At 43.8% G+C, this 230,686-nt stretch carries 216 protein-coding genes, 1 tRNA gene, 4 pseudogenes and 1 riboswitch (2 of these 222 cut by a window edge); of the genes and pseudogenes, 90 read left to right on the top strand and 131 right to left on the bottom strand.

Features of this window, described 5'->3' with window-relative positions; translation table 11 throughout:
- Positions 1-72: the 3' end of a malto-oligosyltrehalose trehalohydrolase gene (gene treZ, locus RE469_10190; protein ID WMT44555.1), read on the top strand. It extends 1,707 nt beyond the left edge of the window; only the last 72 of its 1,779 coding nucleotides appear in the window; the start codon falls outside the window, past its left edge; the stop codon is at positions 70-72.
- 44 nt (positions 73-116) lie between these two features.
- Here the strand turns inward: treZ and RE469_10185 are convergent, their stop codons facing one another.
- From RE469_10185 to RE469_10145, 9 genes are all read right to left on the bottom strand, one after another.
- The gene (locus RE469_10185; GenBank protein WMT44554.1) at positions 117-1,424 is read right to left on the bottom strand and encodes an MFS transporter; all 1,308 of its coding nucleotides are present in this window, start codon (positions 1,422-1,424) and stop codon (positions 117-119) included.
- A 113-nt stretch (positions 1,425-1,537) separates the two neighbouring features.
- Positions 1,538-2,974: a mercury(II) reductase gene (gene merA / locus RE469_10180; protein ID WMT44553.1), complete on the bottom strand. Its 1,437-nt coding sequence runs from the start codon at positions 2,972-2,974 to the stop codon at positions 1,538-1,540.
- Complete coding sequence (locus RE469_10175) at positions 2,967-3,200, bottom strand: heavy-metal-associated domain-containing protein (protein WMT44552.1); 234 nt, start codon at positions 3,198-3,200, stop codon at positions 2,967-2,969. The genes merA and RE469_10175 overlap by 8 nt, the downstream gene beginning before the upstream one ends.
- A 203-nt stretch (positions 3,201-3,403) precedes the next feature.
- Positions 3,404-3,703: a helix-turn-helix domain-containing protein gene (locus RE469_10170; protein WMT44551.1), complete on the bottom strand. Its 300-nt coding sequence runs from the start codon at positions 3,701-3,703 to the stop codon at positions 3,404-3,406.
- An 86-nt stretch (positions 3,704-3,789) separates the two neighbouring features.
- Positions 3,790-4,425, bottom strand: coding sequence for a thiamine phosphate synthase (gene thiE, locus RE469_10165; GenBank protein WMT44550.1), 636 nt, complete (start codon positions 4,423-4,425; stop codon positions 3,790-3,792).
- Entirely contained in the window at positions 4,422-5,477 is a 1,056-nt protein-coding gene (locus tag RE469_10160; GenBank protein ID WMT44549.1) for an AIR synthase family protein, read from the bottom strand. Before RE469_10160 ends, thiE begins: the two co-directional genes overlap by 4 nt.
- Complete coding sequence (gene thiD / locus RE469_10155) at positions 5,467-6,273, bottom strand: bifunctional hydroxymethylpyrimidine kinase/phosphomethylpyrimidine kinase (protein ID WMT44548.1); 807 nt, start codon at positions 6,271-6,273, stop codon at positions 5,467-5,469. The genes RE469_10160 and thiD overlap by 11 nt, the downstream gene beginning before the upstream one ends.
- Positions 6,273-7,511 (bottom strand): MFS transporter, encoded by a 1,239-nt coding sequence (locus tag RE469_10150; GenBank protein WMT44547.1) that lies wholly within the window; start codon positions 7,509-7,511, stop codon positions 6,273-6,275. The genes thiD and RE469_10150 overlap by 1 nt, the downstream gene beginning before the upstream one ends.
- A gap of 89 nt (positions 7,512-7,600) precedes the next feature.
- Positions 7,601-7,704, bottom strand: a riboswitch (TPP riboswitch).
- A gap of 1,437 nt (positions 7,705-9,141) precedes the next feature.
- The gene (locus RE469_10145; GenBank protein ID WMT44546.1) at positions 9,142-10,131 is read right to left on the bottom strand and encodes a hypothetical protein; all 990 of its coding nucleotides are present in this window, start codon (positions 10,129-10,131) and stop codon (positions 9,142-9,144) included.
- Between the two features lie 178 nt (positions 10,132-10,309).
- On the opposite strand from RE469_10145, the gene RE469_10140 reads away from it, so the two are divergent.
- The 4 genes from RE469_10140 (at position 10,310) to RE469_10125 (ending at position 14,980) form a co-directional block, all read left to right on the top strand.
- Positions 10,310-11,782: an alkaline phosphatase family protein gene (locus RE469_10140; protein ID WMT44545.1), complete on the top strand. Its 1,473-nt coding sequence runs from the start codon at positions 10,310-10,312 to the stop codon at positions 11,780-11,782.
- Positions 11,772-12,383, top strand: coding sequence for a hypothetical protein (locus tag RE469_10135; GenBank protein ID WMT44544.1), 612 nt, complete (start codon positions 11,772-11,774; stop codon positions 12,381-12,383). The genes RE469_10140 and RE469_10135 overlap by 11 nt, the downstream gene beginning before the upstream one ends.
- 126 nt (positions 12,384-12,509) lie before the next feature.
- Positions 12,510-13,439 (top strand): 2-hydroxyacid dehydrogenase, encoded by a 930-nt coding sequence (locus tag RE469_10130; protein WMT44543.1) that lies wholly within the window; start codon positions 12,510-12,512, stop codon positions 13,437-13,439.
- Complete coding sequence (locus tag RE469_10125; protein ID WMT44542.1) at positions 13,439-14,980, top strand: thiamine pyrophosphate-binding protein; 1,542 nt, start codon at positions 13,439-13,441, stop codon at positions 14,978-14,980. Before RE469_10130 ends, RE469_10125 begins: the two co-directional genes overlap by 1 nt.
- A 58-nt stretch (positions 14,981-15,038) precedes the next feature.
- On the opposite strand, the gene RE469_10120 is transcribed toward RE469_10125, so the two are convergent.
- Positions 15,039-16,532: an aldehyde dehydrogenase family protein gene (locus RE469_10120; protein WMT44541.1), complete on the bottom strand. Its 1,494-nt coding sequence runs from the start codon at positions 16,530-16,532 to the stop codon at positions 15,039-15,041.
- A gap of 178 nt (positions 16,533-16,710) precedes the next feature.
- Here RE469_10120 and RE469_10115 point away from each other — a divergent pair, with 178 nt between their 5' ends.
- Positions 16,711-18,000, top strand: coding sequence for an MFS transporter (locus RE469_10115; GenBank protein WMT44540.1), 1,290 nt, complete (start codon positions 16,711-16,713; stop codon positions 17,998-18,000).
- Positions 17,969-18,499, top strand: a complete 531-nt coding sequence (locus RE469_10110; protein ID WMT44539.1) for a magnesium-dependent phosphatase-1 — start codon at positions 17,969-17,971, stop codon at positions 18,497-18,499. Before RE469_10115 ends, RE469_10110 begins: the two co-directional genes overlap by 32 nt.
- Here the strand turns inward: RE469_10110 and RE469_10105 are convergent.
- Complete coding sequence (locus tag RE469_10105) at positions 18,486-20,057, bottom strand: FGGY-family carbohydrate kinase (GenBank protein WMT44538.1); 1,572 nt, start codon at positions 20,055-20,057, stop codon at positions 18,486-18,488. The two genes, RE469_10110 and RE469_10105, sit on opposite strands and share 14 nt — an antisense overlap.
- Positions 20,058-20,065: 8 nt before the next feature.
- Complete coding sequence (locus RE469_10100) at positions 20,066-21,460, bottom strand: aspartate aminotransferase family protein (protein WMT44537.1); 1,395 nt, start codon at positions 21,458-21,460, stop codon at positions 20,066-20,068.
- A 113-nt stretch (positions 21,461-21,573) separates the two neighbouring features.
- Here RE469_10100 and RE469_10095 point away from each other — a divergent pair, with 113 nt between their 5' ends.
- The 7 genes from RE469_10095 to RE469_10065 all read left to right on the top strand — a co-directional run bounded on the left by RE469_10095 (position 21,574) and on the right by RE469_10065 (position 30,323).
- Complete coding sequence (locus RE469_10095; protein WMT44536.1) at positions 21,574-22,224, top strand: hypothetical protein; 651 nt, start codon at positions 21,574-21,576, stop codon at positions 22,222-22,224.
- Between the two features lie 151 nt (positions 22,225-22,375).
- On the top strand, positions 22,376-23,410 hold the full coding sequence (locus tag RE469_10090; protein WMT44535.1) for a glucose 1-dehydrogenase: 1,035 nt from the start codon (positions 22,376-22,378) through the stop codon (positions 23,408-23,410).
- 198 nt (positions 23,411-23,608) lie between these two features.
- On the top strand, positions 23,609-24,199 hold the full coding sequence (locus tag RE469_10085; GenBank protein ID WMT44534.1) for a helix-turn-helix domain-containing protein: 591 nt from the start codon (positions 23,609-23,611) through the stop codon (positions 24,197-24,199).
- 433 nt (positions 24,200-24,632) lie between these two features.
- Positions 24,633-26,240: an ABC transporter substrate-binding protein gene (locus tag RE469_10080; protein WMT44533.1), complete on the top strand. Its 1,608-nt coding sequence runs from the start codon at positions 24,633-24,635 to the stop codon at positions 26,238-26,240.
- A 4-nt stretch (positions 26,241-26,244) separates the two neighbouring features.
- Positions 26,245-27,264 (top strand): ABC transporter permease, encoded by a 1,020-nt coding sequence (locus tag RE469_10075; GenBank protein WMT44532.1) that lies wholly within the window; start codon positions 26,245-26,247, stop codon positions 27,262-27,264.
- Between the two features lies 1 nt (position 27,265).
- Positions 27,266-28,156, top strand: a complete 891-nt coding sequence (locus RE469_10070; GenBank protein WMT44531.1) for an ABC transporter permease — start codon at positions 27,266-27,268, stop codon at positions 28,154-28,156.
- 1 nt (position 28,157) lies between these two features.
- The gene (locus tag RE469_10065; GenBank protein ID WMT44530.1) at positions 28,158-30,323 is read left to right on the top strand and encodes an ABC transporter ATP-binding protein; all 2,166 of its coding nucleotides are present in this window, start codon (positions 28,158-28,160) and stop codon (positions 30,321-30,323) included.
- Between the two features lie 114 nt (positions 30,324-30,437).
- Here RE469_10065 and RE469_10060 read toward each other — a convergent pair whose 3' ends face one another.
- From RE469_10060 to RE469_10050, 3 genes are read right to left on the bottom strand one after another with little or no spacing between them, the layout of a single operon-like run.
- A complete protein-coding gene (locus RE469_10060; GenBank protein ID WMT44529.1) occupies positions 30,438-31,094 on the bottom strand; it encodes a cyclase family protein in 657 nt (218 codons plus the stop codon).
- Positions 31,091-32,179, bottom strand: coding sequence for an isocitrate/isopropylmalate dehydrogenase family protein (locus RE469_10055; protein ID WMT44528.1), 1,089 nt, complete (start codon positions 32,177-32,179; stop codon positions 31,091-31,093). The genes RE469_10060 and RE469_10055 overlap by 4 nt, the downstream gene beginning before the upstream one ends.
- Entirely contained in the window at positions 32,176-33,675 is a 1,500-nt protein-coding gene (locus tag RE469_10050) for an MFS transporter (GenBank protein ID WMT44527.1), read from the bottom strand. Before RE469_10050 ends, RE469_10055 begins: the two co-directional genes overlap by 4 nt.
- Positions 33,676-33,769: 94 nt before the next feature.
- Between RE469_10050 and RE469_10045 the strand changes: the two genes are divergently transcribed.
- Entirely contained in the window at positions 33,770-34,939 is a 1,170-nt protein-coding gene (locus tag RE469_10045; protein ID WMT44526.1) for a mandelate racemase/muconate lactonizing enzyme family protein, read from the top strand.
- 16 nt (positions 34,940-34,955) lie between these two features.
- On the opposite strand, the gene RE469_10040 is transcribed toward RE469_10045, so the two are convergent.
- The 3 genes from RE469_10040 to RE469_10030 form a co-directional block, all read right to left on the bottom strand.
- Positions 34,956-35,873, bottom strand: a complete 918-nt coding sequence (locus tag RE469_10040) for a LysR family transcriptional regulator (GenBank protein ID WMT44525.1) — start codon at positions 35,871-35,873, stop codon at positions 34,956-34,958.
- 691 nt (positions 35,874-36,564) lie between these two features.
- Positions 36,565-37,521: an LD-carboxypeptidase gene (locus RE469_10035; protein WMT44524.1), complete on the bottom strand. Its 957-nt coding sequence runs from the start codon at positions 37,519-37,521 to the stop codon at positions 36,565-36,567.
- Positions 37,518-38,690 (bottom strand): M20 family metallopeptidase, encoded by a 1,173-nt coding sequence (locus RE469_10030; protein WMT44523.1) that lies wholly within the window; start codon positions 38,688-38,690, stop codon positions 37,518-37,520. Before RE469_10030 ends, RE469_10035 begins: the two co-directional genes overlap by 4 nt.
- A 220-nt stretch (positions 38,691-38,910) precedes the next feature.
- Between RE469_10030 and RE469_10025 the strand changes: the two genes are divergently transcribed.
- The 6 genes from RE469_10025 (at position 38,911) to RE469_10000 (ending at position 41,708) form a co-directional block, all read left to right on the top strand.
- Positions 38,911-39,912 carry a hypothetical protein gene (locus RE469_10025; GenBank protein ID WMT44522.1) on the top strand — a complete coding sequence of 334 codons (1,002 nt, stop codon included), beginning with the start codon at positions 38,911-38,913 and terminating at the stop codon, positions 39,910-39,912.
- A gap of 49 nt (positions 39,913-39,961) precedes the next feature.
- The gene (locus tag RE469_10020; protein ID WMT44521.1) at positions 39,962-40,282 is read left to right on the top strand and encodes a winged helix-turn-helix domain-containing protein; all 321 of its coding nucleotides are present in this window, start codon (positions 39,962-39,964) and stop codon (positions 40,280-40,282) included.
- Between the two features lie 25 nt (positions 40,283-40,307).
- Entirely contained in the window at positions 40,308-40,568 is a 261-nt protein-coding gene (locus RE469_10015; protein WMT44520.1) for a hypothetical protein, read from the top strand.
- Between the two features lie 263 nt (positions 40,569-40,831).
- A complete protein-coding gene (locus RE469_10010) occupies positions 40,832-41,098 on the top strand; it encodes a hypothetical protein (protein ID WMT44519.1) in 267 nt (88 codons plus the stop codon).
- Between the two features lie 5 nt (positions 41,099-41,103).
- Entirely contained in the window at positions 41,104-41,370 is a 267-nt protein-coding gene (locus RE469_10005; GenBank protein WMT44518.1) for a hypothetical protein, read from the top strand.
- Positions 41,371-41,555: 185 nt separating this feature from the next.
- Entirely contained in the window at positions 41,556-41,708 is a 153-nt protein-coding gene (locus RE469_10000; GenBank protein ID WMT44517.1) for a hypothetical protein, read from the top strand.
- Between the two features lie 138 nt (positions 41,709-41,846).
- On the opposite strand, the pseudogene RE469_09995 reads toward RE469_10000, so the two are convergent.
- Positions 41,847-43,226 (bottom strand): annotated as a pseudogene (locus tag RE469_09995) (MFS transporter).
- A gap of 246 nt (positions 43,227-43,472) precedes the next feature.
- Here RE469_09995 and RE469_09990 point away from each other — a divergent pair.
- The 8 genes from RE469_09990 (at position 43,473) to RE469_09955 (ending at position 54,267) form a co-directional block, all read left to right on the top strand.
- The gene (locus tag RE469_09990) at positions 43,473-44,861 is read left to right on the top strand and encodes a hypothetical protein (GenBank protein WMT44516.1); all 1,389 of its coding nucleotides are present in this window, start codon (positions 43,473-43,475) and stop codon (positions 44,859-44,861) included.
- Positions 44,862-45,452: 591 nt separating this feature from the next.
- On the top strand, positions 45,453-46,127 hold the full coding sequence (locus RE469_09985) for a hypothetical protein (GenBank protein WMT44515.1): 675 nt from the start codon (positions 45,453-45,455) through the stop codon (positions 46,125-46,127).
- Positions 46,128-46,192: 65 nt separating this feature from the next.
- The gene (locus RE469_09980; protein WMT44514.1) at positions 46,193-46,972 is read left to right on the top strand and encodes a hypothetical protein; all 780 of its coding nucleotides are present in this window, start codon (positions 46,193-46,195) and stop codon (positions 46,970-46,972) included.
- A gap of 174 nt (positions 46,973-47,146) precedes the next feature.
- Positions 47,147-47,725 carry a hypothetical protein gene (locus tag RE469_09975; GenBank protein ID WMT44513.1) on the top strand — a complete coding sequence of 193 codons (579 nt, stop codon included), beginning with the start codon at positions 47,147-47,149 and terminating at the stop codon, positions 47,723-47,725.
- Between the two features lie 83 nt (positions 47,726-47,808).
- A complete protein-coding gene (locus tag RE469_09970) occupies positions 47,809-48,474 on the top strand; it encodes a nucleotidyl transferase AbiEii/AbiGii toxin family protein (GenBank protein WMT45661.1) in 666 nt (221 codons plus the stop codon).
- A gap of 86 nt (positions 48,475-48,560) precedes the next feature.
- Entirely contained in the window at positions 48,561-50,366 is a 1,806-nt protein-coding gene (locus RE469_09965) for a helicase-associated domain-containing protein (protein ID WMT44512.1), read from the top strand.
- Between the two features lie 114 nt (positions 50,367-50,480).
- The gene (locus RE469_09960) at positions 50,481-52,655 is read left to right on the top strand and encodes a hypothetical protein (GenBank protein ID WMT44511.1); all 2,175 of its coding nucleotides are present in this window, start codon (positions 50,481-50,483) and stop codon (positions 52,653-52,655) included.
- A 121-nt stretch (positions 52,656-52,776) separates the two neighbouring features.
- On the top strand, positions 52,777-54,267 hold the full coding sequence (locus tag RE469_09955) for an aldehyde dehydrogenase family protein (GenBank protein ID WMT44510.1): 1,491 nt from the start codon (positions 52,777-52,779) through the stop codon (positions 54,265-54,267).
- Positions 54,268-54,370: 103 nt separating this feature from the next.
- On the opposite strand, the gene RE469_09950 is transcribed toward RE469_09955, so the two are convergent.
- Positions 54,371-54,652, bottom strand: a complete 282-nt coding sequence (locus RE469_09950; GenBank protein WMT44509.1) for a hypothetical protein — start codon at positions 54,650-54,652, stop codon at positions 54,371-54,373.
- A gap of 147 nt (positions 54,653-54,799) precedes the next feature.
- Here RE469_09950 and RE469_09945 point away from each other — a divergent pair, with 147 nt between their 5' ends.
- Both RE469_09945 and RE469_09940 read left to right on the top strand, forming a co-directional pair.
- Positions 54,800-55,732 carry a hypothetical protein gene (locus RE469_09945; GenBank protein ID WMT44508.1) on the top strand — a complete coding sequence of 311 codons (933 nt, stop codon included), beginning with the start codon at positions 54,800-54,802 and terminating at the stop codon, positions 55,730-55,732.
- A gap of 77 nt (positions 55,733-55,809) precedes the next feature.
- On the top strand, positions 55,810-56,082 hold the full coding sequence (locus RE469_09940; GenBank protein WMT44507.1) for a hypothetical protein: 273 nt from the start codon (positions 55,810-55,812) through the stop codon (positions 56,080-56,082).
- A gap of 632 nt (positions 56,083-56,714) precedes the next feature.
- On the opposite strand, the gene RE469_09935 is transcribed toward RE469_09940, so the two are convergent.
- Positions 56,715-57,962, bottom strand: a complete 1,248-nt coding sequence (locus RE469_09935) for an aspartate aminotransferase family protein (GenBank protein ID WMT44506.1) — start codon at positions 57,960-57,962, stop codon at positions 56,715-56,717.
- A 309-nt stretch (positions 57,963-58,271) separates the two neighbouring features.
- Here RE469_09935 and RE469_09930 point away from each other — a divergent pair, with 309 nt between their 5' ends.
- The 9 genes from RE469_09930 to RE469_09890 all read left to right on the top strand — a co-directional run bounded on the left by RE469_09930 (position 58,272) and on the right by RE469_09890 (position 68,758).
- Entirely contained in the window at positions 58,272-59,423 is a 1,152-nt protein-coding gene (locus RE469_09930; protein WMT44505.1) for a saccharopine dehydrogenase C-terminal domain-containing protein, read from the top strand.
- Positions 59,424-59,449: 26 nt separating this feature from the next.
- Positions 59,450-60,466 carry an ABC transporter ATP-binding protein gene (locus RE469_09925; GenBank protein WMT44504.1) on the top strand — a complete coding sequence of 339 codons (1,017 nt, stop codon included), beginning with the start codon at positions 59,450-59,452 and terminating at the stop codon, positions 60,464-60,466.
- Entirely contained in the window at positions 60,459-61,436 is a 978-nt protein-coding gene (locus tag RE469_09920; GenBank protein ID WMT44503.1) for an ABC transporter ATP-binding protein, read from the top strand. The genes RE469_09925 and RE469_09920 overlap by 8 nt, the downstream gene beginning before the upstream one ends.
- Before the next feature lie 426 nt (positions 61,437-61,862).
- The gene (locus RE469_09915; GenBank protein ID WMT44502.1) at positions 61,863-63,689 is read left to right on the top strand and encodes an ABC transporter substrate-binding protein; all 1,827 of its coding nucleotides are present in this window, start codon (positions 61,863-61,865) and stop codon (positions 63,687-63,689) included.
- Between the two features lie 12 nt (positions 63,690-63,701).
- Positions 63,702-64,739, top strand: a complete 1,038-nt coding sequence (locus tag RE469_09910; GenBank protein ID WMT44501.1) for an ABC transporter permease — start codon at positions 63,702-63,704, stop codon at positions 64,737-64,739.
- Positions 64,736-65,683, top strand: coding sequence for an ABC transporter permease (locus RE469_09905; GenBank protein ID WMT44500.1), 948 nt, complete (start codon positions 64,736-64,738; stop codon positions 65,681-65,683). The genes RE469_09910 and RE469_09905 overlap by 4 nt, the downstream gene beginning before the upstream one ends.
- Positions 65,684-65,850: 167 nt before the next feature.
- On the top strand, positions 65,851-67,215 hold the full coding sequence (locus RE469_09900) for an aspartate aminotransferase family protein (GenBank protein WMT44499.1): 1,365 nt from the start codon (positions 65,851-65,853) through the stop codon (positions 67,213-67,215).
- Between the two features lie 520 nt (positions 67,216-67,735).
- Positions 67,736-68,266, top strand: a complete 531-nt coding sequence (locus RE469_09895; GenBank protein WMT44498.1) for a hypothetical protein — start codon at positions 67,736-67,738, stop codon at positions 68,264-68,266.
- A complete protein-coding gene (locus tag RE469_09890) occupies positions 68,267-68,758 on the top strand; it encodes a hypothetical protein (protein ID WMT44497.1) in 492 nt (163 codons plus the stop codon). It abuts the gene before it with no gap.
- A gap of 250 nt (positions 68,759-69,008) precedes the next feature.
- Here the strand turns inward: RE469_09890 and RE469_09885 are convergent, their stop codons facing one another.
- The 4 genes from RE469_09885 to RE469_09870 all read right to left on the bottom strand — a co-directional run bounded on the left by RE469_09885 (position 69,009) and on the right by RE469_09870 (position 74,285).
- Positions 69,009-70,487 carry a CoA-acylating methylmalonate-semialdehyde dehydrogenase gene (locus RE469_09885; protein WMT44496.1) on the bottom strand — a complete coding sequence of 493 codons (1,479 nt, stop codon included), beginning with the start codon at positions 70,485-70,487 and terminating at the stop codon, positions 69,009-69,011.
- Positions 70,487-71,845, bottom strand: coding sequence for an aspartate aminotransferase family protein (locus RE469_09880; protein WMT44495.1), 1,359 nt, complete (start codon positions 71,843-71,845; stop codon positions 70,487-70,489). The genes RE469_09885 and RE469_09880 overlap by 1 nt, the downstream gene beginning before the upstream one ends.
- A gap of 446 nt (positions 71,846-72,291) precedes the next feature.
- Complete coding sequence (locus RE469_09875; protein ID WMT45660.1) at positions 72,292-72,783, bottom strand: Lrp/AsnC family transcriptional regulator; 492 nt, start codon at positions 72,781-72,783, stop codon at positions 72,292-72,294.
- Between the two features lie 182 nt (positions 72,784-72,965).
- Positions 72,966-74,285 (bottom strand): aldehyde dehydrogenase family protein, encoded by a 1,320-nt coding sequence (locus tag RE469_09870; protein ID WMT44494.1) that lies wholly within the window; start codon positions 74,283-74,285, stop codon positions 72,966-72,968.
- Between the two features lie 165 nt (positions 74,286-74,450).
- Between RE469_09870 and RE469_09865 the strand changes: the two genes are divergently transcribed.
- Both RE469_09865 and RE469_09860 read left to right on the top strand, forming a co-directional pair.
- Entirely contained in the window at positions 74,451-75,074 is a 624-nt protein-coding gene (locus RE469_09865; GenBank protein ID WMT44493.1) for a pyridoxamine 5'-phosphate oxidase family protein, read from the top strand.
- Positions 75,075-75,661: 587 nt separating this feature from the next.
- Entirely contained in the window at positions 75,662-76,042 is a 381-nt protein-coding gene (locus RE469_09860) for a hypothetical protein (protein ID WMT44492.1), read from the top strand.
- Between the two features lie 59 nt (positions 76,043-76,101).
- On the opposite strand, the gene RE469_09855 is transcribed toward RE469_09860, so the two are convergent.
- Genes RE469_09855 through RE469_09845 form a run of 3 tightly spaced genes read right to left on the bottom strand, consistent with a single transcriptional unit; the run spans position 76,102 to position 77,159 of the window.
- The gene (locus RE469_09855; GenBank protein WMT44491.1) at positions 76,102-76,449 is read right to left on the bottom strand and encodes a hypothetical protein; all 348 of its coding nucleotides are present in this window, start codon (positions 76,447-76,449) and stop codon (positions 76,102-76,104) included.
- 16 nt (positions 76,450-76,465) lie between these two features.
- Complete coding sequence (locus RE469_09850) at positions 76,466-76,876, bottom strand: hypothetical protein (protein ID WMT44490.1); 411 nt, start codon at positions 76,874-76,876, stop codon at positions 76,466-76,468.
- Positions 76,863-77,159 (bottom strand): hypothetical protein, encoded by a 297-nt coding sequence (locus RE469_09845; protein ID WMT44489.1) that lies wholly within the window; start codon positions 77,157-77,159, stop codon positions 76,863-76,865. Before RE469_09845 ends, RE469_09850 begins: the two co-directional genes overlap by 14 nt.
- Positions 77,160-77,275: 116 nt before the next feature.
- Between RE469_09845 and RE469_09840 the strand changes: the two are divergent.
- From RE469_09840 to RE469_09825, 4 genes and pseudogenes are all read left to right on the top strand, one after another.
- Positions 77,276-77,668, top strand: a pseudogene (locus RE469_09840) (transposase).
- Between the two features lie 99 nt (positions 77,669-77,767).
- Positions 77,768-78,307 (top strand): hypothetical protein, encoded by a 540-nt coding sequence (locus RE469_09835; GenBank protein ID WMT44488.1) that lies wholly within the window; start codon positions 77,768-77,770, stop codon positions 78,305-78,307.
- A complete protein-coding gene (locus RE469_09830) occupies positions 78,300-78,740 on the top strand; it encodes a tetratricopeptide repeat protein (protein ID WMT44487.1) in 441 nt (146 codons plus the stop codon). The genes RE469_09835 and RE469_09830 overlap by 8 nt, the downstream gene beginning before the upstream one ends.
- Before the next feature lie 54 nt (positions 78,741-78,794).
- The gene (locus tag RE469_09825; protein WMT44486.1) at positions 78,795-79,763 is read left to right on the top strand and encodes a hypothetical protein; all 969 of its coding nucleotides are present in this window, start codon (positions 78,795-78,797) and stop codon (positions 79,761-79,763) included.
- Between the two features lie 201 nt (positions 79,764-79,964).
- On the opposite strand, the gene RE469_09820 is transcribed toward RE469_09825, so the two are convergent.
- A complete protein-coding gene (locus RE469_09820) occupies positions 79,965-81,146 on the bottom strand; it encodes an MFS transporter (GenBank protein ID WMT44485.1) in 1,182 nt (393 codons plus the stop codon).
- Positions 81,147-81,426: 280 nt separating this feature from the next.
- On the opposite strand from RE469_09820, the gene RE469_09815 reads away from it, so the two are divergent.
- From RE469_09815 to RE469_09805, 3 genes are all read left to right on the top strand, one after another.
- Positions 81,427-83,295, top strand: coding sequence for an ABC transporter substrate-binding protein (locus RE469_09815; protein ID WMT44484.1), 1,869 nt, complete (start codon positions 81,427-81,429; stop codon positions 83,293-83,295).
- Between the two features lie 122 nt (positions 83,296-83,417).
- A complete protein-coding gene (locus tag RE469_09810) occupies positions 83,418-84,500 on the top strand; it encodes an ABC transporter permease (GenBank protein WMT44483.1) in 1,083 nt (360 codons plus the stop codon).
- A gap of 1 nt (position 84,501) precedes the next feature.
- Positions 84,502-85,425, top strand: coding sequence for an ABC transporter permease (locus RE469_09805; GenBank protein WMT44482.1), 924 nt, complete (start codon positions 84,502-84,504; stop codon positions 85,423-85,425).
- 38 nt (positions 85,426-85,463) lie between these two features.
- Here RE469_09805 and RE469_09800 read toward each other — a convergent pair whose 3' ends face one another.
- From RE469_09800 to RE469_09790, 3 genes are all read right to left on the bottom strand, one after another.
- On the bottom strand, positions 85,464-87,284 hold the full coding sequence (locus tag RE469_09800) for an ABC transporter ATP-binding protein (protein WMT44481.1): 1,821 nt from the start codon (positions 87,282-87,284) through the stop codon (positions 85,464-85,466).
- 28 nt (positions 87,285-87,312) lie between these two features.
- Positions 87,313-88,758: a beta-galactosidase BgaS gene (bgaS, locus tag RE469_09795; GenBank protein WMT44480.1), complete on the bottom strand. Its 1,446-nt coding sequence runs from the start codon at positions 88,756-88,758 to the stop codon at positions 87,313-87,315.
- Positions 88,759-88,838: 80 nt separating this feature from the next.
- Positions 88,839-89,864, bottom strand: a complete 1,026-nt coding sequence (locus RE469_09790; GenBank protein WMT44479.1) for a TrmB family transcriptional regulator — start codon at positions 89,862-89,864, stop codon at positions 88,839-88,841.
- A 281-nt stretch (positions 89,865-90,145) separates the two neighbouring features.
- Between RE469_09790 and RE469_09785 the strand changes: the two genes are divergently transcribed.
- Positions 90,146-90,325 carry a hypothetical protein gene (locus RE469_09785; protein ID WMT45675.1) on the top strand — a complete coding sequence of 60 codons (180 nt, stop codon included), beginning with the start codon at positions 90,146-90,148 and terminating at the stop codon, positions 90,323-90,325.
- A gap of 219 nt (positions 90,326-90,544) precedes the next feature.
- On the opposite strand, the gene RE469_09780 is transcribed toward RE469_09785, so the two are convergent.
- Complete coding sequence (locus RE469_09780; protein ID WMT44478.1) at positions 90,545-91,492, bottom strand: hypothetical protein; 948 nt, start codon at positions 91,490-91,492, stop codon at positions 90,545-90,547.
- A 107-nt stretch (positions 91,493-91,599) separates the two neighbouring features.
- Between RE469_09780 and RE469_09775 the strand changes: the two genes are divergently transcribed.
- A complete protein-coding gene (locus RE469_09775; protein ID WMT44477.1) occupies positions 91,600-94,755 on the top strand; it encodes a YncE family protein in 3,156 nt (1,051 codons plus the stop codon).
- A gap of 149 nt (positions 94,756-94,904) precedes the next feature.
- On the opposite strand, the gene RE469_09770 is transcribed toward RE469_09775, so the two are convergent.
- From RE469_09770 to RE469_09745, 6 genes are all read right to left on the bottom strand, one after another.
- Positions 94,905-95,345 carry a putative toxin-antitoxin system toxin component, PIN family gene (locus RE469_09770; protein WMT44476.1) on the bottom strand — a complete coding sequence of 147 codons (441 nt, stop codon included), beginning with the start codon at positions 95,343-95,345 and terminating at the stop codon, positions 94,905-94,907.
- Positions 95,329-95,865 carry a hypothetical protein gene (locus RE469_09765; protein WMT44475.1) on the bottom strand — a complete coding sequence of 179 codons (537 nt, stop codon included), beginning with the start codon at positions 95,863-95,865 and terminating at the stop codon, positions 95,329-95,331. Before RE469_09765 ends, RE469_09770 begins: the two co-directional genes overlap by 17 nt.
- 184 nt (positions 95,866-96,049) lie before the next feature.
- Positions 96,050-96,337, bottom strand: a complete 288-nt coding sequence (locus RE469_09760) for a hypothetical protein (protein ID WMT44474.1) — start codon at positions 96,335-96,337, stop codon at positions 96,050-96,052.
- 12 nt (positions 96,338-96,349) lie between these two features.
- Positions 96,350-96,817, bottom strand: coding sequence for a hypothetical protein (locus tag RE469_09755; GenBank protein ID WMT44473.1), 468 nt, complete (start codon positions 96,815-96,817; stop codon positions 96,350-96,352).
- Complete coding sequence (locus RE469_09750; GenBank protein WMT44472.1) at positions 96,817-97,098, bottom strand: hypothetical protein; 282 nt, start codon at positions 97,096-97,098, stop codon at positions 96,817-96,819. Before RE469_09750 ends, RE469_09755 begins: the two co-directional genes overlap by 1 nt.
- A gap of 371 nt (positions 97,099-97,469) precedes the next feature.
- Positions 97,470-98,138: a metalloregulator ArsR/SmtB family transcription factor gene (locus RE469_09745; GenBank protein ID WMT44471.1), complete on the bottom strand. Its 669-nt coding sequence runs from the start codon at positions 98,136-98,138 to the stop codon at positions 97,470-97,472.
- Between the two features lie 99 nt (positions 98,139-98,237).
- Here RE469_09745 and RE469_09740 point away from each other — a divergent pair, with 99 nt between their 5' ends.
- Positions 98,238-98,927: a flavin reductase family protein gene (locus tag RE469_09740; protein WMT44470.1), complete on the top strand. Its 690-nt coding sequence runs from the start codon at positions 98,238-98,240 to the stop codon at positions 98,925-98,927.
- 238 nt (positions 98,928-99,165) lie between these two features.
- Here RE469_09740 and RE469_09735 read toward each other — a convergent pair whose 3' ends face one another.
- From RE469_09735 to RE469_09710, 6 genes are all read right to left on the bottom strand, one after another.
- On the bottom strand, positions 99,166-99,768 hold the full coding sequence (locus RE469_09735; GenBank protein ID WMT44469.1) for a hypothetical protein: 603 nt from the start codon (positions 99,766-99,768) through the stop codon (positions 99,166-99,168).
- Positions 99,769-99,773: 5 nt separating this feature from the next.
- Entirely contained in the window at positions 99,774-100,418 is a 645-nt protein-coding gene (locus tag RE469_09730) for a nucleotidyl transferase AbiEii/AbiGii toxin family protein (GenBank protein WMT44468.1), read from the bottom strand.
- 215 nt (positions 100,419-100,633) lie between these two features.
- Positions 100,634-101,776, bottom strand: a complete 1,143-nt coding sequence (locus RE469_09725; protein WMT44467.1) for a lactate utilization protein B — start codon at positions 101,774-101,776, stop codon at positions 100,634-100,636.
- Positions 101,773-102,702 (bottom strand): (Fe-S)-binding protein, encoded by a 930-nt coding sequence (locus RE469_09720; GenBank protein ID WMT44466.1) that lies wholly within the window; start codon positions 102,700-102,702, stop codon positions 101,773-101,775. The genes RE469_09725 and RE469_09720 overlap by 4 nt, the downstream gene beginning before the upstream one ends.
- A gap of 43 nt (positions 102,703-102,745) precedes the next feature.
- A complete protein-coding gene (locus RE469_09715; protein WMT44465.1) occupies positions 102,746-103,615 on the bottom strand; it encodes a fumarylacetoacetate hydrolase family protein in 870 nt (289 codons plus the stop codon).
- A gap of 4 nt (positions 103,616-103,619) precedes the next feature.
- Positions 103,620-104,624 carry a galactitol-1-phosphate 5-dehydrogenase gene (locus RE469_09710; GenBank protein WMT44464.1) on the bottom strand — a complete coding sequence of 335 codons (1,005 nt, stop codon included), beginning with the start codon at positions 104,622-104,624 and terminating at the stop codon, positions 103,620-103,622.
- Between the two features lie 112 nt (positions 104,625-104,736).
- Between RE469_09710 and RE469_09705 the strand changes: the two genes are divergently transcribed.
- Positions 104,737-105,447 (top strand): helix-turn-helix domain-containing protein, encoded by a 711-nt coding sequence (locus RE469_09705; protein WMT44463.1) that lies wholly within the window; start codon positions 104,737-104,739, stop codon positions 105,445-105,447.
- Between the two features lie 100 nt (positions 105,448-105,547).
- Positions 105,548-105,853: an L-rhamnose mutarotase gene (locus RE469_09700; GenBank protein WMT44462.1), complete on the top strand. Its 306-nt coding sequence runs from the start codon at positions 105,548-105,550 to the stop codon at positions 105,851-105,853.
- A gap of 132 nt (positions 105,854-105,985) precedes the next feature.
- Here the strand turns inward: RE469_09700 and RE469_09695 are convergent, their stop codons facing one another.
- Complete coding sequence (locus RE469_09695) at positions 105,986-106,753, bottom strand: SDR family oxidoreductase (GenBank protein ID WMT44461.1); 768 nt, start codon at positions 106,751-106,753, stop codon at positions 105,986-105,988.
- A 455-nt stretch (positions 106,754-107,208) separates the two neighbouring features.
- On the opposite strand from RE469_09695, the gene RE469_09690 reads away from it, so the two are divergent.
- Both RE469_09690 and RE469_09685 read left to right on the top strand, forming a co-directional pair.
- Positions 107,209-108,639: an APC family permease gene (locus tag RE469_09690; protein WMT44460.1), complete on the top strand. Its 1,431-nt coding sequence runs from the start codon at positions 107,209-107,211 to the stop codon at positions 108,637-108,639.
- Positions 108,636-109,583 carry a pyridoxal phosphate-dependent aminotransferase gene (locus RE469_09685; protein WMT44459.1) on the top strand — a complete coding sequence of 316 codons (948 nt, stop codon included), beginning with the start codon at positions 108,636-108,638 and terminating at the stop codon, positions 109,581-109,583. Before RE469_09690 ends, RE469_09685 begins: the two co-directional genes overlap by 4 nt.
- A 19-nt stretch (positions 109,584-109,602) precedes the next feature.
- Here RE469_09685 and RE469_09680 read toward each other — a convergent pair whose 3' ends face one another.
- From RE469_09680 to RE469_09620, 13 genes are all read right to left on the bottom strand, one after another.
- Complete coding sequence (locus tag RE469_09680) at positions 109,603-109,725, bottom strand: hypothetical protein (GenBank protein ID WMT44458.1); 123 nt, start codon at positions 109,723-109,725, stop codon at positions 109,603-109,605.
- Between the two features lie 476 nt (positions 109,726-110,201).
- The gene (locus RE469_09675) at positions 110,202-110,969 is read right to left on the bottom strand and encodes a hypothetical protein (GenBank protein WMT44457.1); all 768 of its coding nucleotides are present in this window, start codon (positions 110,967-110,969) and stop codon (positions 110,202-110,204) included.
- Entirely contained in the window at positions 110,953-112,068 is a 1,116-nt protein-coding gene (locus RE469_09670; protein ID WMT44456.1) for an enolase C-terminal domain-like protein, read from the bottom strand. Before RE469_09670 ends, RE469_09675 begins: the two co-directional genes overlap by 17 nt.
- A 278-nt stretch (positions 112,069-112,346) precedes the next feature.
- A complete protein-coding gene (locus tag RE469_09665; GenBank protein WMT44455.1) occupies positions 112,347-113,465 on the bottom strand; it encodes a glycosyltransferase in 1,119 nt (372 codons plus the stop codon).
- 21 nt (positions 113,466-113,486) lie between these two features.
- On the bottom strand, positions 113,487-114,506 hold the full coding sequence (locus RE469_09660; GenBank protein ID WMT44454.1) for a glycosyltransferase: 1,020 nt from the start codon (positions 114,504-114,506) through the stop codon (positions 113,487-113,489).
- 21 nt (positions 114,507-114,527) lie between these two features.
- Positions 114,528-115,544, bottom strand: a complete 1,017-nt coding sequence (locus tag RE469_09655) for a glycosyltransferase (protein WMT44453.1) — start codon at positions 115,542-115,544, stop codon at positions 114,528-114,530.
- A gap of 230 nt (positions 115,545-115,774) precedes the next feature.
- On the bottom strand, positions 115,775-116,821 hold the full coding sequence (locus RE469_09650; GenBank protein WMT44452.1) for a glycosyltransferase family 1 protein: 1,047 nt from the start codon (positions 116,819-116,821) through the stop codon (positions 115,775-115,777).
- A 323-nt stretch (positions 116,822-117,144) separates the two neighbouring features.
- Entirely contained in the window at positions 117,145-117,645 is a 501-nt protein-coding gene (locus RE469_09645; protein ID WMT44451.1) for an acyltransferase, read from the bottom strand.
- Entirely contained in the window at positions 117,623-118,570 is a 948-nt protein-coding gene (locus RE469_09640) for a Gfo/Idh/MocA family oxidoreductase (protein WMT44450.1), read from the bottom strand. The genes RE469_09645 and RE469_09640 overlap by 23 nt, the downstream gene beginning before the upstream one ends.
- On the bottom strand, positions 118,567-119,685 hold the full coding sequence (locus tag RE469_09635) for a DegT/DnrJ/EryC1/StrS aminotransferase family protein (protein WMT44449.1): 1,119 nt from the start codon (positions 119,683-119,685) through the stop codon (positions 118,567-118,569). The genes RE469_09640 and RE469_09635 overlap by 4 nt, the downstream gene beginning before the upstream one ends.
- Before the next feature lie 77 nt (positions 119,686-119,762).
- On the bottom strand, positions 119,763-120,425 hold the full coding sequence (locus RE469_09630) for an ISL3 family transposase (protein ID WMT44448.1): 663 nt from the start codon (positions 120,423-120,425) through the stop codon (positions 119,763-119,765).
- Between the two features lie 15 nt (positions 120,426-120,440).
- Positions 120,441-120,974 carry a transposase family protein gene (locus tag RE469_09625; protein ID WMT44447.1) on the bottom strand — a complete coding sequence of 178 codons (534 nt, stop codon included), beginning with the start codon at positions 120,972-120,974 and terminating at the stop codon, positions 120,441-120,443.
- Between the two features lie 564 nt (positions 120,975-121,538).
- Positions 121,539-122,426 (bottom strand): hypothetical protein, encoded by an 888-nt coding sequence (locus RE469_09620; GenBank protein ID WMT44446.1) that lies wholly within the window; start codon positions 122,424-122,426, stop codon positions 121,539-121,541.
- Between the two features lie 84 nt (positions 122,427-122,510).
- Between RE469_09620 and RE469_09615 the strand changes: the two genes are divergently transcribed.
- Positions 122,511-122,729 carry a hypothetical protein gene (locus RE469_09615; GenBank protein WMT44445.1) on the top strand — a complete coding sequence of 73 codons (219 nt, stop codon included), beginning with the start codon at positions 122,511-122,513 and terminating at the stop codon, positions 122,727-122,729.
- Positions 122,730-122,940: 211 nt separating this feature from the next.
- On the top strand, positions 122,941-123,768 hold the full coding sequence (locus RE469_09610) for a glycosyltransferase (GenBank protein WMT44444.1): 828 nt from the start codon (positions 122,941-122,943) through the stop codon (positions 123,766-123,768).
- Here the strand turns inward: RE469_09610 and RE469_09605 are convergent.
- Genes RE469_09605 through RE469_09590 form a run of 4 tightly spaced genes read right to left on the bottom strand, consistent with a single transcriptional unit; the run spans position 123,755 to position 126,042 of the window.
- Positions 123,755-124,654, bottom strand: coding sequence for an NAD-dependent epimerase/dehydratase family protein (locus RE469_09605; GenBank protein WMT44443.1), 900 nt, complete (start codon positions 124,652-124,654; stop codon positions 123,755-123,757). The two genes, RE469_09610 and RE469_09605, sit on opposite strands and share 14 nt — an antisense overlap.
- A gap of 27 nt (positions 124,655-124,681) precedes the next feature.
- The gene (locus tag RE469_09600) at positions 124,682-125,140 is read right to left on the bottom strand and encodes a hypothetical protein (protein ID WMT44442.1); all 459 of its coding nucleotides are present in this window, start codon (positions 125,138-125,140) and stop codon (positions 124,682-124,684) included.
- A gap of 34 nt (positions 125,141-125,174) precedes the next feature.
- Positions 125,175-125,399 carry a hypothetical protein gene (locus tag RE469_09595; protein ID WMT44441.1) on the bottom strand — a complete coding sequence of 75 codons (225 nt, stop codon included), beginning with the start codon at positions 125,397-125,399 and terminating at the stop codon, positions 125,175-125,177.
- Positions 125,400-125,430: 31 nt separating this feature from the next.
- Positions 125,431-126,042, bottom strand: coding sequence for a hypothetical protein (locus RE469_09590; protein WMT44440.1), 612 nt, complete (start codon positions 126,040-126,042; stop codon positions 125,431-125,433).
- A 92-nt stretch (positions 126,043-126,134) separates the two neighbouring features.
- Here RE469_09590 and RE469_09585 point away from each other — a divergent pair, with 92 nt between their 5' ends.
- Both RE469_09585 and RE469_09580 read left to right on the top strand, forming a co-directional pair.
- Positions 126,135-126,434: a hypothetical protein gene (locus RE469_09585; GenBank protein WMT44439.1), complete on the top strand. Its 300-nt coding sequence runs from the start codon at positions 126,135-126,137 to the stop codon at positions 126,432-126,434.
- A 16-nt stretch (positions 126,435-126,450) separates the two neighbouring features.
- Complete coding sequence (locus tag RE469_09580; protein WMT44438.1) at positions 126,451-126,717, top strand: hypothetical protein; 267 nt, start codon at positions 126,451-126,453, stop codon at positions 126,715-126,717.
- Here the strand turns inward: RE469_09580 and RE469_09575 are convergent.
- From RE469_09575 to RE469_09555, 5 genes are all read right to left on the bottom strand, one after another.
- Positions 126,709-127,131 carry a hypothetical protein gene (locus RE469_09575; protein ID WMT44437.1) on the bottom strand — a complete coding sequence of 141 codons (423 nt, stop codon included), beginning with the start codon at positions 127,129-127,131 and terminating at the stop codon, positions 126,709-126,711. The two genes, RE469_09580 and RE469_09575, sit on opposite strands and share 9 nt — an antisense overlap.
- Positions 127,124-127,309, bottom strand: a complete 186-nt coding sequence (locus tag RE469_09570) for a helix-turn-helix domain-containing protein (protein WMT44436.1) — start codon at positions 127,307-127,309, stop codon at positions 127,124-127,126. Before RE469_09570 ends, RE469_09575 begins: the two co-directional genes overlap by 8 nt.
- A 600-nt stretch (positions 127,310-127,909) precedes the next feature.
- Complete coding sequence (locus RE469_09565; protein WMT44435.1) at positions 127,910-128,920, bottom strand: GDP-mannose 4,6-dehydratase; 1,011 nt, start codon at positions 128,918-128,920, stop codon at positions 127,910-127,912.
- A gap of 43 nt (positions 128,921-128,963) precedes the next feature.
- The gene (locus RE469_09560; protein ID WMT44434.1) at positions 128,964-130,058 is read right to left on the bottom strand and encodes a glycosyltransferase family 4 protein; all 1,095 of its coding nucleotides are present in this window, start codon (positions 130,056-130,058) and stop codon (positions 128,964-128,966) included.
- Between the two features lie 100 nt (positions 130,059-130,158).
- Positions 130,159-130,899 (bottom strand): hypothetical protein, encoded by a 741-nt coding sequence (locus tag RE469_09555; GenBank protein ID WMT44433.1) that lies wholly within the window; start codon positions 130,897-130,899, stop codon positions 130,159-130,161.
- Between the two features lie 229 nt (positions 130,900-131,128).
- Between RE469_09555 and RE469_09550 the strand changes: the two genes are divergently transcribed.
- Together RE469_09550 and RE469_09545 are read left to right on the top strand one after the other, a co-directional pair.
- A complete protein-coding gene (locus RE469_09550) occupies positions 131,129-134,350 on the top strand; it encodes a hypothetical protein (protein WMT44432.1) in 3,222 nt (1,073 codons plus the stop codon).
- Positions 134,347-135,087, top strand: a complete 741-nt coding sequence (locus tag RE469_09545) for a class I SAM-dependent methyltransferase (GenBank protein WMT44431.1) — start codon at positions 134,347-134,349, stop codon at positions 135,085-135,087. Before RE469_09550 ends, RE469_09545 begins: the two co-directional genes overlap by 4 nt.
- A 36-nt stretch (positions 135,088-135,123) precedes the next feature.
- On the opposite strand, the gene RE469_09540 is transcribed toward RE469_09545, so the two are convergent.
- The 4 genes from RE469_09540 to RE469_09525 form a co-directional block, all read right to left on the bottom strand.
- A complete protein-coding gene (locus RE469_09540) occupies positions 135,124-136,014 on the bottom strand; it encodes a hypothetical protein (protein ID WMT44430.1) in 891 nt (296 codons plus the stop codon).
- A 22-nt stretch (positions 136,015-136,036) separates the two neighbouring features.
- Positions 136,037-137,164, bottom strand: a complete 1,128-nt coding sequence (locus tag RE469_09535; GenBank protein ID WMT44429.1) for a glycosyltransferase family 4 protein — start codon at positions 137,162-137,164, stop codon at positions 136,037-136,039.
- A 141-nt stretch (positions 137,165-137,305) separates the two neighbouring features.
- A complete protein-coding gene (locus RE469_09530) occupies positions 137,306-137,761 on the bottom strand; it encodes an IS630 family transposase (protein ID WMT45659.1) in 456 nt (151 codons plus the stop codon).
- 11 nt (positions 137,762-137,772) lie between these two features.
- The gene (locus RE469_09525; protein WMT44428.1) at positions 137,773-138,252 is read right to left on the bottom strand and encodes a transposase; all 480 of its coding nucleotides are present in this window, start codon (positions 138,250-138,252) and stop codon (positions 137,773-137,775) included.
- Positions 138,253-138,461: 209 nt separating this feature from the next.
- Here RE469_09525 and RE469_09520 point away from each other — a divergent pair, with 209 nt between their 5' ends.
- Entirely contained in the window at positions 138,462-139,565 is a 1,104-nt protein-coding gene (locus tag RE469_09520; protein WMT44427.1) for a glycosyltransferase, read from the top strand.
- Positions 139,566-139,738: 173 nt separating this feature from the next.
- On the opposite strand, the gene RE469_09515 is transcribed toward RE469_09520, so the two are convergent.
- From RE469_09515 to RE469_09440, 16 genes and pseudogenes are all read right to left on the bottom strand, one after another.
- Entirely contained in the window at positions 139,739-140,401 is a 663-nt protein-coding gene (locus RE469_09515; protein WMT44426.1) for a transposase, read from the bottom strand.
- On the bottom strand, positions 140,398-140,778 hold the full coding sequence (locus tag RE469_09510; GenBank protein WMT44425.1) for a transposase: 381 nt from the start codon (positions 140,776-140,778) through the stop codon (positions 140,398-140,400). The genes RE469_09515 and RE469_09510 overlap by 4 nt, the downstream gene beginning before the upstream one ends.
- 260 nt (positions 140,779-141,038) lie before the next feature.
- Complete coding sequence (locus RE469_09505) at positions 141,039-141,266, bottom strand: hypothetical protein (GenBank protein WMT44424.1); 228 nt, start codon at positions 141,264-141,266, stop codon at positions 141,039-141,041.
- Positions 141,263-141,565, bottom strand: coding sequence for a group II intron maturase-specific domain-containing protein (locus tag RE469_09500; protein ID WMT45658.1), 303 nt, complete (start codon positions 141,563-141,565; stop codon positions 141,263-141,265). The genes RE469_09505 and RE469_09500 overlap by 4 nt, the downstream gene beginning before the upstream one ends.
- An 84-nt stretch (positions 141,566-141,649) precedes the next feature.
- Positions 141,650-142,369 (bottom strand): annotated as a pseudogene (locus RE469_09495) (reverse transcriptase domain-containing protein).
- Between the two features lie 136 nt (positions 142,370-142,505).
- Positions 142,506-143,267, bottom strand: a complete 762-nt coding sequence (gene istB / locus RE469_09490) for an IS21-like element helper ATPase IstB (GenBank protein ID WMT44423.1) — start codon at positions 143,265-143,267, stop codon at positions 142,506-142,508.
- A complete protein-coding gene (istA, locus tag RE469_09485; protein ID WMT44422.1) occupies positions 143,264-144,433 on the bottom strand; it encodes an IS21 family transposase in 1,170 nt (389 codons plus the stop codon). The genes istB and istA overlap by 4 nt, the downstream gene beginning before the upstream one ends.
- A gap of 402 nt (positions 144,434-144,835) precedes the next feature.
- On the bottom strand, positions 144,836-148,855 hold the full coding sequence (locus RE469_09480) for a hypothetical protein (GenBank protein ID WMT44421.1): 4,020 nt from the start codon (positions 148,853-148,855) through the stop codon (positions 144,836-144,838).
- 20 nt (positions 148,856-148,875) lie between these two features.
- The gene (locus RE469_09475) at positions 148,876-150,993 is read right to left on the bottom strand and encodes a NosD domain-containing protein (GenBank protein WMT44420.1); all 2,118 of its coding nucleotides are present in this window, start codon (positions 150,991-150,993) and stop codon (positions 148,876-148,878) included.
- Between the two features lie 2,117 nt (positions 150,994-153,110).
- A complete protein-coding gene (locus RE469_09470; GenBank protein WMT44419.1) occupies positions 153,111-154,304 on the bottom strand; it encodes an ATP-binding protein in 1,194 nt (397 codons plus the stop codon).
- Between the two features lie 296 nt (positions 154,305-154,600).
- Entirely contained in the window at positions 154,601-154,954 is a 354-nt protein-coding gene (locus tag RE469_09465; GenBank protein WMT44418.1) for a transcriptional regulator, read from the bottom strand.
- Positions 154,951-155,574 (bottom strand): hypothetical protein, encoded by a 624-nt coding sequence (locus tag RE469_09460; protein ID WMT44417.1) that lies wholly within the window; start codon positions 155,572-155,574, stop codon positions 154,951-154,953. The genes RE469_09465 and RE469_09460 overlap by 4 nt, the downstream gene beginning before the upstream one ends.
- Positions 155,575-155,636: 62 nt before the next feature.
- Positions 155,637-156,440, bottom strand: a complete 804-nt coding sequence (locus RE469_09455; GenBank protein ID WMT44416.1) for a hypothetical protein — start codon at positions 156,438-156,440, stop codon at positions 155,637-155,639.
- Positions 156,437-157,225: an ATP-binding cassette domain-containing protein gene (locus RE469_09450; GenBank protein ID WMT44415.1), complete on the bottom strand. Its 789-nt coding sequence runs from the start codon at positions 157,223-157,225 to the stop codon at positions 156,437-156,439. Before RE469_09450 ends, RE469_09455 begins: the two co-directional genes overlap by 4 nt.
- A 135-nt stretch (positions 157,226-157,360) precedes the next feature.
- On the bottom strand, positions 157,361-158,662 hold the full coding sequence (locus RE469_09445) for an ATP-binding protein (protein ID WMT44414.1): 1,302 nt from the start codon (positions 158,660-158,662) through the stop codon (positions 157,361-157,363).
- Positions 158,663-158,759: 97 nt separating this feature from the next.
- Positions 158,760-158,950, bottom strand: a pseudogene (locus RE469_09440) (IS5/IS1182 family transposase).
- 237 nt (positions 158,951-159,187) lie between these two features.
- Between RE469_09440 and RE469_09435 the strand changes: the two are divergent.
- Complete coding sequence (locus RE469_09435; GenBank protein WMT45657.1) at positions 159,188-159,484, top strand: HEPN domain-containing protein; 297 nt, start codon at positions 159,188-159,190, stop codon at positions 159,482-159,484.
- 225 nt (positions 159,485-159,709) lie between these two features.
- Here the strand turns inward: RE469_09435 and RE469_09430 are convergent, their stop codons facing one another.
- The 3 genes from RE469_09430 to RE469_09420 form a co-directional block, all read right to left on the bottom strand.
- Complete coding sequence (locus RE469_09430; protein ID WMT44413.1) at positions 159,710-160,396, bottom strand: transposase; 687 nt, start codon at positions 160,394-160,396, stop codon at positions 159,710-159,712.
- Positions 160,397-160,517: 121 nt separating this feature from the next.
- Positions 160,518-161,861: an NAD(P)/FAD-dependent oxidoreductase gene (locus RE469_09425; protein ID WMT44412.1), complete on the bottom strand. Its 1,344-nt coding sequence runs from the start codon at positions 161,859-161,861 to the stop codon at positions 160,518-160,520.
- A gap of 54 nt (positions 161,862-161,915) precedes the next feature.
- Positions 161,916-162,440 (bottom strand): hypothetical protein, encoded by a 525-nt coding sequence (locus RE469_09420; GenBank protein ID WMT44411.1) that lies wholly within the window; start codon positions 162,438-162,440, stop codon positions 161,916-161,918.
- A gap of 397 nt (positions 162,441-162,837) precedes the next feature.
- Between RE469_09420 and RE469_09415 the strand changes: the two genes are divergently transcribed.
- The 3 genes from RE469_09415 (at position 162,838) to RE469_09405 (ending at position 165,041) form a co-directional block, all read left to right on the top strand.
- A complete protein-coding gene (locus tag RE469_09415) occupies positions 162,838-163,557 on the top strand; it encodes a hypothetical protein (GenBank protein WMT44410.1) in 720 nt (239 codons plus the stop codon).
- A 456-nt stretch (positions 163,558-164,013) separates the two neighbouring features.
- Positions 164,014-164,514 carry an OsmC family protein gene (locus tag RE469_09410; GenBank protein WMT44409.1) on the top strand — a complete coding sequence of 167 codons (501 nt, stop codon included), beginning with the start codon at positions 164,014-164,016 and terminating at the stop codon, positions 164,512-164,514.
- Between the two features lie 77 nt (positions 164,515-164,591).
- Positions 164,592-165,041 (top strand): hypothetical protein, encoded by a 450-nt coding sequence (locus RE469_09405; GenBank protein WMT44408.1) that lies wholly within the window; start codon positions 164,592-164,594, stop codon positions 165,039-165,041.
- Between the two features lie 109 nt (positions 165,042-165,150).
- On the opposite strand, the gene RE469_09400 is transcribed toward RE469_09405, so the two are convergent.
- From RE469_09400 to RE469_09375, 6 genes are all read right to left on the bottom strand, one after another.
- Complete coding sequence (locus tag RE469_09400) at positions 165,151-165,489, bottom strand: nucleotidyltransferase domain-containing protein (protein ID WMT44407.1); 339 nt, start codon at positions 165,487-165,489, stop codon at positions 165,151-165,153.
- On the bottom strand, positions 165,447-165,872 hold the full coding sequence (locus RE469_09395) for a HEPN domain-containing protein (protein ID WMT44406.1): 426 nt from the start codon (positions 165,870-165,872) through the stop codon (positions 165,447-165,449). Before RE469_09395 ends, RE469_09400 begins: the two co-directional genes overlap by 43 nt.
- Positions 165,873-166,382: 510 nt before the next feature.
- Positions 166,383-167,339, bottom strand: a complete 957-nt coding sequence (egtD, locus tag RE469_09390; protein ID WMT44405.1) for an L-histidine N(alpha)-methyltransferase — start codon at positions 167,337-167,339, stop codon at positions 166,383-166,385.
- A 6-nt stretch (positions 167,340-167,345) separates the two neighbouring features.
- Positions 167,346-168,623 (bottom strand): ergothioneine biosynthesis protein EgtB, encoded by a 1,278-nt coding sequence (gene egtB / locus RE469_09385; protein ID WMT44404.1) that lies wholly within the window; start codon positions 168,621-168,623, stop codon positions 167,346-167,348.
- Between the two features lie 99 nt (positions 168,624-168,722).
- Positions 168,723-169,112, bottom strand: a complete 390-nt coding sequence (locus RE469_09380) for a DUF427 domain-containing protein (GenBank protein WMT44403.1) — start codon at positions 169,110-169,112, stop codon at positions 168,723-168,725.
- 97 nt (positions 169,113-169,209) lie between these two features.
- Positions 169,210-169,635: a transposase gene (locus tag RE469_09375; GenBank protein ID WMT44402.1), complete on the bottom strand. Its 426-nt coding sequence runs from the start codon at positions 169,633-169,635 to the stop codon at positions 169,210-169,212.
- A gap of 237 nt (positions 169,636-169,872) precedes the next feature.
- Here RE469_09375 and RE469_09370 point away from each other — a divergent pair, with 237 nt between their 5' ends.
- The 3 genes from RE469_09370 (at position 169,873) to RE469_09360 (ending at position 173,248) form a co-directional block, all read left to right on the top strand.
- Positions 169,873-171,069, top strand: coding sequence for a hypothetical protein (locus RE469_09370; GenBank protein WMT44401.1), 1,197 nt, complete (start codon positions 169,873-169,875; stop codon positions 171,067-171,069).
- Between the two features lie 472 nt (positions 171,070-171,541).
- Positions 171,542-172,726: an AAA family ATPase gene (locus RE469_09365; protein ID WMT44400.1), complete on the top strand. Its 1,185-nt coding sequence runs from the start codon at positions 171,542-171,544 to the stop codon at positions 172,724-172,726.
- Positions 172,727-172,732: 6 nt separating this feature from the next.
- Positions 172,733-173,248 (top strand): hypothetical protein, encoded by a 516-nt coding sequence (locus tag RE469_09360; protein ID WMT44399.1) that lies wholly within the window; start codon positions 172,733-172,735, stop codon positions 173,246-173,248.
- A gap of 238 nt (positions 173,249-173,486) precedes the next feature.
- Here RE469_09360 and RE469_09355 read toward each other — a convergent pair whose 3' ends face one another.
- From RE469_09355 to RE469_09335, 5 genes are all read right to left on the bottom strand, one after another.
- A complete protein-coding gene (locus RE469_09355; protein WMT44398.1) occupies positions 173,487-174,017 on the bottom strand; it encodes a hypothetical protein in 531 nt (176 codons plus the stop codon).
- Between the two features lie 137 nt (positions 174,018-174,154).
- Complete coding sequence (locus RE469_09350) at positions 174,155-175,456, bottom strand: MFS transporter (GenBank protein WMT44397.1); 1,302 nt, start codon at positions 175,454-175,456, stop codon at positions 174,155-174,157.
- 167 nt (positions 175,457-175,623) lie between these two features.
- Complete coding sequence (locus RE469_09345) at positions 175,624-177,162, bottom strand: flippase (GenBank protein ID WMT44396.1); 1,539 nt, start codon at positions 177,160-177,162, stop codon at positions 175,624-175,626.
- Positions 177,163-177,258: 96 nt separating this feature from the next.
- Entirely contained in the window at positions 177,259-179,223 is a 1,965-nt protein-coding gene (locus tag RE469_09340) for a DUF2079 domain-containing protein (GenBank protein WMT44395.1), read from the bottom strand.
- A gap of 131 nt (positions 179,224-179,354) precedes the next feature.
- Positions 179,355-183,470, bottom strand: a complete 4,116-nt coding sequence (locus tag RE469_09335) for a thermopsin family protease (protein WMT44394.1) — start codon at positions 183,468-183,470, stop codon at positions 179,355-179,357.
- Between the two features lie 428 nt (positions 183,471-183,898).
- On the opposite strand from RE469_09335, the gene RE469_09330 reads away from it, so the two are divergent.
- The 3 genes from RE469_09330 to RE469_09320 all read left to right on the top strand — a co-directional run bounded on the left by RE469_09330 (position 183,899) and on the right by RE469_09320 (position 185,909).
- On the top strand, positions 183,899-184,423 hold the full coding sequence (locus RE469_09330; GenBank protein ID WMT44393.1) for a hypothetical protein: 525 nt from the start codon (positions 183,899-183,901) through the stop codon (positions 184,421-184,423).
- 10 nt (positions 184,424-184,433) lie between these two features.
- Positions 184,434-185,051, top strand: a complete 618-nt coding sequence (locus RE469_09325) for a hypothetical protein (protein WMT44392.1) — start codon at positions 184,434-184,436, stop codon at positions 185,049-185,051.
- Between the two features lie 138 nt (positions 185,052-185,189).
- Positions 185,190-185,909, top strand: coding sequence for a hypothetical protein (locus tag RE469_09320; GenBank protein WMT44391.1), 720 nt, complete (start codon positions 185,190-185,192; stop codon positions 185,907-185,909).
- Positions 185,910-185,912: 3 nt separating this feature from the next.
- On the opposite strand, the gene RE469_09315 is transcribed toward RE469_09320, so the two are convergent.
- The 5 genes from RE469_09315 to RE469_09295 all read right to left on the bottom strand — a co-directional run bounded on the left by RE469_09315 (position 185,913) and on the right by RE469_09295 (position 195,189).
- Positions 185,913-190,706, bottom strand: a complete 4,794-nt coding sequence (locus tag RE469_09315) for a hypothetical protein (protein WMT44390.1) — start codon at positions 190,704-190,706, stop codon at positions 185,913-185,915.
- 133 nt (positions 190,707-190,839) lie between these two features.
- Positions 190,840-191,310, bottom strand: coding sequence for a hypothetical protein (locus RE469_09310; protein WMT44389.1), 471 nt, complete (start codon positions 191,308-191,310; stop codon positions 190,840-190,842).
- Between the two features lie 553 nt (positions 191,311-191,863).
- Entirely contained in the window at positions 191,864-192,961 is a 1,098-nt protein-coding gene (locus RE469_09305; GenBank protein ID WMT44388.1) for a tetratricopeptide repeat protein, read from the bottom strand.
- A gap of 165 nt (positions 192,962-193,126) precedes the next feature.
- Positions 193,127-194,251 (bottom strand): aminotransferase class V-fold PLP-dependent enzyme, encoded by a 1,125-nt coding sequence (locus RE469_09300; protein ID WMT44387.1) that lies wholly within the window; start codon positions 194,249-194,251, stop codon positions 193,127-193,129.
- On the bottom strand, positions 194,248-195,189 hold the full coding sequence (locus RE469_09295; GenBank protein ID WMT44386.1) for an NAD(P)-dependent oxidoreductase: 942 nt from the start codon (positions 195,187-195,189) through the stop codon (positions 194,248-194,250). The genes RE469_09300 and RE469_09295 overlap by 4 nt, the downstream gene beginning before the upstream one ends.
- Before the next feature lie 296 nt (positions 195,190-195,485).
- Here RE469_09295 and RE469_09290 point away from each other — a divergent pair, with 296 nt between their 5' ends.
- On the top strand, positions 195,486-196,670 hold the full coding sequence (locus RE469_09290) for a DUF1015 family protein (GenBank protein WMT44385.1): 1,185 nt from the start codon (positions 195,486-195,488) through the stop codon (positions 196,668-196,670).
- Here RE469_09290 and RE469_09285 read toward each other — a convergent pair.
- Positions 196,661-199,162: a hypothetical protein gene (locus RE469_09285; GenBank protein ID WMT44384.1), complete on the bottom strand. Its 2,502-nt coding sequence runs from the start codon at positions 199,160-199,162 to the stop codon at positions 196,661-196,663. The two genes, RE469_09290 and RE469_09285, sit on opposite strands and share 10 nt — an antisense overlap.
- Before the next feature lie 205 nt (positions 199,163-199,367).
- Between RE469_09285 and RE469_09280 the strand changes: the two genes are divergently transcribed.
- Positions 199,368-199,685 (top strand): hypothetical protein, encoded by a 318-nt coding sequence (locus RE469_09280; GenBank protein ID WMT44383.1) that lies wholly within the window; start codon positions 199,368-199,370, stop codon positions 199,683-199,685.
- A gap of 40 nt (positions 199,686-199,725) precedes the next feature.
- A complete protein-coding gene (locus tag RE469_09275; protein WMT44382.1) occupies positions 199,726-200,100 on the top strand; it encodes a DUF2004 domain-containing protein in 375 nt (124 codons plus the stop codon).
- Here the strand turns inward: RE469_09275 and RE469_09270 are convergent, their stop codons facing one another.
- Complete coding sequence (locus tag RE469_09270) at positions 200,101-200,664, bottom strand: hypothetical protein (GenBank protein WMT44381.1); 564 nt, start codon at positions 200,662-200,664, stop codon at positions 200,101-200,103.
- A 213-nt stretch (positions 200,665-200,877) separates the two neighbouring features.
- Positions 200,878-202,551, bottom strand: a complete 1,674-nt coding sequence (locus RE469_09265; GenBank protein ID WMT44380.1) for an amino acid permease — start codon at positions 202,549-202,551, stop codon at positions 200,878-200,880.
- A gap of 352 nt (positions 202,552-202,903) precedes the next feature.
- On the opposite strand from RE469_09265, the gene RE469_09260 reads away from it, so the two are divergent.
- From RE469_09260 to RE469_09250, 3 genes are read left to right on the top strand one after another with little or no spacing between them, the layout of a single operon-like run.
- The gene (locus tag RE469_09260) at positions 202,904-203,242 is read left to right on the top strand and encodes a carboxymuconolactone decarboxylase family protein (protein WMT44379.1); all 339 of its coding nucleotides are present in this window, start codon (positions 202,904-202,906) and stop codon (positions 203,240-203,242) included.
- Between the two features lie 42 nt (positions 203,243-203,284).
- On the top strand, positions 203,285-203,668 hold the full coding sequence (locus RE469_09255; GenBank protein WMT44378.1) for a DUF302 domain-containing protein: 384 nt from the start codon (positions 203,285-203,287) through the stop codon (positions 203,666-203,668).
- 47 nt (positions 203,669-203,715) lie between these two features.
- On the top strand, positions 203,716-204,060 hold the full coding sequence (locus RE469_09250) for a hypothetical protein (GenBank protein ID WMT44377.1): 345 nt from the start codon (positions 203,716-203,718) through the stop codon (positions 204,058-204,060).
- Positions 204,061-204,079: 19 nt separating this feature from the next.
- On the opposite strand, the gene RE469_09245 is transcribed toward RE469_09250, so the two are convergent.
- From RE469_09245 to amrA, 4 genes are all read right to left on the bottom strand, one after another.
- Entirely contained in the window at positions 204,080-204,634 is a 555-nt protein-coding gene (locus tag RE469_09245; GenBank protein WMT44376.1) for a class I SAM-dependent methyltransferase, read from the bottom strand.
- Between the two features lie 137 nt (positions 204,635-204,771).
- A complete protein-coding gene (locus RE469_09240) occupies positions 204,772-205,791 on the bottom strand; it encodes a kinase (protein WMT44375.1) in 1,020 nt (339 codons plus the stop codon).
- A gap of 15 nt (positions 205,792-205,806) precedes the next feature.
- The gene (locus tag RE469_09235; protein ID WMT44374.1) at positions 205,807-206,718 is read right to left on the bottom strand and encodes an NAD-dependent epimerase/dehydratase family protein; all 912 of its coding nucleotides are present in this window, start codon (positions 206,716-206,718) and stop codon (positions 205,807-205,809) included.
- A gap of 106 nt (positions 206,719-206,824) precedes the next feature.
- Positions 206,825-207,400, bottom strand: coding sequence for an AmmeMemoRadiSam system protein A (amrA, locus tag RE469_09230; GenBank protein WMT44373.1), 576 nt, complete (start codon positions 207,398-207,400; stop codon positions 206,825-206,827).
- 145 nt (positions 207,401-207,545) lie between these two features.
- Here amrA and amrB point away from each other — a divergent pair, with 145 nt between their 5' ends.
- Together amrB and amrS are read left to right on the top strand one after the other, a co-directional pair.
- Positions 207,546-208,370, top strand: a complete 825-nt coding sequence (gene amrB / locus RE469_09225) for an AmmeMemoRadiSam system protein B (GenBank protein ID WMT44372.1) — start codon at positions 207,546-207,548, stop codon at positions 208,368-208,370.
- A 14-nt stretch (positions 208,371-208,384) separates the two neighbouring features.
- The gene (gene amrS / locus RE469_09220; GenBank protein WMT44371.1) at positions 208,385-209,440 is read left to right on the top strand and encodes an AmmeMemoRadiSam system radical SAM enzyme; all 1,056 of its coding nucleotides are present in this window, start codon (positions 208,385-208,387) and stop codon (positions 209,438-209,440) included.
- A gap of 53 nt (positions 209,441-209,493) precedes the next feature.
- Here the strand turns inward: amrS and RE469_09215 are convergent, their stop codons facing one another.
- The 4 genes from RE469_09215 to RE469_09200 all read right to left on the bottom strand — a co-directional run bounded on the left by RE469_09215 (position 209,494) and on the right by RE469_09200 (position 211,999).
- Complete coding sequence (locus RE469_09215) at positions 209,494-210,021, bottom strand: hypothetical protein (GenBank protein ID WMT44370.1); 528 nt, start codon at positions 210,019-210,021, stop codon at positions 209,494-209,496.
- The gene (locus RE469_09210) at positions 210,014-210,298 is read right to left on the bottom strand and encodes a DUF211 domain-containing protein (GenBank protein ID WMT44369.1); all 285 of its coding nucleotides are present in this window, start codon (positions 210,296-210,298) and stop codon (positions 210,014-210,016) included. Before RE469_09210 ends, RE469_09215 begins: the two co-directional genes overlap by 8 nt.
- Positions 210,299-210,554: 256 nt before the next feature.
- The gene (locus RE469_09205; protein ID WMT44368.1) at positions 210,555-211,160 is read right to left on the bottom strand and encodes a hypothetical protein; all 606 of its coding nucleotides are present in this window, start codon (positions 211,158-211,160) and stop codon (positions 210,555-210,557) included.
- Positions 211,161-211,240: 80 nt separating this feature from the next.
- A complete protein-coding gene (locus RE469_09200; GenBank protein WMT44367.1) occupies positions 211,241-211,999 on the bottom strand; it encodes a winged helix-turn-helix domain-containing protein in 759 nt (252 codons plus the stop codon).
- 716 nt (positions 212,000-212,715) lie between these two features.
- Between RE469_09200 and RE469_09195 the strand changes: the two genes are divergently transcribed.
- Positions 212,716-212,818, top strand: a tRNA-Tyr gene (locus RE469_09195).
- 116 nt (positions 212,819-212,934) lie between these two features.
- Here RE469_09195 and RE469_09190 read toward each other — a convergent pair.
- The 5 genes from RE469_09190 to RE469_09170 all read right to left on the bottom strand — a co-directional run bounded on the left by RE469_09190 (position 212,935) and on the right by RE469_09170 (position 216,674).
- The gene (locus RE469_09190; GenBank protein WMT44366.1) at positions 212,935-213,258 is read right to left on the bottom strand and encodes a hypothetical protein; all 324 of its coding nucleotides are present in this window, start codon (positions 213,256-213,258) and stop codon (positions 212,935-212,937) included.
- 342 nt (positions 213,259-213,600) lie between these two features.
- Entirely contained in the window at positions 213,601-213,948 is a 348-nt protein-coding gene (locus tag RE469_09185; GenBank protein ID WMT44365.1) for a hypothetical protein, read from the bottom strand.
- A gap of 83 nt (positions 213,949-214,031) precedes the next feature.
- A complete protein-coding gene (locus RE469_09180; protein WMT44364.1) occupies positions 214,032-214,796 on the bottom strand; it encodes a methyltransferase domain-containing protein in 765 nt (254 codons plus the stop codon).
- Positions 214,797-215,017: 221 nt separating this feature from the next.
- Complete coding sequence (locus tag RE469_09175) at positions 215,018-216,340, bottom strand: DUF4147 domain-containing protein (protein ID WMT44363.1); 1,323 nt, start codon at positions 216,338-216,340, stop codon at positions 215,018-215,020.
- Entirely contained in the window at positions 216,333-216,674 is a 342-nt protein-coding gene (locus RE469_09170) for a rhodanese-like domain-containing protein (GenBank protein ID WMT44362.1), read from the bottom strand. The genes RE469_09175 and RE469_09170 overlap by 8 nt, the downstream gene beginning before the upstream one ends.
- 158 nt (positions 216,675-216,832) lie before the next feature.
- Between RE469_09170 and RE469_09165 the strand changes: the two genes are divergently transcribed.
- The gene (locus tag RE469_09165) at positions 216,833-217,132 is read left to right on the top strand and encodes an MFS transporter (protein WMT44361.1); all 300 of its coding nucleotides are present in this window, start codon (positions 216,833-216,835) and stop codon (positions 217,130-217,132) included.
- On the opposite strand, the gene RE469_09160 is transcribed toward RE469_09165, so the two are convergent.
- Positions 217,118-218,623, bottom strand: coding sequence for an IS1634 family transposase (locus RE469_09160; protein ID WMT44360.1), 1,506 nt, complete (start codon positions 218,621-218,623; stop codon positions 217,118-217,120). The two genes, RE469_09165 and RE469_09160, sit on opposite strands and share 15 nt — an antisense overlap.
- A gap of 109 nt (positions 218,624-218,732) precedes the next feature.
- Between RE469_09160 and RE469_09155 the strand changes: the two genes are divergently transcribed.
- The 3 genes from RE469_09155 to RE469_09145 all read left to right on the top strand — a co-directional run bounded on the left by RE469_09155 (position 218,733) and on the right by RE469_09145 (position 222,493).
- Positions 218,733-219,920 (top strand): MFS transporter, encoded by a 1,188-nt coding sequence (locus RE469_09155; GenBank protein ID WMT45656.1) that lies wholly within the window; start codon positions 218,733-218,735, stop codon positions 219,918-219,920.
- 25 nt (positions 219,921-219,945) lie between these two features.
- Positions 219,946-221,268 carry a hypothetical protein gene (locus RE469_09150; protein ID WMT44359.1) on the top strand — a complete coding sequence of 441 codons (1,323 nt, stop codon included), beginning with the start codon at positions 219,946-219,948 and terminating at the stop codon, positions 221,266-221,268.
- 187 nt (positions 221,269-221,455) lie between these two features.
- Positions 221,456-222,493, top strand: coding sequence for an SIS domain-containing protein (locus RE469_09145; protein ID WMT44358.1), 1,038 nt, complete (start codon positions 221,456-221,458; stop codon positions 222,491-222,493).
- Positions 222,494-222,507: 14 nt separating this feature from the next.
- Here RE469_09145 and RE469_09140 read toward each other — a convergent pair whose 3' ends face one another.
- Entirely contained in the window at positions 222,508-223,278 is a 771-nt protein-coding gene (locus RE469_09140) for a nicotinamide mononucleotide deamidase-related protein (GenBank protein ID WMT44357.1), read from the bottom strand.
- Complete coding sequence (locus RE469_09135; protein WMT44356.1) at positions 223,275-223,478, bottom strand: hypothetical protein; 204 nt, start codon at positions 223,476-223,478, stop codon at positions 223,275-223,277. The genes RE469_09140 and RE469_09135 overlap by 4 nt, the downstream gene beginning before the upstream one ends.
- Before the next feature lie 221 nt (positions 223,479-223,699).
- On the opposite strand from RE469_09135, the gene RE469_09130 reads away from it, so the two are divergent.
- The 3 genes from RE469_09130 (at position 223,700) to RE469_09120 (ending at position 225,571) form a co-directional block, all read left to right on the top strand.
- On the top strand, positions 223,700-224,401 hold the full coding sequence (locus RE469_09130; GenBank protein ID WMT44355.1) for an iron-containing redox enzyme family protein: 702 nt from the start codon (positions 223,700-223,702) through the stop codon (positions 224,399-224,401).
- An 18-nt stretch (positions 224,402-224,419) separates the two neighbouring features.
- Positions 224,420-225,022 (top strand): histidine phosphatase family protein, encoded by a 603-nt coding sequence (locus RE469_09125; protein WMT44354.1) that lies wholly within the window; start codon positions 224,420-224,422, stop codon positions 225,020-225,022.
- Positions 225,023-225,154: 132 nt separating this feature from the next.
- Positions 225,155-225,571, top strand: coding sequence for a DUF296 domain-containing protein (locus tag RE469_09120; protein ID WMT44353.1), 417 nt, complete (start codon positions 225,155-225,157; stop codon positions 225,569-225,571).
- A gap of 14 nt (positions 225,572-225,585) precedes the next feature.
- Here RE469_09120 and RE469_09115 read toward each other — a convergent pair whose 3' ends face one another.
- From RE469_09115 to hppD, 4 genes are read right to left on the bottom strand one after another with little or no spacing between them, the layout of a single operon-like run.
- Positions 225,586-226,623 carry an iron-containing alcohol dehydrogenase gene (locus tag RE469_09115; protein WMT44352.1) on the bottom strand — a complete coding sequence of 346 codons (1,038 nt, stop codon included), beginning with the start codon at positions 226,621-226,623 and terminating at the stop codon, positions 225,586-225,588.
- On the bottom strand, positions 226,611-227,729 hold the full coding sequence (locus tag RE469_09110; protein ID WMT44351.1) for a homogentisate 1,2-dioxygenase: 1,119 nt from the start codon (positions 227,727-227,729) through the stop codon (positions 226,611-226,613). Before RE469_09110 ends, RE469_09115 begins: the two co-directional genes overlap by 13 nt.
- A 28-nt stretch (positions 227,730-227,757) precedes the next feature.
- A complete protein-coding gene (locus RE469_09105; protein ID WMT44350.1) occupies positions 227,758-228,678 on the bottom strand; it encodes a fumarylacetoacetate hydrolase family protein in 921 nt (306 codons plus the stop codon).
- 2 nt (positions 228,679-228,680) lie between these two features.
- A complete protein-coding gene (gene hppD / locus RE469_09100) occupies positions 228,681-229,766 on the bottom strand; it encodes a 4-hydroxyphenylpyruvate dioxygenase (protein ID WMT44349.1) in 1,086 nt (361 codons plus the stop codon).
- Positions 229,767-229,900: 134 nt separating this feature from the next.
- Between hppD and RE469_09095 the strand changes: the two genes are divergently transcribed.
- Positions 229,901-230,560 (top strand): chlorite dismutase family protein, encoded by a 660-nt coding sequence (locus tag RE469_09095; GenBank protein WMT44348.1) that lies wholly within the window; start codon positions 229,901-229,903, stop codon positions 230,558-230,560.
- 61 nt (positions 230,561-230,621) lie between these two features.
- Here the strand turns inward: RE469_09095 and RE469_09090 are convergent, their stop codons facing one another.
- Positions 230,622-230,686: the 3' end of a zinc ribbon domain-containing protein gene (locus RE469_09090; protein ID WMT44347.1), read on the bottom strand. 577 nt of this gene lie beyond the right edge of the window; 65 of the gene's 642 nt are visible here — the last part of the coding sequence; its start codon lies off the right edge, out of view; it ends in the stop codon at positions 230,622-230,624.

Genomic DNA, 230,686 nt, shown 5'->3' with positions numbered 1-230,686 from the left:
AGCAGAAACTGTGAAAACGAGGGCAATGGGATTATCATGGAATCCTACGGTGTGGCAGTCATTCAGAAATGACCCATGAACCGGACGCTGCGGGTGCATTTACTATCACACATATACTATGCATTTATCAGGTCAGGATTCCCATGCCTGTAGGTTTCCTTTGAAAGCAGTAACCCTGCAAGCATTATTGCCTCTGCAATGAAGAACCAGAGCGTCCATGAGGCGAAGAGGCTCCGGGTTATGGTAGCCGAATAGAGGACTATGCTTATGGCGAATCCGGAAAGTATTGCACCACCGTTATATGCAAACCCAACGCCAGTGGTTCGGAATTTCTTGCTGAATGTTTCCGAAAGGAATGCAGGAAGTGTTGAGAATATCATTGCTTCAAAGAAAGCCTGTATGCTGAATAGAACCAGATCCATAAATGCGCTTCCGTGGAATGCAAAGTATGATATGGGATAGGTTATGGCCACAAAAATCACAGTATATACGATCATGGATGTCTTCCTTCCAACTATTATCAATCCTATAATGCCCCCAACCCATACGCCAAACAGTGATACCAGGTTGATATAAGCATTGTAAACACCAACTGTGGTGCCGCTTATTGTTGAATGAAGAAGGATCAGGAGAGTGGGGTAGAATGAAAAAGTTATTGAATTTATGAAAAGGAGCCCTGTGGTCAGTATAAGTGCGAATATAAGAGGGGCACCGCCAACCTTAAAAAGGCTCACTGCCGGCTCCTTCTCCACTTCCTTCTTAGCCTGCATGTCCTGGAAAACAACAGTCTCCCTTGTAATTCTTCTGATAACCAGCGTCAGTAATCCGGGAATGATGGTGGTAAAGAAGAGCACTCTCCATCCAATTACATCAAATGATGACTTTCCATAAAAGGAAAAAAGTCCGGCAAAGACGAATGATACTATGAAGAAACCTGTGCCAAATCCGCTCTGCACAAATGCGCCAATGGGGGCTCTTTTCTTTGCCGGAACGCTCTCCATGGATAGCGCTGTACCACCTCCATACTCCGCTCCAGCGAACAGACCCTCTATGAAAAGTATGATGTAAAGCAGTATGGGAGCGAAAATCCCAACCTGTGTAAATGTTGGAAGAAGGCCCTTAGATGCAGCGAAAATGGAAAAACCCACAATTGTGATGGTTAGCATGTTCTTCCTTCCAAGCCTGTCTCCAAGAAAGTTTCCCAGAAGGACTGATCCAACCGGCCTTGCGAGCTCCTCAACAGCCAGGCCTCCGAATGTTGCAACAAGGCTGTATATGCCTATGACCTTCGAAGGGAAGAATACCGACGATATTGTTACTGCAACAAGTGCATATGCAATGGATGTATATCCATCCATGAGCCATCCTGCGTATGCAGAAATAACCTGTAGCCATGTCCTGCCCTTCAAGCCATAAACTTCCATCCAGAGGGGGACTCTGGGGACATTATTAAATTTTGCCGGAATTCGCCAGAAGGAATGCAATTCTGTTTATAATGTGCATAAATACTGTAAAAAAGTTGAAAATAGTGATAATATCATTCCATGCAGCAGCTCATCATGGAAAGGTCTCTGGTGAATGACTGTGCAGCCAGTTTTATGCCTTCGGACACAGTGGGAAATATGTGGCTGTTCTCTATTATGTCGTTGAAGGTCATTCCCTGCTTAACTGCAATAACTCCCTCCATTATGAACTCGGCGGCGTAAGGACTCACTGCATGGACACCAACTATCCTATTGCTGGCAGGGTCCACAACTATCTTTATGGTACCATGTTCCTGGCGTAATATTCTGGCCTTTGGAACTGCGCTCAGTGGTATTGTCCTGCTTGTGGCACTGCCATGTAACCTCCGGTATTCATCCTCCGTGAAGCCTACCGAAGCAAACTGTGGCTCAGTGAACACGGCCCATGGTATTTCCTGCAGGTTGACGGTTTTATCTGCATTATTGAAGATGTTGGAAGCCACAGTTGCGCCTTCTCTTGCAGCCAGTGTTTCGAGCCTGTATTTCTGGTCCACAACATCGCCTGCCGCATAGATCAGTGGATTGTCAGTGGAAAAATCCTTCCTGATGGATATGCCTCTTGGGGAATACTTCACACCCGCTTCCTCCAGGGAAAGGCCTTCCACATTTGGGATTCTGCCGGATGATATGAGTATCTCGTCTACCTTGATGGTATCAATCCCACCCTTGTGAGTAGCCTCTATGACCTTTTTATTCCCTTCTTTGTAGACCCTTGAAACAGATCTCCCTGTCAGGAATGATATTCCGTCATCCTTAAGGGCAGTTATAAGTTCATGTCCAAGCTCCTCTTCAATGCCAGGAACGATGGTGTCGTGCTGCTTGATTATGATGACGTCTGATCCAAGCCTGTGGAGTGCCTGTCCAATTTCAAGTCCCACAAATCCTCCACCTATGACGCCAAGGGAACCGGGCAGTGCATCCAAGTTCCATATGCTGTCACTTGTTAAATATCCTGTTTCCTCAAGCCCTTCAATTTCAGGAATCCTTGTTCTTGAACCTGTGGCTACGATAAAGTTATAGCCAGAGACATCAACACTTTCATCGGAGGATTCAACGCGCACAGTGTTTCTTGAAATGAAGTGCGCTTTGCCGTCGTACACGTCTATGTTGGGATACGATCTCACAACCCTGGCATATTTGCTCTCTCTTTCCTCATGCACAGCTTCCCTGAGAGAATCCATGACCACCTGAAAATTCACCGCTGGCTCATGTGATTCAATTCCGGGATACCTTGGAACTCTCTGAGTATTTGCTGCCTTTGCCGCTTCTATTAGATATTTGGATGGGACACACCCTACATTGACGCATGTGCCTCCCAACGGCCCGAAACCAATCATGGCAACCGAGACCTGATTCCTGGTTATCTCACTGGCCTTTATGGCTGCAGAGAATGCTGCTGCGCCTCTTCCTATGATTACAAGATCATATTCCTTGGGCAAGTCCTCACTCAACCTTCCTTATCTGTGCTTTGTAATGGGACTCTTCGCCAAATACAGGTATTTTGGCCAGACTTTCCGGAGATATCTTTGCATCATCGATTTTGAGCATTGCAATGCCGTCCTTCAGGGATATAGACACGTCAGTAGCTCCCGCATCATTAAGGCCATTGCTCACAGTTCTGACGCAGTCATCGCAGGTCATTCCATACACTCTCATGGTGACTTTCTTTTCTGCCATGCATACCTTATTTCAGGGTTGTTTATAACTGGAAAAGTAAGAAAAAGTTTACTTGAAAATCACTGCCTAAATCATATTTAAGAAATAATCTAATTCTAATTTTGAGTCGTTCATGACAGGAAGATTGACTTAAAGCAATTTATATAATTATGTGAATCTATAAAGTTACGTTGACATGGCTCTTTAAGGTCATTGGAACTTTACTACTTTCCCTGAATCTCATACAGATAATTAGCTATATGGCCCTCTGTGCCATTTATACTGTATTTGCTCTCTTCGCACAGTATACTAATAACAACTTCTTTTTCATGTATTGAAAACATGGCCGAATTGCTTGCGATCCTCTGTACCAGATTCAGTTGCAACAACTTCCTCAGTACCGTGTAAACTCTTGTGTAAGGAATTACAGTTTTAACGGAGAGTTCTTCTGCCGTCATCCTTCTGCCTGATAAAGCATGAAACACCTCAGCCTCACACCAAGTGAATTGAGGATATTCAAACACGTCCAATATGGTGTTTTATACTTGCATTATTTTCCTGCCTAACTCTTCAGTTTACTCCAGTGTTTATTACCCTTATCTTTTTCCCTTCAGCATTTGAATCCCGAAACGATGAATTTCTCTATCTCGCTTCGAAGTTTCCTGCACGCGCTGAAAGGATCAGCTGACGAGAAAATGCTTGAGATGACTGCAACGCCGCTGATGCCGTACTGCATAATCCGCCCGACGTTATGCTCATTTATGCCGCCAATGGCAAATATGGGGATATTCAGGATTTTCTTTGCCTCCTCAAGAACCCTAATATCACACAGCTCTGCCCCATCCTTTGACGTTGTCGGGAAGAATGAACCGAAAGCAACATATGAAGCGCCGTCTTTCTGACCCTGCAGGGCGCGATGCACATCGCCATAGGTGGAGTACCCTATTATAACGTCTCCCAGAATGTCCCTGACCTCGGCTATGGAAGGGTCATCCTTGCCGACATGGACACCATCTGCATAGCATTCGCCAGCCAGTATCGGATCATCGTCTACTATGAGGGGGACGTCATAATCAAGAGTGATGCGCCTGATTCTCCGGGAAACCTCAAGCTTCACGCTGTAGGGATTGTTCTTGTCTCTGTACTGTAGCAAGTCTATGCCGGCATCAAGCGCTAGCTGAAGTTTCTTGAAGAATCCCTCGCCGTAATAGTCCGGCGTAAGAAGGTAAAGTCCCTGAAGTTTCATTTAAGTCTCCTGGAAACTCCATAATTTATCGCTTTCCAGTAGTCATCATGCCCTGGTGGTTCAATATCTTTCAGCATACCGGAATCCTCAATTTTTTTTCCAAAATTCTCCTCTTTCATGTATCCTGCAATTACGCTTTCTGTACCCTTCGCCTTCAGCCTTTTTACGAAAGCATCCGCCTTATCGGGTACAACAGTCATCAGGAGAGTGCCTTCACTTATTGATCTGTATGGATTGATCCCGAACAGTTCTGATACCCTGGAGACCTCCGGCCACAGGGGCAGCTTCTCCTTCTCAATGAGAATCCCGTTTCCTGAGGCATCCGCTATCTCGTAGAGAGCACCAAGAACGCCCCCCTCCGTGGCATCATGCATGGATGTTATGCCTCTGCTTCTAAGCCCGAATTTCGCCGCCTCCATAGACTCATCTACTGTAGTCATACTGTAGAACATGGAATCCAGTTTCTTGAAATCGCCAGTACCGAGTTCTTTCTCAATGTACTGAGGGAAAATTGCAGTAAGCATGGCTGCTGCCTGTATTGCCACTGTTTTGGTTATTATGACGGCATCACCGGGTCTCGACATTGCAGAAGTTATGTATTCATCCTCATTCCCTGTTCCTATCATTGTGGCACCTCCAACCATAGGGTAGTTCGTTCCTTCATATCTGGCAGTATGTCCTGTGACGACAGCAACTCCGTATTTCCTGCATTCCTCATGCACTGTGTCCCACATTTTTTTTATTTCCATGTCCTTAATGGAAACAGGCAGGTTCAGGTCCACGCTCAGGTACTCCGGTGGAAGGCCGGATGTACACAGATCGGAAGCTATGATATGAAATGCAAACCAGGCGGCTTTATGCCATCCAAGAGACGGATGTATGGAGAATGGGTCCGTAGTCACGGCCATTACTCTTCCCGGAGCAATTCTTATCACTCCCGTGTCCACGCCGCTTTTTGGCGGCACTATGACCTCGTTTCTCTTTGCTCCGGTTTTCGGCAGTATGTATTTTTCGAAGTAAGCCTTGGTTATTTTTCCAGCTTCATTTGCCATTTTTATTCCTCCACCCATGATACAGGGAACCGAATCCCTTTCCCATGATCACTGAGTTAATGATAGCACCCTGGAGATATTCTCTCGCCATGGTAACGGAAGACGCGAGATCATTGCCCAGTGCAAGGAATGAGGCAATGGCGGAAGAGTAAGTGTCTCCGGTTCCGTGTGTGTTCTTTGTATTTATCCTCAGTTTCACGAATTCCATGAAACGTGAACCGTCGTAGAGGATATCTTTCACGTATCTCCCGGTGGAATGCCCTCCCTTGATCAGGACCCTGCAGCCCGTATCCGCAAATATTTTCTCAGCAGCCTTTTTTGCATGGTCTCCTCGTGATATGCTCAAACCGGAAAGCATCTCGGCTTCAGGTATGTTCGGTGTGACGAGATACGCAATTCCCAGAAGTTTCGATTTAAGAGACTCCACGGCGTTCTCATTCAGGAGTCTCGCACCTGTCTTTGACATCATAACGGGGTCTATTATCACGTTTTTTACTGAGTATTCGGTGAATTTTGAACATACGGCATCTATTATCTCACCGGAATAGAGCATGCCGGTCTTGGCAGCATCAGCCCCCATGTCGGAAAGGACAGCATCCATCTGCTTTTCCACGAAATCTGGATTCATTGGAAAAATTCCTGATACCTCAACAGAATTCTGAGCGGTAACTGCGGTGATAGCGGTTGTTCCAAATACTCCAAGTGCGGTCATGGTTTTCAGGTCAGCCTGTACTCCGGCACCTCCGCCGGAATCTGAGCCTGCTACCGTAAGTACTACCGGAAGTCCTCTTTTCATCACAGGCTTGCCCTCCCTGTTTCGTTTCCCTTGATGAACCATACAACGGAGCCGATAAACCCTATTGACCACATCATGGTTGCAAATATCATGTAATTCAAGGTTGAAAAGTTAACCAGCAGAAAGAGCGAGGCGATATACAGACCGTAAGCTATCCCGCGGACGGAAGCGATGCCTCTGCCGCGCCATCCGGTGTCGAAAAGTTCAGGCTGCAGGAGTTCCCGGGAAGCCCAGCCCAGTTCACTGAAGAACGAATTGATAAGTACCAGCACAACAAAAAGTATCAGGGAGGATGAGAAGAACAGGTAGGGTATGAAGAGCGTCATAGACAAGAATCCTCCTGTGTATGCAAAAAGTGCAAGAAGTTTCCTAGATACCATATCAATTAAGAAAATTGCGAGAATACCTGTTGCTGACGTCCCCAGGCCTGATGAAAATGCTATCAAGCTAACGTACATAGGGAATCTGTATGGTCCCATGACAAAAGTCACCAGCGCGAAAGTGAGAACGATTGTTATGGCGAACGAGAGCAGGACAAGGAATTTCAGTATCCCCCTTGAATCGATTTTTGGTATGGCTGCAACTGACCGGGAAACATACTTCCATCTGATGCTCTCCGGTATCCTCACTCTGGCGTAAATGGCTATGAGAAGCCCAGCAACCGCCATTATCCCGAAAAGAAGCTTCTGGAGGTAAATATTGGCAGGAGTCAAGAGAAATACCCCTGAAAGGACTGCCACACCGATGTTTGCAGAGTTTGACACAAGGATCAGTACCTTTCCGCGATACCTTGCAGGGAAGAGTTCTGCCATGAATACCAGTGACACGGTTTCTTCACCGCCGAATCCCATTTCGGCCAGAATAATTGATATGATGATCTGGACAGCGTTAGCGGAGAAGATGATCCCGGATATTCCAATAGCCCCAATCAGCATGGTTGCCATGAAGATATTCCTCCTGCCAAACCTATCTGCAAGGAATCCCATAAGTAAGTTCCCAATCAGGAGGCCAGCTGGAGATGCCAGAAGAATGTAACTTGTGTAATCCCGGGGAACTACTGGCCACTCAGTTATTAGTGGGGCAACTACAAGTAAAATACCCCAGACAAAGAAGCTCGTGACCATTGTAACAAGCATAAGTGAATGAGTTCTGGTCCAAGCCATCCCATCAAGGGCCTTCCTGAGATCGCCGTAATTATGGAACAGAGCTGGGTCGACGGAATTAAGATCGTTTATCACCGCAAAGTCCCCTCACAGAACATCCAAGAACAAAAAACATTTCCATAGCTTGCAAAGCTGCTATATAAAGCGATTTCAAGTCCCAAATATAAGATACACATCAACATCCCTCCGCCAGCATTACCTGGATCAGGTTCCAAGGGTCGACCGCAAGGTCCTCTCAGCTTCAGCAGAAGCTCCCCTAGTATCCTTTTATTTAAATTCAATATTTAAAGATTATTGAAAGGATGCCTTTTAAGTTCCACGAACTTTGATGGGCCTTGGAGCTTGAAAATGGCCTGACAAAAAAACAAAGATATTGTGTAATACCTCTGAACCGGTATTCGGGTCGACACTGGTTCATCCTTTCATAAAAGGACTGCAAGTGAGCCAATGGCAGAACATGTTTTGACAATTTGCGCCATTCAGGATTCAGTATAACTCAGGTATTTTGAAAGGATATTGCAAAAAATCTCGCTGGATTCAAGTGTTCCGGAACGTCGGTGGTCTTCAGGAAACCTTGTCATGTTCCATTTCTCGTGAGGAAAGGCCTGCATGAGAGTTACCTGAGATCGTGGAGCGTTCCATGGGACTTCGTGAAGCAGATCTGTAGCACTCTCTGTTAAATATCATTTCCGAAACACATTTCGAGACACAATAAGATGACGCAGGACATCATCTACGCTACCCTGTAACTTAATAAATCTCGATGTCGGAAAGCGTTTTGGTTCAACATTGAAACCGGGAAACAGGTTTCATTCAAGGTCAAAGAGACAGGGCCGATGATGACATCAGCACTATGATCTGGAAGCCTTCAGCATACTTGACACAATGAACATAGAGAGCGGAGTGGTAATAAAATGCTTAAATACCCTTCGAACAGCCGTATGAGCGAGATGGCGAATTGAACAGCGTTGTGAACCTTGTTCGTGAATTTCATTCCACCATCCCTTATGACGAACGTCCAATCATTTAATCAACGTGTCTTTGCCTGCATTCTTTCCACTCCTCCAGAGAAGTTTCTGTTCAGACTTTACGATCCTTACACATCATTTCCATTAACATGTCTCCTTTCTGTCCAGATTCCGGGTGTCTTCCAATTACGGGATTTACGCCAGCAAAACCCCATACACAGGAACAAGCGGTTTCTCTATCCCATAAACCCCGTAATCCGATCTGATGTATGGAGCTTCATGGTTAGAACCTTTTCTGATATTAGCCCTATTTTCATCAAGCTGTTTCCATATGAACGTTCCACAGTTTCATTTCCTTACATGATACTAATGGCCTTTCACGGAAAAGCTAGATGGTTCTCGCTTATCTTCCATATATCTGAGAAAGCGACTTAGGGATATGGGGGCGGAGAGTCCCCAAAACAGCGAATAATCATATATCACTACGGCTGCTCAATGAGGATGAGATAAAGCACATCCTGAAGGTTATTCCTCGTTCTGCGCGCCAACTTAAGTTTCTTCACAGGGCTTCTGTACTCACTGAAAAACTTGGCTTCTCCATGGACATAAATGACTCCAGTGTAAGCATACTTAAACTGGGAAAAGGTGCCCATTCAGTGCTTGAAAACATCAAGGTTAAGATGTCAAGGATCAGCAGGATTGTCTGATCCCGGCTAACCAACCTCTGGGATAATGGTTTATAGCTTTCTGTCCAGTACTTCCCTTAGTTCAGCTCCCTTCATGTCGATTATCTCCTGGAACCGATCCAGAAGCCTCAGTGAATATGGAAGATTTGTCTTGGTCAGCTGTTCTATGTTCACGCCGACTTGAACGGAATTATCCAGACCTTCAAGTGAATCTGCCACGTCAGAATAGATTGAAACTGCATTGAGGATAGACCTTTCCGGTGCTTCCGATGGAATACCCGAATCAAGGATATATTCCCTGGGTCCTGTGGGGAGATCAACTCCCAGGAAATCCAAAAAATTAAGATCTGATACGCTTCTCAATGGGGCGAAACTCAGTAGAACTGTTGCGGGTTCTACTCCAGCCTCACTGCAGAGCATAGTGTATTCCCGCAGAAGCTCAATTATTCTCTGGCTGTCAAAAAGCATCTGCGTGGTAAAGAACCTCGCACCAGTCATGGTCTTGTAGAGCATTGTTCTCGCCTCGTTTCTCCGTTCAGGAAGGCAGATATTTCCAATGGTAAGGTCATCCAGACCGCTGATTGTTGCAACGTGCTTCGCTGCAACATTGGCCTCCGACACAGCGGGACCAGGGTATCTGTGATGCCTTGTGTTCCCCCCAACCAGTACCATGTTCTTGATTCCAAGGGAATATGTCTCCTGGATCCACCCTGAGAGTTCGGAATAGCTTTCAAGATGCACAACAACCTTGTTGACAATTGCATCTATGTCTAGGCTACTGGCAATTCCACTGGAAAGTTTCCTTGTATAAACGCTGTTGTATCTGGGACGCCCTTCATGGTTTTCCTCAACAAGTTCTGGGACGCTCACAGCGTTCAGACGCTTCTTTCCTTTCAACGCATCAGAAAATTCCTTGATCCTTGCATCGAGATTTCTCAATATCCGCTCATCATGTGCCTTCTCTCCAGTCCTTGTATCCCTCAGTGGAACAACGGAAAAGATAAGAGGCTTCTTATTCAGTGCATTTACAAACGGGATCATTGCTTCGCTTCTTTCCTCGGATACTGCAGGGAATATAAACCCTTCTGGTAATTCTGGGTCAGGGCAATCTGGTGGATTTCTGTACGTCCGCACATTCCATTGGCAGAATATGTTTCCATCATAATACTCAACTCAATCCTGCAAAAATAAATAATCATCCTGGGATTTAACACTGACAGTGAAGAGATACATTGCGGTAATTGTCACCATTGCCATTGTTGTGGTGATGTTTATGCCTGTGGTTTCTGCTCAGGCCGGATCACAGCCATCTGGAACCATGACACCCATAAAGCATGTCATCAACATTTTCCTGGAAAATCACAGCTTCGACAACCTTTTCGGAATATACCCATATGACCGGTATTCCCGGAATTCCAGCCTTTCGGCAAACCTGAGTACTCCGTTGAATCTGCTGGGCAACAGGACTCTTCTCCATAAACTGAGTGAGATACCGGCAGGGGTATTCACAACGAAAGATCCAAATGAGGGCTATGTACAGTATCACATCGACTGGAATCATGGGAAAATGAATGGTTTCCTGAACGGGAGCGGTCCGCAGTCCCTTACCTATTACGGTGCGGCGCAGATGGCCCCAGAATGGGATTTTGCAGAACAGTACGGCGTTGCCGATAACTATTATGCACCGCAAATTTCGGAAAGCTCGCCAAATCACCTGTATTACCTTGCCGGATACTCGCCGGTTTTCAATGACTACGGTCCACCACCGTATGTGCCAATATCCCAGTCCATATTTGGAGAACTGTCTGCGTACAATGTATCATGGGGATTCTATATCAACAATACGCGTTCTGCTTTCCCAGATTGGGAATACCTCTACGGCCACGAAGCATACTCCAGTCACCTGAAGAGCTGGGATCAGTTTCTCAATGAATCTGCAAATGGCACACTGCCATCAGTGAGCTATCTCTTCTCGCAGGGCACAGGTGATAGCCAGGGTCCACCTGACAATATCCTGAATGGAGAGGAATGGCTTCTTTATGTTGTTGACAGCATCGAGAAAAGTCCTCTGTGGAATTCCACAGCCATTTTCATAACCTATGACGAGTTCGGCGGTTATTACGATCAGGTAGCGCCTCCTGTGCTGGATGGTGTGCAGCTTGGTTTCCGGATACCGCTCATTGTTATCTCTCCGTTTGCTAAGGAGGACTACATTTCCTCTACTGAAATGACACACACTTCATTGCTGGCATTCATAGACTACAACTGGAATCTTCCGGCACTGAACCAGCTGGTCTCTGTATCCAATATACCAATTGATTTCTTCTATTTCAGTAGGACAAACAGCGGAGAATATATCACAAGGAATCCAGTTCTGTTTAACGCATCATCAGGGTTCCCGGTGCCAGCTTCAATTCATTTCAGTCCCGTTACTGACACTTCTGGCTTCAACTTTTCCCGGATATTTCCAATGATTCCGCAGATTCCATTTGGTAATCTTCCATATTCCCGGAACGGATCGTCACACCTGAATCTCTCCTCCCTTGATTCAGGCATTTACAACAAGGTAAATTCTGGCTTCACTCCCTTTGACGAAAGTTCTCTCTATTACTCACTTCTGGCACTACTTGAGATTGCACTTGCAGGATTTTCCATGTATGTATACAGAAGGAGGCGTAAAAATGGCAGATAAAGCAGGAAGGAGCAGGATCTGGGGATGGCTGGCCATACCTGCAGTCATATGGATAACAACTACCTTCTCAGTTTCCGTAATATTTGTCATGGCCTATGGATCATCATTCATCTACCTCATCGGCTATACCAACCAACTACTTCCGTTGTTTGAGGGCATAATTGCCGGAGTGGTTGTCTTTTCCTTCGCAGGGTCTTTCATTGCCGGCCGTAATTTAAGGTTCCTGTATGGCAGTGTTGCTGCAAGTGTAATCCTTTTTGCAGTATTCCTGGCAATTCTTAGGCTCACGTTAATGGTGGTTCCAAATGATCTCCTGACTTTACTGGCATTCATGATCACATCGGTATATATGCCGGTAACTGGATTTGCAATGTCTTTCTTCCCAATATCTCGGGCGCGGAGAATCGTGGAACCTGCCATATCGGCAGTAGCAGGGATAGTTTCCATTGCATATATTGCAATCCTGTATGAAGCAAGCGGCCAGAACAATCTTGCCTTCATCACAGGGATCCTGTCCTATCTGTCCATAATAACACTGGTAGTACTCAGCATCGCGGTATTCCTGCACGCAGGAAAAACTGATGCGAGGTCATCATCATAAGATAGGGGCTGCACTTCGGTTGCGTGGCAGGAAACTCTCGGGAATAGCATCCTGCTGAATCTGTATCTCCTGGGGATCTTGACTGCCCAAGAACATGATTAAGTAGTTTCCACAGATCGTATATGCATGAAAGTGACAGCTATTCTGCCGCCATTCCTCCCCATAGAGGATATCAGGAAAACTGCATCAAGCATACTGCCAGGGATTGAGATCAGGACTGACCTCGATTTCGCTGGCGATAAGAGCGACGTGCTCATTGCAACAACATTCACCCACATTGGAAGGGAAGAACTGGATAAGTTTCCCTCACTGAAATTCCTGCAGATTGCAAGCACAGGATACGACAACGTTGATCTGGACGAGGTTAAGAAAAGGAACATTATGCTGTGCAATTCTCCCACATCCAACAAGGAAAGCGTGGCCGAGCATGTCATTGGAATGGCTCTCTATTTCCTGAAGGACTTCAAATTTCTTGATTCAGAGATAAGGAGCGGCAACTGGCCCCTGCTTACCGCTTCCCGTGACCTGAAGGGGAAGATATTCGGAATCATCGGAATGGGTGCAATTGGAAAGAGGCTTGCGGAGAGACTGGTGATCATGGGTGCCGGCGTCATATATTACGACGCAAGAAGGCTTCCGGAGAAATCAGAGGATGATCTTGGAGTTACATATGTTCCACTGGATGAACTCATTTCGTCGGCGGACATAATCTCGCTGCATGTGCCCCTGACCGATGATACAAGAAAGATGATCTCCAGGAAACAGTTTGAGGCCATGAAGCAGGGATGCATATTCATCAACACTTCACGTGCCGAGGTTGTGCACACCCCTGATCTCATCAGGGCACTTAAGGAGGGCCGGATAAAGGCAGGCATCGATGTCTATGATAAGGAACCGCCAGACTTCTCGTCCGATCTGTTCAAAATGGATAACGCCCTGTTCAGCCCGCACATAGCCGGGGTGACAATAGAAAGCCAGGGGCGATTCATAGAGGAGACCGTAGCCAATGTGATCAGGTTCCTGCAGGGTGTGGATCCAATAAACAGGGTGATCTGATGAAGGGATTCGAGATTTTTTCACAGAGCCTGGAAAAACTGGGGCTCAATGAAATCTTCGGCAATCCCGGGACAACCGAGTTGCCAATGCTCAGGGGCATCAAGAATTACTACCTGACAGTGCATGATTCAATTTCACTGGGCATGGCAGACGGTATGGCACAGATATCCGGATCACCGACCATATGCAATCTGCACACAATGCCTGGTCTCGGCAATTCAATGGCTTTCCTTCACACCGCATATCATAACCGCTCTCCGGTCATAGTGACAGCCGGGCAGCAGGATTACAGGCATATCTTCTATGAGCCCATACTTTCAGGCGACCTTCTGGGCACAGTATCCGGCCTTGTGAAATACAGATATGAGATCAAGGATCCAGCTGATATATACAGGTCCCTTAAGCGGGCATACCAGATTGCAATGACACCTCCAATGGGGCCGGTATTCCTGAGTTATCCAATGAACTTCATGGATCAGGATCATGATGAGGCATTCGATGATTTCAGCCCGGTCAGGCAGGAATATGTAAACAGTGATGCAGTGAAGGACATAGTTAATCAGATAAACGAATCTTCCAACCCGGCAATTGTATTCGGATATGAGATCGACCTCTACGGGGCTTTCAGGGAAGCGCAGGAGTTTGCCCACAGGATCGGGTGCCCGGTGTACGGGGAACCGCTTTCAAGCAGGGGCTGTTATCCATCGGATGATCCGCAATATGCTGGAGATCTTCCACCAGCAGCTGCTCTCATTGACATGAGGCTTGCAGCCAATGACCTCATCATTGTCATTGGCGGGGATATTACACTGTATCCATACACACCTTCTCCACTGCTTCAGGGGAAACACATAATATGCATAGGCACTGACATATCCGGGAAAATCGGGACAGGTTACGTCATGAATCCGAAACTTTTCCTGAAGGAGGCTACGAAATCTGTTAAGAAGAAGGGAAATTTTTCCAGGAGTCTGGACTATACCGCCAAAACTGCAGTGACACTTGCCAGAAGGAAAATGGAACCCCTGTATGTCATGTCCATGATAAAGCGCACATTCCAGGACCACGTCATAGTGGACGAATCCATTTCTGCATCCCAGATATTGAGGAATGTGGTGGGCTACAGGCCCCAATCATATTTCACCGCAAAAACTGGCCAGCTGGGCTGGGCACTTCCAGCTGCCTCAGGCATTTCAACATCAAGGGACAAGGTCCTTGCTGTTGTTGGCGACGGAGCATTCATGTACACGCTGCAGACACTGTGGACTATACGCAAATACGATCTCCCTGTGAAGATCATAATCCTGAACAATGGTGGGTATATGATACTGAGAAGCTTCGCTGAGAGCTATTATGCAGACATGAAGGACAGGGATTTCCTGCAACCCAGGATGGATATTCCCAGCATAGTTGAGGCATTCGGCATACCCGCCCGTGTGGCTGATTCCTCGCTGGAAAGCCTGCAGTGGCTCAGGGAAGGCATTGAACCAAAAGTCCTGATGATCAACACAAGTGAGGAAATACCGAAAATGTTCATCTGACGGGGTTCATTCCCGCCAGACAAATTCTTTTCATCGTTAATGACAGAGCATCATTGGATTATTCATCCGATATTATGAGCCCATATGCCACCCTGTCAAAGTCGCTCTCATGCTCATTGAGGAACAGGTGCCGGGTCTGTGTGTATTCAAGGATGCCTTCCAGACCCAGCTCGCGGCCTATTCCACTCTTCTTGAATCCTCCCCGTGGTGCAGCCGCGGAAAGCAGGTGGTAATCATTTATCCAGACTGTACCAGCCTCTATCTGCGATCCTATATTCGTTGCAGCCTTCATATCCCTGGTCCAGAGTCCTGATGCGAGGCCGTACTTGCTGGAGTTGGCTATCCTTATGGCTTCATCTGTGTGGCTGAATTCTGTTACAGTCAGTACTGGGCCGAAGATTTCCTCACGGGCCACAGTCATTGATTGCGTCACATTGTCAAGTATGGTTGGAGGAAAGAACAGCCCATTCCCTGGAACCTTGCCTGCAAGCTGCCTCTGGAATACCACTGTAGCTCCCTGTGACGTCCCCTCGTCCACTAGGTTCGTGATCTTCTTAAGCTGGTCCTGGGTGGTTATGGCACTGATCTCAGTTTCCATGTCAAGTGGATTTCCGGCCTTCATGCCCCGAAGATGCTTCTCCATAGTCTTAAGAAGCCTGTCCTTCACGCTGCGGTGTACAAGGAGCCTACTTCCGGATTCGCAGAGTTGCCCAGAGTTCAGGAATATTCCGAAGAGTATTCCCTTGGCCGCATGTTCCAGGTCCGCATCTGGTAACACTATGTTCGGGGATTTTCCCCCAAGTTCCAGTGTGACCTTCTTCAGGTTTTCCGCGGCCATGCCCATGATCTTTTTGCCTGTCTGAGTTGAACCTGTAAAACTTATCATGGACACACGGTCATCGGTGCACAGGGTGTTTCCAACCTCGGTTCCGGTACCCGCAACGATATTTATGACGCCGGGAGGAAAACCGGCCTCCTGTATGTCTCCGGCCAGCATCAGTGCAGTTACGGGAGTGTGGTGAGATGGCTTCAGAACGATTGTGTTTCCTGCAAGAATGGCAGGGGCAATCTTCCACACTGCCATGAGGAAGGGCACATTCCATGGGGCAATGGCTCCAATAACCCCCATGGGGGCATTCTGCACAATACCGGTTGTGTCAGGATACTCCGGATGGGTGATCTCCCTTGAAAACTTGAATTCCTGAGTGCTGGAGAAGTACTCAATATGCGATATGCCAAGCGGGATATCCATGAGGGTGCTCTGCCTCATTGTCTTGCCAGTGTTAGCTGATTCCATCCTGGCGTATTCGTAGCTTTTCTCCTGCACCAGGGTAGCGAGCTTCGCAAGCAGCTTCTGTCTCTCTCCTATGGATGTCTTCACCCAGGTATTATGGAATGCAAAATCAGCAGCATCTATGGCCTCAATGGCAGACTTCCTGCTCCCCAGTACAACAGTTGCCACTTCGGATCCGTCTGCAGGGCTCACAAGTTTTGTCTTCTTTCCATCCTCAACAAATTCGCCATTCAGGTAGTTTCCCATGATGTCAGTCAATTCACAACGACCCCTGTGTGATCAGCAATTTCAAGGTATTAATTTTTACTGGCCCAGTATACGGAATTTTATTGTGCACTTTTCCCGGGGCAGATATTGCTCTGTTCTATGGCACAATCAAAGCTATGGCATACTGATCTTCAAAAATTTAAAATATACGGAACAGCATAAGTTTAAGTTGGATAAAATCACATCGGATTATGCGGATCCCCGCAGGTGGGGCATGCTGATGGGGTTCACACTCATATCAATGTCATCTCAGATAGTCTGGCTCAATTTTGCTGGCATTGTGAGCCCACAGACTCAGGACATATTCCATGTGGGTCTCGGGCAGATTAGCCTCATATCTGCAGTGTGGCCCCTCGTTTTCATCCCTCTTTCGATGCCAGCTGGATTGCTGGTTGACAGGTGGGGTTTCCGGAAGACCGTCATTCTTGGCGGCGGCATAATCATGGTTTTTTCCTGGCTCAGGATCATTTCTGGTACGGATTTTACCTCTCTCTTCGTTTTTGAGAGTCTTGCAGCCATAGGTCAGCCATTCATATTCAACAGCATTTCCAAGCTTTCAGGAGACTGGTTCCCTCCTGGGGAGCAGACAGTTGCCAATGGAATCGGCACCATGGGACAGATCGTTGGAATGATGATCGCACTTGTTATAGTCCCCATAATGGTCCCCAATGCCATATACGAGGAACTGAGAAACAATTTTCTTTTTGTATCAGCTATTGCAACAGCATCCTTTGTGGTATTTCTGGCATTCGCCAGGGACAGACCTGCTGCATCGGTTGAAACGAGGACCCATGCCGAAGGAATTTTAAGCCAGATGAAGACCCTCATCAGCCTCAGGAACATCGTTATCCTGATGGTTCTGTTCTTCATTGGGGTTGGAATATTCAGCGGGTTTGTCCAGTGGATAGAAGCTATCCTGTTCAGCAGAGGGATCCCCTCACTTTACGGAGGACTGACTGGCGCTGCCATGCTCATAAGCGGCATAATTGGAATGGTGGTTGTTTCTGCGCTGGCAGACCGCTATAAGAGACTGAAATTGATACTCATACTCAACACCCTTGTTGCCGGAGTTTTTCTCCTGCTTTTCAGCTTTCGTGTTGACCTTATCTATTATATTGCCGTATCGGTTGTCATAGGATTCTTTCTTCTATCCCTTGCACCTGTTGGGCTTCAGCTATCGCTTGAAACTGCCGGCGAGGAACGTGCCGGCACCGCAGCGGGAATGGTCTGGCTGACTTCGCAGGTAGGTGCCCTATTCTTCATTCTCCTTCTCCCGGCCCTTGCGAATGCACAGGCAGCAAGTAATTTTATGCCCGAAAACCTATGGTTCCTTGCAGTCATATCCATGGCTGTGCTGGCGCTGGCAGGATTTGGCCTGACCTTTGCCATAGGAGAGAAGAAACATGCAGAATCATCTGGAGAAACGATTGAACCGGCATCAGAGGAAGGGGAAGAATGATCCGTGGCTGCTCATGATGGATCTTGACGGTACGGTCTGGGATCACCTTGACATATCAAGCGTGAGGCCTCCATACCGCGTCGCTGGACCGGGGAAGATTGAGAACCAGGACGGCATTGTTATTACGGTATTTCCGGAGGCTCTTGAATTCATCAGATGGTGCCGCTCCAATGGAGCCATAACATGCACCCTGAGCTGGAATCACCGGGAATACGTAATGGAGGCTCTTGAGAAACTTGGGATAATGGATCTATTCGACCATCACGAAACAGAATTCTCTCCCGCCAAGGACCAGAGAATTCTTCACCTGCTTGGTGTGCTTCGTAAGAAGGGGATAACAATAAGCCCGGACAGGATTGTGTACGTTGATGACAGGGACATTCACATGGATGACATACGGCGAAATGTTGGAGATATAGTCTTCCTGCACATATGGAAAGATGTCAGGAACTATGAGGAAGCCCGTGCAATTATCAGTAAAAATATCATTTTGGAGTGAACCTGACCTCCCGGCTGTTCATCTCACGCATTGACGATCTGTTGTTCTTATAATAGGAAATGAACTGCCTGAATAACCTGTCATATTTCACAGTATTACCGGGATCCGGGTCGAATGTCATTGTTTTCTCCCTGAGTACCCTGAGGTCTGTTATTTTCATGAAACCGGAACCCACAGCGGAAAGCAGGGCAGCACCCCTGACCGTGGAATATCTTGGATTGTCCATAACGAGGATTCGCCTGTCCAGAACATCTGAATAAATCTGCGACCATGTGGTGGAAATGACACCGCCTCCGGCCATAATGACATGATCGGCTTTCTTGTCCATGAATTTCTCCACTATGCCAAGGAGCCAGCGAGAATTCATGGCAACGCCCTCCATTACCGACCTTATGAGGTCAGATCTGGTGTTATTCAGCCCCATGTTGAAGAAGCCTCCCCTGAGAAATGGATTCTCAACTGGAGCCCGCTCTCCGAAAAGCCATGGAAGGAAAAGCAGACCGTTTGAACATGCCGGGGATGCCCTGCATTCAATGTCAATGAGGTCATACTTATCCCTGCCCTCAATGGATAATAATTTGGACACGTATTCAAGGCAGTTGCAGGCATTCTCCTGTTCGGCTGCTATGAAATATTTACCGGGGATTGCCGAAGGCAGAGAAGCAATATTGTGGAAGATGTCTGTCTTCTTGTAAGGTACGTGTGCAGTGACCCATGACGATGTACCAAGGTAAATGTGCACATCATTGTCTTCCACTGCTCCAACGCCTATTAGCGAACACTGTGTGTCACCACAGCCTGATATAACGCTGGCCTCTCTGGAAATGCCAGTGATGCTTGAAACGTCTTCTTTAACCTTGCCCACAACTGAAAGAGGAGATACCAGGTCAGGAAGCTTCGTCGCATCCAGGGAATTCATCCTGATAAGGCGCTGGTCATAGACTACATGGGAGGAATCCCTGTTATTGATGGACCAGAGGAGTGCAACATTATCCCATGACGCCAGAATCTTTCCTGTGAGTCTGGAAACTATGAAGTCCTTGGGCTCCAGGAATGTGTATGCTCTTTCATAGATTTCAGGCATGAACCGCTTCATATACAGTATATGCGCCAGTGAATCTTTTCCAGAGTGTGCCGGAGCGCCACCAGTGATGCGAAGCCACCTGACCAGTTTATCCACGCGGTATCCTGATATGGACGGGAAACCCCCTGATATTTCTCTTATTATCTCTTCACCCCTGGTATCCATCCAGACAATTGCGGGTGCTATGGGGTCTCCGTTCATGTCCACTGCAACTGTTCCTGACCACTGGCCTGTTACGCCGATAGATGATATCTTGCGTATTCCAGCGGATTTGACAACGTCCTTCATTCCAGTCACGACAGCATTCCACCAGTCCTCTGGATTCTGCTCAGCCATTCCGTCTCCAGATACGGAGAGCGGATAGGAGTTGACGCCCATGGCAAGGATGTTGCCTGAGGAATCCACAAGTGCAACCTTGCACGATGATGTTCCAAGGTCTATTCCAAGAAAAACATCTCCAGGCTCTGCGTTCATATTGTGAATCACTGGCTGTACAGCCACTCCACGATATTTTTCAGGAAGAATCTCACCTGTTCATCAGGAAGAGCCGATGCCATGCCATATACCGGTGCCATTCCTGCCTCTGATTTTCCTCCCTTAACGGCTTCTTCAACGGATGCCTTCAGATCTTCAATGAACTTCTCCTTCACTCCGGGATATGTCTGCCTCATGGTAAGGGCAATATGGAAAGCCGGAGGGTTTGCAAGGCCACTGAGCATCCAGCCTTTTCTGCCCATTATGTCCATTATCCTGTATGCACCAGCATTTTCAGAGGTCATGGCAATTACCCACAGGGGATCACCCAGTATCCTGATTCCGGGTATATTGTGGATCCCTTCCTTGATGTATCTGCCAGTTTCAAGAATTTTTCGGGATGATTCCTCATAGCCTTTGCGGCCCATAAGCATCATCACAGCCCATGCAGCCACAATGGGGTAACCCGGTCTGCTTCCGGCCATGGTGGGAGTGAAATATATTCCTCCCTGCCATGTTCCATTTGCATAGATCTGCTGCTGGAACAGATCGCTGTTTCTGTACAGAAGCACAGATGTCCCCTTTGGCCCGAAGCCATATTTGTGTGTGTCCATAGATATTGAAGTGACACCGGGCAGAGAGAAGTCGAACTTCCCGGTGTAATACCCCAGTTTCTCTGCCCACGGGATTATGAAGCCGCCAAGGCAGGCATCCACATGCATGCCAATATTGTGGTCAGCAGCAATTTCTGACAGCTTCTCAATGGGGTCCATGACGCCGTATGGAAAGGATGGTGCTGATCCAACTATTGCAACCGTATCTGGTGTTACTGCGTTCCTTACTTTCTCAACATCGACACGGAAGCTGTCATCAAGGTCCACAAGAACAGGTTTGATGCAGAAATAATCGCAGGCCTTCAGAAAGGCTGCGTGAGCTGAAGTTGGGAGAATTATCTCCGGATGAGAGATTCCTTTAGCAAAACGGTAGTAATCGCGATACGTCTTCATGGCTAGCAGTATGCTTTCAGTGCCTCCAGAAGTCACAGATCCACGCACTGCTTCATCTCCATTCATGATTCCTGAAGACATGGCCACTATTTCGTTCTCCATCTTCGTCAGGCTCGGCCATATGTCGGGATGGAGCGGATTCGACTGCGAATAGATGTGATAAACTTTCTCCAGAAAATCAAGAAGATCGTCGCCGCCATGATAAACTGCACCAGATACCCTGCCATCCTTCCAGGGCTGGTTTTCACGCTCTGCATATTTCCTCAACTGACCCAGGATGTCTTCCTTTCCCATGCCATTCTCAGGCATATTCGAAATTCGCATCTCAGGATCGTCGTAGGGCTTCAGTCTCTTCCTGAGATCTTCCATCATGCCTGTCACGTCCAGATCGTCCATGCAAAAAGTTACGCACTTATCCTCTAAAATTTTTGTGGAGTTATAAAGGAAAGTGCTGGGAAATAATATGGGCCAGCAATTATTATATATATCAACCTGCATTCACCAGCTGAATGACAGATTACGTGCTGTCAAATGGCTCCATCCTTAAGAATGGCGAGAAGGTTGGTGAAATCAGCCGCGAATCAACCGGAATGAGGACATCATCCATTGTTATAACCGGCACTCCATCCTTTCGCATTGACAGGGATGATCTGGGATCATTCAAAATATACAGAAACGGAGGAGAAGTCGGCAAGGAGTATCGCGGTCTGAAACTTGAATACGAGGGCCAGACATACGAGGTACCTCGAAGAGAATTATCGGGCTTCCCAACCGGTATATCAAACACCGTGCACATCATGTCAGGCGGCATGGTTATTGGAACAATCACGAGATCATCAACGGGGCTCGCTGCCTCTTCTGACTTCAATCCAGATGTGATGCTCATATACATGGCATTCCTGGCACCATATGCTTCCGGCAACAGTGCTCCAATGAGATATTATGGAAATTATCGTGGACCTATGCCAGCTTCCTACAGAATAATATCACTTGTTCTTGGTTTGGGAGCCCTTGCCTTTCTAGGAATCGGTGACGGGATTTCAAATGAATTCCTGAATTCGCTCGATTCGTTTACCATTTTTGTTGTTCTGGCCATCCTTTCATATGCGGTGAGAATAATTGGAAGAAGAAAAGCCAGAAGTGCTGAATCATTTCAGTAATCCTTGATGATTCTTCAAATGAGGCTCATCTTGGGATATTTCTGACTATCTATGATATGTGTTAGGAAAGCCTATTTTAAGAACACGGCATTATGTTACTGTCTCAGAAATGAAAGCAATAATTGTTAAACCACCTGCAGGAGGTTTTGAAGTGCAGGACGTGCAAATTCAGGAGAAGGGTGTAAAAATCAAGATCCTTGAACACGGCATATGCGGAACAGATCGTGAAATCGTCAATGGACAGCTTTCTGCAGCTGCTGCCCCCTCTGGTTATAATTTCATGGCACTTGGGCACGAGGCAATTGGGGAGGTAATGGAGGATGGCGGGAATTTCAGGAAAGGCGATATTGTCATGCCTGTTAACAGAAGAGGATGCGGGAAGTGCCTGAACTGCCTCCTGGGGAGACCTGATTTCTGCGAAACTGGCGAATTCATAGAGGCTGGCATAAAGGGCATGCACGGTTTCATGCGTGAATACATATATGATTCTCCTGAATTTCTTGTGCATGTTCCCCCTGATATAAGGGATATAGCCATCATGGCACAGCCTCTTTCTGACATTGAGAAGTCCCTGGAGGAGATTCTGACAGTACAGAACAGACTTTACTGGAAATGCAGTGATGGGACATATGGCTGCAGGCAAGCATTAGTTGTGGGAACAGGAGCTATTGGTATTCTATTTTCACTGCTGTTGAAAAGCCGTGGCTTTAACGTTACCATTGCAAACAGAAGAGATCCAACACAGGCTGAAACGAGAATTTTCCAGGAGGCGGAAATATCATTCTTCAATTCCTCCAACGGATATGGGTCTCTTGGAACTGAACATACGTTTGATCTGATAGTGGAAGCTTCAGGTTCCGATGCATCTATTCTGCCATCACTCCTGGCACTTCTTAAGAATAATGCTGTTCTGGGGTTATTCGGCTTCATGCGTTCTGGGACAGCAAATTTGAGTAATTTTGATATTCAGAGTATAGTTTATAAGTCAGTATCGGTGGTTGGTTTGATAAACGGCCAGAAGCCGCATTTTGAAGCTGCCATGAGAGACCTTGTTCAGTGGAAGCATATGTGGCCAGGGACTATTGAATCAATGATAACTAAGGTGACTATCAACGAAGTGAAACGAAATGAAAATCTTCTGTTGAATAAGCAGCCAGGTGAAATCAAAATGAAAATCATCTGGTAAAGATGTTTGCTCAGATAGAATCATTTCGTAACCATATTGGGCATTTTATCTGCATTATCTAGTCACGTACTCAGAAATATTTAAATATAAGAGAGAAGTGTAGCTGGGATGGTCAATATTTATTCTATCTCCATTAAGCAACATGATTGCCCTCACACCTTCGTGACATCCAGAATCCACGATTTGACCATTTTCATTATGAACACAATAGACTCCAGCAAGAAATACCAGAAAACACTCAGCATATTTTATTCAAAGACTGCTGAGGATCTTAAAGATACCATTAAAATTCTCAACGAATACGGAGACTTGAAGGATCTTGAAGTCCTGGGCATGGGGTCCACAACAATGTCTCTAATGTACAGTTTTCCTAAAACTTCCGCCTACAAATGGGTATCAAAGATCGGCTTCAGGATGCATCCAATCCTGGTCAAAAATGGAGAGGAGAGATGGTTTTTTGTTTCTAATGAATCCCAAAGCGTAAAGGGGATTGAGGAGGAACTGAACGACAGCAATACCAGTACGCTGAGAGTGAAAAAACTGTCCACAAATAACTTCATTTCCGAGTATTCTGAACTTTTTTCTGATGTCTGGAAAGTAAGGATAGATAGTGCGGTCGGCCCGGAGGTATTCAATATATTGACACAGGCCCTAGCTCAGGGATTTTATGACTGGCCTCGCAAATCCTCACTTTCAGAACTCAGCAGGAACATAAAGATGCCGAGATCGACACTTACGTACCGGTTAAGAAAACTGGAGAGGCTTGTTTTCAGAGATATTGGAAAATGAAGAGATAGCTGTCATCGCTCTTTTTTTCAGAAAGTCACCGGACCTGCATTCCAGGATACCCCGTTTAAAAGCCCCTGCATAATGATTTTTCCTGGATCTAATATGAAGGCTAATTATCTAACAACTCAGGTGGACATTTTTCTTAACCTGTAAAACTGAATCTCCGTTGCCAGCCTTGAGTCATCCTTACCAGCTGCATTCGCTGATATATAAGAGAATCCCATAAGATTCGACTGGATTTACATTTCAGATAAATCTGCTCTAATTGAAACGATCTTAAGAGTAAAAATTCGTCTTGCGAATACACGCCAGAGCGTTCAATTTTAATGCCGAGAACATGCTTGTGTGATACATATTGTCTATCAGAGATTATATCATACTTTAACACCTGTCAAAAAATATAGATGAACAGGTTCTTTCATGAGCATCTCCAATGGTAAGTAAACCAGTATACATAGTGGCAATCATAATTGTGATTGTGGTTATTGCTGCTGGTCTTGGTGTAGGTCTGCACATTTTGAAGCTGCCTAGTTCATCAGGGCTCAAAGGCAATACCTTGGTTATAGCTAGTTCCGATACCCCCTCGTCCATAGATCCGGCGGTGGCTTTTGATACATATTCAGTTCTCTTCGACGACCAGATCTATCAGACACTTGTGGGGTATGGCACCACAACAGTAGGCGGACAGACTGTTGGATCCCTGAACCCAGTTCCTGAGCTTGCCACAAGCTGGGTAATCAACAGCACCACAGGAGCAATAACATTCAACCTGCGGCAGAATGTCACTTTCTCCAATGGAGACCCCTTCAACGCTACAGCGGTTAAATTCACTCTTGACAGGGTCATACAGATGAAGCAGGGAGCCGACTTCCATGTTTTCTCGTTTCTTAACGAGAGTGGCATTCATGTCCTTGGTCCATACAAAATAGAAGTTGTTCCATCATCACCATATCCATGGTTCCTGAATCTCTTCCAGCTCTGGGTCACTGATATCGTTGATCCAACGTACGTTAATGATCACGGCGGAGTAGTCAATGGATCTGTCAACACGTATATGTCCGATCATGCTATGGGAACTGGTCCATATGAGCTTAACAGCTACTCGGCATCAAAGATTGTCCTCACTGCAAATCCCAATTACTGGGGGGCAAAACCGAACATAACAAACCTGGTCTTTGAAGTCGTCCCATCACCTGCAACCCAGCAGACCTTGCTTCAGAAAGGATCTGTGAACCTTGCATACAACATCCCCCTGTCAGAGATGTCAACGGTGCAGGGATACAGCAATGTTAAGGTGAAAGCTGGACCCACATCATCGGAATATTATGTCGGACTTGATGAGAACACGACGCCCTTCCAGAATCTGGACGTAAGGAAGGCCATAGAATACGCTGTGAATGTCACCGACGTCACCAACTACTCAACGTACGGATATGGAATCCCACTGAAGAGCGTCATGGCTCCGTCTATTGAATCCTATATCCCAGCATTCCAGAATTACACGTATAACCTCACAACGGCAAAACACTACATGTCGCTGGCAGGATACAGTAAAGGCTTTTCCGCAAACTTCTACTATACTTCTGGAGACCCCATCGGGACATCAGTTGCCACCATATTGCAGAGCGAGCTGGCTAAGATCAATATCACCCTTCACCTTCAGCCTCTGGAATCAGCTACATTTGACGATCAGGCAGGCTCTGGTACGTGGCAGATGTTCTATGAGGGCTGGGTAAACCTTCTGGCGACTCCTGATGATGGCATGAGGCCTCTGTTCAATGCGGCAAATATGGGTATCTACGGCAACTATAACTTCTTCAACAACACCACCGTCAGCAAGGATTTAGTAGAGGCTGGCAAACTCTACAATGAGACGCAGCGTGATGCACTGTACCATCAGGTGCAGAACATCCTGGCATCACAGGCAGTGGAGGTACCACTGTTCAACCTTGAGAACGTGCTACCAATGACTACAAATGTGCATAACCTCTATATCTATCCGACATTTGATATATATTTCGGACAGGCAAGCATGAGTTGATTCAATGGGCCCAACCTCGAAATTTATTGGAAAGAGGATTATTTCCCTCATTCCAACCATTTTTGGCGTAATACTTGTAACTTTCATTCTCTCCAGAATTGTTCCCGGAAATCCTGCGCTCATACTGATAGGTCCGGAAGTCAATGGAACCGAACTGAAGATAATAGAAGCCGAACTTGGCCTCAACAAACCTCTTTACATCCAATTTTTCCTCTACCTCTGGCAGTTGCTGCATTTCAATCTTGGGTACTCATATATTTTGGGTCAGCCTGTCAATTATGAGGTAGCTATACGATTCCCCGCCAGCCTGGAACTTGGTCTCGCATCAATGATTATTTCCGTACCCATAGCCGTGGTCACCGGTGTTTACGCTGCCCTCAGGGTCAACAAGGCAGGAGACCATACCAGCAGGATCCTTTCCCTTCTTGGCATTTCCATGCCTGTTTTCTGGATTGAAATTGTGATGATTCTCGTCTTTTACACGTATCTAGGAGTTGCGCCGGCACCTTACGGCCAATTGAGTCAGAGCCTTACCCCGCCAACCAGGATTACCGGCATGACCATACTGGACAGCTTGCTTGAGCTTAATTTTCCAGATTTCTTAAATGCCACATGGCACATAATCCTGCCTGCAGTCGGGCTCTCATTTGCCAGCATAGCCACACTGTCCAGGGTCATAAGATCAAGCATGCTGGATATACTCAACCGGGACTACATGAGGACATCCGTCGCCATAGGGCTTCCAAGGAAAATCATCGTGAATAAGTACGCCCTTCGGAATGCTCTTCTGCCTGGCATCACGGTTGCTGCTATACAGGCTGGTGCCATAATCAGCGGTGTGGTTTTGACCGAAACTGTATTTTCCTGGCAGGGGCTTGGTCTTTTTGCGGTGCAGGCCATAGATCAGCTTGACTATCCCAGCGTCATGGCTGTTGTTCTTATTTCGGGACTGCTATTCGCCTTTTTCAACTTTTTGGCGGATCTGATCTATGCTTATGTTGATCCCAGAGTGAGGGTTGGTTAGAATGATTGAGGATATTCAAACGATTAAGAGAAATGGCTTCTTCAGCGTTCATGGTAAACTATTCGAGACGGTTTCCATGTATTTCCGCAATCCCACTGGAGTTGCTGCAGCGGCCATACTCTCAGTTTACGTGTTTCTGGCAGCATTTGGGCCTCTGTTAGCCCCATATAACCCTCTTGCGTTGGATCTCACAAACAGGCTTGCCCCACCATCACTATCTCATCTGTTTGGAACGGACGGATACGGAAGGGACGTCTTTTCACGCGTGCTCTATGCCATAAGGCTGGACATGGCCATTGCCTTCCTTTCAATTTCGCTGGGTTACATACTTGGAGTGGCACTTGGCCTGCTGGCTGGATACATGGGCAAGATCACGGACAACGGCATAATGAGGGTCATGGACATTCTCCTATCATTTCCTTCAATCCTGTTTGCCATCGCCATTGCCATAGTCATAGGGCAGGGATTCTGGACCATAATAATAGCAGTTACTGTAATCTCAATACCTGGATTTGCAAGAGTGTCAAGAAGCGCTGTTCTTTCAACAAAGAGCGATCTGTATATTCAGGCAGCTATTTCACAGGGAGCATCCAGATGGCACATAATGTCAAAGCACATACTTCCTGTTGCCATTACACCAACAATCATCCTGTATGCTCTGGGACTTGGGAATGCAATAATAATAGCGGCAAGCCTGAGTTTCCTGGGGGTAGGAATACCTCCTCCCACACCGGAGCTTGGCTCCATGATTACTGACGGACTTCAATATGTCATCTCAGGCCAGTGGTGGATTTCCATATTTCCCGGGCTGTTCATTGTCTTCATAGTAATCGCATTCAACATGATGGGAGATACAATAAGGGAGGTTACTGACGTAACCTTGAGGAGATAATATGTTTAACGGAATAAATTATGAGGATTACATCCTGTATGTGGATGACCTTTCGCTCGAATATACCATCGGTAACAAAAGGGTTTACGCCTTATCTCACGTGACCTTTGGAATCAGGGAAAATGAAAGCATCGGCATAGTGGGGGAGAGTGGTTGTGGAAAGTCCACACTGGCAATGGCAATCTCGCATATTCTTCCCCAGAACACAGTGGTGACCTCAGGCCGGGTATACTTCAAGGGAGAGGTCATTGTCGATTCTGAAAGAGGAGCCTCATATACCCTGAGGACAACCAGAAAGTCAACAAAGATTGAGGAAAGTCTGAAGGTGGTCCGGTGGAAGGGAATATCAATAGTGTTCCAGGGAGCCCTGGATTCTCTGAACCCCCTGTTCACTGTGGGGGAGCAAATTTCTGATATCTATATCTACCGGGAGAATGTCCAGCGCGAGAAAGCCGTAGAAATGGTCAGGCAGCTCCTAGACACTGTGGGCCTTGACAAGTGGGTTTATGATGCATATCCGCACCAGCTGAGCGGAGGAATGAAGCAGCGGGTGGTCATAGCCATGGCGATCTCGCTGCATCCGGCCCTAATTATTGCTGACGAGCCAACAACATCACTTGACGTCATAACGCAATACAGGATAATAGAGGAACTGCGAAATCTACGGAAGAAATTCAATGTATCCATCCTTAGCATCTCCCATGATGTGTCAATGGTCTCCAACCTCTCCGATAGAATCATGGTAATGTATGCAGGACGTATCGTGGAAAAGCTTCCGGGAGTGAACTTCACCATTGCCCAGCACCCTTACACGGCTCTGCTAATAGATTCTATCCCGAAACTGACAGAGGACATAGAACAGGTTGAGCCCATTTCCGGCGCCCCTCCCGGGTTAACTGAGGTTATTCATGGCTGCCCCTTTGTTGAAAGATGCAATTATGTGCAAGATTCCTGCCGCAATGATGGTTCTGAGAATCTCAGGGCTGTCAGCAACTCGCATGAGGTTGCCTGTGTGGTTCTGCCTTTTAAAAATGGTCGCAAAGTACAGGGAAAAGGGGTCTCAGCCAAGATCAATTTAGTTAAGGCCGTAAAGCAGAATCCTGTAATAATAACACGCGATCTTACCAAGAGATTTGCAAAGAGAGCTGGTTTAAGAGCGGGTAGAGGTGGTAAGGGAGCTGAATTGACAGCAGTTTCAGGCGTAAATATTGTCGTTAATGAGGGAGAATCTGTTGCCCTTGTGGGTGAAACCGGATCGGGTAAAACCACCCTGAGCAGGATAATCGGCCTGCTGGAAGTTCCCAGTGATGGCACGCTGGAATTACTGGGGGGTAAAGTGAGTTTTGAAGACAGAAAACTTGTCAAGAATCTCAGGAAAGGGATACAGACAATATTCCAGGATCCGTTTCAAAGCCTCAATCCACGTTTCTCAATTTATCAGATAATCTCGGAGCCTGTGCGAATAAACAAGCTTGCCCAGACTGAGACCGAAATCCATGGGATTGTAAGGAAGGCAATGATGGAAGCAGAACTCACTCCCATTAGTGATTACATTGATAAATATCCTCATCAGCTCAGTGGAGGACAGCGGCAGCGTGTTTCAATAGCCAGGGCCCTGACCATGAGTCCACGGATTCTTGTTGCTGACGAACCCATATCAATGCTGGATGTCTCCCTGAGGGCGGGAATACTGAATCTGCTCAGGAAATTAAGAAATGAAGCCGGGGTGACACTGTTCTATATTACACATGATATCGCATCAGCGAGATACATCAGTGATAGAATTTATGTTATGTACCGTGGGGAAATCATTGAATCCGGCACCACAGAGCAGATAATCCGAGAAGCAACACATCCATACACAATTGCATTAATACTGTCCAGTATGGGTGTTCAGGGAAGCATCAGCGAAAGTCTTGGCGAGAATATTTTCACCCAAACTGTGGATGATGCACTTCCGGCCTGTAAATTCGCGCCGAGATGCCCTCTTGCAACAGAATTGTGTCGTGAGACCAAGCCTGTGCTTTCAGAGGTTTCAATCGGACACAAGGTACAGTGCCACTATGCTGTTTCGATTAACAGAAGCATGGCTTCTGGTTCAGCAGGCCATGCCGTCAATTTTGATGCAGTAAAATCCTTTATCAGGGATGAGATCACTCCTCCCTGATTTTGTTTTTTTTCAATTCAGGAAATATTTCAGGGAGATGTCTGAGACTCACAACTGGATCAAAATAGGAATGCTAGGTCAACGGGTGTCGGGCAATAAAAATTTGGAATGGACCTATCCCTGGAGCCTGCCAACTATCCTGGTAGGAGATCCGTCTCCTTTCGCAAATTTCAGTGGGAAACAGAAAACCTCAACAATTTTGCCTGCAACAGATTTCATTCCCGTAAGATTCTCAATAATCAGGATGTTTCTTGGCAGGAGTGCCATGTGCGCAGGAGAACCTTTCCTGAGTCCGCTCCTGAGAGATGGATCCGGGGACATGGTGTCTGTTCCAACCATCCTGATATTAAATTTTGTCAGGTATTCTGCAGCCTCTGCAGATATGTATGGATACTTCCATATGTATTCATCAAGGTTCCACTTTTCCTCCCACCCGGTCCTTATGAAAACGAAGTCTGCCCTCATAATGAGATCCCTGTTTGCGTGTATATCCTGGTAGGTTATTGCCTGAAATTCATCTCTGGCCAGGTCGAGGATGGCAGCCAGCCCATGGAAGGAATCAGGAGAGAACGTGTCAATGGTTCTCCCTCCGTCAACGTAGTGGTATGGAGCGTCTATGTGGGTGCCGCAATGCGAATTGAATGTGATGTTAGTTATCCTGGAGCCGGTATTCCTGTTATTCACCCTCTCAGCTTTCATTGGTGCATGGCCTGCAGCCTCAGGCATCCCCTCCTCGTATGTATGGCTGAAATCTATCCAGGTTTCCTTCATTTCTTCATCTCCTCCAATCTGCTGATAATTCCTCTGGTTATTGATTCCGTGGTTCCGTGACCTCCAAGGTCCGGAGTCAGGTTTTCTCTCTTAACGATCAGTTTCCTGACGGCTGATTCAATCAGGTATGACATTTTTGCCAGCCTGGGATCATTGTTACGGCTTCCAAGCCAGTCCAAGAGCATTCCACAGGATAGGACCTCAGCAATGGGATTAGCTATCCCTTTCCCTGCAATGTCCGGTGCTGACCCATGTACCGCCTGGGCCATAGCATAATTTTCGCCTGAATTCAGTGAGGGGGCAAGCCCGAGACTCCCGGCAATTCCTGCGGCCTCATCACTGAGTATATCACCAAACATGTTTGTGGTGACAATGACATCATATTTCTGTGGGTTGGTCAGAATGTCAAATGCCATTGCATCAACTATCTTGTCATCGGCCCGGATAGCGTGAAATTCCTCTGCGATCTCGCCAAATACCTGGAGGAAGAGACCATCTGAAACCTTTAGAACATTGCCTTTGTGTACGGCGGTCACGTGCTGCCTCCGGGCGGCGGCCAGCCTGAAAGCCTCCCTTATTATGCGCTGGGACCCTCTTCTTGTCACGACCCTTACTGCCATCGCGACGTCCTTCGTTGGCATAAATTCCCCATTTCCCATGTACATGTTCCTGTCAGCATAGAAACCCTCCGTGTTCTCCCTTACAATCACCAGGTTGACTTCACCATCGGGGTAATTCCTGTTGATGCCGTAGGAAACAGTTGGCCTGATGTTGGCAAAGAGATCAAAATGTTTCCTGATTTTTCCGGAGGGACTCGGTCCCCCAGGGTCCCCAACTGGATACCTGCCGACGTCCAGTGGGCCCAGTATGAGACCATCGCTTGCCTCCATCTTCTTCACCGATTCCTCGGGCAGGCTTGACCCCTGCGACTTCAGCCCTTTCCAACCAACCTCAACTTCTCTGTATTCAATTTTCACGTCGCTGAAAATGGAATCCTGAAGGAAGTTTAACACATCCATTGACGCGTGCACAACTTCAGGACCAATACTGTCGCCATCTGCCACTGCAATCCTGTAAATACTCATTGTCTCACTTCTGTTTCCCTGTTTATCTCATATTCTATTTTTTCAAGCTGCTTATTGGCGGTTTCCTTCAGGAAGTATACCGACATGGCTCCTATAATGCTGATTATTGCTATGAGCAGGTAGGAGAAATATATTGCATGTATTTTTGCAGATCCTTTCAGTGAGGCAGACACTATGTCATACCCTATTATCAGTGTGAAGATGACACCCGACCACAGCCGTGATACCATTTCATTGAAGTATACTCCCGTTTGCCTGGCGGTTGTGGGGTATGTTTCGCTGGCGAACATTCTCCACAGTGGGGAATTGGCGTTAACAGACCAGAACACCGCGAAAACCAGTACTACAACAAGGACAAGGCTGAAGTGAACTGTGTAGAGGAGCAGTGAAAATACGGCAGCAAGAGCCATCAGCATAATTCCCAGCCTCTTCCTTCCAACACGGTCTGCCGTGAACATGACCCCCATCTTTGGAAACAGCATTATGCCATTCATGATCAGGGTGAATAGCAGTGCGTAGAAAGCCGTGAAGCCGAAACTCTCAAAGATCGTCGGTGCATATATGCTCGAGATGTAGAAACCCGATAACATCGCCGATGTATATATCCACAACGGAATTGAGTAGCGCAGATACTTTCTCTGGAAGAGGTCCCTAACCCCTGGCCTGATGGCTTCAACCTCCTTGAGATCCTCTGTTATCACGGGTGCGGGAAGTTCTTTGCCGTATTGTTTCCTGATTCTATCTTCAATGCCAGTGACTATATTATCAGCCTCTTCATAGCGCCCGTTCCGCTCAAGCCATCTGGGTGATTCCGGGATATATCTGTAATAGAGGGGGTAGAGGACGATGGGAACGAATCCTATAGCAAACACAACCCTCCACGATATTGATGGGCTCAAGTATGGTATTGCAAAGAGGGAAATCAGTGGGGCCAGAAAATATCCGAAAACGAAGAACAGGTCTATGAAACCGATGAAGTAGCCTCTCCGGCTCTTTGGAATGAACTCCACCAGGTAGGAATATGGGAATGCGTATACGGCTCCAGCGGCAATTCCCTGTATGACACGCAGCACAATCAGTAGCGGAAAATTCGCAGGAATGACGGCAATAACCCCTGACATTCCAAGAAGAATGATCAGGCCAAACAGCACAATTCTCCTCTTTCCATACCTGTCAGCCAGTCTCCCGGAAAATGCCATTCCTATCACGATGCCCACTGTTACGGCGATTCCGAAAAATGCAATAAGAAAAGCTGTGTGGCCCGGAAAATGTCCTAGCACGGTACTCACAGTTCCTGTTATCCCCAGGTCTAGAGATTCATACATGTAAATGAACCCCACCAGTATCACGAGCGTCCAGTGATACCTGCTAACGGGCAATCTTTCAAGACGGGCCGGAATGCTTCCGGCTTTTCCAACACTTCTGTCAGATAAATCACTCATTATGATTTCCCTCATGAGGTATACATCAATTGAATGTATAAGGATTTCTATCAATATGTAGTTTGATAGAAAAGTTTAAACATTGCTTGAAGTTACCATTTCAGGGGCACTTTGTTGACATCATTGTACCCCAGGAAATGTGAAAGCTATGCAGGAGTTAAAAATTACAGGCGTGGAGGTTCTCAACCTTGTGGTGCCAATAACTGATCTTACCACACCGCCGGAGAGCCTGCCATATTACCAGGAACTCAAATCCATAGTGTTTGGGTCCTACAAAAGTGTGATTGTAAAGGTAACGGGAGATAACGGGCTTACGGGCATTGGAGAATGCATGACAAGACTTGCTCCGGAAGCACTTAAAAGCATCATAATGGACGTACTCACACCCATAATCGCGGGAAAAAACGCATTCGATTATGAGTTCCTGTGGGAAGAGATGTATGCCACAATGAAGCAACGCGGACACTACAAAGGCTACATGATAGAGGCCATCAGCGGTGTCGATATGGCCATCTGGGATCTCATGGGTAAAACGCTCAAACTCCCTATCTATAACCTGCTTGGAGGGAAGTTCCGCGATGACATACAGTGCTATGCTTCGTCCATTAGATTCAGGAAGCCCAAGGAGGTAGTGCAGGAGGTGAAGAACATCCTTAACGAGGGGTTCACTCAGGTGAAGCTGAAGATAGGCAGAGGCGTGGAAGAGGATGCGCTGGCTGTCAAGCTGCTTCGGCAAGAATATGGTGATGATCTTACAATCATGGTGGATGCCAATTCCGGATATACAGTCAATTCAGCACTGAAGCTAGGAAGAATATTTGAGAAATATGACGTGTTCTGGTTTGAAGAGCCAATACCGCCTGACAACATGCCAGGATATCATGAACTCACGCAGAAATTGGATATACCAATAGCTGCAGGAGAATCAGAATTCACGAAATATGGGTTCAGGGATCTTATAACATCCGGGAATATAGACATCATCCAGCCAAATGTTGGGCGTGCCGGGGGATTCACTGAAGTGAGGAACATATTGTCGATGGCCAGAGCCTACGGCATCCCATACGCACCTCACACGGGAAGCTCCTCGGGCGTAACAATGACGGCCGAGCTGCATCTGGCAGCCTATGCACAGAATTTCCTCACATATGAGTACATGAGAACTGCATGGTCCCACGAGCAATCCAATCCCCTGAAAAGTGATCTTCTGAAGGTTAACCTGGATGCGCAATCGGGGGGAAAGATCAGGGTGCCAAAAACTGAGGGACTCGGGATAGATCTCAATGAAGCAACAGTAAAAAAATATCTGGTGTCTTAGGAATCTGCACCATTTTCTATTTTTTATTAAGGTATTTGTCCATGTAGAACTTCACAAAGGAGACAAATCTGTTTACCGTTTCATTTGTTCCGTTCCATCTGTCTACCAGATAGAGGCTTGTTTTAACATCAGTATCAATTGGCAGCCACCCTATGGATCCATTTTTGATATGCTTCTCAGCCTGCACCATTGCCACTATTGATACGCCAAGTCCCTCAGAGACTGCATTTATTACTGATGATGAATTTTCCAGCCTGAATACAATGTTAAGATCGCTTTCGGACATTCCGGCATTCTGGAGTATCTTTTCAATTTGAGCCTGCACCCCGGAATTACCATACCTTGAAATATAAGGCATCACGACAAGATCCTTTGGTTTCAGGACTTTTCTTTCCAGGAACTTGCAGCCAGTAGGAGCAATGAAAATAAGCTCTATGTCAGTAAGTTGGGTTACCCCCATCCTGGAAAGAACGGAGTGAAACTCCGGAAAACTAAGGCTGACCGCGAAGCCAACATCGGTTTTGGCGTCAACAAGTTTCTGAATGATTTCATAGGAACTGCCGATCTCCATATCCACAGAGATATCCGTATTTTTATCCCTGAAGCTCTTTATGAGTCCCGGCAAAAGATGTATGGCGGCTATTTCTCCTGACGAAACCTTCATGGTCTTAAGGGTACTGCTCGTATCATGGTTGCGGGAATACCTATCGATTATGGAGACGATCTGTATGGCATCGGGGTAAAATTCCTTGCCAAACTGCGTGATCTCAAGCTTCTTAGAATCACGGGAGAAAAGTTCGTTACCCACCATGCCTTCAAGCTGCTTTAGCCTGTAGCTCACTGTGGCTTCAGTTATCCCAAGATTTCTGGCGGTCTTGCGCATGTTTCCAGAGTTTACCAGATCCACGAACACCTTCAGATAATCAAGGTTCACACAGGGCAATATTCCAATTAATTCATAAACATTGTTGATAGAATAATTCAGACTTACAATTTACATTTAATCGGGGGCATTTAAATTGCAAATACCTGATTTATGTTTCTTTGATGCACATGGGTATATTTGTCATCCTTCACCATACAGTGTACGGGATATAGGTGGACAACATTTGGAAGTCAAGAGATGAGTCATAGAATAGAGGAAGAACAATTGCAAGATTCGTTCCAACAATTCTAGGTTTTAGTAAATTAACATGCGCAGACCATGGTTGAGGCTTAGTTCTAATCACTAGGAAGTGGCAATATTTCAATGGAATTCTACAAATCCGTTGGATCATTATACCTTGCACATGGAAACATCGCCCCCGATATGCCGGTCAAAGGAACGATAGAAGTTGGTACATGCACTTCCCGACACAATCTCCCAGCAAAAGCTCGGAGTTTCTCGCTTCTGCTCCGCTTTCGCCTTCATCCCTCACGGTTCGGACGGTTTTGCAAGAACCCATTTACGAGTTCTAATATCTTTACGGTCCTGAAAATTACATTTCTGCTGGTATCAGCGTTCCATGTTCATACGTCCCTGTCTGCATGCAATGGAGATATGCCTTCAACACATTCCCCTGTTCAGACTGAGGAACAGAGACATTGCCTGTTCTCTGCCTTATTAAACTGCCATAGTGTAGCACTCATTCCACGATATTTTCCTTCAGCTCAACATAGGGATAGTCTGTGGATAGAGTCATCATAGCATTCATGGGTATCAGCATCTGGCTGTCTGCAACATGGCCGAAGGGAAGTCCGTAAATGGAAGGCTTCTGCAACTCTGTGAGATAAAGCTGCACTATATCCTCAATATATGGCATTGGTTCCTCAATGTCGACAATCTGCTTGAAATCGCCAAGTGCAAATGCAACAAATCTGTCAAGAATACCGGAAAGTTGCATGACGGAGAAATACCTGTCGAGGTCTCCCGATGTTATCCCAGTGTCTTCAGCAAACAGTATCCTTCCGTCAGATGAGGGCAGATATTTGGTGCCTATCAGTGAGGAATAAACAGATATGTTCGTGCCAACAGATCTTCCGTCGACCTTTCCTTTGTGAATATATTTCACAACGTTGTCTATGAACTGGGAGAGATCATCTGACTTTCCTGAGAGAACTTCAGTGTAGTTTTTGAATGTGGCCTTGCTGTACTCATCCGGATCCGATGCAGGCATTGGTCCATGGAATGTTATGAGGCCTGAAAGCTTGTTGAAGGCCATGTGCAGCGCTGTTATATCGCTGTATCCCACGAAGATCTTCGGGTGATCCCTGATAAGGTCGTAATCAAGGTATGGAAGAATGTGTATGGAGCCGTATCCACCCCGCGCACAGAGGATGGCTTTCACGGAATCGTCTGAGAATGCCGTCATGATCTCATCAGCCCTGTCCTGGCTCGGTGCTGCAAGCGAATTTCTCTGTACAAGTTTCCTGATGTTCTTGCCAAGCGATATCCTGTAGCCCATCTTTGTAAGCCTCGTAACACTCTTTGAAAGCGCCCTCATGTCTGGAACGCTTGCGGGAGCAATGATTCTTATCTCATCTCCTGGCTTAAGAGATGGAGGCCTGACTATTTCCTTAACCTCGCTATAATCTTCCCTCATTTCTTTTTCGCCTCCTGGAATTCCCCAAGTATCTGAGCTTTCATTTCATGGCTGGATGCCCTGATTGCAGCATTCACTGTTGCCTCAATTGCAAGAGACAGGTTTGTGGAGCACGCATACGGATTGGCTGCCTCCCTGAATTCATCTGAGTGGCCAGGAATGCCCGGATAACCGATCTGCATATCTATATGCCCTGTTGGAACTACCATACTCACGTTAGCCTCATCGGTACTTCCAGATGGTATCTGGGAATCATCATCAACATTGACTGGATTTATATTCAACTTTTTCAACTCGTTAACCAGTATGGAATCAAGAGATCTGGAGTGCAGGTAACTCTCATAGAGCGGTGTTATTTGCCGCACCTTGACTGTTGCCCCGTATCCACTGCCTATGGATATGGCCATGTTCTCAACCTTTCCAGAAAATTCCCTGACGAAATCTGATGAAGTTGACCGGATTTCCACATCCATTACGGCCTTATCGGGAATGACATTTGTTGCCTGCCCTCCTTCCCTGATGATCATTCCTATGACAAGGTGCCGGTCATTCTTTGCCCAACCTCTCAGGCTGTTGATGGCAGAATATGTGCTGACTGCCGCATCAAGGGCATTGATTCCCAGTTGAGGAGCGTCTGCACCGTGTGACGCCTTTCCCGAAAAGGTAAGCTGCAGTGTGATATCTGCCAGAGACGTGGAACCAACTCCCCATCTATCATCAGCATGGAAGCCGAATACCATGTCAATGTCGTCGAATACACCTTGAGCGGCCATGGTTACCTTGCTTCCGGCGTATTCTCCAATTCCTTCCTCTGAGGGTGTTCCGATCACGACGATTTTTATGTCTGTGGATACATCCTTAAGCACTGTTGCGCATCCGACCGCCCATGCAGAGATAAGGTTATGACCGCATGAATGGCCGTTGGGTAGTGCATCGTATTCTGCCAGGAAACCTATTGTGGTACCTCCCTTTCCGTATTCTGCCCTGAAGGCAGTTTTCATATTCAGCAGCGGTTTAGTGATCTTGAAGCCTTCTGATGAAAGGAAATCGCATAGAATCTGTGAGGACACTACCTCCTGGCTCCCCAATTCAGCTAACTGGTATATCCGGTTTGACAGATCAACGATTCTTTCCATTCGCCCGGAAATTGATCTCCTGATGTCCACCATATTAGATAACTTAGGCATTTTGAATATATATAACTGCATTCAGGAGCTTTTAACAGCATCTTTCATCCTTAAGCTTGATGGCAAAAATTCAGTATTGCTGAATAGGGTTCAGCAGCATTCAGTTACGCACCCTGAATAAAACAGTCATTTTGATAAGATTTGCACATGAATTGCATCCAATCTTGAAAAATATCCTTAAAATCCCCTGAAATAATGAGTTATGAACAGCAAAACAATAATGTATGTGGCGGCTGTATTCATTGCCCTGACCATAATAATGGCCGGACTATTTGTCTTTGAATATTCTGCTGCTTCAAGCCAGAAAGCCAGTTACAATTCTGTTAAGGCTGATTACCAGAATCAGCAGTCGTCAGTTGTACTGAACAACGCCTACGCACACTGGGATTATATCGCCATTGAAAACGCATCCCTTCTGAAACCTCAGTACCTTGGGAATGCCACTCTTCACTGGATTGGCGGGCCATTGACTGGGACATACACTGGTGTTCAAAATATAACTTCCGTATGGAACAGGTTCTTTGGACTTTGGTCAGCTGTATGGTATTATACAGAATCTCCTCCGGCAGTTATGGTATCGGGGTCCATGGCTACAGTGACTTCTCTGAACCAGTTTGTTCTCACCCCGTACACTGCCAGCATTCAGACACAGTATCTTAACATAAGTTATTCGCTTACGTACATGAAGGAGAACAATTCTTGGGCAATCCTCAGTGAAACATGGCATATTGTAGGATCTGGATTTATATCACCCACACAACAGTTTGTCCTTTCAAATTACGTTGGAAACCTGGCCTTCAGTCACTGGAACAACATTGCCATTGAGAACAACACCACTGTGATGCAGCAGTATGAATCAAATGCCACTCTTCACTGGATTGGCGGGCCACTAAACGGAACATATTCCGGCATATCACAGATCAACACCACCTGGAACAGATTCTTCGGTCTCTGGTCTGCAGTGTGGTTCTATGCTGAAGCACCTCCAACAGTAACACTGGCGGGGAACACTGCTAATGTAAGCGCTGACGTTCAGTTCGTAGTCCAGAATGCAGCCAACACCTCACAGTTCAAGTATATCAACGTGTCATACGACATAATGTATTACAACACAGGATATTCAACTGCGCATGGACTTCCGGAATACATGATCTATGACGAAACATTCCGCATTACTGGCAGCAACGTCCTGAGCAAAATCTGATTGAAATGGTGGAATACATTTATTTCCATTCATCCTTTTCTAATGAAAATTGACTTCCACTGATTTCGAAACTTCATTCAAGAGACTCATATGGTGGCTGTTCGTATCCACAAGAGGAGGATTCATGAGAACGAGAATAATGCTGTCTTTGATGGAAAGACCCAAAAATGCAAACCAGTTGTGCAGTGAACTGAATGTGAATTACCGGACAATTGATCATCACATTAAGGTGCTGCTGGAGAATGACCTGATCACAGTCATGGGCGACGGATATGGCAAAACGTACTTCCCTGGGCCAACGGTTGAAAAAAATATTGAGATATTCAGAGATATAATCAGGCAATCAGGCAGAATAGGAGGGGGAAACTGAATTGGGACCTTTATGGATCGCAAATATGGTGGTTCTAGTTGCTGCAATGGTAGTATTTGCATTTGTAATGATTTTGTATATAAGGAGCTACATAACCATGAAATCAAGAGCCCTCGGTAATATCATGACCCTCAGCGCCATATTGATGTCAGATTCCTTCATAGCAGTCATAATATATTATTTCCTTTCCTTGAGATACGGGGCATGGCTCGCTTCTGTGCTTCTTGTGATCAATTCGATTTCACTGATCGGCTATCTGCTTCTTTTTCGGGCACTTAATGTCTGATATCTCACTGGACCCAGTTAAATTCTATTTTTTATTTTATTAGTTAGAAAAGAATGAATTAAACTCAATTTACGTCGGGATAACTTTAACTGTTAGACATATTGATAATTATGTTACTTTGTCAATATCTGTTAATTATCCGGCTTTCAGACCAGAAATAGAACATTATTACTGCCGCGGTATTCATTGTTCAACTTAAAGTTAACGCACGTGCACTGTGCACGTATAATATCATTAAATATAGATTTCGAAAGTACGTCCACATGGAGAAGGAAATTGTGCTGCGAGTACGAAGAATACCCAAGGGTGCAAAAATTGCAGTATATCCTATGAGTACTACTTATGGAGATATTTTCACTGCATATGCAGTCTCGTGTTACGGAAGAGAAGGAATGCCAATAGAGCTTTCTGAACCGTTTCAGGGAGTTCTGGAAGATTTTGACGGAACTTATGTTTACATAAGAACCGACAAATACTACTGTTTGAAAGTAGACATAAATGAACTAAAAAATGTGGTACAGATGGGGTAGTTTCCATGAATGGAGATTTCTTCTTGTCACTGATGTCCAATGTCGGAAAGGGATCACGGCTTCGAATATTTCCTCTGGATCATGGACCTGAGAGGGCTTTTTCATTCCCATGTAGACGGGCTAATGGTGAGGTATTCGAAATAACCGAAGCCTTCGAGGGAACATTGGATTCATACAACGATGTTGCTATCCGAATCATTACAGATAATGAATTATGCCTGATTCTGCTGGTCAGCGATCTTGGCATTTCATTTGGCATTGAGAGAATCTGACGTTTAAAGAAATTTAACATCTGTGAGTGGGAATTCCCCTATCGCAAGATAGGGGATTAAAGCGAGCGAAAAGCTTATTATTTTCCCCCAGAATGTCGTGTTGTCCGCTGGCAGACAGAAGTGAAACAGGTCGGATAGCATATTGTTTCATGCGTGCCTGCATCCGTAAAGGCAGATGGCTTAGCGTGAGGGACAGAGTACCTTCGGACCGGGGGGATTTCAAGCCCATGGAGATTCCGCCAGCAACCTTTGAAGTGGGAAGCTCCCTGCGAAAGCTGGGAGAGGAGGTCACAGTTCCCACATATTTTTATTCGGATAGATTCGTTGGTTTAATTTGAACAGAGATACAATATCATCAGGATTAATCAAGATATTTCTCAATCTGAGCTGGAAATACTCTCCTAAAGAGAATTGTAACCATATGTTAAATAATATAGGTTAGAATGAAAAATGAATATCCGCGGCCTACATGGATGTCACGCAGAAACAGCCTCCAGGGTCTGCCCGGTTGTTTTTGTACCAGCAACCAGCACAAGAACCCCTGCAATAAGCCCAGTTACCGCTATGAAACTGAAGCCCACCGCAAAGGAGAATGCTGTTACAATTATAGGTAATATTATAGCTCCAAATGCTCCTCCCACGTGGCCTATTCCATCAGTAAGAGCGAAACCGGAACTCCTTGCCCTTGTTGGATAGTTTTCAGCCGTAAAGGTATATGCCACCTGAAGGTACATTCCAAGTGCCATGGAAGCCAGGAATGATCCGGCAAACAAAGCTATATGGTTCATTGTTGCAAACAATAGCAGCCCTATGAACCAGACAACTGTGTCAATGAATATGATGTACTTCCTCTCCATCTTATCAGCTGTATACAGCATTGCCAGAGCTCCAACAGGATATCCAATTGCACCTATGGCGATGTAGAGTATGGATTTAGCCACGGAGAAGCCTGCCGCAGAGAGGAGAGTTGCAGCATCCCCAAGGAACGCATAATTTCCAATATACCAGAAGAACCAGACAAAAATCAAAAGTGCGAGTCGAGATGAGTATGGTCTTTTGAACAGATACAGCGTCGGAAATTTCTGCTCTTCAACCACAACGGAAGAGATATCCGGTTCAGGGAGCTTTCCAACCTTCTTTATGGCATTTGCCTCCATCATTTCAAGAACTTTCTTTGCCTTTTCCAGGTTCTTTCCTCTGGTCGCAAGCCATCTGGGAGATTCTGGAAGCTCAAATCTCAATATCAGTGCGATCACGGCAATTATTGCTCCTATTCCAAATAACCAGCGCCAGCCGTTGTAAAAAACAGGAACAAGACTCAATCCAATGAAAGGCGTGACTGCCTGTCACAGAATTCCTACCAGAAAGGTGTAGACTGTTATCTTTCCCCTTACCGACGGAGGTGCGAATTCACTGATGTATGTTGATACAAGATTCAGGTCTGCGCCAAGACCAAGACCAGTGATAAACCTGAATATGGTCAGCTCAGGCACGTTAACGGAAATCGCATCTCCAAATGAGCCTAAGGCAGTGAGGGCCATTGTCAATATCATTGAACGATAACGGCCAAAGACATCTGCAGTGCTGCCAATAATGTAAGATCCTATCCCATAACCTATCAGTCCAACTGATAATGCAATGAAGAGGCTTGTGGAGGCCCCAATATGAAACTGCGAAGCAATGGCAGGCATCGCCAAACCGATATCCGAAATGTCGTAGAACGTGAAAAAATAACCAAGGCCAATAATTGCCAAAAAGGCTGTCGGTAAAGACCAGACAGGTATCCTATTGGCTCTGGCTATAATTTCATTTACCTCGTTTCTTTCATCGTTTGCCTTGAAAAGATTACAAATCATCAGTATAAAATACCCATTCCTTAAATGTTAAATACTATGATAAAACAACCAACACCTTCAGTTAATGTTCCTTTTTAAGGCACATACTAAGTAGACTTTATAAAAAGTCTATGGTCGAACGTGGCTTTGAATGTGAAAAACAAAGTTCTTAGCTTGCTTCCACAGCAGCGGTTGCTAAACTACTCCGGGTCTAATCAGTGAAATTAATATACCCGCAAACATCTGAGGACATTTGAGGTTATAGATATGGCGCATATCAGGGGCGTGGATTTTCAGATATTGATGCCTGATAAGGAGTATGATATTACTCACGATATAGAAGGAGCTATGAATGTGGCAGTGCGATACTTCAATTTTCTAGTTCCGGTCAACAAGGAAGGGCTGACACCTGCCGAGTTAAGCGGCTCACTGCCGGCGCCCATTGTTGAATTCATAAGAAATAACAAAGAAAAAAGATACAATAAAGTTGTTGAAGTGGATACAGACTTCTTCACTGCTACAACTCTACAGAGGATCATGAATGAGTATCTGCTTAACACCAACAAAACTCTTGAAAAGCGGATCGAATTCCTGCGCAACTTGAAAATTCCAGTTGAGAAAAATCCACTTCATGGCGGAAAACCCGTTGTGAATACACTTTCATCACGCCCGTTTTCCGTGAAGCTGAATGATTTCTTAGTTATCATGCGGCTCATGGCATTTCTGAAGCATCTTGAAGAAAGCGATTTCAGGCTCAGGTTCATGGGAATGGACATAACAGTAACACAATCAGTTGACGGCATGGACAGAAATCCCATCGAAATACAATTTTATGATAGCAGAATATATCAGCCTGTTAAAATAACAACAACACTTTGTACCCTGTCACTTGTTGGGGAGAAGATTTACGTTATGTTTTCAAACCAGTTTAGAAAGGACCTTTTTTATCACGTTCTTAAAAAAACAGATATCACAGAAATTCTGGAGGGAGATCTGATGAAATCCAAAGGGAAGCAGAGGGACGTGGAAAAGCCTGTTCCCAACAATGAGAGATCGAATGACAAAGGAAGTCGAATAACGCATTCAAGGGCAGAGATCAGTGATGTTTACCAGCTTCGTGTTGCAATCAAAGGCATTTCTCCTCCAATATGGAGGAAGCTGCTTGTAAGATCGTTAACAACACTTCACGACCTGCATCTAATCATTCAGGCTGCATTCGGGTGGTATAATTATCATCTTTACGAATTTAACATCGGAAGCGAGCGTTATGCAAATCCAGACCAGATGGATGATGAGTTTCCTGATGACATTGATTCCAGGGAAACAAAGCTGGCGCAACTGGCATTAAGAGAGGGCTCGAAATTTTCCTACACGTACGATTATGGCGATAACTGGGAGCACAGTATATTGGTCCAAAAAGTTTTTCCTTACGATCAGAGCATGAGTTTACCGGCATGCATTGGAGGAAAGAGAAACGGCCCGCCAGAAGATTGTGGCGGGGCATATGGATATCAGAATATGTTGAAAGTAGTTTCAGATCCTGCCGATCCAGAGCATGAATCCACAATGGAATGGCTTGGTGAATATGATCCGGAGGAATTTGATCTGCAATCTGCGGATGAAGCAGTTAGGAAGTATAAAAATATGGAAAGCTGACTCCCTTTACACGATAAAGTGTCAGATGTTCCTGCTTCATCAACGATGCACCCATCAAAGGATATCCAAACGTTTTATCTCATCTCCTTCCATCCTTTTCAAGTAATTTATCGGGCTTAAATTTACTATCACATATGGGTATGTTCTTTTCATTGTTCCCATCTTTATGATCCATTTGCAATTCGTCTCATCTCTGAATATTTGAGCTTTTTTTGCTCATTTTATGTAAGCCTATGGCAACCTGGTAAACAACATTGCGATTTTTCCTATGAGATGATCTTGAATACCGCTGATCCTTCCACGATAAGGGCCTGTAACCTATCAACCCAATGCAGAACTTTTCCGAATGATAACGTCATATGCGCTTAACGGCATTTCCATAATACGAATAAAGTAGTAATAATAGTAGCTCACTGCTGGCACCATAACCTCTTTTCAACAATCAGTTTATGACTGACGTCTGGTGCAATATAAGTTCGGTGTAAACTATTCTTAATTCCTTTCTGTATCTTTTGTACATATTTTCCCTACATAATTTTGTTTCACTTATCTCATATATGGCACAACTCATACAATTTTGGTGAAAACAAAATGAACAAGAAATTGTTAGTAATGGCGCTTGTGCCAGTATTAGTTGTGATGAGCGGGGCCCTCGCTTTCTCAGCCTTTACAGGCACAGTGACCACAGATGTAACAGCCTCGTCTGCAACCTTCAGCTTATCGGAAGCAGGAAATGTTGCCCTATACAATGCAACAAATACCGTAGTAACAATAACTGGTCCTAATGGCGTAGGGATGACTGCTGCTGGTGTTGCACCGCTTGAGCAACTAGGTACCATCTCAGCCGTGAGTGGATCTAGCGAAGCAACTTTCTCAGTCAGTGTCAATAATCTTGCCCCTGGTGCTTTCGTCTCACTGATCTTTGCCATTAACAACACAGGTTCATCTGCAGTGAATCTTGGTGCAATGTCTTTCTCTAGTGTAGGATCGCTTTGGGTACCAGCAACGTTCTCAAGCACCAATGGAGTTGTTGCAACAACATCGGGGGAAGCAGGCTTTGCCTATGGTGGACTGTCGGAATTTGCCATCTATCCTGGTAATGCGTATACAACGAGCTCAACCTATGAACCATCTGGCATTCTTGCACCTGGTGGAACTGCAGTCTTCTGGTTTTATGTGGGACTGACTAGCAATGCTCCCAGCAGTGATGCAGGGATGACTTCAGGAACTCTTACACTAACCGCAAGTGTGACATCTGCTGCATAAGTGGACTACAAAATATTTAATGCAATGAGGGTGGATCTTAAAAATCTGCCCTCAGGAGTATTTAAATGAATAGAAAGTTGTTTGCTCTAGTAATGGTGCCTGTACTGGTTGTCATGGGAGGTGCACTGGCATTCTCGACCTTCAGTGGAGACGTAACAACAAATGTAACAGCAACCGCTGGACATATCTCTGTAAATGAATATGCAACACTGTATTCCGGATATTCAAAGTACACCAGCGTAAAAGTCACAGGCGGATTTGGAAGCAACACGAATACAGCTTATTTGAATGACAGCAAGGTTTATCCCGTCAATAAAGAGACCAATCTGGCAACAGTTCCCAGTGAATCGTCTGGGGCACAGAACGTTGTTTATTGGGTGAATGTGAGCCAGCTTTCACCAGGCGACTGGGTACAGATCAATCTTGTGCTTGAGGACAAAGGCCCACTTGGAATTGAATTCGCAGATCCAGTGATCAGCACAACTGGACTGAATGCTTTGACATTGACCGGTGTAAACGTTAATCTCAGCAATGTAACAGGTTCCCTCAATTCAGATGATGTATTCACTGCTAATCCTCTGTCAGGGATCAGTGGACTTTCAGCTGCAGGCGACTATTTGGCCGCAACTACAGAAAGTGGCCTGTCCACTGGTATTTCTTCTCCAGCTGAGACGGGCTACGCATACGCACTTGGATCGTTGTTCTCGAATTTCAACATACCTCTTGGAAACGGTGGTTCTGCCACTTATTCATTCTACATAGGACTCTCAACTGATGCCGGCAATAACTATGCAGGTTCAAGCATCAGTATCCCGATTGTTGTTTCAGTCAGTTCAGTGTCATAAATATTTATCAGAATTCATTTTTTGATTTGTTTCATTTTTCTTTTATTCAGGTTACATCCTCTTACAATTACCAATTCGAAATCATGCACAGTAACCTCAGGAATTGAAAAACAACTGGAAATTTGCAAAGTTTATATTGTCATTCCGTATGAACAATATCGTTAAACCGGACTGATGATAACGAAGGAACTAACTCTGTATAAAATCAAAGAAATGGCCGTAAATTCTCACAGGGCTGTCTATAATACAGCACAGCTGTCCAGCCTCATTGGCAAGGATTTCAATACCGCTTCGGTGTACCTGACGAGGCTGTGGAAGAATGGAGTTGCAAAGCGTTTGCTTCGAGGGAAAATTTCTTTCATAGACAATGATTTTGTTATAGCATCGCAGCTTATAGAACCTTCATACATATCTCTGTCCTCTGCCTTACTTTTCCATAACGTTTCACAGCAGGTTCCACACAGAGTCCAGTCTGTGACTCCGGTAAATTCCATAACTTATGATAATCTTGGACTTGAATACCATAGGATTCCCCACGGGCTCATGTTTGGCTATGAACGCCACACCATTGGAGAAAGTTATTGCTTTATTGCTACAGTGGAAAAGGCATTGCTTGATGGATATTACCTTAATTATTTCTCATCGGAAGACCTGCAAACATATCTCCATAACAGGAAAATCCGTGAATTCAAATCATATCTGGAGAAATTTTCTGGAAAGGGAAAACTAAAGCTTCTAGAGGTTGCGGAATGATTGATTCGCAAAGGTTAAGAGAGATCTCCAAACTCTTCGGGATGAGGCCATAGCAACAGGAGAAACATTATCTCCAGAGCCTTATCCTCACCATCGTTTCCGACTATCCTCTTGTCTTCGAGGGTGGAACTTATCTTTGGTTATTTCATGGGCTGAGCAGGTTTTCAGAAGTTCTTGACTTCACTGCCAGAGGAACTATCAAGAAGGACTTCCCGGCATTTATCTCGAGTTCCCTGAGACTCTATGGATACGAAAATGAGATCAAGAGAATCAAAGACAATGAACATGGGATTTCAGTCAGATTCATGATAAATGGACCATTGCATACCAGTAATAAAGATAGATGTGCAATCTATGCGGAGGTCAGTGGTAGGGAGAAGGTCCTTCTTCCAGGCATGCCACTGAAGATAGACTTTCCCCAGTATGATATTCCGGTAAAAACTTTGTCCGGAATGAATCTTGATGAGGTTGGGAGCGAAAAAGTCAGGGCGATCCTTACACGTGAGAAAGGCAGAGACATATTTGATCTCTATTATTTGATTCATAATAAAGAAATTAAGTTTAATGCTGAATTGGTTAACAGAAAACTTGCTTTCTACGGCATAAGTTTCGATTCCGAACAGTTTCTTCAGGAATTGGGAACCAGAAGCAAACTTTTCTCAAGGGAGTTGAAGCCTTTGGTATTTGGTAAAATACCTGACTTTGATCGAGTAGAATCATACATCGGGAAGTGGTTGGCTTCATATTGAGAAATTGAAACCCATCAAACCGGACAAACAGCATGATCATATGATTTTTATACGGTCATGAATTCATTCGCAAAATAAGGTGAAAAATGAATCCAGATACATCTAAACCTCTTGTTGTCCAGGGTGATGGAACAATATTTCTTGAGGTTGAATCCGATCCTGACAGAACGTGCAGGGACAAGATCAGCAGGTTTGCGGAACTGATAAAGTCACCAGAGCACATTCACACTTACAGGATAACGCCTCTTGCGGTCTGGAACGCTGCTTCCACCGGCATATCTCTTGACGAAATGATTGACACCCTGTCAGCGAATTCCAAGTATGATGTCCCGGGGAATATACTGCACAATATCCAGGATTGGTACCGGCGATACGGAAGGGTTAAGCTTGTCAAGCTTCCTCCGAACAGAATTTCGAACTTTGATCCCGAATATATCTATCTCACTTCTGATGATAAAATAGTGTTACAGGAGATAGCCAACAGAAAAACTATCCAGAATTTCCTGGATGGATGGGAAGGATCAAATGCAATCCGGGTTAAATCAATTTTCCGGGGCCGCCTGAAACAGGCACTCATAAAAGTGTCATATCCTGTGGAGGATCTGGTGGGATTTCAGCCCGGAGATCCCCTGGACTTTTCGCTGGCAGATAAAACCAGCACTGGAGAACCGTTCAGTCTTCGCACTTATCAGAAAGAAGCCATCGAATCATTCCTGTCAGGAGGGGATGGTAGCAGGAGTGGTGTTATTGTGCTTCCCAGCGGAGCAGGCAAGACCGTTGTTGGAATGGGAGCAATGGAAAGGATACGGGAGAACACACTCATAATAACAACCGGTACAGTGGCTGTGAGACAGTGGATCAGAGAGATCACTGACAAATCAACAGCAGGTCCACTTATGATTGGCGAATACACCGGCGACAGCAAGGAGATACAGCCCATAACAGTGACAACATACCAGATACTGACTCATTCTACAATGAAATCCGCTGCAAAGTCAATGGACACTGAGGAACCTGGTGATTCCGATGATCTTGCTGAGGGTGATATCACCAGGATATACCCACATCTCAATGTGTTCATGGCCAGGAACTGGGGCCTGATCATATATGATGAGGTTCACCTGCTGCCGGCGCCTGTCTTCAGGATCACTTCAGAAATTCAGGCAAAGAAACGGCTGGGACTCACGGCAACCCTCATCAGGGAGGACGGCAAGGAGGACGATGTTTTCTCACTCATAGGGCCCAAGAAGTTCGATGCACCCTGGAAGGACCTTGAAAGGGATGGATGGATTGCCACTGCTGTGTGCAGTGAGGTCAGGGTGAAATTCCCAAATGAGCAGTACATGATGGAGTACGCGGTTGCACCACAGAGGCTTAAATACAGAATAGCTGCGGAAAATCCCATGAAGATAAATGCGTTGAAATCAATTCTTCAGAGGCTCTCTCCGGATGATTCCGTGCTGATCATCGGGGATTATATTGACCAGCTGCAAAAAATAGCTGATATGCTGAATGTTCCTGTGATCACTGGAAAGACCAAGAACAGTATGAGGGAAGAACTGTATTCACAGTTCCGGAGAGGTAACATAAATATGCTGGTGGTGTCCAAGGTTGCAAACTATGCCATTGATCTGCCCGACGCAAACGTTGCAATTCAGGTTTCAGGGACATTTGGCTCCAGGCAGGAGGAGGCACAGAGGCTTGGAAGAATACTGAGGCCAAAGTCAAGGGATACTCAGGCATACTTCTACACCATAGTCACCTCTGACACCCTTGATCAGGAATATTCCATGAGAAGGCAACTGTTTCTCACAGAACGTGGCTATGGGTACACCATAATAAATCAGGAGGACCTGATATCCAGCGTCAGGGTGAGTGAAGAGGATGCCTGAGAACGTTCTGTGGACGTCTGAGAAAAAATACCAATGGCAGGCATGCTGTGAACCCACTCAGTGGCGTATGAAGAACGGAATGATGCACAACCTCGAAAAATCTATGGTGGCAGAATGAACCATAAGACCCTCGGGGTAATGACTCTGTCACAGATACTTGAAAAGATTCACTCTGATGACATTGCCTACTACAGGAAAATCCTGAAACGCTTCAAGCAACAATCAGTCATCACTGACAGGGGACAGCGTGAAATGGATCCGCATTCTCTGGCAAGATACATAATCTCCAGCGGGGATCCAATGGGCAACATCCGTTATATGGAATATTCTGTAAGGTACATCTGCAATGTTGCTTCATCGTATATAAAACCAATGCCGCTTACCATTTTAAGGAATAAGTTCCAGGGATCATCTTATGCCAGGGCGCTGAATGATGCAATTGATTCATGCCTGCTATTCAAGGTTACAATGGATTTGGAGGAATATGTGGTTGTGCCGGCAGAATACAGATTTATCCCAAAGTCCCCAATGAAGCTTTCCTCACAGTTGACCCTGGATAATGCACTGATGGATACTGGTAAGGTCAGACTCAAAGAGTTCCTGGATTCGGTGAATATCAAATCCTTGCAATCCAACAGCGATGTTTTCCTGAAAGGAGCCGTGTATTCATATGTAATCAGTGAGTTTGATCATATTCTTTCCCAGATGCCACCTGAAGCCAGAGAGGTGTACAATCAGATTGCTGATATGTATGGTGTTGTATCCTCGGGTGAGATCCTGCAGCTTATGGCTGCCCATAAGGAAAGAGGTGATAGGATTGCCAGTGGCAGGAATGACAGGCATGTTAAGGGCGATTCTGCAAATGGAAATCTTCTGGGTCAATTCTTATTCAGTTTCTTTCTTTTATCTGCCAGGTCACATAATTATGGCACGGACATGGCATACATCATTCCCGATGAGCTGATGTCACTTTTGTCAATGGAAAAGCTTTCAGAAATCAAAGCTGTTACCAACCTGGATGTCCCTGAAACGAAGGATGAAGATTATTCTCTAGTAATAAGTGTCAGAAACTTCCTCATAGCATCTTACTATCTTGAACTGCAGGGAAAAAGGCGCACCGCAGACAAACTCACATCCATACTCTCTGTGAATGATGAAAGTTTGACGTTCCTGGACAGTTTCTGCAGGCATTCCAATTTCATCTATGGATCCAACTCAACATACCATATAACCCAGGCCGGCATCGACGCCATGTCCGATCTTTCGGTCATTGAAAGAATTAACCGCAGATATATTTCAAGTGCATTGAGCGGGGCAATGTACAGGTCTGAAGGCAGTGAAAGGAATCTTGCGAAAGTGGAAGATTTCCTGTACAATTTTCTTAAATCAATAGCTGCTGCATACAGCATCTCAGATCTGAGGACCCTTATTAAATGGAATCCTGAAAATATCAGTACATTCCGTCAGAAATACCTGGAGGATATATCGCAAAGTTACTACTGGAAAGGGCATGGAGACATAGGCGGCGACATAAGAAAAAGAGTACCCGACATGGCCGACGGCAAGATGCTGAACTCTGCTGTTAAACATCTGGCCGGACTGGGTGTCATCAGGATTGTCCATGAGGAAGGCAAAGATGGCGAAGATGTCGTCATGGCGACACTGGAGGATCATACCAGGCAATCAGCAGATGCTGATTCCAGAAAACTGAAGAATTACGTGGCCAAAAATCTTACAAAGCCGATTGTTCAGTCAAATTTTGAAGTCATTGTGTCTCCACTGGAGGATTTTCAATTGATCAAAAATTTGGTTTATGGTTGCGAGCTCATATCAGCTTCCACAGGAATGGTTTTCAGAATTACTGAGAAGAGCCTGAGATTCTACGCAAACAACCTTGGTGACCTGAATGAGTTCCTTGCAATTCTTGGCAAGAAGTCTGCTCATGCAATTCCGGAGAATGTTTCTCGGACAGTGAGGGATATAGGTTCACACTGGGGAGAAGTTACAGTCAGGAGATGTGCCGGCATTCTCGTCTTCAGGGATGATTTTCTCATGAAGAAGGCCATGTCCGGCAGGGCATTCTCAAAGATAAACACATTCGAAATATCCCACAACGTTATTGGCATAACCGATGCCAGTGATTTTGAGAAGATAGGGAAAACACTCGGTGATGCCGGTCTTCTTTACAGGATAGAAGAAAACGCCTCCACAGGAAGTGATGGGATGCCGACCGTAAGGCGCAGGAAAAGGCGCAGGTATCGTGAAGACTGGGAAGACTCACTGGACTGATCATTCTAACAATATATAATTATCAGTTTATACCATGTTACTCGCATGTATTCAAAATAGTAAATTATTTTTAAGCTGAGTTCATGTTGGTATTAGTTTGTACACAAATGGGTGAGATATTATGGAAAATGTGCAGAAGGAAAAAATGTATATCGATGGGCAATGGTTGAATGCTGCCAGTGGAAAAACCTATGAGGTCATCAATCCGGCAACAGAAGAAGTAATAGCCAGCGTCCCACTTGGTGGAGTTGAAGATGTGGAGAAGGCCATTGATGCTGCAAGAGCAGCTTTTGATAATGGCCCATGGCCCCGCATGTCGCCTGGTGAGCGTGCAGAAGTAATATTGAAGCTGGCAAGAATGGTTGAGGAAAACAAGTCTCAGTTCAGTACGCTTGAGACATTAAATACAGGGAAGCCGGCAAAGCAGGTTGCAGATTATGATATTGGGGCAACAATCGATAACCTGAAATTCTTTGCTGGAGCATCAAGAGTTGAAACGGGTATTTCGGCCAATGAATACATTGCCGACGGCACAAGCATACTCAGGCGCGAACCAGTGGGTGTTGTTGGTGTCATTGTTCCCTGGAATTATCCATTGATGATGGTGGGGTGGAGAGCAATACCTCCACTTCTCATGGGAAACACAGTTGTACTGAAGCCTGCATCCATTACTCCACTTACTGCCATAAAACTGACCCAGATGCTTGACAGCATAGGCATTCCAAAGGGTGCATTTAATCTTGTAACTGGCCCTGGTGGAACGGTGGGTGAGGCACTCGCAAAGAGTCAGAAAGTGGACATGATTGCCTTCACGGGTTCAACAGAGGTTGGAACAAGGATATCCAACCAGGCCTCTTCAACCGTGAAGAAACTTTCTCTTGAGCTGGGAGGAAAGGCACCCTTCATTGTATTTGACGATGCGGACATTGATGCCGCCACAGAGGGCGCAGTTGTTGGATCGCTTATGAACACAGGACAGGACTGCGGTGCAGCTACAAGATTCTATGTTCAGGAAAAGGTCTACGACAGATTCGTCAAGCTTCTCAAGGAAAAGCTTTCAAGGGTAAGGGTTGGTGATCCTGAAGACATGAAGACTGACATGGGCCCTCTTGTTTCCAGGGATCAGTTCAATAAGGTGAAATCATACATTGAAGTGGCTCAGAGGGAAGGGCAGGTTCTTCTTGCCGGCGAGAAAAAAGGAACCAGGGGATATTTCCTATCTCCTACCCTGGCAACCGTGGAGGATGATAACGCAAGAATTGTTCAGGAAGAAATTTTCGGGCCCGTACTCAGTGTTCTGAAATTCTCCACCTACGAAGAGGCAATCAGGCGTGCTAATAATGTCATATACGGTCTTGCCTCATCTGTGTGGACCAAGGATGTAAGAATTGCAATGATGGCATCGCGGGACCTGAGGTTTGGAACAGTGTGGGTCAATGACCATGCACCAATTCCATCTGAGATGCCCTGGTCACCAATAAAGAGATCAGGTTTTGGTGCATCCACATCTATTTTTTCACTGGAGGAGTTCACCAATCCAAAGCATGTCTATATTGACCTAACCGGGAAAGTGAGGAAGTCATGGTACTACCAGATTTATGGTGACCAGTGAGGTGTGGGATCTTCTCCACTAATTTTCTATTCACGTATAATAGGATAAACTAATTCCATATATTCCTGAAATTATTGATATGATTATCCAAATCCTTTCATTTCTAAATTCGCTGTTCATCAGCAGGCTCTACCTCCCTGATGAAATCAAAATCTATCAGGAGGCATGGATATCTTCTGGTTCTCACCATGATAACTGTTCCAGAATATGAAAGAAATTGAGCCTTAAAAGGTTCCCTGAATTCAATGGGCTGATCAGATCCACTTCCAGGACATGGAAAGCCAGAGGCATTGAATGAATTGCCAAAATCCACGCTACAGGGATATACTGTAATAGTCTGTCCTTCTCTGAGTTTTTTGATGTATGCTATTGCGGGTTTATCCACGGAAAGTGTTTACTCAGAATTATTAATCCTTTCCCATCGTGTAGTTTGCACGCAGGTTCCATTTAAGCCATGGACGCAATTCGCGGGATCTCATCTTCGCCGCGTACAGTGGAAAAATTTTTAAAACCATCGCCTTATTATTAAGGGATGCTGGTAAGGGACATAGACAGAAAGCTTGACATGAGGCTTGTCCTCAGGGTCAGGCAGAATACGGAGTTTTTCAGCGCAATTGCCGACATGCGCACGAAACTCCCTGTCTTCATTTACGGAAAGAACGGGGAATCATGGATGTCCACATATTTTCCAAGGGATTCCAGAAATTCCAAGATAGACATGCTGCTCAGCAGATTCCGTGCAATTGAGAAGGATGATTCCTTCGTTGTGGACACAAGGATCAACAACGTGAAGGATCTGGCTGTCATAAATAAGCTGATACATCTTCCATCATTCATTGTGAACAGATCAGACATGAGCGGAGGCTTCATCAACATATATGCAAGGTTTCACAGCAGCCAGGCCGATGCCGTTTCCTCCCTGCTTGCGGAATATACCGCGGACGGCATGAATTCAAGGGTGGACTGGCTTGGGCCAAGCCCGGGTATAACAAACATAATGAATTTGATCAACAGCGAGTATCCGATTTCACTGGTAACGTATGATCTACCTATGAACGGAGATGAGAAATCAATCAGGATTATACTCTCAGGTGAAGTTATGGCAGAAGCCTCAAATACGCTGGAAAACAACGGAGGCTTCTCCACAGTTCTCTATTCCCAGAATCCCATACATGGCGATGTGGACGGTCTTGCCCCAATTTCACCTGAAGATGGTATCTACAGTATGGAAATGAGGAACTCATTCCTTACCATGGTCAGGGACATAGCCAACCAACAGCACATAATGAGAACCAGATTCTTCATCAAGCCAACCGGTGAAAGGTTGCATATCACCGTGTTTCTTCCTACTGCCAGCATCTATGAATACTATTCGATCATATTTGATGTAGCAAGAAAGACTGAGAACAGGGTAGTTGTGAGACATCTTCTGCCGTACACGCAGGATGTGTGGAATTTTGTCTGAATTACATCGCGTGGATGACGTTATGAACTCACTGAGTTCAGTAAGCTTTTAATCTGTACATTCATGATTACGACAGAATGGACGACAGGCTGGAAAGTATTGCTAAAAATCTTTCTACTGGCCAGATGATAGCGATATATCCACTGAGCACACTTTATGGCGATATTCTTACCACCCTTGCAAAAAGATGTGAAAACTTTAAAGATTCTTCAGTGTCACTGGATGATCCATTCCAGGCTGAGTTCCTGAATTTTGACGGAACAACTTTAACTGTCAGGACAGATAAATACCCTTGCCTGAGAATAGACATAAGCGATCTGAAAAATATTGTTTCTTTCAGCACGGATTAACTAAGTCTAAGATTTTGTCACAAGTTTTTTTAGGCGTTTAATAAATGGAATCCGTTCAGTACATGGCCCTAAAAAATATGTATTTGACGCAAGTCTCTGTGCTATTTTGTGGGCAGTTCTTAATTGTCAATGACGAATCTACCGAGAACCATGACCATCAGAAATTTCAACAATTTACAAAAAGTCTCCGTGCTTTATGTTAGAAGAGTTTATCATAATGTCTTGAAAACATCCCAAAGGGAACTATCTTGCCCGGAAACTTGTTAAATTTATAAAATAGATATGACCATCAGTCCCTTGAATAATTCTCATGGTGTTAATTCTGGGTGACCTCCTCCCCTATCTTTCGAAAGAGGCTTCCCAATTCAAAGGTTGCTGGCAGAATCTCCACGGGCTTGAATCCCCCTCGGCCCAAGGGTACTCTGCCCTCCAAGCTGAGCCGCACGACTATACGGATTGCAGGTACGCATGGAGCAATATGCGATCCGACCACTTTCACTTCTGCCTGCCGGCGAACAGGAATATCATGTGTTTGTGATACAGGTAGGTTCAGTTTTATCCCCTCTCTTGCGAAGATGGAATTCCCACTGGCAAATGTTAAAAAAAGTTTGTGAAAAAAAAGAACGGTATGGTTACTCTTCTGCTTCCTTATATTCCTTGATGCTGTCCCTCAGAACATTTATGAATGCATCGATGTCCTCTTCGCTGTGGGCTGTTGACAAAGGTATTCTTTCAAATGCATCAGGATGCAGGTAAATTCCCTTCTTCAGCATGATCTTCTGGACAGCCTGGTATTTCTCCCAGTCGCTCTGAATGGATTCTCTGTAATTCTTCACCTTTCTCAGTTCACTGAATGCGAAGGAGAGAAGACCCGTTTCCCAGTTCACAAGCATGTCCTCGTTCAGTTCATCACCCACTTCCTCAATTCCCTTCGCTAGCTTTCTTGTTATCTTTTTTAGGTGCCTGTAGGCTTCGAAGTCATTGGTTGACAGGATCCTCAGATTCTCAAGAGCACCGGCAAGGGAAATAGGCGAAGCAAAGTATGTACCTCCGTAAGCAACACCATTGCCTATGAGATCCAGATACTCGGCTTTTCCAGAAATTGCCGAAATTGTAAGACCATTACCGAGAGCCTTTGCCCAGGTTGAAATATCAGGCTTGACGTTGTATAGCTTCTGAGCTCCACCCTCGCTTACCCTGAAACCTGTGATCACCTCATCCATGATGAACACTATGTTATATTCATCTGCAAGTTCCCGAACTGCCTTCAGATAGTCATCGTCGGGTAGAACTACACTGGAATTTGCCATGATAGGTTCCATTATGATTGCTGCTATTTCATTTCCCCTGATCTTGAGGATTCTCTCAAGGCTCTCTGGATCGTTCCAGTTGGCCACAACCACGGTGTCCATCACCTCAGCCGGAATTCCAGCCGTGTATGCCAGTGGTCTCGGGAATCTCTTGAGTCCACTAACTACTGGCGGTGATTCCACAGAAATTGCGGCGTAATCGTGAAGTCCGTGATAGTGCCCCTCGAACTTCAGGAGGACATCCTTCCCCGTGGCAGCCCTGGCAAGGCGGATCGCATTGAAGGTCGCGTCTGAGCCGCTCAGGGAAAATATCACCCTGTCCTGGTTCGGAACGAACTTCATGAACATCTTTGCCAGCTTGTATTCAAGCTCATTGGGTGCACCAAAGAGATAGCCATCCCTGATCTGCTTCTTCACTGCGTTGTTGATCTTTGGATGTGAATGGCCATTGATGAGCGGGCCAAACGCCATCAGAAAATCAATGTACTGATTTCCGTCTATGTCCCATATCCTGGATCCCTTTCCCCGGTTAATAAAAAGCGGGTACGGTTCCCACGAACTTGTTCTCATGAGAGAACTAGATCCACTTGGTATCAATTTCTTCTGTCTTTCAAACAGCCTCTCAGATTTATCGGAGTGCCACTCCTTTCGACTGTGACTCTCCGATTCGTTTAGATTGGTGGATTCCATATTAAAACACCATTGTATACCTTATGTCTTCCCCCGTATATGTACTTTTCCAGACAATAAACAGTAAGAATGTACATAATTTATTTCATGGCATAAAAAATTCCAACATTTTCACATACGATATGGAACATGTGAAAATGTTCCAAATACTGCAATAAGTTTTTATGTTACAAATAACTTTATGAAATTATGAAAGTGACAGTTGTAGGGGGGTCAGGCATCACAGGCACCGTTTCTGTTCTTGATCTCCTTGAAAACAAGAGTGTTGAACAGGTACAGGTGATTGATCTTGTGGAGCGGCAATTCCACGATCCAAGAGTTGTGTACAAGAAAATAGATGTACAGAAGCACGACGAACTGGCAAAGGCCATCAAGGGTCACGATGTTGTCATAAACGCATCCCAGTATTATTTCAATCTTGATGTCATGGAAGCTTGTCTCATTGCCAAAGTGCCTTACATTGATTTTGGCGGACTATACCATATGACGCGCCAGCAGGTTACTCTTAACGACAAATTTGCGAAGGATGGCCTTCTTGCGGTGATAGGCATGGGAGCTCAGCCCGGTATTTCATCTGTGGCAGCGTCCTATGCGGTAAACAAGATGGACAAGGCGGAGAGCGTCATAATAAGGGATGCATGGACGGATAAGACTGAGGGTGCCAAGTATTATTTCTCGTGGTCTCCTGCAACACTTATTGACGAACTCACGCTTCCTGCAGTGCACTACCAGGATTCTCAGTTCAAGGAAACACCACCCATGTCAAGATCTGAAGCGTTCAATTTTGGTCCTGAAATTGGAGACGTCACCGTTTACCGCACACTTCATTCTGAAATTGCCACGATGCCGGAGAGCTTCAAGGAAAAGGGAGTGAAGTATGTGGAATGGATGGAGGGAAGCAGGGATATTTTAAATATGAAGATGATTGTAGACATGGGATTCGGAATGAAGGAAAAATACAAGGTCGATGGCACTGAGATTGTGCCCAGGGACTTCTTCATAAGATTCCTCAAGAGCCAGGGGATCCTTACTCCTCCTGACAATCTTCAGGTAAAGGACTATGAGAGGACAGTTGTTGAGGTTAACGGCGAGGAAGGCGGAAAGTCAAGAAATGTTCAGGTCATAATCGATTTCAAGTACGACGAGAAGCGGAAACTTTCTGCATCCCAGAAAGAGGTTGGGGTTCCTGGATCAATTGTTGCCCAGATGATTGCTGGCGGCATCGTGAAGGGAAAGGGAGTCAAGCCTCCAGAACAGATCATACCTCCAAAGTTGTTCTTCCCGGAGCTTGCTAAACGTGATATCCGGGTAAGAAGCCGGGAAACATCCGACATCAGCTGAAGGTGGGAGAACAATAGATGTTGACAATGGATGGAAATCAGGAAGATTCCCTTCAAGCTTCGTCCACCATCCTCGAGGTTAAGAACCTTACCATAACATATAAATTTTCTAATTATTCTATAAAAGTAGTAAACAGAGCCAATATACACGTGATGAAGGGAGAGAAGGTAGGCATTGTTGGCGAAAGTGGATCCGGAAAGACTTCCCTTGCAACGGCCATATCAGGTCTTATGGATTCGCCTCCGGCAATTCACAATAGTGGAAGGATTTTTTTTGACGGAAGAGAAATAACCCCAATACTGTCACCTGAGAGGAACAAGAATGGTGTCCTGGGGCTGAATATGGTTTTTCAGGAGCCACTGACATCCTTGAATCCGGTTTACAAGGTCAGGGATCAACTCCTGGAGTCAATGATTGCCTGCGGCCTCGTGAAGAAGGATGACAAGAATTCTGTGTCCCAGGGAATCGACCGCATCAAGGAAATGTTAGGTGAACTGAGCATAGACAGCCCGGAAAAAGTCATAGAAAAATTCCCTCATGAGCTATCAGGGGGCATGAGGCAGAGGATTGCCATCGCCCTTGCACTGCTGCAGAAACCCAGGCTTGTAATCATGGATGAACCGACCACGGGCCTTGACACAATTGTTCAGGTCAAACTCCTCAAGCTGCTTTCCCGCATGCAGTCCGAGACTGGACTTTCCCTCATAATAATAACCCATGATCTTACTGTTGCTGCACAAATCTGTGACAGAATCTATGTTATGTATGCAGGAAAGATTGTAGAGTATGGGAGAACATCCACCATAATCAAGAGCCCAAAACACCCATACACTTCACTGCTGCTGTCATCAATTCCATCCGGTTTTTATGATTCTCCACCACTTCCCTCAATGCGCGGGGATCCTCCCGACATGAGAAATATACCCATGGGCTGTGCCTTCAGTCCAAGATGTCCGTTCGCATTTGACAGATGCCAGATGTCAGAGCCTGAAATAGCCGTTCTGGAGAATAATCAGGGGGTGGCGTGTTTTCTCTATGAATGAAGAAGCTGCTGTGATAGCTGTCAATGATCTTCACATTCGCTTCATGAACCGGTCGACTTTCTCCGGCAGAAAGGCAGCAGGCAGCAAATATAACGAAGCTCTGAAAGGAATAAGCCTTACGGTGAATAAGGGCGATACTTACGGAATCATTGGGGAAACAGGATCCGGAAAGTCAACTCTTGCAAAGATTCTACTGGGAATTTATAAACCAACGGACGGATCTGTTGAGGTAAACGGCAAGCGCATAAATTTCAGGCGTACACGTGACATAAGATTCATGAGAAACCAGATCGGGATTGTATTTCAGGACCCAGTTGGGTCTTTGAATCCCAGACTTCCCGTGTACAAGATAATCAGAGCAGGGCTTCTATATTCAGACATTCCTAAGGAGAGATACGATGACAGGATCAGGGAGGTATCACTTCTTACCGGGGTGCCCATAAGCAAACTCTGGAACTATCCTGGCGAGCTAAGTGGTGGCGAAAAGCAGCGTGTCAGTCTTGCCAGAGCTCTGGCAGCACCCAAGAAGGCGCTTATACTGGACGAACCCACAAGTTCCCTGGATGTTAGCATCCAGGCAGAGATCCTGAATCTTCTCAGGGACCTCAAAAAGAAGACCAACCTAACTTACCTTTTCATTTCCCATGATATCAGCGTCATAAAATACATGTGCAACAGGCTGTCCGTAATGTTTTATGGAAAGATTGTGGAGTCGGGCAGTACCAGAGAGGTCGCTTCCGCACCAAAGCATCCCTACAGTGAAATTCTCTTCAGGAGCACATTCAGCTTGGACAAGAAAGAAGACATGGACATCCCACTTGCGGAGACAGCGTCATCTTCTTCTGGCTGCATATTCCAGCGCCAGTGCGGAAGGCGCTTTGAACCGTGCACCCAGATACCGCCTTCGATTCAGTTGCCCTTCGATGAACATGTTGTTTCATGCTGGCTTTACCACAAAGATGGATTTTAGGCCGATGATTATTGATCACTGCTCCTGACTGGCATTTTCAGTAAAATCTTTTAATTCATATCCCTGTAACACGGCGGATTTAATCATATCCGGCAAAACAAACCTATGCATACAGGCATATGATGATGATCGGTAGAAAATGTCTTTACGGAGTTTATTTGCATATCCCCTGCTAGATCATGGAATCAGAACGGGCCAAAAAAGAATATAGAATGCAACAATACACCCCTGCACACGCCAGAGAGTGGTTATCATGCAAAGTCCAGAGATTTGCTCATACGATTATTTTTGTGAACTACGTTTTGCAGAAGTACTCACTAAATTCTAAATTTATTTCAATTTACCCGTCTATTAAATAAACAATATTCTATTTTGATATAGTCTGATAAACAATGTATATATACTACTTTTTGCATAAGGATTCCCATGAAAAAGTCATCGGCAATTATTGCTGTTGTGGTCGTAGTTATTCTGATTGCGGCAGGCTTTGCGATATACAAGCTGGAAACTGAAAAGAAAGCTCCAATAAATTATGTTATAGAGGGATCAGCAAAATCCCCGGGACATCTCGATCCGGCTGTAACATTCAGCACAGCCGGATGGGAGATCATGAATCAGATTTATCAGGGCATGGTAGCTCCAAACGGAACCAGTGAAACTTCATACATTGGAGTTCTTGCCACAAACTGGACTGTTTCAAACAGCAATATGTCCTATACTTTCACGCTGAGGCAGGGAGTCACGTTCAGCAATGGAAATCCGTATAATGCATATGTTCAGTGGTATTCTATGTACCGCACCCTCGTAATGAATCAAGCTCCGTCCTTCATTCTTGGACAGAATTTTAACTACTCGAATGGGGTCAATTTCACTGTTACTCCAACCGAACTGAACACCTTCAACTTTTCAAATCCCACCTCATCTCAGCTCAGCATCATGGAATATCCGTATCAGTCTTTCCAGGTTATAAACAACCATACAATCAGGTTGAATCTGGGTTATGGCTACAATGGTGATGTGCCTTTCAACGCACTTCTCGCCACACTATCCACACCACCTGCAGCAGCTGTTGATCCCATATTTGTCCATGCCCATGGCGGAGTAAGTGGAAACAACACCAATTCATATATGACAACCAATACTATGGGTACCGGACCGTTCTATCTTCAGAAATATGTACCAAGCTCAACTGCTGTGCTGGAGAGAAGCACAACCTACTGGGCAGATAACCTTAGCAACAGCAGCCTTAATTATGCAATACAGCCAGCTAAACTCAGCGAGGTTATCATTGATTACCAGCCAGTATCCACATCCATTTCCGCGGCAAAGGCCGGCAAATTGCAGGTCATAGATGCACCGGCATCTTCCTACTACAGCACCCTCAAGGGTATCAGTGGATTCAATACCAGTATCCTGCCTGTCAGGTTTGGCAGTTCTGAAGGAACTTATTATGTGTACATGGATCCTGGGTCATTCTCTGCATTTACCAATCTTGATGTGAGAATGGCCATAGCCTATGCTATAAACTACACTGGAATAATCAGTGCCGTATATCATGGGCTTGCATCCTCATGGATTGGCCCGGTTCCAGCGGGGTTCCCATACTATAATAGAACAACCACCGGTCTCTCGCCATATTCATACGATCCTGTAAAGGCAGCACATCTTCTTGCGGATGCCGGATACAAGGCAACACTCCCCAATGGAACTGTTTTAAATTCTGGAGGAAGCACTTTCCCCACCGCTACATTCACTTTCGATCGTGATTCTTCGTCTCAGACGAGTGAAGCTGAAATTATCATAGCTGACCTTGAGGCAATCGGAATACACATAACCTCCGACGGTGTTTCTCACAGCACCTGGGAATCCATAATATTCGGCACGAATGCCGGTTCAACATCCTACTATTTTGGCATCAGTTACTATACTGAAGACTATACTGCAACAGAGGACTATGTTGATGCCATACTTGATGAAGGCTATGTTGGTGCATCGGGATATGGAGGCAGTTACAACTATAACTCCACAATATTCAACATGACCGTAAACGCAACATCAACAAACAATCCGACATATATAGTGCAGAATTACACCAATATCGTTAAAGACATCTACAACAGCTACTGGTTTGCCTGGCTCAATGTGCCATACATGTTGGCATTCCACGTGGACAATCTGGCAGGAATTATTCCAAACCCAGCAGGATCTGCAGCAGGCTATTTCATGTTCTGGAACGACGTCTACTATACCTGAAGGTGAACGGTTATGGATTCAAGCCGTTCACTAATTTTTTATATAATCAAGAGAAGCATTGAGGGAGTCCTTCTCATTTTTGGCACCATAATTATTGTCTTCCTGATCTCGCATCTACTCAGCACAAATCCTGCAGTTCTCTGGGCAGGTCCCAAGGCCAGGCCTTCAACCATCGCTGCAGTGAAGTTAAGATACCACCTCGATGATCCAATATATGTACAGCTCTGGTATTTCCTCTCTTCATATGCTACAGGTAATCTGGGTATTGATCCCGTTACCGGTCAATCAATTCTGAGTGAGATCCTTTTCTACTTTCCCAACACGCTTGAACTTGTGCTCATGGCCTTCGTTATAATCATCATTGCAGGCATAGGGCTTGGTTACCTGTCCGCCATGAACTTCGGCAACAAGAAGGATAGCCTCATAAGAATCTTCTACCTCGGGGCATGGTCCACCCCAACATTTCTGGGTGCGGCTCTTGCCATAAGCGTTTTTGCCTCGTATATCCCCATATTTCCCGTGGGAGGTATGTATTCATCTTATCTGACAGCCCCACCTCGCATCACTGGTATCTTTGTTCTTGATTCCATAATCACGGGCCACATTGGTGATTTCGTGAACGGAATGTATCATCTCATTCTTCCGGCAGCAACACTGGCCTTCCTGAATTTTGGACTGGTGACAAGGATCAGCAGGTCAGGAGTACTGGGTGTGCGGTGGATGCCTTACGTTCGGACCGCTTATTCAAAGGGATTGCCAATGAAGGAGGTTCAGCGGCACCACATTCTCAGGACCGGATTAATAGAGGCAAATACCGTTGTGGCCGTAATGTTTGGGTGGCTGATTTCAGGTACAGTGGTGGTTGAGGAACTCTTCTCATGGCCTGGAATTGGGAGGTTTGCATACAACGCAGTTGTTTCTGATAATTATCCTGTGCTCATCGCTGTTGTCATTGTATTCACAATAGCTGTTGTTGTTGCAAACCTGGTCGCAGATATACTGTACGCAGTACTTGACCCAAGAATAACGCTTTCGGGTGAGAAATCATGAATAATGATAGAACTGCTGGACAGAGGCTTAAGGGTACGTTGTCAGATATATACGCCAACAAGCTTTCCTTCGCTGGACTTATCATAATTGGCTTCTTTGTGATTGTTGCAATCCTGTTTGAACTGCTGGGCACACACATGACGCCGTACAATCCATATAAGATCAACCTTTCCAGTGCGAATCTTCCTCCCTCACTAACACACATCTTTGGAACTGACGGACTTGGGCGTGACATATTCTCCCGTATTCTTGCAGCTATACCAGTGGATCTCGCCATCCCTTCTATGGTCGTTGGAATATCTGTCCTTGTAGGCCTTATATTGGGAAGCATTGCCGGATTTTACAGAGGACCGAGGGAAGAGGTTATAATGAGATTCACTGATCTCTTTCTGGCATTTCCTGGGCTCATAATGGCACTTGCAATAGCCGCAACGCTTGGTCCCAGCCTGATAAATGCAACCATTGCAATCACCATAGTCTGGTGGCCCCCATACGTCCGTATAGTCCGTGCAGGGGTACTGGAAGTATCGGCCAATGATTTTGTGACAGCATCCAGGGCAATGAACCTATCATTCTGGTACATATTCAAGAATGATCTAATACCAAACATAATCCCGACGGTAATTGTATATGCCACCATGGATATTGGGACCGCACTTCTGACGCTATCAACACTTGGATTTCTTGGAGTGGGCATACCTGCCGGTACTCCTGAACTGGGGCTCATGGCATCATCAATCACCACAACGCTCTATACATATCCGTGGGAAGGTCTCATACCTGCGGCATTCATACTGCTAATAGTCCTCGGACTAGGTTTGCTTGGCGAGGGTCTCAGGGATTCCATGGACGTGAACCTGAAATCACACATTGTCAGGAGAATTCCAAGGCCAAGAGAGCAGCCAACAGAAGAGGAATCTGGCAGTGGTGCAATATCTTCATAAATAATTTTCTTATTTCCACATTTAATCTTTATTTACTGAAAATAGTTAAGTTAATATCTATCCGTACTATATTTTGTATAATAAATCAGGTATGATCCTTTACAATACTCATTAGATCCAGATGAGGAATACTGGTATGGGATCATGCCGGAGCTGGATGTGGATATATGAAGTCGACAGAATGGGGTAGTTATGAAGATGCACCAAGACTTGTTACAGATATTCCAGGACCGGAGTCCCGGAAAATGCTTGCAGACCAGGACAGGTATGAAACTGCAAGCAGGACTTACACGTCAGTCTTCAGGATCGGGGTTTCCAGGGCAAGAGGTTCCACAATAGAAGATGTGGACGGCAACAGATTTATTGATTTTTTCTCCGGTGTCAGTGTCATCAACCTTGGACATGGATTTCCACCTGTCAGGAATGCTGTCCGGGATCAGCTGGACAAAGTTGTGCACATAAATGAAATGCCTACTGAGACGAGGATCAATTTCCTGAAGACTTTCAATTCCACACTCCCTGCAGGGCTCAAGGATCATTCTAAAACAATGTTCACAGTAACTGGCGCCGAAGCCTGCGAAACTGCCATAGAGCTTGCCAGGCACGTAACAGGAAGGAAAACTATTGTGGCTTTCAGTGGAAGCTACCATGGCGTTTCAGGAGAGATAATTTCTGCCACTTCGAATCCGCACTACCGCGGGTATGCCGGTATTGGCCTGAGGGATATTGCCTACATCCCATACCCATATTCATACAGGTTCCCCTTCAATGTGAAGATGGAAGATATGTCCGCATATGTTGGAGATATGCTGCGCCACATGATTTCTGATCCGTACGCTGGACCTGGGGAAATAGGTGGAGTCATTGTTGAACCTATACAGGGAGAGGGCGGCTATGTTGTACCTCCTGACGATTTTCTTCCCATAATAAGGGAAATCACGCAGGACAATGAGGTGCCGCTGATTCTGGATGAGGTCCAGTCTGGTGTGGGCAGATCTGGAAAGATATGGGCAAGCGAATATACCAAGGTGTCACCTGACATTATGTGCGTTTCAAAGAGCATTGGCGAAGGAATACCAATTTCCATGATTGCCTACCGGAATGATTATGATGAAAAACTGCCGCCAGGTTTCCACCTTGGAACTTACAGGGGGAATCCGCTTGGTATGGCAGCCGGCAATGCCACACTGAACTACCTTAAGGAGAGCAGCGTTCTGGACATGGTTCATTCAAATGGTTCTCATATTCTGAAAAGACTTGAGGAATTTGCCCAGAATAACAGATACATTGGAGAGGTGAGGGGAAGAGGGTACATGATTGCACTGGAGATGGTTGACGATCCAGTAACAAAGAAACCTGGAACCAAAAGAGCTGCACGAATAAAGGAATATATGTTCAAACACGGTGTTCTGATGCATACATGCGGACACTATGCCAATGTACTGAGATTCATGGCACCTCTGACGATTGAACCTGACCTGGCAGATAGAGGTATGAACATTCTTGGGGACGCATTGCGGGGAGTCTCCTGATCCCTCAAGAGCACTGCGAATACAATGATTCGTGTTTTCATTAACGAATCGGCTTGTATTGCTATAATTGCTTTGCACCGATGAATTATAGAGATGTATTTAGTTAAGAAATATCAAAGGGCATGATATAGTTGACAGATGTTTTCCTAAGGCTTCATTATTATTAGCACGCATATGGAATAAATCTTTATGCGGCATTGCAGCCTCCTGAGATCATAGTACCTGTTTAGTATATGGAATGCTTAACTGTTGATGCTCAATATAGAGGAATCTGGGGCACTATTGAGCACACTCCCGACGCAATGGAGAGAACCGTCTTTCCTACAAGTAGGTCCCAAAAAAGTAATGTTTTCTGTTTTGTGCATGAACCCCAATGTTATCAGATCATCCATGCACTTCCGTAACTGAAATTCTGTCCGGTCTATTATTTCATTTTGGCAATACAACCATAGTTTACTCTACATGTCAAACTTATTAGATTACATAAGGTATGTATACAACGACGAAATATTCTTTCTGTATGGTTTCTAGAAGTGATTTGTTGCTTTCTTTCATCTACGCGTGGGGGAAATCAAAAAAGAACAATGAACCAATTCCTTCAGTTACACATTTACAGAAAGAGATTTTCCTCCTTTGCAGAAGAACTCCATTTGCTGACATGAAAGATATCTATCACTTCGAACCCCTTTGGTATGGCCCATTTTCAAAGGAACTATCCGGAGACCTTATTGATTTCCAATCAAAAGGTATGATTTACTTTGATGAACTGAGGCTTACCAGCGAAGGTTTTAAAATTGCCATTTCGGTTTGGAATAATTTGAATGAACTTGAGAAAAAACAAATACTTGATGTCAAGACCACATTCAATTATATGAGTTTAACAGAATTGCTTGAAACAGTCTATTCAAGGTACCCAAAATTCACCAAGAGATCGGCCCTTAAGAAAGAGGTGGTGGATAAGTACTTCGCTGATTTTCTAAAGGAAAATGAAATAACTGAAGAGGATGTAGTTTCCGCTGTCAACTCAGCTAAGAAGGCATTGAGACAATAAATGCAACTCGTAATAGACACCAATGTTGTATTGGCCTATCTAATATCGGGATCTACTCGTTCCTCAAATGCTAAGGTGTGTAGAAGGGTCGTGAATGGCTTAGATAAGGCATTTACCTGTGATATACTCTACGGTGAGTTGAAAAGGCTTCTTGATTTAGACCCAGATCTGATCGAGAAAATTTCATTGAATGGAAAGAAGGAGGGAAATGTATTTCGCGCATTACATGATGTTAGAAATGAGTATCTGAACTCAAGACTCGACCCTTACGTTATGCAGCTAAATTTCGTAAAAACCGAGAATCTTACAATAGATCCTACAGCAATAAAAGATGTGGGAAACGATTGGTACATGATTTCTATAGCCAAATTTATCAGTATTGACTACATTGTCACATGGAATACACAGGACGTTCTCAAATATGCTGCCGGGAATGGCATAAACGTTAACAGAATTTTGGATCCTCCAACATACTTACAATCATTAAAATGAAAGGCAACGTTTTCACAATCTAATGCGAACTATAAGCTTTAATTAATCATTTAATCTCAATTTCTATGAGAATTTTGTATCCCCTTAAACTTTAACAAAATCCGGATTAATGCACTTCCTTTTAGCATTCCTCCATTCAGTTATGACTGCCCGAGCACTTGATTAAAACAAAGGGAGTTACTTTGTTTTCCTACTTTTAACATTTCTGCCCATCAAGGAGAGTTTGACCATGTATTTATTTTGCAAACTCTCACCATCTGGAAACAACAACCTTCCTTTCCGTGAAGAACATGACGTGGTCGTCCCCGCCCTGTGCATGCAGGTCCCCGAAGAAGGAATCCTTGTAACCGCCGAAAGGGTAAAACGAGATGGGTGCTGCAACACCAACATTCACACCGAAATTACCGGCTTCAACGCCATGAACAAATTCTCTTGCGTTTCGACCGCTTGAGGTGAAGATGGTTGCTGAATTTCCATACCTGCTCCTGTTGATGGTTTCTATGGCGTTCCCCAGGTTACTTACCTCCATTACTGATGCCACCGGTCCGAATATCTCGTCAGTGACTATCTTCATGTCACTGGCGGCATTGTCAAATATGGTTGGGCCGAGGAAGTAACCTTCGGGATGCTTCTGAGATCTCTTCTTCCTGCCGTCCAGTAGGAGATGTGCCCCCTCTTCTTCTCCCTTGACAATATATGATTCCACGCGCTTCAGGTGATCTTCTCTGATGAGCGGTCCCATATCTGTATCAGCATCAAGTCCAAAGCCAAGCCTTAGCTTTGAAGCTGCGTCAACGAAAGAATTCACAACCTTCCGGTGATTCTCAGGCAACGTCACCAGCACTGAGCCTGCAAGACAGCGTTCACCCGCATTGCCAAAGAATGAGCTTATGAGGGAAGGAATTACCGTTCCCAGATCAGCGTCAGGCATGACAAGTTCATAGTTCTTTGCAGAAGCACCAGCCTGAACACGCCTGTGTGTTTCAGTACCGCGCCTGTGAATTATCTCGGCTGTTCTTGTGGAACCAACAAAACTGTATCCAGATATATGCCGGTTTGAAAGAAGCGCTTCAACTGTTTCTTGCCCCCCGTTCACCACGGATACAACACCCGGAGGGATACCTGCTTTCTGGAACATGGAGGAAACATACTGCATGGTGAGAGGGACTTTTTCTGATGGCTTCACCACAACGGTATTGCCCAGCCCTATGGCATACGGTATGAACCAGAATGGCACCATCACGGGAAAATTGAAAGGTGCAATTACCGCAAACACTCCAATGGGTTCGCGGATCAGTTCCTCGTCAATGCCTCTGGCAATATCTGAATTGTTCCTGCCCATTATGTGGTATGTTGCTGCTGTTGCGGACTCGACATTCTCAATGGCTCTCATCACCTCTCCATAGCTCTCATCAAAGGTCTTCCCATGCTCAGTGGTCACTATTCGTGCTATTTCGTCTGCATTCTCCCTCAAAAGGTTTTCAAGCCTGAAGAGAATTTTTACCCTGTCGGTGATGGGGACTTTAGACCAGCTTCTGAAGGCCGTCATGGCTGCATCCACTGCAGCATCAACCACTCTCTGCCCCGAACCTGCAGTCCTGGCTATAATTTTACCGAATGCCGGATTATAGACATCATAAACCGGCTCCCCCTCTATATCCTGATATTTTCCCTCCAGATAGTTCCTTATTGTTTCCACTTTCTCGCTTTCATTTACACTGCTTTTCATCACATCACCTCCCTGTCGGCAATGGACAGGGCAGCATCCAGTGCCTCGAATCCCCTGTCCAGATCATCACCTGAAATAATGAGTGGCGGAGCTATCATGAGATTCGTCACCCATGTGCTTATGTAAACGCCATCCTGCATTGCTTTCTTTGCAACCAGATCGGTCATCAGGGGTTTTCCAGCCACCTTCTCCTCGTAGCTGTTGAATGGCGTTTTCTTCTCCTGATCCTTCACAAGTTCCACTGCCCCGAATAATCCTATGTGCCTGACATCCCCAACCGATCTGTGCCTTTCCCTGATCTCCTCAAGCCTGCTGGCAAAATGCGGAGCCATGCCCCTGACCTTTTTCATTATGTCCAGTCTCTTGTATTCCTCAATGGCTGCAACTCCAGCAGCAAGAGTCATGGGATGTGCCTCGTATGTGTGGCCATGGGCAAAGTAGTTCTGGTCAAAGTACTCGGAAATCCTTTTGTCTGTCGCAGTCAGGGACAGGGGCATGTAAGCTCCACTGATGCCTTTTGCCGTTGTAATGATATCCGGCTTCACGTTCCAGTGGTTCACTGCAAACCAGTCACCCGTTCTTCCAAAGCCGGTCATGACCTCGTCTGCAACAAACACCACATCATTGTCTCTGGCAATCTCACTTACCCTTGGCAGGTATTCCTTGGGTGGGACAATGACGCCATTTGTTCCTGTCACGGGTTCAAGGATAATCCCACCAACATGTCCTTCGCTCTTGATTACATACTCAACATAATCTGCACAGGCAACGTTGCATGAAGGGTATTTCAACCCAAATGGGCATCTGTAACAGTAAGGCTGCGGGATATGCAGGAATCCAGGGGAATGCTGCACATCATCTATCTCTATGCGCCTGAAGTCACCGGTGACCTGTATGCTTGAACCTGTGGAACCATGGTAGGAATTGTATGCCGATATTATCTTGGTATTCCCTTCCTTTCTTTTGTACATCCTTATGATCTTCACTGCTGCTTCGTTGGCTTCAGTGCCTGACGTTGCGAAGAAGTATTTGTTGAGGTTTGGAGGAAGAATGGTCTTGAGGCTTGAAGAAAGCTCCTCCCTGACTTCAGTATTGAAGCCTGGTGCAATATAGGCAATCTTCTCGGCCTGGTTCTTAATAGCCCGGATAATGTTCATGTTCTTGTGGCCGAGATTTGAACACATGAGCTGAGATGAGAGGTCCAGGTATTTCCTACCGCTTGAATCTATGAAATTCACGCCTTCGGCGTCAACAATTTTCAGGGGTTTCCACCCTTCCTGCTTCCGCCAGGTAGCGTATGTCAGTGAAGTGGATACCGATTCTTCTCCATGGTTTGCTATTGGTTCAACCTTTTCCAATTTTCCACCATGTATTAATTGCACAAGCGTATTAAAATCTTCTGTAAAATAGGAAAATTTTCACTATTGTGTATTATGTTCTAAACTTCGGTACCATTAGACATGAGATGTTAAATTTTTTTCATCTTCTATTTTCGACATTTGAACATCCTATCAATATTTACACTCGTTTGTATAAATTCACACATATAATACAAAATTGCTCTCTTTATCCATTTAACTGCATATTCCTGGATGTTCTACAGTAAAATCATAATAATTAGAAGAAAATTCTGATGCTGTGCAGTTATGATAGTTCTATTTTCGAGAAAATAAGTGTATTTTCTGGCAGATTACTGATGGCTTTTCAGATAATCCAGTAAAGAGTTAAGACAAAGGGAGCCAGGAAAAGCTTCATTTCACTGAACGATTTCATAGAAATAATGATTCCCTGAGTTTCACATAAATCAGAAGATGATGGAATCCCTGGGATCTTCCTTGACCACGCTCAGTGCCATAATGGTGTTTGTTCTTTCCACGCCTTCAGTGTTTGAGAATTCAGTCACTATCCTTTCAAGATCATCCCGCGATTTTGCCCTGATCAGTGCCACGAAATCATTTTCACCTATTACATAGTACACTGCCCATACTCCTTTTATTCTGGCGATCCTTTCCCCAACCTCTATTGAATAATTAGGGCTGTAATTTGCTTCTATGAGAGTTATGGCAGAAATCTGATCGCCAATCTTGTTGGTGTCCAGATTCGGGTAGAGTCCATTGAGAAACTTTTCATCGCGCATCCGTTTTATCCTGTTGTGGACTGTGGACTTTGATACCTTGAGCTTATCGGCAATGGTCTTAAGATTTGCCTCGTCTGAATAGAGAAGGAGCTTCAGTATGTCCTTATCTATTTCGTCCAGTTTAATTGGCGTGGTTTCTGCTTTCTTTGTCTCTTCCATCAACAGCAGTATTATGAAATTATTAAAAAACTTTCAGTCGTATTCTTATATCTAATGAATTAAGTTTCGTTTGTAAGCTTATTGATGTCCAAAAATCAATGCATCTCGAAAAAACATATGACTGTACTGAAAATATACAGATGCCAGTTGTTTCTGAAATAAATATGAATGGCGAATTACACTTAATGATCAATCCATACGGTCTTTATGTTGGTGAATTCCCTTGTACCGAATTTTGACAGTTCCCTGCCTATACCACTCTGTTTCACTCCTCCAAATGGGACTCTGGGATCTGATGCAACAATCTTGTTCACGAATACCATTCCGGCCTCTATTTCAGGAACAATACGTTCAGCTTCATCACTATTACCCCATATGGATGCACCCAGCCCGAATGGAGTGTCATTTGCCAGAGCAATTGCTTCCTGATCTGTCCTGAATTTCGTTAGGATTGCCACGGGACCGAAGACCTCCTCGTCATACTTTCCAGATATCTGCGCGATTGTGGGCGGAACTATTCCGCCGCTGTATTCGCCAAATGATGATACTTTGCCAATGCCTGACAGATTCTCGATTTGAGACCTGACGGTCTTTGTTTGCTCCATTGATGACAGCGGGCCCAGAAATGTTGATTTGTCAAGAGGATCGCCGATCCTGACGCTGGCAAATTTCCCGGCAATTTCATCAGCAAACTCCTGGAAGATATCCTCATGAACAATGAATCTCTTTGAAGCAATGCAGCTCTGCCCGTTGTTCTGCATCCTCGCGAATACGGCATTTTCAGACGCCTGATGTACATCTGCGCTTTTCATTACAATAAATGGATCTGAACCGCCAAGCTCAAGAACAACTTTCTTAAGATTCTTTCCCGCCTCCTGTGCCACTGATTTCCCAGCTCCGCTTGATCCCGTAAGTGATACACCTTCCACTTTCTGTATGATCTTTCCGGCACGGGAGCCTGAAACTATCAGTGACCTGAATTGTTCAGAAGAGAATATATCTTCAATCATGAGGCTGGTGCCTGTGACAATGGATGCATGCTTCAGAACGACTGCGTTACCTGCCAGCATTGCCGGAACTGCACCCCGCATCACCTGCCACAATGGGAAATTCCATGGCATTATAAGTAGTACTGTTCCCAGCGGATCGAAGCGCACGTACGTTTTCTTCCCTTCAGTCCTTATGGTTTCTGGCTCAAGGAAATTTGGATAATCTTCAATTGCATAATCCACAAGCTTGATGCATTTGTCTATCTCGCTCAGACTCTGACTTATGGGCTTCCCCATCTCCTCGGTCATCAGTCTTGCCAGTTCTTCCTTTCTCTTTATGAGATTAGGCTTCAGGACAGTCCGGAGGTAATCGATCCTTACGTCAAGATCTTTTTTCCAGGTCTTCTGAGCTTCCTTAAGTCCAGAAAGTATTCTGTCCACGCGGCCATCATCATATTCTTCATATTCTCCAAGCTTTTCCTGACTGTAGGGATTCACAGTGGTAATCTTCATGGTTGAACATGCACTATCTGTTAATTAATATGTCCATTTTCCGGTGAGTTTATTCAGGATAGAATTATATCCACCAGTTGTATGAAATCTATGGAAAAAATGCATTACTGTCATCGGTAGAGTGAATATCATATATTTAATATAAGATCTCAATGTTCCACTCTCATGAGTTCAGTCAGCAATGTGCACAGGCATCCCGAAAGGGCGGTAAGAGACAGGGATGTAGCATATTCAATATTGGATCAGGCAATGATGGCCTATGTTGCATTCGCCGATAATGGTGTAATATTCAACATTCCAATGACTTTCGCAAGAATAGGCAATTCTGTATTCTTCCATTCTTCAAAGCAGGGCAGGTTCTACAATGTGCTTATATCTGGAAACAGCGTTTGTGCTGGTATTACAATATTAGATGGGATAGTCCTGGCCAAGAGTGCCTTTAACACATCCATGAATTACAGATCTGTTATGATATTTGGAAGCATGGTGGATGTGGAAGATTATGATAGAAAGTATGCCATTTCAGAAGCTCTCGCTGAGAAGATGGTTCCAGGGCGATGGAATGACTGCAGACATCCGTCAAGGGCCGAAATCAGCGCGACTGGATTTCTTGAACTTCCACTTGAGCAGATGTCAGTGAAAGTCAATATCAGCGGTCCCTCGGAGAAAAAAGTGGACGTCACACTACCACACTGGTCAGGAGTTATAGCAATGAAGACTGCTAGGTCAGCCATGCCGCTTGATGCATCAGTTGAGCTTCCTGAATATCTTGCAAAATACTTTTCCTAGATTTTTTGCACAGTGACCTTAGCAATTTTGGATACTGTTAATATTACATGCCATAGGGCGTCCGAAAATCTATGGAATGTTTGTCAATAGTTAGACTTTATCTGTCTGATTATATTTACGGGATATGGAAACGAACCATATCCCGCTGATCATGGAAAGGCTGGATAAGATTGTTTCTAAAGATCATTGTAATCCTGCAGATCTATGGCATTTCATACAAATCCTCAGCCACTTCGTAAGCAACCGTCCGGAACTCATGAATCTCGTTGGGATAAGGAAGATTCCAGACTTACGCACTCTGTCATACAGGGCTCTGAGAATGGACTAGCATGAGATCAATGCCGGTGTACCTAATCCAATCAGATTCAGACGGCATAATTGATCTCACTGTATCTAATGTGGAGAATGCTGTAATTGACAGCTTCATTGTGAAGGCATGCAAGCATACAACTGCGCAGAGACGATGAAAATCAGGAAAATATAAAGATCCCGAGAGTTCATGGGGTTATGGAACAAGAGGCTTTGAATATGGCAGGAAAACACATGTTGCACAGGATGTTGATTCCCCTGCATTAGGGGAATTGAAGGTGACCACAGCATCTATTCATGACAGTATAATGGCCTTTTCAATGATGGATGGCGCCTATGATTCAGGCGGAATTTGTGATTACTTCATGGACAAAACAGATGCAATCTACATCATAGATACCAACAGAGGGATAGGAATCGTTCCTGATAAGTTAACATTCAAAATGAATCCGGGCATAATCATCAGTGAGAGGGAGAAGACCAGATACCGGCTGAGATGGGAAATAGAGCGGACCTTTTCAATACTTGAGGAAATAATACACCGTGAGCATATCTGGTATGTCCACAGCAGGAACTATGATGTTGCTGTTGGTGAGAGGATAGTAGCGTACAACTGCATTTTCCTGGTCAATCAGATAGGGCAGAGATCAAAGAGGTAAATAATGGACTTCGTTGTTTGGACACTTTACTTACTAAGAAAGAAGGCTCAAATATATGATTAGCAGAAAACAGGTTGGTAGAAGAAGCTGTCCTTCTTTCTCCTGTTAGGATATGCCGTAACAATTTTCAGGCAGTCAGGTGTTTTTGAAAAAACAAATTCAAAATAAAGTTTCTGCTCTTTTATTGTTATTTGTAGATTAGCCTTTTTTCGCCAATTTTCGTTATAGTATTCGCTAGGAGGAATATCAGTGCAAGAGTCTAGAAACTTCTTTTCATTCAGAAGGGATTCCAACATTCTAAGATCACCATTCTTCAGATTTTCAACAATATTTGATGCAAGTGACTGATCACCGATCACAGTGAAAATATACTTGAAAATATCGTCAAAATGACCCCTCTCTGTCATATGATTATCAATGAACTTAATCTTTTGACACAAAAATAGCACCAGACATTGTGGTTATGTTGTAATGGGGAATTCCTAAAGCACTAATATAAATTTCAGAGTATCTAACTATTAGAGGTTCTGCGTATACATCTATTATGTCACCGGTTTCAGCCTTGAACCGGCTTCTAGCCGGCGTGTCGAACTTGAACTTTGATACCTTGTCCAACTTGTCCTCAGAAATTTGATTCATGGGCACACCATTGTACACCTTAGAAGGATCAGGAATCTGGTGAACAACCTTTAAAGTGGTATTGAGGACGTTCAAGCCCTTTCCTATTTCTACTATCTGTGCGTCTATAACTTCAATAACAATTTTCAGTTTTAATTCTGGAATCTCCACAGTACACGGTTCATGTTCCTGCAATTTAACACTAAATTCTTTCATTATCAACAGCTTCTTTGAGGTATTCCTGTTCTTCTTGACTAAGTTTCTTCTTGAATTCTATGGCAATATATGAAATTCTAAAGCCATCAGACAGGCCTACTTCCACATCGGAATCAGCGTATATCCAGTTATTCGCAATACCTCCAAAGTCAATATATATTCTGTTGCCAGTCTCATTCATTGAAACTTTTGGTTTGACCTTATTCATTGAAACGATGTTTGAATTTGATATGCTAGCAGAGGTGCTGCCCAAGGAACTAAAGGGACTATAAACAGGGATCATAAAAAGCTAAGCATATACAATGATAAAAATATTTCATATTTGTCGTGCTTTTACTTCCAAAAAGTTTGTTGCATAATTCCCCTGTATAATGAAATACAGGGGGGTGATTGGTTTGTATGACACCAAAGCCAATCACTGCTACAGGCAATAGAAGCAAAAGAAGATATTGGATCGGTTCGGACAGAAGGTATGACAGGTACAACAGGTCCCTGGTGGACAGGATTGAGGATCTCCTTGATACTTCATTCCTCATGGACTGGAAGCTGCTCCTTGCAGATAACAACAGTGGAAAGAGAGGCCATCCCTACAGGACGCCAAATGCATTCATAACATTCCTAGCAAAACTCAGGGCAATGTACAGCATTCCCTTCAGATCACTGGAGGGAATTGCCAGGATATTTGCAAGGATCACCGGAATAACAGCTGTCTCCTACACAAGCATATTCCGAAGAATTAGAAAGATTGTGCCAGCTATTCCCGATTCTCATGGAAAGCCTGTGGGCTGCGCCGCTGTCATGCTGTAAGAAAGATGTGCATGAAATATATTTTAAGCACTGTCAGTTTTGTAGTGAAATGTTCAGCACTCAGATTATCAGGGGGGATTGAAAATGGGATCCGCCAAGAGAAAGAGAATGGCACGGAAGAAGATGGGGGGCTCACACGCAAGCAAAAATGTACCCATGGAAAATATTGATAGAAGGGTAATGGAAAAGAGCACATGGATTATGCACAAGTTTATGGACAGGGAAAAATTCGAAACAGCTGGGGATGCCAATGAATTCATTGAAAAAATATACAACTCTGAGAAGCTTAACAGTTACGTGCCTGAAAGTCCGGAGGACAGGGCACAGATGATGGCATATGATGCATGCCAGAAAACTGGGAATGCCAGGAAGGAAATGGCCCTGAAGGATATTGACATCTCTGAGAATTGCGCCGATGCTTACGTGATCTTAGCGGAACTGGAGAAGAATCCACAAACTAAGATAGATCTTTACCGCAAAGCCTCTACTGCGGCAAGAAAAACCCTTGGCGAGAAAGCCTTCACCGAATATAGAGGAGATTTTTGGAAGATCCTAGGGACAAGGCCATATATGCGTGCTCAGGAAGGCCTTGCTCTCTCTATGGAATTCTGGCAGAATGGATGAGGCGAAGAACATCTATGAAGAACTGCTGGAACTGAATCCAGATGACAACCAGGGCGTGAGATATTCGTTACTGCTCATATATATGATTGAGGGCAGTGCGAATAAGGCTGAGGAATTGCTGAACACCTATGATGAGGATGGTGCGGACTGGGACTATAATCGATCACTGCTGTTATTCAGGAAATCAGGTGTCACAATTGAATCAAAGACCGCCTTGAGGAAGGCGTTTTCTTCAAATATATATGTTCCCGCCATGCCGGCTGGAGCCGTTGACATTCCCGGCACGTCTAACTACATAACGCCAGGGCAGCCTGATGAAGCAGGTTCCTATGCGAGGTCATGCGGGGCACTGTGGCTGGACAATGAGGAAGCTATTAAATGGATGATTGAGGAATTTGAACAGTATTTAACTCATAGGGGAAAGGTCGGCTGATGTTGATTCTATCGGTGTACAATGTGATGGGTAGCTGGTGCTGAGGTGGGTAGATTGAAGAATGGGAAAGGAAGCAAAAAGTCCGGATCAATCACGAAGAATAAGGAAAGTTATGAGGAGAAGGAAGATCCTGAAACGCTGTTCAGCAGAATGCTGAAACTTGCTGAAGAAAACACTGAAAAGAGCAGAATGGACGCGGAGGAACTGGCGGCACGCATCATAGAGTTTCGGGAGGCCACAGCCGCCCTCGCCCTGGATCTGGTCAGCAATGAGGACAATCCTGCTTACATCCTGGGCTGCTTCATTCTATCTGGTGTCGGGGGCGATGAACCAGCAAGGAAGCTTGTTGAACTGCTTGATAACGAGAAATACAACAGCGAAATATCGCAGCTCATCTCACCCAACATTGGGAAGGATGCTGTTCCATATCTCCTTACCAGGATTGACCAGATAACCCAGATGTCCTTTGAACAGAGGAAGCCACTGGAGCATACCATAGACTCCATCCTTCTTTGCATAGGCAGCATCAGGAGCGGTGCCTCTGTTTCATACCTGACCGGCTTGCTTGATGATTATATTTCAAATATGCCTGACGGACCATTTGATCCCTCCGTCTACGGATGGAAATACAGCTTTTTCGATCTACTTCACATTCTTGAAGCGCTTGTTAGGCAGCAGAACATGAAAGCAATCAAATCCATAGAGAAAGCAAGAGATAGCTTTCCAATTGAATATGTGGACCACAAGATGTGCCAGATAGCTCTGGGACGCATAAAGCTGAAGAAACCTGAAGGCTTTATTCCACTTGAGGCCATTGAAATGGCTGTTCCAATGAACCGGCTTTTTCAAACCCTGGAAGGGAGAAAATCAAGCAAGAAGGATGGATTCATGGAGGCCTATGGTGAGTTTTTCAATCCAGAACTTTATCCCTATCACTCGCAACTGGAAAACATGTATTCTGAGCAAGAGGAAGACGATGAATATATGGATAACGATGATGATATGGAAGATGATGAATTTTGATTTGTCAGAATACGGCATATTTTTCATGACCTCATTTCAAATGAGAATGATCTGTTAAGCAATTGTTTGCGGAAACGTCATAAGTAGTATATTGGGTTTTCAATCAGCTCATGTAATACTTAACAACATTGAGATCAAGAATGCCACTGAGCTCGCGATATGAATGAATTGCGTTTCAGAAATCAGGGGAACTATTTCCTGTCAAAGCTGCGAAGTGGCATTGATAGCTGGAATCGTTGGCAGAACTGTCAGAGACATTATGGTCAATACGTAGAGGGAATGGGTGAAACCTGATATAACAAAGACCATAAGTAGAGTTATCAATACAGTGTATCTCCCGGCCAGCAGGTAATATTCACGGTTTATCCAGTATGGAAATGATGTAGTTAACAGATCAACCGAATTCATGAAATTGGACATTGATCTGTTGTTCATAGGCGCAGTTAAGAGGAGTGCCACATCTCCTGCCAAAAATAATACAGCAATGGGCATATTGAGATTGCCAATAAAGACTGTGGATACGAGTATAATGAATATGGAATACAAGTATGGGAGCAGACTGTTTGAATTGCGGTTCAGCATACGCGGCGTAAAGATGTTTCCCAGGGCACTTGATGCCGCCATCGATGCCACCAATATCCCCACCATGGTATAGCTACCAGTTATCTTAAAAATGTATACTGGGAGTATTATGGAAAGGGCAAGCCCGTAGAAGGATGAAAAGTAAAAATAGCTTTTGTATTGCCATTTTATCAGTTTATTCGCTCTGATGGAATCCAGGAATTTTATTTTTGGATGTTCCCTTTCGGTTACATTGAGCAAAAGTCCACTGGCTCCGGAATATACCAGTAACGCGGCAGTTGCGGCGAACACAGCAACATACCGCATTGTACCCGTGAATGGGGTAATTTCCAGCGCAACGCCTCCAATTATTGGCGATACCAGTGAAGAGATATATGCCACAGTCGAATTGAAGGATAGAAAAGCCAGTCTATCCTTACCTCTGCTTACTTCCATGGATATGATGGCATTTCCGGCCCAGAACAGTCCACTTGAAATCCCATAGATCAGTCCAAAGAAGAACTGATTCATGAAGATACCCCCAATAAGAACCGAGCCTATGAGTGAAACAGCCCTTAATGGTGAACTTAGCGAATATATGAATTTAGTCTGTATGTAGTTGGCCATAATACCTGACAGGATGAAGGAAAGGAGTTGTGAAATCTGATAGGCTAGCTGGTATTCAATGACAGTAGCTAAATTTCCGGCACTGAAAAAGAGAATGTTGAGGAAGCTCCCTGCAAGACCGTTGGCAAAATTGAATGAATTGTAGGATACGATGTATTTGGTTATGTCTCTATCTTGAATTATTTCCTTGTACATAGCAGAATCATTCTTGCGCTGTGTTTTGTAACTAAAAACCTCACTTCCAGATCCACTGGGCTGATAGCCTTTTTCTTCATTGCATACATATGAATTATCCTAATGATGATTTAAAGGGATATTCATGCTTGACTCTCCCCTAATCACTCATCCAATAGAATTTTCTATCATAGTGCACTAAAATCGGAATATTTATTTTATTATTTACTACTGTACAGGGTATAAGGTTATTTTTATAAACGAGACTTAGGATACACTCTCAGACCCGGAGGAACAAAAAATGAAGAATGTTCATAAGGCATTAATTGCCGTCGTGATTACAGCCATTATGGTTATGTTGAGTGTTTCTGTTGTTACCACTGCTGCTGGATCGAATGCATCGTTATTGAATGCTCGATCTTCTGTTCTCACTTCCGCTACAAATACAACTATTCAGACGAGCAGTGATACTTTGTACATATCGCCAGGTCCTTCTCCTGCCTATGTCGATGATTTTAATCCATTCAGTCCATATAATCCACCATCTGGTATAGATTCTCTGTTCTACGAGCCCTTGTACCAAATTAACGCCTATAATGGAACCGCAATACCATGGCTTGCGACAAATTATAGTTGGAGTGCCAATGATACCGTTCTCACATTCCACCTCAGGCAGAATGTCACATTTTCAAATGGAGATCCTTTTAACGCTACCGATGTTGTTTTCACATTCAATATGGAAATGCAAGATATCAACGAATATTCCTATCTTTCCAGTGTAAAGGCAATGGGGAATTACACTGTCATTTTTAACTTCAAGACCGCTGATGTTCCTGACTTTTTCTATATTGCCTCGAACTGGATCCTTCCTGAGAGTCAGTGGCAGGGAGTAACCAGTCCTCTGAAGCAGGTCATAACGAACCCTATCGGAACCGGTCCATATGTATTGAGCAGCTTCAGTCCACAGGAAATTATACTTGTGAAGAACACCCATTACTGGCAGCCAAATGAACCACATATACCAAAAATTGAATACATTGATTACACAAGTAACAATGCTCTCGTTCTTGCTCTTGCTGATGGTCAGGTTGACTGGGCACCTGTTTTCTCCCCAAACATAACATCTCTGTTTGTGAACAAGGATCCGACATACAACCACTACTTCTTCCCACAGGGTCAGACAGTTAACCTGCTTACAAATGATCTTGAATGGCCATTCAACCAGTCATTTTTTAGGGTTGCTTTAAGCCTGTCAATAAACAGGACCCAGATTTCCAGCATTGGAGAATACGGATATGAGCAGCCTGCAAATGCTGCAAATATAATGCAGCAGCAGGAATTCTGGCTTAACAGCACAAATCAGAATCTTTCAAAAAGTTTGGCTCAGTACAACACAAGCGAGGCGCTTTCAATACTGGAAAGCCACGGGTATTATATGAGTGGTGGTCGACTCTACGCCCAGAATGGCACGGAGATTCCCACCATTACGCTCATGACTGTTGCCGGTTATACAGATTGGGATTCCGACGTGTCCATAATATCACAAAACCTCAAGAGCATAGGTCTGAATGTTAATATAGTTACGCCTACCAGTACTGAGGTTACTCAGGATATCGCCACTGGGAATTTCCAGATGGCACAGGAAGTCGTGACCAGCGCAGGCCCCAACCCCTGGTATGACTATACTGGAATTGGTGGTCCTGTTCCAGCGCTTGGAACAGCGGCGCTAACCAACGAGATGAGATGGAACAGTTCTGGCACAGGTTTCTATAGAGCATACGAGTCGTTCAGGAGTACAAGTAACCCGGCAACTCAGAAACAGCTGATAAACGACATGGCAGGAGTGATGCTGAAAGATATGCCAGTCATATCGCTGGTCTATTCTGCCGACTGGTATGAATATGTCAACAAAACCATAGGTGGTTTTGTTACCCCAAGCAATAATTACTGGATACCTCTTTCGTGGGACCCTGGGATAATGGAAGTTGTTGCACTGCATCTCTATGTAAAATCGTCGCCGTCAAAATCCACATTTGCATTGTCTGCCGATGACTACTATATAATCGGTGGCGTAGTGGCTGCTGTGGTTATAATAGGCGGGGTCTACGGAACAATGGTATCAAGGTCAAGAAAGAAGAACGGAGGGAAAGGCAAAGAAAAAGAGGAATAGATACATTGACACTTATTTACCAAGAACATAATCTTTTATTCACTTTAAAGTTCTTTACTTCATGTGGCATGAGAACTTTCATGGCCTATGAATTATCAATAATACAGGGCGGATAGAGAAATATGGCAGATTATCCACAAAATATTGAAAGTAAAATAACTGGCGGGAACAACGAAATGAGTTCAAACGTGAGGCGTAAGCCAGGTATTCCCTATGTATACATAATAAAGAAGACTATCACATTTATCGTAGTCTTATTTTCTGCCCTGACAGTTAATTTTATACTTCCAAGATTGCTTCCCGGAAATCCTGCAGAAGTTGTGTACTCAACGCTCGTAAGGGAGGGTGCAACATCCATAAGTCCCGCTTATCTGCACCAGCTTGAGGTCGAGTACGGAATATCCAATGCTCCCATACTGGTTCAGTACTTCCATTATCTCGTGGCTCTCTTCCACGGAAATCTTGGCGTGTCCCTCTCATATTTCCCTGAACCGGTTTCATCAATTTTGCTAACTGCACTTCCGTGGACTCTCTATCTTGTTGTTACTGCAACGGTTATATCGTTCTTTATGGGGAACAGACTTGGAAGATATGCGGGACTCAACAGGAACGCAAGGAAGGATGTGATAATAGATATAACAACACTATTCTTTCAGTCATTCCCTGCATTTGTTCTCGGTTTCATACTTCTCTTGATATTCTCTGTTGAGCTGCCCCTCTTCCCAATTGGAGAAGCCTACGGGAGATCTGTTACCCCGGGTCTAAACTTTCCATTCATTGTGAGTGTGATATATCATTCAATACTTCCGTTGCTTACCATCATTCTTACATCACTGGGAGGTTGGGTGATTGGATTGAGGAATAATATCATCCCATCACTGAACAGCGATTTCATCAAGTTTTCCAGATCACTGGGATTCAGGAAGAGCCAGATCAACAGGATCGCTTATAGAAATGCTCTTCTGCCAAACCTTACAGGATTTGCAATGTCTCTTGGATTTTCTGTCACCGGTGTCCTTTTGGAGGAGGAGATATTCTCATACCCCGGTATAGGATTATACATGATCACAGCAATAGATTCACTGGATTACCCTTTGATACAAGGCATATTCCTTCTTGTAATTATAGCTGTTCTTGTTGCTAATTTCATTGTTGATATCCTCTACGGCATCCTAGACCCGAGGATAAGGCAGGAGGTTGGATGATATGAGTATGGAAGCCACAGTAGGTTCCAAAATTAAAAAACAGTCCCTCTTTGATGCCATAAGTGCATTCACTCACAGTACAACCATAAGACTGTTGTTGGGTAACAGGAAATCTAAAATTGGCCTGATAATACTCATCGCATACATATTCATAGGCATTTTCGGTGGACTCTTAAGTCCATACAGTCCTACTGCATATGAATTTGCGGCAAATCTCCCCCCTTCACTTGCACATCCTTTGGGTACCACAGCATACGGTCAGGACGTTTTCTCGCAGATCCTCACCGGAATTGGACCAACACTTGCCGTGGGCTTTCTTACCGGTATAATTGCAACCGGGATATCCGTACTTGCAGGACTGTCTGCGGGTTTTTCATCCGAGGGAGTGAGTTCCGCCATAAATGCTGTTACCAATGTATTCCTTGTCATACCTGGAATCGTAATCATAATGCTTTTCGGAGCCTTCTTCCTTGGAGATCACACGTCTCTTGGATATATTGCCATGATTGTGATCCTATCCCTCACAGGATGGGCTTGGGGGGCACGTACCCTGAGATCTCAAGCACTCTCCACGGCAAAGAATGATTTCATAACTTCATCTCTTCTAATAGGAGAAAAAAGATTGAGCATAATTTTCAGGCAGATAATAAGGGCCATGTTACCTATAATCGTTTCAAACTTCTTTTTCACTGCAATTTATGGCGTCATGGGCCTGACCTTTGTGGAGTATCTTGGTGTGGGTAATCTTCTTGAAGTAAACCTCGGAACGACACTATACTGGGCAATAAATAATCAGGCATACATTACCGGAGAATGGTGGTGGATAATGCCTCCCAGTATACTCATTTCTCTCCTGATGTTTACTTTTGTACTGATAAATTTTGGAGTTGACGAGGTCTCGAATCCATCGCTGAGGAAATATTGATTCTAAAATCCCAAAATTTTACGAATTCTCAAAAATTTTTAACTTTTTATTGGCATGGGAGCAGCCTTTTTCCATTCTGGATACCTGATACACCGGTAATAATGCACTGGATTATCTTTAGCTTGCACAAAATCAGGATGCGTAACCTTACACTCCGGGGCAGCAAATGGGCACCTGTCAGAAAAGAGGCAACCTGTTCTAGGAGACCTGAAGTCAAGTGATGTTCCTGGTATCCTCATCACTTTATCCTTCGGTATGCCGATCCTGGGAATACTACCTATGAGCAAATAGGTATATGGATGGTGTGGGCTAGCTAGCAGCTCTTTTACATTCCCCATCTCGACAAATTCTCCACCATACATTACGCCAATCCTGTCAGCAATCTCAAAAAGGATGGATAGATCGTGTGTTATGAAAACAATGGTAAGGTTAAGCTTCCGCTGAATGCTTTTGATGTCCCTGAGAATCTCGTATTCCACAAGTACATCAAGACCTGTAGTTGGCTCATCGAAAATTATCAGGGTGGGATCAAGAAGCAGCGCCATAGCGATAACGACCCTCTGCCTCATCCCACCACTCAGTTCATAGGGAAAAAGCCTGAGGACAGATTCATTGAGGCGGACAAGAGAAAGTTTGTCCACAAACTTCCTGTGATAATCTTCCATATCTATATTGTGGGCCATGAAAAGATCAATGAACTGATCTTCAATTCTCCTCACCGGATTAAGGGAGTTCATTGCGGCTTGAGGTACATATGACATTCTTTTTCCCCTTGACGATCTTAACTTGTTTTCCGAATAATTGTAAATGTTCTCGCCGTTGACCTCAACCGTACCATGGGTAATCTCGCCTGGATAGTCAAGCATTGAGAAAACAGCCTGTGCAACGGTGCTCTTGCCAGAACCAGACTCTCCAGCAATGCCAAAGATTTCTCCACGGGAAACATTGAAATTCAGATCACTGAGTATGTCCACAAATCCATCGCTTGTGTGGTATCCCGCCGAAAGTTCCTTTACCTTCAGGACCTGTTCACCATACACAACTGATCCAGTGTCTGTTCCACCGTATGGCTCAATTCTCTTATACGGATCCGGGGCTGCCTGGATGAGGCTCTTAGTATAATCTGTTCTGGGATTTGCCAGAATCTGGGAAGTGGGGCCCTGTTCAACAACGGAACCATTTTCTATTACATAGATTCTATCCGTCAGGTAGCTTACTGTATTCAGATCATGTGTTATGTAAAAGAAGGAAAGGCCCAGTGTATCCCGAAGCTTTGTTATGAGAGAAAGGATATCTATCCTCACCGACATGTCAAGCATGGACACAGGTTCATCTGCTATGACGACCTCCGGTTCCAGGGCAAGGACTCTTGCAAGGTAGACTCTCTGCCTCTGTCCACCGGACAGTTGATATGGAAATTTCTTCCTGTAGTAATGTGCCGGATGAAGAGTAACCATCTCAAGAAGTTCATCAACTCTATTGTCCATGTTGCCCGAGTATCTGTGAAGAAGAAGAGGCCTCTTTATATGCCATTCCACGTCGTGGTTTGGATCCAGGGATGCATAGGGATCCTGAAAAACCATTTGCACCTTCTTTCTGTATGCACTGATTTCCCGACTCTTCTTGAAATCTATGGGCTTTCCATTGTAAAGGACTTTTCCTGAATCTGGTTTGTGCATTAATACGAGAGTTTTTGCAAGTGTGCTTTTACCACTTCCACTGGCACCAACTATTCCCACAATCTCCTTGCTATTAAGCTCTACGGTGACCCTATCAAGAGCAACGACATTTTCCCTGCTCAGGTAACCCGTCCTCTTCACGAATACTTTTGTTATTTTTTCAGTGGAAATTATAGACATACATTTTCACCCATTGGTTATCCCGCTACTATATCTTCTCTTCAGTCATCCAGCGAAGATTATCAGGAACCCCATTGTTTTCTGACAATCTTGAGAATATAAGTGCGCTTGGCCTGAGCTGTCTCTGTTTTGTCCTCAGATCAACGCCGAAAAGGCCAAATTTCTTCGAGAAACCACTGGCCCATTCAAAATTATCCGTCAGTGCCCAGTGAAAATATCCCTTAAGGTTCGCCCCGTCCTCAATGGCTCTTTCTAGCTGGCTGATGTGTGAAACCAGGTATCTCGGGCGGAATTTGTCCGTAGCATCAGCCATGCCATTCTCAGTCACCATCATTTGAACTGAATATCTTTTCTGATATTCCATAACAACATTGTAAATTCCTTCAGGATATATTTCCCAACCGGTCTCACTTACGGATCTACCGTCAAGGGAAAGAGGCTGCTGACCTGTAGCGTGGCCGTATCCGGGAACTATCTCCCATCCGGCGCCATTACTCCTGACCATATCTCTACTGTAGTAATTTACACCTATCCAGTCCGTCTTTCCAACCATGTCGTCCATGATATCAGGAACACCGGATTCACCACCATCCTTGGTAGAGAGCCACTGACCATCTCCCCTGATGATGTAATCAAAAAATGAGAAGCGTATATTGTATCTTGCCAGCTTAACTGCCTCCTCATCCGACGGAGAGAGAGGCTGAAGGTCCCCATTGGCGTAAATAACTCCAACAGGTTTCTTTGATATTCTCTTTATAAGGTCATATGCCCTAGCGTGTGCCTCTGCAAAGTCTCTCTTTCGCTGATCGGTTGCTTTCCTACTTCGGTCCGTGGAACAGTATTGGAATACCATGTTTGGTTCATTCATTGTTGACCACATATCGGCCAGATCATCGAACTTCCATGCTATATACGCTGCATACTTCAGATATTCCAGTGTTACTTCTCTGTCAAATGATCCCCCAAGTGCCCTCTCTTTCTGATCATATGGTATGCGAGAAGGATCGTTCAACCAAATGGGGATCGACCAGTGATACAGGTTTATGACGAGAAATTTATTACGGTTCTTCCAGTCCTCAAATATCCTCCTGTAATGGTTTAAAGCGGCTGAATTCGCTATTTTGTCAAGTTTTTCCAGCTCATTATCTTCTATTTCAGCAGATATCATCCTTCCCTTGCTGAATTCTGCATTCAGCTTCACATCATAGGTTGGCTTTGGAAAAATTCTTGACCACTCGATGCCCAGCCTGGCCGCATTCATCCCAATGGATGAAGCCAAGTCATGATCTTCTTGAAACTTGTCCCAGTATGCAACCCCATTTTCCGGTAAATCTCGGGATACATAGCCAAGATCCATATTCCTCCTATCATGACACCACGCATACCAGTCTGAATTTGTATCCGGATCTGATAAGCCCATTTCAAATTGAAAACCGCTTTCAGAAAAACCTAATTTAAAACCATTGGGTAACATTCCTATCGATTATTCCGTATATTATTAAAACATTATCTTAAACACTATTTAGTAGTATTCCTACTGTTAACTGAAACAGATCATTTTCCATACTGCATTTTCAGCGTGATCTTAGACATTCTGACATCCTCTATTACCGCTGTTTTGCCACCTACAGAGTATGTGCGATCAGCGCATTCGAGGAAAAAAGTCTGTTGGACTCCTGGTAGAACCTTAGTTCCAGTCACTTTCCCAATCAGATGAATTGCTGTTCCGTTCATAATTCCATCTACTTCGCCTGACAAAGATATATTGTCCTTGATGAAAGAATCTATGATCTCGCAGGTAAGCCAGATATTGTTCAGGGTGTAATGACTTAACTTTGGAATTCTAAGTGTGTCCCGGTTGTTCTGCCATACCATCAAATAAAAATAATAACTGAGAAGATGAAGCATCTTATTATCATCAAAATATATGGCATAATCTTCCGGGTCGTCAGCAATGCCCAGATCAACAAGGCCAAGGGCCCGATCCACCATTACTATTTCTGCAGCACGTCCTGCTCTCCGGTTAACAATCACGTCACTCGGAATCAGGTTGATCGTTTCCTGATCAACATCATCAAACACAACGAGTGCCACCGTAATCCCATGATCAGATGCATTTCGGATGGCCTGGAGGTTATTTCTAAGTTTTCGTCGATCTACCGATAGTATTATTTCGCTTCTGGCCTGATGAACCATCGATTCTATTCTAGCGTCTATATTTTGTGGACCCTCAATTGTCCATATATAATACGCCTTAACTGGTTTGATGCTTTTAATACTCTCTATTTCTACATCAAGTCTCTTCACAAATTTATCCATGTCATTTACATATTTCCCAAGGGAAGACTGTACGGGAATAGCCCTGTACAGCTTTTTCCTGCCTGATGTTGATTCTACAAATCCTTTTCTTGAAAGCGACGAAAAAACGTCATAAATCCTGGGCTGAGGAATTCCAGACAATTTAACAACCCCTGACGCCGTCTGAGGACCGTGGACTAGCAAAGCAATAAGGACCTTGCTTTCATATTTGCTTAGTCCAAACCTCATAAGGTCCTGTTCAAACTGCTCTGCATTATCCATTGTCCACATAATTCCCGTCTGGCTTAAAAATTTGGTTCTTCCCATTTCAGTGTTAGTGATTTTATCAAATATTTGGATATATTATTTCCTGGGTGAATGCCAGGTATATTCAACATTGATCGAACTTAAAATGAAAAAAATGCCATAAGATTTAAACTGTGTCCGCTAAATCTGGTTATGCCGGATTCAGGTGTAGGAATGGGGAGTTGCGTGAAACTGCCCTTGAGGCTTTGAAATGAATCTCCCCCTGATTCATATGGCCCATTGGCACTTTCTTCTCTGTGGGAGAAGTAATAGGTGTATGCCATGGAATCTTCTCTCCCCGCACAGGAATGAGGGCAGGAAGTGGTATAATTCTATGGTTGAGAGTGGACACACACAGGGAGATGCATTATGCAGAGGTACAGGATGAGAAGAGGAATGTCCTGTGGCATGGCAGAATATATACAGGCACGGATTAATCTCGTGAATCCTGCTCAATACAGTTACGCAATCTTCATAATATGTGGTATTATTCCAGGAACAACCGGTCAGTCTCCACGCGCCTTTACGCTTGGCTGGGACTTAGCTAATATATTGCAGCAAATATTGCAGCGGAAGTAAAACTATGAATACAGCAATTTGTGAAGACGTTCCACACGATTAAAATAGTGCATCAAAACATAGTGCAAAAGCGAAAGTCAGATTGCATTGCCGTTCAGCTTAGCCTTGACAATTCTTGGAAGACTGTACCTGCTTTCAAACGGATGTATAAGTGTTACCTGGTATCCTAGCAGGCTTTCTTTCAATTCACTGAAAATATTTAACATTTCCTGAAAATTCTCCACAGCTACCAGAATAAGGATAGTCCCATCAAAATTTTCCTTGAAGGAAACATAGCTGGATTTAAGAAGATCAAGAACTTTTTCTTTTATCTCATTGCTCCTCATATCTCCGTGATTTATGGAAACTATATAGAAAAGAGGATTTACACCGTTGTATCCGTTGAAGATAGGTTCACATGAAATAGCATTGCTGAAAGCCATTTCATGTATCCTACTGTTTATGGTTCTGACTCCGATTCCGGTCATGGAGGATATCTTGCTTAGCCTTGCCATGGGTTCTGTGACAAGCACCCTGAGTATGGCAAGGTCCTTAGCATCGAACTTGTAATGATTTTCGGTTATATGCTTTTGCCTTCCCAATACATTAATCTGGCCGAATGCGCTGGAGAACAGCTTCAGCTGACTGTCCAGGTGCTCCTCATCGTAATGAATGACCTCCATTACGAGGCTATCACTGGAAAGACCATACCTGTGAAGATACATAATGGTATCAAGGGTTGAGAAATTATTCCAGATCCTGTCCAGAACACCTCTGTCCGCGGAAATGTAAATGGCGGTCCTGAAAAGACCGAACGACGTCACGTCAGGAACTATATTTATTCCGCCAAGCACACCGATCTCAGAAAGCCTGTCAAATTTAGTTCTTACAGCCTTCGGGGAAATGTCCAGATATCTTGCGATCTGCCAGTACGTTGGTCTGTTATTCAAAGCGTAATTTGGCCACTGGATAAGTCGAAGTGCAGAAAGCAGTTCTCTGTCCATCTTTGGGAAGTAATCGTACCTGAGATATATAAAACGTGCCATTTAATGCTTGGTGGCGTCCAGTGCTGTATTAATAAAACCTGAATATTAAAATATTGGAGTATATGAAAAACAAAGGAAAAAGATACATCGGTGGATTGGCAGTATTAATGGCTTTAGCCATGGTTCTGTCTGTTTTTGGTGCAGTACACGTTGAGACGCAAAATCCCCCTCATCCCGGAACATCACCAGAAATTGCCAGTGACATTTCTGTTGATTCATCTGCCGGGGCAAAAGAAATTGTAACATTCACTGAAAATGGCCTTCCATCAGGCACTCACTGGTCTGTGCAATTTGGAAATCTCTTTGCAAGTTCCAATAGTTCAAGTATAACTTTCAAGGTTATCGATGGTAGTTATAGCTATTTCGCCTATTACAGTGGATATTCAGGATATGTATTTCATGGAAACACCATTGTTTCTGGTTCATCCGTATCAGTATCCCTGGCATTTCATGCCCTAACATTCAGCAATACAGGTGCAACATCTGGATTTGCATGGGAAATAAGTTTGAAGAATGAGACAGGGTATTCAGACTCATATTGTGGAAATAATGACAGCGTTACTTTCTACGTTGCAAACGGTAACTACAGTTATTCTGTAATGTCCGGGAACAGCACAATGTACAACATGTATGAAGTCGCATCAGGTTACAGAGTGGTGTCTGGTAGCAGCATGACTGTTTATTTGAAGTTTTACAGGCTCAGTGTATCAGAAACTGGATTGCCTGTTTCACAGACAGGGTATTCATGGTCTGCCAGAATTTCAAACAAAACAGGCTTTAATGTTGAGATTGGAATACCCGGCAGTTCGCTGAGTCTCTTTGTGCTTGGCGGGAATTACACATATTCTGTTCAGTATATCAACGCTCAGATACAGGAACTTGGGGCCACTTCCTTCCCGGTAAAAACAGGTTACATCAACACATCAATATCCACTGGAGTTTCTCTCGCTTTTGAAAAGATTACCTTTAGTGAGAAGGGCATGCCTGCAGGTGCCAGGTGGGCAGTTGCTGCATTCAACGAATCCACTTCAGCTTCAGACGCGTTCGTAACAGGACAGTCTGCTGGCAGCCTTTACCTCTTATCAGGAAACTATGAGTACGTATCGTATATTGTCTCGGGGCATCAGCCAACATACTCCAATGACACACCACTCCCAATTAATGTGAATCATTCTCCAGTGAGTGCCCCCACTGTGGTTTTCAAGGGTGTGTACAACGTTACTTTTACGGAAACTGGACTTCCTGCAGGGACAGACTGGTCAATCCAGAACATATATCTTCCAACAACAGGTTATACAAGTTTTTCAACATCCGGAAGCACGTTGTCTCTTTACATCGCGAATGGGTCTTACAGCTATCAGTTATCGAACCCAACATTATCCGTTTATAAATCGTTAACCGTATCGGGCAGATCCCAATCTGTCGCTGCAACATTTTATAAACTTGCATTCCAAGAAATCGGTCTTCCGTATCAGTCGACCTGGTCGGTTAACATATTCAACAGCAGTATACAAAGCTATAACATGCAGCAGACTGCTCCTGATGATATTGTATACTATGTGCCGAACTTAACATACACATATTCATTTACAGCATACCCTTTCAACTCGCCATACAGTTCCAATGCTTTCCAGAATGGAACAACGCCAGGAAGAATATCCATAACTACTTCAGGAGCAACAGTGAATGTTCCTTTCAAGACCGCCCGCAATTTTTACACACTAACATTCATTGAAAATGGGCTCATCTCAGGCACACAGTGGTACACTACGCTCGATTATCCAAATTACAGAGGATATTACTATTCTTCCAGCAACGGGAACAATGTTACATATGTGGCAGAAAATGGCACCTACAGCTATACCATTAACGGTGTCATCAGTGGCACAGCATTTGTGAATGGACATAATGTTGTTATCCATATCAATCTGGACTGGACAAAGTATGCCACAATTGATTTCAGCGAGCGTGGGCTTCCTGCTAATACTCTTTGGGGTGTGACAGTTGGCAATATCTCTCATTCGTCTAACACATCTGAAGTATACTTTACTGAACCTCATGGAGAATACCTGTTCTCCATCTCAGCGCCGTCAGGTTACATCGCCTACCCATCGTCAGGAGAGATTCCCCTTTTTGGAAACACAGTATTCTCAGTTCAGTTTCAGCCGAGAACCAATGAAAGTGTCGGCTACGTCAGCAAAACCATCAGTCTTATAAGTGGACGTGTGTCATCAGGTGACTACTATGTGAATCAGCAGTATGGTTCAAGTCCAGCAATGATGGCTTACGATTCAGCAAACGGAATGATCTATATGGCAAATTCATACAGTGTTCTTGTAATAAACTCCAGCAGTTCTGTAATTCCCCTTTACATGCAGACAGGCTTCAATGGGCCATATGGCATAGCATATGATAGCAGCAACGGACATGTCTACGTGGCAAATTCTGGCAGCAATACCATAGCAGTAGTCAACACTTCGATCAACAGGGTTACTCAGCAGATACCCATGGGACAAAATTCACAGCCACTTTTGCTGCTTTACAACGCATATAACAAATATCTATACGCCTATGACCGCGGCACTGGAAACGTTTCAGTGGTTAATACAACCTCCAATGAGTTAATCAGAAATATAACAGTGGGGAATATCATAGGCGATTCCATTCATGCTGATTCATCCCTAATAACATTCAGCACGGAAGACGGCAATGTTTTCATTCTGAACCAGAACTCAGGAAATATAACGGAAATAAATGGAAGCGACAACAGGGTCATCATGAATGTTACATTGCAATATGCACAGCTTCCAACGTCAATTGCATTTATTCCTTCCACAGATTCACTGTATGTAGCAGGATTCCAGAATCATAATGTCACAGTTATGAATGCTTCCAACCTATCTTTCGAAAGAAACATAACACTTCCTGGAGTCTATGTTACAACCATGCTTTATGACTCTTCAAATGGATACGTGTATATTGGTGACCAGAATTCTGAGATATTCATTATCAATGCTAAAAACAACAGTTATGTTACATCAATCCCAGTGGATTACGGGCCTTTCTCAATGATTCTGGTGACTGGGGGCAACACTGTCTTCGATTACAATGATCTTTCTGAAACCATATCCGAGATATCTCAGTTTGAACCGGCAACACCGGTGACTAATATTCCAACTTTGGCGATTTACGCAACAGCAGCGATCGCTGTTGTGATAGCTGCCGGAGCCGGGAGCTATGTGTATCTGAGAAAGAAACACTAATTACCAATCTTTTTTACATTTATTCCATTGAACGAATTATGCTTATTTACCCGCATTATAGAACTTCAATACTTCCATATTTTCCTAAGGAACTCAACTTCAAATCCAAGATGTTCTTACTCATTACGTGTCGATTAGATGCTGAGGTTTTAACTTTTATAATTTTCAATGAACTCTTCTGAAGCCAAAACCTCAATATCGTCTTGATTTTTCAATTCGCTCTTCATGGAAATCAGATCCTTATCATACGTAATAATGAAGTCAGAGCCGATGCTTCTAGCAATTGCAATAAGATACCAATCGTTTCCGATCCTGTTAAGAATTTTCTGATTGTGCTCTAAATCTTTCATGGGGATGTAACTAAGCCAGGTGTCAATATCATCCATAAATTGCCTGAAATATACAGGATCAATTTTACTTAGTTTCGGGTCGCTCTTAATTATTCTTCCAATTTCTCCCATCAGGGCGTCGCAGGTGTAAGATGTGACTCTACCATCTCTGATCAATTGTATCACCAATTTACTTGCAGTTCCGGCTTTTCTGCCAAGAATTGCTCGAAAAAATACGTTAGAATCAGTTACAATTTTCATTTATGGGATGCCTGATTCTGTTAAATGCAGTGTCTAAATCATCAATAGTAAGATCATTTTCCAGTGCAAACGAATCAAAGTAGCTGTACAGATTATCGGGTATTATGGCAGATTTAACAGTATATTTTTTATATTTTTCATACACATAAGCTAAGAGTTTCTCCGAAGCTAATCTATTGTATCTTTCTTTGATTCTTGAAAGTGCTGCCCTGTGAGGTTGATCAAGACGGTTCCACAGTGCATGTGCATCTTTGAAGCCTTCTGGAGTGAGGATGAAACCGTCTGAATCATTTACAAGACCCGATGCCACCAGTTCATTGAGATCGCTGTCCAACTCACGGGAAAATGGTCCATAATAATGAGGGATGAATTTATATCCTTCCACCTTTTGGAAAACTGTCTCCTTTAAGAGGAGAAACATTTCCTTCTGTAGATGAGTTTTGGACGTTATGCCCTCATTATCCCGCATTGTGGATCCCCTAGCATAAATAAGCAATTTAAGAAGATCCAATTTCTGCATACCTATGCATATAATCAACCTTTATAAGAACTTCTTCACAATCCCTGCTCCGGAAGAGACGGTTAAACAAGTTCCAGATAACGCTGAATCTAAATATTCGCATTATTAAAATGAATATATATACCTAAAAATTTAACTTAATAAATTGACTGATCGGAATTCGATTAGTGTTTTAAGGTGACTACTATGGATAAACCACTATCCTTTTTTCAATTAGAAGTTCTTTATATTTTTCTCCGCTCAAGCTACATTCAACAAACTCCTCTAGTTCTCTTTTATCAAGATGCAACTGATCTTTCATAAGACCCAATAGATGATCACTGTACTCATCTGTCCCATGACTTATCTTTGTCCTTACTGATGTTTTTTTTCCATTAATGTAGAAAAAATAATACTTGTGGTTTGAATCAACGCGCTGAAATCCCTTAGAAAGTAAAGCTCTTTCTATATCTCTGGTCTTGATTACAGTCAATTAGGCCACAGTTTACTTTGTAATCGAAAGAAGATATCGTTTAATTTTAAGCGCGTCTGATGTAAGCTCAGAATCTTCAGCCATAACTATTTCCTTCCACAATACGGATATCTCCTCTAAAACATCATTTAGACACGTTTCATAGTTAGAATTTGAATAACTGATATTAAGGTCGGAATTCTGAAAAAAATGAAGCTTTGTGTCAGGCTCATAACTGTAGGCAAGCTTTAGAGGTAACGCAAAATCAATTTGTAAATCTTTAAGACCATACAATTCTATAAAATGAACCGGGAACTTCTTGACGGTCACATTTTCAGCGTTTCCCTGAAAGACGCTTGGTTCATCCAATACAGGAATAGAATAAACTTGGTCTGAAATCGACATTGGCGGGCGCGGATTAAATAAGTACATGCTAGGACTCGTAGTGATCTGGCCATCATAGGTTGAATAATACGAGTAATAGATTTCACCTTCACTCATTAGTCCACCTTCTTCTTAACCTGTACCTCTCCCTCGTCAGAAACAGTAATGGTGCAATTTTCCCACATTGTGAACTGAGATAGCCAGTTTTGCTTTGGTATGAAAAGATGCATCGCATGTTTATACAGTACCGGAGCTCCGATTTGAATTTGACCTGGTTGCTGTGGAGGCATTGGAACTGGTAGCCTGTATCCAAAAGAGACCTGCACAAACTCGGCACTAGTTGGAGGAGCAAAGTCTGCTTTTATCTCGGTAACAACGACATCAACTGTATATGACATTCAAGAACAACAAAATTAGGATAAAATAATCCTATTAAAAGGTTCACATAATAAAACCGCCCAATGAATAGTTGGGAAGTAACACGGATCGAGAAACCCTCGTGTTGCTATAAGTCTGCACTAAGCGTAGCGACATCGATCTGTCAAGCGCTCCTTAAGCCCCTCATCTGAATAACTCTCTGCAGAAGAAAATTACGTGCCAACAGATCCGAGGTTTATTCAGTATTACCTGAACTCAGATTTATTAGCAAATAAGAACAGCTCTCGAATCCGTGGACTGAGGGTAAGATGCATCAAGGTGAATTTTCAACATTAATATTAAATTCACAGGAAAGCTTGAGAGACTCTGAAAAATATCCAATAAGCTGGTATCACACAAAGAACTCTTCCAGGTCTTTCAGCATTCTCACTTTCCTTGTTTCTGGAATTTTTTCAACATAGCCGGATTTCACCAGTGTTCTGAAGACGGAAGCGCCGAGGGCTCCCCCAAGGTGATAACTTCTTACTGTCCAGTCCATGCAGCCATATGCAAATTTCCTCCTGCTGTTTTTCCTGATGGGAATCTCAACGTTTCTGGATAGTAGTTCCACACGCCCTTTTTCCGTCAATGATATTCCCTTATCGCCTGTGTCTTGGATCAGCCATCCTTCCGCGATACATCTTTGCAGGAAGTCCACTCCCTTTATGCCAGCCAGATGGTCGTAGCATGTTCGTGCATAATGTACCTCCACCATGGCCCTTGAAAGAACACGTGTTGTTTTGGGTCCTGCAGTTTCCTTTGAATTGAGTATGGAATCAAGCCACCCCACAATATCCTCGAGATATTCAGGGGAAAGTCTGTAGAACTTTTCTCTTCCTATCTTTATGGAATCCACTAGCCCTGATGCCTGGAGAACTGACAGACCATTGGAAACTCTAGGTTGAGCATAATTCAGGCCTGCCACAATCTGGTTAACTGAAGCGGGTCCTCGGGAAAGAAATTCAACAATGCTGATTCTCAGGGTACTGGAAAGCGCCAGGAAAATTTCTTCTTTTTTCAATTATGATAGGATGATCGCCTTCCAGTATAAAAATACATCAACGTATTTCAATCTGCAGATATATGACAACAAACCTATAGGAATCAATTATCTGCTAGTATGGCAACAGATAAGGAATCTGGGACAGCATGGAATCAGAAAAGTGCAGATAGTAGCGATGACAATACTTATGAGACCAGTTACGAACATGACATAGAAAAAATCAAGCCAAAAATACTGTATTTTGGCACCCCAGTGGTACTGGTCTCAACAGTTGACAGTGAAGGAAATGTCAATCTCTCTCCGATGTCATCGGCATGGGCGCTTGGAAACTCCATTGTACTTGGGCTCTCGACACTTGGGAAAACCTTCGAGAATCTCCGGAACACCAGAGAATGCACACTGAACTTCCCAGATGGCACAATGTGGAAGAATGTAGAGAAATTGGCACCCCTCACGGGAAAGAATCCCGTGCCTGAACAGAAATCAAGTGTTTTCAGGTATGAACCCCATAAATTCTCTGCCTCCGGCCTTACACCTGTAATGTCTGAAAATGTAACGCCGCCAAGGGTGCTTGAATGCCAGCTGCAGATGGAGTGCTCGGTGAGCAACATTTATGATCTGAGGGAGGGCAATTCCGCCTTTGCCGCAATCGTGGAGGTCAAAGCAATAGCGGTGTATGCGCACAGGGACATAATTCTGGACAGAAGCCATGTTAATCCGCCCTTGTGGAAACCCCTCATCTATTCTTTCCGCCACTACTTCACGCTTGGAATGGAGCTTGGCAAGAGCTTCAGGTCGGAAACATAGGCACCAGGATGAATAAATGTGGCCTGGATAGTGCTTCTGGGATTATTCCCTCTCATTAGCTTTATCCTGGACCACTTTATGTAAGAATAAATACACAATATGAATAACGTTGTGAATTCGGATTTTGTGGCTACTAACCAACAAATGAGGGTTCCGGGAAAACCCATAATGGTTTATTTGTAGAACCTAATCAAACGTTTATTCATTTGTTTACCATGGGCCTGTTTCTGCTGCGCATTTATTCAGGTGCTGTTTCTTTTTCATATTCGCCAATACCAATAAATGCAATGACCCGTTTCTTCATGTACTCAGGAAGCATGAGAATATACTCCTGAAGTTTTTTCTTGTTAACAGCCCTCAAAATCTCGTTTTTGACTTCCTCAAGCAAAAACTCATGGTAATACACCATATCGATTAGGATCTTTTCTGTGTCAGCGACTGGAATGAAGAAATCGCCATATTCCACAAGAGAGTAACCGAAAAACATGCTTCTCTCGATCCACCGTATGACATAATTCCTTCCCCGAAAAGTCCGAACGCCACTTCTGACCCGTCTTGGCGTAATTATGACTGGATTCGTCTCCTGCTCCCATAGATTCCGGATAGACAACGCATCCTGCAATCCGTAATAAAATGGCTTGAAAGCAAATCCCACGTACTGGATATCATCATAGAAGGAATATTTCCCCCTGGTGATCCTGTATATTCTTCCGGATTTAACAAGATTATTCAGCACAAGCTTATAGTAACCTTCTGGACCGTGTCTGAGCGTGAAGAAATTTCTGGCTTCGTATGATGTGAAGACCGGTTTGGAGGAAAACTGTGCAATGAATTCCTTCATGAATTTCATCTAATATGCCTCTTTATGTCTCTTACCATGTTCTCAAAGGTTGGAGTCAGCCCAGTGTAAACAAGTGTCCGCAGTACGGGTTCATCAACAGTTGGTGGTAAGTCGGATAGGAATTCCATAAGATTTATCCGGGTGGAAGCCAGCAATTGATAATTGGTTGAAATGTGGTAAATATCATAAATGTCTCTGATGTAACGGCGATCAGTATAAGCCAGCATTTTCTCGTTGATAAACTGGTCAGCTGTCAGACTTAAGACCTCAACATGAGTCACATCACTGAGCTCGTAAGCCATCTGATTGCCTGTCACACTGGATACGTGGTTGACTTCTACCCTTACCATTGCGTTATTGTTCTTTATGGTTAAGGATATTGCATCTCCGGTATCTTTAATCCTTGGAACTGACAGACCATGTGACATGACTGATTCCTGAAATTCCGTCAAGATTTCTGGAAAAGAGTGGGAATAAAAATCAAGATCCTCGCAGAATCTCTTACCTTCATAGCATCGCCAGATGGCTGTTCCTCCATGGAAAACCAAATCATCTGTCAGCGAATAGAGAACATCTATGATTTCATCCTGAAGAAAGGCAATCTGAACTTGAGATTGTTTTTTCAGTTGCTTTGCTATGGGTAATTTCATTATATGCAATTAACGCAAGATATACAAATTTATATCTTCGGTTAATTCATACCCACTGCCAATACATTTCATAAGATTACTAACGTTATGCCTAATTGCTCCGGCATAAGGGATGGGATAGCAAATTTATGCCACTTGATTTCGAGAACCATGCAGCAAAACTATGTATGTCAAAGGGTGAGCATGCCACCAGTAGACAGCAATTTGATTCGTAATTATTGACTGGGGCGCATGTTTTCCCATTTTATATATTCCAGCACCCTTGGAATGTTGATTTTCATTGGGCAAACTTCCCTACATCCTCCAGAGTGTGTGCAGTACTCTGCCGTTGCATAGTCCCCGTTGACAATGGCAGTCCACATAGCCCCGGTAGGTCCACCATAGGGCTGCCGTCCCCATTCCTTGCCCAGTACTCTGTATACAGGGCAGGCGAAATAACACCGTCCACACTTTATGCATAGAAGTGCTTCTTTCATGGATTCGTCCCTGCTCGCTTCCATTCTCCCGTTGTCAAGAAGGATGACATGAACCTCTTTCGGCCCAGTTGCCGGGCTCACTCTCCTCAGCTCTATATCTGCAGTTGAGCTTGGGCCAGATGTTATGTTAACATATGTTGGGGGATAGAGACCTGCATATGCCGACTGGACCATGGCCTCCTTCATGGCATCATTCAGGGTCGGCACAATCTTGTCTATTCCAGTTATTATGATATGAACCGGGGGCAGCACCGTATCTATGCGTATGTTCCCCTCGTTTTCTACAAGTACCACAGATCCTGTGTCAGCTGAGATTGCATTGGCACCGGATATGCCAATGTCGGCTTCCATGTATTTCCTTCGCAAAAGCTGCCTCACTGCAGTAACAATCTCCTCCGTGGTTGATCTGTCTGATAGCTGCAGCCCAAGCTCTTTATGAAGCATCCTGCCTATATCCTCCCTTGTCATGTGCAGTGACGGGAAGACGATGTGTGATGATTCATCTCCAGAAAGCTGAATCAGATATGCCCCCAGGTCCGTCTCTGATACTGAATTACCGGCTTTCTCAAGAGTGTTGATAATGTCTATCTCATGTGCCACGTTTGACTTTGCCATGACTATTTTTCGGCCCGTACCCACAATCTTCTTCAGGATGTCCCGGGCTTCGTCAGTTGTTCTTGCAAGGTATGCCCTGCCTCCGGTTGCCTCTACAGATTCCATGGTCTGCTTCACATATGAATCAAGATCGGCAATGACCCTCAGCTTTGCGTCCCTTATTTCATCCGCCATCATGTGAAGGTATGGATATTTCTCAAGGATGGAATCAACCTTAGGCACGTTGTTTTCCAGGGCACGTTCAATTGCAATGCTCCAGTTGCTCATTCAATCACCTCCGCCAGATCCTTCATGCCGCTCACGTATGGCTTAAGGTTCTGGTAGCAGAGCGGGCATGCCACCATGACGTTCTGTGATACGGTTAGCAGTTTCTCGGCCCTGTATTTTGCTATGCTGTCGCTGAGGTCCATATTGACAGGCCCCAGGGGTCCTCCGCAGCACGTGCCAAGGTCCCGGCTAGTGACCATCCTGTCCTCAATGAGCTCAACTCCTGCGGTGCCGGCGATTTCCCTTATCTTGCCCCCAATGGTGTCATATCTGGTATACAGGCATGGATCATGGAAGACAAATTTCCCCCTGCCGGAATATTTCTGGATCAGGGTGAGGTAATTATGGACCTCGATGTCTGCTCCGAAATGCTCCTTAAGCCTGTTCATTGCATTTGTTGTGTGTGGATCCACAGTAATTACCCGCTTTACCCCATGATCTTTCATCAGTTTCAGCACCCTGGATCCGTATTCCCAGAACTGATCAAGCATGCCAAGTTCCAGCAGTAATCCTCCGCTGTATGGCTCATCATCGTACAGGTAACCATGATCTATGCCGTTCTTCAGGAGCAGGTTTGATATGTTTGAAAGAATCCTGTAGCCTCTCCTGAGATCATCCCTGTCAGGCTTTATGAAGAACTTCCCGAGTGATGCAAGCCTTGCCGATCCTCCCATCCTTGCAAAGGTTGAAAGGTGCTTTTCGTATGCCCTGAAGAGGCTGGAAAGCTGGTACATGAATGATGTGTATATGATTGTCTCCCCGCCCTTTTTAAGTGAGTCGGTCCAGGCACTGCAGACTGACCTGTCGATGGGAAAAGGGACATAGTTCTTCATGAGGGAATCCATCATCACATCCCGTATGCTTTCAAGCTGCTGGAACATCATTCTTCCCTGCCGATCCTGCACTTCTCTGCCTTCAACGCTCATGCTGCCCCACTATCCCATATTCTGGAAACACTGGCCTTTGCATTCAGGAGAATGTGTTCTCAAGCCTGCCAAGGCCCTCTATCTCTACTGATACTCTGTCACCGCTCCTGATCCATACCCTCCTGTCCTCAGGCATCCCGAGTATCACGCCCTCAGGTGTTCCTGTGGAGATTATGTCGCCGGGATAGAGTGTCATGAATCTTGAAATGTAGCTGATGAGGTAAGAGCAGGAGAATATCATGTATGAAGTGTCAGAATCCTGCCTGATTTCCCCATTGAGCCTGGTTCTTATGGACAGCTTCTGGGGATCCCTGATCTCATCTGCAGTTGTTATGAACGGCCCGCATGGATAGAAACCATCACCCGATTTCCCAAGTAGCCACTGCGAGGTCCTGAACTGCAGATCCCTTGCGGAGACATCGTTGCCTATGAAGTAGCCGAAAACATGATCAAGGGCATCGGATTCCCTTATGTTGCTACCCTTCTTCCCAATGACTATGCCAAGTTCACCTTCGTAATCCAGCTGCCTGGTTTCCTGCGGTATTGCTATGGCATCCCCGGATCCTGCCAGGGAATTTGCATACTTGCTGAACAGCACGGGACTTTCGGGAATCCTGTCTCTGGTCTCCTCTACATGGCTCCTGTAATTAAGCCCCACGCAGATTATTTTCTGTGGCTGCATTACAACGGGCGCAAATGACATCTTTCCATCATCGATCTGGACGGATGTGGGCACATGATCTGCCAGTGCAGCGGCAGCCTGATACATTTCCGGATTCCGGATGATGTCATCTGTAACTGCACTCCCGTACTTTTCCTGAAACCCTTTAACAGAAGACATGGGAATGATTCTGTTTTCAATCTGCACAGCAGCTTCAACCTTACCGCCAATCCTGACGTTTCCTATCTTCATTGTATCAGGCCTCTGATGAGAGAATAATCTTCGAGAATGGCGCATCCGGCTTCAGCTGTTCCATGAAGGATTCGTTGCCCCTTTCCAGATCCCTCATGTCATACCAGTTGCTGTGGCTGCTGAGAAACCCTGAATTTATGAGGCCGGCTGACCTCCTGTAATCATCATCGGTGTAGCAGAATGATCCGGAAATGCTGATCTCGTTCCTGATAACCATATTTCCAGGAACATCGGCATCCGGCTCATGAAGACCCACAAACATGACCCTGCCTCCTGATTCAGCAGAATTTATGGCAAACTTCCTTGTTGCCTTCAGGCCTACAGCATCTATTACGACATCGTACTTTTCAGCAGCTGTGTTGCTGCCAACCTTTGTGGCGGAAGGATCAATGAGCATGTCTGCTCCCCAGTCCCTGCTCCATTCGCGCCTGTGCTGGTTCGTCTCTGAAACTGCTATGAATGACGCGCCAAAAAGTTTCAGGACTGCTGTTGCCATGAGCCCTATGGTTCCCGCACCAATGACCAGAGCCCGGTCGCCGGGTTCAACAAGTGATTTTCTGACCGCATGAAATGCCGTGGCAAGTGGTTCGGTCAGTGAACCGAGAAGCAGATCATCAGTCAGGTAGCATGATGATGCCGGCACAGCCACAAATTCAGCGAAGGAACCGGGAAAGTTCACGCCAATTATCTTTCTCTCAGGGCACAGCTGGCGGTCGCCCCTGCGGCAGAATCTGCACTTGCCGCATGTCACCAGCGGGTTCACTGTTACTTTTTTTCCCACCAGATACTCGTCCTCAGGCGAGTCTGCCTTAATTACTGTACCGGAAAACTCATGCCCCATGACGCTGGGTGGTTTCCTGAGTTCATTCTGGCCCACGTATGCGGACAGCTCGGAACCGCAGATGCCGGTGAATGCAACCCTCAGAAGCACCCATCCCGGCTTAAGCTCGGGCTCCGGCATTTCCCTGACCTTCATTTCCTTTATGTTTGACCATTCCAGGGCTTTCATGTAATCATTATGAGAGTTTAAAATTGCTAGATAAACGTGATCCTGAACCTGTGCGACATGTGAAAATATTTTTTCTTAGAAACATTTTAATTGCAGTGCACATTGCTAATGCATGAAGATTTCCGCCGGAAACGACAGCCGGTACATCCTGGTGCAGTTCAAGATCAGGCATGAAGGGTGCTGGTCCAACTCACTGGCTGAAACGGGAAGCATTGCACACACAATAATCATAAAGCCGTTCAAGGACAGGAATTATGTCTTCGGAGGAATAGAGGTCCAGTCTGAGTTCCTCAAGGGATTCAGGCTCTTCTACAACGGTTTCAGGCATTCCGGTTCCATAAGGGAGGTAATGCAGCTGGACGCTGTTGACAGCAGGAGAAAACTTTACAGGATCATATTCAGGGAGAAGTATGAGGACATGGTGTCCACAGTTATGTATGAGCATTCATCACTGTTCCAGAGCGATTTCATTGACGGAACAGGTGAGGAGATTGTTGCCATCCTCCCGCAGGACGATGTTCATGATGCCAGAAGGGAGCTTGAAAATCTGGGAGAGCTGTCCTATTTCAAGGTAAGGGATGTCAATATAGATGATTTCGTAGGCACGAACCTTGACCTGACCCCGCAGGAAAGGCATGCACTCCACTGGGCCCATTCTTCAGGGTACTATGAAGTGCCAAGGCAGGTGCATCTTGAGGATGTTGCTGCAAAGGTGGGGCTTTCAAAATCTGCGCTTGCTGAGGCACTGAGAAAGGCAGAGAGCAAGGTCATAACAAAGTGGGAGTCCGAACATATGTTTCTTCATGGTCTCTTCTCAAAATAACAATCAGTTTCTCTTTTTTAGCTGTATCAGAGTTCTGGCACTGATTAATGCCGTAACTGTACTGGGCAACTGTTATATGGGTGTGGCACAATTCTTCAGCATGAGGTACGCTTTTCATCTCACAATACGGCATGGCATGGAGGATGAATACGACAGGAGGCACGCAGATGTATGGGGCGACATGAAAAAAATGCTCAAGGAAGCGGGCATATCAAATTATTCAATCTTCAGGGACGGCACACATGTGTTCGGCTACTGGGAATGCGAGGACCTGGGCAGGACACTTGCAACAGTGAACAGCAGCGATGTCAATGCAAGGTGGCAGGAATACATGAATGATGTTATCATAACATCACCCTCAGAGAGAACTTCGGATGGCATGAGGGAAGTATTCCGGCTGGACTGAACCGGACTTATTCAGGGGAGAACATGTCAAAGCAATACACGTGTACTGTTTCATGTTATTACTGAAAACCTGGAAACAGAACTGGGATGGGTTATACAGTACCCATCTCCTGAAAATTATGCCGAACGCAAATCACTGGAGATTAACCAGCATTCCTCCGTCTGCAAGTAACTCAGTACCAGTGACGTAGGTATTCTGATCCGACAGCAGGAAAAGGGCAGGCTCCACCATATCCTCGGGAAGGCCAAGGCGCTTCACCGCAGTCCTGGTTTCCATGTACTTTCTCTTCTCCATGTTGGAAAGATCCTCTGCATTGATGTCAGTCAGTATGGTTCCGGGCTCAAGGCTGTTCACAAGTATTCCATGCTTTCCAAAAACTATTGCCAGTGAATGGACAAGCCCGTTCAGTCCTGACTTTGTTATGGTGTAATGCGTCTGGAATTCCCCTCCAACAATTGCGCTTATGGAACTGATGAAAAGAATACGCCCCCTGATGCCTGATGCAATCATGTTCCTGGCAGCGGCCTGGGTGATGAAATAATGGCTTTCGACGTTCACCTTCATCACCGTTTCGAAGAGCCCCATGTCGATATCGAAAAAATCCCTGAATGGGCAGATGCCGGCATTGTTGACCAGAACATCCACGTGCCCCATCTGCTTTTCAACATAATTCATCAGTGATGGAACATTCTCAACCCTGCTCTGATCAATTTTGAATTTGTAGGCCTTTCTTCCAAGTTTTTCAGCTTCCTTTACGAATGTGTCAGCTTCGCTGTCATGGGATGAGTAGGTAATGCATACATCTGCACCCTCACGTGCCAGGCCAAGAGCTATTGCCCTTCCTATTCCCCTTGATCCTCCTGTGACAAGTGCTTTTTTTCCACTGAATCGATCTGCCATGATAAACAATCTCCTGGTAAAATAAAAATTGGTGATGGTTACCCGCTCACCACTTCGATGCTCCGGAGAAATGTCTTCGTGCCAGAATTACACTTTCTAAAGTATAAACATCCATTGTGTAAGTTATCAACATATTAACAAATTTATGACCTATTAATATATCAAAATGCTTCCGAACAGGTGCGCTAATGTACCCCATCTATGTTCTAATATCCTTGAATTATAAATGCAGATACGGTCCTCCAATCAGACGGTACTATGTTGGCAATTTCTAAGAGGCTTAATAATATTATCGACCGCAAAATGCTCGGAAAAGTATATTATTGCTCAAAATTTTCTCATTGAGGTATTTTCCGGTATAATCAAACAAATAATTATAATTTTAGTGATTAAATAACGTACAGGTCTGGAATTAGATTTATATTTTTTCAATTAGTAATTCATTGAGGTGACTTATGGAGCATTATGTCAACAAAAGTAAGTTGGAGCCTAACCAGGTTTCTGTGCTTAGAGCTTCATTTTATTCATTGGCAACAATTTTGCCATTCGGAGTATTTGGATTTGCAGCAATAGGTGTAATTTCATTCACGCCCTTTGCTGTGGAAGCTTTTTTAGTTGGATTCTTAGTTACACTAGTATCTATAGGAATAGCTATACCATTTAGTAAGCGAATCTCAAATGCAGGTGGGTGGGCTGCATATGCGGCTGCTGGAGCAGGAAAGCAGATAGGGTATCTTACAGGATGGGCTTATGCAGGTGGATATACTGTTAGTACGGGCGCACTGGCCGCGACAACAGGTTATTTGACTTCTGTTTTTGTATCATATTTTTATAACGTCACATTGCCACTATATCTTATCTATATCATAGATATTTCAGTAATTTTAGTTGCCTATTTCATAGTTCGGCTGAAGGTAAAGCTGATGACTTACGTTGGTGCTATCATTGGAGCCATAGAGGTGGGTTCAGCTATTATTATTGCTATTTCCATAATCGTTCTAATGGGCGGGCATAATTCCTTTCAACCTTTATCGTTCCCCAAAATAAGCGCACTACCTGCTTTCTTTGTAGGATTTATCGTCGGTGCATTGGGAAGTTATTCAGGGTACGGTGTGATTCTAACCTTATCAGAGGAGTCTAGAATACCTAAAAGAAATGTTGCAAAGGCTTTGCTGCTTACTGTGATAACTGCCGCTGTTGTCTTCATTCTTGGAACATATGCAATAGTTGCGGGTTGGGGTTTCTCAAATTTATCATCATTAGTTTCACTTACTGCACCAGGCTACACGGTTATAGGAAAATATTTAGGAAAAACTATGGCAATATATGCTTTAGTCTTGCTTTTAATTGCAGATTATGGCACTGCCATCGGCCTAATGGGTGCGGCCTCAAGGGTATATTATTCCCTCGGGAGAGATCGTATAATTCCTCAATGGTTTTCCAAACTAAATAAGGGAGATGTCCCAGGTAATAGCTCTTTACTGATTGCACTAGTGGGGCTAGTTCTTTCACTTGGACTAACGCAGATGTTCGTATTTTTATATGGTGCGGTGGAAGGTGTATTTTATGGCGTAGCTGTGCTTGGTCTCTTTGGGACTTTCGTCTTCATATTCTATCACATCACGACATCAATTTCTATGCCCATTTATTTCAAGAAGATTGACCAGTTCAAATATTATTATATAATTCTACCTGTTATAGCAATTGTTGTGTTTTTGATTATTCTTTATTATTCGCTTTTAGGTATTGCAATGCCCCTCTTGATCATGCCTATAGCGGTAGTAGTCTGGCTAGTACTTGGCTACATTTTGATCAGAAGAAATGTGAAACTTTACAACATAAAAGAATTTAAGCTGGACCAACTAGAAGAAGGTAACGTAAAATGATAGGGTTTGAAACTGGTTCGTGGATTCACTCCCATACTGGAAAATACGATCTCTCTCAGAGTGGAATGTATGGAAGGATATCTCTTGAAAAATACTTCGATGTTAAATCATTAGTTTCAGAAGGAGATCTGAAGGAATCTATAGCAAGTATAAACAATTGTGACAAATCTCAGGTGGTAATAACCCACGGGGCTACTGAAGCATTTTTTACTTCTATCTATCACATATATGAGACTGGAATCAGAAGCAGCCTGACAAATCTTCCTGATTACGAACCACTTTATAAATTGCCTCCTCATCTAGGTTATACCTCCAAAGACTCTGGCTTATTCATTACTAGTAACCCCAATAATCCTACTGGTGACCTATTACAGATACCTGAGGGTTATTCAGCTTATTTGATCGACGAAACTTTTCTTATGTTTTCCTCCAATTTAGATGCTTTACATTACCCTGCCAACACTTATCGTATTAACACATTTACTAAATTTTTTGGTGGGGATGACTTGCGAGTTGGATACATTATCGCACCAAGTAGAGAGGATGCTGAGGCTATAGAGAACCTAAGAGGAATATTTACAGAGTATGTATCCAGGTATAATATTTCTGTTGCATACCAAATAATGAGCGATTTGGATTCAATTGTTCAAGAAGTTAGAGAGATTCAGGCTCAAAATTATAGCTTTCTTATTAATAACAAAAGTGATTTGAGGTTCTATTTAGATAGAAAACCTAGATTAGGAACGGTCTCGTTCATAGACTACTCAAAATATTCTGAAATTGATTCTTTTACTCTTTCCGAGCTTCTTTTTAAAAAGTCAATATCTGTCGTTCCTGCCAAATTTTTTGGGATTTCTGGCCCTTACATCCGCGTTTGCTATTCCCGCAGCGATTTTTCCGTTTCTTTTAATAAACTAATTGATTTCTTAAACGGCATTTTATAGCGTCCCGAAAGTTGTGTATTTATAAAGGATACCTCTTCTGGAACCTTTTCCTGATCTCATCCTGGCATTTATAGAATCCCCCCAGAGATCTGAGAGAGCATTTCTCATTTATCTCAGCCACCCTGAGATAGATCATCTTCACGGCGCTCTCCTCCGATGAGAAAGAACGAAGAAATATTACGGCCGTTCATGAAATGCATATTATTGGTATTATAGAAACATCAAATGAACGCCATTATAGTCGGTGTAACACTATCAGATGACCTTTTATTTGGGTTTTCTATGGTTTATCGACCCTTGGGTGGTTCCTGGAGGCATCCTTTCATTTTTCATGAAACTTCTCTCATGATCCTAGTAATAGGTCTAGGAATTACACAAAATTCGGTACACTATCCTTAAACCCTTCATAACAGCTAGAATCCTTTATGGATTAAGATTAGGAATGAAACCGATCCTATTTGCCTAGAGGATCCACTGGCGTAATTATATAATCATTCGTGGACGACGCTTCATATAGAGTAAAACTCCAGAAAATTAAAAATCTTAAACCAATTATAGGCACATTATCTAAAACTTAGAATCAAAAAAGTTTGAAAAAATATTTCTCACTGCACTCGACTAAAACTCCAGCCCGTCAATCTCCGGATCGTATGCAGAGAGGAATGTGCCTTTTCCACTGAATCTTGAATATGCATCCAGGCATTCCAGGGTATTTTCAGCTATGCCTATGGGTATGTTCTCCTCCAGGTTCCTCCTCTTGAATGAGCAGTCCGAGAAAATGACGTTACCTGACCTGGTTGAAATCTGGAAAGCAAGTGATGAACGGTGGTGGCATCCCACCCACATGACTGCAAGACCAGGGGCTATGCTGTAAGGGTACACGCTGTCAAACAATATAACGCGGTTCCACGCGTCAAACATCAGATGGCGCAGATTCTGTTCGGGGATGAAAAGGTTTCTTGACTGATGTTTCCTGACACGCGGTGCCACAATATCCTCCGTCCATCCTCTCCTGTCCAGGTAGATTTTCGCATTCTGGAAAAGAGGAATCCCTCCTGTTGTGTAATCCTGCAGGGGCGTGAAGGAAATGCCATTAACATCAGAAGGTTCCACGCCAAGGCGTTTCAGTTCCCTGGTGATGTCAATGGACCTGAAAATGCAGCGTTCTCCTCCAAAATCCACCATGGCCCTGTTTCTCTCGCTGAGATCGGATGGTAGCCCTGTGTTGATGAGAAAATTCATGTTTTTGTTCCGCAGCAGGAGTGCGTGAAATGAAAGCTTCTCCCACTGATTCCAGCCCTCCATCCAGAATACCTCAGGAGCAGGCACTTCGGATTCGCCGGTCTTGATTACATTGATGCTGAATGTATTATTTTCCACCGTCATATTCAACTCCAAAGCCGGGCCTTTCAGGCAGTGTGATGTAACCGTTCTTCGGGTGCGGAATTCCGGTCATGTGCTGTTCCATCCATTCCCTGTACCTGGTGAGGTACTCTGCCAGAGGGGTAATGGCCTGCGGTTCGGATATGATGAAATGCAGGTTATATACATTTCCTGCATGGGGAATGACCTGGGCACCATAGGATTCTGCAAGCCCCGCTATCTTCTTCATGCTGGTGAGCCCGCCTGTCCACATGGTGTCAGGCTGGAGTATCCGTATGCCCGCATCAAGAAGCTTCTTCATGTCATGAACATGGTAATGGTGTTCCCCCGCAGATATGGGCGTTTCCACATTCCTGACCAGTGTTTTGAACCCTTCGAAATCATCAGGATGGAGCGGCTCCTCAACCCATGCAAGATCATACTTTTCCAGCTTCTTGAGCATTCTCACCGCGAAGTTATAGGTCCACGACATCCAGGCATCCGCAGCAAGTTCAATATTGTAGCCAACCTGATCCCTTACGGCTTTGACCAGTTCCTCGTTCTTCTCCATTGCGTTTGGATCTGCCGGCCCTGAGCTGAAACGCATCTTCATAACCCTGTATCCCTCTTCGACATACTCCTGGGCTTCCTTCTGCAGTTCTTTCAGGGGGAGAGGGTGAAGGTGGCTGGCGTATGCTTTGATCTTACCCCTTGTCTTTCCTCCGAGGAGATCATATACCGGGACTTTCAGGTGCCTTGCGTAGAGGTCATACATCATGAGGTTGATCACGCTGATTGCATGCATGGAGACTCCGGCCCTCCCCAGGGGAAGCGAATAACGGTAGAGAAAGTCCCATGCCATGCCGATCTCTGAGGCATCCCAGTTTTCGATCTTCCTGAATAATGTAAGGGCGTAATCCGCCACAAGGGAAGAGGTGTTGAAATAGGAACTGGAACCGTCATCTGCAGTCATTTTCAGGATTGCTACATTGTCAATCATCGCAGCTTCTGTCGGGGATTTCTCTCCGAGGATGTCAAGGTAGTAGTCTGTTGGCTTTACATAGGGGTAGAGAGGCTGATTCACCTTGTCTCGTGCTATAATCTCAAATTTTGAAATCTTCATAACAATCAGATAAAAAGATATGAATTAATTTATAACAATATTTCCGGAATGGTTCGGATTATACCGCTTTGTTTTCATCAGCCGCTACTTTTTTAATTTTCTGCATTTTTATTATGTCTATGCCTAATTTATGATCCCACTATTTCTACACAAGTAACTTTATGATGAATTCTTGATTGATTCTTGAAGAGAGCACTTATAGATGTTGATTGCTATATGTCACTCTCTATGATAATGAACCTAGGATGGCAAACATTGGGCGGCACATCAATATGTCATTACCTCTTTACCTCATATTTCTTCAATATTATCTCTTCCGGATCAATGCTTCCCTCGGCTTTTAAGATATTTTCATACAGTTCTCTGGCGTTAGTTGACATCTTCTTGAGACCTTCGCGATCAGCAGCTAATTTGTCAATGTTCTCACCGAACTTGTCAGGATGACTCACTACAACAGAGCTAGAAATATCGAATCCTTCTAGTCCTCTTATGCCCACGGGGGTGCTCAGTATCGGCAGGCCATGGGCAAGATAGTCGATCATCTTCACATTCCTGCCACTTCCTTCTGTGACCGGATTTAACGCAAGAAAACACCTGCTCATGATCTCGTCCTTAGTTGGCCCATCTACGGTACCATGATATATCAGATTTTTTGGCTTATGTCTCCTTGTGCTGCGAACGCTACCTATGATCTCGAATTTGTACTTCGGATATTTCTGTGCCAGATCATATATTCTATCCAGTGCAGAATTATTTGGGGAGTAAACGGAACCAATGAAAACTATGCAGTTTGAATCTGAGCCTTTCCACCCTGCTGAGGCAATGTCTATCAAATGAGGTGTGAAATATAATTTTTTTTCTTCAACATGGTAAATGTCAATAAAACTCTTCATATCTTTCTTGGTGACAGAAAAAACAATATCCGCCCTTTGCAGCAGGTCTCCTTCCACTTTCTTGCATTCATCCTGGTATACGTTTCCATCCCTCAGATTATATTCAACATTGTGGGCATCGTAGACAACAAGTTTGTCCTTAATCTTGTCTCTCACCAGCGGATACTGCCACGGCCCCTCAAAAATAATCACTTCAGAGCTGCGAACCAGTTCATATAATCTTCGAAGATACTTCCTTCTCACGTATTTGCCTCTGGAAATGTAAATTTCGAGAGACCGGTTTCCCAGAAACAATGATAATCCGGTCAGAATTAGCGATCTGTATTGTTCTGAATTTCCAGACTTTGCATCCCTGAAAATAGCCCCACCGCATGAGATTAACGTACGTTTCAAATTCCTGATAACTGAGTGACATCTGAGAGAATATGCACTTGAATATTCCGGAATCAAAGGACCATGACATATTTGGACCACTGAGAAATCATTCTTTTTATGCTCCTGCATATATATTACTCCAATAATAGGCTACTCCATTATTCTTTTGTACACTTTCAGGGAATTAAGAGCAAGATTATCTATTGAATATTTCATTGAATACGATACTAATTCCTCCTTTTTTTTCTTGCGATTTAGCAGTTTTTTAACAAAGTCTGAACTAAAATCTTCGTTCCTGACATAAAAGGCAAAATCACCCATAGTTTCATGAAAAATCTCCAGATCGCTCACTATTACGTTTGTCCCGCATGCAAGCGCTTCGAGAGGAGGCAATCCAAAACCTTCATTATCCGTAAGAAACAGAAAAAAATCAGCAGAACTGATATTAGACCTTATGGATTCAATATTCATTTCACCCATAAAATGAATGTTTTTGGCTCCAGCGCTCAGTTTTTGTATTCTGTTACGGACACCGCTCCAGGCATTATCAGGACCAATGTGATAGAACTCAATATCTGGATCATTTGAAAGAGCTTTCACAGCGATGTCAACTCTCTTTCGCGGATTGAAGTCGCTGACCATAACAATGCTTATTTTATTGTCCGGAAATTTCTTCGCTTCCTTGGTGGGATAAAAAATATCATGGTCAATCGCATGTGGCACAACAAATAACCTGCCTTCATCCATATCCACGCACGAGAGAAACTGTTTCATGCTGGTGTTGGAAGACAGTAATAGATACTGGGTGTGGAGAACTCTTCGCATTGTCAAGGCAAACGAGGTCTTCTGAAGGTAACTTTTCAGGTAAATATCACGGTTGAGAAATGGGATGACATCATGTACAGTAACCAGATTGGTACCTCTCACAATTGCACTGGGGGAAAGGGAATGAGATACTGCTGTGTTGGACCTCTTGAAATTTGAAGTGAGATACTGGGAGAGGAAACCGAGCATTGGTTTTCCCGCGAAAGAAATTTCACTCTTCTTGATGGGTATTTTTCTGTATGGCAGTCCAGTCCTGTCCATGCCTTTAAGGAAATTGGTTACATAAGTTTTGGTGCCGCTTGGCGTCGATATCTCCGGATAAATTATTGTTATCCTATCCGACATCTCGCCTAACATCTTTTACTCTTATAAAACGGATAACTTAAGCCTTTCCAAGGAAATCAGGAAAATCATTGACAAGCGTCCGGATATTATTCTAATAAGATACGCAAAGACAAGAAGCATTGTTGAGGAAATGGAGTTAAAATTGTTGAGAGGCATATTCCTAATTAATTCTGATATAATGCTTTTATTTTCCACATCATAGTCAGTGGTACTGTATATTGTCAGAATTATTTTTATCTTGGCAATAATCCAATCAAAGTAAGTGCTGATCTCCAGACCATTGCCCATAGCTTTGTAAATTTCATGCGATGAAAGGTATCTTCTATAGATTTCGATCTTTTGATCCTTTCCGTTTTCTATATTGTTGAGTCTTTCCCCGATTATATCTGGCCGTCTGCGGTATAAAGTCAGGGGAGTGTCTTCTATAAGTATTCTTGTTAAACTAACAGCAAACGCGTAAAACCAGAAATAATCCACCATCCACTTCCCCCTGCTCAAGTAATCAAGGTATGGCACAACTAAGCTCTTTCTGATGGATATGCAGCTGCTGTTGAATGGGGCTCCCAGCGAAGCCAGATGCTGAAAGTTAACAGACCCTCTTTTGGCAGGTAATTCAGAATATTCCTTTATCTTTTGAACGGCATAGTAGTGTCTCAGCTCCTTATAGCCGTGAATTATGTTCCCTGAGAAATCAACACTTTTGTGGCCGTTGTGAAAATATCCCAATAAATCATCATGGTCGAACTTCTCCTTTACGTAACTGAGCTTGTTGCTGACCCACATGTCATCATCGTCGAGGAAACAGAGCACATCTCCCTTGGATGCTTCAATAGCCTCAGCCCATTTCCCGCCCGGATCATCCCTGTCCGAATAAATTATTTTAACTCTGGGATTATTTTCAAATTCTCGTAACTCTTTCAGTTTTGTGTCCGCTACAACCAGAATCTCATATTTATCTCTGTCAAGATCCTGATTTAATACGCTTCTTATGGCTTCTACAACAACTGGTCTATGATGGGAAGCAATCAGTGCAGACAAGAAGCAGTCACTCAACTCTTTATCTTTCAGCTAATGAACTGGTCCTGATAAATTTTGCCGACCGTAAAGAAAAATAGTGTATAACTACTGAATGTTTTCTATTGAAGGTGTACATTCACAATGAGTTGATCCATTTTTAGAGCAAGTCCGTTCCTTTCCCGCTTACAAAAAAATGGAAGTATACTAACAGTTCAGATATTACCCTCTGAGATAGAATTTGCCCGTTGAAATCAAAACCCGTCTAGCTCCAATTCACTATATAAGGCGCAGACATCAGATTTGAAGCGTTCCAAAGAATAACGCTCAGATTTCTTAATCCCTTTTTTAGCAAGGTGTTCACTATTAGCTATGGCTTCTTGTATAGCTTTGGCCAGTTTTACAGGAGAAGGATCAACCAGCACTGCTGCATCACCTGCTGTTTCACGGAATATTTCTATATCCGAAGCAACAGAAGGCAGGCCAACAGTCATTGCTTCTGCCAGAGGGTAGCCAAAACCCTCGTCCAGGGATGGGAACAGCAATGCGTCGCATGCATTAAATATCATATTCAACTTCTCATCATCTACGTTAGTAAAAGAATAACATCTATCAACTGGCTTACCAACCCTTACCAAGGCAAAATCATTTCCCAGCACATTCATAGTCTCAACAACGGCCTTAAGATTCTTCCTTGGGTCCTGCGAGGAAACACTTAAAACAAGAATCTTGTTATCTGGCAATCCCAGGTAATTCCGGGTACTGGATTTATTCTCCAATTTTTTGAAAGAGCTTGAAACCGGAGGATATATTGTTGTTGTTTTCCCTGAGGCTCCCAGTGCATCTAATTGCTTTTGCACATGATTTGAATCCGTAACTATTCTATCTGCTGAAATAATATCTTTTAAGTTTTGTTTAAGGATCTTTTCAATTTTATTATTGCCAAATTCTCTGTTCAGCCCGAAAAGATCGTGAACTGTGAAAATATATCTGTTTTCAAGGTTAATCCATGGAATTAACTGTGATGAGTAGTGCAATACAGTTTCTTTAGATATTTTATCCTTCACCCACTTTTTAGGCATCCTTAACGAAATAGCAGGAAACCTGTGGTTAAAATACCATCCATTCCCTACCTTCACAATTGGAGTGAACACCATTACATTGCCTGGGTAGTTAGAAGGATTAATCGAATAATCCAATCTTAAGGAGAATAATTCAGAGTTTGTAGCCTTTGCAAGGTACTGTGCGTATCTGCCCAGACCTGAAAATTTTGTAGACTCATTAATTATCGCTGTTTTCATCTCGTTCGAACACGCCATACCGATTTTCCCCTTAAAAATTTGAAATCATTTTTTTCAATTCTCATATTTTATCACTTCGATGCTTTCCAATTGAATCTTTCCCTTACAACTGGATAATCAACTGGGGAATTCCCTGATAAATTTTCCTGAAAGAAGATAACCATTGAATGAATGCGAGATGCGTTCAATGTATCTCGTAAATGCATTCTCAATACCTTTGGATGCTTCATGATGATGCCTGAACTCATAGTGTCATATATTGCCTATATTAATTAAGTTGCGAAAAGATTCAAATCTTATGTCTGTAGTCTTGCGCATGTTTTTCAACGTGTTAATTTGGATTTGGATTTCTCTGCACTTATTGTATTTCGCTTGCCCTGCAGCCGGGGTCTGGCTGGATTTCCTGTCACAACTGTTCCTGGCTGCACATCTTTGGTAACAATGGTGCCGGCGCCAATCATGCTGTGCTTTCCAATATTTATTCCCGGTAGGATAACGGAACCCGCTCCAATTGAAACATGATCCTCTACATTCGTACGAAGAAGTTGCCATTCCTCTCCTATCTTGGGATATTTATCATTAGTAAATGTTACATTTGGACCTATGAAAACATAATCGCCTATTGTCACACCGGTTGGAATGAATGTAAAGGGGCGAATCTTAACGAAATTACCTATAACAACATCTTCTTCAATGTAAACGAAAGAATCAATCTTACTGTTGGACCCTATTTTACATTTATAAAGGTCAACAAAATCATGTATTACGGTACTTTCGCCGATGTCACACTCGAATATTGATCTAAACCTTCTTTGATCGTTCAATTTCCTCAACTCGCTTAATTGCCTCGATTTCTTTGATTATTAAAGCACCAAGATGTGCCGAATTTATTTTTATTTTCTTCTCAGCAATACACTCAACGAAGTTCTTTATTTCTGCAAGAATTGTATTATTTGGTTCCATAACTATTTCCTGTTGCTTTCCAGATCTGTAGAGCCAGCCATTTTGAGCTACAGGATTAAACACAATTGTACCAGTTTTGCCTTGAATTTCAATCTGCCTAGTTGTTTTATGGCTTGATAGACTGATTCTTACATTAATGTAAACATTGTTTCCGTAGTACAGTAAGACATCAGAACTCTTGTTGACAGTTTCCCCGATACCATCTCTTTTAGTTGAAACACTAACAATTTCTCTTGGCCAGCTTCCAAGAATAAAGTTAATCATATCAAGGATATGTGGCATCAGGTCCCAAATGACATCTTCATTGGATGAACTGGGACTCGGTGAGATATGATCCCAAATGAATGATAGATGGACTACATTTCCGATCGTATCGTCATCTAACAATTTCTTGATCTCCACCATTGCATTAGAGAACCTGAAAATATTCCCGACCTGAAAGACTAGACCCTTTGCTAGTGCGATTTCTAGAAGTCTGAAGGCATCATCCGAATTTGTTGTTATCGGCTTTTCAACAAGGACGTTCACATTTTTTTCCATTGCTTTCATAATTATTTCGAAATGTGTGGCATTTGGAGAGCAAATATGTACCCCATCAACTCTGTCCAGGAGATCATCAATACTGCTCGCTATTTCCAGGTTGCTAATGCCTTTGAATTTATCCGTCATGCTGTTTTCATTATCGTAAAGGACCAAACCATCAATTAGGTTGTCAGATAACAGTGAGATATATTCCGAGACGACTTTTTTTCCCCAGTAACCAATTCCAATAATTCCTATTTTCAATAATTTTCACCGAGAAAATCTCTTGTGACTTCAATCACATATTCCAGTTCTTCATCAGTAATGTCATTATATATCGGCAGGCTAACATTTTCACTGGCCCATTTTTCGGTGTTTTCTAATGAAAAATGATATTGCCCCATATTCTCGACATATGGCACCTGAAGATGGACGGGAATCGGGTAATGAATTCCAGTTTCGATATTTTTAGACTTCAGGTAATTAATCAATTTTTCTCTCTGTTTTATCCTGACCGAATATATATGCCAAGACGACTTGATATCATCACTGTCGGCGGGGGGTAGACCTATTTTCTCAAAAGTCTCAAAACGCTTATGATAGATTGTTGCTACTTGCTTTCTCCTCTTATTCCATGAATCTAGAAGATGTAGCTGAACATTTCCTATTGATGCGTTAACTGAGTTTAGCCTAAAATTGTAACCCATCACGTCATTTTTATATCTATTCTCCTTGGAACTCCCTTGATTCCTCAAAATTCGAATACTTTCGGCTAACTCTTCATTATTTGTGGTTACCATGCCGCCATCACCACCAACAGTCATATTCTTGGAACTATAGAAAGAAAATGCACCAAGTTCTCCAAAACTTCCTGCTTTCTTGTTCTTGAATGTAGCTCCATGTGCCTGACAGGCATCCTCAACTACTGGAATTCCAAAGTCAGACGCGACTTCTAAAATGGGACCTAATTCTCCAGTCCTTCCATATAAATGCACAGGGAGAATTGCCTTAATCTTTTGCCCATATTTCTTGATTGCAGTTATAAGCTGCTGTAATGAAATGGTGGTATCATGGTTATTTATATCAAGAAAAATTGGTTTAGCTCCAGTTTGACTTATTGCATTAGCAGTTGCTATAAATGTTGCAGATTGTGTCAAAACTAGGTCATTTTCGCCAATGCCTAGAGACTTTAATGACAAGAACAGTGCAGCTGTTCCGCTATTCACGGCAACTGCATGCTTTGTTCCTACATATTCAGCAAAATTGTTCTCAAACTCAGTTACTGATTTTCCCCCAACAAGCCTATCATTGCGGAGACATTCAATTGCTGCATTAATCATCGTTTCATTAATGACGGGTCTAGAAAACGGCACTTTCACGGCATGTCAACATTCTGCCGCTTATTAATTTTATGGTTCTTCCCACTTTTTTGGGGACGTATATTTCTTCATAGAAATTAGAACCCCATGTCCAGATTGCCACAGTGGAAGTATATTGCAGTTTTCAGATTTTCTTTATTCCGGTAACCATAGGCCATCTTCTGGACTGTTGCAATCTTTGAGTTGATGCCTTCTGCTATTGCGTTGGTTATATGATGTTTGAAAAACGAAAGTATTCCGTAAAGGTAGTGCTTCATCATCTTTGCAACTCTGGCCACAGGTGCCAGTCTGGAATGCAGTGCCCACATGTACCAGTCATTCCAGAATGATCTGGCCTCCTCCTCTGTGGACGACTGCCAGAGATTCCTGAGATTCTCCTTTATGGCATAGGCCCTTGCAGTTTTCAGATCGGATTTCTTCAGCAGTTCAAATCTTTCCCTGTATCTTTCAGGCAGATTCTCCTGAGAATATGTCCAAATGTACCTTGATCTTTTAAGCAGATCCTTTGCCTCTGCAGTTCTTGACTCGGATCTCCGAACATCGTCCACAGCTGAATTCATGTGCTTCATTATGTGGAATCGATCGAATATGATCTTTGATTCTGCATCATTCACATGTGATTTGGTGGATGCTATGTACGGGTCCCACATGTCCATGGATACTGCCTTGATACAGGATGCCTTATCTCCAATGCTCCTGTAATACTGATCAAGGGATGATTCTTTACGATCGAATTCCACATGATCCACCCCGGATCAATCCCGATCGTATATTATGGTCATGTAGTGGTGGTTCTTTCCATACGATTTTTCATCTATGCCCATGCGTTCCGGCACGGATGATTTTCTTGCAAGGCCTCTTTCCACTGCTCTCCCCATGATGCCATGTGCCATATTCCACGTTATTCCCAGAATCATGGATGAATTCATGATATCCATGTTCCTAATGATTCCCAGTGCCAGGGATTCGAAACGCATTGAGAACCTGGAATGTTTCGCTGACCATGGAACTGTGACCTGCAGTTTTTCATGTTCAATACAGTTCACCCTGGGTATTCTGGCATGAATATAGACCTGGTATATACCACTGTCAAGATCCCGCCATATCCTCTCTTTCACATGGTCAGAGATACAGTATTCCTTACTGCAGACAGGACACTGCCATCTGCAGTTCTCCTCATGATCAAGATAGGCGTCAAGCCTGAGGCTGTCTGGAGAGAGTGTGATCCTTGAAACAAACCATGGTTTGGTGATTGAGTACAGATCTTCAACAAGTTTCCTGTCATCCATGGCAATGAAATGGAACACCCATTATTATTCTATCCCCAATATTGTAGGATGAACCAATTTTATTTCATATGCCCGTATATCCTAAGATAAGTGTATTAATAATGTGATAATGTATATTTGACTTTTCTCTAAATTAGCGAAATTTTTATTCATATCACGTAGGTATCCGTTTCATACCAAATAAAAAAATCCTAATAATTGTGACAAACTGCCGAAGAAATAAGGCGCAGAAGCATTCTTCGTGAAGGCCGTGAGAATATTTGGAACAAGGGCAAAGGTGGATTTCCCCTAGGGATTCTCAAGAAGGACCGTGTATTTACTAGTTTATGAATGAACCTATCAGACGCCTGACCTCACTAACCACTTTAGAGTGGCTCACAGACGATACCCTGGAACTCATTCATGATATGGGTCATTTGAACGGTTTCACTTCTATCATAATCATCTTAATGTGGCACTGGCCAGTACGTATTTGGAAACAGTGGTGCCAGGGCAGATTCAATAATCAAAGAGATTCCAAAGTTCTAAATTTGGATAGGGTAAGTATTGCATTGGCTGTTTTCATTAAGAATAACTGATGAATGGACTTGAGATCTGTTCCAGAATATCCAACGTAACCGAATCCATGTCTTGTAGAGGAAAGGATTTATCTTCATCAAAGTATTGTTTCATAACGGAACTGATATAATTTTTTTCATCTTGGGAAATTTCAGACGCGGATAGGCGGGACTTTATATCTTGTGGATTTAACGTTATATATCCTTTCCGCCCGTAAATTAAAGTCATAGCTATGTATTGCAGACTTCTTATTGTCCATTTAACTCCTAATAGGCCGTCTCTCCAGCCTTGATGTTTGAAAAAGACATACAGTGAATATGTTGCCCTCGTTATCAAGTCCCACCTAATTGATTCTTGGGCAGTATATCTCTTGGCTTTTCGGTGCCATTCCTGCCAATCTTCCTGACTAAAGTTACTTATATCTCCATTTATTTTAACACAATCTTTAACAGAACCAAAGAGGCCTTCGTGAACCCGCCCAATATAGAAAAAATATCTTTTATCATATAATTTTTGCCCATATTTAGTGGTCATCATCATTTTATATGAACCAATGTACATGTTCACCCTAACGCAATAAAGCCTGAATCTGAAGTCCAAATTTTCGAGCGTATTTATCAGGGTGTCGTCCACCAGTTCGTCTGAATCTATCACGAAAATATGTGTGGTATTTGCATAATATGCGCCTAGATTACGTAGATAAGCATAGTTTTGTGATTTTGAATAAATTATTTTCAGGTTTTCATTAGGCGCCAAATCCTCTTTACTGTTAGTAACTATAACGATATGTTCAGTAACTTCCAAAAGTCTGTTTAGCGATTTAATTGCACTGATTTTCGAATTAGTTATTATTACCGCAGATAGTCCTGTCTTTAACCCCTGTGCTATAGCCAACCTTAAGATAATTATGTTATGTTTAAAAATTTATGCCGCACTGCATTTGTGCACTCTTTCTTACTTACGGAAATGAGACATAGAGTGTCCAAGGATCTATGGAATGTTCCACATAACCTGGCATTCAACAGGAAGCAGGGAATAATCATTAGGGAAAGGGAGAAATCCAGATACAGGTTAAGGTTGGAAATAGAGCGGACATTTTCCATTCTGGAGGAGATAATCCATTGTGAGCATATCCGGTATGTCAGCAACAGGAACTATGAGGTTGCTGTTGACGAAAGGAAAGTGGTATACAACTGAATTGTCCCGATCAATCATATAAGACAAAGATCAAATAGGGAAATACTGGGCCTCGTTGTTTGACGCAAGTTTGGACACCCCAAGGATATCCAGGTAATGGCATAGGATTCTGTAAAGGTAACATCATTCCTGAATTTTATCATACGAAAATATTCATTGATTGAAATAAGACAGGGAAAATTATTAAATAATGCCAATATGTCACTTAATATTGGAAACATACCAGATAGTTCACCAGCCAGACTTCACACATTCGGAGAAGAAAAAAGAGATTCCTGATATATATCTGAAGAGATTTACCGTCATTATACCGGCATACAATGAGGAAAAACGGATTTCTCCAGTTCTGAATGACATATGCCGCTTCATCTCTGAAAACAAGCTTCCCTGGGATGTTATTGTTGCAATTGACGGTAACGATTCCACATACGATATTGCAGTAAATTTTGCTGAAACCTATGATTTTATTAGTATTGATCGGAGCCATGAAAGAAGTGGGAAAGGCGGTGCAATCAAAAGGGTGCTACCAAAAATTGACGGCGAATTCACCATAATTATGGATGCAGACAACAGCATTGGTTTCATCGATATCGTCGAGGCGATACAGCGGCTGGAGAAGAGTGATGCCGTAATTCTGTCCCGTTATACCGGAAAAAACAAGATACCACTGCTGAGGCGTTTCCTGAGCCGGGGCTTCAACATAATTGTCCGATCTATTACCGGCTTAAGTGTCTCAGACACACAGAGCGGCTATAAACTGTTCCGGAGCGATTTCTTTGTTGGTGCAATGCGCAGAGTAACAGTAACAAACGCATCGTATGATGTTGCACTTCTGTATCATATAAAAAAGATGGGCGGGCGCATTACGGAGACGCCGGCCGAATACACTCATGCCGACGACGGAAAACTCAATCCCTTATCCATGGCAATGAGCTTCGGCATTTCGCTGGTTGCATTCAGAATCCGGAATTCACCGCTCTATGCGCATATTCCACAATTCCTCGTTAAGCTTTACCACAGGAAGTTCAGATGGATTTAATATCATTCTGCAACATCTTCCTTATTCCAGATCTCAGATCAAATTCCGGCTTGAATCCAATGTCCCTTGCGGTCTTTGTCATATCCGCCTGTGTGAAATACTGATAGTTCTTCAGCGGATTTGGCACATGATCCGCCTGCGCCTGAGAATGCATCTCCTCCCTGACAGTGTTGAAAATTTCATTGAATGTTGTGCTAACGCCGGTTCCTACGTTGTATGATTCACCAGGTGATCCATGCAGCATTGCCAGAACTGATGCCCTTGCAGTATCTTCAACATATATGAAGTCCCGCCTCTGTTTGCCGTCACCGTAGATCACGGGCCTATCCCCGCTGTGTATTGCCTTGATGAAGCGCCATATGACGCTGGCATACTGCGACTTGGTGTTCTCCCCTGGACCATAGGTGTTGAAATATCTCAGGGAGATGCATTCCACCTCATTTCTGACCGAATAGTACCTTGCCAGGTGCTCGTCCACTATCTTAGTCACCGGATAAAGGTTGGAATATGCCTGAGGCAGGTTATCCTCCACAGAAACTTTTCCAGTGTCGCCGTACGTTGCCGAGGATGATGCAAGCACCACTCTCCCGATTCCCCTCCGCTTGGCAAGCTCCAGAATATTCAGGGTGCCGTTTGCGTTCACCTGAAATCCATATAGCGGATCGTCCTCAAACTGCGGAGGTGATGTTACCGCTGCCATGTGGAATATGCCGTCGAAGCGATTTTCAATCTTCATGAGGGAAGTGAAATCTGTGACAGATATCATGTAATCGGGATTTCCCGAAATATCCAGCGTTGACGCATCCATGCCGTGATCAGCAATATACTTCCGGATGTTCCTTCCAATGAATCCCTCTCCGCCCGTGATGAGAAATCTTTTGCCCATGCCAATGGAAATATTGCGGTTGTATTATTATTTTCCCGGATCCCTGCCAAAGATCCTCCTACCGTTCGCCTTCTCGCGTAGGCTTTCATTCTCCTCCCTGAGCTCCTCAATGGTGCTCTGGAGCACCCTGTTGATGCTTGCAATGTTGTTGCGGTCGTCACGCATCTCCCTGAAATCATTATCCTTCTGCTTTACCTCATCCAGAGCCATGCCCAGTTCATGCGACACGGACCTGATCTTCTCCGTCAGCCCGCTCACCGTGGCATTCATATCGTCAATGCTTCTGCTCAGATCCTGAATGACATTGTCCTTCTTTCCAATGATCTCGATGTGCTCGTCTTTCGTCAGTATATTCCCGTGGTTGTCCGCATAAAAATGCAGGATATCCGATATCAGCCCGGACATGGGCTGCCTCTTCTCCCTTATGTCCTCCAGCCTGTCGTATAAATCAGCAGGTATTGACAGCGATATGCGCTTCTTCTCCATTGTGCATCATGACCAGCACTGATAAAAATTTCACTCACCTGAGCATCTGGTTTATGATGCCCTTCATGTATGACATAAGTTCATCCATGTCTGCATTCCTGATGCGAGATATGCGCTTCAGCGCCTTCCGTGTCCTGCCGGATGCCATGAGCTTCATGGCCTTCCCTGCATCCCTCCTGACAGTTTTGCTCTCCCTGATGATCTGCGCCATGACGAGATCAAGATCGTCAAGAAGCTTCAGGCTGCGGTCTTTCTGCACACATGTATATGCGAAGGAGAATATATAAAATTCACCTGTTTCCGCCATGGTTCCCGCTGTGGATGTACTTCAGCATGGAATCAATGAGCCTTGATGCCTGCTGCTTTGACATCTCCTGAATTTTTTCGGAGCCGCATGCATGCATCATGGCGTCCATGACATCATCGGGGATCTGGCTGCCCCTGGCGAGGCTGGAGATGTATGAGAGCTGGTTCCTTGTTATGGGATCGCCGGATTCGCCATAATCCTGAGTGAATATTGAAGAAGCGCCCGTGACGCTCAGGACAGCATCGATGTATGACCTCTTCTTTGCCATCTTCAGTGCCACATTCCCATCATTGCCGTGATCCGATACAACCGCATAGCCCAGGCCGTTGCCCAGTTCAGTGCCATCACGATATATCACGGTTTCGGCAATGAACTCTCCTGTGCTGTGCCCGTGGGATAGAACGCGAGAGCGGAATATCAGCCCCATCTGCATCATGATGAGCTCGGCTCCTGCCTTGAGCAGCGTGGGCTTCTCACCCCCGATTATGAAGTGCGTGTTCTCAGCCATTCCCGCAAATATCTCACGAAGCCTTGCATTCATGGCCTCTGCCATATAGCTGGGCATGAATGTCCAGCCCTCCAGTTTGATATCCATGATCCATGCATGCATTACATGTATATAAGGTATCCGCCATCAAGCTTGATTGTGCATCATAACCATTAAGAATGCATATTCAATCATGAATTATGATAGTGAAGACGCTGTCCGAGAAGCATGCAGTTTCGGTTATCCTGGGCATATACGACAGGGGAGAGGTGAAAAAGATGCAGATCATGGATTTCGGCCCCTCCATAAACACCATTGACGCGCTGCTGAAAACACTGACGGATGAGGGCATCACAGCCATGAGGGAGGAAATGCAGGGCAGGAGGGTGTTTTTCATATCCCTTACGGAGAAGGGGAAGAGGATTGCATCCATTCTTGACACAATCAGGAAGGAATTTCCAGACGTGCAGCAGCTGCGTGGGTATAGTTTATATAAATGAATGTATTGATTTCGCAATGGCGGAACGGAATGCGGATTGCCATCTCGATGCTGTTGATGAAGATTTCAGGAATACGGTTGAATTCCTCATTGATCTTCTATCCCATGATGCCATGATGAATGGCATTCTGCATGAATTCCAGGACAGCATTCCTGACCTTGCGGCTGAGACCATGGAGAGGCTTCTGAGTATTGGATTATCAGACCCTAGAGACTATGCGTGTGTCATGGCAGCTTCAATCCTCGCATCCCATGCTGAGGAAATGCAGATGAAATCATCCTGACCCCTTCCTTCCCCCCATCTGATCCCTATTGACCAGCCCTCCGTACCTTGTCATACCGGCCTTTTCATGTTTATCAGTCTTATTGATAACGGACTCCCTCCAGGCCTTCCTGAGCATTTCCAGCGTGGCCGGATCCAGATACATTTCCAGTAACTCCATGACTGCAGTGCATGTGTCAAGCGATACCTTTCCGTTACCGGTCTGCATTTCCACGGACCCGGAACCTGATCTTATCCGTGCCACCAGGTCCTGTATGCTGATTGATCCCACCTCAACCCTGCCCGATGATCCGCTGGGTGCAGCGAGAAATATCAACGGGTTCCCGGCAAGCTTCCGGTTCAGTACGTCTATCGAAGTCTCCAGATCCTTTTTCATTTCATTCTGCCTGCTGATGACATCCTGGAGATCATTCATACTCACAACAGAGCCTGTGTACTGCCTCAATTTTTCCACAGCCTGTCTGGCCCTCCCTCCATCTGTTCACTGTGTCCTGGACAGTGGATCTGGCAATGCAAGTGCGCTTTGATATCTCCTGATAGCCAAATCCCCTGAGGTAGAGTTCTATTACTTTCCGCAGCGTTTGAATGTCCATGTGAAAAATAACAGTTTATTGTATTTATATTTACATTGAAATTCCGAACCAAATTTTCAGGGTCTGCATTACAATTAAAGAAAGGAAAGCTTGTAATTTTCATAATCGCACAGTGCAATTCCGGAGCATAATTGAATCTGTTATTGTATGCTTTACAGATCAAACTTCCATTTTCGGTTCTAATCCGTTCAGTTTTTATTGATGTCCAATCATTACCGGAACCCCATGAAACAACATGCGAGATGCCATGTCAGAAGCCTGTACGGAAATTTTGCCAGCCAGCCCGAAATCCGATCCGAATTCCCGTTGGCGAGTCGGCGTGAATTTGCAGTTTCTGGAAATTCTCAGCCGCTGATGTGGCAGGGAATACCTCCCCTATAATAGGTTCACCGTCATGTGTCCTTTTCCGTACGCTGACTGGTACCGCCGCCGGTATGTCCGTACACCGCTCCGTATATCTGCCCATACGGTGTCCCGTATACCGGCCGTACGGGGCAATAAAACAATCGTGTGAAATGAAAGCACTGAAGTTGTGCATTCCAGAAGGATGCCGGCATAGTGAATGATAGTCTCAGTTTATATGCTTAAAAGGTCCCGATGTCATCCCGTGAGGTCTATATCGTTCTTCACCATTATTTTTACCAGATCCCTGAAGTTGGTTTTTGGCTTCCACCCAAGGGTTTGTTTAGCCTTTGAATAGTCTGCGCGATAGTTATCAGATTCCAAAGGCCTATAAAATTCCCTGCTGACCTTAACTCTTGTCATACCTTCTGATAACCCGACCTCATTCATCCCGCTGCCAATCCATTCAATATCCATGTCAATCTCCTTGAATGCAGCCTCGGCAAATTCCCTGACTGTATGCGATTCTCCAGTACCCAGAACGAAATCATCTGGGTAGTCCTGCTGGAGCATCATCCACATGCCTTCCACATAATCCCTGGCATATCCCCAGTCCTTCACCGCGGAGAGATTTCCTAGTACGACCGGTTCCTTTGAGCCGTTATATATCTTGGCAACTGATTTTGATATCTTCCTGGTCACAAACTCGGGTCCGCGAACTTCTGATTCATGGTTGAATAGTATGCCGTTCGACATGAACAATTTGTATGCCTCCCTGTATGTTCTCACTGTCCAGATGCCTGCAAGTTTCGATACTGCATACGGACTCCTAGGAAAGAATGGCGTCATTTCGTTCTGTGGAGCCTCCTTTGGCTGCCCGAACAGTTCTGATGTGGCAGCAAAATACATCCTTGTATCGGGAGATGAATCCTTCACAGCATTGCAGACATTAAGGGTGCCTCCGATATTGGCATCGTATGTGGAAAGAGCGTTCTGAAAGCTGTATCCAACAAAACTCTGTGCAGCCAGATGATACAGTTCTTCAGGTTTCTCCTTCAAAAGAAGATTTGAGAGAAAATTTCCATCCGTTATATCACCGTAGTGAATGATGATCTGTTTTCTGAAACTCTCAGGCAGAAGATCTACAGTCCCCTGTGTCATTGAGCTATTCCGGCGCAAAATGCCGTGCACCTCGTATCCCTTCGACAGGAGTAACTGCGAAAGAAAATACCCGTCCTGACCTGATATGCCAGTGATTACCGCTTTCATCTAAGGGGATTGAAAATATTATATATTATGATTTCCCGGGAACTTATTTGTTGCTGCGATCATCAGTTATTTCTTTGATCAGCTTTTCCCACAATTCCGCGGTTTTGTCCCATGAATACTTCTTTGCGACTTCAACAGAGGAAGACCACCATTTTTCGGGATTTCTCAGGATCTCCAGTGCAGCTTCAGTCAGTGATTGCCTGTTGCCATTCTCAACGGTTATGCCATTTAAACCGTTTTCCACGCTATCAGAAACCCCTGGTACTTTAAACGCAACGGTAGGTGTGCCGGCCGATGCGGCTTCAATTATGGAGATGCCCCAGCCCTCTGTAATCGATGAGTGGATATTTAACCAAGAGGAGGCGACAATCTCCGCTACTTCACTATCGGAGATTTTACCTGTAAATGTTACATTTTCTTTTAAGTTCAGTTTCTCGCACAACATTTCAAGGCCTCGCCTGGAAAATCCGTCGCCTATCATTGTGAGCTTAAGATCAGTAATTTGACTTCTAAGTTCTCTCAGTAGATACAGTGACTCTTCGGGTCTTTTATACGGACGCATACCGCCAAAATAAACAACTGAAGGATATCCGGTTTTTATTGCAGGGTGGAACAGTTCACTATTCACACCCGGGCGTATTATGGAGATATTTTTTGATTTTATCCCCAGAATTTCTAGATCAGCAAATGATGTATTTGAAATGGTTACAAAATGTGAATTATGGTAAATTATGAAGTACAATTTCTCCAAAGCAGTTATAAAATACGCAAGTAACCTTCCAACCTGTCCTGGAAGTGACCTCGCGTGTAGATGCAAAAATGAAACTATGGTCTTGTTCCTCAACAGGACTGGGGATATCCAAGGCACAGCATGACCCAAATCAGCAATAATGACATCATATCTGTGCTTCAAAAGGTGCACGAGCAGGGCTATATGGGGCCCAACGCGGTAGCCATATCTCATTACGTGGATTCCATTCAGAATTTCAGCTCTTTTACAGTTTTTCCAGCCGCCTGCCAGAACTGAGACCTGATGACCACTTTTTATAAGGCGCATCCCAACCTCATAGATTATTCGTTCGGCACCACCAGCCCTTGGGTTCAGTGGATCACGGTGTGCAAGCCAAAGGATCTTCATGTAACCTTCCTTTGGTAGTGTTAAAGGTAAATAACTTTTGGTGTGATACTTTAGGCTGAACAATTGTTTTGTAAGAACTGAATAATGATGTTTACCAATTTCATTTCTTAACCGTGTCTTTTGTAACCGTGTTACTTCCTGAAATATAGCCCAAAATGAATGGAAAACCTCTTATCGCTTGTAGAGGAATACTTAGAATTCTATCGCCAATAGCGTATCCATATCTTGTTCGACCAGAAATATTTGCTAATTGGGAATAAACAGTTTTTCTCAGCATTTTTTGCGTGTATCCATATCTGTAGTATTTGCGAAAGACTGATTTCACAGTTTCATCTCCATAATGTAAGATTTCCGGGGATGAGATATATCCGATGCTCTGTGAAATTCTGAATGCCTCGAAATAAATAATTTCAAGATCAAGTCCAACTATATTGTTAAGGATTTCTGGATTCAGACTTGCCTTTATTCTATTGAGAGACTCGACAATAATATCTCTTTTGTAAAGCCTGGGTATTACACTTTTGTTTTTAACCGGATTCAGCTTATTTTTATTCACTACAATTGCCTTTTTATCAAGGTTTGAAAGCCTTATCAGAAGACCACTTCCAATATCTTTCTCCCCAATGGCTATTATATCTTCGGACATAGTATCTAGTCTCTCGAAAAGAGTATCAGAGACAAGCCTGGTATCATCAAGTATCAAGATCCTGTTACCAGACGAAGCCAAAACCGAAATCATCCTGCTCTCGAAACTTTTGGTGTGTTTTTTAATTATTCTAATATCATACTCAGATATAATATCACTAACATAATAATCTTTAGATGAATCATTTACTATCACCTCAAAGTCCTGAAAATTACTCCTAAAAATATAACTTAAACATTCCTCGATATATTTATTACTGATCACAGGTATACAAATTGAAAACTTCGGGCCCATGTTGACCATAACCTTATACGGTACAAGTATATGAATTGCCAAGTATTCAAAATAATTACGAGTAATTCGTTCCAGTTCTGTTATGGTGCAGATCAGTAACATTTATTAATATTTAATCAATGAGAATTAGGTGATTAAAAGAGACCTTAGTATCTGGAATGTCAGCAAAAGAATACTAAAGGAGTATTTCCCGTCTCCACTTGATTTAGTGATACTTTTTTTAATGGTTGTTCTGGCTTTAAGAGTTACACTCTTTACTCCGGGTTATTTGGGTTATGCGGATGTTGGCTGGCCCCTCTCTCCTAATTTATATGGTAACATTGTTTATGTCCCTTCTTTGTCTGTAGAGGGTACTGCTGTTTCCTTATTCAGCTTGACTCGAGACTTTATTTCGTGGCCATATTTAATTATTATAGCGTTTACAAAAAATATGCAGACCATCGAGCGTATCTATCTTTTTTATGGTTTATATTTGTTCGGTATTGGATGTTATATTTTTGCAAAGTTCTTTTTAAAGACAATCACTAATAATACAGGAAGAAAATTAAATAGATTGAATTCTGAGATTATAAAGCATTCTGCTGCAATTTTTGCATTTTCAAATCTTGTTGCCATTAATTACCTCGTCGATGGTGGTTTTTTCTCTGATGATCTTATCATGCTTTTTATCTCAATTGAGATTCTTGCTGTATGGACATTCAAAAGCGACATAAAATATTCCTTGCTGACTGGTGTTTTATTGTCTCTCACAATATTTCTTGACCCGGATTATTATATTATGTCAATAATTTCAATCGTAATCGTTTTGTTCATTTCAATGGGTCGTAAATCAATACTTCAAACTATGAAACGCTTAATGATTGCAGTTGTTATTTCATTACCTGCCCTCATATTGGTGCAATATTCATTGTCGGATTTGGCATTGCCAGGATCGTCAATAGTGTTTTACAGAAGCTTAGGCTCGGTTTATTTCAATGGAGGTAACCACATATGGTGGCTCTCATTGGCTCTCCTTGGGCATGCCTGGTCAATAATGACGTTCGGCCCCCCCTCCATAATGCTACTAGGGAATCTTATATCCAGAAGTCCTGGGGTTTTATTCCCGACACAAATACTTTTGCCAAGTGGTTTTATTACAGCATTGTGGCTGTTTGCAGTATTTTTCATTCCGTTAGTCGCCATTGCGTCTTTAATCTTTAGACGCACCATCAGATTTTCAATACCGCTATTTGTGTTGATCATAGTTGGTATAATTTTATCAGTTTATGGAACAATTCCTATTCTTTTCAACGTTGTATCCGATCTTACCTTATTACCATATGTAGGTGAAAGTATTGCCACATCTTTTTCACTTCCAGGTCACTTTCTTATGATAATCGCATCCGGATACCTCATCCTTTTTCCATTGACACTATATAATGTGCTGCTAGTGCAAGAGGAAAAGGATAAGAGCACCTCAACTCGGATTAAATATGGAGGTGATATCTTACATGGGATAATACTTAAGAGTGTTCGAGCAAAAAAGATCACTTTCAGAATCAGGAACAGGTCTAGTAAGCATCAATTCCTAGCTATTATTGTAGTTATTATTATAGTTCTAATGATATTTGCGGACTGGCAGGCTTTTAACGGTTCGTTCTATCCCGCTAGAGCAGACAATTCGTACCGGATATATAATGGAGTGCCAAACGCTGGATCATTTTCACCATACATGGTGCCCAATTCATATATGAGAGGATACGATTATATTATGAGTCAGAACGGCTCTTTTAACGTATATTGGCCAATAGGTTTAAGCAATCCACCGACAATGCACCCCATTTCTCTTCCCGGTTTTTCCTACCTAGGTAGCCATTTCCTGACTTCGGATTTGTCTCCATATCTCATTTCTCATAGCGTTAAGTTTGTTGTAGTATACCACATAACAAATTTTACCCAGCCACTTTTCTACCCTGCAAACAATGTACCCGAACTCTACTACATGTATTTTGGACAATATACCTTCAATAGTACACTTAACTTTCTTAACAAATCTTCGGGCCTAAGTATTGCATTTCATGATTCAAGCGTATACATTTACGAGGTTAACGAAGTCGATGGCCTATTTTACAAATCGTCACTACTGTTGAGGAATTCAAGTCTACAGGACTTCCCATACATATATAATTTATTTAGGAATGTGGGAATCAACGTTTCGACCACTAACCAACCTGGATATGGGGTTGGATTTGGTGTCAATTCAGTGAACAATGCAATAAACGTTATTTCTCCTTCTTATCTTATACGAAATGTTAAATTCATGGGAACACCACAAAACGTAAGCAATCTGAAATTAAATGGCATAGGAAAATATTATTCCAACAGTTTCATTGATACCCATAGTGCAATATTCAATGAGACTCCTGGCAATAATGAAAACGACGGAGGATATGTGACCACTGACTGGTTTGGTAATTTTACTACCAATATTTCCGGAGGTAGTTTTGGTCTCTCATCAAAAAACGTTTCAGAGGCCTCAGTCGAATATGGCGGTCCACCAGCAGAAGGATTGACAAATGGAGTATTCACTGGAAATCTACCTTTTTTGTCAAGTATCTCATTTAATATATTAAATAGCACTGATAAAGGGTCTGTATTGTATGTAGCTGCCATTGGATTAAATGCTACACAGAAGGCTGTCATGGATCAGCTATTCCCAATCGTTGCACCGAACAACCTAACGCATGAAAATTTCACTGTGAGCCCTCCCCCAGGAACAAAGTATTTTACTTTCATGATAGAAGGCGTTTTTTCTGGTGAATTTACTATTTCTAATATAAATATGACATTTAGTGTTTATCCATCTATTTCGCCTTTCTTTCCCAACCTTCCGTTAGGTAATTTTCTAAATGTAACTAATTCAACTGGCACATTCTTCGGTTTTCAAAAAATCAACGGGACTGCTTATGCTTCCGTCTCTGGCATCGGTTCACTGAACGGTATAAATATTTCAGGTGCTACAGGAGAGTTTAGAACAGTGGCTCTTAATATAAACCACTCACTCATAGTTACGGGAAATATATCCATTGCTTACTTGATTGTAGTGAAGAACTCAACAATTAAATCATTAGAAGGAAATTATGTCGTTTATAACGTGGGTGCAGTTAAATCATTTATTCTAACAACCTCCAATGGGTCCTATCAAGCTATCGTTACTACTGATGGCCTTGCTCTTTTTTCAAATGTAACTGGATCCAATTATTCTATCTCCGCACCATCTCTAGTGTACATACAATATGCATATTATGTAATAATTCTTTATCTATTTATAATTATGATATTTGTTGTATTGCTTCGGAGGGAAAGGATATGAAACAGGAAGAACAGAAATTTTACGAGAACATTCATGAAAAATTTTGGGGAAACTATGGTAATTCTGATGAGATAGCATTGGTTTCTCTACCTAGACTTTTGAAATGTAAGACCTTAATTGAGAAAGTCAAGCCAAGAAAGATGTTAAACTTAGGATTTGAATCAGTGGAAGTGGCGCGTTTTTTGACCTCGGAAATTGAGTTACATCCTGAGAATTATATTCTTGTTGACATCGACAGAATGTCGGTTACAAAGGCAAAGGATGCTGGGTTCAAGTCCATTTCCCTAGACCTATCCCATGAAATTTTGCCTTTTTCTGACAATCACTTTGACCTTGTATACATGGGTGAGCTGATCGAACATCTACTAAACCCTGACTTTTCAATACGCGAGATATACCGTGTTACCAAGAGTGGCGGAAAGATTATAATAACTACACCCAACCTCGCCTCTTGGTACAACCGAATTTTATTACTTGCTGGTATGGCTCCCATCAACATTGAGGTAAGTACAGAAGAGGTTGTTGGTAGAAAATTTAAATTTCTTGGGAACGGCTCTCCACCGGTCGGGCATATCCGGTTATTCACTGAAAGAGCAATGGTGGAATTTCTTCAAAAGAAGGGAATTTACCATTTCCATATAATTGGATATGAACGGGGAGATGTCAAATTTGACAGATTATTCTCTAAATTCCCATCCATCGCAAGCGGTATTATTGTTGAAATTACAAAGGTTTAACCTGAGTCTGCTTAAAACACCAGTGAAATTCTCACCTCAATAATATCTAACAAACGGACTGGAAATCTGTTCAAGCATATCTAAGGATATTATATCCTTCTCTGAGCTATGTTGTTCCCCTGGGCTACGGAAGTATTTAGATAGAACCGCAGAAATATACTCTCTTTCTTCTTTTGATACCGTCTCCGTAAGAATAAGCTGCTTAACCTCCTCTGGTTTCAACGTGACGTGTCCTCTCTTTCCATATAGAAAAACCATAGCCATGTACTGGAATGCTTTCAAGGTCCATTTCATTCCCGTAAGGCCATCCCTCCATCCCTCCATCTTGAAAAAATTGAAGAAAGGATAGATAGACCTCAATATCAGTCTGCCCTCAATACGTTCCTGTGAAGTATATCTTTTGGCTTTCTCGTACCAGCCCTTCCAATTCTCTTGGCTGAAATTGAAGATACTGCCTTTGAGTTTTATGCAATCATTTCTATTTCCGGTAAGAGCTTCGTGTACGCGGCCAATATAAACAAATTCTCTATTGTCATATATTCGTGGATTGTATCTTTGAGCCATTGAGACCTCCTTGACTCCCACAAATGTTTTGATATTGACACAGTACATTTTCGCTTCATAACTGATCTGTTTGACCTCTTTTAAAAAAGTATCATCCAATATTTCATCCGAGTCGATTACAAGTATGTGCGTTGTTTCCGCACAATATGCCCCTAAATTACGTAGATAGGCATAATTTTGTGATGATGAGTAAATAATCCGAATACTGTTTGAAGTTGATGGATTTTCTCGGCGATTTGTGACTATAATTACCTTGTCTGTGATTTCAAGTATGGTCTTGAGCGACTTTATTTCAGAAATCTGGTGATTTGTGATTATAACACAAGTAATTCCATTATTTATCTTGCCAGAATCGGACTGCATAAAAATACCCTTTATAGTAATATCAAAACATCCCCAAAAAGCTATTTACCATGAAATCTAAATTATGACGCGCCCCGGTCTTAATTCCTTCCTTTACTAATTTATAACGATATTGCTTATTACTTATAAGTTCCTCTACCAGACCTGCAATTTCAATGGGATCAAATTGTTTCGAAACGATGCCATTTATGCCATTTTTCACAAATTCCCTGATGCCCTCATTGTCTGTTGTTACAAGCGCTGCGCCGCATGCCATGGCCTCAAGCGCAGTTAGACCGTATCCCTCAACAAGAGATGGAAGAATAAATATTGCGGCTTGATTATATAATTCCGATAAATGTTCATTGTTCACAATCCCATGATGGTGAACATAATCTGGCACAGTGGATTGAGGAAGGTCTCCAAAAGAGTGAATGGTGATTGTTGGGTCTTCCTTATGTATACTACTTATTATTTCTAGACCCAAACGTGCTCCCTTGTACGCCTGTCGTCTCAAAGGTAGTAGTATGTTTTTATCATCTCTTTTTTCTGGGGATATATAGCACTTAAAAAAGTTATTGTCTATCGACAAAGGTATCTGACCTACAACATAGTTCCTATATGTGTTCGTGACAGAGTTATTGGTAGATATAATAGGGATGCCGAAAGTGAGTGCTGTATGTGCGATACTGGACAAAGACGGGTTCCACCGTTCGTCTGAATCATCCTGTTGCAAAAAAATGTATTTCTTCCCATTTGTTTTCCATTCACTCATAACTAGAGAAGTATGCCAGCCATTAGCAATTAAATAGTGTGCGTGTATAGGTTTCTCCCCGTTGGAAAAGAATAATTTAATTCCATTAAATTCCTCATTGTAATTTATTTTCAGAAATTTTCTCATTAAGATCAGTGGAATTATACCGGCCCTGTGATTTACAATATTACTGAAGACAGAATAAGCCAAATTCTTCCTCACGTAGTTTTTTAAACTCTCATCTGGATAAATGCGACTTAAATTCCTGAAAATGTCCCTTATGAACAGTATTCCGACACTGTAGCCTTTGTCCCTCAGTGCAGAAGCTAGCTTATATGTAATTTCAAAACCGCCGCTGGGCCTTAGAGTAATACCCGCATTTATAAAAAGAAAATCTAGTTCACCACTGTCTTTCATCGCTTTTCTCAATCATTTTCTAGATTTAAAAACTATTTTTAGTTTTTTCCTTTGAATTTATAGCCAATTACCTATATAATTATACTTTTGTTGAGGAATTTCTCTACCCAGCTTTTTGCAAATGTTAGACTTTCTAAAAAATTAAATGAAGCTTTTCTTTATGGCATCTTTGAGATCGCCTTCTGAATCTATTGGCGCTATGGATACGGTTCTCTTGATGCTTTTCCATATGAATTCTATTGGATTCAGATCGGGAGAATACGGTGGAAGGGATATCAGCTTGATATTCAGCAGCTCAGCAGCCTCTGGGACGATCTTTGAATGATGTGATCTGAAATTGTCCAGTATTATGGCTACAGGTTTTTCAGGATTCCTTTCCCTTATCCCCCTTATGAAAGAAGTTACGTTTACCTTCCGGGAGCGATCCTGAAAATCAATGGCGCTTTTACCGTTCATTGCGTAGAAACCCAATGTGTAAGCCTTATATTTTGAAGTATCCCTGATGATCTCAGGTTTACTGAAAGACCATAATCTAACCGTGTTCGCCGTAGTCTGTGGTGCAGATTCCTCCAGGAATCCGATTACATATTCCTTCAGGGATATTTTGCCTAAGTTTTTTTTAGAACGTTTTCCGCATCTCTTGGCCTGCGTTTGTCATGAGGGTATGGCTTTGCATACCTCACGCCCATCTTCTTCAATATGACCCATATCTGCTTCATTGTATATTCTATCCCGAATTCATCCCTTATCATATCCCTAACCTGAGAGGTTGTGTACTCCCAGTTTTTAAGCTTCTCCTTCAGCATTTCTTTCTGTTCATCAGACATCTTTGATGGCCCCTTCCTTGCGTATCTCGGCATAAGGCCTCTGTATCCATCCTGATTCCATCTCCTCTGCCATGCGTATCCCATCATCTTCGTTATTCCGATTCTCTTTGCAGCTTCCCGGACAGAATCACCATTGTATCTGTACTTAACAAAAAGGAGTCTTTTCAGAACCTTTGTGCTTCTTTTAAGGCTTTTTATCAACCGATTCAGATTATCTTCATCCATCTTCCTCTCGATGTGATACATCTCCGTTTTGACCATGAAAATCTAATGTTAATAAGTATAATAATATTAGTAATTAACTATAATTTCGTATATTGTCCAGAGATGCGTGAACCAATTCGAGATGGTCTCTCGGATCACTAAGGGGATTCTATAAATGCATTGACGAGATCAGGGAAATGTTCCAGAAGAGGTATCCTTCATGATAACACAACTTTTGGGACGCTATGCGAAAGGAGGATCAAATCGTGAATAACTTCAGGCTAACAAATATAGCAATATTAAACAACAAGGAATATGAAACTGGTATAGGAAGATATTCTCTCAACATGCACAAAACCCTCCTGAAGCATGGTATTAATTCAACTCTATATCAGCTATTCACACACAATCACTACAGGGTAACTAAACAAGAAGATATATATGGAATTAACCTGGGCAAATATTCCAATTTTTTAAATACAGCATTTTTGAGTTTATATCAGCGAAAGATAAAACATGTAGTTAAAGGAAACATAATCCATATTTCAGATCCATCTATATCGAATCTAGTAAAAATATTCCCCAGTGCAGTATTAACAGTACATGATTTATATTATGTAAATAATAAATGTAATTCGAGAATAACATCGCTTATGATGAAGGAGTCATATCGACAAATTAATTCCTTTGAGTACATACTTGTTGATTCGGATTTCACTAAAAAATCGTTGATAAAAGAGCTAAAGACCAGCTATGACAAGATATTCTTAGTTTATCCTGGAATTGATATCAACGCATTTAAAAATAAAAATATAAAAAATAAGAAGCTTATAGGGTTTACTGACAGTGACATAGTGCTGCTTAATGTTGCATACGATAATCCAAATAAAAATTTAAAGTTCTTATACAAAATCTTATCATCTCTTCCTGCAAATTACAAACTTGTTAGAATAGGTAAGAATACTAAGGAAAATGTAGAATATACTAAAAAGATCGATGTTTATAGTAGGATCAAATTTATCGAAAATTTGAATGATTGCGAACTAATAAAATACTACCAGAACTCAGACATTTTTGTTTATCCTTCCTTTTTTGATGGATTCGGTTATGGCAATGTGGAAGCTATGGCATCTGGATTACCTGTAATTACATCTGATATACCTCTAATGAAGGAAATTGTGGGAAATTGCGGAATACTCTTAGACATTGAAAAATTTGATCAGTGGATAGACGCCATTTTAAGCCTTTCTGATTTGGAGAAATACAATTATTTTTCCTTATTAGGTGTTGAGAGAGCTAATAATTTTTCTCTTGAGAATGAATTCAATCAGTTAAAGAATTTTTATGAATTAGAAAATTTAGTCAAATAAGATATTTTCCTAAAACCTTTACTTTAGACGTTTTCTTTTAACTGTTAGTTTTCCAAGGTTCCATTGATGTTGTGGAGAATTCCTGCAAATTCAGTCAGTTTTCGACAAAAAACTCTCCGCTATTCCCTCTTTCTGCATCTCTTTTCCTGGTTTTTTCTCCCATCCGCCAACGCTTACGCTATCATCCCCCTTCTCTTCAGGTGAACCACCGTGGATAGATTGTATGCCATATTGACAAATGTCATCTTCACCCTCACCCTTCTCACCATGGTGACAAGGGTGTGACCACCATTCTGCACTCTCTTGATCACTGAATATGGCCGCTCTCCCGGTGTCCGCTTCCTTGAGATCCTGAGATTCCTGCGGACCTGTTTCATGGTCAGGGGAGTGTTTCTGGATGCACGATCCATTGTGGCGTTGAAACCCCTGCATGGTTCTCCCTGATATCCCCTGTCACGATAGCACGGCATCCCAGAAACGGAGAGATCGACCCGGGAATCATGCACTGAGGCAGTGGTGATGACAAATTCACGGATCAGGGGGATGTCCGCACCATGGGATGAGTGCTGCTTGTATCCGAAGAAGTTCTTTCCATCCTTCTTTGTGAATGTGCCATCCCTGGATCTTCTCGTCGTTGATTCCCTGCGCATATCCTTCCTGAGGCGTTTCTTCTCTTCCATGGCTGTCATGGCCTGTCCTTCAGCCTCCTTCATGTCCACCGGCGATTGTGTCTCAGAGGGTTCAGGCATATCCGGTGCTGGAGGCTTCTTTCTCCCATGCTTTCCATGATTAGATGTGATGAAGGAGGCATCCTGGATCACTCCTTTCCTGATCACAATCCCCTTCGACTCAAGCTGCCTCCATAATTCCGACCAGATATGTTTGTCCATTCCCGGAATGCCCACAGCGTACGTGCATCCGGCACCTTATCCGGATAGTGGAGAAAGTTGTGAAATGATATGCGGTCATACAGTTCCTTTTCGAGTTTCTCATCCACTATGCTGGATAAGTCCTGGAGGAAGAGTGCCTTGATCATGACTATTTCATCGAAGTTGGGCCTTCCACCCTTTTCGGTGTTATTGTGGAACAGGCTCCTGATCATGGGCCTCATGTATTCCCAATCAATTGAACAGTCTATCTCAGGGAGAATATCTTTGCTTCTGATAGCTTCATACATTTCCGAAAGGCTGAAATCCTTGAATGTGGACATCATTATATGCATGAAAAGGGCATGAATAAAGGTTTGTACAGAGACCTACAGACAGCAAAGTGGAGGGGTTAATAGAAAACGCCTAACGTGAATTATTTTTACCTCTTATTCATGCCTACAACCAACAATGAAAAATACAAAAAGTGAAGGCCGACAAGAGAGCAGGTTTGCAAATTTAATCTCTAACTCCCGCTAATTTACATAATAGGTATGTCCAGCCCGTCAATTATGATCCTTGACTTCTTTGGTATCTCCGATGTTTTCTATTCGTCGCCTATCTTGAGCCTGTTCACCCTCTCAAGGTGGACAAGCACATCGCCAGGGGAATATTTCCTCTGCATGCCCTTTGACTTCAGCATGGCATATATGCGGTAATGCATCATGAGTGCAATGAAGTTGATGTGGTAGAGTAGACTTCTGGCGTTACCCAGAAGCCCCTCGTCGAACCGGGCTGGCGGTTTTCCCGCATCCGGCTCACCGACTGCTTTCATGACATGGTATTATGGCGTTTTGCCCATAGCATTGTTGGAAGATAATTCGTAAGTGAGAAACCGTTCTTTTCTATGTCTTCATATCTCCATCTGCGCGGTATGTTATGCTGTCTGCAATACATATACATGAGCCTGTTTTGTGCATAGTTCCATACATTGTGTATTTCCTGTGAGACTGTGCTGTGTGCGAAGTAGTTTTCCCATCCGGTAAGAATGGGAATGAGGACTTCCCGGATCTCTTCAGGTGTGGCAATAGATAAATTTCTTCTGTTTGTGAGGTCCCTGATTCTTTCTCTTATTCTCCACTTCGATCTCTCCGACGGGAACCATCTTGTTGTTAATTTCCCTCTTCGTCTGGCGTAGTGCCTGACGAAGTGAAAGCCAAGGAAGTCGAATCCATCTTCTGCCTTCACAATCCGTGTCTTTTCAGTATTCATTGTGAGGTCCATGCTGTCCATGATCTCGTCAAGTTTCTTCTTTGCCATTGCAGGATTACCGCTCATTATGATGAGATAGTCGTCCGCGTACCTTATGAGATGGGCATTCTCTCCGTATCGATTCTGCAATCCCGATGCCTTCCACTGCTTGTCCAGCTGATCGAGGTATATGTTTACCAATAGTGGCGAGAGAGGAGAACCCTGCGGTATACCACGATCCTGCGAATGTATCTAGCTGTCCTCCATGATGCCTGTGTCGATGAATTGCCGTATAAGGTGCAGAAGTGTTCCGTCTGATATTCTTTTTGCAACCTGTCCCATTAGCCTGTGCTTGTCAATGTTGTCGAAGCATTGCGATATGTCTGCATCTATTACGTGTTCACAGCCGTAATTCAGGTATTTCACGATTTCGTCAACAGCATCATGAGCAGACTTATTCGGCCTGAAAGCGAATGAGTTCGGCTCGAACTGTGTTTCGAAGATCGGTTCTATCATGATCTTGATGGCTGTCTGTGTTATTCTGTCCTTGACTGTTGGGATGCTCAATGGACGTTTCTTTCCATTCGCTTTGGGTATGTATACCCTCTTCAGTGGTGATGGTGTGTATGTCTTTGATCTCAGTTCGGACTGTATCTCTTTCAAGAGTGTTTCCGATCCTCCGTTCATGATCTCCCTTATGGTTATTCCATCGATACCCGGGGAACCACCATTCTTCCTGACGGATTCTGTAAACGCCGGTCAAGATTTGTGCAAAATCGCCGGTTTGAAATTGACCCCCTTATATATAGCTTTCATTGCTTTTTCACTCCTTCCTCATTGTTGGCAGTGAGTTCTTCTTCCTGTCCTTCAGCCTGTATGACTCGCCCTTTATGTTTATGACAGTGCAGTGATGGAGTATCCTGTCAAGGACAGCTGAAGCCCTCACTGAATCGCCAAGTATCTCACACCATTCGCTGAATGACTTGTTTGATGTGTAGATCGTTGATCTTTTCTCATACCTCGAAGAGACGAACTGGAAGAACAGGTTGGATTCCTCCCTTGTCAATGGCAGGTAACCGATCTCGTCCACTATCATGAGCCTGAACCTGGAATATGTCTTTATCCTGTATTCAAGCCTCTTGAGATCATAGTCACGCTTCAGAGTCTGCACAAGCTTCATGGCTGATGTGTAATATACCGGAATATCGGACATGATTGCACGCATTCCCAATGCCACCGATAGGTGAGTCTTCCCCACACCTGGTGGACCAAGGAATACAACATTCTCAGTGTTGTGCATGAACCTCAGTGTCATGAGATCGTCCATCACCGATCTGTCAATGGAGGGCTGGAATGAGAAATCGAAATCATCCACTGTCTTCCGGAATGGAAAACCGGACCAGTTCAGCATGTTCTCCGTCTTCCTTGAAAGCTTGTGCTTCAGCTCTTCGGAGAGGAGATGATCCAGTATGTCCATGACCGGCCTGTCATGGGATGTTTCAAGGTATGAATCAATGATGCTTTCCATTGTTGACATGCCCAGCCTGCTGAGGTATTCATGTACCCTCTCGTATGAATCCATCATGACACCTCCTCGTATCTCTTCAGGTCACGTGTTTCCACTGCCTGGGAATACACATTGGAATTCTCATCGCGTATTGCCTTGAGAAGGCCCTCGAAATGTTCCTTCTTCCTTGATATCCTTCCTGTTCCGGGTATCGGGGAATGTTCAGCAACAATGCTGGAATCGATCTCTATTTTCACCAGTGCTGGTTCCTCAATGATACTGCATTCCCTGCCTGCATATTTCCAGGGAACGGAATACCTGTTCCCCTTATACGAAACATAGCAGTCCCTTGATATCTTTCTGGATTCCTCCTTCCTTGTCATGTATGCCGGTACTGATGAAAGTGGGCTGAGTGATTCCTTTTTCCATCTTTCCACAGGTACCTCATGTGTTGTTCCATGTATCTGTGAATTGACCTTTCTGAGCCATTCCCGGCACTGCACATTGATGTCTGATAGCGACTCAAATGTCCTGCCTGCCCAGAAGTTGTTTCTCACATACTTTATTGTGTTCTCGATCTTCCCCTTCGTTTCAGGCCTGTATGGGTAACATAACCTTATCACAATACCATAGTACTCTGCGAAGTCCAGGAACTTCTGGTTGAACCTGGATTCTGAGGCTTTCAGTTTTCTGTCGATAACAACCTGCTTCATGTTGTCGTATAGGATTGTATCGGTGAATCCTCCATAGAATGAGAATGCATTGATATGCATCCTTATGACGTTCTCGGTGGATATGTCTGTGGTGAATTCCACATAACGCATACGGGAATATCCAAGTATCGTGGAAAAGGCGTAGAGTTTTCTGTGCTTTCCATCAATATCAATGTGGCCGAACTCGCCGAAGTCCACCTGTGACTGTTTTCCCGGATCTGTTTCGTAGCGGTACACTGCCTGTATCCTCCGATCCTTTCGCAGTTCATGGCAGTATTCCTTCAGTATTGTGTATCCGCCATTGTATCCAATCTTTCTGATCTCCTCAAGTATCCTGACAGCCGAAAGGTTGTGTTCATCTATGAGTGCCCTGATCTTCTCCCTGTAGGGATCAAGCTTTGAACCCCTCTTCCTGTTCTGCTTGTTCTTCGGTTCTGATTTTAGATACTTTCTCACGCTGTTCCTTGATATGCTGAGTTCCCTGGCTATGGACTTTATGCTCATTCCCCTATCCTTCATGTCCCTGATCATTCTCCACACCTCCAGCCGGTACTATTCAGACCCTCTTCCACATAAGGAAATGGATCAGAATTAAACCGGCGATTACAATCTGCAAGGACGGAATGAAAACATACCAAGCAAAATAATACAAAGGGCTGCACTCGGCCTACCCTTATGCTTACAATAGGTTGTATAAATCTGTGGAAACGACAAATAAGCAAGGTACGGTTAATCAGGAAATATCATATACTGGGCGGTATTAGAGTCCTACTTACCAGGTGAGGGCAATATTCGCCGTATAACAGTAGTTTTAAAATCGCTAGTTGATTTCACAGTCTCTCTATTCTGCATTAAAAATCAGACAAAATTAATCAAAGAAAAAAGGAACAGCTTCAATGTACGATAACATGTTGCCTTGACCCATAAAAGAGGTTACTTTTTCTTATCCCTCCCTTTTATAAATACGGCGGCCGCACCTATTATGATGATTGCGGCCACAGCAGCTATAACGTAATAATACAGGGTCATATTATTACTGCCTGGTGCCTTTGGAGGAACAGCTTCAGGACCGTATAGCCATAGCATTGTGGGATCCTTGCTTAAACCTGAAACCTTGAGGATTACGGTATAGTTTGAACTCAGGCTCACAGAGAAATTACTGTATTCCACATTATTGATGTAAACCCTGCTGTTGAGTATATTGCTCAGATTCACATTATTCAGGTCGGAATACGGAACCTCCACCAGCAGAGTGCCATTCGCTGAAGAGCTGAACTGCACCTCAAATGTAGAATTAGGGGTACTGGCCACTGATGAGATTGTAACGTTGAAGCCCATGACGCTGAAGTTATCCCTGCTCATTGCAGACTCAGGTGAAGGTTCTTTTGAAAGTGTAAGGTTGATGCTCCTGTTTCCGCCAATGCTCACTCTTTCAGATAGCGGAAAATACCCATCAAGATAAGCGGAGACTGTATACGTGCCTGGCATTACATAAATCTGGTAGTTTCCAGATGCATCCACTGAAGCAGATATGCCGTTAAAGAGAACCGAAGCTCCCGACGGCGAAACTTTACCCGTAATATTGTATGTGGTGGCAGTTTGATTCAGATTCAGGGCAACGCTGGAAGTGGAAAGACTCGTTACCCTGACATTCTGTTCCAGAGGGTTGAAGCCCTTTGCGAAGGCACTGACGTAATAGGTCCCGGGGTGAACAGAAGCAGCAAACTGTCCATCAATCACCGGCACGGAAACCCCATCTACTGTAACTGATGATGAAGGGCTGTTGACTGTACCCTGAATATATCCATATGAAACTGCGCCTATTATGGTAACAGACCCCATGTAGCTGTTGCCCACAAGAATATTATTATTTGCAGGATCAACTGAAATCCAATCGGGATTTTGCCCCAGTTCGGTGTAATTTACCATGAGGCCATTTGAAGGCTCGTATATGTTGAGCTGCCCAAGTTCCAGTGGGTAGAGGATACTGGAAGCGTCATACTGATTCTGTATGGGTATGTAGACATAACCGTTGTTGGGATCGTAGGCAATGCTGACTGCAAATCCCTGCCCTATTGATGGTCCCATAAGGAACACATGGGATGTAATGTTGAAAGAGACGAGATTTGTTGGAGAGGTTCCTGTGATATCATTGTATTGCAGCAGGATGAAATAGATCAGGCCGTCTTTCTGATCCAGGGAAGAACCACCAATATATGCATTCTCCCAGTTCACATTAATGTTGAATGTATAATTTCCCAGTATTTTGTTGTCTGAAGGATTGATAGCAACGACGCCATTTGCCAAGTAGCCGGTGGCGTATATGAGACCGGTCACAGTGGAATACATTAGGTTCAGCCCTTCTCCACCCTGGTATGAGGCGTATGTGCCGTTCACCAGGATGGTGGAGATGATATTCAGCGTTTCCGGATTAAGTTCATAAACTGCGTTGTATCCTGCGGCGTAGATCATGTTGGTCTGCGTGTCAACTACCAGTGACGTGAGTCCCGGAATTGCTACTGGTGTGATCAGCATCTTACTGTCGGCAGTGTTGAGAGAAACAATATAATAGTCACCAGAATTATAATTCAGCTTCATAACAATGTAAAGGATGCCACTGGCCTGATCAAGCATGGAGTATGTCGGAACGGCACCGGAACCGAGAATTAATGTGGCCATCGGGCGATAATCTGAGGAATTCAACACTGCAACGTACGACTGGAACTGATCAAAGAAATCTGGCGCGTACGTTATGTATGTAAGTCCATTGGAAGGGTCAGATGTGATAGTATCGATGCTGTCCGTGCCTGAGAAATTTAGCTGGGAACCCGAACTTGCCAAAAAACTGGAGATATTCAGTGTGGATACTGGAATTCCGGATTCACCCGAGAGAGTTTCAGGATTGAATTTTACAGGCACCTGGAAATTGACGGTGCCGTTGTTGTCGTAGAAGTTCTGATTTGCTGCTACAATGCTTCCCGATGACGGATCAGGAAGGTAATTGCCTGCCCTGCCAATGTTAAACTGAATGTTCTGGCTTGCATTTCCGCTGGCCACTATGGCACTGCCTGTTGATTTGTATGATATGCCGCCATAGGTGAGACCCCAGGCCATACCGGCAGGCAGGCCCTGTTCCCTGAACATGGTATATGCATCTGTGGAGAGCCTGAACTGCTCACTTCCGGTGTTGGTGATATTGAAATGTGTATTATTTGAATAATAACTGATCCCGTTAATGTATGATGTGATGTAGTTTGCAAAATACATTCCCTTGGGGAGCCAGACATAACCGGTGCTTCCGGATGTTAACTCAAGATTCGCGCTTCCGGTTACATTTCCTGAAAATAAGGAAAGTGACAGAGAATACGAGTTGCCTGGCGGGAGGCCTGTTGTGGATATGGTAGTATTGTAATAAGCGGTTGGAATTTCTCCAGTGACTGATTCTGACCGACCGGAAACGGCAAACTCTCCGGATACATACAGAGCTAGCGAATTTAAAGTGTAATTGTTACTTGAAAATTCGTAGGAATAGGATCCATTGAGAAGATACACATAGATGGACTGACCAGGGGAAGCAGAACCAATAAAGTAATGAGATGAGGTTAAAGGACTTTCAAGAGACAGTTCAAAGCCGTTTGTCCTGTAATCACTGGAAAATGTCACGTTATAAATTTCAAAGTTAGATATTCCCCCTGATCCTGAAACACTGAATGAGAAGGGAACAGACATGGAGGATGCAGTTTGAGGTGAGCTACCCACACCGTAATAGAAGCCATATGTTCCATTTGGAGCTAGAATGCTCAGGTAATCTAAGGTCTGTGATGAACTGAAGGATGTGATGTTACCGGAAACTGACCGCAGATTGAGGTAGCCTGAAGCGGGCATACCTGCAAATCTTATTGTAACATTGTACAGTGTACCAAGATGAACTGACTGCGACTGATTGTTCTGGTTTATCTGGAAGCGATCCTGCGGCTGCTGTATGAAGTATGATGAGGAACCTGCTGAACTGCTGTTCATTTCCATGAATGGATCCTCAATAAGATTAACCGCCGGCACCAGGACGGAAAATGTTTGCGAACCGGAAACAGTCTCATGGAAGCTATCTGAGAATGATCCATAGTAAAAGCTTGCGTTAATTCCCCAGGCTTTGAAAGCAGCGGAACTGGGGAAATTTGTCGCAGAAATACTGGCAGAATAAAGCGGCGGGAAATTTATGCTGACTTCCGATTCAGATCCAAAATCTACAGAGATGTAAGTCAGATTGATGCTTGATCCATCCATCAGATATCCGGCAACAAATGTGTTGATGCTATTCATTGCCTCTGCCACAATGGTTCTGCCTGAGCTCTGGTTATATAAACCACCTGCATCAGGACCCGATACCTGCCTGATAAACCATGTAGTCCCTGCGGGCAGGTTTGTCTCACTGAAGGTTACGTTGCTGAAGGATGATATTGGTAATGAAAAAGTGAGATTGGACTGGTCAAGGAAGAAATTTGAACTGCCAATGGTGACGTTTCTTCCTCCCTGGTTCTCCAACCAGCTGTAGGAATACTGGCCACCGACTGCATAATATATTACGGATGACCCTCCCAAAATCATGTCTGAGGGCGTATATACCGGATGGCTTCCACTCAGGTTAACTCCCCAGTGATATGTGGAGCTCAGACCTGTCTCATTGAAAACTATGGTCAGAGGCCGAGTGAAGTTCAGATAGACTGTGGTGTTGGAATCAACAGTGACAGATGGCGAATACCCGTCACCATAAAGGTCCTGGAAATAATCATTAGCCTGATACTGGTAAGTCCCGCCTGGAACCATCTTTGAAACCGTATTTGAGGTTGGATACAGGGGGAAAGCACCAGTACTGTTGAACACAAATATGTACCAGCTGTTTGAGCCGTTGAAAATGTCTGTGAGCCCCTGGGCCACGAATGTTAGATTGTACATGGCGGCTGGATCAGCTGAAGCTACAGCATCTCCGTTGACATTAGCGACTGCAGCGTTTTCCCATTAAATGTGACAGACCAGAGTGTCCCATTAATCTCTGATGGCGCCATAAATACTACCACCGGGCGAGTCCATGGCTTCATCAGCGGATAGTGATCGGTGAATGTGCCGTTCACTGTGAAGGGGGAATCACCTATGCCATCCCTGTTGGCATCAGACCCTGCGTAAGTGCTCCAGTAATTGCCTCCAACCGGAAGCGGGAGGTCAAATGCATCATTTGAAGACGATACAGTCCGGAAACTGTGGTTGTTCTTTGCAATGAAGTCATTGTGATAGAAGACGCTGTTATTGGTAGATGTAAGGTTAAGAAACACTGAGGCGTTGCTTAAATAATTGCCATAAAAACTGAGGTTGCCTGATCTGTCTGAATAAATGGTTGTATTATAACCGGATACCGTGCTGTTTGCAACGGTGCTGTTTGTTTCGTCCTTCAGAAACATCCCGTAACTGTGTTCAGGTAAGTTTTTTGGCACAGTGAATGAGTCACCGGATAAGGCAGCATTGTATAACGTATCTGTCTTCAGGCCGTAATAATAGGACAAGTTGCTGCCGGACTGGTATAACGTATTATCCTGAAATGTTAAATTCCTGAAGTTGGAAACGTGGAAACCAACTGCAGAAGAGGATGCGCCTGTTTCATACATGGAGTTGCCGGATATATTGTTATTTGCAGCCGCCTCAATTGAATTTACAGATATGGCTTCCAGCAGTGGCGAATTTGAAAGGTTAAATGCATTCCCCGTAATTGAGAGCTTTGAGTTTCCGGTTGCAGAGATACCTGTAATTGATGCTCCCGAGGAGACCATACGATTATGATGTGCAATTAGAAGGCCGCCGCTGCTGTCAATACCATATCCAGTGATAGAGGAAGAAACACTCTGGTAGAAGATGGTATTACTGGCAGCGGTAATATTTGTGTTACTGCCCTCTACTGCATAACTGTTGTCATTTTCCGTGTTGATCATGGAAATATTATTTCCCATCAGAGTCAGGTTACCGCCGCTAGCATACAGGCCATTGGCAATGTTGTATCCAGTATTGTTCAGCTCGATGTGGTTGTTGATCAGTTTCAGGTTTGATCTGAATGAAACTATGCCGTAGTAGACATTACTGTTGGCTCCTGGAGACGCGTTTCCAATATTCATTAAGTTGCCATTCATCGTGAGGTTGGTATATTCAGTATTAACAGCTTCAATGGGATATCCGGAATTGAAATTTTTCGTTGAAAGATTGAAAGTACTGTCCATGAGATCAATGTTGGAAACCATTCCAGCATACTGAGGGGATACAGAAATCCCGGACTGGGCATACCCGTTGAAATGACTGTTCATTATTGCTGTGTTGCTTTTATCAGTTACAATTCCATAAGATGCAAATAAGTTAAATGTAACGTTATCAAAAACTGTTTCTGCCGAATTAACAAACGCCCCTGTCCCGTAGTAGTTGAGTGCCAGATTACTGATTGTGTCATTGACAAACTGGATATTGCTTGATGAATTAACAGATGCAGCAAAGTCTGCTGATGGGAGAGAACCTGTTACTATGGTGTCTTCTTCAAAATTCTGGGCGATCTCCGACGTATTCAGCGAAAATTTGCTGTGCAGGAATGCGAGATGATCCGTATGCGCACCAACTAAAAGAGATACCAGTGCAGACGAAACATTCAGGTATGAGAAAGTGTCATTGGAAGACAGATTCACAAATATACCAGGCTGGTAAGCTGTGTTTATCTTCAGGAACTCTACGGAAACATGGCTTGAGCCTGCAATGTTCAAAGAAAAATAATGGTTACTGCTACTATTCGAGATGGAAAAATTCTGGCCGTTCAACACTGTGTAGTTGCGCATGATATTGATTGTTCCATATACGTTTCCCTCAAGAGTGTAATTGTTGCCACTGCCAACGACTATATCTGTATTCCCTGTCCCATTATAGTAAACAGCGCCACCTGGAGTGATATTTATTATTCCATTGAAGGAAGCAGCAGATGGCCCAAAGGCTGGTGAATAAGCCGAAGATACCAAGAGTGAATCAGCTGCAACAAACATAGCAATTACAAGAAAGAGTACAATAAACAAAGTTGAGACTCCTCTCAATTTCATCAGCACTGATACTTCATCTTACATAATAATTTATGCTATTTAGTAAAAATAGTTGTCAGCCACCTGAAGAATACCTTTTGTGCGTCATCGAGTTACAAATGCTGTGCCTGAATTCCGTTCCTGTGCTGAGCATAAAGGACTTATAAAAAGGTCGAGCGATCTTAATGGAGAACGTTGATGTTGTTATTAATAGGAATTCAATACCTCCATTTTCGTTTCTATAGCTATCAAGACACTAATAACACATTACTTATAATTTGCAGGACAGAGGAGCTATGGGTGATTCAAATACAAACCTGCTTTCGTAAAAAAAGCAAAACAAGCTCAGGAGCATTCTTACATAACTGTGCAAGGCAGAATCTCCCAAAACTCTAAACTGGCTTTAAGCTAAGCAGCAATGGTGTTATGCACAAGAACGAAAATAATTAACTTTGAAACGGGTTGACTCACCCCAATACATCAACGAAAAATCCCAAAGATCTGCAAAGATGGAATGAAAAAATACCAGGCAAGATAATACAAAGGGTCGCACTCATGCTACCCTTATGCTTGCAACAGGTTGTATAAATCTGTGGAAACGGCACATAAGCAAGGTACGATCAATCAGGAAATATCATATACTGGCCGGGATTAGGCTCCTATTTACCAGGTGAGGGTAACATTTGCCGTATAACTATTGTTATACAGCATTGCGTGCCCATACCAATAGACAGATTACCCGATATCTGGAAGATTGTATATCCTAATTGGTAGGTGGTAAGTAAATAGAAATGCGCTATAGTATATATTTACATCCTAATAATGCGTTTTGAGCTTTGTCATTCCATTATCATGTTTCGTCCGAACAACCGTATTGAAATTTATTCAGCGTCAATTTAGAAACCATTTAAGCAAGGTTAAAACAACTGTAGGGGAAATACGTCGTACCAGAACATCCTTCCACCCTTTCTCTATGTCCTTATAATGAAATTATTGAAACGCGTATCTAACCAGGTCATGTAATGGTAATCTTTGCCTGCGAGCAGTGGCAGATCTAAAGTATCAATATCTTATTTTATTGCAGGTGGCCCTTTTACTGAATTCGCATAAAATCTGCTGCTCGCACTGGCAGCAGCAAAAGTATATAAAATGCGCACGGATCTGTTCCTGGGTTAAAATGGAAGTTACAAAGAAAGAACTTAGAGAGAACATAAAATTCTTTACAGAAACCGACCCCATAGGCAGAATTGTTTACGAGAGATTGGGGAAAGTCTAATCTTTTCTTGCCCTTCGTCTTCACTCCCATAATAGAAATACTCTGACGGAATGCTTCATCGTCTGACCATTAGGACTTTCCCCAACGACAGTAAGTGCTCCATCATGTGATCTGAATGATACATATACCACCTTGTGACATTTCCCGGTATGAGCTATTCCAGACTGTTGTCATGCACAGGCTGGTTCGCGTTAAGACCTCGATGATCAAAGTTCCAATCCTTCACACCTCCTATTATTTACAATCGTTATGATATAATTCCTTCTTAATTCACACTTTTCCAAAAATGGCCTTTTTAACTGTGTACCTGCTGGGTGAATTATTATTCTCATAGATTTAATGTATCCTTATTAGCAGTAATATAATATGTACAATACAGTTAATCTATAGATAACATATGGTAATTATCTTTAAATATTATTCATGGACACACTGATGGCCCGGCAGATGTTTTTAAATGATAACCTGATATAGAAATGAAGTAGTGTATATAGTAATATCACAACAATCATATACCTATTAATTACATACTCATCTGGATATCTTCGCTTAATTATTTTTCAGACGACAATTCGTGTCGATTAATGGAAGTAATGTGATATCGGTCAAGCATAATACAATATCGTAAATAGCGGTTTATTAGTTATAGAATCAATATCAATCAAAAAATGGCACGTCAAAAAGCCGTTCGCATTCGATGCAGATCTTTATGTTATTCTGGCCATCCTATTTTTCCAGAAGCCACTTCCATAGAGGGATGTAACGAATGTTTCCATTTTCTCCATAATCCCAGGTTATTATGGTCTTATGATTGCACTTTAGCTCTTTGAAAGCCATTTCAAGCCCTACTGTTTCCCTCGCCATCACATCCTCCCTGGACCTGATATATGAAACGTTGATCAATTCCAACACTCTCCCCACCCTTGACAGTTACAAAGTCAACTTCTCTCCCCTCAGATTTGCCATATTCTCTCCAGTAGAAAACGTTGAATTTGGTGAACAGTTCGGATCTCCTGCACAGCTCTATGAAAACAAGATTTTCCATCCCTCTTCCGAAGTCAACATCTCCGTTCATACTGGCAATCAGGCCATTATCTGCAAGATATATCTTTCTTGGGTACTGTTTTCCTGTTCTGGATCCTCTGGAAAATATCTCAACCGGAAAGACTGACCGTGCCTCATTGAAGTAACCAAGGACCTGGAGAGGACGATCCTTAGCAACAGGGTATTTTATTGTCCGTAAGAATTGATAGGCCCTGGCACCGGAGAAATATTTTGAGTATCTGGAAGAGAGATATTCAAACATATAGGACAGAAGCAGTGGCTCCACATTGAATCGTTCTCCCACGTCCCTCAGAACAATCGCATCAATGTAAGACTGAAGCAGCTTCTCTCTTATTGCAGGATTGTCCAGGGTTTCCGGATAACCACCATGTTGGAGATATTCTTCGAGAACTGCTATGATCTCTCCCCTCTTCTCTGATCTTGCAAGAATTTCTGTATCCGGAATATCTATGTCTCTAAGCTTCAGTATCTCCCTGTATGAGTATGGAAAAACAGTGTAACTCACGCTGCGTCCCCTCATCTCTGTTGCTATTTCCCGGGACAGCAGTTGGGAAGTGGAACCGGTAAGATATATATGATAATTTTTCGATTCGTATATTCTGTTGATCCATCGACTCCATCCATCCACCACCTGGATCTCATCCAGGAAAAGATAGATGGGTTTCATATGGTCTGGTTTTCCTATCTCATAATACGCTGTGATCAGATCCCCAAGATCTTCAGCCGAAAGATGCCTCAGCCTTTCGTGTTCCATGTTGATGTACAGTACATTGCTTGTGGGGACGAATCTTCTAAGTTTGGAAATAAGGCTGTACACCATGAATGTTTTCCCGGATCTTCTTGGGCCAACAATGGATACAACCACGTCCACGTCAAGAGGGATGTCAATGTCCCGCTCATGGATTCCAGGCAACGTTCTGGTAAACCATTCAGCTATGACCTTCCGGAAATCCTCTACACGTGACATAAAATGTCATTTTATCATCATATATAAATCGTACTTCTGCAGGGTAATATCAATAACAAATCACCCGTAACCAGGGTAACATTGATATCGGTTCACGGAAAGTCTTAACTTTAGCGCATGTACAAATTTCTCGATAATTAAAATATTGTACCTACAGCTCCAAGCTTCCTTATGTGCTTCTATGGCAAGATTCAGCATAATAGAGTCTCTTCTCAGTGACATGAATTATTTCGGCCAGTCTCCATCTATTTTAGATCATTGCAGGGACTGCTGAAAGAGGATTCTTCCAGGAACATCTATATGAGGTATCTGAGAATTTCTGAGTACTTTCTGTATGCTGCCATCCCCTTCTCAGTGATTTCTACAATTACCCGTGGACCTGAGCTTCTGAGAACGGTTCTCACGTTAACAAGGCCGTTTGATTCAAGCTTTTCAATGTGATTGCTAAGGCTTCCTTTCCCGATGGAAGTTATTGTCAGCAGCTCGGTAAATGTCAGTTTGGTGTTCAGTGCGAGCGTTATGAGTATGGACAGCCTTGCTGTTGCCTTCAAGGCAGGTTCATTTAAAATAGTATTAAGCTCTTCCAGCTTATTGTTGCGCTCACTTTGAGAATTATCCCTGGAGGCATCCATTGAGGAATACAATCTCAATTGCACTCCTCTTGACTTGTGTTATGAAGCAGTTCCTCACCGGAGTTTGCGAATGAGAAAATTGATGCAAGAAACCAGGCAATTACAGTGGGAACCCAGAATTCAGGGTAATAATATGCACCTTTTGTCAGTATAATTGTAACGGCACTTCCTATATCACTGAACAGAAATATGCCCATGGCGAGTATTGCCTCAAAAGGAACTTTTCCAAGTGACTGGGACACTCCGCGGTAAATATAAATGGGAATTGTAGCAAGTATGGCGGCCTCAAGGAATAGACCATAAAGCGATCTGAAGAATGCAGTGGCAAGGAGAACCACAAGAAGAAACAGGACAATGAGCACAGAATATTTCAGCATGCGATCTTTCAAGCTTATTTCAGGCGGATTTAACAGAGCTCTTTGCAACTTTGCGGTTCTTGCGATCTTTCTGAAAGTCAATCCTGAGAAGTATGAAGCCACTGCTATGATAACTCCATATGATAGAATGAAGGCAGAATCCTGCAGAACTACAGATTTTATTGGGTTAAGGAACTCAGGGATGTAGATGAAAAGAAGTATTGAGAGAGCCCAGATGGCATAATATATTCCCCAGGCCCGCCTCAAAAGGTACCGTTCCATCACCACTGCCCGATTCCCTATGCAAAGGAGCTGCTGAGCAACGTTTTCTGTTTGCTGATCACTCATACCTGCCTTCCTTCCTCAATGGATGCTGGCCTGATCCTGGATACCAATATAATAGATACTGCAAAAAGTAATGCGATCCAGAAAAGCAGTGAAACAATGAACACATTGGTGTTGAGCAGAGGTCCGATTCCTCCATTGAGGTTGAGTGGTGTCCTGTGGCCGTAGTAGGTTGTCATGAGGAGTCTCTGTATGTCAGAGAAGGGGCTCGCATATACAAGGTCAACTGGAAGAGGCTGACCAAGGGCCGAAAATGCGAAAATGTATGAAAGGATCTGCGGTATAAATGCCACAAAGGATATGCTTTTCAGACCTGTGTAGTTATTAACTGACACAACAAGAATTACTGCAAGCAGAAACATGAAGATTCCCGAAAGGAAGAAGACCCCAAGTGACTGCAGCGGCATTACAGGAATAAGCGAGTAATGTGATTTATAACTGTACATCAGGGCGGAAACTGCCATCAGTATGGCGCCTATGATTGTGGCTACAACTGCGGTTCCTGCCATGAGGCTGAAAACATAAGTTGATGGCCGGAGTTTTGTGAAACGGAAGGAATAGGCAAGTGAGGCATTTGCATAGTACACAGAATACGATATGGTTGTAGCTATTACTCCTGAAGCGATCAGGCCTATTATTGAATACCATACTGAGGTGTATCCGAGAGATTCCTGCTTAGTGGTCATGTTGAAGCCGAAAACAAATGCACCCATGAAAAGCCAGAACACTGTGAAGCCAGTTCCCCAGGCCCACAGGGGCCTGTTTGATAGCAGAGATTTCAGGTAATATTTAAAAAGCATCATGCCACCTCATCAAAAATGGAGTTCAGGTTCCGTATGCTGAATATCTTCACGCTTCCTTCTCCCAGAGTTATTGAAAAAGTGCCAAAATCTGTCCTCCATACCGATATATTTCCTGCAACCTCCCCTCTGTTAAGGTATAGGTCATCAATCTGGGAACCCTTGAATTTTCCATACAGTTTACCCTGAACCATGAAATACAGATACCAGTCTGCGAGCCTCTTCACGATTTCAAGCTCGTGCGTATTGAGCAACACCGCAGCATCAAGGGTGTTCAGGAGATTGAAATACCTGGACCTCCTGTTCTGATCGAGATTTTCGAATGGCTCATCCAAAAGAACAAGATCTGGATGAAAACTGACTGCAAGCAGATTGCATAACATCTTCTGCTGTCCCGTGCTGAGGTTGAATATCCTCTTTTTCAGTATGTCACTGAGCCCATAATCCTTAAGGAGCTGGTACACATCATCTGACTTGGAATCCTTCAGTTCAGAATATACCTCAATAATATCGCGCACAGACCCGCTGATTAACCTGTACACTTCTGGAAGGTTTGTGGAAACCTTCAATTTGCCCCTTATATTATCTGGGTCCGTTCCAAGGACCTTGGCAGTCCCAACACTCTGCCGCACCATTCCCAGGATAGATCTGAACAGTGTCGTTTTTCCTGATCCGTTGGGTCCCACTATGATGGACTTTTCCCGACCCATGACAAAATCGATGTCACTTACTGCCTGATTTCCATGGTCTCTACCGTATCCAGCGGTGTAGTTTTTGAGTTCAATCATTAAAATTGGATTGTTTCAGTCAACATATAACCATACGGGAGTTCAAATATTGAACCACTAAAGTAGGAGAAAAATGACAAAGTCAAATTAATCCATCTGTTCGTCACTATGAATCATCTGTGAAGTATTCCACCTTCATTCTAAGAGAAACTGATTCAAAAGCTCATCTGGATACATTGCAAAGAACTCAATAGGACAGAGAAATATCTTAGCATTGCCGGTTTGTACCATATCGTAAGAATCCTGGGTGATCAGAATTCCAGAGTTCCGCCCAATCCTGTTGAATGCCTTTACCACTTCCTTAATATCATATTGGCCGCTTTTCACCTCTATCGGCACGGTCCGTCCGTTAATCTTGAGAACAAAATCTATCTCAGTTGGCCCGCTTCTGTAATAATATTCAAGTTGGACAGAATTCAGAACAATATTTTCAAAGACCTTATCCATATCCTGTCTTTCTGTTAGGGATAAAAGTGACGTATAGAATGCAGGCAGGTACGGATAAACCTTCTTTAGCTTTCTTGAAGCCGATGAAGTTCCAGGCCTGTAATTGCCAACTGACTTTATCAGGAATGCATATTCCATATAGGATATGAAATTAGAGATCGTGATACGATTTCTTCCCAGAGAAGATGCGAGTTTATCAACATTCACTATCACCCCGGGCGACTGCAAGAGTATTTCCATGAGGCGCTTGAGCAGGTCCATGTCCCTGATTCCAAATTCCTGCGGAATATCTCCTGTTATAATTCGATCTATAACTATGCTCCGGATATATGTTCTTATCTTCCATGAATCGGTTTCGTCAACCAGTTCAGGAAACCCACCCATTTCAATGTATTCAGTGAATAGTGGACGCAATATGTCGCTGGCGAATTGCAGCTTCTCAAACGTTACGGTTCTCCCCTTGAGCACAACAAATTCATGAAAGGATAGTGGATCGATTTTTATGCGAAATATTCTTCCGGCAAGGGTTTCTGTCGATCCTTTTACGATGTTCAATGAGGCCGAACCGGATAGAACAAACTTCAGATTGGGATACAGATCATAAAATATCTTTATCCCATTTTCCCACTGTTTCGCTTTCTGAATTTCATCCAGAAATATATACACAGGCCCGGCTTCTGAGATGGGCATTCTGAGGATGTTCCCAAGATAGAGGCTGAGTACCTCTTCAATGTCCCATGAAACTTCATCGAAAGAAAAGTAGAATATATTCGTGGGTTTAATTCCGGCTTTCATAAGATCCGAGATGAGCCTGTACATTGTTGTGGTCTTTCCAACTCTTCTTAGACCATACAACAATAAAATTTGCCGATCCTCGATCCTTTCCTTTATTTTCTTGTAATTCTCTCTTTCGAACTTCCCGGTAAGTTCTGGCCTTATTATTCCGTTGAGCCACCATTCATTGAATCTGTATAGGATTTGCTTTTCCATACAACTAACATAATATACGAATACTTTAACTATTCGTATATTACACTATACGAATAGTAATGAGATCAGTATTGCGCCAAGAGAATCATCCTAGAATAATCCGAGAGAACGTCCTAGCAATCCCCTCGGGTGACCTGAAGAGATGGAGTACACTGCTTTTAGTTTTGCCAAGAATATTATGAATGAATGGCTCCTCTTCCCATGATTGTTCTCATCAATGGGTATCGTCCAGTCCATGAGGAATGATGGATCAAGGAGTTTCTCAATAATGTTCACCAGGGACCTGTTGCAAATTTCAATCATGCTGAAAATCTGCTCCTGGAATGAAATGATGAACCTATTGATTTTAAAGTCTATTTTTGGGTTCGATGCTATATTCTAAAATATGGCTCATAGAGTAGATTAATAAAGTGATTTACATTATTACAGCTTATAGATGCCTGCTTCTGACGTTGAAATATTGAAAGAGAGAAGTTTAGATTATCTTGCTGAATCAAAGCGTTTGGTTGATGGGGGGAATGGGACCTGGCAATGGTTGCGATTCATCAGCACCGCGAATTGTTGTTGAAATATTATGCTTTAAAACTGAACAGCTCTTATCCAAGAACTCACTCGCTTAGAGAGCTAATAAGACTGCTAGTTAAGCACAAGAAAGAACTGAACGACCTGATAAATAATGAGTATAACATTCTTAAATTAGCCAGGCTAGAGGATGTATATATAAGTTCGAGATATTTCCCAGTAAGGGCATCAGAACAGGATGTTGTACCACTTGTTAGGTTCGTGGAGGATGTTTTTGATGAATGTCTCTCAGGATTATGAGTTAACAAGGCTGGATAAACTTAGAAATTATCAAGCAGTCCTCAAAGAAGTTAAGTCACTGGTTAAAAGTATAGATCCAGAGGCCAGGATCATTTTTTTGGGTCAGTCTTACGGGGAGATTTTACCGCGAGCAGTGATATCGACATCATAGTGATACCGAGCGATATGACGTTCAAAGATAGAATAACATTGGCAGTCTGGAAATCCGTTGACGCTCCAATAGAATTACATATAATCACTCTGGAATAGTTTGAGGAATGGTATCTTCGTTTCATTGATACGTATAGGGAGATTTAGTTCATACCATGCTTTTGCACTTCTATGAAAAAGTTCTTTAGGCGTACTTTTGATCCTTTTCTCCCTTATGTATGTGATGGTCCCCTCAACATCCTTTACTATTGGAGGATTCTTTGCCCTTCCCTTCATGGATTTCATCTCCCTCTCTGTCAATGTATCTATCTGGTCAACGAAATGCTCTCCCGTCTTCAGCATTGTGTAAATGGTCTCAAGCAGTATCCTTGCAATTGCAACAATTGCACGGTTCTTCCCCAATCTCCGTACAAGGCTGAGATACTTCTTCCTCATCCGTTCGCTGTACTTGATGACAATATGTGCTGCATTCACCATTATGAATCGGAGCATGGAGGGTCCATGCTTTGATATGTGACCCTTTATGTCACGAGTCCCGGACTGGTCCTGTCTTGGAACAAGGCCTGCGTATGAAGCAAGCTTCTCCTTTGTTGCAAACCGGGATATGTTATCGATTTCTGCCATTATTGTCGAGGTGGAATAGACATTCGGGCCGGAGACTGTCATGACTCTGGTAACGCTGCCGTTGTTCACCACCATTTTAGACATCTGATCCTCAACAGCCATGGCCTGATCCCTGAGTTGCCATATCCTTTCAATCAACCACCAAATGACGAACCTGTCGGCCTGAATATAGGGAAAAAATTAGAATTAAGGGGCTTACACGATGATCCTGTGACGATGAATTTCGCTTCACACTTTTCAAATATTCTGAATTGCTAGATTATCCTATCATGTATTTGATATCATATGTGTCTGATGGGTAGGTGAATGGTGTTGACATCAGAGTTTTCACATCAATGTTGAGCCTAATGGCCAGCGAAAAGATATTTATGACCTCCTCGGAGTTTTCACCAAGAATATGGGCCCCCAAAATCCTTTTTGATTCACTGTCCAGTATAACCTTATAGAAAGATTTTGGTATCATTCTTCTTGCCGAGTTGTACCATGAAGTCATCTCTCCCTTTTTCACTGTGATGTTTATATTCTTCCTTGCAGCCTCATCTTCAGTCATTCCCACCATTGCCATTGGCGGCGATGAGAATACGGTGGTTGGAATCCCGATATATTCGGCCTTGACAGAATTTCCGTGCAGCAGGTTTTCGGCTGCTATGCTACCCTCCATGACTGCAATTGGCGTTAATTTTGGTCCCGCAGTGTCAGCAGAATCGCCTGCAGCATAGACTCTTGGATTTGATACACTCTGTAGAAAGTCATTTACAGCAACACCCTTTTTAGACCATTTCACCTGGCCGGCCTCCAGGCCCATATCCGAATCGAACTCCCTCCCTGCACCGTGAACGACCAGGTCAGTGAGGATTGAATCTTCCTTACCGTTTCTCGTAAGATATATTTGATATCCGCCGCCGGACTTCTTGACTTCCTTTACAGATGTACCTGTAATTATTTTTATGCCGGATTCCCTGAGGAGATCCGTGAGTATTCCTGCGACCTCACGATCAAAATTAACAAGCAGTCTCTCGGGATGCTGTATTATGGTAACCTGAGACCCTGCTTTTCTAGCGATGCTGGCAAATTCCACAGATATGTACCCTCCACCAATAAATACAATATTTTTAGGAAGGTTTGCAAGGCTGAGAAACCCCTCATTGTCTATGAGATACTCTGAACCTGGGAAATTCAGAGCTGCTGCCTTCACACCCGATGCAATGAGAAGTTTTTCTGACTCAAGTGTTTCTCCCTGAACATCGAGCAGGTTTGGTCCTAGGAATCTGGCCTTTCCGTGCAGTACTTGAATGCCGCCATTGATAATGCTATCCTCTATTCGTTTGGACATTGGTTCGGTAAAGGAGCGCTTGAACTCCATGAGTTCACCCCAGTCTAATGCTCCACTTAGATTTGATATGCCATGTCCCTGAAGCCTCCTGGCAGATTCCAGTGATTCAGTGACTCCAACCAGGATCTTCTTCGGATCGCATCCTCGCAGTGCACAGGTTCCTCCAATGGGTTTCTGGTCGATTACGGCCACCTTCTTTCCCTCCTTCAAGGCACGGAATGCCACAGTAGTTGCAGCCGAACCAGAACCGATGATAACTAAATCAAACATTGATTTCATTTTTTCCTCCATTTCACAGTTGGTCAAATTATTTAAGTTGTGGGGTTATAATATTTTCCCCACATAGAATGTTATGGCCCCGAGAGTAAGCCCATAGACAATATGTCCTATGAGACCTACTACAAGAACGTCAGGGAGAATCATTGCCGCTTTGGCGCCCATCAGGGCCATCATCACTGAAGAAAAAACTATCATGGCCATGGGCAGGAAAAATACAAGATATACCACTATACCGAAGATCAGGCCAAGAGCCAGTGATCTGTGCCCTTTTCCAAGCTTAAGTGGTTTCACGTACGATACCAGTGCCCCAAATATGGCACCGGCAACTATGCTTACGGTGAAATGCCCTAGAACACCCACCATCACAGCCGACCCCATTGATACGCCCAGACCCATTCCCATTATGAGTGCGAATGTATCTGAAGGCAGTCCCATCCCGGCTGCGCCGGCCATGAGCACTATCAGCATCAGAACACCCCCAACTATCCCGCCAATTACGGAGGAAATCACAACTCTACTGCTCTTTACATCCATTTTTGCATTGCCATTATGCACCTTAGCATGTTCCATCAGGTGAACCTTTGAATCGAATACCTGACCACATGCATCACACTTGTCTTCTTCCATGTTTATCGAATGTCTCTATTTAGCTGTGGTATAAAAGCGAGTTCTGTCAACGGTTGCATGAATGCCACCCCTGAAAAAATTGGATGTGCCTCTTGAAGTAACCCCAAGCATATTTTGCAGATATTATTGATCTGGAGCCATTGATCAACTACTTCTTGATCCTGGAGCAATATTATTTTCCTTTAGTTTGCCCTCTTCCTCTAGCACCTTTATAGCTTGATGATGAGAATGATTTATCTGTTCCACCAAACGGTAAGTTGTCAGGTGTTGTGATTGTATTCGCTTCGGCAGTCAACCCTTGACAGGAAACATTTGTAGATGGGCAATGAATTCATCCAGTATGTCTAATAACACGGAATGTATCATAAGAACAATGGGTGAGAAACAACCTGAACCGAAAAAGACACTGCAGATTGCCATCTTCACTGATGGTCAGTCGTATAAAGGCATTAGGGATGGAATAAGACTTTTACCTATGGATAAGATTGTAATAATCCATGAGGAGGTCCATGACAGAATTGCAAGACAGTCTGAAATGCCATTCAATGATTTTGTGAAACAGATAGCGAATGCACTGATGACGCAGGTGGAAGAAGTAAAGGTAAAATCCGGTGATCTGAATGAGGTACTTGAAGCTGTAAAATCAGTATATAGAGATCACTGCAAAGACTACGACGAATTTCTAATGAATGTGACAGAGGGCGGAAAACTCATGTCCTGCACAGCCATATCATCAGCTTTCATTTTCGGCATAAGGGCTTTCTGGATAGACGCCAAGGGTATTCACATGTTACCTATTCTAAAACTAGGATACCAGAGGATTTTATCAGAAACTAAACTTTCCATCCTTGGTGCCCTGGTAAGGAAAAAGGGAAAGGTTGAAAGTCTGGAGCAACTTTCAGAAATTACTGGCCTTGAGAAATCCCTGATCAGCAGGCACATGAACGGTACTGAAGATTCAGAGGGGCTTGTTGACCTTGGTCTTGTTACTGTTAACAAAGGGACGAGAGGAAGAACTGAAGTGGAAATCACGGCTCTAGGGAAGATTGTTACAATTTGATCTTTCCTGTAGCCGGAATGTTCCACGGTACGTATCTGTCTCCGTATCTGTACCGGAAATCATCGCTTGGGATGAATTTTGGTGCATATAGTATCAACATTTCTACTACCGATCCGTGACCTCCTCCCATATCTTTCGAAAGGGGATTTCCCGCTCAATTTTGGTTAAAATCTGTGGCAGAATTTCTTTAAGTACAATATCAATTTTTCTGTTCTTCCCGATGCCCATTTTGCAAAAAACATAGCGAGAGCGGGTGTTGTCTGTACAAATTTAGCTCACCGGCCGTGTTACATCTGAATCATTTTCATGTGATTGATCGGTTAACTGCCGGGTTCTTCACAGACTTTCCTCTTGATCTCATTGTATCGGTTGCTGACTAATGAACTGCAAAATACCCCGAATTTACCTACAACGGTTGACGGAAAGACCTTAAGAAAGCAACAGGTATTTGGCGATATGGTTAATTTCGACAATGATTTCAGAGCCAGAATGCAGGAGAGGATGGCAAGATTCTCAAAATTCGATGAGAGAGGTAACGTGTCATCCAAAATCAGCGTCACAGTAAGAAAGGGAGACAATCTATCTTCAAAAGCAGGTCAGGATGGACTGGATCTTTCTTGGGTTTCCGATGAATCTGGCCCCAGCCCACTGGCATACTTTGTTTCAAGCCTGGGAATGTGCCAGATGATACATTATGCTGAACATGCTGCTTCACAGGGGATCGAAATAGATGATCTCAGCATAACAGTTGAGGGCAAATTTAGTGTAAGCAGACCAAGGTACTTCTCCGAGATCATATACCATGTCGACTTAAGGTCTCCTGAAAATACCGAAAAACTGATTAGACTGGCTTCTTCAGCTGCCTCAGACTGCTATGTCACAAACACTTTGTCAAAAGCCTGTGTCGTCAAGGGAATGCTTACAATAAACGGCATGGGCTCCGGAACGATTGAGTAAATCTTGCATGTCATGCTAAAAGAAAGCCAATCATCCATATGGATAACTGAGTAATGAAATTCTATCAATATTCCTCCTTGCGAACGAAGATCAGAGACTATTTTCTGTTCCTGTCTATTCTTGCTGCCATTTTCTCTCTTGTGGAGTTAAGGGGTGACTATATTCTAGCTCCACCGTATGCAGTATCTGCATACATCATTGTTTTTCAGAGAAACACAAAGTATTCCAGCAGGAAATCCTTGGCCATAACATATATCCTAGTTATAATTTCATCAGATGTTTTACATGTTATTTTCAGTGATAGCCTCCCTGGAATGATACTTGATGTTCTGGTTGTCTCTGGCTTTATAACGTTTACCAACTATTCACACCCGCCCGCCATCGCCTTGACAATTTTCTCTTATTTGGTTGCAAGTCCTCTGGACTTCACTTTTTCATCCGTGTTATCGCTTTTGTCATTGCTCATCTCGTCAATTCTCATGGAAAATGGCTTTTTCAAGACCCATGACAAGATCGATGCCAATTAACGGCCGATTTTCATATCATCGGCTGTATCCAGCGATGAAATTTCGGAATTCAGTCACTGAATCGAAAAATGAGGTTCGGAAATTGATCATTGGGCATGCATCAGAAGATTCAGGACATTAAATGTAGATCGTCCCTTAGAATAACACCGTTTTCAAATGATTCACTAATAAACCGATCATTCATTTTCCTCTTTTTAGCCACTTCATCAGGGGTCAACAGAATAGCCTCGTACCCTGGCGGAAGATTAAGATTCTTCAATCTTTCCAGAGGAGATCCACTGAATTCACCGATAATCAAGATGTCCACATCGCTCCACAGATTAAAGTCTCCCCTTGCATAGGAACCTATTAACAGGGCAGTACATTTGAAATTCAATCCCTTGATGAATTCTGAAACCTGGCCAATCAACTGTTCCCGTTGTCTTTTGCGTTTTTCAATGATCTCCACTTCTCATCCACCTCAGAAATAACTTTTTCAGAAGATCCCAGGGCATCTTCAGCCTCTTCAGCTGTGTAGTAGTCCTCTGGAAGACCTTCTGACCAGGCATCTGTGTATCTTGTAGGTATATAGTATTTGTCAATTTTCTTGGCCAGATTTATTATGTTTTCTCCAAACCCAGCCTTTTTGAGCAGCATTGAAACAGAGTGACCAAAGGAATCAGAACCTACTCCCCTGAGAAAAGCCTTAACTGAATATTCTGCAGATTGCTGTGCCTTAAAGCAAGCCCAATTATAAAAGCCCGATGACTTGTCAATATAGGCTGACCTCAGTGTTGATCTGGCATGGGCCTGCCAGCGATTGAATTCTTCTTCATCAAGATAATTTGGCATTATGGCTGATTAAGCCACACTTTATATATAACATTTAGTACAACTTATGGATTCGGTTGATCCTATCCTGGATTTTCTTCAAAGGATTCATTATCCTCACATGGTCATGAAAGGAATTTCGTCAAAAATAAAACGCTGCGGTCTCAGACCACACTGCTAGCAATAAACGGGAGAAGAAATTGATAGTAAAAATATTGAGAATTACATAATCATATGTACAATAATTCATAGTGGATCTGCTTTAAAATTTTCACCAGCGTACGTTATTCTCCTTTCAGTCAGGAAGCACACCCGATCATAATTGATTTCTAAATCAGTACATATGCCATATAAACACATAATCCATTACCTGATCGCTCCGAAAAATTAAGAATGCAACTAATGGAGCTTCAAGAGCGACCTGCAATATAGCAACAGTCATGGCATTTCCGATTTCGTCGAGAATAGATTGCAGTATTGATTCAATCCTAAATTTCTATGACATAAACGTGAAATTTGAGGTGGTTGTCCTCAGACTGTTGCGGTGAAGAGAGCATACCTTTGCTCTGAATCCTGCCAGAATTCTATCTGATTAAATCCGCTGTCCCTGAGCATTCCTGAGAACTCGTCAATTGAGTATTTGTAAGAGTTTTCTGTGTGTATTGTTTCACCCTTCTCAAAGTTGATTTTATTGCCTGCAATGTAAAATGTCTGCTTTTTTGTGCTCTGAAGATGCATCTCAATTCTTCCCCTGCTCTCATTGTAAAAGGCCCTGTGAACGAATGTGTCTCTGGGAATTCCAGCATCCAGCTCCCGGTTGATTCGTGAAATTAAATTGAGATTGAACCTTGCAGTCACCCCCTTACTGTCGTTATATGCCCTTTCCAGGGTCTCCTTATCCTTCTTAAGGTCCACTCCTATGGTGAGAGTTTCCCCTGCCAATAGAAGCTTCCTGCATCCTGAAATGAAGCGTTCTGCTTCCTCAGGTTCCATGTTGCCTATTGTGGATCCAAGAAATACTATGCCCTTTCTCCCCGGGATATTCATCTGCCCCATGACGTCTGTGCTAGTGTAGTCTGCGCATATTCCCTTCACGGCGATATGTGGAAAATAAGTGTGAACCAGCTTGACAGCATTCCTGAGCGCCTCGATGGATATGTCGACAAAAACCAGTTCCCTGGGCCTGATAAGCCCCTTCAGGAGCATGAGTCCTTTGTTACCGTTGCCGCTTCCAAGTTCAACAACAGTGGCGTCCTCCCCTATGGCCCTACCAATATCATTGCGCCGGGTCTCAAGTATCTCCAGTTCTGCCCTGGTTAGGTAGTATTCAGGCAACTGCGTGATTTCATCGAATATCCGGGACCCTTCATCATCGTAAAAGAACTTCGGACTGATATTCTTGGGTACGGAAAGGAGACCCAGTACAACCTCCTCCCTGAAGTCAGAAAGTTTTGGCTTCATATCCACTATTTCATTGGTTCCATGCAACTTACATCAGTCCCTGCATAACCTGAAACCTGCGAACTGCCAGCGATCCTCCGGATGGTAGAAATTGCGGTAAGAAAGCCTGGAATGCCCATCTGGAGTAACGCAGCTTGTTCCGCGAAGAACCATCTGGTTCGACATGAATTTTCCATTATATTCTCCCATTGACCCTGGAAGCGGCCTGAATCCTGGATATGGAGAATATGCACTTGAAGTCCACTCCCACACGCCACCTGGCCCTGCCATCTCCGTTTTCCCAACCGACTGAACATCAGGGTGGTAAATCCCGCTATCAAGAGTGTTTCCCTGATGGTTCAGATCCGCAGCCCTCATGGCGTATTCCCATTGGGATTCTGTTGGCAGTCTGAAACCTGCCCATCTGGCATATGCATCTGCTTCATAATATGACACATGCACCACAGGTTCATCCGGATCCACCTTTTTCCTTCCTGAGAGAGTGAAGTAATAAAATTCACCGTCATGGTTGTCCCAGTAAAGCGGGGCAGTCCAGTTATTTCTGCGCTTCGCAACCCAGCCATCAGAAAGCCACAGTTCAGGCCGTGTGTATCCTCTGTCCTGTATAAATTCCATATATTCTGCATTGGTGACAAGCCTGTTGCTCATACTGAATTTTGGAATCAGTTCTCGGTGCCTGGGTAATTCGTTGTCAAAGCAGAATCCATGCCCTTCATAGCCTACCGTTGCAATTGCTTCGTCGTATGATAGCCAACCGGAAGCCCGCATCTCATCCTTCCTTTTTTTAGCTGGCTTAGTATATGCAGGCAGGTACGGCGACACATAATAGTTCATCTTTATATCCATCATGAGCAGTTCCTGATGCTGCTGTTCGTGGTTTATTCCAAGAGCCATTCGTGCTTTTACCTCCTGGAGGTCATCGCCCTTTACATTCCCCATCAGGTCTGATATGGCCTCGTTAACATGGGCCCTGTAGTTCAGTACATCATCGAGATCCGGCCGGGAAATTGTGGATCTCATGGGTTTCGGCAGAAACTCGCCCACGGTCTCATAATACGAGTTGAACAGGTACATATACTTCTCGTCAAATGGCCTGTAATCCCCATGGAAAGGTTTCAGTATAAAATTCTCAAAGAACCATGTTGTGTGACCGAGGTGCCATTTTGGAGGACTCGTTTCCGGGGTGGCCTGCACCATGTAATCATCCCTGTTCAGTGGCCTGCAGAGTTCCAGCGTCTTTGATCTGGTATCATGAAATGCTAACAGAAGCTTCTTTTCCTCTCTATTATCAATGAATTGATTCGACTTCATTCTTCACCCCCACGTGTAAAACATACTGTCCATATTTACCCCTGCTGGGACATTTTGCCAAATCTTCCGATGCAAAACCACGTATGTGTCTTGATTGAATCATGATTCCTCTATGCTATCAATGGAATTGTCATAGAATGCTACATAATCCATGATGGCTGTGAAGTCTTTGGATGGCTCTGAATAGCGCCAGACCGAATCCTTCAGTTCTACACCGCCAACCACAAGTGAATAATAATGGGCCCTGCCTTTGTATGGACATACGGACTCTGTGGAAGTTTCCCTAAGAAATTCCCGGTTAATATCAGTGATTGGGAAGTAATACACAGGCTTATGGCCCTGTTCATCAAGAAGATATGCATTTCTTGTTTTGAGGATATCATGGCCATTTGCTTTAACAGTTAATGTTTTGCCGACCTTTACTACCTTTATGGGATGATTGTGCTGCCTGTAATCTATAACAACTTCATTCCCGTCTGTTGATTCCATCAGTCAATTAGCAAGTTATGTGATAAATAGTTTATGGATTCATGGCGTTTGAAAATAGCCCTAAAGCAATAATTTTTGCTGAATTGCATGTTATAATTCAACAGAAATCATAGTGTCCCGAAAGTTGTGTATTTATAAAGGATACCTCTTCTGGAACTGTTATTTCCGTGATCCTTGATATGGTGGATTTGCTGTATTTATTGTGGAACAGTTCCTCCAGTATTTCAGCCATCTTCCTTGTTGATATTCCCTTTGAATACATGGAGACAACAAGATCGTCTATTCCAATGTTGCGCTGATATGGTTCGAATAAGGCTGTCTGGAATTCATTGCTGCGGTCCCTTGGAACCCTGAGATCATCTATCTTCCCATATCTTGTACCCATGTCACTCTCGTAGTATCCATTCCTCTGGCCTTCTCTTTCCTCAAGGAAGGCCTGAATCTCTCCCTTCATGAGGGATTCCATGAAGCCCTTCACTGTGGTTCTGACTATTTCAGATATCTTTTTATCCAGTTCTTCCATTGTTTATTGCCTCCTGGTTGGTTCCTGGAGGCATCCTTTTCTTTTTCATGAAATTTCTCTCATGATTATGATCCTGATCTTTTATTTACACAAGATTCGGGATACTATCCGCCTTTCAATTTAAATTAGAAATAATGACGATTCTTTTTCATCTGAATATTTAACTTTGATTTATTCACATGATTGCAAAAATGCAACAGCAATAATATCTATATATAACTGAATATAATCCACTATGTGAAATCGACATTAGTAGCTTTAGTTGTAGTAATCGTAGTAGTAATTGGCGCGGTTGGATTTATTGCAGTGAAAGACCCTAAGTTACTGTCAATTAAAACTTCTTCTCCTTTGCCTGATACTTCGCCAGGCATGCGCGTTCTTGCAACTTCAGAAGTGAATACTTCAATGACCGGTGGCTGGTATGAGGTTATGAACCTAACTGCGGGAGTCACAAATCTCTCTGCCCTTGGAAATGCGGTAAATGGTCTTTCCGGATCCTCATCATCGTCATCTGGATTTCCAGTGAATGCCCCTTACGTTCATGTAAGCTATGCACAAGCTGCCCTTTTTGCAACCGCAAATGACAGTGATCTTGTTTTCGGTTATGCAGCTTTTTCGTCCGTAAATTATGCAAATTTGACCAATTCAACAATCTTTAGCAACATAACCAAGGATCACCTGAAAAATGTTACATATGGTGAAGTTTCTGGTGCATTCTTCGTATACGGATTTAACAAGACCAATGGCAATTATTCAGCGGCCATTTATGCAGTCTATTCCAATTACCTTATACTGGGATTCTACCACGGACTTAGAAACAGAACTATGGATGCATTCACAGGAATGGTCTCAACTGAAATCTCAATTCTCAATGCATACAAGATAAACTTCGTTCAGGCGGAAAAACTGGTAGGCACATCCAACATAACATCTGTCCTTGGATCTTCATTCAGTTCAGATTTCAACATGAGTGTATACATTATAAATCCTGACCTTGCACTGAATAATGCCAGGAACACCAGCACATTCAATTCAGAGAGAAATACATACAGTCCCGTTTTCAATATTACGAACAATGGAACTGCCGTCTCTGGATTCGCTTTGGAAACCTTCTCTTCATCAAGCTCCAATATAACATTTGCAATGGGATATCTTCAGGCTACCTCATTGTCGGTAGTCTCACAGGCCTATATGAATATCACAACTTTGATGAATCAGTCTCTAAAGGGCAACCCTGATGGTCTTTACATAGAGAATCAAACATACAACGGCTTAAAATTCTTTGAACTTAACATATCGAGTACTAACGGGCCAAACATAACATTTGCAGTGGGAATAAAGCAGAATTACCTTGTCTTTGAGGCAGATCTTGGTTCCGGACATATGAAATCTCAATTGAAAACAATCATGGAGCAGGAATCTGACCTCCTATGATTTCCAATTCATCCCATATATTATTTTCATGAACTACATTTTCTGGCATGCTGGTATTTCTGCGATGTACATTTATAATCGCCAATATCTTTCGGAAGGAATTAGGCCATCATTCCAGGTCACATCGATTTACGAGTTAAAGGCATGCATGGGTGGTATGCAATCCAACCATTTTTTGCATCCGCCAGCCGGTAGACGGAAATAGCTCTTTGTGATACATTCATGTTAATTTTCATCCTTTTTCCAGCGGAGAGAAGAATTTACGCTCAGAAGAGTTAGGGTGAGACCAAATCGCGTTATAGGATTATTAAAGCATTTATGCGTCACTTTAAGTTTTTTGTGTATATTTTGCTCCTCACATCGACGGTGAGCATCTCACCGTCTTGTAACACTTAATAGGATGCATCCAGTAATTACTTATTATGAAGTATTTGTTATTGTTTTTGTACCTAAATAGTTTATAGTTCTGAAAATGATCAAGAAAGTACGGGCTATTAATTTTAAGAGTTTTGAGTCTTTAGATATTGACCTCTCTGATCTCAATGTTATAATTGGCCAGAACTCGGCCGGTAAATCCAATTTTGTATCTATTTTTCAATTTATAAGAGACATTGCTACTGTCGGACTAAGTAATGCCATATCACTTCAAGGCGGTCTGGAATATCTTTTGAACTACAGGAATTCAGCAGAGGGACATCTGGATGTAGAAATACAACTAGACATTAAGCATTATATATCTCTGAATGGACCACAAACCGTTCGCCTTTCTGATTTTTCTTACAAACTTCAGCTTTATCCATTCAAAAGAAAGAAAGGGATTCAGAAATATATTGAGGAGGTATCACTCAGGACCTCCAGAACAAAGGGTGATACCAATGAAACTGGCACCATAAAATTTTTCTTGCAAAACGGAAAAATAAGTAGCGAAGGAGAAGAGAAAATAATAAAGCAGATCATGCCCTTTCCTACATCTTTTAGCAAAGACATGGGTAGCCTTATGCAAATTCCCCCACTGAGCTTTTTCCTGGGCTTCGGAATGGACCACCTTATTCAAGTATATGACTTTGACCCAAAATTATCAAAAAAAGCAATTCCTATTACAGGTAAAGCTGAATTGGAACCAGACGGCAGTAACACTGCACTTGTTTTGAAAAAAATGCTTGCACATCCAGATGAAAGGAAGAAATTTATCCAATACCTGAAAGTTTGTTTACCATTTGTCAAGGATGTATCCATTGAGAACCAGGTAGACAAATCTGTTATATTCAAGATGCTGGAAACCTATAATTCGAAGACATATATCCCTGCACCCATTATCTCTGATGGGACCATTGAAATAGTATCTATAATTTACAGTCTATTTTTTGAGAGAAAGGAACTCATCGTCATTGAGGAACCGGAAAGGAACATACATCCTCGCCTTATTTCAAACCTAATGAGCCTTGTTAAGGAGGCCTCACAGAAGAAACAGATTATTATCACAACACACAGTCCTGAAATGATAAAATATGTGGATCTTGAAAATCTGTATGTAATTGATAGAGATCAATACGGGGCATCAAAGATCTCCCGTGCTTCAAACAACGATGAAATAAAGGCTTTTCTCAAGGAGAAGATTGGTATTGATGAACTCTTTGTTGATGGGATTCTCAATTGAATCAACATGTCGAAGTATATTTTTGTAGAGGGATATTTTGATGAATTGTTAATAAACAGGATCATTGAACTTGAAAAAATAGGGCCCCAATTAAAGATGTTCAAATACTCTCAAAAGAAGGATGAAAAGGTTGACAGCTACATTTTCTCCATCAGATCGCAAGGAGAGCAATTCATGTTCATTGCAGACGATGATACAGGGAATTATGCATCTTCAAGTTCCAGAATCTCCGAACTGAAAAGAAGATATACAAGATTGACGGATGAAAACATATTCCTTGCAGTTCCTGAAATAGAAGGATGGTCTATTTCTGGACTTACCAGGACAGCAGCAAAAACGCTTAAGCTCCGGGAGCTTCCAAGAGCCGACACCGGTACAAAGGAGAAATTTATTTCAATACTTCCAAATCCTTCCGATGGTACTCTAATCAGAAGCCAAATTCTTGAGCTTTTCGATATAAAAACAGCATCTTTACACTCCTACTCATTCAAGAATTTTCTGGAGAAATTGAAGCAACTTTGAACTTCGTCATTATTCATAACACATATTGAGTTAGCTTCAAAATTTTCTAAATTTACACGGTTGTAATGAGTCAGTCAGTATCGTTATTTGTAGAATCCTATAGTAGCTCATCGTGTGATTTACAAGCACAAAAATGTAGTTAATTTTCTTAAGGGTGGTCACTGCCTTTTACGGATCAAGGCGTTGAGACCCGATAGCAGAGAAATCTAAAATCACACTTTGTTAGGGTGGCATGATATTACTCTTCGACTTTTGCCCGTGCTCCAAGCGTTTTCGTTAGCAGGTCAGAATATCTTTGGAAGGTTTCGTCATCAAGGCGTGCCATTTTCTCATAATTGTTGTGCATCAGCTTGTATTCAGTATCACCCTGGGAAGCTGAGATCTCCAGTAATGGTAATCCCATTAGTTTCCCCTGCTTCAGCGAAATATACCTTATTTCTGCGTAATCAATTCGTTGAAATTCTGGGGGCACCTTGGCAATCTCCGCATCAATGTTCTTTTCTATCTGATTTCCTGCTTCAATAGCCATATTGATAATTTGCTCATGAATCTGCTTGCTGTCCCTGTAAAATGCAACGTCCTGAACGGCCGAAATTGGAGCAAGAGTAAGAGGGTCCGATCTGAGATATTGGATTACATCCTTTCTAATCTCCCGCTTGTTAAGAACATCAAAAATCAGCAGTGAATCCGGCAAAAATATCAGGTGATGAATATTTGTAGTTTTACCGCGTTTCCACGCATTGTCTATTGAACCTTCGATTGTGGTCATTTCTTACATTAATTTGCCAATAATATAAAAAATTTAACATACTGATTGAGAAGAATGATCATAAATACCCTGTTTATCTCACTTCAGGGAACATAAGCCATATTTTTACTGGCCCAAGGATCCTGAAATGAAAATGCTTACTTGGCTGACGTAACCGGCGATATGACAACCCTTGAGATGCGTCTTGTGAACATTCTTCCCAGCAGGACGTATGAAACTGCCACTATGGTGGTGCCCAGGGAAATATATAACCAGTAGGCGCTTGCAACTTTCTGGAAAACAAATAAAAGGTAAAGGCCTATTATTGCACCTGCGAAACCACCGAAACTTGTGTAAAGGTTATACACTCCAATGTATGAACCCCTCATATTTTCAGGCGCCAGTGTCGTTATGATGCTCTGGGTGGTGGGCGAGAGCATATCCTCGCCAACGGTTGCAACTGTCATAAAGGCAACAAGGATCAGGAACACCGGGGATGATGTGAGTATGAGAAATGAAATTGCATAGAAAACCGTCCCTATGCCTCTCCACATCATTGGATTTCCTGACCTGGTCATGAGCCTGAGAAAAGGGAACTGAAGAGCCACAACAAGCGCTCCGTTCAGGGCCCACACTATGCCGAGATACAGATACGGAAGATGCTCCACAACTATTGTATATACGGTGAATGTTGAACCTCTCTGCCTCATGAAAATGCCAAGAGCGATACCAACAATTATGAAAAGTATGAAGAACCTGTCACTTCTATAAGCCCTGCCAAGATCGCCTTTCTTCAGGCTGATATGTTCAGCGGGAACATATGATTCCCTGAAGAGGTAGTACAGCATTATGATCTCGACAACGGTCACAGCTGCCGAAACCAGGAATATATACTGCAGTCCATGGTAAGCAAGATACGCACCCATGAGCGGGCCAATGGCAATGCCCAGGTTTGCCATTATTCTCATGACAGTGTAGCCTGACAGCCTGTCACTGACTGAGGTTACGTCTGCCACTGCGGCCTGCACTGCCGGGTACTGTATGGAATTTATGACTATTGTTCCATACCAGGATAATAGCAGCAGCAGAAAATAATGGGGAAACGCTATACTGTAAAAAATAAGCAGATAGAACAGCACCGCTGGTATCTGCGAGTACACCAGTATCGATCTTCTTCCGATTTTATCTGTTAGAATACCGGAAAAATACTGTATGAAAGCCATGATGAGTGTTGCAGTGCCCAGAAACAGGCCAGTTACAACAAATCCCATGTGGTAGACCACTATGAACACAAGAGGCACAAATATGAAGGATGAACCTCGCCCGAAAGCCCTGATAAAGCGAGTGGCACTGAGGATCCATATTCTCTTGTCAAGGCCCCTTATCTTGAATTCATAGGGATTTTCAGCTTTACTTTCCGATATTTTTGAGGCCAACGGTATTCCTCCACTTTCATCCATTTCAATTCCGGTGGACTTCAGGAAGCATGATCAGCAAAAATTGCTTTCATGCACGATTCATCCGCATATTTTCGGCTTGAATTTTCAGATACCTTCATCTCACCCATCTATAACTATGTTTTCAAGATTTCATTTGACCACAAGTTGGCTGATTCAGTAATGGTAAATCAGTGAAGTATCAGAACCTCGATGGCCCTCCGTATTTTCCTGTACTTATCCGGAAACAGTGATATGATGAGGTCCTTGTCCTCTCTCTTGAAAATCTGAAGTATCCTTGCAGCAATGACGTACACGACAAATCCCAGTGCTATATACAGCGGCAGAAGCAGTAACGTGTGATGCAGGAAAGCCTCCAGAGGTTCCTCTGCGGACATCACAACTGCAAACATTATCATTGATGCAATCCACACCTTGGCAAATGCGGAATAATTGAAATGAACTATCCCGTTCTTTCGGGCAAAATAGTACTGGATCACAAAGGTTGCAGCATAGACGGAGGAAAAGCCGAAAGCCGCGCCTATGAGACCGAACCTTGGTATCAGCACAATGGAAAGAACAACATTTGCAGCCAGGGCTGCTGCGCTTGAATAAATGAATAAATGCGTCTTCCGCACGGATGCTATTGCCTGGGTGAGTATATTCACAGAGATGAAAAGTGCCGAAAAACCCATAATTATTGCCAGTGCAACGGAGCCTCCGGTGTATTGATAACCACCAAGGAGTACCAGAATCATTGGTGAGAGTGCTGCAATACCAAGTGCAGCAGGCACATATATTGATGATAGAAGAACAGAAGAGCCGTCAACTATGCTGGCTATCTCCCCTCTCCTCCCTTCGCCGAAGAGTTCAGAAAACTTTGGCATCAGTATGTTATTGAATGGTGTTGCAAGGAATCCTATTGATGAGGCAATCAGAAGTGCAAAGTTGTATACTCCAAGAGAAGAGAGATTCAGCAGCCCTGCAACAACGAATCGATCCATGTATGATGCGCCATATCCGATTATTCCGGAAAGAAGTACCGGAAGAGAATACTTCAGGATAAAATTGCTCCCAGGGGCTTTGCCACTGGATGGATAACGGCTCACCTGCCTGAGTATTATGGCCAGTTCCAGCGAGACTCCAAGGAATACACCGATAATCCAGCCGAAGATTATTACGTCAAGGCTTCTGGCATACAGTGCCAGAGCTATTGACCCAAAATAATAGAAGACCCAGATGATTATGTTTATTATGGCCGAAAGCCTGAAATTCTGAAGGCCAAGCAAGGCGCCGTTCAATATTCCAAAGAGGATATTTCCAAGAAGGACAATGCTGAGCAGCCTCACAAGGAAGGAATATGATGAACTGTGAAGGAATATGAGTGATATCCCGCCACTGGAAATCAGCAGAATGCCGAAACCTACAAGGGAGAGAAGAAAGCCAAAACCTATCATCTTCCTTATGGTTTTTCTTACGGCGGCATAATCACCTATGCCAAGGCTGTATGATGTGAAGTGCTGGGCGGCGGTCCCAAGACCGAAGGAAAAGACAATGTTAAAAAGCCCAATTATGGCAAGGAACAGAGCTATGGCGCCCACCGCAGTGGTACTGAACATCCTTACGATGATGATATAAAAAATTGCTCCGGAAAACAACTGAACGCCGGAACCGGTGTACTGGAAAATTGCATCCAGTCCTAGCGATCTGGACGAGGTAAGTTCAGTCATTTCTACCCACATGCAAAGTTTGCTTTAAAATTATTCGATCTGCAGTGATGCAATGTTGTGTAAATCTGTTCAGACCTGCGTTTCTACACACACAGCTCAAGCCTCCGTTTCCTGAATGCTCATTGACTGAATTGTGACTGTACCATACAAATTCAATCCGGTCATGAACAGGTCAGCACTGGCATAGAAGTTGTCCAGCGTGAAATTTACAATCACTGAATTCTGCCCGCTGTCGATCTGCGATGATGCCACCATTATATTGCCGGCAACATTATCTGCGGAAAGCCTAAACTGAACAGATGAAGGGGCATCCAGGCTTACGTTTGAAAGATTCAGCCGAAGGGAATATGTTCCGGGATAGAGCAGGAATGCTGCTGAAGGTATGACTGTCACGTTGATTGCGTTGGATATTTGCAGGCCGCCTGCCGATATTGCTGAGGAATTAAGGGCGAACATCTTTCCGTATGGCACAGTGGGGTAATGCATCGGGCTGAATAACACAGGAGAGCCGTGATATCCCCGTTCCAGCAGGAATGCGCCATGATATTCGGCAACTATGCCAAAGGCACCGGATGCCATGGCATTCTGTGTAAACTGGTACTGGTTATAGCCTGTGGGAGCTGGAGTTGAGGTGAAATCGCCCGGAACACCTGAAACATACTGAATTGAACTGTTTGTAACCATGTACTGTGGAGTCCAGGACAGCGGATACCCGTTGATTGTATCTGATACCAGTGAGCCGTTTACGTTTGGGGAATGCACCATAATTTCAGGCATGTTTCCTCCAAACACAATGCCTGTGGCACTGGCAGGAATCAGATTTATTACTGACTGAAGCTCGGGCTCTGTAACCTGGCCCGCAGTTGTGTAATCCGAAATATTCAAAGCACCGTTTGTGTGTGCCGCCAGCGGGCTGTATGGCTGGAAGAGCATGGCAAATATTGCTATTGCCACAAATATCTTGATGGCAGTCCTGAACTGTGCATCAATTCCCCTCCTGGAAATATTTAGTGGTTGTGACGTGGTTTCACCGGCATCGCTCTGCCTTTTTGCCATGAGACCTGCAAATACACTGATGAAAATCAGGGGCACAAACAGCGCCGAGTACTGATCAGTGAACACGGATGGGTATAGATACCCGCTGTAGTTGGTGTAAAAGGCAAAACCAAACAGGGCCCATAGAATCAGCGAGAACTCAGAGTAAAAGAGGGGCAGAAGAAGAAGGGGGGCAGAGAATATGAGAACCGTTATGAGGTCTGTGCCAAGAGATCCGCCCAGGAATGATGCGCCTACCACATAGTGAATGTTTCCCATTGATGATACACCCAGCACGTATGTGTTGGCATAATACTGAAGCAACGTGATGATGAATGCTGCGAAGAACAGCGCCATGTCAAACTTCATCCTTGTGCGCATAACGGTTCTGTCTGTTGTGCGGTATCCTGTCCTGAAGTTGTATATGAAGTCGGCCATTGAATAAAGGACAACAATTCCGATTATGGGAAATCTTGTGAGGCCAGCCAGGATGAACAGGACAAATGAAAGCTTGTACCTGCCTGAGATCTCCAGATAGTATGCCAGAAGCATGAAGGGCAGGAAAAATGTCTGGGCATGCACATCGAAAAATATTGATCCATTAATTGGGAAATAAAGCAGGTAGGCGATTGAGATCAGCACTGGAGCAATGGGATTCCTGAAAATTCTTCGTGATATGAGATATACTGTGATGGCTGAACCGAGCACAAGTACAAGCTGGATGTACAGCAGTAATATGAAGCTGTTAAAAACTGACAGAGGCGAGAGTATTATCCTCAATGCTGACCCGGCAGCATACTGATACAGAATGCTGCTGGAGTGGATGTAGAATATGGAGTGGAGAGAGCCGTAGAAAACTCCAAGATCGAAGACATAATCGTGCAGTGTAATATATTTCAGCCAGATTATTGGTACCCAGTAGATCAGGACCAGTGCAACCGCAAGGAACGGAATTGCACTAATAGCAGTCTGCAGGGAATCTGAAAACTTATGATCAGTGCGGGTATGGCTGGAACTGCTTAACATTGTTTAAAATGTTTAAGGAAATATATAAAGGTAGTATGTAGGTTGTTATGCCCCTATATTGTTTGTCGACAGTAAGTCTCCAACATTACAGCATTACATAGAAAAAGTGAGAGTTTTAAAAAATTACAGGGTCAGAGGCCACGGGAAAGATATTCCCCGGCCTGGTAGTACCCATAGAAATCCATGGAGAGGTTCATCGCGCTCATGGTACCTATTCCTGCGAAATCGTTCCATCCCTGGCCAAGATATCCGCTTCCCGTTTCGCCCGGATAGGGTTCAACATAGTTCACCTGATGGAATCCTGGGGCACCAAAGAGTGATCCATATCCAAGCCCATACAGCACCGGCTGTATCCAGCCCATGTACCCTCCACCGGGGGCTCCCGATTCATTCAGGAACTGTGCAATGTCAGCAAATATTCCGGCCGATATTGGTGTGGCATAGCTGGTTCCCCCCGCTGTATAGAAGCCTCCACCCACTGTGGTTATGAGGTTTGTGGAAGGCATGGATATATCAGGCTGGGCCCTGTTTGTGTAAACTGACGGAACAATGATCCTCTCAGCCGACTGGTACAGCGGCCTTGAGAAGAACAGGCTGTTTCCTCCTCCAGATCCCACTGGGCCACCATACCACTGGTATTCTGGCTGGTACCAGCCGCTCTCATTCACTATTGCACCGGTGCTGTTCAGCTGAGTGTAAACCCCACCTACGGATACTATGTATGGGGATGCCATCACTGTCAGGTACAGAGAGCTGTGACTGTCTGCAGATCCAAGGAATATTGTGGTTCCCTCCGCCACAGCCTGCATTCCAATCTGGGTATATATTGCTGCGAATCCGCTGTCATGATGGAACTGGAGTTCTGCCCAGCTGCCGGATATGACATTTGGATGTATTACATTCAGGAAGTAGTACAGTTCCAGGTTGATCGCGTTGTCACCGATACCGGTTATGTTGAAGGGAACCATCACGTCATAGATGGTCGCATTTGGCGCCATTGCACCTGACCATTCTACATCGAGATCGGCCTCGAAACCCTCTCCATATGGATTCATGCCGTTGCTGGTAAGGTTTACAAAATTCACTGTGGGGTTGTGTATGCCGTATGTGTTCCAGAACTCACTGACGCTGCTCATGTTGACAGCCTCGCCAACGCCTAGTATGCCTATGCTTATGCCCTGTCCTGTGAAACCAGCATTCTGCAGTGTAGTGACATTGTAATAGTTCTCAAGATTTGGAGGTGTCAGCACACTGCTGCCGGCAAATGGATCGCTGACTTGTGTTGCAGCAGTCAGGCCTGTCTTTACCTGCTGCTGATTCACTCCTCCAAGCAGTACATCTGTTGAATAGCTGAGCCCGTAAACATGCAGAATGGTGCCATTGAACTGTGCCGGGATATACGGATTGGCCGTGTTTGTCATAAACTCAGTTGGATAGGCTCCGGGATAGTTGAAGTAGTAGTTGAATTCAATAACTCCAAAGGCTGATTCTATCTCTCCAACTGTCCCTGATACAACAATTGCAAGAGGGGCGTAGGCATAGTTCCAGACCTTGAGGCCAAGCGAAGAGTAGTAAGATTCCACAGCCGCCACTGTTGACTGACCTGGGTAAAATGCACTCATGAACTGCTGTGGCGTCAGGAAGTGATGGAAGTATGGCGACATTGGAGAGTTCACTGCCGAATCAAAGGTCTGCAGCTCTGAAAGATTCGTCATGTTGAGGTAAATCACCACACTCATTGGTGCACTGGCATTGGCGGAACCAATATTCAGCAGGTATGGCTGGAAAGCTGGATCTGTCATGACGTAAGGAATATTGCCTGCAAGCTGCACTGAATTGGCTGGAGGTATGTCTATCACGTTCAGAGGCAGGTAATCTCCACCGTTTGCTATGAGCCCATTGTCATTGTATGGTATTGTCCCATTGAAATTGTACCAGTAATTGCCACCATAATAAGGACCACCGACAACACTCCCTGATCCGGGGAAGTACCCATAGCCGTTCACACTGTACAGGTAAATCGTGGTTGATGAACTCAGCTTACTGGTTAGGTTCCAGCGGTTGTGGTAACTTGCATAGTTGCCGCTGTATATGCTGTAATCGGGGCTTTGTGCTGGTATAACCACCGTGAAGAAGTTATTTGTCACAACACTGTTATTGCCGAATATTGAGATACCAACAGGTTCTCCCCATATATTCCATGATGACCGGAGTGAGGGCTCAGTGAGATAAAGGCTGTTATTGAAATGGTTTCCCCAGACACCCACCTGACTGTTGTAAAGAAGCACGGATGAATCCATTGAGAGGAAATCATTGTTGAGTATCCCTCCGGAACTGTTCCAGAATACAACGTTAGCCTCAGGGAAACCCGCCTGGTTGTAGGTGTACCATCCAGTTATGGATGTGCTGTTCTCAAGAACAACTCCAGATGAATTGTAGAACCAGTATCCCAGGAAATTGTCAGGCAGGCCTGTGTAGAACAGGGAGTAGAGCTGGTATGTATCGGAGTATACTATGGGGAAAGCAGGCATATTGTTGAAAACAATATACTGGTTTGTGTTCAAAAGCATTACTGCCTCGAACTGCGGGAAGGCAAAGTCATTGAGCTGCCCGAACAGCGGACTCATATAGGTATACTCCTGGTTGAAGGCAATATACGGATTTGATAATGTTCCGTCACCTGAAACAGATATATTTGCCAGCTGTGCATTGTTCTCAGCATACAGCGGTGTGTATATGCCTGTTGAAGGGTTACTGGAAAGCATAAAGTTCTCACCGGGCGTAAGAATACTTACCTCCGGGTTGTGATAGCTCATGAGAGCTTCAGCACTGTACGTGCCTGCAGGAAGCCAGAAGTTATAACCTCCGGAAGATGTCAGAGGCACATAGCCATTGTAGTTATTGCTCATGACATTACCCGGGCTCACGAAGAGAAAAGCATTGCTGGGTGCAACCTGACCATAGAACTGCTCCATCTGGCTCTGACCGCTGATGTTCCACATTCCATACAGAAGTGATGGACCGGGAGTTAGAATTGCCTGATGGGCTGAATTCCAGGCAACTGCCATACCCACGGAGGTCTCTCCTGTGTCAGTGCCGAAGTCAAAGGCCGAAGGTACAGTAACATATCCTGTGCTACCCCGGTTACCTTGATTTGGCCCTGGTGGGGCAGGGTGATGTTGTGCTTCTGGATTTTCCTGCGGGATGTATTTCAGGCTCATTGTTCCATCTATGTTCATCACGTTTGTGGTACTCCCACCGCCTGGGCCTCCAAGCATTATCTCACTGTCATAAAGAAGCCCGTTAGGTGCTGGAGTTGTTCCGCTGACGAGGAAATCTGAGATCTTCACATGTGATTTGGGTTCAGGACCGACGGGATGATCTGGAGCGTTATTATTGTTATCTGACGGTTGAACTGGAGTAGAGTTGAACGTTACACGATCATAGGTTCCACTCACGCCTATTGTTGGAATGGAGTAGTTGAAGTAAACGGCATCGTTACCGTTGAAAAGGGAAGTGTTCAGGTAAAGATGAGCAACAAAGGGCGTAGAAACATTGTAGGAAGGCCCTATGGCTATGTGGACACCGGGATATGGATATACTTGGCCGGTGGAATTAAGTATTGCGTTGTTTGTCATGACTGCTGTCTGGGACGAGAAATTCCATATGTTATCCTCGAAGCTCAAAACATGCGTTCTGGTGGAATATACAATAACATTCTGGGTCCAGAATGAGTAATTGGCGACACCGAATAGAGTGGTATTTGCCATTACGGTGTTCAGCTGGAACGTCAGGGAACTTGGTCCGTCATTGCCAAGGTTGTAAACACTCAGGTTGTTAATCCTCAACGTTGCCTGGAAACTGTTGCTGTAGTAATTATGGCCCACAAGGGTGCCACTTTCATTCTGCAGTCCGAAGAAACCAAGACCCATTGGTGCAGGAGCAAAATCATAGAGTGGAGTTACAGTACCATTTTCCAGCTTATAATTTGGGTGTGCATTTGGCAGAAAGAGAAGCTTGTTTACGTTGTTCACCGTAGCCTGGTTTACAGAGCTAGCGTGATTCCCTGTACTTCCCGGGCTAGCTGGTACGGAAGGCTGACTGGAAGGACTTCCTGATCCATTACCAGGGGAAGGATTGTTTTTTGCTGTAGAATGGCCATTAATTGAAATTGCCATACCAACGGCGCTAACCACCATTACAATTGATACAATCAGAACTAGAGCTGTGACAATCTTTTTGCTCATAGAAATTCATTGTCATCAGGATGAACAATTTTTCCCTATCTAAGGTTCATATATATTTAAATACATTGATAGTCAACGACTCTCAATGTCCGAGACATAAACTTTAAGATTATAATCAATTTCATTCATTAAATGCTAATGATATCTTTCTATGGATTTAATGACCGGTCGAATATATGAAAATGATCAAATCCTATTACTTTCATCTGATGACCTGGAACTGTGGTAAAATACAGTCATTTAATTTAGAATGACATTACTGACTGAGTACAGGAATTCCAACGGGACATTCACAATTTTATCCCATCCCTGGTCGTCATCACGTATTTATCCCTTAGGTGTTCCCAATCAATGTTGCAAGAAGCTGCCTTGAAAGCTTGGAAATTATTGCGAATGAGATTTATATATAACAATAGTATTATTTGCGCGTGAAAAGAAACATCATGATTGCTGTAACGCTGGTACTTGCTCTTATGGTGCCGGTTGTAACTACCGCAGCGGTTATTGTTAGCAATAATGTCACAATTACTTCTACCAGTAGTCATACCAATATGGTGTACCTGACCGAGGGACCTGGATACAGTTACGCTAATTCATCTGGATACATCAGTATTATTGGGAATAACTCGAAATACACAAATGAAACAGTGGATATTTCAACCATACCTGGCAGTGGTTATGTTGTGATGACGAATGTCCTTGCAGTATACAATGACAGTGGCACGACTAATCCTCTGTATTTATGGTTCAATGGAACGATACCATCTGGTGTGCAGTTATTCTACAGCAGCAACCTGATGACTTTCAACGGTAGTTCCGTGAGTGGCACTCCAATGTCATCAGGCACCAATGGCCCAATTCATTTAATGAGTAAGGGTGATGCACTTTACATTTCCATAATTGTGACATCAAATATACGTAGTTCATTTGTGCTGAATATGCAGCAGGAGTAAGCTGGATTAAATGAGAAAGAAAATTCTAGGATACCGGCTATTGGTCCTATTGGTTATATCGGTAACTATTGCTGCTTCTGTTTCATTTGCTGCAGTTATAGTGGATAACAGCTACCAGGTAAGTGTCTCTCCAATTCATCCAGATATAGAACTTCAGCAAACCGGGAACGCATCAATTTCCAGTTCGATAAATGCTTACAACACTTCAGACAACGTAACATATTCTTCATCTCACGTTAATGTGGTTAATGAAAGTGGTGTTGCTTATTTTTCAAATCGCGGATCCTACCCTCTAGTTTTTAGTATGAATCTGGTTAACTACTCAGGAGATAAATATGTGAGTCAAATTGTTGTTTACGCCATTTCTGTAAATTCCTCATATTTCCCAATCATTAACATGTCATTTGAAAACGGGACTCTACTTACTAGCCATAACTACTGGGTGAAAGTGGGTTTGGGAAGAACTGTATCAATTGGAGAGAGAATCATCATGGTAAATGATAATGCAGCAAGTAGCATAATTCACATCAGAATGTCCATTCCATTTTACATTGGGTCTGATGCCCATTCTTATGTCGGATCAATTTACCATCTGGCCATTTCAACAGAATACGGCAAATTCTACTGACGGAAAAACGCCATGATAATTTACAATTTTTATAAATTTCTAAATTTTATACCTCAGTACATTATATCAACAATAATTGCCTTTTTGGTATATTTTTACATAGGTTGGAGAGCCCCAAAGTTGACGCTGTTCTTTAAGTTGAACGGCGAACTCAATGAATCCTTCTTCAAATCTCCATTATATGAAAATGGCAGAAGCGTTATGGAATTCTTTTCTTTGGATGATCACTCTGAAAGCGGGCGTTATGCAAGCCGGCATAAAAATTCAGATTTCAGACCCTTATCCTTCTCTATTCTTTACTGCTATTTGGCAGGAACCTTCAGACCGGACGTTCAAAAAATCAGCTCACCTTACTCAAAAAATATGGATTTAAATTATAACAGGGCATTTTTTGATGTTTACCGCATCTTTTTCTCTGTTATAATTTGGGCTGGATTACTATTTCTTATCACCCCTTTTCATGATATCTATATTTTTTTACCACACTTGAATTCCACAGGCAATATCATAGTTGCAGTCATTCTTTCGGTTTCCATATTTGAAGCAATCATATCACTTCTATACTTTATTTCTGGAGCAGAAAGAAGAACAATTCTCATAATAGAACTGGGAATCTTTTCCATTTTCTCCTTATCCTTGTTTGCCCCCTCCATGACATGGTTCAATGTTTACAGCACATCTGGAAAAGTAATAATATATTTGACCCTCCTGGCACTGTTTCTTGCAATTGGCATTATTATTCCACAGCTCAGGAGAAGGATAACAATATATAGAACCTCCTTTGCCTTTACACTCATTGCCTATCTCTTTATTCTATCAGTTGTTATAATAAACATTCTGAGACTGGTTCGATTTTGAATTCTAATTTACAGAATATATAATATAAGATGCAAAAGTTAGGAAATCATTTGGAGGCAGCTGTGGAGGAGCTACACCTGGAGGACTAATCATGGGTTGAATCTGAGGAATGTTGATGCTACACATAATAAATCCAGGCATGGGTGGAGGAAATGGATTTGAAGGAAACGCTAATTGCATTGGTGGCAATGGCGTGGTATCTGGCATAACAACTATCCATAATGCAATTGGTGTATCAATTAAGAAAACCTGAACTGGTTCACCCGCCACAGTTAGCATTGCCTGGATAGGATTGCTGAATGGAGTTCCAGTAAGATCTAAGGACAGATTGTACGTCCCATTTGGAAGCATAATTTCACTTCCTGATACAGCAGTGTCATTCACCGTTATATTTACACTGACTCCTAACGGCAAAAATTCCACAAAGGATACAGAATAAACATCGGTCACCATATGAATAAAATGAATGTGAAGAACAACATTTCTGTTGTTCACGTTGAAATTTTCTGATTGTATACTGGAATAGCCGCTAACGTGCGAAACCGTGTAATTGTAATTACCGTTGTGGAGGAAAAATACTATCAAATGATTTGATGATGAGAGATTAGCTATTCCCGTCACGTTAACCCACCACAGAGTACCCTTCGGGAGTCCGTTTTCCAAAAATTTTACCTTATGCAAACTGCTCTTAAAGTTAACATTTACTTTGACAGAACGGCCATTTACAGTAAAATGCCCACGAACATTGTCGTATCCTGAGGATGTGGCAAAGTAATTGTATTTTCCATCCGGGAGACTTATGACCAAAGAACTATTTGACGATGAGTAGTTATATTTATTGGATATCGAAATATTCCAATGAGTTCCTGAATTCAGGTTGCTTATGAATGTTATGTAATATTGGAGTTCCGGAATTACTAGTTTCAATGTCTGGTTTCTTCCGGAAACAACCACATTTGAAATATAAGTCTCATATCCACTTATGCCAGAAATTACGTAATTATAAGTACCATTCTGTAAGGCAATTCCAAATGAACTCCCTTGTATGGTGTAGTTATGGCCGGATATTTCTAAATTCCATTTCTTCAAACCTAAGGGTGAAATAATGGCAAAATTTACATCATAAAGTACCGGCCTGAAATATACTGAAACAACCACATTTGAACCTTCAACATGAAGAATACTGCTATAATCGTACCATGAGTTGTTCATTGGAAATGCTTTAAACCAGTACGTACCGTTTGAGAGATAAATGGTTATGTTCCCATTATTTGGTCCAACAGTATCGTTCCCAGAAATAATAAGATACCATGACCTTGGAATGTATTGACCAGAAATGTTGAATGATACACTATAGGTAACTTTGGTGAAAGTCACATTTACCATTTCATTGGCGCCATTTACTTTAACTGTGAGCTCAGAGCCCCTGTAGATGTTATTGCTTGTTGAATACGTGATATTGTAAGTCCCATTCATCAAGTTAAAATAGATGCTTGAAGAATCGGTGTAAGCAACTTTCCCGTTGGAAAAAGCTACCTGCCAAAACGTGTTATTGGGGAGACCTGATTCATTTATCATAACTTCATAAAGAACTGGACATAGATGAATCGTGCTTGACACATTGTTGCCATTAATTTTTACGGTAAAGTAAACGGGATAGTAATCCCGGCTGGAGCTCAGAACTTCAACCGAATACGTGCCATTGGGAAGAAGAATCGAATAATTATTTGTGCCTATATCCTCTCCAGAGATTTTGCCATTAACATACAGTGACCAGCTTGTTCCGTATGGTAAATTAGAAATTTTCACTGATAGACCAAAAGTTACTTCCATAAAGCCTGCTGTAATGATTTCTCCAATACCTGACACATGGAATTCCCCTGAAGAAATTATGGGACGGAACTCACTGTTAGATGACGTGATATTGTAAGTATATGAGCCATTTGTTAAAGAAAAGTTGTAGGAGTTACCGAATATAATTCCGGAATTCATTCCGTTGCTGAGGCCAATATGCCAGGCAACACCTGCAGGCAGGCCGATTTCCTTGAAACTTACGGTGTAATTAACCTCGATAAAATTTACAGTTTCGGATATGGATACACCATCAATCCTTAAAGAACCTGAAGATTCAGATGGTTTGTATATTTTGTTGAAGCTCGCTATTGTGTAGGCATATGACCCATTAATTAGCGAAAATGTATACGAATCTCCTGTTATTGACCCAGAGTTCATTCCATTCGTAAGATTCACAAACCACGGTGTGTCAGCGGGCAGACCTGATTCATAAAATTTAACCATATACTTCACTTTCAGGAAGTTAATTGATTCAGACAGGGAATTTCCATTAACTGAAAATGAACCGAATGAAGGCGATGCTCTATAAACCTTGTCTCTCACTGAAATTGTAAACTGATAGGATCCATTCAACAAGGAAAAGAAATACGAAGAACCATCAATAGGCCCTGAGGATTTTCCATCGGACAGATTTACGTACCACACTCCAGAATAGTTTTGCCTAACAAAGTACACTCTGTACAAAACCGGAGAGAAGGCCACATTCATTTCAATGCTTTTGCCATTAACTGTAAACTGAATCATATCGGCTGAATAGTCACCATTTGTGGTAAATGGATGCATGGTGTATGTTCCGTTTGGTTCGTAAAATTCAATTATGGAAGTGTCTGTAGCCGCTGAATAGTTTCCTACAGATACTCCCCAGGTTATTCCCCTTGGAAGCCCAATTTCAGATATCTTTATGCTGAACAGGACTGGTGACCATGATATATTAACAATTGTATCATTGCTGGATACAGAAAATGTGGATTTGATTGGAGTAGGAATATAGCCTGGAACTGGATTTATGCTGTAATTCCATTGGCCTTCGGTTACATTGAGGTAAATGCTGGAATTATCAGCGTAGAAGAGCCTACCGTCTATATTTACTGACCATATGTGACCAGAGGGCAAATTGTGTGAAACAAATTCAACCATATGCAATTCTTTTGAAAAGAAAACGGTAAAGTTTGCATTCCCAAAGATATGAATTATTCCCTGAGAAAGAGCTGCCAAATATGAATTACTGCTGTTGATCATATAGGTATAATTACCGGCAGTCAGATTTACTTCTATTTTATCTCCAGTGGATGAGTAAATTTCATGGTTTATATTCACACTCCATGATGTATCAGCCGGAATTCCGGTTTCAAGAAAATTCACAGTATATAACCTGTGAAAATGAATGATAACGCTGGAATTAAATGAAGTTACAGCAGCATGACCAGTAATATTTGTCGTGTAATCTGACGGCGCAATAACGGTATAATTTAACATTCCAGGCAGAACCTGTAAGGTAATTGACATGTTGGATGTGCTTACTTTGTATCCATTAATTTCAATACCCCAATTTTCACCCTTGGGTAAGCCCTGTTCGCTGAAAGTAACATTTACTGGGATCATTGAGAAGTTCATGAGTGAAAGGCTGTTGGAATATATGCCACCAGTAACAATGGAATTTGTCAGAGGATCAAATATAACAAAATAAGGTTCATAAGAAGTCCTCAGGATTTCAAGTCTCGAGTTATGCTGGTAATTGATTGATACAATTCCATTGCTGGCAATTTCCGAAACGAAAAGACTCCCTGTTTCGTTGTCGAACGTAATTGCCATTCCCCATGATACTCCGCCTATTTTAGTGATAAACCCAGTATGAACATCTAAAGCGAAAAGCGAGTAACCATTTACGGGGAAGGTCGAAATAATTAAGGTATTGAAATTTGGACCAAAAAGGATCGAAATTGGTATTCCAATGGATGAACTGTATGAAACTGGGATGTAATTCTTAATGAACCATATGCTGTCATTGAGAAAGTCTGCGGCCAGTGTCATGTGATTTACGTTGTCTATGGCAAATCCCTGTGTGCTAAGTACATCAAGCCCGTTCAGATGCTCTATCTGCCTGAGTGTTGTAGAGTTGAAAATATATGTACCGTTGGAGTAGGTTCCAACAAATATTAATCCCGAGAATTTATTGTATGCAACGGCCGTAACGCTTGAGCATGATATATTGATTTCAGCCCTAACATGGAAATTCTGTGAAATTACCAAAAGCTGATTTGATGTCGTCGCATAAATTGTACCATTTGGATTTAATGCCAGTCCTCCCGGATTTCCGTCTACGGTCAGGAAACCGTTGACATGATAGTTACTGGCATTCAGTGATATAATACTATCATTTCCATAGGAGGAGACTATTATGGAACGTGAATAATTATCAAATATTCCATATGGAATAACATAACTGTTCAAATTGGAGCCTGGATTCTGTGAAACATTTCCAGATGAAATATTCACATAGCCTGCGGTATGAAGGTAACCATAGTAGTGAACTATCTGCACTGCATTTGAAGTGTTGACAGTACCTGCTGATTCTGGCGAGAAGAAGTTCAGGGCATTTGAAACGGAATAATTATACACACCGCTCTCTAAATTGAAATATAAAGAAGTGCCATCGGTCTTAAGAGTGGTGTTATCCACTGTTACCAACCATTGAGTTCCCACAGGGAGACCAGTTTCTATGAATTGAAAGCTTGCTTCCGGAGAATAGTTGACCATTTGCGATACCTGAGATGAAAATAAGCGTGATGAGTTTTTTAAAATGACTTTTGGAGTTGATGAGGAATTGTTGGAATATTGCTTTTGATGATTATTATTGAAACCATCTGCAGTTATGATTGTTATGGCAGAGCCTATCATGAGTAATGAGACGAAGAATACCAATATTTTTCTGGAATGGCTCAATCTAGTTCCATATTGTAGATGTATAAAAATACCTTTGTGTATGTTTGAACCAAATAGTGAGATCATGAAAGACAAAAATAAATTGAGGAAATGGTTACTAAAGATTAGATTCAAGCTAATCCAAGAAGTTTCATTATCTTAGGATGTCCTGGCCCAAGGCACCAAACCCTGGAAGCTTATCTAGGTGGAAATTGTAACCAGATGTTATAAGCCAGTAAGGGAGGCTTATAACAGTCAGATATACGGCAAACGCATTTCCGAATATTGTGTTTCTGGAACCGTAAACACTTAAAACATTGGGTGCCGGTGAGAGAGTTCCGAGAGATGTGGATATGGCTATTGGCACATAATTATACCGGTTGAGTGCGGATGATTGATTGAAAAAGTTTCCAGAAACCATATTGTTAGCATTGACAGAATGCTCATTGCATATTGGCATTGAGCTATCCATGGTAATGAAGATTTTTGATGGGACATTAATTTTGGTTAAATCCCAAAGCAATAGGATTGCCACAGGAAACTCGTCAAGTTGGGAACTGAACCATCTTGTAAAGCTATTATCTTTAACAGTAACTTCGGAAGAGTTGTATATGACGTAGCTCATCTGATCTTACAATGTTACTTTCGTTGGAAATTTTCTGCAATTGCTGAACATTCAAAGCTAGAGAGGCGTCTCTTGACACGCGTATAAAATATATGGGATCTCTATTTGAGCGTTTTCAATATCAAATTCTTTTACCAGGAGAAGAAGCGACACACACATAACATTCCATTCGCCTGTACTGTCTTTGCAATATGCATCTGAACAATAGTTAAATGCAAAGTAAATGTAGGGAAAAACTTTCAAACGGGGATTCCACTACACTCTATGATTTGAGCTATAATTACCGCATGTTCCTTACACCTATGGATTTGCAGGCGTATTATTACAATCCAAAAAACCCAATTCAAAGTTTATCTCGAAAGAAATGGACCCTAAAAATGAAGAACCGAGTTTATATCTTAGTTTCGCAAGAAGCTGGAAAAAGTGGGTCTAAAAATTACACATGAATCCTTGCATCATTAATTTATTTCATAAATTAAAAGGATAGAGAGAACTGGGCAGGTATGAGAGGCTTCAGTGTTCAACGCGTTATGAAATCATGATCTCTGCTGTCTTATTCATCCTTTCCGGCAGAGGCCAGCATGGCATCGAATAATATCTGCGATAATGTCATGTTGAAATCGTTTTGATTTATGTCATCGTGCAGCGAAGATAAAGCTGATTCTACTGCGTCCTCATCAGGCTTCTCATAAATGCCTGTGTACACACGAATAAGTGTTGACAGGGATTCCGGCAAATTCTTGTCGTGGATCAGCTGTTCAATCTCGTCTTTCTTTCCCTGATCCGACAGGTTATCGATGAGAGAATAGTAATAAAGCGCGTTTTCGCTGTTCCTGCCATATTCATCACGGAGGATCTTCTCACCCTCGTCGGCCTTTCCTGCAAATGAAAGTGCCTTAACCTTCTCCAGAAGGTATATGACCCTTTCATCATCTGAACTGGCCACCCCCATGGCCCTGTCCAGGAAAGATATTGCATTTTCAATATCCCCTTCTGCAATTCTGACCTGTGCAGACCTTTCATAGTATTCTGGATCAGGTTGCTTGCTGTGTTTTATGGCAGAATCTATGGCAATTTGTGCATTTTTCAGATCGTCAAGGAGAAGATAGGATTCTGAAAGAATGAAGTAGGCGTAGTCGAATTCAGGGTACTTGCTGTTTATACGCTTCAGTTCTGTCACAGCCTCTCTTGCCCGATCAAGAGTGTTCAGGTAACCGGCCTTCATGAGGGAAAGCCTGACATCGTCAGGCTCCACCCGCTGCGCCCTTATGATGGCCTTAAGGGCATCCTGTGATTTTCCATCATCCTCGTAAACTTCTGCCAGTTTTATGAGGTACTGGATGTTGTATGGATCCTGATCTGAAGCTTGATTCAACAGGGTCAAACCCTGCTTTATGTCACCATTTTCCGCAAGTGCCCAGCCCCTGACATACTTGAAAAAAGGGTCCTGTGATTTCTTGTATGCGAAGTCCGCCTCCTTCAGGGCAGCTTCTGAATCCACGCCTGTCTCCATGAGAGCCATGGCCTTCACTGCGTGCAGAACTGGATTTTGATTATCTGTTGAGATCATCCTGTCAACCTTATCCAGAACATCATCGTATTTCTCGTCGTCCATCAAGCCAAACAATTCCTCTATGGGGTCAGACTGCATGGAACCACATCCTGATCCTGTTCAATAAACTTTACCAGGATTCTCATATCTCTGAAAAATGTTGCCTGTTAGCGTTGGGGGATTCAGAGAAATCTATGCAGTGTGCGAAATAGCTGAAGTAAGTTAAGATCTTACGACAGACCCAAAATTTGAAGATTGCGGGATTCATAAAAGATTCATGATTTCTGGATCTGGCATTGAATCAGGAGGAATTTCCTCTTCTATGCTTGATTCGTGTATCCCGCATATCTCGTAATAGGCATGAACAAACTCATGAATGTCCTGACCTGTCACTATTCCAAGGTTCCCTACCCGTATTATGGAATCAGCCAGTTTCCCCATTCCTCTTGAGACCGTGATACCCCTTGAAGCAAAACCCGCAATGGTATCCTTCACGGGCAGTCTGGGCCTGAAGGCTATTACCGTATCCGAATAATTGTTGGAATTGCCCAGAATCTCAGACTTACTCAGTTTGAGAGATTTTCTCAAATACTCAGCGTTGGAATGATGCCTAGCCCATCTTTTCTCCAACCCCTCTAATTCAAGAATCCTCAATGCTTCTCGAAGGGCGTTGAAGCTCCCTGTTGACGGAGTATATGGTGTTTCATTCTTTGAAAGAAACTTCAGGGATATGCCCAGGTCCAGATACTGTGGAATATCGTTCCTGGCTTTGACCATACCGGCCATTTCTTCTCCCAGCAGAACTATTCCTATGCCAGGAACAGAAGCCAGCCCCTTCTGGCTGCATGTTGCCACTGCATCGATGCCCCAGTCCCTGACATTGATGGGGACACCTCCAAAGGCTGATACTGAATCGACGAAGACTCTTACACCCATGTTTTTTGCGGCCATTGTTATCTTTCTCATGTCATGTATGGAGGTGCCGTTTCCAGTCTCATTCTGCACCAGAAATAATGATTTCATCCTGCTGTTCCTCACTATGAAATCCTTTATATCATCCTCTGTGAGAACATCATTCTCCGTCATATTAAGGGTGGAAACATTAAGCCCACGGCGATGAAGGCTGTCTATAAGCCTATCCCCGAATTCACCGAATGTTACTGCCCCAACATCGTCGCCTGAAGATGTCAGGGAAAATATCATGGATTCAACAGCCGTCGTGCCTGATCCAGTTGTCATTATGGCTCTATCTGATCCGGCAAATTTGTTGAGAAGACTTTCGGATTCCCTTACTATGTCCCTGAACTGCTGTGATCTGTGATTTACGACAAGATCAGACGCCTTCGCAACACTTGAAGGAACATTAACCGGACCGGGTATGAGCATCATAGCTTCATCACCTGAATCCGATCCAGAAGGTTCTGCAGGGTATACCTTGCAACCCTTTTCTGGGCCTCTGCAGTCTGCGCACCTATGTGCGGTGTAACAATGACGCTGTCCATTGAGGCAATTTCCTTCTCCCATTCCTCTTCAGGAGGCTCGTGCCAGAAGACATCTGTTGCGTATCCTCCAACCTGTCCATCCCTGAGAGCATCCAGGAGATCCGGACCATTTATGAACTGGGCTCTGCTGGTATTAACAATGAGCAGACCATGTTTGGAAATGCTGAAGTGGTTCTTTCCTATCATGCCGCCAGAATCGCCTGAGAACGCTGCTAGAACGAAAATGACGTCAGAACTCCTGAAAAGTTCTTCCATGGAGACATATTTGCCTCCCGCCGTTCTGATTGCTTGATCATTTTTCACCGGATCATGAGCCACAATAGTCATACCCATTGATCTTAGTATCTGAGCAGTTGCCTGGCCTATCCTGCCAAATCCGATGATTCCTGCAACCTTCCCGTGCAGTTCTGTGCCGGTATCCTTTACCCACACCCCTTTTTTGGATCTCTGATTCAGAAGCGGTATTTTTCTTGCAAGGTCCACTGCAAGCGCAGTGTTAAGCTCTGCCACAGAATCCGTTGATGATCCCGCTGCAGTTACGATCTCTATCTTTTTCTTCTCGGCAGAATCCAGATCTATATTGTCTGTGCCTATTCCGGCCCTAGCAATTATCTTGAGCCTGTTTGCCCTGGAAATAATATCGCCTGTCACCTTTGTGCGGCTTCTGACCACAATGATGTCATAGTCCTTCACCTTTCTGCCCAGTTCATCAGGTGTTATTGCTGGCTCATATGAGACTCTTATTCCCGAGGATGCAAGACCTTCCATGAGGTATGAATCCAGGGGATCGCACACCAGTGCAGCCAATTCTTTGGAATGATCCATGGATACCGTGCCCTACATTGTCAATGACGTAATAAAGGATTCAATCTGGATCATGACAAAATGTTGACTGAACTTCGCTGCGCAATGAGATATATGGACTGAAGATTTCTCTGTAAACCCTTTAATAATAAGCACATCTTATCGCTCGCCCGATTCGATGGCCTCATGAGCCGGATTTCAGAAAGTTGGAATGCCAGGCAAAAGTAATTTATCATCCCTTGGAATGATTTTGCAATGATCTGCCATTTTCTGCTCATAATTGAGTGTAGATACATGAAAGAGTGTGATTATGTCTCATGGTGAAGATTACTCAATTCCGGCCATTTCTGTTCAATACAGATATCAATGGTGTAATATCTCCCCCCTTTGATGCCATATCACAGAAGCAGGAAAAGCAGTTGAAATCAAGGAAATATAACATAACGCACCTGACGTTGCCCGATACTGCCAGCATTGAAGAAGCAAGGGATATTTTCGCATCGTGGAAGTCTCAGGGCATTCTGAAGCGTACAGATGATCCCATTATTGCCATTATTGACCAGTCATATGTGAGAAATGGTCAAGAGAAAAGGCTGACCGGTCTCATGGCCCTGGTTAACATTTTTCCGGATGACGGGCATGTGAAACCGCATGAACGCACATTCCCCGGCCCTGTGGAAGAGAGGGTCCGCATCATGGGATTGCTCTCGGCCCAGCTGGAACCCATATATCTTGCAGTGGAATCACACGGAATTGAGGAGCTTCTCCGCAGTATGATCTCCAGTATAGATCCGGACCTCAACTTCACTGATCACGCCGGTGTTGGAAACAGAATCTATTTTATCCATGATTCCGGCAGCGTGGAAAAGATCGCGAATGAACTTATGGATAAGGATGCCATTGTTGCAGATGGCCATCACAGGCTCGCGGCCACCAGAAAGCTTGCCCAATCCACAGAAGGATACGCGCGCAGTTTCTGGAGCAATATAATGGCTTACATTGTGCCACTCTCCAGTGACGGGCTCATGGTGGCTGGGATTCACCGGTACGTGAGATCCGGGAGATCGTTCTCAGATATCGTCCATGAACCGGGAATGGAAATGACTGTCAGCAATATGGAGAAACCTGATGCTGATGCACCACTGAATGTTTATGACGGAAAATGGCACGGCCTTGAGCCAAAAGATGGTTACTGCCTCAAGCATCCTGAGGACTGCCTGTCACCGGTGCACATGCTTAACGGAATCCTGTTCAGAGACACCATGCATTTCCAGGAACAGGATTTCAGGGACAGAATACGCTACACCCATGACGTGGAAGAGGCAGTATTCCAGGTTGATGAGGGAAATGCCGATTTCTCAGTCATAATGCCGGAATGGGACAGAGATAAGCTTTTCAGCCTCATTGAAAGTTATGGTGTACTTCCGCAGAAGTCCACATACTTTTACCCAAAAATATCATCTGGCATAGCCCTGAACTGCATGGACACGCCTCAGGGCTGACTGCTCCGTGCCTTCCTTCTCTTCTCAGCCATCTTCCTGTACCAGTGGTATTCCAGGGGCACGTCAATGAGAATCAACGCTATGGGAAGGAGATCGAAGAAGTAGAATCCTGGGATTAGCTGATACACAAGGATGTGTGCTCCACTTGCGTATGCTATTATTGCTGCAGAATTGTATTCAAGGTTATTTATGGTGGAAAACACATCAGGATACGGTACGACAATTGTGGGGTCAGTATATGCATAGGAGAAATTATGGCCATTGAGGCTGTAGGATACCTGTGGGGGCGGCATCACATAGGCTCCAGGATTCTTGAATTCCAACTCATAGCTGAATTTTGATGGTGTTGATCCCAGTGATGGCTGCGAGAAGTTGGTGCTTCCCCTCAAAAGAGTAACGAGACCCGGATAATCCTGAATGATGGCATATTCGCTTATGCTGAAATTTCTCAGGCTGCCGGAACCCTCAGATAATATCGTGGTGTTGACCATTGCAACAGTGCCGTTTATCATGCTGTAGTTTATGGTGACGTTCAATTCTGCCGGGAATGTGGCATTTGTCTCAAAGTAAATGCTGCCGGTGTTCAGAGAAGACGTGTAGTTTATTGCCCTGGGAGTGGATGTCCCTATGGCGGAGACTGGAATATCAGGGTAGTTGGAATACGATGAATAATTATAGTTCAATGATCCGGAAGTGCCATTTTCCACCGGGTATGCGAAGGCAAGGCCGTAAAGGGCAGAATTTGATGTGAATGACATGGTTGTGTTGGCACCCATTATTGTAGCTGCACTGATTTTCTGCATATAGGGAGGTGAATGGAACACATTTCCCTTCTGGAATATGCCTCCAGCAAATATGATGCTGGATCCAAGCAGTTTGCTGGCATTACCAATACCCACACTGCCGGAGAGGAGCTGTGAGACCTCTTTGGAATTCACATAACCCGTAACAAACAAGGAACTCCCTACAGAGTTTGAGCTGGCGCCTGGAACAAGATATCCACTGTCAAGTCCGGACATGAACATGGGAAATGATCCAGTGGACGGCATGTATGGCGAAACGCTACTGAGAAGATCATAGGTTGTGCGGGTATTGGCTGAACCTGCGCCATACAGATACAGTGTGGTGTTGAATGAAACATTGGAGATGAAGTTCCCGGGGAGAGTGAAGGAGCCAAGAAGACTCACCGCGGAATCATTCAGTGATGATGATATGGATGAGGCTTCACCTGATGCCATCGCAACTGTGTGGTTATATGATCCTGGGAAATCTTCCACTATGGTTACGGGAGGGATGAGATTCAGGTATCTGTTGAACTCCCCGCCTATGCCTGATGATGTGGTGAAGGAGGGTGACAGCCCGAAGAGACTGTCTGATTCAATGGCATTCACAAGATCTGTCAGGTTTGATGAAACAGCGACCATTGTGAATAAGGAAGAATTTTTCTGAGCATCGCCTGCCCATCCCGAAAATGCAGTACTGTTTGTTCTCTGGAGATAACCGTAAACGCCGTAAGTATCCCCATAGGCACCCACAACCCCTGCTGCGTAATTTATGCCGGAAACATTTGAAAGGTTCAAATGAGCCTGTGAATCTGAGTATATGCCTGAAATATAATGTGACGGAAGCGGAGCCATAAATAATGGAGATGAACCACTGGCAAGCATCTGCATGTCATGATTTCCTGCTGGCAGAATGCCATATTTTGCGTTCTGATTTTCTTCAACGTGAAATACCGGAGCAATGGATGCAACAATCAGCACAGCTATGGCTATGACCACAATAACAGTGCCCGCTCCCTTTTTCCGTCCTTTCTTTCCTGAAGATGGATCAATGATCCTGTTGGCGTACTTTCCAACCAGACCGGCCACAACCACAAATATTACAAAATTTGCAATTATGTAAGGGACAAAGAGAAGGAGGACTTTTTCCACAACAGGATATATGGATGAGCCTCCCGGAAGGGCCTGAGTCACAACGGCAGGGTTGACGCTGAGGCCTCCCAGGGAAAGTGATCCTGTCAGGAATGATACAGCAGAAATGAACCTGCCCAGTATTGGTTCAGTAAGAATGCTGTATAGATTTGTTCCCGGTGGTGGTACCAGAGAACCGGAGGACAGTGACTGGATGAGCCCTGTGCTGGTGGAAAAATTAAGACCGGTGCCGCTGAATGAAACGAATAAGGTTGCGAGAGCCAGGCCCATTACACCAGATACTGTGACATATGTTGCAATGGCAGCACCCACGGCCTTGCTGCCTTTCCGCGATCCAAGTCCAACAATTACGCCCAGCAATATCCATACACCCAGAAGTATGGGCCAGTGGAGGGGATCTCCCATGTACAGAAACATCAGCCCCATGACAATGGCAAGGCCGGAACCAAAATAAGGGGTAAGCCAGTGAAGCAGGGCAGAATAGTATGTGGAAAGGGAGTAGTAGCCAATCACCAGGGCCGCGGTCACACCCAGAATGTAGCCGGTTAATTTTCCCATGAAAATATACATAGATAACGATATTTCAATTTGACGGTTACCTGCAAATTGGAGATAACATGATTTCAGAGGATAGGGTTCCTAAAAGAAGTGCCGCCTGACAGGAGAATTACAGATATTTAGGGAAGAAGCTGTCTGGCAAAGCATGAAGTCTTCAGTATCTGAACTGGCATGCTTATGACTGTTGACGATATAATGCATGCATATGTCAGGAAGCTACTGGATCAGCGCCAGAAGTGCAGCAAAAGTAGTGGAACAGAGAGTGAAACAGATAAGTGCTGGTGATATGCTGAAGGTGGAGAGTTTCAAGCGGGACAGGTGGATCCAGTTCACAAGAAATGAGGATGATACATACGACATCGTTGAACATGGCTTCTCCAGTGCCATGCTGACTGTAAGCAGTGCAGATCTTAAAGGAGAAATCAAACGCCTGATTGACGTGGAGTTCCCACGCAGTAACCAGCTAAGGATTCACCTCTCGAAATCGAATGAAGCAATACACAGGAAAACAAATGGGGAATAGCTTCAGCAAATCTTTTCTACCATGATCCCCATCATGCAGCATGGAAAAGGGGATCGAAATTGCATTCCAACTGAACAACGACAGTGAGGGGACAAAGACTGTTCTTGCCCTCGCCGACCTCACAGGGAATTATTTCCTCAAAAATCTTGACCTTGACTGGAGGGTTTTTCATGTCACGCTGGACAGGCAGAAATATTTCCGGGTGCTTTTCACCGGCAAAAAAACTGGCGCACTCCATCCAGAAGTCCACAGGGAAATAAAAGAAAAGTTCGATTCCATGTCAAAGTTGCCATATCCTGAACTGATGCACCTGTACGACAGAGAATCTAAATCAGGTGATTTCAGGAAATGCACAATAAAGGAGATACAGGAGGAGTATGACCTCTGGCAGGATAGGTTCTGGCAGTATTTCTGACTATCTTCTAGCGTCTATTTTCTTGCTCAGCACATCCAGCGTTTCCTTGATGTCCCGGATATCCTTGGATATTTTCGGTATGGTCTCCATATAGATTCTTTCAAGCCTCTCTATTTTCGCCATCAGTACCTCTGCGCCTTTGCTTGGCAGTATTATGGTACCCGGATCCACTTTCTCATCTGCTAGCTGCTGCATTTCAATTTCCTGCGATCCCCCGTCGGCCGTCCCTACGAGACTCGGGTTGAGTATCTGATAATCCCTTGCTGAAACGAAATTCGAAAATATGTATTCCGAGAGCTTCTGCCCCTTCTGTAATGCTCGGTAACATACCTGAGGATCAAGGGTTTCCCGCAGGCCGTTTGAATAAATGATTCTTATCTGGGCCCTGTCACAGAATGGATAGTCAAATGTGTGGAGCTTCTCGTTAGCCTTGCTTTCAAGATCCTTGTAAATGCTGAATGGAATCTTTTCCTTGAGTCTCTTTACCTCGCTTGACAGGAGAAGTATACGGTTGAATCTATCGGCCTTCTCAATCTCCTCTTTAAGTGAACCGTAGTCAACCATGTGTCTGTCATTCGTACTAATGTACTAAAAACTTTGCACTGAACGTGCTGCAGGGAAATACGCAAGTTCAGGGTTCCCAATCACAATTACCGGATCACAGTCCTGCACAGAGATAGTGTTCTGGAATGCCATGGAAATCTTAAGCCCTGAAATTTCTAAGAATTATAAGATTACGGCTCGGATACCTATGAAAAAAAATAAAATATTGAAAATTTACGGCACTGTCTGATCCTCTGCACGCTGATCGATGTAGGGATCAGTCCATTCACGATGGCTGAACTGATCCTTGAATCCTGAAAGAACTCCCCATGGGTAGAAAACTGCAATTGTCACAGCGATGACTATGCCAGTTGCCCACGTGAATGGAATAAGACTGCCCAGAGGGCCGTGATAACCAAGGAATGAGATCATCGGACCGGTAAAGCCATCCGATCCTATCATGACCATTACTGTTATGTAGACTATGTAAACCATGTACCACATGGCATTCCTGGCGCCTATCTTTACCCTGCCCAGTATTCCAAATACCGCTGAGGCAGCGGCTACCAGCATTACAGCATATGGTTCCGAAGGCCATCCAGTCCAGAAAACTATAAGCGAGCTGAGTCCAACGGAAAGCGGTGCAAGTATCTTCATCCCTCTGACCATCTGATCAGGCCGCGTAACCCCCTGGCGCCTCGTCACCATCAGTGCAATTGGATTGACCACAAGCCCGAGATAACCGGCGGCAGTTGCATCGTCGATGAACGTATAAATGGAAGGATCAGGCGCAGTTACAAGGACAAGTACAGCACCAAGCACTGCAAAGATAATGAGCGACCAGATTGGAACTGCGTGCTTCACGTCAATCTTCTTGAGGGCCTTGCTGATGAACCCTGACCTGCCCATTGCGAAGAGAACCCTGGTTCCACTTCCCAGATAGATGTAGCCTGTTACAAAGGGTGTCAGAAGTCCTGTGATCAGTGCCGCTATTAGAATGTAAAGGATGCCTGTGTTCCCGGCGAATGTGAAGAACGGATTTGTCTTGTTTGCAACAGCGTCATATAGCCCTAAAAAATTTCCCCTGGAAATATTGAATGTGCTCCAGTGAAATCCCATTATGACGGCAAATGCAATTCCTATGTAAATCAGTGATTCTATTATCACCGTCATGATTATTGCCTTTGGAATCTTTTCCTTCAGTTTTGTCTCCTCTGCAAGATCTGGAATGACACGAATTGAACCGAAGTCATACATTGCAAATGGCATTATGCCAAGAACAGCAACGCCTCCATACGGCAGAACTCCATAGGAATAGAGATTCTTGTAGTTGAAGACTGCTCCAATGAGGCCAATGACCAGTGACAGGTAGAAGAAGAGCTTCACTATTCCAATCTTCAATGTAGAGGTACCGAATTTCTTTATACCAAAGTAGTTAAATGGCACGAAGGCCAGAAGCATTGCTGCACCTGCAAGAACCCCGATGACGGTTGGATGTCCAAGTGAGTTGATGAAGGCATCCTTGAAGAAATAGTCCAGACCGTAAAGTATTGCCACAACCTCTATTGGAGGTATAAAGATGTACCATACCAGGTCGGAAAATGAGTTGATCAGGTTTGTCATCCGGCCATGAGTATATATGGAATACCTGGTGGGGCCGCCTGCTTCGGGATACACCCTGCTCAGCTCCATATACGTGAAACCTACAAGTGAGTAAATGAACGCACCGAACACAAATGCAAGTATTGCACCGGGGCCTGCGAAACCAACCATCTCTATGGTTCCGAAAAGTGCCCCATTTCCCAGGGCACCCACAACGCCAATCATAACAAGCTGCGGGAAGGTAAGTTCCCTTCGGAGTCTGTGTCTCCTGATTCTGTGTTTTGGTTGATCCAATGTGTTGTCCATGATAATCATTAGCCGCAATATCTTATAAATTTTGTTAAAATTCGCATGAAAACAATTTAATATATGTAGCTAATCATGCGACTTATTCAAAATATGTTAACAGTTAAATTATCATCCTATAAATATAAAAGCCTTATATCAATGTTATCTTTACATTCATTAAAATGACCTGAATGCATAAAATGTATAATTGTAGTGTTTAAGGATAACATTGCATTGATTTATCGTGTTGCAATAAATTCACAAATTATCTGGATAGATTATTCCAAAATTATAATGTGAACATTATTTCATATTTTTTGCACCTATACCAAAACATAAATCAGTTTACAAATTAAGGTCAGGAAGCATTATGGGTTCCGTGGAACTTTTGAAACAGGTGTCAGAAACAATGGGATACGCCGGAAATATAAAGCCGGATATTCAGAAAGCATTCATAGATTTCAACAGGGCCGTAATTTCCCCGGGAAGTCTGAGTTCCAAGACAAAGGAGCTTATTGCCATAGCAACGTCCCTCACCGGTACCTGCGAGTGGTGCATAACGTACCATACCAAGATGGCACTGGATATGGGGGCAACAGTGGAGGAAATAATTGAAGCATCGTATGTTGCTGTACTTATGGGAGGGGCGCCAGCACTTATGCATATGTCACTGGTACATGATGCCATAGAATCTTTTTCAAAGCAATAGTTCCAGAATCAAATTATTAATTCAATGAGGAAATACATGCCTATGAATGATTACAGCTATCACAGGACCGTGAAGATCAGCGCCGACAAGTGCTTTGCACGAATCTCGTCCATGGTCAAGGAAATAGGCTTTATTCTTCTCTCTTACGTGGACATGCAGGAAATAATGAGAAAGAATTTCTCTGATGAATTTCATCCCTATTACATACTGGAAGTTTGCAAACCAGCCGCTGCCAGGGAAATGATTGGAATGAATGAGGAATATGGTCTCTTCCTCCCATGCAAGATTGTTATTGACGAGAGAAATGGTGCTACTGAGCTCATGCTTGCCAGAGTTTCCAGGCAATCTGCCGATTACCTCTCTGCTGACCCATCTGTGGCGAGAAAATACGAGGATGAACTAACCAGCATGCTTGAGAAAATCTGAATTTTCCTGATCAAAAACCTTTTTATCAATCATGCAGATGGGATAAGGTGAAATCGGGACATGGATTGCGGAATGTTGTCCTTGCCGTCACTATTGTTATAGTTGTTGCAGTGGTGTCATACGGGGTGTTTCCGTATGCCGTTTCAGCAAACATCAAGGATCTGAAGCCGGATAGTACAGTATATCTGTATGGCAACGTATCTTCGAGAATTTCACTGCTGACTTTCAGCGGGTTTGAACTCAACCAGGGAAACAAATCAGTTATGGTCTTCTGGAATGGAACGTTGCCGGCTGTAGGCGAGAATGTGCTGGTTCACGGCACAGTAAGCCAGAAAAATATCTTTGGTGTCGAATACGTTCAGGCGTCGAGTGTATCACAGTGGTATTTCTGATTTCCATTCACTTGCTGCCTTACTGCATGAGTTCATATCTGTTGATATAAAGCGGCCCCATTTCGTCATAATAAACGGATTTGAAACCGTGCCTGGCAAAGATAGCGTCAAGATCCTCCCTTGATATCCTTATGCTGATTGGTGGCCCCATCTCCGTGGCATCTTTCTTGAATTCGGCTATTGCTATCTTCAGTTTTCCTGATGATTTCTTCTTGATATCCTCCAGCATGTCATCACGACAGGCGAAATCGTGGAAACTTGTGACCATAAGGGCTGAAGTGAAGCCAGTCACCGGAATTCCATTGCAAACATCGGCAATAACAGGATGTATATTCCTGTGACCATCCCTGGCAACAGCTTCCTGAACAACCCTGTGGCCCTCTTCATTGACATCGATAGGATAAACATCCCTGACAATGGCTGCAAGCTTCAATGAAAACATGCCATCGCCACTGCCCACATCTATAACAACATCGTCCGCAACTGGATCTAATGATTTAAGAATCCTGTCAACATCAAGAAATGAAGACCTTCTTCTGTGCATATGGCCATAATCGTGTCCGTGCCAGTCCATGTAAGTTTATGGCAATTTCATTTATGAATGTGTTGAATTAACCCTGCGCAGCAAATCAACATAATTGTTTTGCAACATCTGAGTTAGTGAAACTGGTTCCTGACTTTTCTTTGACAACAATCCAGAAGTCAGTTAGACTAATCACCAACAAAGACAATCCTGCTCCCCTGGTACTCTATTCGGAAATCCTCCCTTTTCAATGGATCGAGAGCTTTGCATATTTCTCCCTGCCTGGATTCATCCGAATAGATCAACATGAATCCGCCTCCGCCCGCACCTATCATTTTTCCGCCAATTGCGCCGTTTTCCATTGCAGAACTGTAGAGTGAATCGATCCATGCATCCGTAATGCCTGCTGCCAGAGATTTTTTCTCGGTCCAGTTTACGTGCATGAGTCTTCCCACATCATCCATATTTCCTGAAGACATGGCCTGAAACGTCTGATATGCCAGATCCTTCATTCTATCATAGCTGGAGACCTTGACCTCAACATCCCTGGCCTGGTTTCGGTGTATATCGGTTGAACTCCGCTCCCGGCCTGTATAGAAGAGAAGCAGTGATCGCTCAAGTTTATTCCGGCTCTCCTCGCTCATTATGACAGGCTTGACCTCCACACGTTCATCAGGATAGAATTCCATGAGCTGTATGCCGCCATAGGCAGCCATGTACTGATCCTGCTTTCCGCCTGGTTCGCCAAGAATCTCCCTTTCGATCTTTACAGCCTCCTCTGCCAGCTGCTTTGGGGAGGCATGTTCACCAAGGTATGCATGCAGAGCGTTGAGGAGCCCAACTATGAAAGTGCTGCTTGATCCCAGTCCAGTGCCCCTTGATGGTATGTCTGATATGCTCACAATTTCGATGCCCCCCTCAATGTTCAAGAGTTTCAGTGCTTCACGAACTGTGGGGTGCTTTATCTGGTCCACTCGATCAACAATCTCGGTTACTGAGTAACTGACACGGATACGGGAATCAAACTTCTTGTTTACAATCACGTATATGTATTTGTTTATGGAAGCAGAAACCACGGCCCCCGGCCCATGTTCACGATAATAAGAAGGTATGTCCGTGCCCCCTCCCACAAAAGTTATCCGGAGAGGGGTTCTTGACATTATCATCCTTCTTTTCCCTCCGGATGCCTGCATTCCAGACTCAGTCACTGAACCACCTTAAGATCACTTATAGTAGCGGTTGATGAGCTCAAGGCCCTGGTCAAGTGCAATCTTTGGAGTGAATCCCAGTTTGCCCTTCATCTTGGTAGTGTCGGCAAGCGTCTCCATGACGTAGTTCTTAACCGGCATGGGTATGTACTCTGGCTTGATATTCTTCCCAAGCATCTTGTTAAGTTTTTCAACAAGCTCATTGAGGCTGTAATTCTTTCCATATCCCACATTAAATATCTCAAAGCCCTTAATGTCAGCGGCCTTGATCAGAGCATCTGCAACATCTCCGGCAAAGATGAAGTCCCTTCTTTGCTCGCCATCACCATAAATGACAGGTGCCTGATTTTTCTTCATTGCCCAGAGGAACTGCGTGGCAAGGTTGGCATATCCTCCCTTTGACAGTTCATGATAACCGTAAACTGAAAAGAAACGCATTGCAGACACATTGACTCCATGAAGTTTCTGGTAGAGGAGACCAAGCCTCTCAGAGGCAATCCTTCCTTCAGTGTAGAGATCAGTGACATCAGGTATGATGTCTTCCCTGTGCGGTGGTTTTACACCATTGTATATTGATGATGTGGATGAGAAAACCACGCCAGAACCATGTTCCTTTGCGTATTCGAGAACGGCGGTCATGCCGGCAACAACCTCTGATACAAGCATCGGGTTGTCCCTGTACATGGGTGATGCAGAGTAAAATCCCAGATGGAAAACCGTATCGGCATCCACATCAAGTCTGGCAATGGATTTCGCGTCATCGTTGATAACCTTCAGGTTCTCTGATTCAAATTCCTTCAGGTTCTGGTTTGACCCCGTGTGGAGATTATCTATTACTATTACCTCATTGTCATTAACAAGTTTTTCCACCAGGTTCGTCCCTATGAAACCGGCTCCACCGGTCACTATAACTGTCTTGTTTTTCATACAGTGAGGAGAGTGAAAGGAATATAATAAATAATTCTTGCTTGGACTGCCTCTTCAACATAGCAAAAACATTGCCGGTAAGGCAAGTGCCTCATCAGCATGAGTTTCAAAGGACAACTGCTGAAAATTTATATATGGATACTGAGGAATCCTTCCAAGCGTTGGAACTGAGCCCTGCCTTCTCACAGGTAGCCTCAAGAAATTCAAGAGAGCCAAAACCATTCTCCGTGGCAACCTGTGGAAGCAGTACCCCTGAAGCCACAGGGCTCACAACCATCAGCCCTTCCTTGCCTATCTTAAGATTCTGAATATCCTTGGACTTCATGGGCTCCAAGGGGCCGAGTACCGTGATCTCCACCTCAATGTTATCCAGCTCAGATTTTGATACCGACCTGAATCTTGGATCTTCCGAGGCAGCCAGAACCGCAGCCCGCCTTGTGGCATCCCAGATCTCAAATGTGGGATATATGTAGCCAATGCATCCCCTCAGTTCCCCCCTGTTCTTCAGCGTTACAAATACTCCTGCTTTCTTTTTCAGAACTGGGTCATCGATCCGTGGATGGTATGCCATGCCGGAGAGATTCGACCTGATGGCAGTTATGGCTATGTCTCTGAGTTTGACTCCGTCAACCTCACTGAGGTTTTCAAGAAACTCCTCGGATACGTCACCCTGCATGTTCATAGAATCACATGCGGATTGGTTTAATCTACTTTACCGATTGACAGATTGTCAGTATTCACCTGCGGTCTTATATTTATTTACGTCGAAATTCATAAAATCCAGCTGAGACCAATCCTTAAAAGCCAGTATTGCTTATTTATCAAATATGCAGGATGATCGATCTCCCTCCGTAAGCGGCGCATTCTATCCCTCAGACCCGGAACAGTTGCGAGATTCAATAAACTCCATGATATCCCTGGTTCAAGTTCAGAATTCAGTTGACCCGGAAAAGCTGATCGGTGTGATTGTTCCCCATGCAGGTTACGTCTATTCCGGCCAGACGGCAGCATATGCATATTCCCTTTTGAAAAACTCTTCTGCAGGAGACTTTGTAATCATAGGACCAAACCATTCATCCTATCCACCTGAGACTTCTATTTATCCGGGAGGTGCATGGATAACTCCCCTTGGAAGATGCCCGGTCAATGCCAATGAGGCAGAAGAAATAAGAAACTTAGTCCGGGGATCAAAACTGGATGAGAAGGCACACAGGAAAGAGCACTCCGTTGAAGTTCAGCTTCCTTTTCTTCAATACATGTTTGATGGAAATTTTACCTTCGTGCCAATCATAATGGGAGACCAGAGGCTGGAAATGGCCACATATCTGTCAGATGGCCTCTCATCTCTTGGGAAGCTCCCCATGATAATTGCGTCTTCAGACCTGACACATTATGAGCCGCTTGAAACCGCCAGAAGAAAGGACAGGATGCTTCTTGATGCAGTTGAATCCCTTGATCTTCACAGATTCTACCGAACGCTTGAACAGAATGTCATCACTGCATGCGGTTATGGTGCTATTGCCACCCTGATGTCGGTAACTGCGAAACTTGGCGGCAGGATGCATGTCCTGAACTACTCAACATCCTATGAGACGTCCGGAGAGAGCTACAGCGTTGTGGGTTATTCTGCCATTGCGGCTTATCTGGAATAGTGGAATGGATCAACATGAAAAAGGCAAGCCTTTACAGGAAAAATGCAGATGAGACCATTACCTGCACAGCATGCAAGAGATACTGCAGACTCCATCCTGGCCAGACCGGATTCTGTGGCGTGCGAACATTCCGCGGAAAGGACCTGTTTCTTGATGTATACGGTCTCCCCTACGCCATAAACATTGACCCCATAGAGAAAAAACCTGTACTCCATGCATATCCGAATTCACGTATCTATTCATTTGGCACATCAGGATGCGACTTTGCTTGCAAATTCTGCCAGAACTATGACATGAGCCAGAGAAGGGAAATGATCGGCATAGAAATGGGGCCTGATGAAATAATCAGGGATGCTTTGAAGAAGGGATGTGCAGGCATAGCATATACCTATAATGAGCCAACCATATTCACCGAATTTGCACACGATGTTGGTATGATGGCCCACAGAAATGGCCTCTTCAATATATATGTGACAAATGGTTATGAAACACCTGAATCCATGGGCATGATCTCGGAGTTCCTGGACTTTGCCACCGTGGATTTCAAAGGGAATGCCTCTGTGGACTTCTACAGGAGGTTCATGTCGGTCCCTGATCCATCCTTCATATATGATACAATTCGTCTCTTCCGGGATGCGGGGATTCATGTGGAAATCACAGACCTTGTTGTTCCCGAGGTTGGGGATGACCTGGAACTGGCGGCAGAGATGATCCGTAAAGTAATGGAAATCCTGGGTGATGAAGTACCAATAAGTTTCCTCAGGTACCATCCTGATTACAAGATGGCTATCCCTCCGACCCCTGTTGAGACACTCATAAGGCATTACAGGATGGCGAAGGAACTGGGTGTGAAGTATGCTTACGTCGGGAACGTCCCCGGCATCCATCAGCAAAACACCTACTGTCCCAATTGTGGAGAAATGATCATCAAGAGGGATTTCATGAAAACCATATGGGTTCACCTCACAGCTGACGGAAAATGCCCTGTTTGCAATACACCAATACCTGTGGTTGTTGGGAAGTATCATCCAGTGAGACTACCAGCAGTTTCTCATGGGGGAGTTTCCTGATAAATCACGTTTTAAGGCATTTGGCCGATTCACAGTCCTGATTTAGTATATTGTCAGGAAACAAGGTTGAGAAAGTTGCCAAGTACTGTAACCACTATTCCAAGAACGAACATTGTCATAATCCAGAAAACATAATTTCCATGGACCGATTTGGCAATTCCTGCCCCCAGAAGGGCCATCGCTCCATCTGCCAGGTATATGGCAACGAGACCATGTGAGGGGAATAAAATGGCAAGGGTGAGGGGAAGCATTGCTCCAGTAAAGCCGCTTATTATTGACGCTCCAGTGCCAATTACAGATTCCACCAGTATGTCCTTCCCAATCTTACTCTTAATAAGATAACCGGGTGATCTCAGCATCAACTGCCTGGAACTTCGCGATATTTCTCCACGCAGCCTTGAATATTCAGCAATGAAAATGCTGAAGCCTCCCACGAAAGCCGATCCGAATGCCACCCTGAATGCCAGGCCAATCCCTGAAAAATTGCCGTCGATCACAGTCCTGGAAATGAGCATAAGTGTGGTAATAATGCCATCTGAGAGACCCAGGGTGAGAGGGAAAATTATACTTGACTTATTCATCTCTTCTTATGCTTTCTATGATTCTCTTTCCCACCACAATCTCGTCCACAGAATGAATTACTGATCCAGTTTCTTCGATTGAATTTATCAGCTCGGAGAAATCAATGCCGTTTCCTTCAACAGTTATGATGGTGCCCATGGTCTCCATATCCATCTCTGTAACACTGACATTCACTGCTTCAACTCCCTGCACCTTCTCTATTGCTGAGGCAAGTTCAAGAAGCGTGGGGCGGTTAAGCGCCTTGTCTACATCCAGAATTACTCTTCTTACGGTCATTGGCAAAGCCTCCCAAAACTGCGGATTTTACTCACCGAATTCCATCCTTCATCAAGGTATGTTTTCGTGAATAACTCTAAAATTGGGGGACTTATTTCCATTTTTTCTATCCGGGTATTAAGGTAACTCCTAACACATTGTCGTGACACTTTTATCTCTTTGTTTTCCATATTTATCTTTTATTATTAATTCTTTTGGAAATCCGTTCCTTCTAGCGGGAACTGCTCATGCTGGATTAATATTAACATGACGGTGGTTACCGACTGCCACTGTGATCGCTGCCTGACAGTTTTCTCATGGCTGTTTTTATTCTTCCCGAGTACCGAGATAGATCAGCAATAATGACAATGACAAAAATGCTGAATATTATAGTTACACCGAAGAATGCACCAAGCAGGGTTCTTGTTTCAGACAGACTCTGCGACATACCGGACACGGAAATCAGAATATACATCACAGCAGCAATGGATATCCCATATATCAGGACCAGAGTGTGTATTAACCCTGAGACGAACCTCACCCTTTCGAGATCTATGGACGGCTGTAGAGCCTTCTTCATTGAACCGTATAATTTTTCAATATCATCTCCGGACCTGCGGGCTGCACCCGTAACGGATTCCACAACCCCGCTTTCCCCCTTATCAGCAGAGTTCACGAGCCTCTCAGCAGCCTGGCTGGCATTGCTGGAGACGAAGAAATTCAAGAGTTCTCGCATGAAGGACAGGTTAAGTACACTTTCAATCTCATCGACTTTAGATTCAAGTTCTGCTACGTAATCTCTGAAGCCATTTCTAACAGCTATTGAGACAAGCACCGTTGCAATAAGCACGGCTGTGGGAATCAGGTAGAGGATTAAATTCATCTCGAAAAGGTAAAGATGGCTTGTACTTAAAATATTTTCACATTGTTAAAATCTGTTTCCGAAAAAAAACGTCCGGGAAATTAATCTCTGGCAAATGTAAAGTGTCGGATCTCTTCCAGCATTGAGAGACCTTCCGTCGTTATTTTGTATTTCTGTTTTGCGCCGCCATTGTCCGAGATTTCAAGTAGCTTGTTGTCCAGCAGTTCATTGACAGCGCGGAGAGCAGACCTGTAGTTCAGATTGCACTTGTATATTATCTTTGTAATCCCCAGATCCCCGTATGTTCTTGCCAGCGAAAGAATATCATGCATGATCATGGTGTGGTCTCTCCGGTGCCTCATTGCTATTTCGTCTTTCATTGATATTTCCGATTCTGTATCCTCATGCTCATGCTTCTTTGTTATTGGCTTTGGAATTTCCGCGATAACTGAACTTTTGCTGTTTATACCGTCATAGGAAATTCTTACTATTTTATCATCATTCGCAAGAACCACCGCCTTTATGACCGGAACGGAGAACATTCCAGAAAGGAAGTTCTCATATGGGGTCACGGTCGATCCGGATATGGCAAATTTTCTGGTGAGCGAGAGATCTTTTGTCCTGAGATGCAGAAGAACGATGGCCTCCATTCTCTCCTGTTTTGTTCCTGTAAGAACTGCAATCGGGATAATCTCTGAACGATCATGTGCGGAGACGAGAGCATAGTCAAACTGGTGAATGATTTTGCTTGATCCCATGATGCTGAAATTCGTTTCCAGTTCCCAGTCATCCAAATTAAACATGATTTCATCGGAACTGATTGGCGCCTTCCTCTTTGATGAAAATTCAGCTACTTCCAATTCAACACCTTCCGTTTTTCGTACTTAGATTGTATCTTTTCACCGATATATATACATTTTGTATCGACGCCGAATTTAGCAATGTCAGACAAAAAATTCGATTAAATATGTGTTATTTTATTCTAAGCCTGTATTATTAAGTTTCAATCTATATCTCACTTTTATGCTGTCCGACAACTCCTTTACAATTGCGAACATTGGCAAATATGACGGATAAGGTAACTTTTCAAAGGGTTTTGAGTGACTATTTTCGAAAGATTTGCAAATCTTTCTCCAATCGTCAGTTGTCTATTAGATATCCTTTCTTTTATATACTGATATTCCTGGTAAATTAAGAATTTTTTTGAAATACCGCATTTCTCGGGATAATAAGCGTCGAAGTACTGTATGCCGATGTCAGACAAAATTTATATCCTTCTAAAAAAATAACTTCAGCATGAGGAACTTGAAAATAAGAGAAACTTTTTGGGATGAGGTGGCAAGGATAATGCAGATCATAAGGGAGACTGGCGAACCACAGATACAACATAAATGATCACCAAAGCTTTTATTTTTGATAATCATAATCGTTTGTGGAACAGAGAGTAAAAATATTTTGGGTTGTGATGCTGGTTGCCATTCTTAATATGGCAATATTGCTTTTGGTAGCATTCCTTAATGTTTCATTTTAGCCAGCCTATCCGAAAATTTTTATTGTTGCAGTCCATCTGGATGAACCCGGCTTAGCTCAGTTGGTAGAGCGGCGGACTGTAGAGGGAATCCACGGCATGGAAAACCGCCGTAATCCGCAGGTCTCTGGTTCAAATCCGGAAGCCGGGATATATATGGTTTGGCGTGTTTACCATTCTACGCCAAAGCGATTTATATTGATTTATTAAAAATAATCTTCTTTTCTGTCTTTGATAAGTCTATCCTCTTATGTCTGGCGTCATAAATTACTGATGCTTTTCAAGCGCCACAAGATAACTACCCCCAGTTCCCATGGCAAGCTTCACATTTTCCTGGAGCAAGTTCAGGCAGTCAATGGCGTCGCGTGTGTTATACCCGCCGAGATTGGAAATTCCAGCCAGAGCATTAAAGATCTCACGGTCAAGGGAGTTTAGAACCATCTTTCTTCTCTTCAGGAACATCCTTATGGAATTCAGGGATTGCAGCAGGTCAACGTCATCCATTGATGGGTTTTTTACCTTGTACTCCAGTATTACCTGATTTAGTGTGTTAAAAATGGGAGTAAATCTATCTCTGGAGTTGTTTATCATCTCAGCTCCATGTTCTATATTTTTTGGTTTTATAAACTCTGATTTACCTTAGATACACTTTTTTGAAAATGAGATGACATTGACTAGCGAAACCACATTTTGCGGCATTTCCATGCACATCTGTGTCACCTGATAAAGGCGTGAACGCTTTCTCTGTTGGCACCCGGTCATCCTTCATGTCTATTAGCAGTGTGTAAAGAAGAATTCCGTCAAATGACTCACTAAAAATCTATACTGGAATTTTCATTACTGGCATTATGCCTGCGTGGCACATTAAGAGTTGACAGTTAGAATTCCCGGAGTCTGACGCTGACGCTTTTCGTTTCGTGAATGAGTCAGCACTCAAGCAGAGTAAACGTAAGAAAATAGAACATAAAGTACGATAAATGTTATGGCAACTGAATGCCCAGCAATAAGTATTATTATGGCAGCCGTCACAGAAATATCCCCTTGAATGAAGTAGTAGAAAAACACGGCATAATATATTCCCAGGCCAAGCAGTGTGTAAATGAGCATTTTCTTGATGTCTCTCTTGCTTCTGGAAAGAGGTGGGAGCGGGTCTGAAGTCTTATAGGTGCCCAATCCGAAGCAAATGGGGCAAACATCCTGTTTGCCGGAGTTATCCGTGATGTAACCTGTTCCATTGCACCTTTCACATATGAGCTCACGCTCCATGCTTATCCATGCCATTATCCTATTTCTAATCTATTTTGCAACCGGAATGACAGTTGGGTCAACGGAACGAAAAATATTACAAACCATGCTTAATAAAATCAGGCCTTCACTGAAATTCCGGAAAGCTTCAGCGCGAAGGAAAGAAATGCAGTATGCCCGATTACATCATTATCTGGCCTCGTTGCATTGTTTCTGACAAGTATTTTCCTGCTGAGAATTTCAAAGGAATCCAGAAAGTGGAAGCCCGATGAATCCAGTGCATTAACTGTCTTCTCAGTCTGGTTGAAAGTAGGGCAGTAGAAACAGAGTACGGCCCCAGTTTTCAGTAATGCAGAAACATTTCTTAAGGCCACCCAAGGTTCTGGTACATCAAGTATACAGGAGTCGAACTTCTCATCAGCCCGATACTCTGAGATATCACCCTCAACTGTTGTCCATCTTCTTATTATGGCGTCCCGCAGGAGGCGTGCTACATTTTCCCTGGCCAGTTTAATGTATGACGGATTGATCTCAACGGATGTCAGTGAACCTGTTTCGCCAATAGCTCTCAGTATCTGGTAAGAAAGTGATCCACTTCCAATGCCTGATTCTAGCACATTTGAACCTGGACCTATTGTTGAATATGACAGAATTACTCCCGCATCCCATGGCTGAATAATCTGTGCGACCCTTTTTGTTGCAGACGAAAAATCATAAGGCCCGGGATTTTTAACCACAAATCTTTCTCCACCGACTGAAATTGAATCACCGGGAAGCACTTCCAGACCGGGATCTAAATGATGATCCTTTCCTTTTACTGTTGCCGTTCTCTTCTCTGTGTCCAGTGTACCGGATGTGGTCCGGGAATAAAGAATATATATCAACTCTTCACCTTAGATAAGGGGATGATGCGTTCCATCTTATTGTTAACCATGAAAGAAAATGGGCAAGCTACTTCCTCGCTACATGGCTGGCCAAGCTCCCACAAGACATTTCTGGAAATTTTTGCTGTACTCACCCTGCAATGTTGGCTTTAAAATATCGTGTATGCAGCCAACCGAGTTTCTGTTTCATTCTTAATTATTTTATCCCATCATAGTACATTTCAATTACCGCTGGGAGCACTGTTTCCTGCATAATAGCATATGAATATATCAGACACATTATTGCCGGTAAAACCAGATATCACTGCAGACCTGTATTTATCCAGCAGGGTAAAGGTATCATTCTTATCCAGGGATGCCTCCACTTCCTTTTCTGTGACCCTATTCCTGAAGACACTGTCAGTGATGCCGCCCATGGCAGGGCTCACTCCGTCGATTCCATCAGTACCAAGGCTTGCAAATGCAAATTCTTCATCCCTGCTGAAGAGGGCACTGACCATCACTGAAAGCTGGCAGTTCCTTCCGCCTATGCCGTTTCCGTGAACTGTAACTGTAGTCTCTCCGCCGGCCACCAGAAAGAATGGTCTGTGTAGATCGGCATACATTGTTCTTGCTGTTTCCACGAAAAAATGGCTGACCTTATGAACATCGCCAGTGACTGGCTCGTACAGTACCCTTACCACACTTCCATCTTCCCTCAGGATATTCGCTATTGAGTCGACGAAATCTGAGTTCTTGAGTATGATCCTGTTCTGTACCTTTCTGAAAATCCCATCGTAACTTTCGGGAAGGTTCAGGTCCAGCTTATCTTTCACTCGGGCCAGATCAGGACAGAGAGCTGAAAACCTTTCAAGGTTCTCCCGGAGCAAATTTTCTGGCATATCTGGAGGAACCAGTGGTCCGGATGCGATTACAGAGATATCGTCTCCGGGTACATCCGAGATGATCAGCGCCGTGACTCTTGCAGGATAAAGGAATCTCGCCAGCTTTCCTCCCTTCACCTGCGACATCGTATATCGTATTCCATTCAATTCCTGGATGCTTCCACCAGAGTTCATGACGCATTTTGATACTGAAGCGAAATCCTGCACACTTATGCCCTCAACCGGAAGCTCGAAAAGGGCTGATCCACCACCTGATATGAGCACTATGGCAACCGACGCCTCATTCAGTTCTTTCATATTGTTGAGGACCTTTCTGGTTGATTCAATGCTGGAGGAATCCAGAATTGGATGGCTGCCCCGGAGTACCTGAACCTCTCTGGGAAGATCAGGCTGTTCCATTCCATTTGGAATGATTATGCCGGCATAAGCCGGCTTACGCAGGACTTCCAAGGCTCCGGCCATCATTTTTGCTGATGCCTTGCCAAAGCCAATTATTCTAACGTCCTCAGGGATATCACCTTCTGAGAAGAAACTCAGGAAATCCCTTACAATCCTTGAAGGGTCAAGTCGGCCCATTGTTTCTTCCACTGCATCAAGTATTTTTTTTCCTGGCTCTGTCACCGCCAGAGATGACATGTTCCTGATGATTTTTTCATTCATAATCCACATCCAGACCGGAGAGGTGCCATTGCACAAGTCCTCCCTTCAGGTGCAGTACCTGATTGATCCCGTTGTCCATCAGATACCTGCATGCAAAATAGCTTCTGTCTCCTGTGTTGCATACGAATGCGATTCGTCCATGGTTTCTCAGCATTTCCAGATGTTTTGGGAGTTCACCTAGCGGAATGTTCATCGATCCTCTAATATGACCAAGATCCCCAATGTATTCATCCATCTCCCTGACATCAACCACAAGGACCTTGCCATTATCTTCCTGATCCATTGCCTCAAAGAATTCCCATGGATTCAGCTCTTCAACTTTTCTGGAGATCATGGAATTTTCCCATGGTTTTTAACAATTTAAGACCTGCGTAGCATCATCTGATCTGTACGGGGAAAAGTGAAATTTATTAACTAGCTAATAATTAACTGCAAATCAAATCCCACACTTGACCTTGCAAACAGTACAGACGTATATGGTAGGTATATTAAATGGCATTCACGAGGAGAGCAAAGGAAACCATTGCTTTGATGTCAATAATGGGGATTCTCATTACATATGTAGAAACAATGGTAACGCCTGCTCTTCCGGTTCTGGTAAAATTTTTTGACACCAACTATGACCAGCTATCATGGATAATAACGGCTTACATCCTTATGGGAACAGTCTCCGCAGCCATATTCGGCAGGCTTGCTGACATATATGGAAAGAAAAGGATATTTGTTCTTCTGGCGGGTATCTATACTCTCGCAACCTATCTTTGCCCTATTTTAACACTACAGTTCAATTGAAAGTTTCTCCAGCAGTGTTTTCTGATCCTTTGTGAGTTCCACAGTACTGTGGGAGCCATTGGCGTAGACAACCTCCTTGATGCCCCTTATGGTTTCCAGAGTCCGGTTGTATGTCAGGCCGCACCTGTATGCAATCATTGCCATGATTGCATACCCGAGAATGGAGAGGAACACCCTCGCCCTTGTCCCCTCCTCTGTACGTGCATACAGGGGTTCCATTACGGATTTTGAATGCATGAATGCCTTCTCAACCACATCCTTCCTTCTGTATATCTGCAGGATATCCGCCTCACTGATCTTGGTGTTTGTGAGTAGTATGAAGAATCCCATGCGTGATGTGTGTGACTGTATTGCTCTGTGCTTCAGTGAATATGTGAATGTTGATCCGGTGAATTTAAGCGTTATGTACCTTCCCATGCCCCTGACAGATTCCGTGACGGACCGAATCATGTCGTTCCTGCTGCTGAACTTCACAGCCATCATGCCCCTGAGCCTTTTCTCTGCCTCCGAGAGCCTTGAGTAGAATGATTCTATGCCCTCCGCTTTCCTCATTGCGCTGTAGTACACAATGTAACGCATCTTATTGATCATGAAGGACCTGTGGAATATTGTATCCTCACCATACTGCATGTAGTTCCTGGAGCTCTCTATGCCCGAGGACTTCTTCAGGAGATCCGTATATACGGAAAGCGTACCGGGGACTGAAGCGATTATGCCGTGATCCTGGAGTTCCTTCACGTTGGATTCAGAATAGAAACCCCTGTCCATGACAATCATCACTGAACGGATGCCGAAATCCTTCAGTTCCATCACAAGATTGCTGATGGCTGAAACCGACACTATGTTGCCGGGCATGATCCTGTGGTGCACCGGTATTCCGGAATCCCCTGTCACTGCCAGAACAAAGTTGATCTCCCTGTTCTCCCCGTTGGAATCATAGTAATGACCGTACTCTGCAAGATCATTATCCTTTCCGTAGTATCGTATTGCACTGAGATCATATACTATGCCTGAGGATCCGAACTCCTTCACTATGCGTTTTGATATGGCTTTCTGAAGGACTGCTGCAATATGTGGACTTTCAGAACCGATGAAATCCACCAGATCACGGTTCTCCTTCACTGTGCCGTCCCTTATGCCCGTATGCATTTCAATGGAACCGGCGGAACCGAACATGTCCATTGCAGCCAGTACAACGATTCTCCTGGCTGCCTCCCTCATGCTGGTGAAACCGCTTATGGCAGGTATGAAATCATTTATTATTCCGAAATCCTCCGCATATCGGTACATTATGTATGGCGCAGATTCGAGAAGCCTCCTAACCATGATCCGCTTCTTCGGTTCCTGTATCACGGTTTTTCCATCCACGGTAATCTCCTTTCCAAGATACACAGAATCCTGTTTCACTTCCTTTGTTCCCTTTATCCTGTGGTTTGTCACACGGTAAACGTAGATGTTTTTTCCCTTTGGAAGCCTCCGGGTGAATGTCATGTAGTGATAATAACACTACACACTATAAGAATCTTTTCCTTCACAGACACCTTAAAACAGCTTATTTTAGATAGAATGTAGTGTTAATCAGGGGAAAAGATAGGTCGCAATCTCATTTGGAGGCTTTGCAACAACACTGCCGCAGTTCATTGCAATAAGGGCTGTCCAGGGTCTTGGTATGGGGATGTTTCCCGTTGCGTATGCCCTTCTTAATGATCAGGTTCCACGTGAGAATCTGGCACTTGCGCAGGGCATAGTGAGTTCCACCTTCACTGGGGGCGCTGCAGTAGGACTTGTACTGGGTGCCTATATCACGCAGTATTTCGGCTGGCAGTGGTCATACCATTCTGCTATACCAGTTGCTTTCGGTCTCTTCATTGCCTCTATTTACATAATCAAAGACTACGCACCTCGCCACAGGGAAACAGTGGACTTTGGAGGCGTAGCTGCCCTTGCTGGTTCAGTAATATTGCTGATTCTAGGCCTTTCTGAGGGACAGTACTGGGGATGGGATTCCCCATCAACCATCGGAGTATTTGCTGTATCGATCCTGGCATTCGTGGCGTTCATCTATGTGGAGCGGAAGGTTTCAATGCCTTTCGTGAGCCTGAAGCTCCTCAGGATAAGAAATGTTTTTCTTGCCAACATGGCCGGAATGTTTGCAATGGCTGGAATGTTCTTCCTCTTCTATACAGTTCCCACAATGCTGCAGGACCCTGAACCTGCAGGTTTCGGGGTTTCAATCATAACTTCCGGGCTGACTCTCCTGCCTGCTGCACTTGCTTCAATGGTATTTGCACCTCTTTCTGCCAGGATAACAACAAACCGTGGCCCGAAAGTTGCAATACTCATTGGTTCAGTAATACTTTTCCTGTCGTATCTTGCACTTCTCTTCAACCGCCAGACAACACTATCCATACTTGAAGACGCAACAGTACTGGGAATCAGCCTTTCCTTCATTTTCGTTGGGGTCATAAACATCCTGCTTGTGTCCACTCCACCCGGGGAAGCTGGAGTATCCACAGGAATGAACACGGTTTTCAGGAACATAGGGACCTCCATTGCTCCCGCAATTGGCGGTGTTCTTGAGACCACTTACACGCTTCCTGTTCTCGTGGGAGTATTGAACGTGAAGATTGCAGGTCTTCCCTTCATGCCTGTATATGAAAACTTCCCCTATTCCCTCTCCTTCGAGTACATATATCTGGTAGGCATGGTCTTCCTCGTCCTAACCGTGATTTTTGCACTCTACATGAAAAACGTGACATTTGGAAAAAATGGTGAGATAAATGAATAAACAAAAAGCTCTGTTATTGACTGGCGTGATATTTTTACTGATGGCATCTGTTGTGGCAGTTGCTCCCGCATCCAACGCAGCTACCCCACCAGCTCCGGTGATCAAGGTCATATCGGCCACATGGTACGGCCCAAACTCATCGGCACAGGTTTCTCCAAACTCCAGCTATGTGCCCATATTTGTGACCATTGAGGATACTTACTTCACTGCAAACTGGCAGAATCTAAGCATTAATCTGGGATCGTCCGGTTTCTTCAGTTACAGTTATGTCCATGGACCCAACACCACTGTGGTTGATTACCAGAACCTCACATTTCCTTCTCCCACTTCCAGCCCTGCTACGGTTAAAATTGTTCTGGAGCAGCTTGTAAATATAAGTTCCAGCACGACCAACGGCTTATACCAGATGAGTGTCAGGGATGTCAGCAACGTTTCCACAACTGAAAGTGTTCCGTTCCAGATTGGAGTTCTGGCCACACCAAGCATAGGGCTGGTGAACTATTTCATGGATCCACCAGTGGTATACCAGAATGAGAAATACATATCGCTGGATCTGATCTTTGCAAACACTGGTCTTGGCTCATACCAGAATTTCAATGTTTCCCTGCAATCAACAGGCTTCAGCATCCTGACTTCAGAATACCATATTCCTTACTTTGCATCCGGTTCCACTGAGAACCTTACCTTCCTTGTGGACGCTCTGAATGTTACAGGCGCCCAGACCATCACTGTTTCATATGGGCACATGACAAGCGCCATCAGCACCTACGTTCACGGCTATGGAATCCTGGGGATTACATCAACCATAGGAACAATGCAACCTGGCAGCAGCAAGAACCTTGAGGAGTTCAACCTGACCAATACTGGCAATGTTACAATGTATGATCTTGAAATACACCTTGTTTCCCCAAGTGTGATTTCCATACATGTATCCAGTTCAAATCCGCTGTCCTCGCTTACAGCAGATAACGTAACCATCGGAAAACTTCTCCCCGGCCAGGAGATGACCATAACATTCCTGGTAGACGTGAGTTCGTCAGCAAAGCTTGAGACCTATCCGGCCCAGCTCATAGTGACATGGTATACCAACAGCTCACCTCAGCCGACTTTACAGGTGTACAACTTCAACGAGAAGGTAACGCCCACAGTAACTCAGCAGCTTCAGAGTTCCCTGACGTTCACCCCTCTGAACATAGCAATACTTGTGGTCATTGTGGTTCTGGTTGCAGCACTGGTGGTGGTAGCCGCCAGGGGAAGGAAAATAAAGAAGCAGGTTGAGAAAACATCCCGTGCAAACACTCCTTCACTGGAGCACAAGGATATCCCTTCGGAGAAGAAAAAAGAATGATCGGGAAACTACATTCATAATTTATTCCACATTCTATATTCTGATTCATTTGGAAGAACTTTATGTTGATTTGCCAGGGTGCATTCATCCACTGTTCCGGTAAATTAAAGGGCACATCTCATCCTGCAGTTAAAATTTCAGAAAATTATTTGCAAAGCGTTATATCATATGCCATTTTCTCATAACAATGACTGATGATTTACCTGAATTGAGAAAAGGACACCCATATGTGATGTATGATATGTTGAAATCAAGCGCCCATGGCATCAGGAATACCATTGATATAATGGAGAGGCTTGATTACAGCTTTCTCGGGAAGAACCTGTTTGTGACCGGAAATGGCACTGCCTATCATGCTGCCGCAATAGGTTCAGGAATTCTTACTGAACATGGAAGGCAATGGTATCCTGTACAGGCTTTTGAACTGGAGAAATACTGGAAGCCCATGGATCTGGTGATGGCGTATTCCCACACGGGCAAGACAAAATCAACTGTGGATGCAGTAAGGCATGCAAAGAGAACAGCCAGGACTGCGGGAGTAACCCATTACAGGGACTCCCCCCTTTATCTTGAGGCGGATGTCCCCATTGTTATAGGCGATTCGCCAGACATGTCTCTGTGCAACACCAAGGCTTTCTTTGATAACGCTTTCGCTGCCCTTGAGGTGGCAATTCACTTTGGTTCACTTGACTTTGACATCTGGGGACTGGCCGGCACTGTAGAGAGAGAGCTGAACCGTCTGGAAAAGCAGGCACAGGAAATATCCGGCAATTTTTCAAGCATAAGGGATATTTTTGTACTTGGTGCAGGTCCGAACTATCTTGTTGCAAGAGAAGGGGCCCAGAAGTTGAAGGAATCGACCCATCTTCACGCGGAAGGCATAGAGCTGGAGGAGTTCAACCATGGATGCACGGCAGTTCTGGACGAAAATTCCCTTGTGGTAATCGTTGATTCACCCGAAGTGAGGGAGAGAACCGCGGAAATAGTCCATGCATGCAGGCATACTTCCACGAAGACCCTTGTGGTTAATGGCGATGGTGATTACCGGATTGATTTCGAGAAAACTGGAGATATCTATGCGGACGCCATAACTGCAATGGTTCCGCTTTACTACATGGCATATTTCATGGCTCTGATAAAGGGAGTTAATCCGGATTACCTGCGGTTCGAGGACAGGAGATACCTGAATTTTGATAACACAATATTTCCGCCCGGCGCTCACTGATCGTTTTCATTGTCTCATTTTTTATTCAGCATTTCCTGATGCCTCTTCTTTATGCTCTCCAGTGTTGCTCTCACCACTTTAACTGCGGTTGCATCGTCCTGGGCTGTGCCGGAAACCTCAATCTCCAGGACAGGATGAGATACTTCGGCTGATGAGGGGTGGCTCTTGATATACACGCTTCCTCCGGCCTTCTTCATCTCATCTGCAACAACTGGGGCAAATGCACTTTCCATGATCCCGTGCAGAACCACACTTTCCTCGTAATAATGAACTGTTGGAATGCGTATTCTTGGGATCATGGATTCCAGTATTGCCTTCATCTCGGATGGTACGCCCGGGAGAATCAGTATACTTACTCCGCGGTAATTGAAGAACACACCCGGGGCTGTGCCAACAGGGTTTGCTATTGCCTCGGCATTCCTTGGCAGCATTGCCATCTTCATGCGTTCCGGCGTGAGTTCCAGGTTCTGTGCTGAATATTTTTCCCGGATCATCCTCAGGGCGTCCGCATTTGTCTCGAGAGGTATTCCCAGAGCATCTGCAATTGCCTTAACCGACATATCATCGAATGTTGGGCCGAGACCTCCTGATGTCACAACAAGATCACTGAAGCCTGTGGCTTGGGTTATTCCCCACGCTATTTCGGATGGGTCATCACGGACAACAAGACCTCGGAAGACCTCGTAACCAGCAAATGTCAGGACGTGGCCTATATGGGAGAAATTTGTGTTTACCGTCCTGCCCTTGAGGATTTCATTCCCAATGGTGAGAATTGTTGCCTTCAAGCGTTTCCTGCCTTCTTCTGTGCCTTGGCCATTTTCCTCTGATGCTTCTCTATCTTGTCCTTGAGCTTCTTGAGGCCGTAGTTATCCAGGGGTTCCTTCTTCTTCTGTACCCAAACCTTGAGCTTTTCCTTGAATTCCTCATCCTTGCAGATGTCCAGCGCATTCATTTCAAATTTTTCAAGATTCCTCAGTTGTGCCACGTTGATCGCTCACATATATCTGGAGTGCTTGTCAATTTTTCCATTCAGGGAGATATGACCAGGGGAAGTTATGCAAATACACCGGATCGCCTCTTCTTATGTATTTCACGCTTTTTCCAGGTTCCGGAGCCTGCTCCACGACCTGCTGGTCAGGAGCATATGAATAAGACTGAATATTTTTGATTAGATATGCTTAAATATTGATAATTCAATAACATATCATGATGAAAGAAGACAATAACTTCTACAGGGAAACATACAACTTTGTGAAGAAGCACAGCGCAACCAACAACGAATTTATTGACAGGTTTGCGCGTGGGGATATTTCCAGGGATGAATTCATGAGGTTTTCCAGGGAATTTTACCACTTTACAAGGGAGTGGCCGTCAATACTTTCCGTGCTGCTGGTAAATACGCCTGACGAGGATGATGCAGCTAACCTCACCACAATCCTTGTGTCCGAACTTGGTGACGATGACCCCCGGAAAAGGCACGAACTCCTTTACAGATCGTACCTGAGAAGCCTGAAAATGGAACCCATGGATCTTGTTGGAAGCAGGCAGCTTCCCAGCACAAAGGCATGGCTTGACGGCATGCGGAACTACTTCGCCGGAGATCACTTCCAGGCTCTTGGGGCGGAATTCGGGCTTGAGAACATGGCAATACCAATGTGGGACAAGATCCTTGCCGGGATGAAGATATGGATGCAGAAACATCCGGAATATTCCAGCATTGATCTCAAGTATTTCACATTCCACCGGGAGCTGGAAGAACATCATGAGGAGGCAATGGAAAATGTGCTGGGACAGCATGCTGATGATCCAGTTGCCAGAAAGAAATTCATGGAGGGAGCAAAGGGAATACTGGACCTTGAGGAGAAGTTCTGGCTCGGCCTTTCGGACAGTGCCAACAGAAATATATGACAGTTCAATTATGAACTGTTGAAGACCCTGATTTTCTTCCTGAGGCACGCCGTCACAGAATCGAATAAGCTTGGTGTATGGCAGTGCTCCATTGATGAGGATCTGAGCCAGGAGGGAATTGAACAGGTATCCGCCGTTGTTCCCATAATCGCATCTCTTTCACCGGATGTCATAATTTCAAGCCCAATGAAGCGAACTGTCCAGACTGCGGAGATCATCATGAAGAAAGTCCATCCCCTGGATTTCAGGACATGTGATGATCTCAGGGAACGTACAGGCGGAGTCATTGAGGGATTGACAAGTAATGAAATCAGGGAACGCTTCAAAATTGAAATGACCACCATACTCTCGGACTCCATCGACGGCCTGCCGGGAGTGGAAACACTTCCAGCGTTTCTTGAGAGGATAAACAGGACAGTTGACAGCATTTACAGGGAATATGAGGGCAGGAGGATTCTGGTGGTTACCCATGGCGGATTCATGCGCGGTTTCTACCAGAGCAACATAGGCGCGGCCGATGGGGTTGTGAGATTCAGGAACTGCTCCATCCTGGGAGTTACCAGGGAAAATGGCAGGTGGTCTGTGTTCTACAGCATGGGAACTGATGGCAGTGCCACCTGAATATGATCAGTGTTATCAATATCCTGCGGCATCAAACATTCAGTTATTATAATTCACAGATTATATCACAGAATGTATATTCACAGCTTATTTCTGTATCAGTTTTTTATCCATAAAGACGTTACTGGAACCATGCAGTCTAAATCCGAAGGAAACAAGATCTTTCTTAAAATTGAATACGGCGAAGACATTCGGGATTGTCTCAATTCTGTTCTTGAGAAGTATCATATCAGTTCAGGTGAAATAGAGTGGGGGCTGGGAGCCGCAAAAAACCTGGAAATCGGTTATTACACCGGGACTGAGTACATACGCAAAACGTACGAAGGCCCACTTGAGATGGTTGTGTTTCATGGAAGCATTGCCTCTGTGGAGCCCAGGTTTCATATCCACTGCTCGGGTGCCGGAGCTGACCACATAATGGTCGGAGGACACTTCTTTTCTGGCACTGCGATACCTCTTATGGAGATCAGCATCACAAAGTTTGACCAGATCAATATTGTAAGGGAAAAGTCCCAGAAATCAGGCCTCATGGAAGCGACTCTTCTCTGAGGTTGCCGCCTCTTTCAGATCATGTCTTCCAGGACTTCAAGAACTTCGCTGCCAGGAGCATTAATCTTTCCCGCAATATATTTGAAATCGTCACGGGTTATCCCGTAGTCACCAAGGCGTGGGACAAATCCAAGACCCCTGATGAAGCTTTCCACCGTTCTTGCAAACTGCAATGCCAGTTCCCTATTATCTGATGCGGAAAGTCCAAGCCATGATCCCATGAGTGCCAGTGGCTCAGGATTCACTTCCACGTAATGCCTGAGGACTGCGGGAAGGGTTATACAGCTGGTAACCCCATGCGGTATCTCCCACTTTGCGCCAATGACTCTGCCAATGAGGTGGCTCAGGCCGAATGGCACGTCGAACACTTCAAAATACGAGTACCATGCCGCCAGCTGACATTCATGCTTTTCCGGCAATGTATCTCCGTGGAGATTGATGAATATCTTTCTCATTGCCTCTCTGGCCATTATACGGGCAGGTTCACTGCTGAAATTTGATACCACTGTTTCAATGACATGATCCAGTGCCCTTATGCCCGATGTCCTCCATAATTTTTGGGGGGTTTCCATGGCCGGCTCCGGATCCAGGAATACGTAATGTGGTGTGATCCTGGCATCCCGTATTCCGGTTTTCTCGCCCCCGATGGAATACCCTGCAATGTGGGAGAATTCAGCTGCAGAAAGCGTTGTTGGAACTGCGATCTGGGGTGCCTCTATGTCGTAATAATACCTCACCACCTTTGCAGCATCCTGAACACTTCCACCACCAACTGAAAGTATTGTATCGCAATTCCTGTTCCTCATGAGTTCGGTAGCGTGCTCAATCTCCTCCATTGGAGAATGCTGCGTGACCTCCCTGAATTCGGCATAATCTCCAGGAATTTCGCTGAGCAGATCGCCGTAAAATACCGTTTTCGAAACTGAGCTTGATGACATCACCATGACTTTCCTGGTTCCAAGCTCCTTCAGGAGTTCTGGAAGTTCTCTCAGCACACCAGTGCCATGGTAAACCCTCCTGATGGGGAGATAATTGAACCTCATCTGTACCATGATTCCATATAGGCTCGATCTTCTATCCCAATGGCATCCCTGGTAACTTTCAGCGGCTCATACGCTTCCACCATGACTGCAACCTCGTCCGTCTCCTCTTTACCTATGGCGGATTCAAGCGCCCCTGGCTGCGGCCCATGGATGAGGCCCCTGACGTGCAGCGTTACTGATCCTGCAGATATGCCTTTCCTGCTCATGAAACTCCCTGATGAATAGAAAAGAACCTCATCGGTGTCAATGTTGCTGTGGTAATAGGATATTGGTATGGATCTGGGATGGAAATCGAATTTTCTTGGAAGGAATGTCCCTATCATGAAAGATTTTCCGCTGAATGTCTCGTGAACCGGAGGAGGCTGATGCAACTTTCCCACAATTGGCGCCATTGACCCGGTGCTTATTGCAAATGGGTAGAGGTAGCCGTCCCAGCCCGCCACGTCGAAGGGATTCATGTCTCTTTCCTCCCTGAGGAAATAATCTCCGAAATCCACCAGTACATCGAACGATCCGCCATCTGTTGATGGATCCTGGAGGCGGGGAACACGGATATCCCTGGTATAGTATGGCGAACCCTCCTTTATCTGGCCGTAAATGTTGAGGTATCTTGGTGGAATGGAAGCCCTTTCCCTGGATTCAACAAGGAAGAAATCCAGACCTGATGATGAATCAAGGGCGTAAGTTGTACCCTTTGGAATGTACAGATAATCCCCCGGCGAAACATCCAGGTTTCCCAGCATGGACCTCATTGTGGCGTGACCGGATTGAATGAAGTAGACCTCGTCACTTAGTGCGTTTCTGTAAAGAGTTCCCGCGTTCTCAGATGTCTGTGCCACTGACAGCCTGACCGTGGAATTGAACATCAGGTATCTCCTGCCAGTTACGAAGTCCCCTCCTCTGCCCAGATTTCCTGTCTGGAAATGCCTGTGAATCATCACATCTGCTGAGCTCTTATCCAGTGGCTCGCGGGATATCTTCTTCACGGATTTAACCCGTGTCGGTTCACCAAGGTGGTAAAGGAGAGAGTAAGGTCCGTCAAAACTTTCCTCCCCGAAGAGTTCCTCCCTGAGTATATTGCTCCTATCATCGTATGTGTGCCGGCTTTCTGGCATTCTGCCCTGCCTGACGTAAAACACCAACTCATTCCGCCTCCACGATTCTTGTGACCAGGTCCCCCAGTATGTCTGAGTGAAAACTCACCTGGTCTCCTGCCTTGAGCCATCCTGCTCTTTCAGGTCCTCTCTCAAGGATGCACCCTCCTGACACCGTGCCGCTCATAATGACGTCTCCGGGCTTCAGCAGAGTTTCAGTGGATGCCCATGAAATCATCTCCTGGAAAGTCCAGTGCATATCCTTCAGGTTCCCTTCCACGAAAAGATCGCCATTCAAGCTTGCCTGAAGGCTGCAGTCAAGTTTCCGGTTCTGGTCAAGGTGTGTTTCCATCTCGTCTGCGGTTACAATGAAACGGCCCATACTTGTGGCAAAATCCTTGCTCTTGGAGGGACCGAGCCCGATCTTCATCTCCTTTCTCTGCTGATCCCTGGCGCTCCAGTCGTTCATGAGGGTGAAGCCGAAGATGTGCGACCATGCATCCGCCACGGAGATGTTCTTGCCCTCCTTGCCTATTATTGCTCCCACTTCCAGCTCGAAGTCAAGTTCTGAAGAGAATCCTGGATAGGGCAGATCATGATCACTGGCATAGATGGATGAGTTGCCTGAGTAATAATATGCAGGGAATTCATACCATTCCGGTACCATATCAAGCCCTCTCAGGGATCTGGCTGTCTTCACGTGACCCTCAAATGCATAGAAATCCCTGATCTGGTTTATGTAAGGCATGGGAACTAGATAGGATGTTGGGACATGGTCAGTGATTCCGGCGTAATGTCCGCTCGCAATGAAACTCCTGATCTTTTCAAGGTTCTTGAGCACAACGGAGTAAAATGACCTCCCCTGTTCCTCCACAGGCATCCCTATGATCTCACCCAGATCCAGGAAGCTTTCTCCAACTGCGATAACGGTCCTTATACCGTCCTCCGTTTCGACCCTTGCAATCCTCATGGTTACAGGTTCCCTCTCTTGGCCTGTTCTGCCTCAATGGACTTGAACAGTTCCCTGAAATTTCCCTTGCCGAAGGATGTGGCTCCCTTACGCTGGATTATCTCGTAGAAGAATGTTGGCCTATCACCAACTGGCCTTGTGAAAATCTGGAGGAGATATCCGTCATCGTCCCTGTCAACCAGTATGTTCAGGCGACGAAGATCCTCGACCTTTTCGTCAATCTTTCCAACCCTGTCCAGAAGTGTATCGTAATACACTGAAGGGGTTGTGAGGAACTCCACACCCCTTGATTGCATCTCTGCCACGGTTTTCAGTATATTGTCCGTCTCTATGGCAATATGCTGTACTCCTGGTGAGTTGTAATAGTCCAGGTATTCCTGTATCTGTGACTTTTTCAGCCCCAGGGCTGGCTCATTGATGGGGAAGATGATTTTCCTGTTCCCGTAATGCACAACCTTTGACCTTAGAGAAGAGTATTCTGTGCTTATGTCCTTGTCATCAAAGCTTATGAGCTGGTCAAAGCCCAGCCCCTTGACGTAATAATTTACCCAGGAATCCATCATTCTGTCCTCAACGTTACCAACAGTATGATCGATCTTCTTCAGACCGACATGTTTTCCCCTGGTCCCGATTTCCTCAAATCCGGGAGGAATTCCTGATTTGTAGCTGTCCTCCTCAACAAGCGTGTGCACTGTTTCACCGTAAGAATATATTCTGGCGGTATCAAAAGTGCCTTCCCTGCCCGTGATTTTTGAAACTGGTGAAATCTTTGCGACGCCTCTCTTTCTGACGAAGTCCACGGTGTCCCCAATGTTTTCAACGCGAAGGGAAATGTCCTTCACTCCATCCCCATGATATCTCACATGATCGGCAATTGGAGAATTGTAGTTCAGGTAACTGGTGAAAATCAGACGGACGTCCCCCTGACCCAGGAGGTATGAAACGCGATCCCTCACACCGGTCTCAGGACCGGCATATGCAATGAGGTCAAAACCCAGTGCCTGCTGATGGTAAAATGACCACTGCCTTGCTGAACCCACGTAATATTCCACAGCATTGACGGCATTGAATATGTTATCATTATCCATGAGTCAATAACAATAATACAGTAATAAGGATTTTCAATTGGGAATACTGAAAACAGCCACTGCGGCGTGATAGCCATTGCCATATATTAATTGGAAATGCATAATTATGAAGTAATGATTACTGAATGATATCATTGTCAGATGAAATCTACACCTATGTGGCAACTTTCTCCTTCAACAATCAATTCTATTCGCTGGAGCAGCCGGAAAGGGATGCAGTGGTTGAGGCCCTGAACGTAACTTTCAGGGAATATGAGGGGAGGCTGATCAACCTCAGGATGTACCGATCCATAAGGCATGACTGCGACGTAATATTCTGGATGTCCTCCCATGACCCCATGGATATGTCCAGATTCAAGGAGAGCATCATGAGGGCAATGGGAGGATATGGATCAGCTAGGTACAGCATGTTTTCGCTCTACGAGCATTCTCCATACCTCAGGGATGTAAGAAGCCTTGAGGACACACTGAGATTCGTCCCAAAGAGATATTTCGTCGCGTATCCCATGAGCAAGACGCCTGACTGGTATCTTATTGATTATGATGAAAGGAAGAGGATACTTGCTGAGCACATTGGAATGGCAACATCACACCCCGAGAACCGGGATATCCGATCGTACACCACATACTCATATGGGCTGGGTGATCAGGAGTTTGTGGTTCTTTACGAAACAGATTCGCTTTCCCAGTGGTCCCATGTAACCGGTAAGCTCAGGGAGGCAACAGCACGAAAATGGATCATAAAGGAGGAGCCAATAATCATTGGAATACTCTCTGAGCCCATTAAATTCTGATTTTGTCTTTTTTTTACCGAAGGCTGAGCGTCAGGGTCGGGCCTTCAGTGCGGATGAGACGTCATGGTGGGTTGTTTCTTCCCATCCACTTCTTCAGTTTGTCTTTCACGCTGTCCGGAATAAGTG

Source organism: Cuniculiplasma divulgatum, from assembly GCA_031200235.1.
Classification (GTDB): domain Archaea; phylum Thermoplasmatota; class Thermoplasmata; order Thermoplasmatales; family Thermoplasmataceae; genus UBA509.
Note: the sequence above shows the minus strand (reverse complement) of the source record. Positions and strands in the feature narration are given on the sequence as shown.

Excerpts from the sequence above, each read along its gene's own strand:
- RE469_10185 (WMT44554.1), bottom strand. The coding sequence starts at position 1,424 with ATGGAAGTTTATGGCTTGAAGGGCAGGACATGGCTACAGGTTATTTCT.
- RE469_10175 (WMT44552.1), bottom strand. The coding sequence starts at position 3,200 with ATGGCAGAAAAGAAAGTCACCATGAGAGTGTATGGAATGACCTGCGAT.
- thiE (WMT44550.1), bottom strand. The coding sequence starts at position 4,425 with ATGAAACTTCAGGGACTTTACCTTCTTACGCCGGACTATTACGGCGAG.
- RE469_10160 (WMT44549.1), bottom strand. The coding sequence starts at position 5,477 with ATGGCAAATGAAGCTGGAAAAATAACCAAGGCTTACTTCGAAAAATAC.
- thiD (WMT44548.1), bottom strand. The coding sequence starts at position 6,273 with ATGAAAAGAGGACTTCCGGTAGTACTTACGGTAGCAGGCTCAGATTCC.
- RE469_10145 (WMT44546.1), bottom strand. The coding sequence starts at position 10,131 with ATGATCCCGTTTGTAAATGCACTGAATAAGAAGCCTCTTATCTTTTCC.
- RE469_10135 (WMT44544.1), top strand. The coding sequence starts at position 11,772 with ATGGCAGATAAAGCAGGAAGGAGCAGGATCTGGGGATGGCTGGCCATA.
- RE469_10130 (WMT44543.1), top strand. The coding sequence starts at position 12,510 with ATGAAAGTGACAGCTATTCTGCCGCCATTCCTCCCCATAGAGGATATC.
- RE469_10125 (WMT44542.1), top strand. The coding sequence starts at position 13,439 with ATGAAGGGATTCGAGATTTTTTCACAGAGCCTGGAAAAACTGGGGCTC.
- RE469_10105 (WMT44538.1), bottom strand. The coding sequence starts at position 20,057 with ATGAACGCAGAGCCTGGAGATGTTTTTCTTGGAATAGACCTTGGAACA.
- RE469_10100 (WMT44537.1), bottom strand. The coding sequence starts at position 21,460 with ATGGACGATCTGGACGTGACAGGCATGATGGAAGATCTCAGGAAGAGA.
- RE469_10095 (WMT44536.1), top strand. The coding sequence starts at position 21,574 with ATGACAGATTACGTGCTGTCAAATGGCTCCATCCTTAAGAATGGCGAG.
- RE469_10085 (WMT44534.1), top strand. The coding sequence starts at position 23,609 with ATGAACACAATAGACTCCAGCAAGAAATACCAGAAAACACTCAGCATA.
- RE469_10080 (WMT44533.1), top strand. The coding sequence starts at position 24,633 with ATGGTAAGTAAACCAGTATACATAGTGGCAATCATAATTGTGATTGTG.
- RE469_10075 (WMT44532.1), top strand. The coding sequence starts at position 26,245 with ATGGGCCCAACCTCGAAATTTATTGGAAAGAGGATTATTTCCCTCATT.
- RE469_10070 (WMT44531.1), top strand. The coding sequence starts at position 27,266 with ATGATTGAGGATATTCAAACGATTAAGAGAAATGGCTTCTTCAGCGTT.
- RE469_10065 (WMT44530.1), top strand. The coding sequence starts at position 28,158 with ATGTTTAACGGAATAAATTATGAGGATTACATCCTGTATGTGGATGAC.
- RE469_10060 (WMT44529.1), bottom strand. The coding sequence starts at position 31,094 with ATGAAGGAAACCTGGATAGATTTCAGCCATACATACGAGGAGGGGATG.
- RE469_10055 (WMT44528.1), bottom strand. The coding sequence starts at position 32,179 with ATGAGTATTTACAGGATTGCAGTGGCAGATGGCGACAGTATTGGTCCT.
- RE469_10045 (WMT44526.1), top strand. The coding sequence starts at position 33,770 with ATGCAGGAGTTAAAAATTACAGGCGTGGAGGTTCTCAACCTTGTGGTG.
- RE469_10035 (WMT44524.1), bottom strand. The coding sequence starts at position 37,521 with ATGAGGGAAGATTATAGCGAGGTTAAGGAAATAGTCAGGCCTCCATCT.
- RE469_10030 (WMT44523.1), bottom strand. The coding sequence starts at position 38,690 with ATGGTGGACATCAGGAGATCAATTTCCGGGCGAATGGAAAGAATCGTT.
- RE469_10025 (WMT44522.1), top strand. The coding sequence starts at position 38,911 with ATGAACAGCAAAACAATAATGTATGTGGCGGCTGTATTCATTGCCCTG.
- RE469_10015 (WMT44520.1), top strand. The coding sequence starts at position 40,308 with ATGGTGGTTCTAGTTGCTGCAATGGTAGTATTTGCATTTGTAATGATT.
- RE469_10010 (WMT44519.1), top strand. The coding sequence starts at position 40,832 with ATGGAGAAGGAAATTGTGCTGCGAGTACGAAGAATACCCAAGGGTGCA.
- RE469_10005 (WMT44518.1), top strand. The coding sequence starts at position 41,104 with ATGAATGGAGATTTCTTCTTGTCACTGATGTCCAATGTCGGAAAGGGA.
- RE469_09990 (WMT44516.1), top strand. The coding sequence starts at position 43,473 with ATGGCGCATATCAGGGGCGTGGATTTTCAGATATTGATGCCTGATAAG.
- RE469_09985 (WMT44515.1), top strand. The coding sequence starts at position 45,453 with ATGAACAAGAAATTGTTAGTAATGGCGCTTGTGCCAGTATTAGTTGTG.
- RE469_09980 (WMT44514.1), top strand. The coding sequence starts at position 46,193 with ATGAATAGAAAGTTGTTTGCTCTAGTAATGGTGCCTGTACTGGTTGTC.
- RE469_09975 (WMT44513.1), top strand. The coding sequence starts at position 47,147 with ATGATAACGAAGGAACTAACTCTGTATAAAATCAAAGAAATGGCCGTA.
- RE469_09965 (WMT44512.1), top strand. The coding sequence starts at position 48,561 with ATGAATCCAGATACATCTAAACCTCTTGTTGTCCAGGGTGATGGAACA.
- RE469_09960 (WMT44511.1), top strand. The coding sequence starts at position 50,481 with ATGAACCATAAGACCCTCGGGGTAATGACTCTGTCACAGATACTTGAA.
- RE469_09955 (WMT44510.1), top strand. The coding sequence starts at position 52,777 with ATGGAAAATGTGCAGAAGGAAAAAATGTATATCGATGGGCAATGGTTG.
- RE469_09945 (WMT44508.1), top strand. The coding sequence starts at position 54,800 with ATGCTGGTAAGGGACATAGACAGAAAGCTTGACATGAGGCTTGTCCTC.
- RE469_09940 (WMT44507.1), top strand. The coding sequence starts at position 55,810 with ATGGACGACAGGCTGGAAAGTATTGCTAAAAATCTTTCTACTGGCCAG.
- RE469_09935 (WMT44506.1), bottom strand. The coding sequence starts at position 57,962 with ATGAGAACAAGTTCGTGGGAACCGTACCCGCTTTTTATTAACCGGGGA.
- RE469_09930 (WMT44505.1), top strand. The coding sequence starts at position 58,272 with ATGAAAGTGACAGTTGTAGGGGGGTCAGGCATCACAGGCACCGTTTCT.
- RE469_09925 (WMT44504.1), top strand. The coding sequence starts at position 59,450 with ATGGATGGAAATCAGGAAGATTCCCTTCAAGCTTCGTCCACCATCCTC.
- RE469_09920 (WMT44503.1), top strand. The coding sequence starts at position 60,459 with ATGAATGAAGAAGCTGCTGTGATAGCTGTCAATGATCTTCACATTCGC.
- RE469_09915 (WMT44502.1), top strand. The coding sequence starts at position 61,863 with ATGAAAAAGTCATCGGCAATTATTGCTGTTGTGGTCGTAGTTATTCTG.
- RE469_09910 (WMT44501.1), top strand. The coding sequence starts at position 63,702 with ATGGATTCAAGCCGTTCACTAATTTTTTATATAATCAAGAGAAGCATT.
- RE469_09905 (WMT44500.1), top strand. The coding sequence starts at position 64,736 with ATGAATAATGATAGAACTGCTGGACAGAGGCTTAAGGGTACGTTGTCA.
- RE469_09900 (WMT44499.1), top strand. The coding sequence starts at position 65,851 with ATGAAGTCGACAGAATGGGGTAGTTATGAAGATGCACCAAGACTTGTT.
- RE469_09895 (WMT44498.1), top strand. The coding sequence starts at position 67,736 with ATGGTTTCTAGAAGTGATTTGTTGCTTTCTTTCATCTACGCGTGGGGG.
- RE469_09890 (WMT44497.1), top strand. The coding sequence starts at position 68,267 with ATGCAACTCGTAATAGACACCAATGTTGTATTGGCCTATCTAATATCG.
- RE469_09885 (WMT44496.1), bottom strand. The coding sequence starts at position 70,487 with ATGAAAAGCAGTGTAAATGAAAGCGAGAAAGTGGAAACAATAAGGAAC.
- RE469_09875 (WMT45660.1), bottom strand. The coding sequence starts at position 72,783 with ATGGAAGAGACAAAGAAAGCAGAAACCACGCCAATTAAACTGGACGAA.
- RE469_09870 (WMT44494.1), bottom strand. The coding sequence starts at position 74,285 with ATGAAGATTACCACTGTGAATCCCTACAGTCAGGAAAAGCTTGGAGAA.
- RE469_09865 (WMT44493.1), top strand. The coding sequence starts at position 74,451 with ATGAGTTCAGTCAGCAATGTGCACAGGCATCCCGAAAGGGCGGTAAGA.
- RE469_09855 (WMT44491.1), bottom strand. The coding sequence starts at position 76,449 with ATGACAGAGAGGGGTCATTTTGACGATATTTTCAAGTATATTTTCACT.
- RE469_09850 (WMT44490.1), bottom strand. The coding sequence starts at position 76,876 with ATGAAAGAATTTAGTGTTAAATTGCAGGAACATGAACCGTGTACTGTG.
- RE469_09845 (WMT44489.1), bottom strand. The coding sequence starts at position 77,159 with ATGATCCCTGTTTATAGTCCCTTTAGTTCCTTGGGCAGCACCTCTGCT.
- RE469_09835 (WMT44488.1), top strand. The coding sequence starts at position 77,768 with ATGGGATCCGCCAAGAGAAAGAGAATGGCACGGAAGAAGATGGGGGGC.
- RE469_09830 (WMT44487.1), top strand. The coding sequence starts at position 78,300 with ATGGATGAGGCGAAGAACATCTATGAAGAACTGCTGGAACTGAATCCA.
- RE469_09820 (WMT44485.1), bottom strand. The coding sequence starts at position 81,146 with ATGTACAAGGAAATAATTCAAGATAGAGACATAACCAAATACATCGTA.
- RE469_09815 (WMT44484.1), top strand. The coding sequence starts at position 81,427 with ATGAAGAATGTTCATAAGGCATTAATTGCCGTCGTGATTACAGCCATT.
- RE469_09810 (WMT44483.1), top strand. The coding sequence starts at position 83,418 with ATGGCAGATTATCCACAAAATATTGAAAGTAAAATAACTGGCGGGAAC.
- RE469_09805 (WMT44482.1), top strand. The coding sequence starts at position 84,502 with ATGAGTATGGAAGCCACAGTAGGTTCCAAAATTAAAAAACAGTCCCTC.
- RE469_09800 (WMT44481.1), bottom strand. The coding sequence starts at position 87,284 with ATGTCTATAATTTCCACTGAAAAAATAACAAAAGTATTCGTGAAGAGG.
- bgaS (WMT44480.1), bottom strand. The coding sequence starts at position 88,758 with ATGTTACCCAATGGTTTTAAATTAGGTTTTTCTGAAAGCGGTTTTCAA.
- RE469_09790 (WMT44479.1), bottom strand. The coding sequence starts at position 89,864 with ATGGATAATGCAGAGCAGTTTGAACAGGACCTTATGAGGTTTGGACTA.
- RE469_09780 (WMT44478.1), bottom strand. The coding sequence starts at position 91,492 with ATGGCACGTTTTATATATCTCAGGTACGATTACTTCCCAAAGATGGAC.
- RE469_09775 (WMT44477.1), top strand. The coding sequence starts at position 91,600 with ATGGCTTTAGCCATGGTTCTGTCTGTTTTTGGTGCAGTACACGTTGAG.
- RE469_09770 (WMT44476.1), bottom strand. The coding sequence starts at position 95,345 with ATGAAAATTGTAACTGATTCTAACGTATTTTTTCGAGCAATTCTTGGC.
- RE469_09765 (WMT44475.1), bottom strand. The coding sequence starts at position 95,865 with ATGCAGAAATTGGATCTTCTTAAATTGCTTATTTATGCTAGGGGATCC.
- RE469_09755 (WMT44473.1), bottom strand. The coding sequence starts at position 96,817 with ATGAGTGAAGGTGAAATCTATTACTCGTATTATTCAACCTATGATGGC.
- RE469_09750 (WMT44472.1), bottom strand. The coding sequence starts at position 97,098 with ATGTCATATACAGTTGATGTCGTTGTTACCGAGATAAAAGCAGACTTT.
- RE469_09740 (WMT44470.1), top strand. The coding sequence starts at position 98,238 with ATGGCAACAGATAAGGAATCTGGGACAGCATGGAATCAGAAAAGTGCA.
- RE469_09735 (WMT44469.1), bottom strand. The coding sequence starts at position 99,768 with ATGAAGGAATTCATTGCACAGTTTTCCTCCAAACCGGTCTTCACATCA.
- RE469_09730 (WMT44468.1), bottom strand. The coding sequence starts at position 100,418 with ATGAAATTACCCATAGCAAAGCAACTGAAAAAACAATCTCAAGTTCAG.
- RE469_09725 (WMT44467.1), bottom strand. The coding sequence starts at position 101,776 with ATGAGCAACTGGAGCATTGCAATTGAACGTGCCCTGGAAAACAACGTG.
- RE469_09720 (WMT44466.1), bottom strand. The coding sequence starts at position 102,702 with ATGAGCGTTGAAGGCAGAGAAGTGCAGGATCGGCAGGGAAGAATGATG.
- RE469_09715 (WMT44465.1), bottom strand. The coding sequence starts at position 103,615 with ATGAAGATAGGAAACGTCAGGATTGGCGGTAAGGTTGAAGCTGCTGTG.
- RE469_09710 (WMT44464.1), bottom strand. The coding sequence starts at position 104,624 with ATGAAAGCCCTGGAATGGTCAAACATAAAGGAAATGAAGGTCAGGGAA.
- RE469_09705 (WMT44463.1), top strand. The coding sequence starts at position 104,737 with ATGAAGATTTCCGCCGGAAACGACAGCCGGTACATCCTGGTGCAGTTC.
- RE469_09700 (WMT44462.1), top strand. The coding sequence starts at position 105,548 with ATGAGGTACGCTTTTCATCTCACAATACGGCATGGCATGGAGGATGAA.
- RE469_09695 (WMT44461.1), bottom strand. The coding sequence starts at position 106,753 with ATGGCAGATCGATTCAGTGGAAAAAAAGCACTTGTCACAGGAGGATCA.
- RE469_09690 (WMT44460.1), top strand. The coding sequence starts at position 107,209 with ATGGAGCATTATGTCAACAAAAGTAAGTTGGAGCCTAACCAGGTTTCT.
- RE469_09685 (WMT44459.1), top strand. The coding sequence starts at position 108,636 with ATGATAGGGTTTGAAACTGGTTCGTGGATTCACTCCCATACTGGAAAA.
- RE469_09675 (WMT44457.1), bottom strand. The coding sequence starts at position 110,969 with ATGACGGTGGAAAATAATACATTCAGCATCAATGTAATCAAGACCGGC.
- RE469_09670 (WMT44456.1), bottom strand. The coding sequence starts at position 112,068 with ATGAAGATTTCAAAATTTGAGATTATAGCACGAGACAAGGTGAATCAG.
- RE469_09665 (WMT44455.1), bottom strand. The coding sequence starts at position 113,465 with ATGCAGGAGCATAAAAAGAATGATTTCTCAGTGGTCCAAATATGTCAT.
- RE469_09660 (WMT44454.1), bottom strand. The coding sequence starts at position 114,506 with ATGTCGGATAGGATAACAATAATTTATCCGGAGATATCGACGCCAAGC.
- RE469_09650 (WMT44452.1), bottom strand. The coding sequence starts at position 116,821 with ATGAAAACAGCGATAATTAATGAGTCTACAAAATTTTCAGGTCTGGGC.
- RE469_09625 (WMT44447.1), bottom strand. The coding sequence starts at position 120,974 with ATGGATGACAGGAAACTTGTTGAAGATCTGTACTCAATCACCAAACCA.
- RE469_09605 (WMT44443.1), bottom strand. The coding sequence starts at position 124,654 with ATGGGCAAAAGATTTCTCATCACGGGCGGAGAGGGATTCATTGGAAGG.
- RE469_09600 (WMT44442.1), bottom strand. The coding sequence starts at position 125,140 with ATGGAGAAGAAGCGCATATCGCTGTCAATACCTGCTGATTTATACGAC.
- RE469_09590 (WMT44440.1), bottom strand. The coding sequence starts at position 126,042 with ATGGATATCAAACTGGAGGGCTGGACATTCATGCCCAGCTATATGGCA.
- RE469_09585 (WMT44439.1), top strand. The coding sequence starts at position 126,135 with ATGATAGTGAAGACGCTGTCCGAGAAGCATGCAGTTTCGGTTATCCTG.
- RE469_09580 (WMT44438.1), top strand. The coding sequence starts at position 126,451 with ATGGCGGAACGGAATGCGGATTGCCATCTCGATGCTGTTGATGAAGAT.
- RE469_09575 (WMT44437.1), bottom strand. The coding sequence starts at position 127,131 with ATGAATGATCTCCAGGATGTCATCAGCAGGCAGAATGAAATGAAAAAG.
- RE469_09570 (WMT44436.1), bottom strand. The coding sequence starts at position 127,309 with ATGGACATTCAAACGCTGCGGAAAGTAATAGAACTCTACCTCAGGGGA.
- RE469_09565 (WMT44435.1), bottom strand. The coding sequence starts at position 128,920 with ATGAAAGCGGTAATCACTGGCATATCAGGTCAGGACGGGTATTTTCTT.
- RE469_09560 (WMT44434.1), bottom strand. The coding sequence starts at position 130,058 with ATGAAGATCCTTTGGCTTGCACACCGTGATCCACTGAACCCAAGGGCT.
- RE469_09545 (WMT44431.1), top strand. The coding sequence starts at position 134,347 with ATGAAACAGGAAGAACAGAAATTTTACGAGAACATTCATGAAAAATTT.
- RE469_09540 (WMT44430.1), bottom strand. The coding sequence starts at position 136,014 with ATGCAGTCCGATTCTGGCAAGATAAATAATGGAATTACTTGTGTTATA.
- RE469_09535 (WMT44429.1), bottom strand. The coding sequence starts at position 137,164 with ATGAAAGACAGTGGTGAACTAGATTTTCTTTTTATAAATGCGGGTATT.
- RE469_09525 (WMT44428.1), bottom strand. The coding sequence starts at position 138,252 with ATGGTCAAAACGGAGATGTATCACATCGAGAGGAAGATGGATGAAGAT.
- RE469_09510 (WMT44425.1), bottom strand. The coding sequence starts at position 140,778 with ATGATGTCCACATTCAAGGATTTCAGCCTTTCGGAAATGTATGAAGCT.
- RE469_09505 (WMT44424.1), bottom strand. The coding sequence starts at position 141,266 with ATGAAAGCAGTCGGTGAGCCGGATGCGGGAAAACCGCCAGCCCGGTTC.
- istB (WMT44423.1), bottom strand. The coding sequence starts at position 143,267 with ATGATGGATTCATACGAGAGGGTACATGAATACCTCAGCAGGCTGGGC.
- istA (WMT44422.1), bottom strand. The coding sequence starts at position 144,433 with ATGATCAGGGACATGAAGGATAGGGGAATGAGCATAAAGTCCATAGCC.
- RE469_09480 (WMT44421.1), bottom strand. The coding sequence starts at position 148,855 with ATGTACAATCTAACATTCGTGGCCCAGGGGCTCACAGACATTTTCAAC.
- RE469_09470 (WMT44419.1), bottom strand. The coding sequence starts at position 154,304 with ATGTCACGTGTAGAGGATTTCCGGAAGGTCATAGCTGAATGGTTTACC.
- RE469_09460 (WMT44417.1), bottom strand. The coding sequence starts at position 155,574 with ATGGAACGGTACCTTTTGAGGCGGGCCTGGGGAATATATTATGCCATC.
- RE469_09455 (WMT44416.1), bottom strand. The coding sequence starts at position 156,440 with ATGATGCTTTTTAAATATTACCTGAAATCTCTGCTATCAAACAGGCCC.
- RE469_09450 (WMT44415.1), bottom strand. The coding sequence starts at position 157,225 with ATGATTGAACTCAAAAACTACACCGCTGGATACGGTAGAGACCATGGA.
- RE469_09445 (WMT44414.1), bottom strand. The coding sequence starts at position 158,662 with ATGGAAAAGCAAATCCTATACAGATTCAATGAATGGTGGCTCAACGGA.
- RE469_09425 (WMT44412.1), bottom strand. The coding sequence starts at position 161,861 with ATGTTTGATTTAGTTATCATCGGTTCTGGTTCGGCTGCAACTACTGTG.
- RE469_09420 (WMT44411.1), bottom strand. The coding sequence starts at position 162,440 with ATGGAACATGCTAAGGTGCATAATGGCAATGCAAAAATGGATGTAAAG.
- RE469_09415 (WMT44410.1), top strand. The coding sequence starts at position 162,838 with ATGTCTAATAACACGGAATGTATCATAAGAACAATGGGTGAGAAACAA.
- RE469_09410 (WMT44409.1), top strand. The coding sequence starts at position 164,014 with ATGGTTAATTTCGACAATGATTTCAGAGCCAGAATGCAGGAGAGGATG.
- RE469_09395 (WMT44406.1), bottom strand. The coding sequence starts at position 165,872 with ATGCCAAATTATCTTGATGAAGAAGAATTCAATCGCTGGCAGGCCCAT.
- egtB (WMT44404.1), bottom strand. The coding sequence starts at position 168,623 with ATGAAGTCGAATCAATTCATTGATAATAGAGAGGAAAAGAAGCTTCTG.
- RE469_09380 (WMT44403.1), bottom strand. The coding sequence starts at position 169,112 with ATGGAATCAACAGACGGGAATGAAGTTGTTATAGATTACAGGCAGCAC.
- RE469_09375 (WMT44402.1), bottom strand. The coding sequence starts at position 169,635 with ATGGAAGAACTGGATAAAAAGATATCTGAAATAGTCAGAACCACAGTG.
- RE469_09365 (WMT44400.1), top strand. The coding sequence starts at position 171,542 with ATGATCAAGAAAGTACGGGCTATTAATTTTAAGAGTTTTGAGTCTTTA.
- RE469_09360 (WMT44399.1), top strand. The coding sequence starts at position 172,733 with ATGTCGAAGTATATTTTTGTAGAGGGATATTTTGATGAATTGTTAATA.
- RE469_09355 (WMT44398.1), bottom strand. The coding sequence starts at position 174,017 with ATGACCACAATCGAAGGTTCAATAGACAATGCGTGGAAACGCGGTAAA.
- RE469_09350 (WMT44397.1), bottom strand. The coding sequence starts at position 175,456 with ATGGATGAAAGTGGAGGAATACCGTTGGCCTCAAAAATATCGGAAAGT.
- RE469_09345 (WMT44396.1), bottom strand. The coding sequence starts at position 177,162 with ATGACTGAACTTACCTCGTCCAGATCGCTAGGACTGGATGCAATTTTC.
- RE469_09340 (WMT44395.1), bottom strand. The coding sequence starts at position 179,223 with ATGTTAAGCAGTTCCAGCCATACCCGCACTGATCATAAGTTTTCAGAT.
- RE469_09335 (WMT44394.1), bottom strand. The coding sequence starts at position 183,470 with ATGAGCAAAAAGATTGTCACAGCTCTAGTTCTGATTGTATCAATTGTA.
- RE469_09325 (WMT44392.1), top strand. The coding sequence starts at position 184,434 with ATGAGAAAGAAAATTCTAGGATACCGGCTATTGGTCCTATTGGTTATA.
- RE469_09310 (WMT44389.1), bottom strand. The coding sequence starts at position 191,310 with ATGAGCTACGTCATATACAACTCTTCCGAAGTTACTGTTAAAGATAAT.
- RE469_09305 (WMT44388.1), bottom strand. The coding sequence starts at position 192,961 with ATGCAGTCTGACCCCATAGAGGAATTGTTTGGCTTGATGGACGACGAG.
- RE469_09300 (WMT44387.1), bottom strand. The coding sequence starts at position 194,251 with ATGATGCTCATACCCGGTCCGGTTAATGTTCCTTCAAGTGTTGCGAAG.
- RE469_09295 (WMT44386.1), bottom strand. The coding sequence starts at position 195,189 with ATGGATCATTCCAAAGAATTGGCTGCACTGGTGTGCGATCCCCTGGAT.
- RE469_09290 (WMT44385.1), top strand. The coding sequence starts at position 195,486 with ATGGTGAAGATTACTCAATTCCGGCCATTTCTGTTCAATACAGATATC.
- RE469_09285 (WMT44384.1), bottom strand. The coding sequence starts at position 199,162 with ATGGGAAAATTAACCGGCTACATTCTGGGTGTGACCGCGGCCCTGGTG.
- RE469_09280 (WMT44383.1), top strand. The coding sequence starts at position 199,368 with ATGTCAGGAAGCTACTGGATCAGCGCCAGAAGTGCAGCAAAAGTAGTG.
- RE469_09275 (WMT44382.1), top strand. The coding sequence starts at position 199,726 with ATGGAAAAGGGGATCGAAATTGCATTCCAACTGAACAACGACAGTGAG.
- RE469_09270 (WMT44381.1), bottom strand. The coding sequence starts at position 200,664 with ATGGTTGACTACGGTTCACTTAAAGAGGAGATTGAGAAGGCCGATAGA.
- RE469_09265 (WMT44380.1), bottom strand. The coding sequence starts at position 202,551 with ATGGACAACACATTGGATCAACCAAAACACAGAATCAGGAGACACAGA.
- RE469_09260 (WMT44379.1), top strand. The coding sequence starts at position 202,904 with ATGGGTTCCGTGGAACTTTTGAAACAGGTGTCAGAAACAATGGGATAC.
- RE469_09255 (WMT44378.1), top strand. The coding sequence starts at position 203,285 with ATGAATGATTACAGCTATCACAGGACCGTGAAGATCAGCGCCGACAAG.
- RE469_09245 (WMT44376.1), bottom strand. The coding sequence starts at position 204,634 with ATGGACTGGCACGGACACGATTATGGCCATATGCACAGAAGAAGGTCT.
- RE469_09235 (WMT44374.1), bottom strand. The coding sequence starts at position 206,718 with ATGAAAAACAAGACAGTTATAGTGACCGGTGGAGCCGGTTTCATAGGG.
- amrA (WMT44373.1), bottom strand. The coding sequence starts at position 207,400 with ATGAACATGCAGGGTGACGTATCCGAGGAGTTTCTTGAAAACCTCAGT.
- amrB (WMT44372.1), top strand. The coding sequence starts at position 207,546 with ATGCAGGATGATCGATCTCCCTCCGTAAGCGGCGCATTCTATCCCTCA.
- amrS (WMT44371.1), top strand. The coding sequence starts at position 208,385 with ATGAAAAAGGCAAGCCTTTACAGGAAAAATGCAGATGAGACCATTACC.
- RE469_09215 (WMT44370.1), bottom strand. The coding sequence starts at position 210,021 with ATGAATAAGTCAAGTATAATTTTCCCTCTCACCCTGGGTCTCTCAGAT.
- RE469_09210 (WMT44369.1), bottom strand. The coding sequence starts at position 210,298 with ATGACCGTAAGAAGAGTAATTCTGGATGTAGACAAGGCGCTTAACCGC.
- RE469_09205 (WMT44368.1), bottom strand. The coding sequence starts at position 211,160 with ATGAATTTAATCCTCTACCTGATTCCCACAGCCGTGCTTATTGCAACG.
- RE469_09190 (WMT44366.1), bottom strand. The coding sequence starts at position 213,258 with ATGATAAACAACTCCAGAGATAGATTTACTCCCATTTTTAACACACTA.
- RE469_09185 (WMT44365.1), bottom strand. The coding sequence starts at position 213,948 with ATGGCATGGATAAGCATGGAGCGTGAGCTCATATGTGAAAGGTGCAAT.
- RE469_09175 (WMT44363.1), bottom strand. The coding sequence starts at position 216,340 with ATGAATGAAAAAATCATCAGGAACATGTCATCTCTGGCGGTGACAGAG.
- RE469_09170 (WMT44362.1), bottom strand. The coding sequence starts at position 216,674 with ATGATCTCCAGAAAAGTTGAAGAGCTGAATCCATGGGAATTCTTTGAG.
- RE469_09165 (WMT44361.1), top strand. The coding sequence starts at position 216,833 with ATGGCATTCACGAGGAGAGCAAAGGAAACCATTGCTTTGATGTCAATA.
- RE469_09160 (WMT44360.1), bottom strand. The coding sequence starts at position 218,623 with ATGACATTCACCCGGAGGCTTCCAAAGGGAAAAAACATCTACGTTTAC.
- RE469_09145 (WMT44358.1), top strand. The coding sequence starts at position 221,456 with ATGACTGATGATTTACCTGAATTGAGAAAAGGACACCCATATGTGATG.
- RE469_09130 (WMT44355.1), top strand. The coding sequence starts at position 223,700 with ATGATGAAAGAAGACAATAACTTCTACAGGGAAACATACAACTTTGTG.
- RE469_09120 (WMT44353.1), top strand. The coding sequence starts at position 225,155 with ATGCAGTCTAAATCCGAAGGAAACAAGATCTTTCTTAAAATTGAATAC.
- RE469_09115 (WMT44352.1), bottom strand. The coding sequence starts at position 226,623 with ATGGTACAGATGAGGTTCAATTATCTCCCCATCAGGAGGGTTTACCAT.
- RE469_09110 (WMT44351.1), bottom strand. The coding sequence starts at position 227,729 with ATGCCAGAAAGCCGGCACACATACGATGATAGGAGCAATATACTCAGG.
- RE469_09105 (WMT44350.1), bottom strand. The coding sequence starts at position 228,678 with ATGAGGATTGCAAGGGTCGAAACGGAGGACGGTATAAGGACCGTTATC.
- hppD (WMT44349.1), bottom strand. The coding sequence starts at position 229,766 with ATGGATAATGATAACATATTCAATGCCGTCAATGCTGTGGAATATTAC.